Origin of the sequence: Microbacterium sp. P03 (assembly GCF_043556235.1) — a bacterium.
Classification (GTDB): Bacteria; Actinomycetota; Actinomycetes; order Actinomycetales; family Microbacteriaceae; genus Microbacterium.
In genome coordinates, this window is sequence record NZ_JBIGIM010000002.1 from 115,344 (window position 1) to 346,029 (window position 230,686).

Below are 230,686 nucleotides of genomic sequence, written 5' to 3' on the forward strand. Positions count from 1 at the left end.
CTGATCGCGCTGTTCATCCTCGACTGGCGCTCCGGCCTCGTGCTGCTGGTCGCCGGCATTCCGCTCTACGCGCTGATGCACTGGTTCTACGCGCGGTCTCAGCTGGTGTACCGCGAATCACGCGTGGTCAGCGCCAAGGTGATCGTGAAGTTCGTCGAGACGATGACCGGGATCCGGGCCGTGAAGGCGTTCCGCAAGGAGAAGCGCGACGACGAGGAGTTCGGCGAGCTGTCGGCCCAGTACCGCGAAGTCAACATGCGATCGATCCGGCTGTTCGGCACGTTCGAGCCCGGCTTGATGGTGATCGCCGCGTTCTCGGTCGCCGCCGTCCTGCTGTGGGGCGGGCTGCGGGTCGCCGACGGTGCCCTGCTGATCGGAACCCTGCTGTCGGCCGTGCTGTACGTGCGCAACTTCTTCTCGCCTCTCCAGGAGGTGGCGATGTTCCTCAACTCCTACCAATCGGCGACGGCGGCGCTCGAGAAGGTCTCGGGCGTGCTCGAGGAGAAGCCCACCGTGCCCGACCCGACCGAGCCGATCGACCTCTGGACCTCGCGCGGGCACATCCGGTTCGACGACGTCGAGTTCAGCTACGTCGATGACCGCACCATCCTGCCGGACTTCACGCTCGACATCCCGGCGGGGCAGACGATCGCCCTCGTGGGGACGACGGGCGCGGGGAAGTCCACGCTCGCGAAGCTGATCGCGCGGTTCTACGACCCCACCCGAGGGGTCATCACCCTCGACGACATCGACCTCCGTCGGCTGCACCCGAAGGACCTTCGTCGCGCCATCGTGATGGTGACGCAGGAGGCCTACCTGTTCTCGGGCACGGTCGCCGACAACATCGCGCTCGGCAGACCCGACGCGACGTTCGAGCAGATCCAGGCGGCCGCTCGCGCGGTCGGCGCCGACACGTTCATCAGGGCGCTCCCGGACGGATACGACACCGACGTCAACAAGCGGGGCGGGCGCGTCTCGGCGGGACAGCGACAGCTGATCTCGTTCGCACGGGCGTTCCTCGCCGACCCGGCGGTGCTCATCCTCGACGAGGCCACGGCGTCGCTCGACATGCCGTCGGAGCGTCAGATCCAGGACGCACTGCAGACCCTGCTCGCCGACCGGACGGCGATCATCATCGCGCACCGTCTCTCGACGGTCGCGATCGCCGACCGGGTGCTCGTCATGGAGCATGGTCGCATCATCGAGGACGACACCCCCGAGACGCTCATCGCCGGCACGGGCAAGTTCGCCCAGCTGCACGCCGCGTGGCGGGAGTCGCTCGTCTGAGACGCGGGCACGGATGCCTCGACCCTCGCTCCGGCGGAGGTCGAGGCATCCGTCGTCCTCGCGGCGTGCGGGTCCTCGGCGCGGCGCGCGGCCTGACGGCGTCCCCGACTTCTGCAGGAGTTCGGGACGCCCCGGCAGACGTGGCCGTGCGCGGCGTGTCGCAGAATCGCGCAGTCGCGCGGGACGCCGGCCGGAGTCGGGGCTGCCCCGGCCCGGGCTCGCTCGGTCGTGCTCGTCCCGGTCTGGGCTCGCCCCACAGGCGGAGCCTGGCCCTCCTCCGGGCTACAGGCGGATCTCGGCGATGACCTCGCCGTACTCCGTCTCGCCCACCACGGAGAAGCCGACGCGCTCGAAGAACGCCGCCGGCCCGCCCTCGCCGGCCTCGTAGATGACGTTGACGTGGTCGACGCCGCGGGAACGGGCCTCGTCGAGCAGGGACTCCACCAGGAAGCGGCCCAATCCGCGCCCCTGTTCGTCGGCATCGACATTGATGCGCCAGAGTACGGAGCGGAAGTGGTCCTGGGGGAAGTCCGGATCGAAGTTGGCGCTGACGAAACCGACGACATCGGCGCCGTCCAGCACGACGCGCTGCCACGAGGTCTGCGGATTGACCACGGTCGCGGCGATGCCGTAGCTCACGGGGGAGAGGAACTCCTCCTGCCCCGGCTTGAGCGACATGTTGTTGACCGCCACGATCGTGGTGGCGGACAGTTCCTCGAGCCGAAGTTCGGTCATGGAGTCAGGCTATCGCTCCGGGCATCCCAGCCCCAGACCGCAGTCCGGGAAATCGCCCTGACCCCGCCCAGCGTCCGCACGCTCGCACGGGCCGGTGGCGCACGCCACCTCGGGCGTCGTGCCCACGGCGGGGCGAAGTATCTTGACGTCGAGATACTTTTCGCGGTGCATTAGGCTGGACGGAGACCTGAACGGAGACGACAACGGTGACTGAATCGACCATCATCTACACGTACACCGACGAGGCGCCTGCCCTGGCGACCGCCTCGTTCCTGCCGATCGTGCAGGCGTTCACGCGCCCCGCGGGCATCGATGTGGAGACGCGTGACATCTCGCTCGGGGGACGCATCCTCGCGGCCTTCCCGCAGAAGCTCACTCCGGAGCAGCAGGTCGGCGACGCCCTCGCCGAGCTCGGCGGACTCGCGACGCTCCCCGAGGCGAACATCATCAAGCTCCCCAACATCTCCGCGTCGATCCCGCAGCTGAAGGGCGCGATCGCCGAGCTGCAGGCCGCCGGCTACGACATCCCCGATTATCCGGATGACGCTCAGACGCTGGAGCAGAAGGACATCCGGGCGCGGTACGACCGCATCAAGGGTTCGGCGGTCAACCCCGTGCTCCGCGAGGGCAACAGCGACCGCCGGGCACCGCTGTCGGTGAAGAACTATGCGCGCAAGCATCCGCACGTGAACAAGCCGTTCCCCGAGGGCTCGAAGACCCGCGTCGCCACCATGGGGCATGACGACTTCAAGAGCAACGAGAAGTCGTGGGTCGCGGCCCATGACGACGTCCTGACGGTGCAGCACGTCGCCGCCGACGGCACGGTCACGGTGCTCAAGAGCGATTTGAAGGTGCTGCCGCGCGAGATCATCGACGCGACGTTCCTCTCGGCCTCCGCTCTCGACGCCTTCCTCGCCGAGACCCTGGCCGCGGCCAAGGCCGAAGACGTCCTCTACTCCGTGCACCTCAAGGCCACGATGATGAAAGTCAGCGACCCGATCATCTTCGGTCACGTCGTGAAGGCGTACTTCCCCGATGTCTTCGAGAAGTACGGCACGGCGATCGCCGAGGCCGGACTCACGCCCAACAACGGGCTCGGCTCGATCCTGTCGGGGCTCGGCTCACTCTCGCAGGGCGCCGAGATCGCAGCGGCCGTCGAGGCCGACCTCGAGAACGGCCCCCGCCTCTCGTACACGAACTCCGACAAGGGCATCACGAACCTGCATGTCCCGTCCGACGTCATCGTCGATGCGTCGATGCCCGCTCTCGTCCGCAACGGCGGAAAGCTCTGGGGCGTCGACGGCGGCGAAGACGACACGCTCGCCGTCATCCCCGACTCGTCGTACGCGAGCGTCTACCAGGCGGTCATCGACGATGTGATCGCGCACGGTCCGCTGGATCCGACCACGATCGGCACCGTGCCGAACGTCGGACTCATGGCGCAGGCGGCCGAGGAGTACGGCAGCCACGACAAGACGTTCGAGATCGCGGCGCCCGGCGTGGTTCAGATCCTCGACAGCGCGGGCGAGGTGCTCATCTCGCACGAGGTCTCGACGGGCGACATCTGGCGCGCGACCCAGACAAAGCACATCCCGATCATCGACTGGGTGCGGCTGGCCGTCGGACGCGCGCGCGCCACGGGCGTTCCCGCGGTGTTCTGGCTCGACGTCAACCGCGCACACGATGCGCAGCTGATCGCCAAGGTGCACCAGGCGCTCGCGACGCTCGACGCGCACGACGTGCAGATCCTGATCCTGGCTCCCGAAGAGGCGACGCGCTACACGCTGGCACGCCTCCGCAAGGGCGAGGACACGATCTCGGTCACCGGCAACGTGCTGCGCGACTATCTCACCGACCTGTTCCCGATCCTCGAGGTCGGCACGAGCGCCAAAATGCTCTCGATCGTCCCGCTGCTCGCCGGCGGCGGACTGTTCGAAACGGGCGCGGGCGGTTCGGCGCCGAAGCACGTGCAGCAGCTCATCGAGGAGGACTACCTGCGATGGGACTCCCTGGGCGAGTTCTTCGCGCTCGCCGCGTCGCTCGAGCACCTGTCCGAGTTCACCGGGAACACGAAGGCTCACGTGCTGGCCGAGACGCTGGATGCCGCGACCGGCACGTTCCTCGAGAACGACAAGTCGCCCGGTCGCAAGCTCGGATCGATCGACAACCGAGGCAGCCACTTCTACCTGGCGCTCTACTGGGCGCAGGAGCTCGCGGCCCAGAAGACCGATCCCGAGCTGGCCGCCGTGTTCGCGCCGGTCGCTGAGGCGCTCGCCGCGGAGGAGCAGAAGATCGTCGCGGAGCTGAACGCCGACCAGGGCTCGCCCGTCGACGTCGGCGGCTACTACCGCCCGAAGCCCGAGCTTGTCGACGCGGTCATGCGTCCGTCCGCGACATTCAACGGGATCGTCGACGCCATCAGCTGACGGCGGCGCAGCCTGACGAGGAGCGGATGCGGCCGCATCCGTTCCTCGTCCCCGGGTGTGAGCGTCCCGGACTTCTGCGAAGCAGGCGAAGCGTCGCGGGCGCCTGTCGTGTTCGCGCGGTCGGCGGCGAGAAGCGTCAACGGATTGCAGAAGTCGGGCACGGCCCGCCGCTGATCCACCCCGCCAGGTCTTCCCTGCCACCACGTTCCACCCGGGTCTGTCAGGTGGCGCGGGCGCCGCGCTTCGCCGGTCAGCCGATCGGGCGCGGCCCCTGAACGACCGCGACCCCGCCGGCCGGCACGTGCACGGCGGCCGTCACCTCGCGGCCGGTGACGAGGTCGACTCCGGATGCCGCGACCTCGGCGTCTCGGTCGCCGTGGTTGATCGCGAACAGCCACGACGCCGCGGCGCCCACCCGGCGGACGGTCTCGACGCCGTCGACGACGGGCAGGCGCGGCGTCACCCGCGATGCGGCCGCGATCGTGTCGACGAGGTCGGAGAAGCCCTCGTGCACGTCGGCGGAGACGTACCAGGCCTGCCCCGCGCCGACGGCGCGGCGGGTCACGGCGGGGAGCCCGGACAGCGAGCCCTCGGCGTAGGTGTCGACGACCTCCGCGTCGACGGCCCGTAAGCGCTCGGTCCAGTCGCGGGCGACGGCGCCCGAGGCGAGACGTGTGGCTGCGCCCTCGAGAAGCGGGGTGAACTCCTCGACGAACACTCCGAGCAGGTCCCGGAAAGCGCCCGGGTACCCGCCGAGGCGCACGCGGCCCTCGCCGTCGACGACACCCGACAGGTGGCCGATCACGACGGTCGCACCCGCCTCGGCCGCTGCGGCCAGCGCAGCGGCGGCGTCGTCGTCGGTCGCGTACATGCCCGGGACGACCAGCAGCTCGTAGCCGCTCAGATCGGCGGTCGGGGGGATGACGTCGGGGCCGTGACCGCGCCGCGACAGCTCTTCGTGCCACCGGCGGCCGGCGCGCTCGATCGGGTAGTCGTGCAGCGGGGGCTGAGCCTCCTCCCACGCCCATTTCGCGGGGATGTCAGCCACGATCGCGACGCGCGAGCGCTCCACGAGGCTGCCCGCCAGCGGAGCGAGGCGCTCGACGAGCCGCCCGAGCTGGACGACCTCGCGCCACTGCCGGGTCTCGGTGCCCGCGTGCGGAACCATCGCCGAGTGGTACTGCTCGACGCCGGATGCCGATGCGCGCCATTGGAAGAACAGCGCCCCGTCCGATCCGTGGGCGATGTGCTGCACGCTGTGGCGCGTCATCTCGCCGGGGGCCTTCGGCGGGTTGCGGGGCTGCCAGTTGACCGCACTCGTGGAGTGCTCCATCAGCAGCCACGGGCGACGTCGGTCCAAGCCCCGTGCGCGGGAGGCGACGAAGGCCAGATCGGTCTCGCGGTGCGGGTCGGCGGCCACGGTGTAGTGGTCGATGGCGACGACATCCAGGTCGGGCACCCAGTCCGCGTAGTCGGCGACGCTGCCGCCGACGGTGAGCATGAGGTTCGTCGTGATGGGCGTGACGACGCCGGCCGACCGCAGGGCATCGCGCTCGCGGCGGTACTGGTCGCGCAGGGCGTCGGAGCTGAAGCGGTCGTAGGCGAGCAGCAGCGACGGGCTCGTCCCCGATTCGCTCGCGAGCGGAGCGGTGATGTCGTCGAACCCGCGGTACCGCAGACCCCAGAATGCGGTGCCCCACGCGGCGTTCACCGCGTCGATCGTGCCGTAGCGGTGCCGGCACCACTCGCGGAAGGCCGCGGTCGACGCGTCGCAGTAGCAGAGCCGATTGCCGCCGCCCAGCTCGTTGCCCACGTGCCACATGCGCACGGCCGGGTGGGTGCCGTAGCGCTCTCCCAGCCGCGCAGCGATGCGGGCGGAGTAGTGGTGCCACGTCGGGTGGCTGGCGCACCAGCCGAGACGCCCGCCCTGGTGGAAGCGGATGCCCCGCCTGTCGACCGGGATGATCTCGGGGTGCGCGCGTTGCAGCCAGACCGGCGGAGCCGCCGTGGGCGTCGCCATGTCGATGCCGATGCCGGCGTCGCTCAAGCCGGCGACGACGCGGTCGAACCAGTCCCAGTCCCAGACATCGTCGTCGACCTCGAGGAAGCTCCACGCGAAGACCCCGAGCGTGACGGTGTTCACCCGGGCCTCGCGCATCAGGTCGAGGTCGTCCTGCCACACCGATTCCGACCACTGCTCGGGGTTGTAGTCGCCGCCGAAGAGAAGAGCGCCGTCCGTGATCGTCATGCGAGTCTCCTCGCCGCCTCCGCGTGATGGACGACGGCGGAGAGCGGATGCCTCGGCGACAGGTCGGCGAGGGCGACGGCGCCGTCGATCCCCACACCGCGCGGCTCGACGAGACGGATCGCGATGGGCGCGGCGCCCCTCGAAAGGTCGGCGGCGTCGAGCTCCCGATCGAACGACTCCCGCAGCAGGCGGGAGCGGAACACGCCTCCGATCGCGCACACCGAGAGCGTGGCGTCTTCGGGTCGGGCCACCCGTCGAAGCGACGCGATGACACTCTGCGCCAGCTCGTGCGCGGCCTGCCGCGTGATCTTCTCGGCGACCTCGTCCCCCTGGACTGCGAGGCGGGCGACATCGGCGGCGAACGACGCCACCACCTGCACGCGCCCTTCGTCTCCCTGCAGCTGGATGTAGGCCTGGGTGAGGTCGGGCCAGTGACCGCGGACGACCTCGGTCAGGGCCGTCGGCTCACCGCGGCCGTCGAAAGCGCGCATGACAGCCTCGAGGGCCTCCCGGCCGATCCAATATCCGCTGCCGGCGTCGCCCATGAGATAGCCCCAGCCGTCGACCCGTGCGACGGCGTCGGCCCCGACCGCGAGAGTGACCACTCCGGTGCCCGACGCGACCACCGAACCGTGTGCGTCGCCGAGGGCGCCCAGGAACGACGTGGTCGAGTCGTGGGCCAGGACGACCTCGTGGATGCCGGTGTCGGCGAGCATCGACAGGAGCACATCCGGATCGGCGTCCCGATCGGTGAGCCCCGAGATACCCGCCGTGACCACATCGGCATGAGCCCCCGTGCGTGCGAGCGCCGCGCGCACGACGTCGGCCACCTGCGGCAGCAGCGCTTCGTGCGTGCGGATGCCGCCGAAGAGCAGATCTTCGGAGGACCGGCCGCTCACGAGTCGCACCTTCATGCCGCTCTGACCGGCGTCGATCGCCAGCACCGCTCTGGTGGTCATGCTCGTGCTCCCGTCAGCGCTGCCCCGTAGACCTCGCGCAGGTATTCTCCCGCGGGTTTGGCGTACGGGCAGTAGTCGTCGTTCGCGCCGGCGTCCTCCGGCCGATAGAGCGTGGCCGGCCAGTCCCAGAGCATGAACCCGCCCACCCAGGGGCGCTGCGCGCACGCCGTGAACATCGCACGGTAGTAGCGCAGCTGCTCGTCTCCCGACGGCTCTCCCGGCAGCGACCAGTCGTTCGGCAGATCCGGTGAGCCGGTACGGCTCGGACAGCCCGCCTCCATGAAGAAGAACGGCTTGCCGGATGCCGCGACCACGGCTTCGATGCGGTCGAGCTCCTGCTCCCAGGTGTCGATGGGGTAGTAGCCGCTGGAAGAGACGAGGTCGATCGCATCCCACCACGAGACGTGGTCTTCCTGGTACTTGTCGCAGTTGTAGGTGATCAGGCCGGAGTACACGGCGCGCACATCGGCGATCAGCGCCCGCCAGTGCGCCTCCTGGCCGTCGGCGCGCACCATCTCGCACCCGATGCAGAGCATCTCGCACTGCTCGGCGGCAGCGAGCTCGGCCGCGTGCAGGATGAAGGCGCGGTAGGACGCGAACCAGTCGCTCCAGCTGGGCTCGCGCGGCACGTCCCAGTCGAAGAAGCCGATGTGCGCACGCCACGTGCCGTCGGCACAGTTGACCACCGGCTTGAGGCACACCCGGAGCCCGAGGCTCTTCGCCTCGCGGATCGCCCAGACGATCTCGTCATCGGTCGCGGTCGGTGCTTCCAGGAAGCCGATCTCGGTGCTGAAGGGGGTCTCCTGCAGGGCCGAGTAGGCCAGGGCCGTCCAGTTGACGCCAAGCTCGGCCATCCGGGCCATCGAATCCGCGGCCGCAGGGGTCGCCCATGTGCCGCGGGTGCCGACCCATCCCCAGGTCATGCCGCACACCGGCGGGTACGGCCAGGCGGCGGCTGTGGGTTCGACCGTCACGAGGCGACCAGCTCATTGGCCGTGCGCAGGACTGCGGGGTGCGAGAGGGCGGGCGCCTGTGCCGAGGTGAGGCCGTGAACGTGGACCGTCACCGATTCGCCGGGCAGGAGCGTGATGAGTCCGTCGCCGGCGTGCGCGCCGGGCGCGACCTTGTCGACGAGGAGCGTCAGGTCGCGGACGAGTCCTCGCGTGGTCAGCGTGACATCGACTCCGCCGTCCACCTCGGTGACCGAGAGGGCGACCGTGGCGGTCTGGAGGGCGCTGTCTCGCGGCTCGGCGAAGAACCAGAAGCCGCGCACACCGTCGACCTCGGCCACGATCAGTTCACGGGAGGTGTCGCCCGCGACGGCCACGTCGTCGGGCAGACGCACCGTCGCCGTGCCGCGTGCGTCCACCGCCACGCGGGTGACCGCGCGGGCGAGCTCCGTGCCGTCGAAGTTGAGGCGCCTCAGGGTCAGCTCCCCGTCCACGGACTGAGCTGTGTCGTTGCCGACGATGACCGACAGCCCGTCTTCGCGCGGCTGCACCGTCACGAGGACGGGAGCGAAGGCCGCGCGCAGTGCGTGGAAGAGGGGCTTCGGGCGCTCGTCGCCGTCGATGGCCGCCCAGGACGTCACCGGCCAGCAGTCGTTCAGCTGCCAGACGATGGCGCCCATCGTGTGCGGCGCCCAGGAGCGGAAGTGCTCGAGCGCGGTGCGCACGGCGATCGCCTGGTTGAGCTGCATCGCCCAGTGCCAACGGTCCATGTCGTCCGGGAAGCGGAAGTGAGGCACGAGTCCGCCGGTGAGCTTGACGTTCCCCTCCATGGCCTTCTGGTGGACGATCATCCCGGGCGACTCGGGCGTGAGCGGGTTGTCGCTGATGGAGCGCGTGAGGGTCGTCCACGTGGGCGGCCCCTGCCAGCCGAACTCGGCGACGAAGCGGGGACGGTGCTCGCGGTAGGTGAGCCAGTCCCGTCGGTTCCACTGCTCCCACAGGTGCATCGAGCCGTGCTCTTCGTCGTTGGGGTGCAGGCGCGACCGGTGCTCCGGCTCCCCCCGATCGTCCGCTGACCCGCCGTCGCCCGGGCTGAACGGCGACCCCGGTGCGTACGGAACGTGCGGCGCGAGTTCATCGATCAGGCGGGGGAAGAGGTCGTAGTAGTAGTAGGCGCCCCAGGTCTTGCCGTCGAGGCGCTGCTTCCACCCCCAGTCCTCGTAGCCCCAAAGGTTCTCGTTGTTGCCCGTGAGGAGCACGAGCGAGGGGTGCGATGCGAGCCGCACGATGTTCTCGCGGGCTTCCGCTTCCACCTCGGAACGCAGCGGCTCCTCTTCGGCATAGGCGGCGCACGCGAAGAGGAAGTCCTGCCAGGTCAGCAGGCCGAGCTCGTCGCAGAGCCCGTAGAAGTCGTCGGACTCGTACAGCCCTCCGCCCCAGACGCGGATCAGGTTGAGGTTCGCGGCCAGCGCCTGCTCCAGCCGGCGCCGATAGCGCGCGCGGTCCACGCGGACGGGCAGGGCGTCGTCGGGAATCCAGTTGGCGCCCTTCACGAACACCGGCTGGTCGTTGACGATCAGGGTGAAGGGCGTGCCCGCGGCATCCGGTTCGGTGTCCCAACGCACGGTGCGGAAGCCGACGCGGCGATGCGTGTCGTCGAACACGACGCCGCCGACCTGGTCGAGGACGACGTCCACGACATAGAGGGGCTGATCGCCGTAGCCCGCAGGCCACCACCGCCGCACGTCCTCGAGTTCGATCCGACCACGCACCCGGTCGCCGTCCACGTCGATGACGGCGATCGGCAGCGATCCGGCGTCGAGACCGGGTCCGTCGACGGCGATCCGCAGAAGCAGCGGGGCGGCCGCGGCATCCGCTGCTCGTTCCAGCGTCACGTCCACGTCGATCGTCCCGCCATTGCCGTCGGGCGTGGCGACGACCCGCACCTCGGCGAGGCGCGCGACCGACCAGGACTCCAGGGCGACCGGCCCCACGATGCCGCTCGTGTACGTCGCGATGCCCCAGTCCCACCCGAAGTTGCAGGCGGACTTGCGGATCGCGTCGTACGGGAGGGGGTATGGTCGCTCGCGCTGTCCGAGGGCGAGGCTCTGAGCGTTGGCGTACTTGATCGGGGAGCGGAAGAGGATCTGCAGGGAGTTCTCGCCCGGCGTGAGCAGATCGCCCACGTCGAAGCGGTAGGACCGATGCTGGTTGGCGGTCTGTCCGAGCAGAGTTCCGTTGAGGCGGATCTCGGTCACCGTGTCGAGGCTCTCGAAGACGAGATCCGTGCGATCTGCCGTACCCGGCTCCGCGGAGAACACCGTGGAGTACGCCCAGTCGACGAGTCCGATCCACGCGAGCGCCGACTCGTTGTCATCGAGATACGGGTCGGGGATGAGGTCGGCACGCAGCAGGTCGGTGTGCACGCACCCCGGCACCTCCGCGGCGACGGTCCGCCGTGCGATTGAGTCGGGCACGGGGCCGGCCGTCGCCTGCAGCGACCAGCCCTGGTGGAGTTCGCGCCGATGAAGGCCGGTGCGCGTGCGGCTCCCGGTCTGCGTCGCGCTCACTTGACCGCTCCCGCCGTGAGACCGCGATAGATCCAGCGCTGCAGAAGCAGGAAAGCGAGGATCGTGGGGATGATGACGACGATCGTACCGGCGGCGATGATCTCCCACTGGGCACCGAACGGGCCCTTGAACCGGAACAGCGAGGTCGAGATGAACCCCTCCGACGGCAGGTAGAGGAAGGGGGCGTAGAACTCGTTGTAGATGGCGATTCCCTTGATGATGACGACGGTCGCGATGGCGGGTTTGAGGAGAGGGAGCACGATGCGCCAGTAGATGGTCCACCGGTTCGCTCCGTCGATCATCGCCGCTTCATCCAGCGAGATGGGGATCGACTGCATGAACTGGATGAACAGGTACAGCGCGATCACGTCGGTGCCCATGAACAGCAGGATCAGCGCGGTCTTCGTGTCGTAGAGCCCGAGACCGTTGATCAGCTGGAAAGTGGCCACCTGGCTCGTCACACTGGGGATGAGCGTCGCGGTCAGGAACAGGGCCATCACGAGCTTCTTGCCGCGGAAGGCGAACCTGTCGATCGCGTACGCCGCCATGGTTCCGATGAAGATCGTGCCGACGAGCGAGACCACCAGCACGATCGTGGTGTTGATGAAGCCCTGCAGCATCTCGCCGCTCGTGAATGCGGTGACGAAGTTCGAGAAGTTGAGCCAGTCGGCGGGCGGGTCGAAGGGTCCGGTCGCTGCGTATTCCTGCTTCGTCTTGAGGCTGGCGAAGAGCACGACAGACAGGGGCAGCAGCGTGAAGAGCGCACCCAGGATGAGGCTCACGTATTTGGCGGTGGTCGCACTCATGCCGCGCAGCCGCGCGCCGGGCGACATGCCCTTGATCTGCCGACCTGCGGCGAGGGAACGATCGGCCGTGGTCGTCATGTCAGGTCCACCTTGTCGTCGGGGAAGAGCTTGCGTTGGATGATCGTCACGATGACGACGATCGCCAGGAGCACCACGGCCATGGCGGAGGCGAGCCCCACCTGCCGGAACTGGAAAGCGGTCTGCAGTGTTTGGATGACGAACGTGGCCGAGCCGTTGGCTCCGCCGGTCATCACGAAGGGGATCTCGAAGACGCTCAGCGCGCCGGCGACCGCGAGGATGAAGGACAGGCCGATGATGCGCCGGATGCCGGGGAAGATCAGTGCCTTGAACTGCTGGAAGCGGTTCGCCCCGTCGAGCTCGGCGGCCTCGTAGAGTTCACGCGGGATCGACTGGATCGCGCCGAGGAACAGCACGAAGTTCAGGCCGGTGTAACGCCAGATCGACGTGCCGGCCAACGACCAGTTGATGATATCGGGGTCGCCGAGCCACTGCGGGGGGTCGGTCACGCCCACCCACGACAGGACGGTGTCCAGCGTGCCGCCCGGCTGGAACAGGTAGAGGAAGACGAATCCGATCGCGACGCCGTTGATCAGGTACGGGAAGAACAGGATGCCGCGGAACAGGTTCTGGAATCGCGTCGAGAAGCTCAGGATCGTCGCGAAATACAGCGCGATGCCCATCTGGGCGAACGTGGCGATGAAGTAGTAGAGGCTCACACCGAACACGCTGAAGATGCGCGGATCGGTGAACACCCGGACGTAGTTGTCGAGACCGACGAAGTTCTTCGTCTGGTCGATGCCGTCCCAGTCGGTGACGCTGAAGTAGAAGAGGTTCAGCGCGGGCCAGTAGGTGAAGAGCAGGAGCAGTCCGAGAGCGGTGGCCAGGAACAGCCACGGCGTGAGTTTTCCCAGGAAGGTCTTTCCCGTGATCGGTCCGCTCGTCTGCCCGCCACCGCCTGTTCCGCGGCGCGGGCCGCGGAACAGGCGTGAGCGGACGGGAGCGGAGAGGCTGGCAGGTGCGCCGCTCGGGGCAGCCCCTTCGGTGGTGAGTGCCATGATGCTTCTCCGTGTTCCCTGAGTGTCAGCCGGCGGCGAGCTTGTCGACCGAGGCGCCCCAGCGCTCGTTCAGCTCGGCGAAGTAGCTGTCCTTGTCGCCGTCGGCGGCGCCGCGGGCGATGTCGATCAGCTTCTGGCGGTAGATCGGCCCGTACAGGTCGATCTGCGAGTCGTTCGAGGTGTCGGCCAGCAGGCTCTCCTTACCGGCGGGAGCGGCGTTGATCTCCATGAGGCTGACGCCCGCGTCGGTGAATCCGGCGAGGTTGTCGGGGAGGTCCTTCGAGATGAGCGGTGAGATCATGCCCTGCGCCTCGGTGTAACCCGACTCGGTGGCGACCCACTGGATCCACGCCCACGATGCGGCCTTCGCCTTGGAGTACTTGCTGATCGCGAGGTTGTAGTCGCCGGCGATGACGGCGTACTGCGTGTCGTCGACGTTGGCCGGGAATGCCATGTAGCCGATGTCGTCGGCGGATCCGCCGTTCTCCTCGGCCGCGGCCTGCATCTGCGAGATGGCCCATGAGCCGAGGGGCATCGTCGCGATCTTGCCCGTCGCCAGGTCGACCTTGGACTGCTCCCAGTTGGTCGTCAGCGGGTCCTCCTCGGTGTAGCCGTCGGCGACGGTGTCGAACAGCAGGGAGTCGATCGCATAGACGTCGGTGCCTTCGGTCCAGGGCGCCTTGTCTTCGGCCATCGTGATGGGTGCGTCGGGGTCGTTCGTGACGACGCCGAGGTTGCCGAAGCTCTGTGTGAGCGGCCAGCCGTCCTTGTAGTTCGTGTACATCGGGACGGCCTCGGTGTTGTCCTTGACGAGCTTCATCGCGGCGAGCCACTCATCCTCGGACGTCGGCATGGTCGTGATGCCGGCCTCCGCGAAGACCTTCTTGTTGTAGACGATGCCGTTCGCGTTGCCGCCGAAGGCGATGCCGTATTGGGTGCCGTCGTAGCTGGAGGCGGGGAGGAACCGGTAGGTGTCCTCGAAGTCCGCGGTCTTGCCGAGTGGCTCGAGGAACTGGCTGAACTGGTTCGGCGACAGCGTGGGGATGCCGATGACGTCACCGAAGTTGCTCGTGCTCAGGCGGGTCTGCATCTCACCGGCGTAATCGGTGATGCCCTCGAATGTGACATTCACATCGGGGTACTTCGCCGTGAACTCCTCTGCGTACTTGTCGAAAGTGCCGTCAGCGATGAGGTCGGTGCGCCACGTGATGACCTTGATGTCGCCCTTCACCTCGCCGTCGATGGTGTTGCTCGCGTCGCCGGCGCCGCCGGAGGCGGAGCAGCCGGTGACGGCGATCCCCGCTACTGCCAGCAGCGTGAGGCTCGCCATTGCCCTTCTAGCCATGTGATTTCTCTCCTTGTCAGATTCACCCTTGAACTGAGGATGCGGATGCCGCCGCACCATCGCGCAGGTTGTCGCGGGGTAACGATAAGCACCCCGGGGCGCCCTTCGCAAGCACCGTATGACAACGCTGTCTGAGACTGTCTTTTCGTTATCCGGAATCCAAGAGTGGCTTTGGACCTGGGATTTATCCGACCTTCAGCGCGGCCGATCCCTCGTAATGTCTGAGAAATGTCCATCGTCGTCATTTCGCCCCGCGCCTGTTAGGCTGACCGCATTCGACGACGAAAGGCAGACCATGGTGGCGCAGCAGCGAGCGACGCTCGAAGACGTCGCCCGGCTCGCAGGAGTGAGTTCCAAGACGGTCTCCCGCGTCTTCGCCAGTCGCGAGCTCGTCGCCCCCGACACGGTGGAACGCGTCCTGGCGGCGGCCAAGCGCCTGCGTTTCCGGCCGAACACGCTCGCCCGGAGTCTGCGGCGCGGAGGTGCGACCAACACGATCGGGTTCATCATGGGCGAGCTCGGCAACCCGTTCTACTACAAGGTCGCAGCGGGCATCGAGAGGGAGCTGGCGGCTCACGGCTACGCCCTCGTGGTCGCCACGACCGACGACACCCCCGAGGGCGAAGAGCGCGTGGCCGACGCGCTGATCGCTCAGCGGATCGGGGCGCTGCTGCTGATCCCGGTCGCCGACGACCAGTCCTATCTCGAGGGCGAGCGTCAACTCGGCACGCCGGTGATCACGATCGACCGCCCCGCACGCAACCTCGTCGCCGACTCGGTCGTACTCGCGAACCACCGGGGCGTCTTCGACGCGACGACGCGGCTGCTGCAACGCGGCCACCGGCGCATCGGCTACGTCTGCAACCCCGCCTCGGTGTACACGCAATCGGAGCGGTTGCGCGGCTACCGCGATGCCCTCGCCGTCTACGGCATCCGCGACAGTGCGCGGTGGGAGCGCCTCGTCGACGATCTGAGCGTGCCGCCGGACCGGGTGGTCGGCGGCCTCCTCCGCGGAGAGGACCCGCCCACGGCGCTGATCGCAGGCAACAACCGCATGACGATCGGGGCCCTCCGCATCATGCGTGACGATGACCACGAGCGCCAGACCGCGCTGGTGGGCTTCGACGACTTCGACACCGCCGATGTCATCGGCGTGACGGTGGTCAGTTACGACCCGCAGGAGCTCGGGCGGCGCGCCGCGATGCTCGCCCTGGAGCGGATCGGCGATCCCGCGGCGTTCACCCGACAGATCGAATTGCCCACGTGGATCGTGGAGCGGGGAACGGGCGAGCGCCCACCCCAGGAAGGACGACCTCGTGCAGAACGTTGACACGACGGATGTCGAGCCGACGGAGGAACGAGACATGGGCGGTCTCATCCACCTGGAGGCGAATGGCGTCGCGGTGGTGCTGGATGCCGGACCCGGCGGACTCCCGTCGGTGCTGCACTGGGGCGCGCCGCTCGGAGGAGCCCGTCTGACCGGGCTCGCCGCGGCGGTGAGCAGGCAATCGTCGCCGGGGACGCTCGACGCCGCCTGGCAGCTCTCGCTGTCGCCGCAGGAGGGCGACGGCTGGACGGGCCGAGCAGGGATGCAGCTGCGCCGTCACGGCGTCCAGCACCATCCGCGCTGGCACGTGCGGTCGATCGCCGCGGATACGTCGACCTGCGCGATCATCGCCGACGACGAGGCATCCGGACTCCGATTCGAAGCCCGTCTCACGATCGAGCGCGGGGGAGTCGTGTGGGTCGCGCACACGCTGCGCCACACCGGTGCGGACGCCGTCGCCGTCGAGGTCGAATGGCTCGAAGCCACCATGCCCGTCCCCACGACGGCCGATACCCTCACCACTTTCGACGGCCGCTGGACCCGCGAGAAGCGGCCCGTCACGACACCCCTGCCGGCCGGCTCGACCGTGCGGCAGTCCCGCCGGGGGCGTCCGGGTCACGACTCGCCGACGATGCTGATCGCCTCGGAGAGCCGGCCCCTGTGGGGGGCGGGGCGCAGCTGGTCGACGCATCTGGCGTGGTCGTCGGATTCCTCCTACCGGGTGGACCGTGTCACCGACGCCGTCACGTTGATCGGCGCGGGGGAGCTGCTGCGTCCCGGGGAGATCGTCCTCGGTCCCGGCGACGAGTACGCCGCCCCGCGCGCAGCCTTCGTGTACTCCTCGTCAGGTCTCGACGGCCTGGCCGAGCGTGTGCACTCGTGGATGAGGGCGCGGCCGCAGCATCCGCGTACCCCCCGGCCCCTCGTGCTGAACACGTGGGAGGCGGTGTACTTCGACCACGACCCCGCGCGGCTCGATGCGCTCGCGGAGCGCGCTGCCGACGTCGGGATCGAGCGGTTCGTGCTCGACGACGGCTGGTTCCTCGGCCGGCGCGACGACACGACCAGCCTCGGCGACTGGGTCGTCGATCGCTCCGTCTGGCCCGACGGTCTGACACCGCTCGCAGACAGGGTTCACGCGCTCGGAATGCAGTTCGGGCTGTGGTTCGAGCCCGAGATGGTCAGCATCGACTCCGACGTCGCGCGGGCGCACCCGGAGTGGCTGCTCCACGACCCGGGTCATCTCCGACATGACGAGCGGGTGTCCTGGCGGTCGCAGTACGTCCTCGACCTCGCTGTACCGGGTGCGTACGACCACGTGTGCGGGCAGATCTCGACGCTGGTGTCATCGTTGGGGATCGACTTCATCAAATGGGACCACAACCGGGACCTCGTCGAGAGCGTGCACGAGGGCCGACCGGGTGGGCACGCACAGATGCTCGCGGTCTACCGACTCATCGCCGAGCTCAAGGAGCGGCATCCTGGTCTCGAGATCGAATCGTGCTCGAGCGGTGGCGCGCGCACTGACCTCGGCATCCTGGACGTCTGCGACCGCGTGTGGGCGAGCGACTCGAACGATCCCGTCGAGCGTCAGGACATCCAGCGGTGGACCGGGCTGCTGCTGCCGCCGGAGCTCGTGGGCGCCCACGTCGGGCCGACGACGTCGCACAGCTCCGGCCGTACGACCGCGCTGTCGTACCGGATGGCGACCAGCCTGATGGGTTCGGCAGGCTTCGAATGGGACATCCTGTCGTGCGACGAGGAGGAGACCGCCGCCATCCGCCGGTTCGGCGACCTGTACCGCGAGCTGCGCCCGGTGATCCACGCCGGGAGCGTCGTCCACCCCGACCTGCGGGATCCGGCATGGCGTGTGACCGGGTTCGTCGCCGAAGAGGAGGCCGTGGTGATCGTGGCGACGGTCGCCAGCCTCGAAGACGCGCGGGCCGAGAGGCTGCGCATGCCCGGGCTCGACGAGTCGCGGACGTACCGTGTGCGGGTGCGGCGTGAGATCGGGGACGCCGCGTACGGGTGGATCGCACCGGAGTGGTTCACGGCCGGCGAGATCGAGCTCTCGGGTGCCGTGCTCGCCCAGGTCGGCCTGCAGCTGCCGACGCTCTGGCCCGTACAGGCGTTCGTGCTGCACGTGACGGCCGTCTGACGCCGGATTGCCGTGTTGACGCCGTCCCCCCCCTTCTGCTTCGCGGGGCAGGAGGACGCTGCCGTCGTCCCGGGGACGGCGTTCAGGGCGGGTGCGCAGAAGTTCGGGACCGTGGAGCCGGTGAACCGGTCGCCGCGCCCGCCGGATCAGCCCTGCTGGAGGAGCGCCAGCTGGGAGTAGAGCCCGCCCGATTCGACGAGCTGTTCGTGGGTGCCCGTCTCGACGATGCGCCCGCCCCGGACGACCACGATCAGGTCGGCGCCGCGCACGGTGGAGAGCCGATGGGCGACCACGAGCGTGGTCCGTCCGTGCCGGGCTCGATCGAGGGCCTCGGTCACCTTCGCCTCGGAGGCGGGATCGAGTGCGCTGGTGGCCTCGTCGAGCACCAGGATGCGCGGGTCGCGGATGAGCGCACGAGCGATCGCGAGCCGCTGGCGCTGTCCGCCGGAAAGTCGCGAGCCGCGCTCGCCGACGAGGGTGTCGAGCCCGTCCGGTGCGCCGTCGATGATGTCGAGCGCGTTCGCGTCTCGTAGCGCACCCAGGATGTCGTCGTCGCTCACGTCGGTCGTGCCGTACGCGACGTTCTCGCGGATGGTGCCGGCCAGGAGCACCGTCTCCTGCGGGACGATCGAGATGCTGCGACGGAGAGCCCGGAGGTCGAGTCCGGCGAGGTCTGCGCCGTCCACGAGGACCGCGCCGGAGGTGGGGCGGACGAAGCCGAGGACGACGTTCAGGATCGTCGACTTGCCCGAGCCGGACGGGCCCACGAACGCGACGGTCTGGCCCGGTCGGATCTCGAGGTCGACGCCGTCGAGAGCCGGGCGGTCTTCGTCGTCGGGGTACCGCACCACCACGTCGCGCAGCGCGATCTCGCCGCGCACCCGCCCGGGGTCGGCTTTGCCCGGGTTCTGCTCCACGTCGAGCTCCTCCGCGACGTCGGCGATCGACCGGATCGCATCGAGCCCGCGCGTCAGGATCGGCGCGACGTTCATGAGCATGACGATCGCGTTGGTCAGCAATCCGAAGTACGTGCTCAGCAGCACCACCTGGCCCGGCGTGATCGAGATGACACCGGTGATCGCGACCGATGCCGCCCCGACGAGGCACAGCAGCCCGAGCACCTGGTAGGAGATCCACGAGATCGCGCCGAAACGCCCGTTGACCAGGTCGAGGTCGCGGCCGGCGCGTCGCACCGAGTCGGCGCGCTCCGCCACCCGGGCGGTCGCGACATCCTCCAGGCCGTGCCCACGCGTGATCGGCATGAGGGCTGCCATCTCGGTCACCTGGGCCGACAGCTGCTCGACCTCGCGGCGGAAGGCCTCGTTGCGCTCGGCGGCGCGCCGTCGGATGTACGTGATCAGCAGGGCGGCGACGGGGATCGCCAGCGCGAACACGACGACGAACTGCGGCACGCTGAGCGCGGTGACCACGATGGCGCCGACGAGGGTGGATGCCGCGGACACGACGGTCGGGAACAGCTGCGCGAGCATCAACTCGAGGTTCTCGACGTCTCGGACGATCTTGGTCTGCACCACGGAGGCGCTCTGCCGGTTGTGGTAGCCGAACGACAGCCGCTGCAGGCGCGCCGCCAGGCCCGTACGGACCGCGTAGGCGACCGAGCGCGTTGCGTCACTGGTCAGGCGCACCACGATCATGCTGAACGGGTAGTTCAGCAGCAGCAGCGCCAGCGCCAGGCCGGCCCACACCCCCACGTGCCACAGCGGTCCGCCGGCGACCACGATGTCGATGATGGCCGCCGTCACCGGGGGGAGCACCCACGCGGGGCTGTCCTTGATGACGAACGCGAAGACCGCGAAGATCATGCCGCGGCGGTGAGGACGCAGGAGGCGGAACAGGGAGCGCAGTGGCTCGGCCCGTCGGACGCCGCGGGTCAGCAGCGCCTCGGAGTCGACGAGGGGGATGCGTCCGGTGCGGGGAGCGGGCATGAGTGCGTCTCTTCGATGGCTGACGGGGAGAACGGCGCTGAACGTTCAGAACGTCAGCGCTGCGACTAACGATTGTAATACTGAACCGGTTAATTTCGCCAAGCGCACGCGAAGTGAGAGGATCGGCTCATGACCCGCGTCACGATCAGCGACATCGCCGAGGCCGCGGGTCTGTCGAAGGGCGCGGTGTCATACGCCTTGAACGGCCGTCCGGGTGTCTCCGAGCGGACGAGGACGCGCGTGCAGCGGATTGCGGCGGATCTGGGATGGTCGCCGAACCTGGCGGCGCGATCGCTCTCGACGTCGACGGCCGATGCGATCGGTCTCGTGCTGACGCGCCCGGGGACGGCGCGCGGACTCAACTCGTTCTACCTGGAGTTCATCGCCGGCACGGAGCAGGTGATCGCGCAGCGTGGGGTGGCACTCATGCTTCACGTGGTGGCCACGCGCGAGGACGAACTGTCGACGTACGAGAAGTGGTGGCGGGAGGGACGCGTCGACGGAGTGCTGATCGTCGACCTCGACATCGACGACCCCCGTGGACCCGTCGTGCAGACGCTCGGGCTCCCCGCCGTCGCCGTCGGCAGTTCCGACCGCGGGAAAGCCCCCGCGCAGCATCTTCCCCACGTCTGGACCGACGACGACGCCGCGATGCGCGACGCCGTCCGCTACCTGGCCAGACTCGGGCACCGTCGGTTCGCGCGCGTGGGAGGTCGGTCGCTGCGCAGCTACACCGCGATCCGAGACGCGGCCTTCCTCGACGAGGTCGCGGCGGTCGGAGCATCCGCCGTTCCGGTCCTCGCCACCGACTACTCCGGCGAGGCGGGCGCGCGCGCGACGCGCGACCTGCTCACGCGCGCGCAGCCGCCGACCGCGATCATCTTCGACAGCGACGTCCTCGCGGTGGCGGGCCTCGGAGTCGCCCGCGAACTGGGGGTCGATGTTCCCCGAGAACTGTCGATCCTCGCGTGGGACGACTCCGCGCTCTGCGAGATCACCCACCCTCCGCTTTCGGCGCTGCGCCGGGATGTCGCGGGCTTCGGCGCGGCCGCCGCTCACACCCTCCTCGAGGTGATCGCGACCGGTCGGGGCGAGGATCGGGCCGTGGCTCCGGCGGTACTCGTCCCGCGGGCGTCCACCGGCCCATCGCTCGGCTGAGACCTCGGCGGCCGCCGGGCCCCGCAGCCCGTCGCGCTGCCACGAGCGGACTCAGACGCGCGCGGCGAGGAAGGAGGTCTGCGCCAGCCACTGGAAAGACTGTCCGCCCTCATGCTCGTTGTGCGCGTACACCTCGATGTGCTTCTCGCCGGCATAGCGGTTGTAGGCGGCGTAGACCGTCGACGGGGGGCACACCGGGTCGAGCAGGCCGACGGAGAACAGCGCCGGGGCCGTGGCGCGGGTGGCCATGTTCGCCCCGTCGAAATACGAGAGGGTGTCGAAGACGCGATCCTCGGTACCGCGGTGCACCGAGAGGTAGCGGACGACCTCCTGGTACGGGTCTGCGCCGGTCATGCCCACCGCCCGCTCGAAGTGGCAGAGGAACGGCACGTCCGGCATCACGGCGACGAGGCCCTCGCTGAGCCCGGCGGCCGCCAGGGCGATGCCGCCGCCCTGGCTCCCGCCGCAGACCGCGACGCGGTCTGCGGCGACCATGTCGAGGGAGCGGACGGCATCGACGGCGCGCACGGCGTCGGTGAAGACCCTCCGGTAGTAGTAGTCCTCGGGGCTCTCGATCCCTCTCGTCATGAAGCCGCTCGAGGACGGACCCGTCCCGTGCGGGTCGGCTGTCTCCCCGCCGCTGCCCCACATCGACCCCTGTCCGCGGGTGTCCATGAACAGGTGCGCGTAGCCGCTCGCCGCCCACCCCAGCCGCTCGACCGGGAGCCCGCGGCCGCCGCCGTAGCCGTTGAACTCGACGACGGCGGGCAACGGGCCTTCTGCGGCCCGGGGGAGCGTGAGCCACGCCTTGACCGGGTCGCCCCCGAAACCGGGGAAGGTGACGTCGAACACGTCCAGCGCCGTGAACGGGGTGGGGTGGGGACGGACGACGAGGTCCTCGCCGAGGGCGCGCGACTCCGCCAGCGTGCGCGTCCAGAACGCGTCGAAGTCGCGAGGTTCGCGGACGTGGGGGCGGTAATCCTGCAGTTCAGGCAGCGAGAGATCGAACCGGGGCATCGTGACACCATACCCACTGGTGCCACGCGAGCACTTCCGGCGTGCCCGCGTGGAGCCGTGCCGGACGACGGCGTCAGTAGGTGACGGTGACCTCGGTGCCCATGGGTGCCCAGTCGAACACGTTGGCGGCCTTGTCGAGCGGCATGTTGATGCAGCCGTGACTCATGACGTTGCCGAAATTGTTGTGCCAGTAGGCGCCGTGCAGGGCCTCGTCGCCGTTGTAGTACATGACGTCCGGCACGTTCGGCGTGTAGTAGTTCGGCGCCTTGGTCAGATCCTGGTTGCCCATGTTCTGCGATGTCAGCTTCGCGGTGATGCGGAAGTTGCCCGTGTGAGAGGAGAATCCGGCCTTGCCCGACGAGATCAGGAAGCTGTCGATGACCTGACCGTTCTCGTACAGGTAGGTGCGCTGTTCGCTCAGGTTGACCACGATGTTGCGCGAGGTCTTCGTGACCTGGGCCGGCACCACCGTGACCGGAGTGGCGAAGACGCCGTTGCCCTCCGCGAGCTGCGCGGCGTAGGCGGCGGCCACGCCGCTGGTGTCGCCCACCGTGCGGCCGTCGGCACCCGCCGTGATCGTGCGCAGCACCTTGCCCTGGGTGTCGGTGATCTCGGTGCCGTTCACCGGGTCGCGGTTGATCGCTGCCGCCAGAGCGTCGACCGAGGGTTGGATGGCGGCTTCGTCCACGTCGTAGCTGTACGTGCCGTCGTCGCCCGTCGAGAGCGTGATCCAGGATGCGGCGACCGCGCGATCGATCGGCACGGTGCGCTCTTCTCCGACGTAGAAGCCGGCGGTGTCGAGGATCGTGTTGAGCTGGGTGGCCGTGGCCGTGACGGCGTCCGTGGATGCGGAGGCGGGCACCACCGTCGGGGTCGCGGCGATCTCGACGCGTGACTCGCCGGCGGCGAAGCCCTTCTCCAGCGCGGCGCGGATCGACTCGATGTCGACCCCCGCGCCGTCGACGGCGGGGGTGACTGCGTACGACGCCGTCGCCGCGTCGAAGGCGATGGTCGCGTTGACGGGTTCGACGAAGAGAGCCGGTGCGACGGCGCGGAGGGCGTCGGCCGCTTTCGTCTCGTCCAACGTGACGGCCGGCGCGGCCGCCGGCTCCGCGTTCCAGGAGGACACCTTCCACATGGGATTGTCGGAGAACGCCTTCTCGGCGAGCGCCTGCGCGTCGACGGAGGCGCCGAGCTCGTCGCCCGTCACCTGCGCGTCCGTGGCCGCCGCCGAGACGCTGGCGCCCAGCTGGCCGGCCGTGACCTCGGCCGAGCCGTCGACGCCGGTGATGACGACCGTCGTGTCGGCGAGCTTCTTGCTGATGGTCTCGGCGGCCGACCCGACGGTCATTCCGCCGATGCCGACGCCTGCCACGGTCGTTCCGGGCGCGATCAGCACGAGCGATGCGACGACGAGCGACACGACAGCCGCGGCTGCGGGGATGCCGATCCACAGCCCGAGATGACGCTTCTTCTTCGACGGCTCAGCGGGCGCCCACTCGTAGGACTCGGTGTCGGCGGCGGCAGAATCCACGACGGCGGTGTCGGATCCGGATGGATCGTTCGACACGTCACCTGCGTTCTGCCTGGCAACCAGATCAGTCACGCCATCACCCCCGACTGTGAGAAAGCACTCATCTCATGGTACGGGACGAATTCGCTCGAACCGGCGCGGCCGACAACGTTCGCATCACGACCGGGTATTGTGCGCCCCGCCCCGCCCCGCATCGGGGTGCTCAGGGCGCGCAGAGGGCCTGGAACTTCTCGCCGGTCTCCTGGAACTGCGTGCCCAGGTCGCTCAAGTCGCCGAGCTTGGTGACGTCGCCCTTTGCGACGGCGGCCATCACCTCGGCCGTTTTCGCGAACATCTCCTGCAGAGGGGCGACGACGCCTGCGACCTCGTCGTTCGTGATGCTCGGGGCTGCGTCGGCCAGCTTCGACGCGGCCGCGTTCATGCTCTCGACTACCGCGGCCGGATCCTGGGCGGCCACGGATTCGAACTCCGCGGAGGCGTCGGCGATCGTGTCTTGGATGAGAGCGCACGCATCCGTGACGGACTGGCCCTCGTCTCCGGTCTGATCGACGGCTGCGGGCGCGCCCGACGACGTCGGGGAGGCGCCCGACGTCGATCCGGTGCAGGCGGTGAGGCCCAGCACCGCGCACAGGGCGATGGTCAGACCGGCGATGGTGCGTCGCATGAGTGTCCTCTCGTCGACCTTCAGCCTACGGCCCGTGTCCGGCCGGGCAGCTGAGGCGGTCAATGTAACAAGTTTGTAAACCTGCCGCGCAAATAGGGTCGGGCGCTTGCGCCAGCGGCATTCGTAAGCTCTACTAACAAACATGTCTGCACCGGAAGCGCAGCGAGGCTCTTCCACTTTGGAACCCTCGCACACCTCAGGAACGAACCCTCGTTCGTTCGGCCCCGGGCGTGCGCTGCGCCAAGGCGGCAAGGTCCTGCCCGAGCATGCGCGGGGGCACAACCGCTCGCTGGTGCTGCAGACGCTCTTTCACCAGGGCGCCATGAGTCGCGCCGACCTCGCCCGCGAGACAGGCCTGACCCGGGTCACGATGTCCGACCTCGTGGCCGAGCTGATCGCCGATGGGTTCGTCGCCGAGAAGGGCACCCGTGAGGCGTCCGGTCCCGGCAAGCCGGCGATGCTCGTCGACCTCGACCGCGACGGACACCGCATCGTCGGCATCGACCTCTCGCAGACCGACGCTCTCATCGGCGCCGTGCTCACCCTGGACGGCGACATCGTCGTCCGCAGGGAGGAACCGCTGCCGGCAGACTCGGGGCAGCTGGTCGAGACCGTGATCGCGCTTGCCCGCGAACTCGTCAGCGAGTCGCACGCTCCCGTGCTCGGTATCGGCGTCGGCGCACCCGGGGTGGTCGATGACCGAGGCGTGATCCTGGCCGCGCCCAACTTCGGGTGGGCGGGTTTCGATCTCGAGGGCGCCCTCCGCGAGGCGCTCGGACTTCCGGTCCTGGTCGCGAACGACGCCAATGCGGCTGTGCTGGCGGAATACACCTTCGGCGGCGCGGGCGACGATGTGCTGCTGGTCAAGGTGGGCCGAGGCGTCGGGTCCGGTTTGCTCTCCGGAGGGCAGCCCATGCGCGGCAGCCACTTCGCCGCGGGCGAGATCGGCCACGTCACCGTCGGGACGGATGGCGGGCCCGTCTGCGTGTGCGGAAAAGTCGGATGCCTCGAGGCCTGGCTGTCGGTGCCCTCGCTGTCAGCCCGGCTGGCCGCGGCATCCGATCCCTCCGATCGGGAGGGAATCCTGCGCGACGCCGGGGAGCGACTGGGCATCGCGCTCGCCCCCGTGGTCGGTGCCCTCGACCTGTCGGAGATCGTGCTCTCGGGGCCTGCCGAGCTGCTGGACGGCTCGCTGGCCGCGGCGACGGTCGAAACGCTGCGCACACGCACGCTCGCCCGATTCCACGACGGCGTCCGCGTGCGGATGACCGAGCAGGGCCAGGACATCGTGCTTCGCGGCGCGGCGGTCATGGTGCTCTCCGGCCAGCTGGGCGTGTCGTAGCGCCACCCTCCGGGTTCGCCCGAGATCCCCCGGATGGGCCGCCCGGCCCACCCCCAACCAAGAGAAACAAGGAAGGCACCATGAAGAAGAAGCTCGGAGCCCTCGCCCTTCTGGGTGCGTCGGCCATCGCCCTCGCCGGCTGCTCCGGCAGCGCCGCCGGCGGCTCGTCGGACTCCGCGGAGTCGGGAACGCTCACCGTGTGGCTGGTCGGCACGGATACTCCGCAGGACGCCCGCGACTACTTGAAGACCACCTTCGAGGAGGAGAACAAGGGCTGGACGCTCGACATCGAGGAGAAGACCTGGGCCGACACGAGCGACAACTATGTCGCCGCGCTGTCCTCCAGTGACGCCCCGGACGTGGTGGAAGTCGGCAACACGCAGGCGCAGGGCTTCATCTCCCAGGGTCTGTTCGAGGACATCAGCGACATTAAGGACGCCCTCGGGGGCGACGACATGCTGAAGAGCTTCGTCGAGCTCGGCTCGGACGGCGACAGCCTCTACGCGGCGCCTTACTACGCGGGGTCCCGCGTCGTGTTCTACTCGCCCACGACGTTCGCCGGAACCGTCCCCACCACGCTCGACGAGTACGTCGCCGACGGAATCGCCGCCAAGACCGACACGAAGTCGGGCATCTATGCGCCCGGCAAGGACTGGTACAACGCCCTGCCCTACGTCTGGGCCCACGGCGGCGAGATCGCCGTGAAGGACGGCGACACGTGGGACGCGGAGTTCTCCAGCGACGACAGCATCAAGGGCCTGACCCAGCTGCAGGACGTCTACCTCAACGCGAACGTCGCTCCCGCCGACGGCGATGAAGCCGACCCGCAGGTGCCGTTCTGCGCCGGGGAGGTCGGATTCCTCTCGGCTCCGGCGTGGGTGAAGTGGTCGATCCTCGCGGCCGCCGACGCCAAGGCGCCCGGCTGCCCCGACACCTTCGGCACCGGCCTCGCGGCATTCGCGCTCCCGGGTGTCGAGGCCGGTTCGGTCGCTCCGGTGTTCGCCGGCGGCTCGAACGTCGCCGTCGCCGCCAAGAGCGATGCGAAGGACAAGGCCAAGGCCGCCCTGGAGATCCTCCTGTCCGAGGGCTACCAGAAGATCCTGGCCGAGAACGGGCTGATCCCCGCTCTCACCACCTTTGCGCAGTACTTGCCGCAGGACGCCATCACCGCGGAGGCCGCCAAAGCCGCCGCCGGTTCCAAGGCCGTTCCCGCGAGCCCGAACTGGGCCGAGGTCGAGTCCGCCGGGGTCATCAAGGACGCGCTCGTCAAGATCGCCCAGGGCGACGACGTCAAGACGGTCGCCGAGGGTCTGGACTCTCAGATCGAAGCCATCCTCAACAAGTAGCACCCACGCACCGGGCAAGGGGTTCCGGCCTCGCCGGACCCCCTTGCCCGCTGGTGTGCCCCCGAACGTGCTGCACCGCCCATTTCCCTGAAAGGAGGCGTCATGACGGAAGCGATCGTCACGGCGGCCTCGCGACCGGCTTCCGGCAGGAGCCCGCGTCCCCGATTGACCGCCCGCGAGGCATCCCGACGGCGCAGGGAGACCCGCGGCGCGTGGACCCTGCTCGCCCCGTCGACCGTCATCCTCGCCGTCATGGTGGGCTACCCCGCGGTGCTGATGGTCATCCAGTCCTTCACGGATTACTCCATCAAGAACAAGGTGCAGGGCACTCTGCCGAACTTCGTGTGGTTCGAGAACTACGTCACGGTGTTCACAGAGTCGGACTTCCCGATCGTGCTGGTGCGCAGCCTCGGCCTGATGGTGGCGATGACCGTCCTGATCGTGCTGCTCGGCATGCTCATCGCCGTGCTCATGACGCGACTCGGCAAGGGGTGGCGCATCACCGTGTCGGTCGGTCTGCTCCTGGCATGGGCCATGCCCCCGCTCGCGGCGACCGTCGTCTGGGGCTGGATCTTCGACACGCAGTACGGCGTCGTCAACTGGGCGCTGAACACGCTCACCGGAACGTCGGACTGGACCAACCATTCCTGGCTGCTCAATCCGTGGTCGTTCTTCATGGTGCTCATCATCATCGTGGTGTGGCAGGGCGTGCCCTTCGTCGCGTTCACGACGTACGCGGCACTGGGGCAGGTGCCCGCCGAGGTGCTCGAGGCATCCTCGCTCGACGGCGCCACCGGCCTCAGTAGGTTCCGGCTCATCGTGTTCCCCTACATCCGCAGCGTGATCACGGTGATCATCGTGCTCCAGGTCATCTGGAACCTCCGCATCTTCACGCAGGTGTATGCGCTGCAGAGCAGGGGCGGGCTGATCTCCGAGACCAACGTGCTCGGCACGTATCTGTTCCGCCAGGGAGTCGGAGAGTTCGCCGTCACGAGTGTGATCGGTGTCTTCATGGTGATCCTCCTGCTGGCCATGTCCTGGGGCTACGTCCGCACCACCCTGAAGGAGGAGGAGCTGTGAGCACTCAGGTCAATGCCGCCACCCAGCTCGGCACCGTGGGCGTCGAAGAGGTCCTCGAGGACGGCGGCGTCCCCCGGACGCCGCGCCGGCGCTCGATCGAGGCGCGACGACCCTCTTCCCGCAAGGTCGCGACGCGCACACTGCTGAACATCGCCGCGCTGATCGTCTTCGTGTGCTCGGTCTTCCCCGTCTACTGGATGCTGAACATGGCGTTCACGCAGGGGCAGCAGATCATCAGCCGCACCCCCGATCTGCTCCCGATCAAGTTCACCTTCCAGAACTTCATCACCGCGTGGACGAGAGAGGCCGCCCCCGGCCAGACCGACTTCCCGCACGCGCTGATGACCTCGTCGATCGTGACCGTCGGTGTGCTGATCCTGACGCTGCTGTTCGCCTTCCTCGCATCCATCGCTGTGGCCCGTTTCCACTTCCGGGGGCGTCGGGGGTTCATCGTCTCGGTGCTGATCATCCAGATGATCCCCGGCGAGGCGATGATGTTCACGATCTACGGCATGATCGACGACTGGCGTCTCATGAACACGCTGCTGGGTCTCGGCATCGTCTACCTGGCCTCCGTGATCCCCTTCACCATCTGGACGCTCCGCGGTTTCGTGGCGGGCGTGCCCGCCGACCTCGAAGAAGCCGCCATGATCGACGGGTGCACCAAGACGCAGGCCTTCTGGAAGGTCACCTTTCCGCTGCTGGCTCCGGGCCTGGTCTCGACGGGGATCTTCGCGTTCATCCAGTCCTGGAACGAATTCACGATGGCTCTGCTCCTCATGAAGGGGTACAACCTCACGCTGCCGACCTGGCTCAACTCGTTCCAGTCGGCGACCGAGGCCACGAACTGGGGTGCGGTGATGGCGGGGTCGACGCTCATCTCGATCCCCGTCGTGATCTTCTTCCTCATCGTGCAGGGACGCATGACCGGAGGACTGGTGTCCGGGGCGGTCAAGGGCTGATGGGTGGACATTCGCTTCCGTCCGCCCGCGGTGACCGCTCATGAGGGTTGGTCTCGACGTCGGCGGAACGAAGACCGACGCCGTCCTGGTGGACGCCGGGGGAACGATCATCGCCCGCCGGCGTCGCCCGACCGGATGGGGACCGGACGCGGTCACCTCGACCATCGTCGCTACGGTCGGCGAGCTCGCCGCCGAGGCCGGTATGGGCCTCGACGAGATCGAATCAGTCGGCGTCGGCATGCCGGGGCAGGTCGAGCCGGGGAGCACCCGCATCGCGCATGCCGTGAACCTCGGAGTCGATCAGCTCGACGTGGCGGCAGCGGTGCTGCCCGCCCTCGGCATCGCCGTGCGCATCGAGAACGACGTGAAAGCCGCCGCCCTCGGCGCCTATGCCCTGCACGGCGCGACGGGTGCGATCGGCTACCTCAATCTCGGCACCGGCATCGCCGCCGGCATCGTCCGCGCCGGCGAACTGTGGCGGGGGGCGCACGGCACAGCGGGCGAAGTCGGTCACATCTCCGTCGATCCCCGAGGACCGCTCTGCCGCTGCGGCCAGCACGGCTGCATCGAGGCCTTCGCCGGCGGCGGTGCGATCGCCGCACGGTGGGGCCGGCCCGGCGCCTACCCCGTCCGCGACGTGTTCGACGCCGCCGAGTCCGGGGATCCCGCGGCGCTCGCGCTCCGCGGGGGTCTCGCGACGGGCGTCTCCGCCGCGATCCGCGTGCTCGTGCTGACGGCAGACGTCGACACCGTCGTCCTCGGCGGAGGCGTGACGGCGCTCGGCGACCGATTGATGGCGGATGTCGCGGCTGCGCTCGATGCAAGCGCCCAAGCATCCCCGTTCATGCGTTCGCTCCGGCTCCGCGAGCGTGTCACCCTGCTTCCCGCGGGCTCGCCGGCCGCCGCTCTCGGCGCGGCCCTCATCGGCGCCGCGCGCGACACAGAGGAGGTCATGGCCCATGGCTGAGGTCGTCATCGTCCCCACGCCCGCCGTCGGCGGCGAGATCGTCGCCGACGAGATCGTCCGCCTCATCCGCTCCACGCCCACCGCGGTGCTCGGATTGGCGACGGGGTCGACACCTCTGCCCGTCTATGAGGCGCTCCGGCCGCGCCTCGCGGGGGTCGATGTCTCGCAGGTGCGGGGATTCGCCCTCGACGAATACGTCGGCATCGAGCCGCGGCATCCTGAGTCCTACCGCGCGGTCATCACGCGCGAGGTCGTCGAGCCGCTCGGGCTCGACCCCGACCGCGTGCAGGTGCCGGACGGATCACTGGACGGAATCGAGCACGCGGGGAGCGATTACGAAGCGGCCCTCCGGGCAGCGGGGGGCGTCGACCTGCAGATCCTCGGGATCGGCACGGACGGGCACATCGGCTTCAACGAGCCCGGCTCTTCGTTCGCCTCCCTCACCCGCGTCAAAACACTCACCGCGCAGACACGCGAGGACAATGCCCGGTTCTTCGACAGCATCGATCAGGTCCCGATGCACTGCATCACCCAGGGCCTCGGCACGATCCTCCGCGCGCGCCATCTCGTGCTCCTCGCCTTCGGCGCCGGCAAGGCCGACGCGGTCGCCGGAGCGCTGGAGGGGCCGCTCAGCGCATCGCTGCCGGGGTCTGCGATCCAACTGCACCCGCACGCCACGGTGGTCGTTGACGAAGCCGCGGCAACTGCTCTGCGCTTCGCGGACTACTACCGCTACACCTTCGCGAACAAACCGGAGTGGCAGGGGCTGTAGGGGCGGCTGGGCGCTGGAGGTGAGGGTCTCGAGTTCTTCCTGCGCGCGGCGGCCCTGGGACGGGCCTCAGGGCGCGAACACCTTGCCGGGGTTCAGAATGCGGGCGGGGTCGAAGACCGCCGCGATGTCGCGCTGCAGCGCCCACTGATCGTCGCCGAGTTCGTCGGCGAGCCATCGCCGCTTGAGCACGCCGATGCCGTGCTCGCCCGTGAGGGTGCCGCCGAGGCGGAGCGCCGCGCGGAAGAGGTCGTCGGCGGCATCCCAGATCTCGGGCGGCACGTCGGGTCCGTCGAAGATGAAGTTGGGGTGCAGGTTGCCGTCGCCGGCGTGCGCGACCGCGGGGATGACGATGCCGTACTCGCGCTCCACCCGGGCGATCTCGTCGAACATCGCCGGCAGCGCCGATCGCGGCACCGAGATGTCTTCGATGAGGGCGGTGCCGAGCGTCTCCATCGCCGGATGCATCGACCGGCGGATCGCGAGCAGACGCTCACCTTCTTCGGGGTCGGCCGACAGCGCGACGCTGCCGCCGGCGCCGCGCAGGACCGCGGCGATCGCCTCGGCTTCGACGAGCGCCGCCGGGCCGTCGGTCTGGATCGTGAGCTGGGCCGCGCCCGGGAGCGGATCCGCCAGGTGGAGGAGGGCGTGGACGGCCGCGAGGGACGCGGCATCCATCAGCTCCATGATCGCCGGCTGCACGCCCGAGGCCGTCACGGCGGCAGATGCCTCGGCGGCGGTCCGCACGCTGGGGAAGGTGGCGGCGATCGTGCACACGTCGCCGGGGACGAGCCGACGGAGCTTCAGCGTGGCGCCGACGATCACACCGAGCGTGCCCTCCGAGCCGATCATCAGTGACGTCAGGTCGAGGCCCGTGACGCCTTTGACGCTCCGGTGGCCGAAGTGCATGAGCCGCCCGTCGGCGAGGACCACGTCGACACCGAGCACCGCGTCGCGCACCACGCCGTACTTGGCGCAGAGCAATCCCCCCGCCCCCGTCGCGATGTTGCCGCCGACCGTCGAGATGGCGCGGCTGGCGGGGTCGGGGGCCCACCACAGTCCGTGAGCGCCCAGCGCGGCATTGAGGTCGGCGTTGATGATGCCCGGCTCGACGACGGCGAGCAGGTCGTCCGGACGCACCTCGAGGATGCGGTCCATCTCTCGCAATGAGAGCGCGATCTCTCCCGCGCCGGCGTTCGCGCCGCCGGCGAGCCCCGTCCCGGCTCCGCGGGTGACGACGGGGGTGCCGGTCGCGGACGCGATGCGCATCGTCTGCCGCACGTCGTCGACGCACGAGGCGCGGACGACGGCGAGGGGTGCCCCGGATGCCGCGTGCCCCGACTTGTCGGCGCGCGCAGCCTCTCTCGCGCTCGTGGTGGTGTCCACACGATCGCCCAGCGCTGCGCGCAACAGGTCGAGGACGTCTGCCGCGGGCGGCGTCATGCGAAGCGTCGGCGACCGGCGAGCACACCGACGGTGACCGCGACGACGGCGAAGCCGATGCCGAGCCACGTCGCGCCCATGCTCCACAGCACGATCGTCGTCGATGCGTAGACGAGCAGCTCGACGACGGCACGCACGAACGGGTGCACCGCGAACACGGCGCGCGGCGAGACGAAGAACGCCCACACGAGGATCGCCAGCGCGGGTGCGCCGATCCCGACGACGATGTTCCACGGGAAGGGCCACGCCGCGAAACCCCAGAATGCGAGGGCCGCGAAAGCGAACATCTCGCAGGCGAAAGCGAGGAGGTCGAGGGCCGAGAGCGGGCGCCGTGTACCGGCGGCTAGCGGCTCGGCCGGGGGCGTCGGGTGCACGCGCGCGCTGTCGGACATGTCCTCATTCTACCGGGGCACGCGTGCTCGGTCCCCGGGGCCGTGGGCCTCCGCGCTCTCAGTCGAGCAGGCTGAGCAGGCGGATGCTGCGGGTCGGGCCGGTCTCATCGCCGGAGAGGTATCTCAGGCCGAGCAGCGGGTTGCGCAGGAGTTCGGCGGCCGTCGGCCGGAGTGACAGCGTGGCGTTGCCCGCATCGTCCGCGACGACGGTCTGGCGTGGCTCGTCGCCGACGAGCAGCTCGACGGTGCTGCCGGGCGATGCGCTCACGGTGAGCGTCAGGGTGAGACGCGTGCCCTCGAACCCGATGCCCGCGCCGACGATCGCCGGCGAGCCCTCGGGCAAGGGTGGGGCGGTGGGCTCGGTCGGCTCGGTCGGGTCGGTGGGGTCCGTGGGTCCGGTCGGGTCCGTGGGACCGGTCGGGTCGGTCGGCTCCGTGGGTCCGGTCGGGTCCGTGGGACCGGTGGGGTCCGTGGGACCGGTCGGGTCCGTGGGACCGGTCGGGTCGGTCGGCTCCGTAGGTCCGGTCGGTGTGGTGGGTCCGGTCGGGTCGGTGGGTCCGGTCGGGTCGGTGGGTCCGGTCGGATCCGTGGGCGTGACCGGAGCGGTGGGATCTACCGGCGTCGCCGGATCGGAGGGAGCGACCGGGACGAGTGGTGCGGGGTCGGCCGTGGCAGGCGTGGGAGTGTTCCCTGCACCGCCGCCGTCGGGCGCCGGGGGAGTGCCCGGTGTCGCGGCCTCAGCTTCGGACGGTGCGACCGGGGTCGCGGCATCCGGAGTAGTCCCCTCGTCCACCGGCGTCTGCGGAACCTCGGGGGCCGGGCCATCGAGCTGCCCGTCGGCGGGGCCTTCGATGGATGACGATTCGCGAGCGATGCCGGCGGCGGTGTCGGAGGTGTTGAGGGCGGGGACGACCACGGCCGCGGTGACGACGGCGCCGGCGACCACGACGGCGGCAGCCGCCAGGCCGACGATAGCGCTCATTCCGGAGAAGACGCCGCCTGCCGCCGCCGCGGCGGCGGTGGTGCCTGCCGCACCGGCGGTCGCCGCAGCGCCGATGGTGGCACCGGATGATGAACCGACCGCGGAGGACGCGCCCACGGACGATGCCGTGCCCAGGGTCGACGCACCGGGCGCAGCCCCCGCCGTGCCCATAGACGCCGTGCCCATGGACACCGCGCCGTGCACGACGCTCGAGGGCATCGCGGCGAGCGCGACCACGGCGGTGCCGCCGCTCTGCAGCGACGCCAGGTAAGCGCCTGCTCCGGTGACACCCAGCACGAGCGGGAGAAGGACGAGCGCGAGGTGGTCCGAGACGTGACGGGCTTCGGCGGCCACGATCGTGCAGCGCGTGCACCCGGCGAGATGGTCGTCGATCTTCCGGCCGTCGCGCTTGCTTACGTTGCCGCGCGCGTAGGCGCCGAGGCGTTCGATCGTCCACTGGCAATCGGACCCGTCGGCCACGCTGACCAGGTGCGCCTGGATCCACGCCTCGCGCAGTCCTTCGCGGGCGCGGAAGGCCAGCTGCGCGACCGCGGTCGCCTTCAGTCCGAGCAGCGGCGCGATCTCCGCGGGCTTCATCTGCTCGATCTCGGAGTACCAGAGCACCTCCTGCCACCGCGTGGGGAGGCTGCGGAAGGCGCGGTGCGTGATGCTGCGGTCCAGTGCGTCCGAGGTCGCCTGCTCGGTCGTCGCCGGGTCTTCGACGGCGGCGAGTTCGTCGATGGTCGTCTCGCGACGCGCGCGCCCCCACCCGGCGGCGGTGTTGCGGATGCTGGTGAACAGGTAGGCACGGAACGACCCCGTGGGGCCGCCGCCCTTGAGGATGGACTGGTAGATGCGGGCGTACGCCTCCTGCACCAGATCGTCGGCGTCGAGGCTCGACGTCACGGAGCGGGCGACGACGATACCCGACCGGTAGTGGCGTCGCCACAGCTCGCCGAACGCGTCGCTGTCGCCCGAGCGCGCGCGCAACACCAGATCGGCGTCGGCGGGGGCATCCGAGGCATCGGAATCGCCGACGTCGTCGGCGTGCGGGTGCTCATGCATGGGTGATCCTGACGCGGTTCGGGCCGCAGTGTCGGGTGTGATGACGGCCTCACCTATGAGACGGGTCCGGGGGCCGTTTATTACGCGCTCCCACCATTCTGGCCCCGATAGGCGACGTCGCGGCCGCGAACCTGTTCCGTCGTCGCCCTCCAGCCGGTTCACGACGGTGCCTGAGGAGGGGTGGCCGGCGTTCGTCCCGCTGCGCGCGCCCGGCGACGGGACGGCCGGCGTTCGTCTTCCGGCCTCGCCCGGAAGACGGCTCAAAAGAAAGTTCTGCGTTTCGCGTCATGGATCGAAGGGCATCGCATCTCATGGGTGAGAGACACCGTCTGAGCTCCCTGGGGTTGGAGTGCAGAGGCCAGTGGTGCGGGGGTCGAGAGATCGAACCGCTGGGAGCGGGTTTCGGATGCGTCTGGGGGGATGGCATCTGAAACCCGCCCTCTCGACCCGGGGACGAGGGTCGCTGCGCGGGGGCGCAGCGACCCCGCACCCCGCCGGTGAGCGGCCTGCTCTAGGCGACGGGCCGCCCGGCCGTCCAGACCTGCGCGACCTGCAGATCGGCGCCGAGGAGGGCCGCGTCCGCGAGGTACCCGGGGGCGAGTCGGCCGAGGTCGTGGCCGCGCCCGATCGCGGCGGCCGGGGCGGCGGTCAGCGCGTGGACGACGGCCGGGAGGGCGACACCGGCGTCGACACAGACGCGGAGCGCAGCATCCTGCGTCAGCGTCGACCCGGCGATCGACCCTCCGTCCACAAGCCGCGCCACGCCGTCTCGCACGTCGACCGGGCGTCCACCGAGCTCGTACCGGCCGTCGACGGATCCGGCGGCGGCCATCGCGTCGGTCACGAGGGCGATCCGGTCGGGCGCCGCCGCGAACGCGATGCGCAGGATGTCCGGGTGCACGTGCACCCCGTCGGCGATGAGTTCGAGGGTGACCCGGGGATCGGATGCCGCGGCTCCGACGGGGCCAGGATCGCGATGGCCGAGTCCAGGCATCGCGTTGAAGGCGTGCGTCAGGATGGTGGCACCGGCGGTGAAGGCGGCGGCGGTGATCGCGGCATCCGCCGTCGTATGCCCGACGGCGGCCGCCGCACCTGCCTCGACCACGCGGCGGACGGCGTGCAGCCCGTTCGGGAGCTCGGGCGCGAGCGTCACCTGGCGGATCGTGCCGCGGCCCGCCCGCAGCAGCGTGTCGAGCACGCCCTCTTCAGGCGCGCGCAGCAGATCCTCGTCGTGGGCGCCCTTGCGCTCGGCGGCGAGGAAGGGCCCTTCGAGATGGGAGCCGAGGATGTCGGCGTCGCTGTCCACGAGGTCGGCGATCATCGCCGTGCTCCGCGTCAGTTCGCCCAGCGGCGCGGTCACCAGCGAGATGACCGCTCTCGTCGTGCCGTGCGCGCGGTGCAGATCGCGGGCTCGACGGACGGCCTCCGGGCCGGCGTCGTACGAGGCGCCGCCGCCGCCGTGCCCGTGGATGTCGATGAAGCCGGGAGTGAGGATCGCACCGGCACCGGCGGTCGCTACGGCGTCGACCACGGTGGCCGCGATCAGGCCTCGCCATCCGTCGCCGTCCCCGACCGCTGCGACGCGGTCATCGACGACGTGCATCCAGGCGTCCTCGCGCACGGCGCCGTCGGTGACGAGCCGGGCCGAATGGATGATGAGGCCCGCCATCAGGGCGCCCGAGGAAGGGTGATGCCCTGGGACGTCCAGAGCGGTCCGAGGCCGTCCACTCGGGTGCGGAACGAGTCCCACGTGCGCTCGACGCCGCGCGCGGGCGACCAGGAGATCTCGGCGGCCGCGGCGATCCGCGGGAAGGCGAGCGCGTCGAGATCGGCGAGGGTGCGGGGTGTCTCGCTCCACAGGGGTGCCTCGACGCCGAGGATGTCGCTCTCGTCGACCCCCTCGATGGTGGTGCCGGGATCCCAGGAGTACGCCCGCTCGAGGCTCGTCGGACCGTTCGCCCAGGTGAGGCCGAGCGCGCTGTCGGCGTGGGGTTTCATGTCGAGGTAGATCGCGTCGGCGGGGGAGAGGATGACCCGCGAGCCGCGCTGCACGAAGGTCCTGGTCTTCTCGCCGGCGCCGTCGATCGGTGTGGTGAAGCCCCAGTACTGACCGATCGTGGCCCGATCCAGGCCCGCGGCCGCCCCGGCCTCGTGCCAGGCGATCGGCGTCTTGCCGAGCGAGACCACCATCGACGACGCTCGCGTCATGAATTCGGCGAAGTCCGCGGGGTCGGTGCCCAGGGCCTCGTCGCCACCGATGTGCACGTAGGGGCCGGGGGTGAGCTCGGCCAGCTCGCCGAAGACGTCGGCCAGGAACGCGTAGGTCGCCTCGTCATGGATCTTCAGTGAAGAGAACCCGACCGCGACCCCGTCGTACGGCACGCCCGCCTCGGGCAGCGAACCGCCGGATTCCTGAACGGTCTCGAGGGTCTGAGCGCTCAGCACGGGCCTCTCCACGAGCTCGGGGTAAGCGACGCCGACGGCGTGGGTGTGCCCCGGAACGTCGAACTCGGGCACGACCGTCATGTGACGGGATGCCGCGTGCCGGACGATCTCGGCATAGTCCTCGTGGGTGAAGAAGCCCCCGGGATCGCCGCCGACCGAACTCCCGGACGACACCTCGGTCAGTCTCGGTCGTGAAGCGAGCTGCAACCGCCACCCCTGGTCGTCGCTCAGGTGCAGATGCAGATGGTTGAACTTGAGCGCCGCCGCCCGGTCGATGTAGGCCGTGACGGTCTCGACCGGGAAGAAGTGCCGGGCGACGTCGAGCATGACGCCCCGGTACGCGAACCGCGGTCGGTCCTCGATCGCCACCGTCGGGAAGAACCAGCCACCGGCGTCCTGCTGCACGAGCTGCACGAGGGTCTGAGCTCCGTAGAAGAGGCCCGCCGCGTCGGACGCGGTGATGACGGCGGATGCCTCATCGACGACGATCTCGTACGACTCCGGTGAGCCACCCGCGCGGACGCGCAGATCGACGCGGGCCCGTTCGGACTGCTCCGGAGAGGCCTCGACGGCGAGGCCGGTGCGTTCGCTCAGCCGCTGCGCGAGGCCGGCCGCGATCGAGGACTCGCCCGCGATCGTCGCGCCCTCGCGGAGGCGCAGCCCACGGCCTTCCGTCGCGGTGAGGGCGAGCGGGAACGGGACCAGCGCGAACGTCATGTAAGGAACCCTAACAAAACGGGAGGGCCCATGACAGGGGCCGAGAAAGGCTTCGCTGCAGAGCACGTGGGCCGCGGCATCCGGTATGCTCGCTGTGTCGCGACTGGCGTTGAGGTGGATACCACCGGGGAGCGACCGACACGGCATTCGACCGCACGCCTGGGCCGATGCGGACCTTCTTTTTCCGAGCCGTCGTCAAGGAGATCGCCATGACCGATCAGTACTTCAATGCCCCGCTGTCCGAGGTCGATCCCGAAATCGCTCAGGTGCTCGAGCGCGAACTCGAACGCCAGCGCGGCTACCTCGAGATGATCGCCTCCGAGAACTTCGTCCCGGTCTCGATCCTGCAGTCGCAGGGGTCGGTGCTCACGAACAAGTACGCCGAGGGCTACCCGGGCCGACGCTACTACGGCGGCTGCGAAGAGGTCGACGTCGCCGAAGAGCTGGCGATCGAGCGCGCGAAGTCGCTGTTCGGTGCCGAGTACGCCAACGTGCAGCCGCACTCGGGCGCCACCGCGAACGCGGCGGTGCTGCACGCCATCGCCCGCCCGGGCGACACGCTGCTCGGTCTGTCTCTGGATCAGGGCGGTCATCTGACGCACGGCATGAAGATCAACTTCTCGGGCAGGCTCTACGACATCGTCGCGTACGGCGTCGACCCCGAGACATCCGTCATCGACATGGACGAGGTCCGGCGTCTCGCCCTCGAACACAAGCCCAAGGTGATCATCGCCGGTTGGTCGGCGTACCCGCGTCAACTCGACTTCGCCGCGTTCCGCGCCATCGCCGACGAGGTGGGCGCGTACCTGTGGGTCGACATGGCGCATTTCGCGGGACTCGTGGCCGCAGGGCTGCACCCGTCGCCGCTGCCGCACGCGCACGTCGTCTCCTCGACGGTGCACAAGACGATCGGCGGACCGCGGTCGGGTTTCATCCTCACGAACGACGCCGACCTCGCGAAGAAGCTCAACACCGCGGTGTTCCCCGGCCAGCAGGGTGGCCCTCTTATGCACGTGATCGCCGCGAAGGCGACCGCCTTCAAGCTCGCGGCGACCCCGGAGTTCAAGGAGCGCCAGGGGCGCGTGCTGAGCGGTGCCCGCATTCTGGCGGAACGGCTGTCGCAGCGGGACGTGCAGGAGGCCGGGATCTCGGTGCGCTCGGGCGGCACGGACGTGCACCTGGTGCTCGTCGACCTGCGGAACGCTCAGATCGACGGCAAGCAGGCAGAGGATCTGCTGCACGAGATCCACATCACGGTGAACCGGAACGCCGTGCCCAACGACCCGCGTCCGCCGATGGTGACCTCGGGGCTGAGGATCGGCACCCCCGCGCTCGCGACCCGCGGATTCGGCGACGCCGAGTTCGCCGAGGTCGCCGACGTGATCGCCCTGGCACTGCTGCCCGACGCCGATGTGGAGTCGTTGCGCGCCCGCGTCGCGGCGCTGACCGCCGCGTTCCCGCTGTACCCCGGGCTGGTGCAGTAGCACCGCTTGCCGGACCCCTATACCTACGGGCATAGTGATTCCAGCGCCCCGACTCACGCGAGCAACACCCGGCGGGCGAAGCGGCAGGCTTCGGCCGTCGCCTTGACCGAGGAACGGTTCGCCGCCGGGGGCGCCGCCCCACGTGCCCCACGATGAAGCGAGGACAGACGGATGACAGCGCAGAGATTGGACGGCACGGCCACCGCGGCCGCCATCAAGGACGAGTTGCGTGGGCGCGTGGCCGCCCTCGCCGCACGGGGCGTCGTGCCCGGGATCGCCACGGTCCTCGTCGGCGCCGACCCCGCGTCGCAGCTCTACGTGGGCATGAAGCACAAGCAGTCCGAGGCGATCGGGATGAACTCCATCCAGCGCGAACTGCCCGCCGATGCCACGCAGGAGCAGGTCGAGGCGCTGGTCGACGAGTTGAACGCCGACCCCGCATGCCATGGTTACATCGTGCAGCTGCCGCTGCCGAAGCACATCGACACCGATGCGATCCTCGAGCGCATCGACCCCGACAAGGACGCCGACGGACTGCACCCGACGAACCTCGGCAGACTGGTCCTGAACGTCAACTCGCCGATCACGTCGCCCCTGCCGTGCACCCCCCGAGGCGTCATCGAGCTCCTCACCCGCAACGGCTACGACCTGCGCGGCAAGCACGTCGTCGTCGTCGGACGAGGCGTGACGATCGGCCGTTCGATCGGACTGCTGCTGACGCGTCGCGAGTTCAATGCGACGGTGACGCTCACCCACACGGGGACGGTGAATGCCGCGCAGTATCTCCGACAGGCGGATGTCATCGTGGCCGCCGCCGGTGTGAAGCACCTCGTCACCGCCGCCGACGTCAAGCCGGGCGCAGCGGTTCTCGACGTCGGCGTGACCCGCGAGAGCGACCCGGAGTCGGGCTCATCGAAGGTCTACGGCGACGTGGCCCCCGACGTCGCGGAGGTCGCGGGCTACCTGTCGCCGAACCCGGGCGGCGTCGGACCCATGACCGTGGCGCTGCTGCTCACCAATGTCGTCGAGGCCGCCGAACGTTCGGTCGCCTGACGTCGGCCGAGTGGCGAGGGCGTCAGCTCTTGCCGAGCTCGTCGAACATACGTCGCTGTTCGGGCGTCAGGCCGTCCTGCACCTCTTGGCGGGCGGCACGCGTCACGGTGGGCGATGCGACCGTCGCTGACGAGGGGGCGACGGACGCGGCATCCGCCGACCTGTTCGTGGCCCTGTCGTAGAGCCGACCCGCGTGCCCCTCGATACGGTCGTCGACCACGTCGTAGATCGCCCAGGCGACCATGAGCAGGAGCGGCGGGATGACGTAGCCCCAGAACCAGCCGTGCACGTTGACGCCCGAGAAGATGACCGTGAACACCCAGATGATGTACGCGACCAGCAGCACCAGGAAGAACTGGACGACCTTCTCGCCCATCTTGGTGCGCTGACCCGCCGACCTGCCGGCCATACCCCGGAACCAGGTGGTGATGAGCGGCTTGATCCACAGGGAGGCGGCGGTGAGCACGACGGCCGCCCACACGACCGACCAGCCCACGGCCACCTGCGGGAGCACCAGTCCGATTAGCAGCAGCACCACGATGTTGAAGACGAGGAGCGAGACGAACCGGATCAGCCATGCGCGCATGCTGTCACTCTACCGACCGCCTCGGGAACGGCGGCGAGACGTGCTCCCCGCGACCGACCGGCTACGAGATGGTGACGTACTCGTCGAGATTGTCGTCGGGGAGCGAGTCCGCGACGGCGGTGACCTGCACGTCGACGAGCTGGGTGCCGCCCGACAGGGTGGTGAGGAAAGCCGAGTCCGAGGCATCCCGTCCCGTGGCGATGCGCACGAGCGTCGACCGCGGGGCGAGTGTGGTGGCGTCGACGACACGCCACGCGCCGTCGATCCACGCCTCGGCGACGGCGTGGAAGTCCATCGGCATCAATCCCGGCGCGTAGACCGCGACCAGTCGGGCGGGGATGTTCAGTCCGCGCAGCAGCGCGACGACGAGGTGCGCGTAGTCGCGGCAGACGCCCTGGCGGGCGAGCAGCGTCCGCACGGCGCCGTCGGTGGGCAGGCTCGACCCCGGGACGTATGAGAGACGAGTGCCGACCCACGACGAGACGGCCTGCAGCAGCTCGTTCTCGGGCACGCCCTGGAACTCCGCGAACGCCGTCGGGGCGAGCATGTCCGATTCCGCGTAGCGGCTCGGGCGCGTGTACCGGATGAGGTCGGTCGGCGTGCCGATCGGGGTGTCGCCGTGCCCGAGGATGTTCGCGGCGTAGGTCACCTCGAGGCGGCCGACGCCCGGCGAGATGGTGTGCAGGCGTGTGCCGTGCGCGTCAGGGAGGTCGGTGACCTCGACGGGGGTGCCGTCGAGCACCGCCGTGAACGACTCGGTGACCGGGGTGTAGTGACCCGACACGGCGACGGCGAAGACCAGCTCGGCGGGCGCAGTGACGTCAAGGACGATGGAGCTCGAGACTTCGCGTTTCATGCCTCCATGGTGGCATGGATCACTGTGCCGCTTTTCGCGGCGAGGACGGATGCCGCGGCCCGCCGGGAGCCGTGTTCAGTAGCTTGCGCGGCCCGGCGCGACCGTGGTGTCGCCCGGCCCGTCGGCCTCGTGCGCCCACGCCGCCGCGAGTGCCTCCGAACCCCGCGCGAGCAGAGCGACGTCCGCGCCGACCAGCAGGAAGCGGGCACCGTCCTGCGCGTAGGAGCGCGCGACCACGGGGTCGAACGCGTTCACCCCCACCGGAATGCCCGTCGCCGCTGCCGCTGCGAACACGCGGCGGACGGCTGCGGTCACGTCGGGGTGCGTCTGCTGTCCGAGCAGACCCATCGACGCGGCCAGATCGGACGGTCCGACGAAGATCCCGTCGACGCCCTCGACCCCGGCGATGGCGGCTGCTGCCTCGACGCCGGCGGCGGTCTCGATCTGCACGAAGAGCGAGACGTGCGCGTCGGCGTTCTCGAGGTAGCCCTCGACGCGATTCCAGCGCGCCGAGCGCGCGAGCGCGCTGCCGACCCCGCGCACCCCGTGGGGCGGATAGCGCACGGCCGCTACAGCGGCCGCGGCGTCGGCCGCCGAAGAGACCATCGGCACGAGGATGTTCTGCGCTCCGAGATCGAGCACCTGCTTGATCAGCACGACGTCGTTGGTCGGCACGCGCACCACCGGGGTGATGGCGTAGCCGGCGACGGCGTGCAGCTGCGCGAGCACCGACTCCAGGCCGTTCGGGGAGTGCTCCATGTCGATGAGCGTCCAGTCCATGCCCGACCCCGCGCAGATCTCGGCCACGAGAGGGCTGCCCGAGCACACCCAGATGCCCGCGAGCGGGGCGGATGCCGCGGACAGAGCGTCCCGGAAGGTCGGCGCTAGACGAAGCGGCATCGGATCTGTCCCATCGGTCCATAGTCGCAGAGCACGTCGTCGCCGCGAGAGACCCACATGGGTCTCGTGAACGACCCGGCCAGGATGATCTCGCCGGCCTCGAGCCGCGCGCCGTGCTGGTGGAACTTGTTGGCGAGCCACGCGACCCCGGTAGCGGGGTGGCCGAGCACGCCGGCGGCGACCCCGGTCTCTTCGATCTCGCCGTTGCGCGACAGCACCCCGGGCACCCATCGCAGATCGATCTCGTCGGGTCTCCTGTGCACGTCGCCGAGCACCATCCCCCCGTAGGCCGCGTTGTCGGAGATCGTGTCGACGATCGTCCTGCCCTCGAGCTCGATGTGCGAATTGAGCACCTCGAGCGCGGGCACGGCGTAATCGATCGCGCGGAGGGCGTCCTCCAGAGCGCAGTCGGGGCCGGCCAGCGGCTCTTTCAGCACGAAGGCGAGCTCGACCTCGATGCGCACGTTGGTGAACAGATCGACGGGGATCTCGGCCCCGTTCCGGTAGACGGTGTCGTCGAACATCACGCCGTAGTCGGGCTCGGTGATACCGGTGGCCTGCTGCATCGCCTTCGACGTCAGACCGATCTTCCGTCCGATGAGCCGGCGGCCGGCGGCGAGGTTCTTGTCGCGCCAGATGCCTTGGATGGCATATGAATCCTCGATCGTCGCGTCCGGGTGGCGCGCGGTGATCCGCGGGATCAGTCGGTGCGTGCGGTCGGCATCAGCGAGCTCGTCGGCGAGCTGGGCGATCACATCGGGGGGCAGCATCCGGTCTCCTTCTTCGTCGGTGATCAGAGCTGATTGCCGAGCTTGTACTCGCCCGGCACGGAGCCGGCGACGGAGCTCTCGGTCGGGCGCGTGTACGAGAAGCCGTCGGCGCCGATCGTGACGGCCATCTCGCTCGAGTCGGTGCGGGCGGCAACAGGCTGCGGGTTGCCGTCGAGGTCGAGCACGAGGGATGCCTCGGTGTACCAGGACGGAACGACCGGATTGCCCCACCAGTCGCGACGCTGGTTGTCGTGGACGTCCCACGTGATGACCGGATTGTCCGGGTCGCCCGTGTAGTAGTCCTGCGTGTAGATCTCGACGCGGTGGCCATCGGGGTCTCGCAGGTACAGGTAGAACGCGTTGCTCACTCCGTGGCGTCCGGGACCCCGCTCGATCGCATCGGAGCGGCGGAGGGCCCCGAGCTTGTCGCAGATCGCGAGGATGTTGTGCTTCTCGTGGGTGGCGAAGCACACGTGGTGCATGCGCGGCCCGTCGCCTCCGGTCATCGCCGTGTCGTGCACGCTGGGCTTGCGCCGCATCCACGCCGCATACACGGTGCCCTCGTCGTCCTGGATGTCTTCGGTCACCCGGAAGCCGAGCGTCTGCATGAAGTTGACGGCGCGGGGCACGTCGGGGGTGACCTGGTTGAAGTGGTCGAGCCGCACCAGTTCGCCCGGCGTGTGCAGGTCGTAGCGCCACGACATGCGTTCGACGTGGTCCGTCTGGTGGAAGAACTCGTAGGGGAAGCCGAGGGGGTCCTCGACGCGGACGGAATCGCCGATGCCCTTCGTGAACCCGCCGGGTCGCCGTTCGACGCGGCATCCGAGCTCCTCGTAGAACGCCACCGCCAGATCGAGGTCTTCCGGGCTGCGCACCCGGTACGAGAAGGCGGCGACGGCGGCCACCGGACCCTGACGGAGCACCAGGTTGTGGTGGATGAACTCCTCCGTCGACCGGAGATACACGGCCGTGTCGTCCTCCTCGGTCACGTAGAGCCCGAGGATGTCAACGTAGAACGCCCGCGACGCGGCGAGGTCGGTCACGACGAGCTCCATGTACGCGCAGCGCAGGATGTCCGGCGGCGAGGACAGGGGCGTGGGGACCGGGTCGTCACTGCGGATCGGCGTCTCCTGCGAGACGTAGAAGCCGGACGAGGTGAGGGTGCGATCGTGGAGGTGGGTCATGTCAGCGTCCTTGCTACGGGTTCAGGCCTTGCCGAAGGTGGGATTGTGCACTTCGCCGAGGGTGATGTGGACGGCCTGCTGGTCGGTGTAGAAGTCGATGGAGCGATAGCCGCCCTCGTGTCCGAGACCGGAGGCCTTCACCCCCCCGAACGGGGTCCGCAGGTCGCGGACATTGTTGGAGTTGAGCCACACCATGCCCGCCTCGACCGACTGCGCGAAGTTGTGGGCACGCTTCAGGTCATTCGTCCAGACGTAGGCGGCGAGTCCGTACTTCGTGTTGTTGGCGAGAGCGAGAGCGTCGTCGTCGGTGTCGAAGGGGGTGATCGCGACGACGGGGCCGAAGATCTCCTCCTGGAAGATGCGCGCGTCGGGCGCGACGTCGGCGAACACGGTCGGAGACACGAAGTTGCCGGTGTCGAAGCCGTCGGGGCGACCACCGCCGGCGACGAGGCGCGCCTCGGTCTTGCCGATCTCGACGTAGCTCATCACCTTGTCGTAGTGCTCGGGATGCACGAGGGCACCGACTTCGGTCGCCGGGTCGTGCGGATACCCGACGACGACGCGCTCGGCCTGGGCGGCGTAGCGCTCCACGAACTCGTCGTAGACGTCGCGCTGGACCAGGATGCGGGAGCCCGCCGTGCAGCGCTCTCCGTTGAGTGAGAACACCCCGAAGATCGTGGCGTCGATCGCGGCGTCGAGGTCGGCGTCGGCGAAGACGATGGCGGGTGACTTGCCACCCAGTTCCATCGACAGACCCTTGAGGAACGGCGCGGCGTTGGCGAAGATCAGCTGCCCCGTCGAGCTCTCCCCGGTGAAGGAGATCAGCGGGACGTCGGGATGCTTCACCAGGGCGTCGCCGGCGTCCTCACCGAGACCGTTGACGAGGTTGAAGACGCCGCGGGGGAGGCCTGCTTCCTCGAAGATGCCCGCCCAGAGCGATGCCGACAGGGGGGTGAACTCCGCCGGCTTCAGCACGACGGTGTTGCCCGTCGCGAGTGCCGGGCCGAGCTTCCACGACTCGAGCATGAACGGAGTGTTCCAGGGGGTGATCAGACCCGCGACGCCGATCGGCTTGCGGTTGACGTAGTTGATCTGGCGGCCGGGCACCTTGTAGGTGTCGTCGGCCTGAGCGACGATCAGGTCGGCGAAGAACCGGAAGTTCTCGGCGGCGCGCCGCGCCTGACCGAGCGCCTGTGTGATCGGCAGGCCCGAATCGAACGACTCGAGCTCGGCGAGACGGGCATCGCGCGACTCGACGATGTCGGCGATGCGGTGCAGGATGCGGGACCGCTCACGGGGGAGCATCCGGGGCCACGGGCCGTCGATGAAGGCGCGTCGGGCGGCGGCGACGGCTTTGTCGATGTCGGCTTTCTTGCCGGCGGCCGCCTTCAGATAGGTGCGGTTCGAGACCGGGTCGAGGACATCGAATGTCTCGCCGTCCTCCGAATCGACGAATTCGCCGTCGATGTAGTGCTGGATGCGTGTCGGCAGGTCGTGGGGCACGTGCCCCGTCGTCGGTGCGGTCGCGGTGTCGGTCATGGTTCTCTCCTGTGGGGTCAGAAAGCCGGGAGCCCGAGCGACTCGTCGGGGTGCTCGTGGATCATGTACGCGTCGAGGGTGGCGGAGCGGTGTCTGCGGGCGACCTTCTCGATCTCGCCGAGGGGCGCACCGGCTTCGATCAGCTGCAGGATGTTCTCGTGCTCGCGCACCGACTCGGCCGCCCGGCCGGGGACGAAGCTGAAGGTGGAATCGCGGAGGTGGCCGAGGCGCGCCCACTCGGCGTCGACGAGCTCGAGCATGCGCGGGTTCGCGCAGGGCGCGAAGAGGATCGAGTGGAACTGCTGGTTCAGTCCGGTGAACGACCGCGGGTCGAAGTGATCGAGGGTGCGGATCATGAGTTCGTTGACCTCGCGCGCACGGCGGACGTCGTCCGCGGTGAGTCGGCGGGCGGCCAGCGCGGTGGCCGCACCCTCGAGGATGCTGAGCGACTGCATGCTGAAGCGGTACTGGGAATCGTCGATCATCGACACGCGTGCCCCGACGTTGCGCTCGAAGGTGACGAGACCCTCCGCCTCGAGCTGGCGGATCGCCTCGCGCACGGGCACGACGCTCATATCGAGCTCGCCGGCGATGGAGCCGAGGACGAGTCGGTACCCGGGGGTGAACTCCTGCAGGGCGATGCGCTCCTTGACCCACTGGTACGCCTGCTGGGACTTGCTGCGCGTGTCGACGGGGGTCACGATCGCACCGCCTGCGCGGCGTCGTAGCGCGCTCGCCACTCCGCGTTCATCGGGAACAGGCCGTCGATCGGATGCCCCGCCGCGACCTGCTGCGCGATCCAGGCGTCCTCGTGCTCCTGCGCGAGGGTCGCGTCGGCGACCTCGTCGGCCATGTCCGGCGGGATCACGATGACGCCGTCGCGGTCGCCGACGATGATGTCGCCCGGCTGCACGGTCGTGCCGCCGCATGCGATCGTCACGTCGTGGTCCCACGGGACGTGCTTGCGGCCGAGGACGGCGGGGTGCGCGCCGCCGGAGTACACCGGGATGCCCACGGCGGCGACAGCCTCGGCGTCGCGCACGCCTCCGTCGGTGACGATGCCGGCGGCACCGCGCGCGTGGGCGCGGATCGCGAGGATGTCGCCCAGAGTGCCCGAGCCGAGCTCGCCGCGCGCTTCGATCACGATGATCTCGCCCTCGTCGACGGCGTCGAACACGCGCTTCTGCGCGTTGTACCCGCCGCCGTGCGACGTGAAGAGGTCTTCCCGGCCGGGCACGAACCGCAGGGTCTTCGCGGTGCCGATGAGTTTGGCGTCCGGGTGCATCGGCCGGACGCCGTCGATCGTGACGTTGTTCAGTCCGCGTTTGCGCAGCTGCGCCGACAGCCCGGCCACCGGGGTCCGCTCGAGCTTGGCGCGCAGCGCGGGGGAGAGGGCGGGTTCTCCTGTGACCGGGACCGCGGCCCGGTCCGAGCCCCAGGCCTCGGTGCGCTGCAGGTCGTCGACGGCGGGGAGGGAGCCGAGACCGGGGTCGAAGGGTCGGTCGCCCTGCGCGACCGTGGTCAGGAGTCGCCCGGTCGACGGGCCACCCGGCACGTCGACCTCGACCTCGACGCGGTCGCCGGGAACGACCACGGACGACCCGGCGGGTGTGCCCGTGAGGATCACATCTCCGTACTCGAGAGTGAAGTGCTGCGACAGGTCGGCCACGATCTGTGCGAGCGGGAAGAGGAGCCCGGCGGTCGTGTCGTCCTGCACGAGGTCGCCGTTCACCCACGTACGCAGGCGCAGTGCGGCCGGGTGGATCGTTCGCGCCTCGAGCAGGGCGGGACCGACCGGCGTGTATCCGTCGCCGCCCTTGGAGCGGACGTTCGATCCCTTGTCGTTCGCGCGCAGGTCGTAGAGACCGAAGTCGTTCGCGGCCGTGACCCATCCCACGTGCGACCACGCGTCCTCGACGCCGACGTGGCGCGCGGGGCGCCCGATCACGAGCGCGATCTCGCCCTCGAAGGCGAGCAGCTCGGTGCCCGCGGGGCGTTCGATGACGGAGCCGGATGCTGCGACCGAGCTCGACGGCTTGAAGAAGTACGACGGATCGGCGGGCCGGCGGCCGCGCTGATCGGCGCGCGACGTGTAACTGAGGTGCACCGCGATGATCTTGCCGGGGCGCATCGGCAGTCCCGAGAAGCGGGCGGCCGCGGCATCCGGTGCCGGTGTCGTCGTGTCGGTCATGAGCTCCCTCGCCCTTGCGTCGTATCTCAGATCGTATATGATCCTCGTTATCGGAGCAACCGTCGACCCGGCTGCACCGTGACAGCGAAGTCCGCAGCAGCGCTGCACCACCGACGAAGGAGTCACCACGATGTCCGCCCCCGCATCCCGTCCGCCCGCACCCTCCGGGTTCACCCCGACCGGCACGATCGCCTCGACCACCGATCGGCGTCGCGTCGTGTTCGCCACCGTCGTCGGCACCACCGTCGAGTGGTACGACTTCTTCATCTACGCCACGGCCGTCGGCCTGGTGTTCGGGCAGCTGTTCTTCGCCCCGCTCGGGGCGAACAGCGCGATCATCGCCTTCGCGACCGTCGGCGTGAGCTTCCTCTTCCGCCCCCTCGGCGCATTCCTGGCCGGCCACTTCGGCGACAAGTACGGCCGCAAGGTCGTGCTGATGTGGACGCTGATCCTGATGGGGCTGGCCACGGCACTCATCGGCTTCCTCCCGACCTACGACGCGATCGGGATCGCCGCGCCGATCCTCCTCGTCGTGCTCCGCATCCTGCAGGGCCTGTCCGCCGGCGGAGAGTGGGGCGGTGCGGTGCTCATGGCCGTCGAGCACGCCCCCAAGTCGCGGCGCGGGGCGTTCGGCGCTTCGCCGCAGATCGGCGTGCCCCTGGGTCTGCTGCTCGCCTCGGGAGTCATGGCCCTCATGGCGATGATCGCCCCCGGCGACGCCTTCGTGCAGTGGGGCTGGCGCGTGCCGTTCCTGCTGTCGGTCGTGCTGATCCTCATCGGGTGGTACGTGCGCCGTCGCGTCGAGGAGAGCCCGGTGTTCGCCGAGCTCGCCGAGCGCAAGGAGAAGGCGCAGATGCCCATCGTGCAGCTGTTCCGCAAGCATGCACTGCTGGTCCTCATCGCCGCCCTCGTCTTCGCCGGCAACAATGCGGTGGGCTACATGACCACCGGCGGCTACATCCAGGGCTACGCGACCAACCCCGACGGGCCCCTCGCCCTCGAGCGCGGGCCCGTGCTGTGGGCGGTCGCGGGTTCGGCCGTCACCTGGTTGCTGTCGACGTTCTTCGCCGGATGGATCTCGGACCGCATCGGCCGCCGCACGACCTATGTCATCGGGTGGATCCTGCAGCTGGTCGGTGTGTTCACCCTGTTCCCGCTCGTGAACACCGGCGACATCGGGCTGCTGTTCCTCGGGCTCGCGATCCTCACGATCGGCCTCGGCTTCACGTACGGCCCGCAGGCGGCGCTCTACTCCGAGCTCTTCCCGGCGTCGATCCGCTTCTCGGGGGTGTCGATCTCCTACGCGATCGGCGCCATCCTCGGCGGCGCTTTCGCCCCGACCATCGCGACCGCTCTGGTGCAGGCCACGGGGACGACGATGTCGGTCACGTGGTACCTCGCCGGCATGACGGTCATCGGCCTCATCGCCACGCTCCTCCTTCGCGACCGGTCCGGCATCCCGCTCGGCCTCGATCACGAGGCGGAGCAGTCGGTGAGCCCGATCTACGGTCTGTCGAAGGTCTGAGCGCGATGCAGTTCCACCACCACGGCTACGTCTCGGGTGACCCGCGGGTGAGCGCCCCCGCGGGCACCGGGATCGACCGGCCAGCGGATCTGCCCGACGAGATCGACGTGCTCATCGTCGGATCGGGACCGGCGGGAATGCTGCTCGCCGCGCAACTGGCCCAGTTCCCGGACGTCTCGACCCGGCTGATCGAGAAGAGGGACGGGCGGCTCGTGCTCGGGCAGGCCGACGGCATCCAGCCGCGCAGCGTCGAGACGTTCCAGGCGTTCGGCTTCGCCGAGCGCATCGTCGCCGAGGCTTACAACATCGGGTGGATGAACTTCTGGGGGCCCGACCCGGAGAACCCTCGGCGGATCGTCCGGCGCTCGCGCACCGCGGATTACGCGTACGACATCAGCGAGTACCCGCACCTCATCGTGAACCAGGCGCGGGTGCTGGACTACTTCGCCGAGGCGGCGGCGCACGGCCCCGGGCGTATCGTGCCGGACTACGGCGTCGAGTTCGTCGGCCTCACCGTGCGCGACCGCGGGGAGTACCCCGTCGAGGTGCGGCTGCGTCACACCGCCGGCGAGCGCGCGGGGCAGGAGCGGACCGTGCATGCCAGGTACGTCGTCGGCTGCGACGGCGCGCGCAGCGGAGTGCGCGAGGCGATCGGCCGCACACACCTCGGGGGCAGCTCGGCGCACGCCTGGGGAGTGATGGACGTGCTGGTCGACACCGACTTCCCGGACTGGCGCATCAAGTGCGCGATCAATTCGGAGGCGGGCAACATCCTGCACATCCCGCGGGAGGGCGGCTACCTCAGCCGTATGTACATCGACCTCGGCGAAGTGGCGGACGACGACAACCACCAGGTGCGCCAGACTCCGATCGACGAGATCATCCGCCGGGCCAACGAGATCCTGCAGCCGTACACGATCGACGTGAAGAGCGTCGCATGGCACAGCGTCTACGAGGTCGGGCATCGCATCACCGACAAGTTCGACGATGTGCCAGAGGGTCTGGACCGCAGCCCGCGGGTGTTCCTCACCGGCGACGCCTGCCACACCCACAGTGCGAAAGCGGGCCAGGGCATGAACGTATCGATGCAGGACGGCTTCAACCTGGGTTGGAAGCTCGGGAGCGTGCTCGCCGGCCTGAGCCCGGAGAGTCTGCTCGCGACGTACAGCGCCGAGCGCCAGCCGGTGGCGCAGCAGCTCATCGACTTCGACAAGGAGTGGTCGTCGCTGATGGCACGGAAGCCCGAGGAGATCTCCGACCCGGAGAGCCTCGCGACCTACTACCTCGCCACGGCCGAATTCCCCTCGGGCTTCATGACGCAGTACGGCCCGTCGGCGATCATCGCGGACGGCGCCCGGCAGGAGCTCGCGTCCGGGTTCCCGCTCGGCAAGCGCTTCAAGTCGTCGCCGGTCTCGCTCGTCGCCGACGGCAACGTCGTGCACCTCGGTCACCACGCGAAGGCCGACGGTCGCTGGCGCATCTATGCGTTCGCCGACGCGGAGGGGCTGAGTGCTTCCTCGGCGCTCGCGACGTGGGCGGCGTGGATGGACTCGGAGGAGTCGCCGGTCGCCCGGTTCACGCCGGCGGGGGCCGATGCCGACGCCGTGTTCGACGTGAAGGTGATCTACCAGCAGGGTTACGAGGCCATCGACGCGACCGCCGTGCCCGCGGTGTTCCGACCGCGCACGGGCGCGCTCGGCCTGCCGGACTGGGAGAAGGTCTTCGCCGCCGGCATCAACCGGTGGAATCCGAGCGACATCTTCGCAGAGCGCGGCCTGTCGCGTGACGGCGTGGTCGTGGTGGTCCGCCCCGACCAGTACGTCGCCCACGTGCTCCCGTTGACGGCGACAGCCGAGCTCGAAGCCTTCTTCGAGGGGATTCTGCTGCCGCAGCGCGCAACCGTCGAAGCCTGACTGCGCGCCGCGCGCGGCCCTGCGTGGTGCTCTGCGAGCAGCTCGCAGGGCCGCGATCGCCTCCGGCCGGTCCTCAGGAGTTCACGCGGATGATCTCCTCCTGGTACGGCGCGATCACCGTGCCCGAGATGCGCAGATCCAGCAGCAGGAAGGGGCGGGATGCCGCATCCTGCGTCGTCCATTCGGCGAGGCGGTCGAGGTCAGCGAGCGAGCGCACCACGACACCCTCAGCACCGACCGCTCGGGCGAGACCGGCGAAATCGACCTCGGGGATGCGCATCGGTTCCTCGGCCAGGCCTTTGAGTCCGTAGAGGTTGACCTCGGCGCCGTAGGCGGCATCATTCCAGACGACCGCCACGCCGCGGCCGCCCGCCACACGGACGGCGCTCTCGAGGTCGGCGAGCGCCATCAGTCCGCCGCCGTCGCCGGTGGTCAGGACGATGGTCGCCTCGGGTTGGGCGGCCGCGGCCCCGGCGACGCTCGGCCAGCCGAGGCCGATGGACTGGAACGCGGTGCCGATCATCATCATGCGATCGGGGGAGGCGACGGGCCAGTACATGTTCGCCCAGCCGATGAAGTGGCCGCCGTCCGAGACGACCACGCGATCGTCGGGCAGCAGCTCGCCGATCCGCACTGCGGCCGACCGTGGGTCGAGTCGTCCATCGGGGGCCAGCCCGTCGCCGTGGTCGCGGCGCAGGGCAGACGCGACGTCGACCGACTCGCGCCATCCGCTCGCCGCCGCCCCGCCGGCGCGCAGCTGTTCGACGAGCACACCCGCGATGACCCGCGCGTCTCCGCGCACGTAGCCGCCGACGTGCGGGTGCGTCGCCGTGGGCGCGATGTCGACTTGCACGACCCTCGTACCGGGGGCGAAGAGGTCGCCGAACCGCATCGTGAACTGGTTCAGCGATGCGCCGAACACGACCGCCACATCGGCTTCGCGGATGCGCTCCATCGCGCCGTGAGCGCCGAAACCGCCGGTCACGCCGAGGTCGTAGCGGGGGTCGGGGAACACGCCACGCCCGAGCGCCGTGGTCGCGGTGAGTGCGCCGGTCGCGTCAGCCAGTGCGCCGAGGGCCTCACGTGCGCCGGCCAGCCACGCCCCACGGCCGGCCAGCAGCACCGGCCGTTCGGCGTGCGCGAGGGTGTCGGCGAGGTCCGCCACGGCGCGTTCCGCGAACGATCCCGTCACCGGGAGGGGCCGGGGCAGTCGAGGCGCCGGGGAGCGCAGGACCGGGCCCGCCTCGAGGGCGGCGACGTCGTACGGGATCGCGAGCACGGTGGGCACCCGATAGGTGAGGGCGTGCTCGATGGCGATGACGGTCGTGGCCGCGGCATCCGTCCGTCCCACCGTGTAGGTGCGCGCACCGACGGCGGACGCGAGGGCGATCTGATCGACGTCCCAGGGCCGAGGACCCGACGTGGGCTCGTCTCCGACGACCAGCACGAGCGGCACGTGCGCCTGAACGGCTTCGGCGAGGGCGGTGAGCGTGTTGGTGAAGCCCGCGCCGTAGGTCGAGGTCGCCGCGGCCAGGCGGCCCGAGGCGCGGTAGTGCGCGTCGGCGGCCACGACCGTGCCGGCCTCGTGGCGCATCGCGACGTACTCGGCATCGGTCTGGGTTTCAAGGGCGTCGATGAAGTAGGCGTTGCCGTTGCCCATGAGGCCGAACACGTGATGGACGTGCTGGGCGAGGGTGACGGCGACGTGCGCGGAGACGGTGGGCATGACGGAGCCTTTCGAGACGGTGACGGATGCTGATTCCCGTATGTGTCTCGCGCGCCCCGACGTCGAGGGTGGCTGCGTGCCCCTTTTGCGGGCACCGGTGATCTCACGCACCGGACGCGTTCATCCTACGGCGGTGCGTCCCGTCCCGCGCCTCCCGCCCTCTTCGCGTCCGTTCCCGCCGTCGTCGGGTGGGCCCGTGAGGGTCAGAAGTCGAAGAGGGTGGGGGCGGGTCCTGCCGCAGGGGCGGCGGAACGGGCGGGGTTCCGCGAGGTCGGGTCGGCGTCGGCCTCCTCGGCCGCACCGGCCGAGACCCCCCGCCGGTCCGCGGCGCCGGCGGTCACCGCACCCGGGTATCCCGGTCCGCTCTGCACGGGGGTGCCGCGCTGGTAGGCCTCGGCGGCACCGCGGGCGCGCACGTCGGCGGCCTCGTTCAGCGGGTGACCCGCGTGCCCCTTCACCCATTCGAACCGATAGCGCCGGCCGGCGATGGCGGCGTCGAGCGCCTGCATCAGCTCGAGGTTGAGCACCGGCTTGCCGTCGCCCTTCCGCCAGCCGCGCTTCTTCCAACCCGGCATCCACGTGGTGATCGAATTGATGACGTACTGGCTGTCGCAGAGGATCAGCAGGTCGTCGTCGACATGAGCGGTGGCGCGGAACAGCTCCAGCACCGCCGTGAGCTCGCCGATGTTGTTCGTGCCGTGCGCCCAGCCGCCGGCCGCCCACGCGCTGTCATCGACATACCAGGCCCAGCCTGCGGGTCCGGGGTTGCCGAGGGCGGATCCGTCTGCGGCAGCGGTGATCGTCACGTGTCTCCTGAGGTCGAGGGACTTCCATCCTCGCCGATCCCGGCGGTGCCATCGGCCCGACCGCAGCGTGTACGTCGCGGCCCATCCACACCGTGTCACTCGCCGTCGCGGCGAGCGCGAGGCCGTTCCCACCTCCCCAGAATAGGAGGAGCGAAAACGCTGGATCGTATACGATGCACAGAGCGGATGCTGCGGGCTGCAGCATCCCGTCGTGCGACGAGGGAGTCCCCATGAGTGAGAACCGCGAAACCCCGCTGCTGGCCGACGTGCCCGACGGGCTCTTCATCGGCGGCGAGTGGCGCGCGGCCGAGGGCGGCAAGACGCTCAAGGTGTACGACCCCTCGACCGGCGCGGTGATCAAGGAGATCGCGTCGGCCTCGCCGGCCGACGGCATGGCCGCGCTGGCCGCCGCCGATGCGGCGTTCCCCGGATGGGCCGCCACCCCCCTGCGGCAGCGCGCCGAGCTGCTCCGCCGGGCGTTCGACCTTCTGCAGGAGCGCAAGGAGGACTTCGCTCTGCTCATGACCCTCGAGATGGGCAAGCCGCTGGCGGAGGCGCGCGGGGAGGTCGTCTACGGCGGCGAGTTCGTGCGGTGGTTCAGCGAAGAGACGCCCCGCATCCAGGGGCGCTACGGCGCGAACCCCGAGGGCACGGGTCGCATGATCGTGTCGCAGCATCCGGTCGGCCCGTGCTTCCTGATCACCCCCTGGAACTTCCCGCTCGCGATGGCCACCCGCAAGATCGCCCCGGCGCTCGCCGCCGGCTGCACGGTCGTCATCAAGCCCGCCGAGCTGACACCGCTGACCACGCTGTTCTTCGTGAAGCTGCTCGAAGACGCCGGCCTTCCGAAGGGCGTCGTCAATGTCATCACCACATCGACGTCGGGCGCGGTGTCCGAGCCGATCATCCGCGACCCGCGCCTGCGCAAGCTCTCGTTCACCGGCTCGACCCCCGTCGGCGTGAAGCTGCTCGAGCAGGCCGCGAGCGGCGTGCTGCGCACCTCCATGGAACTCGGCGGCAACGCCCCGTTCGTCATCTTCGACGACGCCGACCTCGACAAGGCCGTCGAGGGTGCGATCGCGGCGAAGTTCCGCAACATCGGCCAGGCCTGCACGGCCGCGAACCGGTTCATCGTGCACTCGTCGGTCGCGGATGAGTTCGCCCAGCGCGTCACCGACAGGGTGAAGGCCATGAAGATCGGCCGCGGCACCGAAGAGGGCGTCACGATCGGCCCGCTGATCGATGACCGTGCGGTCGCGAAGGCCGAGCAGCTGGTGGCGGATGCCGTCTCCCGCGGCGCGACCGTGCGCACGGGCGGGCACGCGATCGAGCGTGACGGCACGTTCTACGAGCCCACCGTGGTGTCGGGGGTGCAGGAGGGGAGCGACATCCTCCGCGAGGAGATCTTCGGCCCGGTGCTTGCGATCGTCACCTTCGACGATGAGGACGACGCCGTGCGACTCGCCAACGACACCGAGTACGGACTGGTCTCCTACGTCTACACCGAGAGCCTGGCCCGCGGTCAGCGCATGATCGAGCGTCTCGAGACCGGGATGATGGGCCTGAACGTGGGTGTCGTCTCGAACGCGGCGGCTCCGTTCGGCGGCTGGAAGATGTCGGGCCTCGGGCGCGAAGGCGGCGCCGAGGGCATCCACGAGTACATGCAGACCAAGTACACGCTCACCCCCAACCCGTTCGGGTAGGGCGCACCGGCCGCGTCCGAGCGCGTTCCGCATCCGTCCATCCGTGCCAGGCTGGGCGGATGAAGACCATCCAGTTGCGCAGATACACGCTCGTCGACGGCGAATACGACGCCTTCCTCTCCTGGTGGCAGGGGAGCATGCCCCGGGTGCGGCCCGAGGCGGGCTTCGCGATCGAGTTCGCGTACGGGCTGCGCGAGACGAACGAGTTCGTGTGGGCGGTCAGCGCGCCCGGCGACCAGGACGCATTCCTCGCGCTCGAGGCCACCTACATGGATTCCGACGCGCGTGCCGCCGTCTTCGCCGGGGTCCCTCAGCGGGTGGCCGAATACAACGTGCGCTTCGTCGACGACTTCGCCTGATCCGCGCCGCTCGCGGTCGGCGGCAGGAGGGGACGGGCGCGTGCCGTGTCGGTACCCCTCGCCATGATGGGTCGCATGGACGTCGCCGTCGCTCGGGCTGAGAGGCTCCGCTCGCACCGCCTCTCCGCCCCTGCGGCGACGCTCGCCGACGTCGGCGCGCACATGCTGGCGGTCCAGGCGCAGGATTTCGCCGGCGCCCGCTGGGCTCTGGCCGTGCGCACCCGGGGCGACCCCACGGTCAGCGACGTCGACGCCGCGTTCGACCGGGGCGAGCTCGTGCGCTCGTGGACGATGCGCGGCACCATCCACGTCATCCCGGCCCGGGATCTGTCCTGGGTGCTGGCTCTCACCGGAGAGCGCCAACTGCGGACGGCGGCCGGCGTTCATCGCGCCGAGGGGATCGACGAGGCGGAGATCGCGCGGGCCGAGACCGCGACGATGGCCGCGCTCGCCGGTGGCAACCGCCTCACGCGCGACGAGCTCTTCGCCGTCCTCGAGCAGGCGGGGATCTCGACGCGGGGTCAGCGCGGCTACCACGTCCTGGTCGCACTGTCGGTGCGCGGGGTGGTCTGCCAGGGGCCCGTCGTCGCGCGGAGCGACGGTCCGACGCGCGAGCAGTTCATCGTGCGCACCGACGAATGGGCGACGGATGCCGCGTCCCCGGCCGATCCCCTCGCCGAGATGTTCGTCCGCTACGTCGCGTCGCACGGTCCGGCGGGCCCGCGCGACTTCGCGTGGTGGGCCGGGCTGCCCCTCGGGGTCGCCCGCGCGGCGGCGGAGGCGGCATCCGATCGTCTTCGTATCGTGGACGCCGCGCCACCGGCGGAAGGCCTCGACGAGGGGCGGACACCCACCGCCGTCGCGGAGCCCGTCTACCTCGCGGCCGCGCCCGCTGCCCGACGGCCCGGACGGGCTCCCCGTGTGCTCGCGCTGCCCGCCTTCGACGAGTACTACCTTCCCTACGCCGACCGGACGGTCCCGTGCGCACGCGAGGCGCTCCCGCGCATCGGGCCGGGCAGGAACGGAATGGTACGGCCGATCCTCGTCGCCGACGGCGAGATCGTCGGGGTCTGGACGCATTCCCGGGCGGTCGGGCGGCACCGCGACGAGCCGGTGCCCGAGCTCTTCGCGGCCGGCGGCGCCCCGGCGGACGACGTCGCGGCAGCGCTGTCGAGGTACGCCCGCTTCCTCGCTGCGTGATGGGCGTCCGCAGGGCTGAGCATCCCGTGCCACACTGGCCACGTGTCGAGCAGCCGCGCAGACGACCCGCCGCGGGGTCGACGGGCGCCCTGGCTCGTGATCGGGCTGGTCGCGGGCTTCGTCGTCCTCTATGTGGCGGTTGTGCTGCTCTACGCCGTCACGAGTCGTCCCGCCACCGACGGCCTGCCCAGCGAGGTCCCTGACGACGGCATCGGCCTGACACTGCAGCCGCAGTCCGTCTCCGCCGCGGGCAACAGGTTCGCCATGACGATCGATCTGACCTCACCCGGCCCGCTCGACGACGGTGACGGAAGGCTGTCGGAGCCGGTGACTCTGGTGGTGACCGAGAACGACGGCCCCCGCCTGTTCGAGTTCCCCGCCCACACGCTCACCTCGTCGGTGAGCGTCGATCTCGTCACGCACGGCTACGTGGAGCTCTGGCCCTTCGACCGGTACTCGGTGGTGACCACGATCGTGGCCGGGGCGGGCACAGGCGACGACATCGAAGCAGTGAACGCCTACCTCGCGGGGCGGGGCGGGGTGCCGGGCTGGTCGATCCAGATCGAGCCCGAGAAGCGGGGCGCGACCGCCACCGTCAACGGCATCGACACCCCCGTCGATTCGCTCGTCATCACCGCATCACGCTCGGGGGCGACCATCGTGTTCGGGATCGTCCTGCTCTCGCTGATGGTCGCGATGGCGGTGCTCGTGCTCGTCGTCACCGTCACGGTGCTGCGAGGTCGGCGGAAGGTCGAGCCCTCGCTGATGAGCTGGACCGCGGCCATGCTGTTCGCGACGATCCCGTTGCGCAACTTCCTGCCCGGGTCTCCGCCGATCGGCTCGTGGATCGACTTCATCGTCGTCCTGTGGGTCATCGCCGGGCTGGTGGCCGGACTGGTGATCTACGTCGTCGCGTGGCTGCGCTGGTCGCCGCGTCTTCGCGCGGGCAAGGACGACGCGGATGCCGCGGTCATCGTCGCGCCGGCCGCGGCGGGTGACGCGGCGAATAGGGACGCGGCGGCAGCCGACACCTGATGCGCGGCGGGGATCGCTCCGCTCAGGCGTGCCGGTCCAGGAAGGCGTACACCTCGTTGTCGTCCACGCCGGGGAAAGCACCCCGGGGGAGCGGCGAGAACATGTGCATGTGCACGCGCGCGCTCGGCCACGCCTTGCCCGCCCATCGCGATGCGGTCTCCGCGGGGGGTCGACGGCAGCACGCGTCGTCCGGGCAGGTCGACACGTCGCGCTTCTGGGTCTCGCGTCCGCGGAACCACTTCGCGTCGTCGAACGGCACCCCGACGGTGATGGAGAACTCCCCGGCATCCGTCGTCCCGGTCTGGGTCGAGCACCAGAACGTCCCGGCGGGGGTGTCGGTGTACTGGTAGTGCTCGGTCGTGCGATTCTGCTCGGCGAAGGCCGAGCGAGCGAGGAACCGGCGGCACACGATCTGCCCCTCGACGGCGCCGGTGACGTCCATCGGCAGGGGGAGGTCGTCGTTCTCGTAGACGCGGGAGATCGCGCCCGATCCGTCGACCCGCAGGAAGTGCAGCGGAATGCCGAAGTGCTGTGTGAGGAGGTTGCTCATGCGCATGCCGGCCGCCTCGTGGGTGACCCCGAAGGCGTCGCGGAAGTCTTCGACGGCGAGGTCGCGGTCGCGCTTGGCCTGATCGAGGAAAGCGACCGAGGCTGTCTCGGGCATGAGGCAGCAGGCCGCGTAGTAGTTGATCTCCAGACGCTGCTGCAGGAAATCGGCGTAGTCCGTGGGGCGTTCGTGGCCGAGGAGGCGGTGCGCCATGGCCTGCAGCGCCATCGAACGCAGCCCGTGTCCGCCGGGGATGGACGCGGGCGGCAGGTAGATGCGTCCGTTCTCGAGGTCGGTCACCGAGCGGGCCGAGTGCGGCAGATCGCCGGCATAGATCAACTCGAAGCCGAGCTGCCCGGCCATGACGCTCACGGTGCGGTGCGTGAGGGCTCCTGATCCGTGTCCGGCGGCCTTGAGCTGCTTCTCGGCGAGTCGCTCGATCTCGGGCAGGTAGTTGTTGCGCGCGCGCATCCGCAATCGCAATTCCGTGTTCGCGCGACGAGCCTCCTCCGGTGTCGCGATCGTCTCGCGCTCGCGGCGCTGCAGCTCGCGGTGCAGTCCGAGGATCGACTCGATCGTCTCGTCGCTGATGCCCTTCGTGACCTTCACGGGTGCCACGCCGAGCTGCCGGAACACCGTGCCGCTCTGCGCACGGTCGAGCTCGATCTCGAGCGCCGCACGCCGGTTCGGGGGCTCGGACGACAGCAGATCGGTGACGTCGACCCCGGTCGCGGTCGCGATCGCCTGCAGCAGCGACAGCTTGGGCTCGCGCTTGCCGTTCTCGATGAGGCTGAGCTGGCTTCCCGCGACGCCGACGCGCTCGCCGAGCTCGTCCAGCGTGAAGCCGTGGGCCACGCGCTGGTGTCGGATGCGGTGGCCGAGGGTGCTCAGCTCGAGGGGGGTGGGCGCCATTCTTTGATGTTATCGAAAGATTCGCATTTCTTAGCGAGGATAACTCCGATAAGAACGGATGCTGCGCGTCAGAGTGGAGGTGAGCCCCGATCCGAGATCGACCCACGCTGATCGACACGAAGGAAAGACCATGGCATTGGCAGACATCTTCACCCGCCCCGTCACCCGTCCGACGGCCATCGGCGGCGCGGTCGCCGGCCGCTCGTCGCTCCGCGGCTACGGCGCCCGCCCCCAGGTCGCGGGCGGCGCACTCGATGAGCTGTTCGCCTGGGTGGACGAGATCGCGGAGCTGACGCAGCCCGCTCGCATCCATTGGATCGATGGCTCACGCGGCGAGAACGACGCGCTGCTGCACGAGATGGTCGCCGAGGGGAAGCTCATCAAGCTCAACCCCGAGTGGCGCCCGGGTTCCTACCTCGCGCGGTCCCACCCGAGCGATGTCGCTCGCACGGAAGGCCGCACCTTCATCGCCTCGGAGCTCGAGGAAGACGCCGGCCCGACCAACAACTGGGCGCACCCCACCGAGATGCGCGCGAAGATGAACGGGCTGTTCGAAGGCTCGATGCGCGGCCGGACGATGTATGTCGTCCCCTTCTCGATGGGTGCCGTCGGCGGCCCGCTCTCGCACATCGGCGTGCAGGTCACCGACAGCCCCTACGCCGTCACGTCGATCGGCATCATGACGCGCGTCGGCTCGGCCGTGACGCAGGAGATCGCGGCCGGCAAGCCGTGGGTGAAGACGGTCCACACCGTCGGTGCGCCGCTGGCCCCGGGCGAGAAGGACGCCGACTGGCCGTGCAACGACGACAAGTGGATCGTGCACTTCCCCGACACGCTCGAGGTCTACTCCTACGGCTCGGGCTACGGCGGGAATGCGATCCTCGCCAAGAAGTGCTTCGCGCTGCGGATCGCCTCTGTGATCGGCCGCGACGAGGGCTGGCTCGCCGAGCACATGCTGCTCATCCGGGTGGTCAGCCCCGAGGGCAAGGCCTACCACGTGGCCGCAGCCTTCCCGTCGGCATGCGGCAAGACGAACCTCGCGATGCTGCGACCGACGATCCCCGGCTGGCGGGTCGAGACGCTCGGCGACGACATCGCGTGGCTGCGCCCCGGCGACGACGGACGGCTTTGGGCGATCAACCCCGAGGCAGGCTTCTTCGGCGTCGCGCCCGGCACCGGCGAATCCACGAACGTCACCGCGGTCGAGACGCTCTGGGGCAACACGATCTTCACGAATGTCGCTCTCCGTCCCGACGGCGATGTCTGGTGGGAGGGCCTTACCGACGAGGCTCCGCCGCGGCTCGTCGACTGGGAGGGCAACGACTGGACGCCGGACTCCGGTCGCCCGGCCGCCCACCCCAACTCCCGCTTCACCGTCGCCGCCGCGCAGTGCCCGCAGATCGCCTCCGACTGGGACACCCCCGAGGGCGTTCCCCTCGATGTCATCCTGTTCGGCGGTCGCCGAGCGACGAACGTCCCGCTCGTGGTCGAGGCCACCGACTGGGCGCACGGCGTCTTCATGGGCTCGAACATCTCGTCGGAGCGCACCGCGGCCGCCGAGGGCACGGTCGGGGAGCTCCGCCGCGACCCGTTCGCGATGCTTCCCTTCTGCGGCTACAACATGGCCGACTACTTCGGTCACTGGCTCAAGGTCGGCCAGAGCCTGCGCTTCGACCGCGCACCGCGCATCTTCCAGGTCAACTGGTTCCGGAAGGGTGCCGACGGGCGCTTCCTCTGGCCCGGCTTCGGTGACAACTCGCGCGTCATCGACTGGATCATCCGGCGCGTCGAGGGCCGGGTCGGCACGCAGGACAGCCCGATCGGCCGCCTGCCCCTGACCGGAGACCTCAACCTCGACGGCATCGACGTGCCGCAGGCCGACCTCGACGAGCTCTTCTCCGTCGACGCCGGCTCGTGGATGCGCGAAGCCGACCTCACCGAGGAGTTCTACGGCACGTTCGACGGCCGCATCCCTGCGGCCCTCCAGTCCGAGCTCGCCGCTCTGCGCTACCGGCTCAAGGTCGCCCGGGCCTGACGCTCGCGAACGACGGATGCCGCGACCTTTCGGTCGCGGCATCCGTCGTTCCACCGGCCGGAGCGTGCCCGGGCGCGTTCGTGTGAAGGAAAGGTGGGACGGTTGCCGCCTCGGGTGGCCGCCGGGGCGACTCCAGTCCGACGGTTCCTGCGAACGGCGAGGCGCCGCGGCGGATCGCGGCTACACCAGCAGCTGGTGGCGTGCGAGATCGCGGTACAGCGGGGTCGACGCGACCAGCTCGCTGTGCGTGCCCTGGCCCACGACCCGGCCGTGATCGAGCACCACGATGAGGTCGCTGTCGACGACCGTCGAGAGTCGGTGGGCGATGACGATGAGCGTGCGCCCCGAGGCGACGGCATCGAGCGCGTCGCGCATCCGCTGCTCGTTCAGGCCGTCGAGCGACGACGTCGACTCGTCGAGGAGCAGGATCGGCGGGGCGGCCAGCAGCGCGCGGGCGATGGCGAGCCGCTGGCGCTCACCGCCGGAGAGCATCACGCCGCTCTCGCCGACGGGCGCGTCGATACCGAGCGGGTCGCGCTCGAGCACGTCGCCCAGGTTGACCGCGCGCAGCACCGCCTCGCATTCCGCATCGGATGCCCCGGGAGACGCCAGCCGCAGATTGTCGGCGATCGACCCCGCGAGGGTCGGCGCATCCTGCTCGACATATCCGAGCTGAGCGCGGAGCGCGGTGCGGTCGAGCGTGCGCACGTCTTCGCCGCCGACGAGGATCGCGCCGCCCGTCGGATCGTAGAACCGCTCGATCAGCGCGAGCATCGTGCTCTTGCCGGCGCCGGAGGGTCCGACGAGGGCGACGCGCGCGCCACGCGGGACGCGGAACGACACTCCGTGCAGGACGCCGGCCGCGGCATCCGGCGCTGCCGCTGCGGCTCCCGCGGGCACGGCGTCCTCGACGACGGGAATCGAGGTCGTGGCGGGGTCGACGTGCGCGTTCTCGAGCACCTTGGCGGCCTCGGCCTCGGCGGCCGAGCGCGCCGCGATCACGTGGGCGGGGTAGGCGAAGTGGACGTCGACGAACTCGATGGCGGCGCCGGGATCGGCCCCGACGCGCGGCGCGGTGGCGGCCAGCCGCGAGTCCTCCTGCTCCTCGGTGGGGAGGTCGAGCACCTCCTGGATGCGACCGAGCGCTCCCAGTGCCTGGTTGACGGAGGTGATCGCACCGAACGTCGATCCGAGGGGTGCGATCAGCATGAAGAGGAACATGATGAACGTCACCAGGCTGGCGATCGTGATGGCTCCGGAGGCGACGCGGAAGCCGCCCACGCCGAGCACGACGAGCAGGGAGACCTGCAGGGCGATGCTCGCGACCGGAACCACGAGTGCCGACACCTTCGCGATGCGGACGCCCACGCCGTAGGCGTCGGTGGCGAGGCCCGTGACGCTGTCGATCTCGCGCTGCGTCGCCCCCGATGCGCGCACGGTGCGGATCGAGCCCACGGCGCGCTCGACGCCCGAGGCGAGCTCGCCGACCTTGACCTGCTGTTCGGCCGATGCCGTGCGGATCCGGCCGCTCAGAAGCACGACGCCGAGCAGGGAGATGCCGATCACGAGCACGATGAGTGCAAGCAGGATCGGGTCGATGATGGCCATCGCGATGAGTGCTCCGAGGAAGATCAGCACATTGCCGACGGCATCGGCGAGCCCCTGCGTGAGCACGGCGTAGAGCAGGGTGGTGTCGGTGCCCACGCGCGAGACGAGGTCGCCGGTACGGCGTGCGTCGAACTCGCTGATCGGCAGACGGAGGATGCGGGCGATGAGCTTCCGGCGGCTCGAGTAGACCACGGCCGTGCCGGTGCGCTGCAGCAGGAAGTGCTGGTACCCCGAGATCACCGAGGCAACCACCACGAAACCGACGAGCAGCCAGACGAGTGAGCCGAGGGCTTCACCGTTCTGCACGCGGGCGATCAGCTGTCCGACCAGCAAGGGCTGCGCCAGCGTCGCCCCCGCGCCCACGACGCTGAGGACGGCGATCACGACCAGCACGGGCTTGTGCTCGAAGATGAACGGCAGCAGCTGTCGGAAGGTCGCGCGGGGGCCCTCGGGCTGGGAGCGACGGCCGCGGCGGGCGGGGGCGGTGTTCGACATGCGGGTTACCTTTTCGTGCGTCGGGGAACTTCGAACGTACGCCTTCTCCTCAGGGTCAGGCCGTCTAGCGTCGACCGTACTTCTTGTGTGCGGCCTGCCTGCTCACACCGAGGGCAGCGGCGATCGCCTGCCAGGAGTAGCCGAGGTTGCGGGCGCGACGCACCTGCACCTCCTCGGCGCGAGAGAGCTCGACGCGCACGCCCGCGAGGCGATGCAGCTCGGCGATCGGCTCTCCCTCGGCGGCCGCGCCGACGAGGGTGCGGATGTCATCACTGCTCACGGGTGTCCTTTCGCAGACCGGATGCCTCGTGCCGGGCCATCCGCTCGTCAACTGTAGTTGACACGACGCTTGAATGTCAACCGACGTTGACGTGATGCGGATCCGTGACCCTGTTCACACCGCCCACACAGGCTTATCGTGAGAGCGTCGAGGAAGTGTCGACGGCTGTGTCTGCACTCCCGGTGTGGCCCTCTGGGGAACCACGGCATTCTCAGCCCGGGCCGCAATCATCAAGGGGACGCGCCGCATGTCTGCACCGCCGTTGCCCTCGCGAGCCGGCGGTTCCGGCCCGTCGTCCGCCGCGTCCGCCGTTGCCCGGCCGGCCGCCGGCGCTCCTCCGCGCGCGAGCGTCCTCCCGCTGGTCGTCGGAGGTGCCGCCGTCGTGGCCAGCATCGTGCTCGCCATCATCGTCGCGACCAGTGCCAGCGCGACCGTGGTGATGCTGGGGCTGCCGCTTCCCCTCGTCGCCGCCGACCACTGGTCGCTGAGCCTCCTGGGGTACCTGCTCACTCCTGTGGCCGTGATCGCCTGCTACGGCTGGGACGCCGTCGGGCAGCGCCGGGGGCGCGCGCGCAATCGCAACTTCGTCCTCCGCCCCGGATACTCGCGCGCGCTCACGGGGGCGGCCGGACTCGGGGTCCTCCTCGGCGCGTGGCACGTGCTCAACCTGAGCGTGCCGCTGTCCGAGCTGCTGGGGTGGTCGTGAGGCGGCGTCTGGGTGCGGCCCTCGCGGCCGCGGTCGCGACAGTCCTCCTCCTCGGTACCGGGGCGCCGGCCGCATTCGCGGCGACGCCCGCCGACCCCGCCGCGGTCGCGCGCGTGACGACGACGGCCGCGGCATCCGATTCGTCCCTGTCGGAATCCGGTGATGCGGCGATCGCCGACATCCGCACCTGCCTCGCCTCCCAGGACGTGTTGAACGTCTATTACCTGATCGACAACTCGCAGTCCCTGCGCGTGCAGGACGACGGTGTGACGCCGGGCTCCGACCCCGACGTCCTGCGCGCGGCGATCCTCGCCAACAGCCTCGAGCAGCTCGGCTCCCTGGGTGAGGACACCGCCGTGAACTGGGCGGCGGGCTTCTTCAGCACCGGCTTCTCGGCCGACATCGGCTGGCAGCAGTGGCAGGAGGGCAGTCCGGACCAGCTCGGCCAGGCGATCTCCTCACGCACGCCGAACGGGTACACCAACTGGATCGAGGCGCTGGACGGCGCGCAGTCGCAGCTCGCCGTGCAGCAGCGGAGCGCTCCCGGCTGCCAGGTCGTGGTCTGGCTGACCGACGGTGCGTACGACGTGGGAGACGCCCAGGCGAACGCCGACGGATTGAATGCCCTGTGCGGAGCGCGGATCGACGCCGACGGCGACGCGCCCGAAGGCTTCGGCATCTTCAACACCTTCCGGCAGTCCGGCGTCGTCGTGCTCGGCGTGCTGCTCGCCGCCGACGCGGCGGCCTCCGACAAGGGTCAGGTGATGCGCCCCCTCGTGGAGGGCGCGGGCGAGGTCGACGGGTCGGCGGTCGGCTGCGGGCAGCAGCCGATGCCCAGCAGCTACGTGCACGGCGCATTCCTCGAGGCGGACAGCCCCTCGTCTCTCGCGCAGGTCTTCCTGCAGCTGAGCGCCCAGGTCGGCGGCGGCTACCCCGCCCCGTTCGACGCCGACGGACGCTTCTGGGTCGATGCGGGCGTCAGTCGGTTCCGGGTCGTCCTCGGCGAGGGCGCCTGGACACTCACCCCGCCGGCGGACTCCGGCCTGGATCCGGCATCCGACACGGCCCCGCAGCCGTGGGCGTCCATCGACGCGCGCGACGGCTCGAGCGTGATCGATGTGTCGACGACAGATGCCGCGGCCCGCGGCCAGTGGCAGCTCACCTCGGGTGACACCCGCTCGTTGTTCCTGTTCAGCGATCTCTCCATCCGCTTCGACGAGACCGGCTCCATCGAGCTCGACGCGGACGGACAGGCCGCCGCGGTCGTCACCGGCCGGGTGGTCTCGACCTCGGCTGATCCCGCCGACCTGACGGCATTCGGTCGGGCGGAGTTCCGCGCGTCGCTGCCGGGGGAGAGCGCGGAGGCGGTCACGCTCGACGGTGCGGAACTCGACCTCGCGACGGGGTCCTTCACGATCCCGCTGCCGTCCGACATCAGCGCCTCGCAGCTGACGGTCACCGCGGCGATCGACCCCCTCGTGACGGCCGCGCATCAGCTGACCCTCGCGCCGGTGTCGGCTCAGCAGACGGTCACGACCGTCTTGCCGTCGAACTTCCCGCGCGTGGCGACCGTGCCGGTGCAGCTGGACCCGCTCGAAGGAGCCGACGGGCAGGCGCGAGGCGCGATCACGGTGGTCGGCCCCGCAGACGGCGGCGACGGCAGGGTGTGTCTGCGGGAGGACCCGTCGATCGTCAGCGATGCCGCGGACCGCGCCGGCAGCTGGGAATGGGACCTCGCCGCCGATCTGGACGGCGACGGTTGCATCGCGGTCCCGCAGGGGTCGGAGGGCGTGCGCATCTCGATCGCCGCCGCGAACCCCACCGCCGCCGACAGCACGGTCCAGGCCAGCATCCCCGTGACTTTCGTCTCGGGTGGCGGGGCCGAGCTCACCCAGGACGTCCCCGTCGTCTTCCCCTCGACCCGGCCGGTGAACGCCGCCGCGGTCGGACTGCTCGCGCTGGGGCTCCTGGTGCTCGGCATCCTCGTCCCGCTCGTGCTGCTCTGGCTGGTCAACTGGTACACGACGCGCCTGGAGCTCGAGCCCAACACGCAGCGGGCCGCGCTCGCCCTGCGGATCGGTGCGCGCGAGACGGTGTTCCCGACAGCGCCCGGGGACGCGACGTCGCTCGGCCAGCAGTTCGGCTACCAGCCCCCGAGAAGGAATGTCCGCACGATCGACGACCCCGCGTTGGGAACACTCCGCGCGCGGGTGCCGTGGTTCCCTCTGCGCGAGACCTGGTACGAGATCGTGCCGCCCCCGGGCGCAGCGGTGCTCTCCGCACGGACCGGGCGCCGGGCGGGCTCCGAGGGTGTGCGTCGCGCCGACGGCACCGTGCGCTTCCGGCAGCTGCCGCTCGACGCGTTCTCGGCGGTCGTCGTCCGCCACGACGAGCTCAGCCGCACCCGCCGAGGTGACGACGTCGACGGCACGGCGGTGTTCTTCCACCGCCCCGATCCGAGCGATCCCTCCCAGTACCGCAGCCGGCTGGCCGAGATCGAGGTCGACGGGCAGGCCCTCCACGAGCGCGCCGATCGACAGCGCGGACAGATCCAGGATGCCGCGGCTCCGCGTCGGGCGGATGCACCCGCGTCGACGTCGAGCGCGCCGGGAACCACTGTTCCCGCGCCGTCGTCTCCCGCGCCGTCGCCGTCCGCGTCCGTGCCGGCGCCGAGCGCACCGACCCGGCCGGGTTCGTCCGCGACGCCGCCGCGGCCCGCCCCGGACCAGGGGACCGGCAGCGTCCCGCCCCCGCCGCCGCGCTCGGGCACGGTACCCCCACCACCCCCGCGCCCCGGGCGCTGAACAGACTCCTCCCCTCTCCTGAACGAAAGCGAGATCCCATGCTCAGACCGTTTCTGCTCATCGGTGTCGGCGGCTCCGGCGGCAAGACCCTCCGCGGCATCAAATATCAGCTCGAGCTGAAGCTGCAGCAGGCCAACTGGCAGGGGGGCATCCCGGCCGCCTGGCAGTTCCTGCACTTCGACACCCCGACCGCCCAGGACGGCGTGGACTATGCGATCCCCTTCCTGCCGCCGCAGGAGTACCGCGGACTGGTGAGCTCGGGAGCGACGTACGACACCGTCTACCGCTCGATCGAGAGTGCGCACCACACGAACGCCAGCGTGTACGGCGACATCAAACGGCAGCTGCCCGACCCCCGCCTCGTCAAGGTCGACGTGACGAAGGGCGCCGGTCAGTACCGGGCGGTCGGACGTGCTGTCGCCCTGTCGGCGACGAAGGACATCGCCGCGGCAGCGCGTTCCGCGATCGGCCGCATGAACGATGCCGCTGCGCTCGCCGAGCTGCAGACCCTCGGTCGTCAGCTGCGCGCCCGTGACGAGGGCGGCGCGTCCAGCCCCACCGTCATCGTCATCTCGTCGGTCGCAGGAGGCTCGGGGGCGGGGCAGTTCCTGGACGTCATCGAGGTCGTCAAGTCGACCGCCAAGCAGCAACCGTGGTCGAACCAGTTCTTCAGCATCCTCTACGCACCCGACGTCTTCGACCAGTTGAACGTCACCGCCGGTATGCCCGGCAACGCGCTCGCCTCCATCGCCGAGACGATGAACGGATTCTGGACCGAGGCCCCGTCCGATTCGACCCTCGAACTGCTCAAGCATCAGGGCATCGCACCCTCGTACGGCGGCGCCATGGACCGGGTCGGTCCCGCCTACCCGTTCATCGTCGGACGCAGCAACTCGAAGGTCACCTTCGCCGACCAGAGCGAGGTCTACAACGCCGTCGCGACGAGCCTCACGGCGTGGATCACCGACGACCGGGTCCAGGACGACATCACCGCCTACGCGTCCGGCAACTGGCAGGCCCGCGTGGGGGCGAACGTCCTGCGCGACGAGTCCGGCCTGATGAGCGCCGTGCACCATTCGCCGCCCTTCTCGTCGCTCGGCTTCGGACGTGTCACGCTCGGGCGCGAGAAGTTCCTCGAGTACTCCGCGGAGCGCCTGGCGCGCTCCTCGCTGGACCGCATGCTGTACGCCCACACCGAGGACGACAAGCTCTTCACCAAGCGCACCGAGCAGGAGTGGATCGCCGTCAAGGCCGACGAGGCGTTCCAGCGGTTCATCCGCGATCTGCGCCTCAACGAAGACACCGACGACCACAACGACGTCACGACCGAGCTTCGCGCGAAGGAGAACCTGGAGCAGCTCACTCTCGAGCTCGCCCACGCCGTGCAGCAGCGCCTCAGCGACCCGAACCTGCTCGACAAGAACGGCGGGCTGGATGTCTCGACCTGGAGCACGCGACTGCTGAACGAGTACTCGATCCGCAACGGCGAGCTGCTGCGGCGCGACGAGCGTGCGCGTCAGCTGATCCTCGACGACTGGATCGACGCCGCGCCCTCCCGCATCCTGCACACGGTCGCCCGGTACGTCGCCGCGAGCGGATTGCCGGTCGTGGTCGAACTCCTCGCACGCGTCGAGCGCGTTCTGAAGGGCGTCGCCGATCAGCTCGAGGTGGAGGCCCACAATCACGACCAGTGGGTCATGCAGCTGCCCTCGCTCGTGAGTCAGGAACTGCAGCTCGCCGCGAACCAGAACTCGATCCGTCCGGATCAGGATGCTGTCGCCGGAGCCGTCGAGCGCCTCACGCAGGCCCTCGAATGGGCGTCCGAAGCGGGTCTGCGTGCGAGCGCGAGCACGCTGCTCAAGGAGCTGCGCGGAGAGTTCCTCGCGCCCCTGCGCGAGCACCTCGAAGGGTCGTTCGCCGAACTCACCCAGCGGGTCAACAGCCGCCGCACGCCCGACGATCGCGAGAACGACTTCCCGTTCTGGCCGACCCGCAACGACGACACCGTGCCGCGCAAGTACACCCCCGCGCCCAACGAGCGCCTGCTCGTCGAGCACACGCAGTACCCGCGCGAGTTCGAGAAGCTCGTGCGCAGCAGTCGCAGCGAGGCCGCGCGCTTCGACGACGCGATGATCGCCGTGATCGGCGACCTGATCGTCGGCGCCGAGCCGGGACGCGCGGGGGACGAGGCATCCGTCCGGTGGTCTCTGATCGACATCCGACGCGGCTGGAAGCCCGCCGTCACGGCCGACGCGGAAACGCGCCACCAGACGCAGTCGCCCCGGTTCACCGTCGCTGCGCAGCCGGAGGCCTACGTGGAGCGCGCGCGACTGTGGATGCGACGCGAGGGAACACCCTTCCACGCCTATGTCACCGAAGACCTGCTGAGCTTCTTCGACGAGCACGAACTCACGCCCGAGGTCTTCGGCCGCCGCCGCGACAAGTATCGCGAGCAGCTGCAGGCGGCGCTCGGCGCGAGCGAGCCGCTCGTCAAGCTCAACCCGACCCTGCTGCGTCTGGTGCACGACAAGGCCGTCAACGAGTCGACGAGTCTCGTCTTCAGCTCGATCCCTTTCAAGGAGGGCACCGAGATGTACGCGATCACGAAGAACCTCCTCGGATCGATGGGCTTCTGGGACGACGCGACCTCGCCCGCCTGGTTCCAGGACGCGCGGGTCGACGGCATCGAGGTATTCGCGATGTCGGGCTTCCCCTATCAGCCGATCGTGATGGATTCGGTGATGGAGCCGATCGCCCGCGGCTGGCTCGCGCAGTCGGGCACGCAGGACAGCCGTGAGGCGTTCTGGAAGTTCAAGAAGGCGCGGCTGCTCGGCGAGGCGATACCGGCCGATCCCGCGGTCGTCGCGACGATGCTGCGGGGTTGGTACGTCGCCAAGGCGCTCGGACAGCTGAAGGTCGAGAGCGGCCACGGCGAGAAGGGTCCCAAGCTCGGGGTGTGGAACACCCTGCGGCGCGCGTACGCCTGGTTCCCGCATCCGCTCCTGCACCCGCGCAACGCGCAACCGCATGACTTCCCCGGCGTCGTGATGCAGTCGCTGACCATTGCGCTCGCGCTGTGCAACTCCGAGGAGAGCCTCGAGCCGCTCGCGGCCTATCGGGCGCTCAGTGCGCTCGGCGGCGATCGGGGGTCGATGTCCGACATCCTCACGGACTGGGTGCAGTCCGGAACGCTGCCGGAGGGCTCGCCCGAGCCCGACCCCGCGCGGGCCGGAAGTGCGGGAGACGAACTGGCCGACCGCCAGACCGCCCTGCGCGACTGGTTCACGAGCGAGCGCGCCGCGTTCGTCGAGAAGGTCGTCGAGCACGACCACTCCGAGTCGGTCTACGCCTACCCGGTGAGCTGGGAGATCCGCGAGCAGCTGCTGCGCGCACTCGACGACCTGACCTCGGCGGTGCTGGGCACGAGGGCTGCGGACACGGGGATCTGACGTGTCGGACAGGTTCTGGCCCGACTCGAAGGCGAGCATCATCCTGCTGCCCAGCGGCGAGCAGGGGGAGGCGCTGCTGGCGCTCGCCGGCGAGTGGACCAAGATGGGCCTGCTCAGCCACGCGCTCTGGGTGAAGCCCGAACGCGTCGGCTCGGCCGATGCCGGCCCTCCGCGCATCGAGGCGGTGGTCCTCGGAGTCGGTCGCGACCTCGAGATCAGCCGGGTCGACGTCGACCTGTTCGAAGCCCTCGCCCGCGAGCCGCTGACGGTCGTCCGCTTGGTCAAACTGCGTTCGGCGGTGCCCTCGCGCGAGCAGGACCTCGCGCAGGACCTCGTCGCGGAACGTGTCCGCGACGCGGTGCGCAAGTCCATGCCGATGCCCAGCCCGCACGCGACACTCCGCGAGCAGCCCGTGCAGCTGAAGCATGCCGTGCTCATCTGCGCACCCACGGAGTTCGCTCTCGGCGAGCGGGTGGACTGGGCGTCCGGGGAGTACGGTGCGGTCATCGTCGCGGCCCCGGAAGATCGTTCGAGCCCCTGGTCGGGCGATGCCTTCGTCCGCGAGAACGAGCGGTTCGTCGGGTTCACCCTGATGCATCTGGCCAGCGTCGCGGGCCTCTGGAACGGCGTGAGTCAGGGCAGCTTCGAGCTGTTCGACCGCGAGGAGTCGGGACACCAGGCGATCTGGATCTCCCGCGTCTTCGTCAACGCGGTCCTCACCGAGTCCCTCGGGCGACTCACCGCCGCCCATGTGCTCGACGAGGCCATCCGTCCGGAGTCGCTGCTCGTCGATCCCAGCATCAGCCCGCCGCCCGAGGGCACGACGTTCATCCAGGACGCGCTCGTCAGCGGCTACGTCGACGAGATGGTGCGCGGCGCGATGACGGTCGATGACGGCGCTCTGGCCTTCCGCGAGCCGCCGATGTCGCCTGAGCCGCCCAAGCGGCGCACCGGCATCTGGCGGCAGATCGGGCGGTTCTTCGTGTTCTCGGGCGACAAGCTCGTGCGCATGCCCTATTGGAGCTGGCGCTGGTTGACCTCCCGCACGGCTCGTCAGCTCACGCGCGCGCTGCACACCGATGAAGGCGCTGAGGTGGTCGGCACGGACCTCGACGAGATCTTCGACGCACGCGACCTCGGTGTGCTTTCGGACGCCGGACGCCTGAAGGAGGACGAACGCAACGCGCGAGCCTTGGCGCACGCCCCTGCCAGCCTCGCGCACGTGCGGACGACGCCGCGGCTGTGGGCACGCCTGCGCGAACTCGTTTTCGGAACGCTCGACGGCAGCGCGGATCTGTCCGACCTCGGATTCGCGCCCATCGAAGACAAGACCCCGATCTTCGGCCGGGTGTCCGACGTGCTCGCCCTGCCCGGCGAGCCGTGGGCTCCGCCGCGGGAGCTGCTGCCCGAGGTGTTCCCCGACAGCGTGGACTGGTACGCCCTCGCGCTCGCCGACCCTCGCGAGAAGCTCGAGGAGTGGGTGACGGATGCTGCGACCCGGCGGGATGCCACGCAGCAGGCGGTAGCCGGCCTGTCCGATCAGATCGCGCTGCTGCAGCGGCGCGTGTCGGTGACGTCACCGGTTCCGTGGGGGAGTCAGGCACCGGACCAGGACGGGATCGCCGAGCCGCCCCCGGCGCCCCCCACCCAGCCGCTTCCCCCGCCGTCGCCGCAGGCACAGGCGGATCCGCCGCAGCGGCCGGTCGATCCCACGCCCGCCACGGCGGCATGGGCGGCGTCTTCGAACGGGTCGATCACGCAGCCGGCGACCATGACCGCGGATCCGGCATCCGTCCCCCTTCCCCCGCCGTCGGCCGACACCCTGTCGCCGGGCGACCAGGCCCCACCGGCAGCAGCCGTCGCCGAGGCGGTCGACCGGGCCGGCCCACCGGAGCAGGCCGCCGAGGAGCCCGCGCTGCGTTCGCGGGAGCGGCCGCGCACGCCGCCGCCGCCGATGCCGGCCGGCCGCCGGTCGTTCACCGAACTCATCTCGGAGGACGCCGCCCACCTCGCCGCCGCGCACGCGGAGCGCGAAGAGGCGCGCGCGGCGTTCGTGCGGGCCGACACCGAACAGGTCGCGCGCGGTCAGCTCCTCGAAGACTTCGACCGATGGGCGGCCTCTCAGGACCGCTCGTTCGTCTGGCGACTCCTCACCCGCCTGGCGGAGGAGAGGCGCTCGGCCGAGCGCCTGTCGAAGCGTCTCTCGGACGAGATCGATGCCATGCAGATCCCCGTACCGGGCGATCTCTTGCGGCTCCGCCGGCGCTTCCACCGGATGATGCTCGTGGGGTGGCTGATCGTCCTCGGCATCGGAGCGCTGCTGTGGCTGGGTTTCGCCGCCGTGGGACGCCAGGCCGAACGTGTGGCAGCCTTCGATCCCACCGGCTGGTACACCGCGCTGCGGATCGTCCTGCTGCTCCTCGTCCTGGCCGCGGTGCTGCTCACCTTCATCGCCCTCATCCGCTACCACGCGGGCTGGTCGCGTTTCCAGCGCAGGGTCGACGTGCAGCGGGCGAGGCTCGCCGAGCTGGGCGTGACCTCCCGACAGGCGAGGCAGGAGGCCACCCGCCTCGCCTCGCTGCATCGACAGGCGGTCGACTGGATGGTGCTGCTGTCGCGCGCGATCCATCGGCCCTGGCACGTGCCCGCCTCGTGGCTCGAGCGTCAGCCGTACGACATGGAGCGGCGGACCATGCCGTTCGCCCTGCAGATCGCCACGGTGCGCGACGACGACCATGCCGCGACAGCGCGGCTGCGTGGCGTGATGACCGACCAGCTGGTCGTCAAGGGCTGGCGGCACGCCGCGTTCGCGTCGCTCGTACGCGAGGTCGGTCTGGAACGCGGAGCCCAGGCCGGCGCCTTCGGTCTGGAGGCGCTCGACGAGGATCTGCCGCACTCCTCCAACCACACGCGCAAGATGCTGTTGGCGGCTCTCGACGACACCGCAGTGCTCACCCGTGTGGCGGGCCCGCGGCTCGAGGCGCTCGTGGGCACCGCGCAGCGCAGCGACCTGCACGGCGGTCGCCCGCGCGTCGTGCCCGTCGGCGACAACCCGCTGCGCTCGCTCCTCCGGGCGAGCGATCCGTTCGACCGGAGCGGCGACGACATCGGCTGGGACGAGTACCTCCTGGGCACGCTCGGCCGGCGGCGCGACCCCGTCACGCCGCTGAGCGCGACGGTCCTGGCTGACGTCGACCTCGCCGAGCGGCACCACGAGCGGGTGCGCAGCTATCTCGTGCTGCCGCAGCGCTTGGCCTCGACCCTCGAGTTCCGCCCGGGCGCGGAGGTCGACGTCGTCACCTTCCCCGAAAGCGGCACATCGCCGATCGACCTCTCATGGCGGGTCGACATCGCGGGACCCGTCCCGCAGTCGGCGCTGCGCCTGATGAGCGTGCGCGGCGACGCCGGGACGGCGTCGGCAGCCGACGGCGGGTCCCCGGAGGCGGATACCGGGGTGTGACTCGTCGAGGGCTCCGGACTAGAGCGAGCCGGTGACTCCCACGCCGAGATCGGCCTCGTAGTCGACGTCCTTCGTCTCGGGGGCGAGGAAGACGGCGATCAGCGTGAGGACGCCCGAGCCGGCGAGGTACAGGCCGACCAGCCAGGGGTCGCCGCCGGCCGCAGCCCAGAGGGCGAGCGCGATCAGCGGAGCGAGAGCAGCACCGAGGATCGACGAGACGTTGTACGACACCGCCGAGCCGGTGTAGCGCACGTTCGTCGGGAACAGCTCGGGCAGCACCGCGCCCATGGGCCCGAAGGTCGTGCCCATCAGGGCGAAGCCGAAGATCAGGAACGCCTGGACGAGCGCGCCGGTGAATTTCGGGTCCGCCTGGGGGAGCAGGAACAGGTCGAACGCGAGACCGAACACGATGATGCCGATCGTCACGCCGATGAGCAGCTTCTTGCGGCCGATCGCGTCGGCGATGGGGCCGGACAGGAGGGTGAAGATGCCGAAGAAGACGACGCCGATGATCTGCATGAGCACGAAGTCGGTGTAGGCGAAACCGAGTCCGGGGTAGAACTGCGCCGCGAAGGCCGTGGCGTCGAACGGCTTGCCGGCGGCTTCGGCAGCAGCCTGGGCGGCCGCCGAGGCGGTGCCGAGGTCTGCCGCCTTCGTGCCGTACGACAGGGTGAAGCTCGTCATCAGGTAGAAAAGCACATACGTCGCGAGCATGATGAACGTGCCGAGGATGAGGTGCCACCAGTGGTGGCGGAAGACCGTGCCGACCGGGAACTTGCGGATGGCGCCGGTCTTCTCGGCCTTCGTGAAGGTCTCGGACTCGACGAGCTTCAGCCGGACCCAGAGCCCGATGATCACCATGACCGCCGAGAACAGGAACGGCACGCGCCAGCCCCACGCCAGGAACGCCTCGGACCGCTGGCCGGTGCCATCGGGGTGGGGCAGGGCGAAGTTGATCGTGAGGAACACCGCGTTGGCGATGATGAACCCGATCGGTGCTCCGAGCTGCGGGAACGTGCCGTACCACGCGCGCTTCCCCGCCGGCGCGTTCTCGGTGGCCACGAGCGCCGCACCCGACCATTCGCCGCCCAGCGCGAAGCCCTGCGCGAGACGCAGGACGAGCAGGAGGAATGCCGCCACCCAGCCGATCTGCTGGAAGGTGGGCAGGCAGCCGATCAGCACCGTCGCGATGCCCATCGTCAGCAGCGAGGCCACGAGCGTCGCCTTGCGGCCGAACTTGTCGCCGAAATGCCCGAAGACGAGCGCACCGATCGGACGGGCGACCATCGCCGCGCCGAACACGGCGAACGACGCGAGGAGCGAGGTGGTCTCGTTGCCGGTCGGGAAGAACAGGATCGGGAACACGAGCACCGCGGCGGTCGCGTACGCGTAGAAGTCGTAGAACTCGATCGTGGTGCCCACGAGACTCGCGGTGATCACGCGTGAGCGCGGATTCAGCGGTGCCGAGGCGGTGGGCGGGGAAACAGGGGAAGACATAAGCGACGAGTCTACCCAGGGTTCTCCCAGGTTGGCGCGCGGCGTCAGTCGCGCAGCTGACGCAGGACGAGAGCAGTCCGGATCGCGGCGTCCGCGGCCTCGGCACCCTTGTCCTCCTTCGAGCCGGCGAGACCGGCGCGATCGAGGCCCTGCTGCTCGTCATCGAGGGTGAGCAGTCCGAAGCCCACCGGCTTGCCCGTGTCGAGCGCCACGCGCGTGAGACCGTCGGTCGCGGCCGACGAGACGTACTCGAAGTGCGGAGTGCCGCCGCGGATGATCACGCCCAGGGCGACGACGGCGTCGGCGCCGGCATCCAGGGCCGCCTTCGCCACCACCGGCAGCTCGAACGACCCGGGAACGCGCACCAGCTGCCACGTCGCGCCGGAGGCATCGAGCGTGCGCTCGGCGCCCGCGATGAGACCCTCGCTGATCGCGTCGTGCCACGTCCCCGCGACGACGACGATCCGAAGTCCCGTGGCGTCCGTTCCCCCGGTCAGGGGCGCTCCTCTGCCGCTCATGCGCCTGCTCCTTCGTGCATCTGCGAGAGCGCGTCGGCGAGATCGGCATCGGCGATGACGTGCCCCATCCGGTCGCGCTTCGTCTCGAGATACTGGTGGTTGTTGGGACCGACGCCGACCAGCAGCGGCACCTGCTCGACGACGTCGAGGCCGAGCTCACGCAGCTGGTTCACCTTGTCGGTGTTGTTCGTCAGCAGCCGGACGCGCTCGATACCCAGATCCGCGAGGATGCCGGCTGCCGCGGCGTAGTCGCGGGCGTCGGCGGGAAGGCCCAGGGCGAGGTTCGCGTCGACGGTGTCGAGTCCGCGCTCCTGCAGACTGTAGGCCCGCAGCTTGTTGATGAGGCCGATGCCGCGACCCTCGTGGCCGCGCATGTAGATCACGACGCCCCCCTGTTCGTCGATGGCGTCGAGCGCGGCGTTGAGCTGCGGACCGCACTCGCACTTGAGCGAGCCGAAGGCCTCACCGGTGAGGCACTCCGAGTGAACGCGGACGAGCGGCGCGTCGTCGGTCAGCTCGCCCGAGACGACGGCCATGTGGTCGGTGCCCGTGACGCGGTCCTTGTAGGCGAGGAAGCGGAAGTCGCCGTGGGAGGTCGGCACATGCGCCTCGGCGCGCAAGCTCACGCGCCGGCGGTGCGGACCGGGCACGGCGCTGTCGCGCGGGTCGACCTCGTCGAGGTGGGCGATCAACTGTTCGATCGTGATGACGTGCACGCCGTCGCGCGCGCCGAGGTCGATCAGGCCGGGCAGGCGCATCATGCTGCCGTCCTCGGCGACGATCTCGGCGATGGCGCCCACCGGCTTGAGACCCGCGAGCTTCATGAGGTCGACGGCCGCCTCGGTGTGGCCCCCTCGTTCGCGCACGCCGCCGTCGACGGCGCGGAGCGGAAGGACGTGGCCGGGGCGGATGAGGCTCGACGGCGTGGACTCGGGGTCGGCGAGCACGTTCAGCGTGTGCGCGCGATCCGACGCGCTGATGCCCGTCGTCACCCGCGTGGCGGCGTCGACGCTCACGGTGTAGGCGGTGCCGCGCGCGTCCTCGTTCACCGCGACCATCGGCGGTAGGTCGAGACGGTCCGCCCAGTCGGCGGGCATGGGGGCGCAGATGAAGCCGCTCGACCAGCGGACGGTCCAGGCGATCCACTCGGGGGTGGCGAGCTCGGCCGAGATGATGACGTCGCCCTCGTTCTCGCGGTTCTCGTCGTCGGCGACGATGATCGGCCTGCCGGCGCGCAGCGCGTCCAGCGCCTGGGGGATGGTGGAAAGGCTCATCGGGAGCCTCCTTCTGTCGGGGCGCCGAGCGCCGAGGGGGTGAATGCGAGGAGGCGCCGCACGTGGCGGGCCAAAATGTCGGTCTCGAGGTTGACGCGGTCACCGGGGCGCCGCGCGCCGAGCGTCGTGGCGGCGAGCGTCTCGGGGATGAGGGACACCTCGAGCCATTGGGGTTCTGCGGACGGGTCGCTGACCGCGCTCACGGTGAGCGAGACCCCGTCGATCGCGATCGAGCCCTTGTCGACGACGAGGGGGGCGAGATCGGCGGGCACCGAGAAGCGCAGGACGCGCCACTGGTCGCCCGGGCGCACCTCGAGCACCTCCCCGGTGCCGTCGATGTGGCCCTGCACGATGTGTCCGCCGAGTCGTCCGTGGGCCGCCGTCGCGCGCTCGAGGTTGACGGGACGACCGACGTCGACGCCCGTGAGGGTCGACATGTCGAGCGTCTGACGCATCACGTCGGCGGTGAACCAGTCGTCCCCGCGGTCGACGACCGTCAGGCACACGCCGCTCACCGAGATCGAGTCGCCGTGCGCGGCATCCGCCACGGCGATCGGCGCGTGCACGGTGACACGCACCCCGTCTCCGGACTCCTCCACAGCGGTGACGGCGCCGACCTCTTCGACGATTCCGGTGAACATCAGCTTTCTCCTTCAGAAGGGCGTGCCACGACCAGCAGGTCGTCGCCGAGTCGGTCGATGGATGCCACACTCAGTCGCCGCGCGTCGGTGATCGTGTCGACGCCGATGTCGGCGAGCGCGAGATTGCGTCCGCCGATCAGGGCAGGCGCGATGTAGACGACCACCTCGTCCACGAGTCCCGCCCGGAGGAACGCGCTCGCCAGCGTGGGGCCGCCCTCGACGAACACGGTCTGGATCCCGCGATCGCGCAGATCCGACAGCACGTTCGGAAGGCTGTGCGTGTCGTAGAACAGGGGTGCTCTGGGGTGACGGCGCACGGCGGCATCCGCCGGTGTGGGCGTCCGCCCGATCACCACCGGCTGCGGCTGCGACGCCACGAGCGTGCCGTCGTCCGCGCGCGCGGTGAGAGAGGCGTCGTCCGCGAGGATCGTGCCGATCCCGGCGACGATCGCGTCGGCGGCCGCCCGACGCCGGTGCACATCGGCCCGTGCGGCGGGTCCGGTGATCCACTGGCTGGTCCCGTCGTCCGCCGCGGCACGACCGTCGAGGCTCTGCGCCCATTTCACGGTCACGTGCGGCCGGCGTAGTTCCGCCGTCCGCAGCCAGGACGCGAGCAGCTGCTCGCCCTCGGCGCGGCGGAACCCCTGCTCGATGTCGACACCCGCGGCGGCGAGACGCTCCGCGCCTCCGCCCGCCTCGGGGCTGGGGTCGTCCACGGCGAAGATCACGCGGCTGATCCCGGCGGCGAGGAGGGCTTCCGAGCAGGGCCCCGTGCGTCCCTGGTGGTTGCAGGGCTCGAGGGTGACGACCGCGGTGAGACCCCTGCCGCCCTCCGGGCCGAGGTGGGACAGGGCATCGACCTCCGCGTGCGCGGTACCGGCTCCGCGGTGCCAGCCCTCGGCCACGACCGTGCCGTCGGGGGCGAGGAGGACGGCTCCCACCTGGGGGTTCACGCCGCGCGGGCCGTTGAGCGCCAGCGCGAACGCACGCGTCATCGCGGAGTCCTCCGCGGCGCTGATGCCCATGCCATTCCCCGTTCCGGATCGGATCTCCGGGGATGGCTCACGCCGACGGCTCGTCACCGTCCGTGCGCCTCTCATCCGGACTGACGAGGGAGACCCTCGCATCACCGTCGGTTCCGGAATTCCACCGGATCGGCCGAGACCGCACCCTTCCGGATGCTTCTGCCTCGGTTCGCGGACTGTCACCGCCGGTTCGGATTCTCACCGACCCCGGAGCACTCTGTACTGCTCTGGAGTCTACTCAACGCCCCGCGCGGGATTTCATTCCATGACGGCTGGCAACTCCCCGCGAAGGCCCTCGCAGGCGCCCTTCCGCCCCTCCCCGCCGTTTAGCCTGGAGGGGGGAAAGGGGCGCGCATGTCACCGTCACCACGCCACACCACGTTCGACGATCTGGTCGCGCGACCGTGGGCCGATGTGCTCATCGTCGGCGGCGGCATCAACGGGCTCGCTGCGTTCCGAGACCTCGCTCTGCAGGGGGTCGACGTCATGCTCGTCGAGCGGTCGGACTTCGTCAGCGGCGCATCCGCGGCGTCGTCGCACATGATCCACGGCGGCGTGCGGTACCTCGAGAACGGCGAGTTCCGGCTGGTTCACGAGGCCGTCACCGAACGCAACGGGCTGCTCCGGGTCGCGCCGCACTACGTCCGCCCGCTGCAGACGACGATTCCGATCTTCTCGACCTTCTCCGGGGTGCTGAGCGCGCCCCTGCGATTCCTCCGTCACGGCTCGAAGGGTCACCGCGAGCGCGGTGCGGCGCTCATCAAGATCGGGCTCGTGATCTACGACTCCTTCTCGCGCGGCGGCGGCCGCGTTCCCCGGCACGCGTTCCACGGACGCCGGCGATCGCTGGCCGCCCTCCCGCAGCTGAATCCCGCCATCAAGTACACGGCGACCTACTGGGATGCCTCGCTGCATGATCCGGAGCGGCTCGCGCTCGACGTCCTCCGCGACGGCCGGGCTGCGGGAGGCGACCGCGCGCGCGCGGCGAACTACACCGGGGCGGTGGATGTCAGGGACGGCCGGGTCGTGGTGCAGAGCACCGTGACGGGGGAAGAAGTGGCGGTCGCGGCATCCGTCGTCATCAACGCGTCCGGACCGTGGACCGACCTGACGAACGATGCGCTCGAAGATCCCACCGCGCTCATGGGGGGTACGAAGGGCTCGCACATCGTCCTCGATCACCCCGAACTGCTGGCTGCGACCGGCGGGCGCGAGCTCTTCTTCGAGCACAAGGACGGCCGTATCGTGCTCATCTACCCGCTCAAGGGTCGGGTGCTGGTGGGCACGACCGACCTCGAGCACGACATGTCCGATCCGATCGTCTGCACCGAGGCCGAGGTCGACTACTTCCTCGAACTCGTCGCGCACGTGCTGCCGTCGATCGAGGTCGATCGTTCGCAGATTGTCTACCGCTTCTCGGGGGTGCGCCCACTGCCCGGCCATGGCGACATCGCGGCCGGGTTCGTGTCGCGCGACTATCGCATCGAGACGGCGAAGCTGCGAGGCGGGGGAGTGACGGATGCCACGGTCCTCAGTCTCGTCGGCGGGAAATGGACCACGTTCCGCGCCTCCGCCGAACACCTGGCCGACCGCGCGCTCGAGCTCCTCGCCCGACCCCGGCTGCGCTCGACGAAGGGTCTCGCGATCGGCGGCGGCAAGGGATTCCCCGCCACCGAGCGCACCCGCCGGCAGTGGCTGGAGTCTCACCGGGGCACGCTGCCGCTCGATCGCGCCGCGATGCTCCTCGACCGCTACGGCACGGTTGCCGCCGAGGTCATCACGGCGATCCTGCAAGACCCCGACGACCGATTGCTCGCGGCCGCACCTGCCTACAGCTCGGGCGAGCTGCGGCACCTCGCGCGGACGGAGAGCGTCGTGCACCTCGACGACGTCCTGATGCGACGGACGAGCCTCGCGTTCCTCGGCGAGGCGACGGAATCGGCCGCGCGCGAGATCGCCGGAGTGCTGGCACCGGTTCTCGGCTGGGATGCCTCCGGCATCGACGGAGAGGTGCAGCGCGGCCTCGATCGCGTCCACGCCGCGGATCCGGCATGGATCTCGGGGGCCCGGTCCGCGTCATCGTCGGACGTGCGGCCGGTGTCGTCGTACGGAGAGTCGAGCAGCGGCCGTTAGCCTGGAGCCGCGCCCGCCCCGTGCACGGGTGCGCGCAGAAGGAGGCATCGTGGCCGACCATGTTCTGGCGCTCGACCAGGGGACGACATCGACGAGGGCGATCGTCTTCGACTCCTCCGGATCCATCGTTAGCGTCGCGCAGCGTGAGCACGAGCAGATCTTCCCGCGTGCCGGCTGGGTCGAGCACGACCCCATCGAGATCTGGACGAACACGCAGTGGGTCATCTCGACCGCTCTGAAGGACGCCGCGCTGCGCGCCGGGGACATCGCCGGCCTCGGTATCACCAACCAGCGCGAGACGGTCATCGTGTGGGATCGCCGCACCGGCAAACCGGTCGGCAACGCCATCGTGTGGCAGGACACCCGCACGCAGCCGATGATCGACCGGCTGGCCGCAGACGGCGGCACCGACCGCTTCGCCGCGCAGACGGGGCTGCCGCTCGCAACCTACTTCTCCGCGTCGAAGATCGCGTGGATCCTCGATCACGTCCCCGGCGCGCGCGCCGACGCGGAGGCCGGACACCTTCTCTTCGGCACCCCCGACAGCTGGGTCATCTGGAATCTGACGGGCGACACGCGGCAGGGCATCCATGTCACGGACGTGACCAACGCCAGCCGCACCCTGCTGATGGACCTCGCCACCCTCGACTGGAACGACGAACTCCTCGAGACCTTCGGCGTCCCCCGCTCGATGATGCCCGAGATCGTCTCGTCCTCGGGAGTGGTCACCGAGGTGCGCGAGCCCGCCGCAGCGCGGGGCATCCCGATCGCGGGCATCCTCGGAGACCAGCAGGCGGCCATGTTCGGTCAGGCCGCGTTCGACGTGGGCGAATCGAAGAACACCTACGGCACCGGCAACTTCCTCCTCGTGAACACGGGCACCGAGATCGTGCGCTCGACGAACGGACTCGTGACGACGGTCGCGTACCGGTGCGGGGACGAGCCGGCACGGTACGCGCTGGAGGGGTCGATCGCCGTGACCGGGTCGTTGGTGCAGTGGCTGCGCGACAACCTGGGCATCATCTCGTCCTCGCCCGAGGTGGAGCGCCTCGCCTCGACCGTGGCCGACAGCGGCGGCGCCTACTTCGTCCCCGCCTTCTCCGGCCTGTTCGCCCCGTACTGGCGCCCCGACGCGCGCGGAGCCCTGGTCGGTCTGACCCGCTACGTGAACAAGGCCCACATCGCCCGCGCGGCGCTGGAGGCTGCGGCGTTCCAATCGCGAGATGTGATCGATGCCGCCCTCATGGACACGGAGAAGGATCTGTTCGAGCTGCGGGTCGACGGCGGCGGGTCGCGCGATGCGCTCATGATGCAGTTCCAGGCGGACATCCTCGGCATCCCGGTCGTCCGCCCCGAGGTGATCGAGACCACCGCGCTCGGCGCCGCGTACGCGGCCGGGCTCGCGACCGGTGTCTGGAACGACCGAGACCACCTGCGGGCGCAATGGCGGGAGGGCGCGCGTTTCGAACCCTCGATGGACCCGGCCGAGCGGGAGCGCCGCGTGCGCATGTGGCGCAAGGCCGTGACGAAGTCGCTCGACTGGGTCGACGAAGACGCTCACATCCTGGCGGGCACGAACGACGTCTGATCCGCCGCCTGGCCGTGAAGCGGTGAGCGCAGCGACGAGACGAAGAGCGTCTACTTCAGAAGCCTGCTCAACCGGCGATCGGCGAGGGGCTTGCCACCCGTCTGGCACGTCGCGCAGTACTCCAGGCTGTTGTCAGCGAAGAAGACGCTGCGCACGGTGTCGCCGCAGACGGGGCAGATCTCCCCTCGACGTCCGTGCACCTGCATGCCGCGGCGTTTCGCGTCTTTCAGGTCGGCGGGCGGCTTGCCGGATGCCTCGGCCACAGCATCCGTCAGCGTCGTCGTCATCGCGGCGAAGAGCCGGTCGATCTCGGGGTCCGTGAGCTTGGCGGCCAGAGCGTACGGCGATGTCTTGGCGGCGTGCAGGATCTCGTCCGAGTACGCGTTCCCGACCCCGGCGATGATGGACTGGTCGCGGAGCACGCCCTTGATCTGCGTCCGCCGCCCCTCCAGGAGCGCCGCCAGCGTGTCACGGGTGAAGGTGGGATCGAGCGGGTCGGGGCCGAGCCGGGCGATGCCGGGAACGTCGGCGGGGTCACGGACGACGTAGACCGCGAGCGACTTCTTGGTCCCGGCCTCGGTGAGGTCGAAGCCCGAGCCGTCGCTGAGGGCCACCCGCAGGGCGATCGGCGTCTTGCCGGGGCGGATGACCGTGGCGGGGAGGGTGTCGTACCAGCGCAGCCATCCGGCCTTCGCCAGGTGGAACACGAGGTGGGGTGCCGCGTCGTCGCCGTCGTGGGTCGTGGCCAGGTCGATGAATTTGCCGTGCCGCTCGGCACCCGCGACGGCGGTGCCGACCAGGGCGGTGACCGGCGGGTCGTAGGTCTTCAGTGCGGCGATGTTCGCGACCGAGACGCGCGTGATCTCGAGGCCGGTCACGCGTCCGCGGAGGAAGTCGACGAGTCCCTGCACCTCGGGCATCTCGGGCATGCGCCCATCCTGCCACGCGGGTGGGTTGCCCGGGCGGCCCTCCGGACTCAGCACACGCCGCGCGTACCGGCAACCCTCCGCCCCGCCGCCGGCCGAAGCCTCAGTCCGGCAGCACCGGCCACGGCTGCGGCCTCCGATCGTCGCTCGAGAGCAGAGCAGCGGCCCAGCCGTCGTCGCGACCGTGGGAGTTCTTCAGCGCCTGCCGTCGCATTCCCTCGTAGCGGAAGCCCAGAGCGCGGGCGGCCCGGGCCGAGGCGATGTTGCCGACCGAGGCGTGCCACTCGATGCGGGTGAGCGCGAGACCGTCCTCGGAGAAGCCCCAGTCGAGCACGGTGCGCGACGCCTCGGTGAGATAGCCCTGACCGCGAGCCTGCCGCGCGACCCAATAGCCGAGCTCGCCGTCGCCCTTGGCGCTGAGACGGTACAGACCCACCATGCCGATCAGTTCGTCGTCACGCCGCATCGCCCATGTGAGGTGCTCGTCGGCCGCCCACTGCGCCGCCACGTCGACCACGAACTGCTCGGCGTGGACTCGCGTGTAGGGCGAGGGAACGGTGGTGTAGCGCTGGATGCCGGGGTCCTGGCAGGCGGCGAAGATCGCGTCGACGTCGCCGTTGGTGGGGATCGAGAGCTCGAGCCGGGCGCTGTGCAGGGTCACGGCATCCATCTCGCCACCCTATCGACGTGCGAACCGACCACGAGCGACCCGGTTGTGCACCCACCACGCCCCCGGTGGCCCACTCAGGCGCGGCGCAGCAGGCCGATCCTGTCGTAGACGTCGTTGAGGGTGGCGTTGGCGACGGATGCCGCGCGGTCGGCGTTCACCGCCAGCACGCGGTCGAGCTCGGCCGGATCATCGAGCATCTCGAGCGTGCGCGCGCGCACGGGTTCGAACTCGGAGACCACGACCTCCGCGAGGCCTTTCTTGAAGTCGCCGTAGCCTCGCCCCGCGTACTCGTCCTCGATGGAGGGGATCTGACGCCCGCTGAGTGCGGCGTAGATCACCAGCATGTTCGACACACCGGGCTTGTTCTCGCGGTCGAACCGGACGGCACCCTCGCTGTCGGTGACGGCGCGCATGATCTTCTTGGCGTTGACGGCGGGCTCGTCGAGCATCCACAGCACACCCGCATCGGACTCGGCCGACTTCGACATCTTCGACGTCGGGTTCTGGAGGTCGTAGATGCGCGCGGTGTCGCGCTGGATCACGGGCACCGGCACCGTGAAGGTCTGACCGTACCGGGAGTTGAAGCGCTCCGCGAGGTCGCGCGTGAGTTCCACGTGCTGCTTCTGGTCGTCACCGACGGGCACCACGTCGGTCTGGTACAGCAGGATGTCGGCCGCCATCAGCACCGGATAGGTGAAGAGGCCCACCGAGGTCGCGTCGACGCCGTAGCGCTGCGACTTGTCCTTGAACTGCGTCATGCGGTTCGCCTCGCCGAAGCCGGTGAGGGTGGAGAGGATCCACGCGAGCTCGCTGTGCGCGGGCACGTGCGACTGCACGTACAGGGTGGAACGCGAAGGCTCGATGCCGGCGGCGATGTACTGCGCGGCCGTGCGCCGCGTCTTCGCCCGCAGCTCGGAGGGATCGTTCGGTTGCGTGAGGGCGTGCAGGTCGACGACCGAGAAGAACGCATCGTACGAGTCCTGCAGGTCTCGCCACTGCATGAGCGCCCCGATGTAGTTGCCGATCTGGAGCGAGTCGGCGGAGGGCTGCATGCCGGAGTACAAGCGGGGTTTGTTCACCCGTCGAGTCTAGTTCGCGGTCCCGCCGGCCCCCTCGACGGTCCTGTCCGGCCCGATCGAAGACCCGGGGGCGGATGCCGCGCCGAGCCCGGCTCAGAGACCGACCGTGTAGTCGACCACGACGGGGGCGTGGTCGCTCCACCGGGTGTCCCACGACGGGGCGCGCACGATCCGGTAGTCCGTGACGCGCTCGGCGAGCGTCGACGTGGCGAGGTGGTAGTCGATGCGCCACCCGGTGTCGGTGTCGAACGCCTTGCCGCGGCTCGACCACCACGAGTACGGACCGTCGACGTCGCCGTGGAAGCGTCGACCGACATCGACCCACCCGAGACCCGCGCCGACGGAGCCGTCGACGCCGGTGACGGAGGAGCCCGCCGGTCCGAGGAAGCGGTCGAAGTAGGCGCGCTCGCGGGGGAGGAAGCCGGCCTTCTTCACGTTGCCCTTCCAGTTGCGGATGTCGAGCTCACGATGGCCGACGTTGAGGTCGCCGGTGATGAGGGCCAGCCGTCCGTCGGCCGCGAGCTGCGGCATGCGCTCCTCCATCGCATCGAGGAACGCGTACTTCTCCGCCTGCTTCGGGGTGCCGTCCTGCCCGGTGGGGACGTACGCGCTCGCCACGGTGACGGTCTCACCCTCGGCCACGACGTCGGCTTCGATCCAGCGGCCCTTCGGCTGCAGATCGGGGCCGCCGACGAGGTCGGTGCGGAAGGCGTCCACCGGCTCGCGGGTCGCGATGGCGACACCTGAGCGACCCTTCGCCAGTGCTTCGTCGTTGACGAAGAACCAGCCCGGCAGGGCGGCCGCCACGTCGGCGGCCGTGGCCCGCACCTCCTGCAGCGTCAGCACATCGACCCCCGCGGTCTCGAGCCATGCGTGCATGCCGTTGCGGGCTGCCGCGCGGATGCCGTTGACGTTGACGGAGGCGATGCGAAGGGGGCGTTGCACGAGGATCAGCCTAGACGCGGCCTCCGACACCCCGCGGCGCCGGTCACTCCATCAGCAGGCCCGGTCTGCGGACCGGGGGAGGAGGGGCGGATGCCACGACGTGGGCGAGCTCGGCCTCTGCTGCGGCCACCGCTCGATCGGCGGACCACACGCGGTACCAGGGCGCGTTCTCGCGGGCTTCGCGTGCGGTGCGCAATCGCACGTTCGCGGCCACGAGGAGGGCGCGGTGCTCGGCCCGCCTGCGCTCGTCCTCCGTCTGGGGGATCAGCGGCACGTTCATGTCGCTGGCGGCGACGGCGATCCAGGCGCTCGCCGTGAGGATGATCACCCCGATCACCCGGAACCACAGCAGCAGCCCGACGAAGATCGCGAAGGTCGCGAGCAGGGAGTTCGACGGGGTGTAGATGAGCAGCCATCCCGCGCCGATCTGCAGCACCGTGACCGCGCCGCCCCCGATCATGGCGCCGGGAAGGATCCGACGCCAACCGAGGTGCGTTCCGGTGAGGAAGCGCACGAGCGAGGCGAGCGCCGCGGAGTACAGCGCGAACGAGACGACGATCGACGCCACGCGCGCTCCGAGCAGGTAGCCGAACGAGTCCGTCGGCCACGAGAAGAGGTCGAACACGAGGCTCAGTGCCCACGTGCCCGCCGAGCTGACGGCGGCTCCGACGACGAGCGCGACGCCGAACACGGCTGCGGCGAAGAGGTCGCGCGCCTTGAGGAGGAGGTAGGAGCGCCGATCCGGATCGATTCCGAAGATGTCGCGCACCGCGCGGCGCGCGAAGGTGATGAAGCCGATCGCCGTCCAGATCAGGGTCGCGAGGGCGATCAAGCCGGTCACGCCGAGCACGTTGGCGCTCTGCGTCGCGATCTCGGCCACCTGCTCCTCGGTGAACAGGCCGGTCGCGCTGATCAGGTCGGGGATGTACCCGTTGATGACGTCGATCATCGCGTTGATCGCCGCTTGGCTGGCGCCGAGCCAGAGCCCGGCCACCGCGAAGGCCACGTAGATCGCCGCGAACAGGGCGAACAGCGCCTGGTAGCTCACGCCGGCCGCGAGCAGGAACCCGTTGTGCTGCAGGAAGTGACGCCACACGCGGATGGGGAACCACGCGAGGGTCGCCTGGGTGACGCGGGTGGCGCGCGCGATCGGCTCGTCGAACCGTTCGCGGAGCGAGTCCTGCGTCATCTCCCACCGCTCGCGCAGAGTCTCTTCTTCGCGGGCCGCCTCGAGCGCCACGGAAACAGGATCGACGGCGGGGTCGGACTCTCCAGGCTCGCTCTGCCTCGGACCCCTCTGGTTCATGGATCCAGGTTATCGATCGGCGGATGCGCCCGCCGTCGTCGCCGCGACCGCGTCCTGCCGGCCCGCGGCGGCCCGGAATCTGCGTGCGAGCAAGAGCACCGGCAGGAGCAGCACGGCCGGGATCAGGAACGCGAGCGGGAGTCCCGGCACGTCGGCCAGCAGCCCGATCACCACGGCGCCGAGGACGGCGCCCGCGTAGTTGAAGAGGTTGACCCGCGCGATGATCTGGTCGCTGCGCAGCGGCGCGAGCTGGCCCGCCGATGTGAACGCGAGCGGAACCAGGGCGCCCACGGCGACCCCTGCGAGCGCGAAGCCGAGCACCGCAGCGGCCACGAACGGCAGCGCCGCGACCACGATCAGCCCCGCCAGCGAGATCACGGTCGAGCCCATCACGACCGGTCCCGCGCCCCACCGCCCCACGATCCTGTCGGTCGCGAGCCGCGTGAGGAGGATCGCCACCTGATAGGCGGCGTAGCCGAGCGGGGCGATGACGGCCGCGGCCACGAGGTCATCCTGCAGGTAGACCGTGCTCCATGTGCTCACCCCCGAGTCCAGCGTGAATGCGGCGAGGATGACGAAGCCGAACAGCCAGATGCCGCGGCGGGGGAGGGGCGTGCGGGCCGCGACGTGACGCTCCTCGCCGGCGCGGGAGCGGTCGAACCAGACGAGACCGCAGCCCGCGACGAACGCGGCCACGACGATGACGACCACGAGGGCCGCCGACACGCCCCACCCGACGGCGGCGGCACCCGCCACGGCAAGCGCCCCGAAAATCGCGGCGGCGGTGTAGGCGGCGAAGAACCCGCCCATGAGGTCTCGGCCGTAGGCGCGCTGCACCAGCACGCCCTGCATGGCCCCTGCGGCGTCGACGGCGCCCAGCCCGGATCCGTAGACGGCGAAGCCGGCGATGAACAGCCAGAGCGGAGCATCTGCGGCCACGATGGCGATGCCGCCGACCTCGAGGGCCAGTCCGGTCACGAGGGCGGCACGACTGCCGGCCCGGGTGGCGATGAGGTCGGCGAGCACCGAACCGGCGGCCGCTGTGACGCACACCAGCAGGACGATGAGTGCGATGGCGGTGTCGTCGATGCCCTGCCGGTCCTTCAAACCCGGCAGGGAGGTCACCACGACGGCGTAGCCGAACCCCTGCGCCGCATACGCCGCGGACACCGTCGCTCGGGAGCGACGCTTCAGCGACCCTGCGGTGTCCACGGTCGAACCATACCGGCCGAGGCCGGCGCCCACGAGCACATCTCGCTCGGGGGCAGGTTCAGGATGCTGCGCTCAGCGCCTCCCGCGGAGCACCGCCTGCTTGACCTCGGCGATGGCCTTCGTCACCTCGATGCCACGGGGGCACGCCTCCGTGCAGTTGAAGGTGGTGCGGCAGCGCCACACGCCTTCTTTGTCGTTGAGGATGTCGAGACGCACATCGGCGGCATCGTCGCGGGAATCGAAGATGAAGCGGTGCGCGTTGACGATGGCGGCAGGACCGAAGTACTGCCCATCGGTCCAGAACACGGGGCAGGACGACGTGCACGCGGCGCACAAGATGCACTTGGTGGTGTCATCGAAGATCTCGCGGTCCACGACCGACTGCACGCGCTCCTTGCCCTTCTCGGGCACCGAGTTCGCGATCAGGAACGGCTGCACGTCGCGGTAGGAGGCGAAGAACGGCTCCATGTCGACGATGAGGTCCTTTTCGAGCGGCAGGCCCTTGATGGCCTCGACGTAGATCGGCTTCGAGATGTCGAGGTCCTTGATCAGCGTCTTGCAGGCGAGTCGGTTGCGGCCGTTGATGCGCATGGCGTCGGAGCCGCAGATCCCGTGCGCGCACGAGCGACGGAACGACAGCGAGCCGTCGACCTCCCACTTGATCTTGTGCAGCCCGTCCAGGACGCGGTCGGTCGAGTACAGCTCCACGTCGTAATCGACCCAGCGCGGCTCAGCGTCCACCTCGGGGTCGAAGCGACGGATGATGAAGGTGACGAGGAACGCCTGAACGCCCGTGTCTTCCGGGGCGGCGGTGTCCGCGACATCCGCGTCGGTGGTCTCTACGAGAGTCGACACCATCTCTAGTACTTCCTCTCCATCGGCTGGTAGCGCGTGATGACCACGGGCTTCCAGTCCAAGCGAATGTGATCCTCGGGGTGCGAGGAGTGGGCGTCACCCGACAGGTACGCCATCGAGTGCTGCATGTAGTTCTCGTCGTCCCGCTTCGGGTAGTCGTCGCGCATGTGACCGCCGCGGCTCTCCTTGCGGTTGCGGGCGGTGACGACGACGACCTCGGCGAGGTCGAGGAGGAATCCCAGTTCGACGGCTTCGAGCAGGTCGGTGTTGTACCGCTTGCCCTTGTCGTCGACGTGGATGTTCTGGAAGCGGTCGCGCAGATCCTGGATCACCGTCATGACCTCGCCGAGCGACTCGTCGGTGCGGAAGACCTGGGCCTTGCGGTCCATCTCGTCCTGCAGGGTCTTGCGCAGCACGGCGATCCGCTCCGTGCCGGGATTGTTGCGCAGGCTCTCCATGAGCTCGCGCACCTCTTTCGAGGGGTCTTCCGGCAGCGGCACGAACTCGGCGTCCTGCACGTAGGCGACCGCATTGCGGCCCGCGCGCTTGCCGAAGACGTTGATGTCGAGCAGCGAGTTGGTGCCGAGGCGGTTGGAGCCGTGCACCGACACGCAAGCGCACTCCCCGGCGGCGTAGAGACCCGGCACGACCGTGGTGTTGTCGCTCAGGACCTCGGCCTTGACGTTGGTGGGGATGCCGCCCATCGCGTAGTGCGCGGTGGGCATCACGGGCACGGGTTCGACGACCGGGTCGACGCCGAGATACGTGCGGGCGAACTCGGTGATGTCGGGGAGCTTCGTCTCCAGCACTTCCGCCCCGAGGTGGGTGCAGTCCAGCAGCACGTAGTCGCGGTGCGGGCCGGCGCCGCGACCTTCGGCCACCTCTTGGACCATGCAGCGGCTCACGATGTCACGGGGTGCGAGGTCCTTGATCGTCGGTGCGTACCGCTCCATGAACCGCTCGCCGCTGGCGTTGCGCAGGATCGCGCCTTCACCTCGGGCACCCTCGGTGAGGAGGATGCCGAGCCCTGCGAGGCCGGTCGGGTGGAACTGGAAGAACTCCATGTCCTCGAGCGGCAGGCCCTTGCGCCAGACGATGCCGACGCCGTCGCCGGTGAGCGTGTGCGCGTTCGAGGTGGTCTTGAAGATCTTGCCGAAGCCGCCGGTCGCGAAGATGACGGCCTTGGACTGGAAGACGTGCAGGTCGCCGGTGGACAGCTCGTAGGCGACGACGCCCGCCACCTGCGTCGTGCCGTCGTCCGCAACGACGGTGATGAGGTCGAGCACGTAGAACTCGTTGAAGAAGTTGATGCCCAGACGCACGCAGTTCTGGAACAGCGTCTGCAGGATCATGTGACCGGTGCGGTCAGCGGCGTAGCAGGCCCGGCGCACCGGGGTCTTGCCGTGGTCGGCGGTGTGGCCGCCGAACCGGCGCTGGTCGATCTTGCCCTCGGGCGTGCGGTTGAACGGCAGGCCCATGTTCTCGAGGTCGATGACCGCGTCGATGGCCTCCTTCGCCAGGATCTCGGCGGCATCCTGATCCACCAGGTAGTCGCCGCCCTTCACCGTGTCGAAGGTGTGCCATTCCCAGGAGTCCTCTTCGACGTTCGCCAGCGCGGCCGCCATACCGCCCTGCGCCGCCCCGGTGTGCGAGCGGGTCGGGTAGAGCTTGCTGATGACGGCGGTCTTGGCACCCGGTCCGGCTTCGATCGCCGCGCGCATACCGGCACCTCCGGCGCCCACGATGACGATGTCGAACTGGTGGTAGTGCACGCCGTCCTTGACGAAGGAGTCTGCGGTCTCTGTGCTCACGGGGATGCTTTCGTTTCTCTCTCGGTGCGCCGGGGAATCAGCCCTGGCACATGTCCCAGAGGCTGCTGTCGGGGGTGACGCCGATGCACGGGTCGAAGGTGAAGACGACGAGCGTGCCCAGCAGGATGAGGAAGGCGGCGGACAGCCCGACCGCCCAGACGAGCACGCGGCGCGTGCGCTCGGTCGTGACGTAGTCGTTGATGACCGTGCGCATGCCGTTCGCGCCGTGGATGAGCGCGAGCCAGAGCATGAGGACGTCCCACCACTGCCAGAACGGCGAGGCGTACTTTCCGACGACGAACGCGAAGTCGATCTGGTGGATGCCTTCGCCGACCATGAGGTTGACGAAGAGGTGACCGAAGATGAGCACCACGAGCACGACGCCCGAGACGCGCATGTAGATCCAGCCCCACTTCTCGAGATTGGTGCCCTTCTTGCGCGGGGCGGCGCTGCGGGGTGCGGCGATGGTGTCGGCGGAAGTCATCACTGGCCCCCTCCCATCGTCGAGAACACATTGATCAGGTGGCGCGGGGTGAATCCGATCATCGTCACTGCCCAGAGGCCGAGAACGACCCACCAGAGCTGGCGCTGGTAGCGCGCACCCTTCGACCAGAAGTCGACGACGATGATGCGCAGCCCGTTGTAGGCGTGATAGGCGATGGCCGCCACGAGCACGACCTCGCCCATCCCCATGATGGGGTTCTTGTACGTGCCGATGACCGCGTCGTACGCCTCGGGGGAGACCCGGATCAGAGCGGTGTCCAGCACGTGCACGAGGAGGAAGAAGAAGATGGCCACACCGGTGATGCGATGCAACACCCACGACCACATTCCTTCTCGGCCCCGGTAGAGCGTTCCGCGGGGGACCTTCGAAGTGGTCTCCGACACCGACGGTGTCACGCGTGTGTCTGCAGACACATCGTCCTCCCTGCTTTCGTCACCAGCCTGAGTGCGGCACGACCCTCGTGGAAGCGGCAACGCTGCGCCTTCATCCTATGGCGGGCCCTGTCGCCGAGCCCGGGGGGAAGCCTAACTATCTTGATGTCAAGACATTAATGAGGGTTGCCTCACCTGCCCCCGGATGGCCGTGGGCGCCGGCACGGAGTCGCCGACAGGGGTGGCGCGCGCCGTCCCGGTATCCTCTGCTCATGGCCGAACCGATCGACGATTTCTACGCAGTGATCCCCGCGGGCGGTATCGGCAGCAGGCTCTGGCCGCTCTCCCGTGCTGACGCGCCGAAGTTCCTCCACGACCTGACCGGCTCCGGCCAGACCCTTCTACGCGACACCTGGGATCGGCTCGAGCCGCTCGCCGGCGCCGACCGCATCGCTGTGGTCACCGGGCGGGCGCACCGCGCGGCCGTCGAGCGCGAGCTGCCCGGCATCCCCGACAAGAACGTGTTTCTGGAGTCCGAGCCGCGCGACTCCGCGGCCGCGATCGGGCTCGCCGCCGCGATCCTGTCGCGTCGGGAGCCCGACGTCGTGATCGGCTCGTTCGCCGCCGACCACGTGATCCGCGGCTCGCGTCTGTTCGACCACGCCGTGCGCCAGGCGGTGGCGGTCGCCCGCGACGGGTACATCTGCACGATCGGCATTCCTCCCGTCGAACCCTCCGTGGGGTTCGGCTACATCCAGAAGGGCGACGAGCTGATCGTCGAGGGCGCCCCCGAGGCCGCCTACGTGCGCCGCTTCGTCGAGAAGCCCGACCTCGAGACCGCGCGCGAGTACTACGCCGACCGGTCGTTCCTCTGGAACGCAGGGATGTTCATCGCCCGTGCCGACGTCCTTCTCGGCGAGATCGCCGAGAACCAGCCGCACCTCTATGCCGGGCTGATGGATCTCGCCGAGGCCTGGGACGACCGCGAGGCCCGCGGTCCGGTCGTCGATCGCGTCTGGCCGAGCATCACGAAGATCGCCATCGACTACGCCGTCGCGGAGCCCGCCGCCGAGAAGGGGCGCCTCGCCGTGATCCCCGGACACTTCGAATGGGATGACGTGGGCGACTTCGCCAGCCTCGCGAAGCTCAACTCCCACGGTCGCAAGAACGACCTGGCAATCCTCGGCGAGAACGCGCGCGTGCTCGTCGACGCCGCGAGCGGCATCGTCGTCAGTCAGACCGGTCGCGTGATCAGCGTCATCGGAGTGAAGGACATCGTGATCGTCGACACCGAGGACGCGCTGCTGGTGACCACGAGCGAACACGCGCAGCGTGTGAAAGGCGTCGTCGACGCCCTCAAGCTGACGGGCCGCGGCGACGTCCTCTGAGAGGTGAGGGCCGCATGCGACGGCTCTGTTGCGTCTTTGTAACCATTGGCCCACCGGGGGCGATCCGGTATGCAAGCGCGCCGTCATAGTGGGTAACTTCAAAATGTCGCCCGCGAAGTGCGCGGGCCACCTTTTTATGGAGGCCTGAGTTGACACTCTCTACCACCAAGAAGTTCGGCGGGGTCATCGCCACCGCCGGACTGCTCGTTGCGCTGGCCGGTTGCGGATCGGCGCCCGCGCCGGCGGCATCCTCGTCCGGTGACGCCGCGGGCGGCGCCGTCGACGGCTTCATCCCCTGCATGGTCTCGGACGCGGGCGGGTTCGACGACAAGTCGTTCAACCAGCTCGGCTTCGAAGGCATGACGTCGGCGGCAGAGACCCTAGGCGTCGAGCCCATCTCGGTGCAGTCCGACTCCGAAGCGGACTTCGCCCCGAACATCACGAGCCTCATCGACCAGAACTGCAAGCTGATCATCACCGTCGGCTTCGCCCTGGCGTCGGCGGCGGGCGAGGCGGCCACCGCCAACCCCGACCTCGAGTTCGTCTCGATCGATGACGTGGTCGACAACGACTTCGACGGCGAGACCGACGCGCCCAACATCAAGCCGATCGTGTTCGACACGTCGCAGGCCGCGTTCCTCGCGGGCTACGCCTCCGCGTCGTACTCGACCGACAAGTCGAAGAAGGTCGGCACGTTCGGCGGGCAGAACTTCCCGACGGTCTCGATCTTCATGGACGGCTTCAAGCAGGGCGTCGAGTACTGGAACGCGCAGAAGAGCGACACGGTCCAGGTTCTCGGCTGGGACGGCACGGACGGCGTCTTCACCGGGGCGTTCACGGCCAACCAGGACGCCATCAACGCCGCGCAGGGTCTCGTCGACCAGGGCGTCGACGTGCTGCTGCCGGTCGGTGGCCCGATCTACCAGAGCGCCGCGTCGGTCATCCGCGACTCCGGTCGTGACATCGCCCTCATCGGCGTCGACGCGGACGTGTTCGAGACCGACCCGAGTGTCGCGGACCTGCTGCTGACCTCGATTCGCAAGGGCATCGATGTGGGCGTCAGCGACGCCGTGCTCGCCGCCGGCCAGGGCGACTTCGACACCACCCCGTTCGTCGGCACGCTCGAGAACGAAGGCGTCGGCCTCGCACCGTTCCACGACTTCGAGTCGAAGGTCTCCCCTGACCTGCAGGGCGAGCTCGACACGATCACGGCGGGCATCATCGACGGATCGATCCCCGTCACGTCGTACCTCAACCAGTAGCACCGACCGATGGGGAGGCTGGGTGACCAGCCTCCCCATCGTCATGCATGCGGACGGCACTTCCGCCGGCTCGCACCCACCACCGGGCGTTCCGCTCACTAGGATCGAGGATCATGAAGCTCGAACTCCGCGGCATCACGAAGCGGTTCGGCAGCCTCGTCGCCAATGATCACATCGACCTCCTCGTCGAGCCGGGGGAGATCCACTGCCTCCTGGGCGAGAACGGCGCCGGCAAGTCGACGCTCATGAACGTCCTCTACGGGTTGTACCGCGCCGACGAAGGCGTGATCCTCCTCGACGACGTCGTCCAGAACTTCCAGGGCCCCGGTGACGCCATGCGCTCCGGCATCGGCATGGTGCACCAGCACTTCATGCTCATCCCCGTCTTCACCGTGGCCGAGAACGTCATGCTCGGCCACGAGTCGACCAAGGCGGGAGGCATCCTCGACCTGGATGCCGCGCGCACCCGTGTGCGCGAGATCTCGGCACGATTCGGATTCGACGTCGACCCGGACGCGCTGGTCGAAGACCTGCCCGTCGGAGTGCAGCAGCGCGTGGAGATCATCAAGGCGCTCTCGCGCGACGCCCGGGTGCTCGTCTTCGACGAGCCGACCGCCGTGCTCACGCCGCAGGAGACCGACGAGCTCATGGTCATCATGAGGCAGCTCAAGGACACCGGCACGTCGATCGTGTTCATCACGCACAAGCTGCGCGAAGTGCGTGAGGTCGCCGATCGCATCACCGTCATCCGGCTCGGCAAGGTCGTCGGCGAGGCGTCGCCCGGCGCCACCAACGCCGAGCTCGCCGAGCTCATGGTCGGTCGCTCGGTCGAACTGACCGTGCAGAAGGACGCCCCGAAGCTCGGGGATCGTGCCCTCGTCGTCGAGGGACTCACAGTGATCGACGCCAAGGACCAGGTCGTCGTCAACGACGTCAGCTTCGACGTGCGCGCGGGCGAAGTCGTCGCGATCGCGGGGGTGCAGGGAAACGGTCAGACCGAACTGACCGAGGCCCTCGTCGGTCTCGAGCAGCGCGTCAAGGGTTCCGTGCAGCTGAACGGCGAGGAGCTCGTCGGGGCGAGTGTGCGCCGCATCCTCGACGAGGGCGTCGGTTTCGTCCCGGAGGACCGCAACGAAGACGGACTGGTCGGGCCGATGTCGATCGCCGAGAACCTCGTGCTCGATCGCACGAACGGCGCGCCCTTCGTGCGCGGCGGCAGCCTGCGTCTCGGCTACATCGCCGAGTTCGCCCGTGAGAAGTTCACGGAGTTCGACGTGCGCGCGCCGGGTATCGATGCCCCCGTGGGCACGCTCTCCGGCGGCAACCAGCAGAAAGTCGTGCTGGCGCGCGAACTCAGCCGCGACCTGTCGCTGCTCGTCGCCGCCCAGCCGACCCGCGGTGTGGACGTGGGGTCGATCGAATTCATCCACAAGCGCATCATCCAGACGCGGGACGCCGGCATCCCGGTGATCGTGGTCTCCACGGAACTCGATGAGGTGACCGCTCTCGCCGACCGCATCATCGTCATGTACCGCGGGCGCATCATCGGCATCGTCCCGGGAGACACGCCTCGCGGTGTGCTCGGTCTGATGATGGCCGGCGAAACGCCGACAGACGAAGGGGTCGCCGCGTGAGTGAGAACCTGACCGGTGGGGCGGCGATCACGCCGATCGCCGGGCCGCCCGCCGCCGCCTCGGTGCCGGCGTCACCCGTGCCGGGCGCGCCCGAGAACTCGAAGTGGCACGACACCTTCCTGCGGATCACCCAGGGCAGCGCGCTGATCTCGGTGCTCGCGGTCGTGCTGGCCCTCCTGGTGGGCGGCATCATGATCGCCTTCACCGACGAGAACGTCCAGGCGTCGGCGGGATACTTCTTCGCCCGCCCCGGCGACACGATCGTCGCGATCTGGAACGCCGTCTCGGGGGCATACATCGCCCTCTTCCAGGGGTCGGTCTACAACTTCCGTGCGCCGAGCTTCGAGCGCGGCATCCGTCCCCTCACCGAGACGCTGACGTTCGCCACGCCGCTGATCGCTGCGGGCCTCGGCGTCTCGCTCGCGTTCCGCATCGGCATGTTCAACATCGGCGGCCGCGGACAGATGCTGATGGCATCGGCGGCGGCGGGCTGGGTGGCCTTCTCGCTCGACCTGCCGTGGGGCATCCACATGGTGGTCGCGCTCCTCGCGGGCCTGGCGGCGGGAGCGGTGTGGGCCGGGATCGCCGGCGCGCTCAAGGCGTGGACCGGTGCGCACGAGGTGATCGTCACGATCATGCTCAACTACATCGCCTTCTACCTGATCTCCTTCATGCTCCGCACCCCGGGGCTCCTGCAGGCACCCGGTTCGAGCAACCCGAAGACGCCGCCGATGAAGGACACCGCGGTCTTCCCCGAACTGCTCGGGCCCCAGTACAACCTGCACTTCGGATTCATCCTCGTGATCATCGCGACGGTCGTGGTGTGGTGGATCCTGAGCCGCTCCAGCCTGGGCTTCAAATTCCGCGCGGTCGGGGAGAACCCGAAGGCCGCGCGGGTGGCGGGCATCAACGTCAAGAGCATGTACATCGTCGGGATGCTGATCGCCGGCGCCCTGGTCGGCTTGGCGGGCGTGAATCAAGTGCTGGGCACGATCACGACGGGGTTCTCCGCCGACATCGACGCCGGTATCGGATTCGACGCGATCACGGTGGCGCTGCTCGGGCGATCGACGCCGTGGGGCACCTTCGCCGCCGGAATCCTCTTCGGGGCGTTCAAGGCGGGCGGCTTCTCGATGCAGGCGGCCGAGGGCATCCCGATCGAAATCGTCACCGTGGTCCAGGCGCTCATCGTGCTGTTCATCGCCGCGCCGCCCCTCGTGCGCACCATCTTCGGCCTGCCGTCGCCCGAGCGAGACCAGCGCCGGCGCAGCAAGGCTCGGGAGAAGCAGCTCAAGGCAGAAGCAGGGGCGGTGGTGAAATGACCCTGACGACGGATGGTGCAGTCGCTGCGCAGGCAACGGTCACGGCGGAGGTGCGCAGCTGGAAGGCTCCGATCGCGCTCGCCGTCTTCACGGTGCTGTACGCCCTGCTCATGCTGGCCGCGCCCCGCGGCGGCGAGACCTCCTTCCGCATCTCCACCGAGGCGGATGCACTGCAGCTGCCCGTGGCGACCGCGCCCGTCGGTGCGACGGTGTGGGTGGTCTTCGCACTGCTGGCCGCGCTCACTCTCGGCGCCGCGTTCCTGGTGCGGCAGTACCGGCAGACGCCGCTCTGGCTGATCGCGGCCTACATCCTCCTGGCGATCGTCGGATTTCTCACCTGGGCGGGTGCGGGGGCGACGATCCCCGTCGCCGGACTGCTCGCCGGCGCGGTGGCCCTCGCCATCCCGCTGATCTACGGCGCGCTCGCCGGTGTGATCGGCGAACGCGTCGGTGTCGTGAACATCGCCATCGAGGGCCAGCTCCTCGCGGGAGCCTTCAGTGCAGCCGTCGTCGCCACCCTGACCGGCCAGCCGCTCCTCGGCCTCGTGGCCGCGATGGTCGCGGGCATGCTGGTCGCCTTCGTCCTGGCCGCCTTCGCCATCAAGTACGTCGTCGACCAGGTGATCGTCGGGGTCGTGCTCAACGTGCTCGTCGCCGGCTTCACGAGCTTCCTCTTCTCGCAGGTGCTGCAGCCCAACCAGGCGACGCTGAACAATCCGCCGCGCTTCGACCGCATCCCGATCCCGATCCTGAGCGAGATCCCCGTCCTCGGACCGGTGCTGTTCCGGCAGACGATCATCGTCTACCTCATGTACATCGCGGTCGCCCTCGTGTGGTTCGCCATGTTCCGCACGCGCTGGGGATTGCGTCTGCGCGCCGTCGGCGAGCACCCGCAGGCCGCCGACACCGTCGGCATCAACGTCAACGCCACCCGATTCTGGAACGTTCTGCTCGCCGGCGCGATCGCGGGTCTGGGCGGCACGGTGTTCACGATCGGCAACGGCATCGCCTTCAACAAGGAGATGACGGCGGGCGCCGGCTTCATCGCGCTCGCGGCCGTGATCTTCGGCCAGTGGGACCCGATCAAAGCGACGCTGGCCGCGCTGCTGTTCGGGTTCGCGTCGAGCCTGCAGAACACGTTGAGCGTCATCGGATCGCCGGTGCCCAGCGAGTTCATGCTCATGCTCCCGTACGTCGTGACGATCTTCGTCGTGGCCGGTGTCGTCGGACGCTCCCGGGCGCCCGCGGCCGACGGTCAGCCCTACATCAAGGGATGACCGTGGACTGCGACGGCGGCCCGGCCGCGGCATCCGCTGTTCTCGTTCCGCTCTGCAAGGAAGGCCCACTGTGACCGATATCGACTGGGACGAGCTGCGTGCCGTCGCCACCGACGCCATGGAGCGCGCGTACGCCCCGTACTCCCGCTACAAGGTCGGAGCGGCCGCTCTCGTCAGCGACGGGCGCGTGGTCTCGGGCTGCAACGTCGAGAACGCGTCGTACGGTGTCGGGCTGTGCGCGGAGTGCGCGCTCGTGGGCGACCTGCACATGTCGGGCGGCGGCGAACTCGTCGCCTTCGTCTGCGTGAACGGCAACGGCGAGACGATCATGCCGTGCGGTCGATGCCGACAGCTGCTGTACGAATTCGCACTGCCTGGGATGCTGCTCGAGACGGTGTCGGGCATCCGCACGATCGATGAGGTGCTGCCCGACGCGTTCGGTCCGCGCGACCTCGAGGACGCGGCCCGGTGACCTCCGCGCAGGAACAGGGCCCGGCGGTGGAGGCGTTCGACGCGGTCGACGTCATCCGCGCCAAGCGCGACGGCGGCGTGGTCGCCGAACCGGAGCTCCGCTGGATGGTCGACGCCTACACGCGCGGCTACGTCGCCGACGCGCAGATGGCGTCGTTCGCGATGGCGGTGCTCCTGAACGGCATGGGCCGCGACGAGATCCGTGTGCTGACCGACGCGATGATCGCCTCGGGTGAGCGCATGAGCTTCGCGGACCTCGGCAAGCCGACCGTCGACAAGCACTCGACCGGCGGCGTGGGCGACAAGATCACCCTGCCGCTCGCGCCGCTCGTCGCTTCGTTCGGAGTCGCCGTACCCCAGCTCTCGGGGCGGGGGCTCGGTCACACCGGCGGCACCCTCGACAAGCTCGAGTCGATCCCCGGCTGGCGTGCGGCTCTGTCGAACGACGAGCTCTTCGCCCAGCTCCGGGACGTGGGCGCGGTCATCTGCGCTGCGGGGAGCGGACTCGCCCCCGCCGACAAGAAGCTCTACGCGCTGCGCGATGTCACCGGTACGGTCGAGGCGATCCCGCTGATCGCATCGAGCATCATGTCGAAGAAGATCGCCGAGGGAACGGACGCGCTCGTTCTGGACGTCAAATTCGGTTCGGGCGCCTTCATGCGCGACATCGACCACGCGCGGGAGCTCGCGCGCACCATGGTCGCGCTCGGCACTGATTCCGGCGTGGCCACCACCGCGTTGCTCACCGACATGAACACGCCTCTCGGCCTCGCCATCGGCAACGCCAACGAAGTGCAGGAGTCGGTCGACGTGCTCGCCGGCGGCGGCCCGGCCGACATCATCGAGCTCACCGTGGCCCTGGCGCGCGAGATGCTCGCGCTCGCCGGTCAACCCGACGCCGACGTCGAGGCGGCGCTCCGCGACGGTCGCGCCATGGACTCCTGGCGTGCCATGATCCGCGCGCAGGGCGGCGATCCGGATGCCGCGCTCCCGGTCGCCCGCGAGACCCAGACGGTCTCCGCGACCCGGGCGGGTGTCGTCAAGCGTATCGACGCGCTGCCGTTCGGTATCGCCGCGTGGCGTCTCGGCGCGGGCCGTGCACGCGCGCAGGACCCCGTCGTCCACGCCGCGGGGATCGACCTCCACGTGAAGCCGGGCGATGCGGTCGCGGTCGGCCAGCCGTTGTTCACCCTGCGCGCAGATGATCCCGCGCGCTTCGAGCGTGCGTTGGACGCCGTCGAGGGCGCCTGGGATGTCGGGACGGATGCTCCCCCCGCGGCCCCCCTCGTGCGGGAACGCATCACCGCCTGAAGCGCCTCGGCGCAGCATCCGTCATTCTTGTCCCACCCACTTCTCGAGGAGAGACCATGCCCATCGAACAGAACGGCGACGCTCTCATCCAGGGCGCGTCCATCCGACGACTGCCGAAAGTGTCGCTGCACGATCACCTCGACGGCGCCGTGCGCCCCGAGACGATCATCGAGCTCGCGGACGCCGCCGGTGTCGAGCTGCCCGAGTCCGACCCGGAGGAGCTCGCGGACTGGTTCGCCGACACGTGCGACTCGGGCTCGCTCGTGGACTACCTGAAGACCTTCGACCTCACGACCGCGGTGATGCAGACCCGCGAGGGGCTGACACGCGTGGCGCGCGAGTTCGTCGAGGACCTCGCCGACGACGGTGTCATCTACGGAGAAGTGCGATGGGCGCCGGAGCAGCATCTCACCGGCGGGCTGAGCCTCGAGGAGGTCGTCGAGGCGGTGCAGGAGGGCATCGAGCAGGGTGAGGATGCCGCGGAGAGCGACGGTCACGACATCCGCGTGGGGCAGCTGATCACCGCGATGCGTCATGCCGACCGCTCGCTCGAGATCGCCCGGCTCGCGGTCGCGTTCCGCGGGCGCGGGGCGGTCGGCTTCGACATCGCCGGCGCCGAGGACGGCTTCCCGGCCTCCCGGCACCGGCCCGCATTCGACTACCTGGCGTCGGAGTTCTTCCCGACGACCGTGCACGCCGGCGAGGCGGCCGGTCTCGATTCGATCCGGTCGGCGCTCATCGACGGTCGTGCCCTGCGCCTCGGACACGGCGTCCGCATCGCGGAAGACCTCGACGTCATCTCCCGTGCCGGTGAGGACGTCCTGGTGCAGTTCGGCGACCTCGCCCGCTGGGTGCGCGACCGCGAGATCCCGCTGGAGCTCTCACCGTCCTCGAACCTGCAGACCGGAGCGATCGCGGCGTGGGGGACGGCCATCGAGGATCACCCGTTCGACCTGCTGTATCAGCTCGGGTTCGCCGTGACCGTGAACGTCGACAACCGCACGATGAGCCGTACATCGCTCACCCGCGAGCTGGCTCTCCTGGTGGAGGCCTTCGAGTACGACCTGGCCGACCTGGAGACGTTCCAGCTCAACGCGGCGGCGGGCGCCTTCTTGGCGATCGAGGAACGCGAGGAGCTCATCGAGCTGATCGCGGAGGGCTTCGAGGTCTGACGGGCGGTGGGTCGAGGGGCGTTGTCGGCGGTCGAACTCCACGGATGGAGCAGTTACGTCCGGGCCGCGGGGTTGCCCCGCGGGCGCACCGCGCACGCGGTCACAGGTCGGCGGCGAACGCCCCCACCAGCTCGGTGAGCCGAGCGGTCAGGTCGGCGTCGCTGATCGAAGGCGTGCCGTCGCCGTCCTGCAGGCCGTAGTCGCCGAAGGACGAGTGCGACGCGCCCTCGATCTGCACGAGCTCGGCGTCCGCGGGCAGCTGGGATCGGGCTTCCGCGATCTTCTGCGGGGTGGAGAGGCCGTCCTCGCTGCCGCCGATGCTCAGGACGGGCAGATCGGACCCGGAGAGGTCGTTCGCGCAGTAGCTGCCGAACAGGGCCAGGGCGTCGGCGTCCACCGCCAGCTGGCAGGCGCGCACGCCTCCGAGCGAATGTCCTCCGACGATCCACGTGTCGACTCCGGGGACGAGATCGGTGAACGCCGACAGCGGCCGCAGGTCGAAGAACGCGAGATTCAGCCACGGCTTCGTGATGACGACGGTGACACCGTCCTGCGCGACCGTGCCCGACATCTTCGCGGCATACGCCCACGCGTCCACCTTCGCGCCCGGGATGTAGACCAGCCCGACATCCGATCCCCCCGACGTGGGTGCGAGGACGATTGCCGCGCTGTCATCGGTGATCGTGATGTCCGGGTTCGATCGCACCGCGGCGAGGGGCTCGGGCTCGGCACCCATGACCCCGACCTGGCTCCAGATGACGATGCCGACCACGGCGGCGATCACCAGGGCACCGATCGATCCGAGGATCCACCACAGCACCCGCAGGCGACGGCGCGGTTTCCGCTCGTGTCCTGCGGGCGGACTGCCGGTGGTGCTCACCTCACGAGCGTAGTTCGGCCTGGCGCTCCGCGACGACGGACTGGATGGAGGCGAAGAGCGGATGCTCGGGCTCGAGGCCCGTCACCTCCGCGGTGAAATCGGAGGAGTCCAGCTCGCGGATCATCCGCTGCATGTCGACCGACTGCGCGTCCTCTTCGTCCTCGAAGCGGAGGCACGCGCCCATGGCCCCGACGAGTGCCGTCGTGGACAGGCCCGCTTCGGCCGCTTCCGCGGCGGGACTCACGAACCGCTCGTGCCGCGACAGCTTGCGCAGAGGCTGCCGTCCGACGCGCCATACCGTGTCGGGGAGGGCGGGGTTGCGGAATCGCCGGAGGATCGTGGCGCGGTAGTCGGCGAGCTCGACGGGGTCGAGTCCGTGCTTGACGACCAGCAGCGCCGAGGTCTCCTCCAGGGTGGCCGCCACCCGGGAGGCGATCGCATCGTCGGCGAGGGCGTCGGAGATCTTCTCGATCCCCGCCTGCGCACCCAGGTAGGCGGTCGTGGCGTGCCCGGTGTTCACCGTGAAGAGCTTGCGCTCGATGTACGGCGCGAGGTCGTCGACGAAATGCGCGCCCGGGATGTTCGGCGGGTTGTCACCGAACGGCGGACGTTCGATGGCCCATTCGAAGAAGGGCTCGACGGTCACGTCGATCCCCGCACCCGCGGGCTGGCCGGGGACGATGCGGTCCACGGCGGTGTTCGCGAAGACCGCGCGACTCGCCAGCCCGTCCCAGGCATCGCCGGCCAGGTCGCGGATCTCGTCACGGAGCAGGTCGGTCGCGTTGATCGCGTTCTCGCACGCCATGATCTGCAGCGGGGGAGAAGACGGGTCGCGCAGCGCCAGTGCCGCCACCAGATGCGGCGCGACGAATCGGAGGATCGTGGGACCCACCGCGGTCGTGACCACGTTGGCACCGGCGATCTCGTCGATCAGCTCGGCCGTCTGGGTCACGCTGTTGATCGCCCGGAAACCGGTGACCACCTGGTCCTGGCCGTCCTCGCCGACCTCGTGGACCGTGTAGGAGGACGCACCGTTGATGGCGTCGACCAGGGGGGCCGCGACATCCGAGAACACCAGCTCGTAGCCGCCTTCGTGCAGCAGCAGCCCGACGAAGCCGCGACCGATGTTGCCCGCACCGAAATGGACGGCCTTCATCAGACGCCGGTGGCCGAGACGAGCTCGTAGAGCTCCTCGGGTGTCGTGGCGGCCTTGAGCTTCTCGACCTCGTCGTCATCCGAGAACAGGATGGCGATCTGCGACAGGATGTCGAGGTGCTCGTCGCCCTTGCCGGCGATGCCGATCACGAACGTCACGGGCTCTCCGCCCCAGTCGACACCGCCGTCGTACCGCACCACCGAGAGGCCCGACTCCAGGATCGCCGCCTTCGTCTCGTTCGTGCCGTGCGGGATCGCGAGCTCGTTGCCCATGTACGTCGACACGGTCATCTCCCGCTGCTGCATCGCGTCGAAGTACGAGCTCGTCACCGAGCCCACGGACTCGAGGATGTCGGCCGCCTCCTTCATCGCCTCCTCCCGCGTCGCACCACCGGAGTGGATGCGGACCTGACCCAGGCTCAGAACGTCACGTGCCATGATGCTTCTTCTTTCTTTCGGATGCCTCGGCATCGCGGGAGGGGAAAGCCACGGGGTCGGGGGCATCTCGCCGCCCGACCCCGCAGCGGTCTCAGCGCTTACGCTCCATCATGGTGCTGGTCGCGCACCATCTCGACGACTTCTTCGTACTGCGGCGCGTTCATGAAGTTGTCGACCGACACGTGGATGGCGCCGGGCGTCTTCTGCCGGGCTCGATCGGTGAGCTGGTTCTGCGTGATGATGAGGTCGGCGGATCCGTCGAGGTTCGCGATCGCCTTGTTGACGACCGTGACTCCTTCGACGCCCGCCTTCTTCATCTTGTTGCGCAGCACGCTCGCACCCATCGCGGACGACCCCATTCCGGCGTCGCACGCGAACACGATGTTCTTGATCTCGCGCTCGGTCATCACGGCGGGTTCGACGCCCCCGTCGGGGGAGGTCGCCGCCGCGCCACGGAGGCCGCTCAGCGCGCTGGAGGACTTGCCCTTCGACGCCTCGGTCTGCGTGATGGCGGCGCCGAACGCGTCGTCGGTGGCGCCCAGGGCGGCGAGGTCGCGCTTGCGCGACGCCCGCAGGATGACGGCGGCGATGAGGAACGTGACGGCGGCCGAGAGCACCACCGACAGGATCACGGCGAGGTAGGCGCCGCTGGCCGTCTGCGCGAGCACGGCCAGGATGCTGCCGGGCGCCGCGGGAGCGCGCAGGGCGCCGCCGAGGAGCATGTTCGTCGTGACACCGGTCATGCCACCGCCGATCAGGGCGATGATCAGGGTCGGCTTCATGAGCGCGTACGGGAAGTACACCTCATGGATACCGCCGACGAACTGGATGAGGGCGGCGCCGGGAGCCGACGCGCGGGCCGCGCCGAGACCGAAGAAGGCGAAGGCGAGCAGGAGTCCGAGACCGGGGCCGGGGTTGGCCTCGAGCAGGAACAGGATGGAGGACCCGTCCGTGGCCGCCTGCTGGATGCCCAGCGGGGTCAGCACGCCGTGGTTGATGGCGTTGTTGAGGAACAGCACCTTGGCCGGTTCGATCAGGATGCTGGTGAGCGGAAGCAGGTTCGCAGCGACGAGCGCGTTCACGCCCGCGCTCAGCAACGACATCAGTCCGTTGACGAGCCAGGCGATCGGGTAGAACGCGACGACCGCCATGACGAAGCCCCAGATGCCGGCCGAGAACATGTTCACGAGCATCTCGAAGCCCGCGCGCACCTTGCCGTCCCAGAGGCTGTCGAGCCACTTCATCGTGTACGCCGCCAGCGGGGCCATGATCATCGCGCCGATGAACATGTGGACCTGGCCGAGCTGGTTGTCGGCGGGGAGGTCGGCGTTGACCTGCGCGATCAGCAGGTCGGAGCCCGCAATAGCGCCCATGGTCGCGATCGAGGCGACCACGCCGCCGCGGATGCCGTAGACGATGTTTCCGCCCGTGTAGGCGATGATGATCGGCAGCAGGTAGTGGATGAACGGACCGACGATCGTCGACAGGTCCGCATTGGGTGTGAACCCCTTCTCGATGAAGAAGGCGGTGAAGATGCCCCAGGCGATGAGGGCGGGGATGTTGGGCATGATCATGCCCGACAGGAAGGTGCCGAAGCGCTGCACCCCGACCCGTACGCGGCTTCCGCCGGCGGTGGGCGTGGACGTCGTTGTCATGTCGATGTCTCTCTTTCGATCAGTTCGCGGCCGCGTGAGCGGCCTCGGGTGTGCGGGACGCGACTCGTGCCGCGTCTCGTGCGGATGTGGCGTCGTTCGCGCCGAGTGCGGCCTCGGCGATCCTCCGCGCATCCTGAGTGGTGTGTTCGAGCAGGCTCGCGCGGACGTCCGCGATCGCCGTGGGCGCCATCGACAGCGACGTGGCGCCCAGACCCACGAGCACGACGGCCAGCAGCGGGTCGGCTGCCGCTTCGCCGCAGATGCCGACGGGCCGGCCGTGCATCGCACCGGCGTCGCCGACCTCGCGGATGAGCCGCAGCACGGCGGGGTGCCACGGATCCTGGAAGGCCGCCACCGAACCGAGGAGCCGGTCGGCGGCCATCGTGTACTGCGTGAGGTCGTTCGTGCCGATCGACGCGAAGTCGGCGTGGGCGAGCACGCGGTCGGCCAGCAGGGCGCTGGAGGGGACCTCGACCATCACCCCGGCGGTCTTGATGCCGTAGTCCTTCGCGAGGGCGACGAAGTACTCCGTCTCCTCGACCGTGGCCACCATCGGCGCCATGACCCACAGGTCGGCCGAGGTCGCGGCATCCGCCTGGGCCAGCGCCGTCAGCTGCTCACGGAGGATGTCTTCGCTCGCCCGCAGGGCGCGGATGCCCCGCAGGCCGAGCGCCGGATTCTCTTCGTGCGCGTCGTTGAGGAACGGGAGCGGCTTGTCGGCGCCCGCGTCGAGCACCCGGACGACGACCTTCTTCCCCGGGAAGGCGGCCAGCAGCGCGGAGTAGGACTCGCGCTGCTGCTCCACCGTCGGAGCGCTGCTGGAGGAGAGGAAGAGGAACTCCGTGCGGAACAGGCCGACGCCCTCCGCGCCGAGCTCGACCGCCTCAGCGGCTCCTTTGGGGCTGCCGAGGTTCGCCAGCAGCGGCACCGCGGTGCCGTCGGCGAGGGCGCCGGGGGTGATGGGCGCCGACGCCGCTGAGGCGCGCGCGTCCGCGCGGTTCTGCGCCCGCGCCAGGTCGGCGTCGCTCGGCTCCGTCGTGACGACGCCGCCCGCGGCATCCACGATCACCGTCTCGCCCTCGACGAGGTCTTTCGCTCCCTGGACGCCGACGACGGCGACGATCGACTTCTCACGCGCGAGGATCGCGGTGTGCGACGTCGGACCGCCCTCGGTGGTGATCAGCGCGAGCACTTTGTCGAGGTCCAGGAGTGCGGTGTCCGCCGGGGCGAGGTCCTTGGCGACGAGGATGAACGGATGCCCGGGGTCGGGCACACCCGGAGCGGGGACGCCGCGCAGATGGGCGATGACCCGCTGAGCGACGTCGTCGAGGTCGGCCGCGCGCTCGCCGAGATACCCGCCCATCGCGCTGAGCATGTCGCGGAACGAGGCGAAAGCGTCGAACACCGCCCATTCCGCGGTCTTGCCGCTGCTCAGACGCGTCGCGACCTCCGCCTCGAGGCTGGGGTCCTCGGCCATCATCGCCTGCGCTTCGAGCACGTCTTTGGCAGCACCGCCGGCCAGTGCTCCGCGCTTCTCGAGCTCGCGCGCGACGGCGGCGACGGCCTCGGTCACCCGGGCGGTCTCCTCATCGGCGCTGAGTGCGCTCGGTGCGTCGCTCGGCGCGGGCGACGGCTCGGCCATGCGTGCCACCGGGCCCTGGGCGACGCCCAATCCGATGCCGACTCCGCGAAGTTCCGTCATGATCTGTTCTCCTCACTGGACGCGGTCATGCCGCGTCGTGGTCGGTCGTCAGCAGTTCGCTGAGAAGGTCGAGGGTCTCTTCGGCGCCCGGGCCGTCCGCGGTCACCGTCACGTAGTCCCCGTACTCGACGCCGAGCCCGATCACCCCGAGGATGCTGGCCGCGTTCACCGGCGCCCCGGAGCCCTTGGAGATGGTCACCGGTATGCCGGACTGCTTCGCCGCCTGCGCGAACAGCTTCGCCGGGCGCGCGTGCAGCCCGTGCGATGAACCGATGTGCACGGTGCGGGTGAGTGTCGCCATGTCGTGCTCCTATTCCTCTGTCGCCAGCGTGGGCTCGGCGGCCTCGACCGCTCCGCGCACGAGCGCGAGCGTGCGGGTGCCGTCGAGGTCGGTGAAGATGTCGGGCGGAAGAAGAACGACAGTGGTTCCCCGATAGGCCGCATCGCGCTCGATGCGGGGCATCGCGTGGGTCAGGTGCGGGCCGACGAGCACCACGTCCGCCGAGTCCAGATCGATGGGCAGAGACGCTTCCGTGCCGGCGAACGCCGAATACGCGAGCCCCGCGGCCTGTGCCGCGTGCCGCACGCGCTGCGCCACGAACGTGCTGGACGCCCCAGCGCCGCACACCACCAGGATCTGCATCGATCCACCTTCCTTCTCGGCCATTCTTGTGAAAACGCTGGGAGCAGACAACCCACGTCTGTTTCCGCCCCCGCGGAACCCGGGCGCGGGTCCGCCCTGGGGGTAGGGGTACGCGTGGTTGACTGGTGGATGCGCAGGCCGGCAGCAGCGCACGATCCGGAGGGGCGACGTGACGAGAGCGCGACAGGATCGCCTGCTCGCGCTGCTCAGCCGAGACGCGCAGTGGGCCACGGCAGCGACACTCGCCGACCTCCTCGGAGTGACTCCGCGTAGCATCCGCTCGTATGTGACAGCCATCAACGCGCGGGTGCCGTCCGGCACAGCCGTGGAGTCGGGGCCCCTCGGATACCGCGCCGGTCCCGAGGCGGGCACGGCTTCGCGGATGACGTCGACGGACGCGGCGACCCCGCGCGATCGTCTGCACACGGTCGTGCGTTCGCTGCTGGATGCGCCCGACGGCATCGACGTGTACGAAACGGCCGCGATGCTGCATGTCAGCACCGCCACCCTCGACGGCGATCTCTCGCGGGTCCGCGCGCTCCTGGGCGGCACGGAGCTCACCCTGGAGCGCTCAGCCGAACGGGCCCGCCTGCGTGGCACCGAGATGGCGCAGCGACGGCTGCTCAGCAAGCTGGCCCACGATGAGATGGACGCCGGGTCCTTCGATCTCGAGGGCCTGCGCCGAACGCTCGGCGAGGACTCCGTCGGCGCGGCGGCCTTCGGTCCCTTCAAGACCGATCTCGTGGCGGAGCTGGGCGCACTCGGCTATTTCGTGAACGAGTTCGGCGTCGGTGATGTCGTGATGCACATCGCGATCGCGGCGGATCGGAGTTCCCGTGCGCGGTCGCTCGACGAAGCGGGCGAGGGCAGGCCCGCGCAGCGCGAGGTCGGCGCCGTGATCGACAGGCTGGCGCTGCGTCACCTGGGTGTGCAGCTCGGCGCCGGCGACCGCGCGCACCTCGCCACCCTGGTGCTGACCCGGGTCATCGCTCCGGATGCCTCCGACCCGGCGGGGGAGGCGCGCGAGCGCCTCGAGCCGAGAGTGCTGTCAGCCGTGCGCGAGGTGGTCGAGGGGGCGACGGCGGAGTTCCTGGTCGACATCTCGCACGAGGACTTCATCCTCCGGCTCGCGCTGCACGTGCAGAATCTGCTGTTGCGATCGCGGGCCCAGGCGTGGTCGCGCAATCCGCTGACGAAGTCGCTCAAGTCGACCTATCCGATGATCTTCGAAGTCGCCGTCTACATCGCCGACGGCCTGCACGAGCGGCTCGACATCCCGCTGCTCGACGATGAGATCGCCTACATCGCGATGCATGTCGGAGGCCGGCTCGAGCGCAACGGTCGCGCCGACCAGCTCCTGACGGCGACGATCGTGTGCCCCGGGTACTACGAACTGCACGAACTGCTGCGCTCGAGTGTCGACCGATCGCTCGGGCAGGCGATCGAAGTGGTCGGCGTCGAGACCCGCGTCGACCCGGACTGGGCGTCGCTCGAGACCGACCTGGTGCTGACGACGATCGCCCCACCGGTCTCGAGCGAGCGCTTCGTGCAGATACAGCCCTTCCTGACCGATGCCGACATCGATCACGTGCAGGCCGCCGCGGCCCGCATCCGACGCGGACGGCGTCTGGCGCGTCTTCGCACCGAGCTCGAGCGGTACTTCTCGCCGGACGCGTTCGTGCGCGGCCTCACCGCCGACGACGACGCCGAGGGGGTGATCCGGCGCCTCGGCGGCCTGCTCGTGGATCGCGGCGTCATCGACGGGGATTACATCGAGCGGGCCATCCAGCGCGAGCAGCTCTCGTCGACCGCCTTCACCGACGCGCTCGCCGTGCCGCACGCGCTGGGCATGACCGCGACCCGCACGGCCATCGCGATCGGCATCGCCGAGCCGTCGATGCCGTGGGGCGACGGTCGGGTGCAGGTCGTCGCGCTCGTCGCGTTCTCCGAGACCGACCGCGAGGCCTTCCAGACGGTCTTCGAGCAGTTCGTCGAGGTGTTCAACGAGCGCGACAGCGTCCAGCGGATCGTCCGCCGCGGCACGGACTTCGCCCGGTTCCTCGACGAGCTCGTCGCGGTGATCGACGGCTGAACAGGCTCGTCCGAACGACGGTCAGGCGCGCGCGAGGCGCTCCTGCAGACCGCGCCGCACGCCCGGCCACTCCGTCGGCAGGATCGAATACACGACGGTGTCGCGCAGGATGCCGTCGGGTCCGATGCGGTGGTTGCGCAGCACGCCGTCGCGCTTGGCTCCCAGCCGCTCGATCGCCGCGCGGGACTGTCGGTTGTGCCAATGCGTGCGGAACTCGACGGCGATCGCGTCGCACGCGTCGAAGGCGTGGCCGAGCAGCAGGAGCTTCGCAGACGAATTGACCGCCGTCCGTTGCGCGTCCACCCCCAGCCAGGTGTAGCCGATCTCGACGTGTCGCACGGGCTGATCGATGTTGCAGAACGTCGTCATCCCGACCACCCGGTCGGTGTCGAGCCTGCGGACCGCCCAGGGGTTCATCGATCCGGCATCCCGCCAGGCCGATCGCCGGGCGATCTCGTCGTCGATCGTCTCGGGCGTGGGTACGGAGGTGTACCAGGCGTGTTCCAGCCCGATCGTCGCCGCCGAAAGATCCGGCGCGTGCGCCTCTTCGAGCGGCTCGAGGCGGACGACCTCGTTCTCGAGCGTGACGGGATCGGTCAGCAGCATGCCCGCACCCCCGGCCCGGATTCCCGGCTCACTGCAGATCCTCGAGCAGTGCCCGGATCGACGCGGCATGCGTCTCGCGGCGTCTGCGCGCCTTCTTCGCCGACGGCCCCTGCACATCGAGGTAGACCTTGAGCTTCGGCTCGGTGCCGCTCGGTCGCACGATCACGCGCGAGCCGTCATCAAGCCACAACCGCAGGACGTCGCCGCTCGGCGCGTCGCCCTCGGCCTCGAGCAGGTCCTCGAACCGCGACACCGCGGTGTCACCGAGATGCTCGGGTCGACGGCCGCGGAGCGCCGCCATGATCGTGCCGATGAGCGCGACGTCGTCGACGCGAAGAGAGATCTGATCGCTCTCGACGTAGCCGAACGTCTGATCGAACTCGTCCAGCAGATCCGCCAGGGTGCGACCGGCGCCGCGCGCTTCACCGACCATCCCCAGCAGGGCGATCGCTGCGGAGATCCCGTCCTTGTCGCGGACGATCCCCGGGTTGACGAGGTAACCGAGCGCCTCTTCGAACCCGTAGATCAGACCGGGAGCCCGCGAGATCCACTTGAAACCCGTCAGTGTGGCGTGGAACTGCAGCCCGTAGTGCTCGGCGACCGTCTGCAGCGCCGGGGACGACACCAGAGAGCAGGCGAGGGATGCCGCGGGCGCGGCATCCGCTTCTCCCGCCCGCGTCTCGTTCCACAGTCGCGCCGCGCGCCACCCCAGCAGGAGGCCGACCTGGTTGCCGGTGAGGCGTCGCCACCCGCCGGGGGCGTCGTCGTCGGGGATCGCGACGGCCAGACGGTCCGCGTCGGGGTCGTTGGCGACGATGAGCTCCGCGCCCCGGGCCCGCGCGGTCTCGTACGCGAGGTCCATGGCGCCGGGTTCTTCCGGGTTGGGGAACGCCACGGTCGGGAACGCGCCGTCCGGCTCGGTCTGAGCCTCGACCGTCGTCGGCGCCGGGTAGCCCGCCGTGTCCACGATGCGGGAGAGGGTCTCCCACCCCACGCCGTGCATTGCGGTGTAGACCCAGTTCAGGTCTCGGGCGCCGTCAGGGGCGGGGGCCACGGCGGCGGTCGCCGAGACGTAGGCGTCGATGACGTCCTCGGCCGCGGTCTCGTACGCGAACGAGCGGGGGAGCTCTCCGACGGTCGACGTCTCAGCCACCCGCCGGATGTGCGCGGCGATCTCCGTGTCGGCCGGTGTGACGATCTGCGAGCCGTCGTCGACGCCGCCGAGATACACCTTGTAGCCGTTGTCGTTCGGGGGGTTGTGCGATGCGGTCACCATGACGCCCGCGTCCGCCGACAGATGGCGTACCGCGAAGGCCAGCACGGGCGTCGGCAGCATACGGGGGAGGAGGATCGGGCGGAGCCCGGCGCCGGCGAACAGCTCGGCCGAATCCCGCGCGAACACGTCGGAGTTGCGCCGGCCGTCGTAGCCGATGACCACGACGGGATCGCGACCCTCGGACGCCTTCTCCCGCAGATAGGCGGCGAGACCCGCCGCGGCCTGGGCGACGAGCACCCGGTTCATCCGATTGCTGCCGGCGCCGAGTTCTCCCCGCAGGCCCGCCGTGCCGAAGGCGAGCCTCCCGTCGAATCGGTCGTCGAGGTCGGCCCGGGCATCCGCGTCACCGTCGTCCGCGCGTTCCAGCAGCGCGCGGAGCTCGGCGCGGGTGTCGCCGTCCGGATCCTGCGCGAGCCAGGCGCGGGCTCGATCGAGGGTCGGTTCGCCGCTCACATCGCGCCGATCACGCGGGCGAGGAGTGACGAGATCACCGGCTCGGCCTCGCGGCCGGCCTCGATGACCTCCTGATGACTGAGCGGCGTGGTCTGGATGCCGGCGGCCATGTTCGTGATGAGGGAGAAGCCCAGTACCTCCATCCCCGCCTGCCGGGCGGCGATCGCCTCGAGGGCGGTGGACATGCCGACGATGTGGCCGCCGATGATCCTGGCCATCTGCACCTCGGCCGGGGTCTCGTACTGCGGTCCGCGGAACTGGCAGTAGACGCCTTCGTCGAGAGACGGGTCGATCGTGCGTGCGAGGTCGCGGAGGCGCTGCGAGTACAGATCGGTGAGGTCGATGAAGGTCGCGCCTTCGAGGGGCGACGCGCCGGTGAGGTTGAGATGGTCGCTGATGAGCACGGGCTGTCCGGGCGTCCAGGAGGTGCGGATGCCCCCCGCGCCGTTCGTCAGCACCATCGTGCGGGCGCCGGTCGCCGCGGCGGTGCGGACGCTGTGCACCACCCGACGGGGGCCATGGCCCTCGTAGAAGTGCGTGCGCGCGCCGATGACCAGCACACGCAGGCCGCTCGGCGTCACCACGCTGCGAAGGGTTCCGACGTGGCCCTCGAGGGCCGGCTTGCTGAACCCGGTGACCTCCGTCGCGGCGATCTCGGCGGTCGTCTCGCCGAGCAGCTCGGCGGAACGACCCCAGCCGCTCCCGAGGGTGAGGGCGATGTCATGGTGGTCGACCCCGGTGAGGCGGGCGATGTCCGCGGCCGCGGCCGCCGCGACCTCGAACGGATCGGTGGCGGGGTCGTCGAGGGGGTGCGGGGTGGTCTCTGACATCCCCCCACTCTAGGAACGGCGACGTCCGTGTGCCACACCGCGCACCCGCGAGGCACCGGATGCCGCGGCATCCGGTGCCTCGATTGCTCCGGTGAGCCCCGGGCAGGGAAGAATGGAGATATGTCCCTGAGCTTCGAGAGCACCCAGAGCGTCGCGATCATCGGCGGCGGGCCCGGAGGGTACGAGGCGGCGATCGCCGGAGCCCAGCTGGGCGCCGAGGTCACGTTGATCGAGCGCGTCGGCGTGGGCGGCTCCGCGGTCATCACCGATGTCGTGCCGTCCAAGTCCCTCGTCGCGACCGCCGACGCTGCCGTGGCGATCTCGGAGGCCACCGACCTCGGCGTGCAGTTCTTCGCGAAGGGCGGCGACGGCAAGCCGCTCCGCCCGCAGATCGCGATCAACCTCGCGGCCGTCAACAAGCGGCTCCTCTCGCTCGCCCGCCAGCAGTCCGACGACATGCGGGCCACGCTCGTCGACGCCGGCGTCCGCATCATCTCGGGCCACGGACGTCTCGACAGCGACAATTCCGTGATCGTGTCCACCGGCCCGGGCGGCACCGATTTCGACCGCGTCGAGGCGGACACGCTCGTCATCTCGACGGGGGCGTCACCGCGCGAACTGCCTTCCGCCCAGCCCGACGGGCAGCGCATCCTCACGTGGACGCAGCTCTACAACATGCAGGCGCTGCCGACGCACCTGATCGTCGTCGGCTCGGGCGTCACCGGCGCCGAGTTCGCGTCGGCGTACATGAACCTCGGCGCGAAGGTCACCCTGATCTCGAGCCGCGACCAGGTGCTCCCGGGCGAGGACAAGGATGCCGCCGCCGTCCTCGAGAAGGTCTTCACGCGCGGCGGCATGACGGTGATGAGCAAGACCCGGGCGGAGTCGGTGGTCAACACCGGCGACGGAGTGATCGCGACGCTCTCGGACGGACGCACGGTCGAAGGCAGCCACTGCCTGCTCGCGGTGGGCTCGATCCCCAACACCGCGGGCCTCGGGCTCGAGGAGGCCGGCATCCAGATGACGTCGTCGGGACACATCCAGGTGAATCGCGTGGCCCGCACGTCCGTGCCCAACATCTACGCGGCCGGTGACTGCACCACCTTCGTGCCGCTCGCCTCCGTCGCGTCGATGCAGGGCCGCACCGCCGTGTTCCACGCGATGGGCGACGTCGTGATCCCGCTCGAGCGCCGCCGGATCGCCTCCAACATCTTCACCGCTCCCGAGATCGCGACCGTCGGGTGGCAGGAGTCCGATGTCGCCAGCGGCCTCATCGACGGCGTCGTGAAGAAGCTGCCGCTGGCGGCCAACCCCCGCGCGAAGATGATGGGCATCCGCGACGGCTTCGTCAAGGTGATCGCACGGCAGGGGAGCGGCACCGTGATCGGCGGCGTGATCGTGGCTCCGAAGGCGTCGGAGCTCATCTACCCGCTCGCGATCGCGGTCGACCGGCGATTGACGGTCGACCAGGTGTCGCGTGTCTTCGCGGTCTACCCCTCGCTCACCGGCAGCATCACCGACGCGATGCGATCGATGCACATCGTCGATCACACCAACGACGCGCCCTGAGACCCGGCGCGAGGGGCCGCAACGGCCCGGCCGGGGTCGACCGGCCTCGCTAGGAGATGGTCAGCAGCTGGTGGCCGGCGGAGACCGTCATCCCCGGTGCGGCGCTGATGCCGCCGATGACGCCGTCCTTGTGGGCCTGGATCGGCTGCTCCATCTTCATGGCCTCGAGCACGACGACCAGATCGCCCTTGACGACCTGCTGGCCGTCCTCGACGGCGAGCTTCACGACCGTCGCCTGCATGGGCGATTTCACCGCGTCTCCGGATGCCCCGGCCGCGGCCGTCGCGCCGTGCGAGCGCCGAGAAGGCGGCACGGCCGCGGGACGCCCGATGGCGCTCGGAGCGACGACGACGCGGTCGGGCAGGCTCACTTCGAGACGCTTGCCGTTCACCTCGACGACGACGGAGTGCCGTGACTCTCCGGCGCTGGGGCTCTCGAGCTCGCCGTCCCACGGCGGGATGTCGTTGACGAACTCCGTCTCGATCCAGCGCGTGAAGATGCCGAAATGGCCGTCCTCGGCGGTGAAGGCCGGATCGCGGACGACCTTGCGGTGGAACGGCAGCACCGTCGGCAGTCCCGCGACCTCGAACTCGTCGAGCGCGCGCCGCGCCCGCTCCAGCGCCTCCGCGCGGTCGCGGCCGCTGATGATGATCTTGCCCAGCAGCGAGTCGAAGGCTCCGCTGACCGAGTCGCCCGCCGTGACGCCCGAATCGAGCCGCAGACCGGGGCCGCCGAACGTCTTGAAGACGTGGATCGGCCCGGGCTGGGGGAGGAAGCCGCGGCCGGGGTCTTCGCCGTTGATGCGGAACTCGATGGAGTGACCGACCGGGGCCGGGTCGCCGTAGTCGAGGGTGCCGCCTTCGGCGATGCGGAACTGCTCCCGCACGAGGTCCACTCCGGTGACCTCTTCCGAGACCGGGTGTTCCACCTGCAGTCGGGTGTTGACCTCCAGGAACGAGATCGTGCCGTCGGCTCCGATCAGGAACTCGCACGTCCCCGCCCCGATGTAGCCGACCTCGCGGAGGATCGCCTTGGAAGACTCGTAGAGGATGCGGTTCTGCTCGTCGGTGAGGAACGGCGCGGGCGCCTCTTCCACGAGCTTCTGGTGACGGCGCTGGAGCGAGCAGTCACGCGTCGAGACGACCACGACGTTGCCCGCGGCATCCGCGAGGCACTGGGTCTCGACGTGGCGCGGCTTGTCGAGGTACTTCTCCACGAAGCATTCCCCGCGGCCGAAGGCAGAAATGGCCTCGCGCGTCGCTGATTCGAACAGTTCGGGGATCTCGTCCATTTCGCGAGCGACTTTGAGACCGCGACCACCGCCGCCGTAGGCGGCCTTGATGGCGATCGGCAGGCCGAACTCCTCCGCGAACGCGACGACCTCGTCGGCGCCTGCGACCGGTCCGGGCGTGCCCGGCGCGAGTGGCGCTCCGACCTTCTCGGCCACGTGTCGCGCCGTGACCTTGTCGCCGAGCGACTCGATCGCGTCGGGGGTCGGACCGATCCAGATCATGCCCGCACCGATGACCGCGCGGGCGAAGTCGGCGTTCTCGGCGAGGAAGCCGTACCCGGGGTGCACCGCGTCCGCGCCGGAGCGCCGTGCAATGGAGAGGATCTTCTCGATGGAGAGGTAGGTGTCGGCGCTCGTGGATCCTTCGAGCGCGTACGCTTCGTCGGCCAGACGCGCGTGCATGGCATCGCGGTCCTGATCGGCGTAGACGGCGACGGAGAGCTTTCCAGAGTCCCGTGCGGCTCGGATGACGCGGACGGCGATCTCGCCGCGGTTCGCGATCAGGACCTTGGCGATCTGAGGCATGAACGCCAGCCTATCCACCGCCAGGGGGCGATCTTTGACCGACTCCTCCAAGAACCACGCGGATACGTGGTTCTTCTCATACAAACCCGCGGTCAGTTCAGCCGCGGTTCCACAGCGTCGGCCACGGCACGCCGAGCTCTCCGGCGAGCCGACGCACCGTCGACAGCGACATGCCCACCACGGTCGACGGGTCGCCCTCGACGCGTTCGATGAACGCCCCACCCAGGCTGTCGACGGTGAACGCGCCCGCCACCAGGAGCGGTTCGCCCGTGGCGACGTAGGCCGCGATCTCGGCATCGCTCACGTCGGCGGCGAAGGTGACGGATGCTTCGGTCACCGCGAAGGCCTCCACCGGAGGGATCCCCGGAGCCACCCGCCACACGCTGTGCCCGGAGTGGAGCACCCCCGTGCGGCCGCGCATGCTCCGCCAGCGGGCGGTCGCCGCGTCCGCGGTGTAGGGCTTGCCGAGGATCTCGCCGTCGATCTCGAACATCGAGTCCCCGCCGACGACGATGCCGTCGAAATCCGTCGGCGCGAGGCGTGCGGCGACGTCGGCGGCCTTCGCGCGGGCCAGCAGGAGCACGTGCGCGTCTGCCGGCAGCCGCCCCTCGGCGGCCTCGACCGCCTCGATGACGGCCTCCTCGTCCACGTCCGGCGCCATCGTGTCGGGCTCGATCCCCGCCTGCCGCAGGAGCATCAGTCGGGCAGGGGAGGTCGAAGCCAGGCACACGCGCATGCCCCCACGGTAGACGGAGCGGGGCCGAGGAGGCTCGGGGCGGTGTGGAATGCTCGGGGAATGGAATCCGGAGAGCTCATCGACCTGGACATCACCGCGGTCGCGCACGGCGGCGTCTTCGTCGGGCGCATCGACGACGAGGACGGAGGCCGGGGACGGGTCGTCTTCGTCCCGGACACCATGCCGGGAGAGCGCGTGCGCGTTCGGCTGACGGACGTCAGCAAGCCGTCGTTCTGGCGGGGTGAGGCGCTCGAGGTGCTCGATGCCTCGCCGCATCGGCGCCCGCACGTCTGGCGTGCCGCCGACATCGACATCGCGCCCGACCGTCGCCCGGGCGGAGCGGACTTCGGCCACATCGACCTCGCGCACCAGCGCGCGCTCAAGCACGACGTTCTGCGTGACGCGCTCGAGAGGATCGGCAGGCTCCAGGTGGGCAGCACCATCCAGACCGCCCGGGAGACCAGTGCCGACGACGGGTCGGCGCCCATCGAGAACTCCGACGGCACCGGCTGGCGCACGCGCCTCAGCCTGCACGTCGACGAGAACGGCGCCGTCGGCCCGTTCGCCGCTCGATCGCATCGCGTCATCCCGGTCGAAGACCACCCGCTGGCGACCGACGCGATCGCGCGCGCCGCGCGGGACCTGAGGGGCGACGGCGTGGGTCGGATCGATCTGGTGCAGCCGTCCGACGGGCGCGTGCGCGTGATCGCGCGTGCCGAGCCTCCGCGCGGCCGCGCCCGCGGGCGTCGACGCCCTGCACCCGTCGAGCCCGCGACGGCTCGCGAGGTCGTCCTCGAGACCGTCGCCGGACGCGATTTCCGCGTGGACGCGGGGGGCTTCTGGCAGGTGCACCGGCTGGCCGCCTACACGCTGAGCGAGCAGGTGAAGGCCGGCCTCCGCGCTCTCCGGCCCACAGGGCCGGCCATCGATCCGGATGCCTCGCACCTGGACCTCTACGGCGGGGTCGGGCTCTTCGCGGCCGCGCTGGGAGACCTCGCCGGTCGGTCGGCGCGCATCACGTCCGTCGAATCGGACGAACGCGCCACCGAGCACGCCGGCGAGAACCTCGCCGAGTGGGTCGGAGCGCGCGCCGAGACGGCGCGGGTCGATCGCTACCTCGCGCGCCTCCAAGCCGAGGCATCCGCCGTCGAGCGGGAACGGATCTCGCGCGGCGTCACGGTGCTCGACCCGCCGAGGGCGGGTGCAGGGCGCGAAGTCGTGGAAAGCCTGATCGAGCTGGCACCCGCGCGCGTCGTGTACGTCGCGTGCGATCCGGTGGCGCTGGCGCGCGACCTCGCGACCTTCCGTGCGGGTGGCTACGACGTCGCCGCCGACATCGCCGCCTTCGACATCTTCCCGAACTCCCACCATGTCGAAGCGGTGGCGGTACTCACGCGCGACGGTGCGCCTGACTAGGCTGACGGCATGACACGCGTGGCACTCATCGATGATCACGAATCGGTGCGGCTCGGGCTGGCCGCCGCGTGTGCCCGCGCCGAAGAAGAGGTCGTCTTCTCGGGAGCCGGTGTCGCCCAGTACCTCCAGTGGCGCAAAACCACGGACTCCGCGCCGGCTGACGTCGTGGTGCTTGACCTCACGCTCGGTGACGGGTCGACCGTCACCGAGAACGTTTCGCGCCTCGTGCGCAACGGCTCCAGCGTCATCATCCACTCCGTGGCCGATCGCCCGGCGGCGGTGCGCGAGGCGCTCTCGGCCGGGGCCGCGGGCGTGGTCAGCAAGGCCTCGCCCATCGACGACGTGATCGCCGCCGTCGGCACGGTCGCGCGCGGCGAACTCCTGAACAACGTCGAATGGGCGAGCGCCGTCGAAGGCGACCGCGCCTTCGGCGACGCGCAGCTGTCGGTGCGCGAACGGGAAGTCCTGCGCCTGTATGCCGCGGGACTTCCGCTCAAGGTCGTCGCCGATCGGCTGGGGATCGCGTTCTCCACGGCGAAGGAGAACATCACCCGTGTGCGCGTGAAGTATGTCGAGGTGGGTCGCCCGGCGCCCACGAAGGTCGATCTGCTCAAGCGCGCGATGGAGGACGGCATCGTCTCGGAATCGGGTGATGATCACGGTGGCCGCTGACGGCGACAGCACTGTCCTCGATGAGGCCTGGGGGCACATCTCGCAGTCGCGCGAGATCAACACGGGTCTGGGCTCGTTCACCCGCCAGCGGATCGAGCGGATCATCTCGCTCGCCGCGGGTGTCGGGTCACTCGCACTCGGCGTGCAGGCCTTCCTCAACGCCCTGGGCCCGGGGGACGAGAGGCCTGGATGGCATGTCTCGCTCGTCCTCATCACCTTCGTGCCCCTGGCCGCGATGATCGTCGCGTGCGCGATCGGCCGCGGTGTGCGGATCGCTGCCGGCGTGTTCGCGATCCTCTATGTCGGCGCACTCGCTCTTTGGCCCCTCGCCACCGCCGGAGTCGTCCCCGCGACGCAGAACCAGCCGTGGATCTGGTACCTCGTCAACATCGCCACGCTGGCCGCGGTGCTCGCGTTCTCGTTCCCGCTCCAGATCATCTGGACGGCGGTCGCACCCCTCCTGTTCGGCGTCGTCAGGCTCATCCAGGGCGGACTGAACGGCGACTACCGCGCCCTCATCCTCGACGTCTCGTTCGCGCTCATCCTCGGCGCGATCCTGCTCACCCTCGGCTGGCTGTTCCGCTCCGTCGCCGAGAACGTCGACGAAACCCGCGGCCGCGCGGTCGCCTCCTACGCGAACGCGGCGGCGGCGGATGCCGCCGAATCGGAGCGCATCGCGGTGGCGGCACTGATGCACGACAGCGTGCTGGCCGCCCTCATCTCGGCCGAGCGCGCGGACACCCCGAGGGAGCACACGCTGGCCGTGGCCATGGCCCGCGAAGCGCTGACCCGGTTGGCCAACGCCGAGCGCGATTCGGGCGAGGGGAGCGACGTCCCGCGCCCGGCCACGGCGATCGCCGATGAGATCGAGAACGACGCGGGAGACATGGGCGTCGACCTGAACGTCCGGCGTCGCATCGCGGACGGCACACCCGACCTCCCCGGCCGGGTCGCCCGCGCTCTCGTGCTCGCGTCTACCCAGGCCATCGCCAACGCGATCCAGCACGCCGAAGGACGAGGCCTGCGCGTCGAGGTGTCCGGATCGGCGGACCCCGCCGGCGTGCGCATCGTCGTCAGCGACACGGGGGGCGGATTCGACATGGACCGCGTGCCCGAGGACCGCCTCGGGATCCGCGCCTCGATCATCGCCCGCATCGCCGCGGTGGGCGGCACGGCCACGGTCACGCCGGACGGGCACGGCACGACGGTCTCGCTGCAGTGGGAACACCGGGAGGCGTCATGAGCGTCCGTCAGGTGCTCAGCGGCCTCGCCATCGCGTTCATGGTGTACTTCGCCGCACGGGCGGTGCTCTGGACCCCGAGCGACGTCATGATGCCGTGGCTCATCTACCTCACTCTGGTGGTCTTCCTCGGGATCTGCGCCGTCTGCCTCTTCTGGACGCGTCAGCCCACCGAACACCATGAGCGTGAGCGGGCGTCCGATCCTGCCCGGGGTCTGCGCGGGCCGGCACCCCTGCCCGGCTGGGCGTGCGCCCTCGCTCTGTTCGCCTCGGCTGCCGTGCCCAACGCGATCGCGTACGCGGTGGGCCCGGATTCGCGCACGGCGAGCTACTCCACCTGGACCATCGGCGGCATCGGCGTGCTCATGGTGATCGTGATGGTGCGCCGCCGCGCGTGGGTGGCCTGGGTGGGCACGGCGATCATGGGTCTCTCGGCGATGTTCTGGTTCGGACCGCTGAACGCACTCGCGCTCGGCCTCGTGGGTTCGATCGTGTGGGTGGTCATCGCGCAGCTGCTGGTCCGCTCCATGGGCAAGGCGGCGCGCGACACGACACGTCTCGCAGAGCTGCAGCGGGCGGCATCCGCATGGCAGGCCTCCCAATCGGTCCGCCAACGCGAGCGCCGCGTGCAGGTGCAGCGCGCACTCCTCGTCGCCGGGCCGGTGCTGATGGCCACGGTCGCCTCGGGCGGAGCCCTCGACCCCGCTCAGCGGCTGGAGGCGCGGATCGCAGAAGGGCAGCTGCGTGACGAGATGCGCGGGCCGCGGCTGATCGACGACGCGGTACGCGCCGAGATCGGCGCCGCCCGCCGTCGCGGCGCCACCGTCACGGTGCTCGACGAGGGCGGCCTCGACGAGCTCAGCGAGATCGCATTGCGCTCCATTCGCGCCGAGCTCGCCGAGACGCTGCGCAACGCCACGTCGGCGCGGCTGTACATCCGCACATCTCCGCACGAGCGCGTGGCGATCACGGTGGTGGGTCGTGCGGCGTCGTCGGCGGGACTCAGCGATGAGGATTCGGTCGATCTGTGGCGGGAGATCTCCCACCCCGACGCCCGCGAGTCCTGACGGACGCGTCGCGACGCCTCGCGTCCTGACCTTCCGGCGTGACACCTCGTCGCTCGCGCCGGGTTCGCCCAGGTCTCCGCGACGTCCCGCGGACGCGGACGATCGGGTCTGCGCCGACGAGCGGGCGCCGGTCGCCGACGTCCTCCGGCGGGGACGGAGATGAAGGAGGCGAGGGGGGCGGCTGAGCCGCACACCCCTCGCCCAGCGAAACGGTTACCCGAAAACCGCTCGCATGGTCAGAACCTGAGATCTCATCGCAGGACGACAGACCAGGCCGACCGAACGCAGAAGCGTTCCAGCAGAATCAGTATGTCGGGTTTCCGTGAGGAACGTATGTAGGTACTTTGGGGGACATTTTCCGCTCAGCTCGCCCAGTCGCTCCACGTGGAGCTTCCGCGGGTGAGGGGCTGGCGCAGACCGCGGCGCCGACGGTCCCACGCCGACCGCGATCCGCGGTCGTCGGCCACGGCATCGGCGGCCTCGCGGGCGTACGCCTCGCTCACGACGGCGATCAGCGCGGCGAGTTCCTCGGGCGTCGGATCCCCCCGCAGCACCTCGATCGACAGCGGCCTTTCCGACGCGTTCGCAGCGGCTGCGGCATCCGTCGCGCGTGCGTTCCCCCCGGTCATAGCGGGATGTTACCGTGCTTCTTCGCGGGCATGCTGGCGCGCTTCCCTCGCAGTGAGCGCAGTGCTTTCGCGATCGCGACACGGGTCTGCGCGGGCTCGATGATGCCGTCCAGCTCGCCTCTCTCGGCGGCGAGGAAAGGGGATGCCACGTTGTACGTGTATTCGTTCGCGAGGCGCATCCGCACCGCCGCGACGTCCTCGCCGGCTTCCTCCGCCTTCTTGATCTCACCCCGGTACAGGATGTTCACCGCGCCCTGACCGCCCATGACGGCGATCTCCGCGGTCGGCCACGCCAGGTTGATGTCAGCGCCGAGCTGCTTCGAGCCCATCACGATGTACGCGCCGCCGTAGGCCTTGCGGAGGATGACCGTCACGAGGGGGACGGTCGCCTCGGCGTAGGCGTAGAGCAGCTTGGCGCCGCGCCGGATGACGCCGGTCCACTCCTGGTCGGTGCCGGGCAGGTAGCCCGGGACGTCGACCAGCGTGACGATCGGAATCGAGAACGCGTCGCAGAAGCGGACGAAGCGGCTGGACTTCTCGCCCGCCTCGATGTTGAGGGTGCCCGCCATCTGCGAGGGCTGGTTCGCGATGATGCCGACGGACCGTCCGTCGATGCGGCCGAAGCCGATGACGATGTTCGGGGCGAACAACGGCTGCACCTCGAGGAAGTCCTCGTTGTCGACGAGGTGACGGATCACGCCGTGGATGTCGTAGGGCTGATTGGCCGAATCGGGGATGATCGAGTTCAGTTCGCGGTCCGCGTCTGTGGTCTCCCACTCGAACGCCGACTCGTAGACCGGGATCTCGGCCATGTTGTTGTCGGGCAGGAAGCCGACGAGCGCGCGCACGTAGTCGAGCGCGTCGTCCTCGTCCTCCGCGAGGTAGTGCGCCACGCCGGAGCGGGTGTTGTGCGTGTAGGCGCCGCCCAGCTCCTCCATCCCGACGTCCTCGCCGGTGACGGTCTTGATGACATCCGGTCCGGTGACGAACATCTGGCTCGTCTTGTCGACCATCACGACGAAGTCGGTGAGGGCGGGGGAGTAGACGGCGCCGCCCGCCGCAGGGCCCATGATGATCGAGATCTGCGGGATGACACCCGAGGCGGCGGTGTTCAGACGGAAGATCTCTCCGTACTTGCCGAGGGCGACGACACCCTCCTGGATACGGGCTCCGCCCGAGTCCAGCATCCCGATGCAGGGCATCCCGCCCCGCAGGGCGTACTCCATGATCTTGATGATCTTGTCACCGGCCACTTCGCCGAGAGAGCCCCCGAACGTCGAGAAGTCCTGGGCGTAGACCGCGACCGCCCGGCCGTGGATCGTGCCCACGCCGGTGACGACCGAGTCGCCGTACGGGCGGCTGCGGTCCATGCCGAAAGCGGTCGTGCGGTGACGCACGTACTCGTCGAATTCGACGAAGGTGCCGGGGTCGACCAGCAGCTCGATGCGCTGACGTGCCGTGAGCTTGCCCTTCGCACCCTGCTTCGCGCGGGCGGTCTCCTCGGCGGCGACGACGGCTTCGTCGTAGCGCTCGCGGAGGTCGGCGATCTTGCCGGCGGTCGTGGAGAGGTCGGGCTGATCGGTCACGCCATCCACACTAGCGAGCGCCGTGATCGTCTGGTTGGAGGGTGCGTACAAGTCGACGACGGATCCGCTGTCGATACGGCGCAACGCCGCGCGGGCCGGCGGACGGCGGATGCTGCGCTCGAGCCGCACGCGTAGGGTGAGTTCATGCCGATCCCCGCCCAGGGCTATCCCCTCTCCGCCGCGGTGAGTCCGCGGGTGCACATCGTCGAGACGACGGGTTCGACCAACGCGGATCTGGTGGCCGCCGTGGCCGCCGGCGCCGGCGATTGGCCGCACCTGTCCGTGCTGCTGACCACCGACCAGCGCTCGGGCCGCGGCCGACTCGACCGTTCCTGGACGACGCCCGCGGGGACGGCGCTCGCGGTGTCGGTCGTGGTCGAGGTCGGTGAGCTCCCGACGCCGTCTCGGGGCTGGATTCCGTTGATCGCGGGGGCGGCCATGACCCGCGCCGTCTCCGCACAGCTTCTCGGCACCGGCAACATGGCGGGTCTCAAGTGGCCGAACGACGTCCTCGTGGATGGCACGAAGATCTGCGGGATCCTCGCCGAAGCCGTGCCCGGGCACCCGGAGTCGGTGGTGATCGGCGCCGGCGTGAACACACGCATGACACAGGCCGACCTGCCGGTGGCGACGGCCACCTCTTTCGCCGTTCTCGGACTGGAGGTCGACGAGGACCGCCTTCTCGCCGATTACCTCCGCGCATTGGACGAACAGCTGACGGCGCTGGACGCGAGCGGCGGTGACGCGGCGGCGTCAGGTGTGCTCGGCGAGGTGGAGGCCCTGTGCACGACCCTGGGGTCGGATGTGCGGGTCGCCCTGCCGGACGGGTCGAGCCTGACGGGGCGCGCCCAGCGCATCGATCCCGCGGGGCGACTGGTGGTGGTGTCGGGCGACATCGAGACGCCCGTCGCGGCCGGGGATGTCGTCCACGTCCGCTGAATCGATGACCGCGTCCCTGCGCGTGGGGTGAGCTCGCTGTCCGCACTGCGCGCCACAATGGAGGGGTGACGCAGCCGACGACCTACGGGGGGCGCCCCATCATGCCCGCCCCCGGTGCGCCGACGCCCGAGATGCGCATCGCGCGCTTTCACACCCACGGGCGCCGCCTGGTGTGGTCTGCTCTCGTCCTGATCGCGGTCTCGGGAGCGGTGGGTTACTTCTACGACAACCTGCCGGCGCCTTTCGAGAACTGGATGCTGCTGGCTGCGGCATCCGTCGTCGTCTTCTTCCTCGTGCTCCTCCCGTTCCTGAGCTGGTGGAGCCACACCTACACGATCACCACGCGTCGTGCGATAGAGCGGTCGGGCGTCTTCCGGGCGCGTCGTCGCGAGCTGTCGCACGTGCGCGGCTACTCGATCGCCGAACGGCGCGGACCCATCCAGAGACTGTGGGGTGCGGGCACGCTCACGCTGTCCAACGGCGTCGATGAGCCGGTGCGCATGGCGAATGTGCCGAGCGTCGCGCTGGTCCACGAAGCGCTCGTCGATCAGGTCGAGGTCAACCAGATCCTCGCCCACCGCGACGCCCAGTCGTACCCGACACCGCCGCCGCTTCCTTCCGCACGCTGACAGGCGCGCACGCTGCGGCAGGCCGGTGTCGTGCGAGAGGATGGGATCGTCGGAAGGAACGCCATGTCGTTGCGCGTCGGAATCGTCGGAGGGGGCCAACTGGCCCGCATGATGATCGCTCCTGCGGTCGAATTGGGCATCGAGGTGCGTGTGCTCGCGGAGCAGCCCGGAATGTCCGCGGCGCTCGCGGCCACCGCCGTGGGCGATTACCACGACGCCGCCACCGTGCTGCCGTTCGCGCGGGACGTGGACGTGCTCACCTTCGACCACGAGCACGTGCCGCAGGAGGTTCTGGCGACACTGGTGGCCGCAGGAGTCTCGGTGCATCCCGGTCCCGACGCGCTGCGCTACGCGCAGGACAAGCTCCTCATGAGGGCGCGCCTGGAGGAGCTGGGGATGCCGCAGCCGGACTGGGCGGCCGTCGATGACGCGTCGGCCCTGCAGGACTTCATCGACGGGCACGGCGGGCGCGCGGTCGTGAAGACCCCCCGCGGGGGCTACGACGGCAAGGGCGTCCGCGTCGTCCGCGCCGGCACCGAGGCGGACGACTGGTTCGCAGCGCTCGCCGAGGACGGACGCGGCGGGTCGCTGCTGGTGGAGGAACTCGTCGATTTCACGCGGGAGCTCGCCCAGCAGGTCGCCCGGCGACCCTCAGGCGAAATCCGGACGTACCCGGTGGTCGAGACCGTGCAGCGCGACGGTGTCTGCGCCGAGGTGCTGGCCCCGGCGCCACGCGGCGGCGAACGGCTGACGGAAGTCGCTGCGGAAATCGGCGTCGCGATCGCGGAAGGCCTCGGCGTCACGGGGATGCTGGCGGTGGAGCTGTTCGAGACGACGGACGAGCGGGTGCTGATCAACGAACTCGCCATGCGGCCGCACAACAGCGGTCACTGGACCCAGGACGGCGCCGTCACGAGCCAGTTCGAGCAGCACCTGCGTGCCGTGCTCGATCTGCCGCTCGGAGACACTTCGGCATCCGCGCCCTGGTCGGTGATGGTGAACATCCTCGGTGGGCCCGAAGACGGGGGTCTGGACGATCGTTTCGCGGCGGCGATGGCCGCGCACCCCGGCGCGAAGATCCACACGTACGGCAAGGCTCCCCGCCCGGGACGCAAGGTCGGGCACGTGACAGCGGTCGGAGACGACCTCGACGACGTCGCCTATCAGGCTCGGGCCGCGGCATCCGTCTTCCTCGGCTGAGGCGCCGGCCGGACAAGTGGGCTGCGCGCCGTTGCGGGGATCTTCCAGCCTCGCGGCCTAGCCTGGTGCAGTGACCCGGCCTGTGAATTCTTCCGACGCGCCCGTGGTCGGTGTGGTGATGGGCTCCGACTCCGACTGGCGCGTGATGAGCGACGCCTCGAAGGCGCTGACGGAATTCGGCATCGCCCATGAGGTCGAGGTCGTCTCCGCGCACCGCACGCCCGACAAGCTGCTGAGCTACGGCCGCGAGGCGCGCTCGCGGGGCCTGAAAGTGATCATCGCTGGTGCCGGCGGCGCGGCGCACCTGCCGGGCATGCTCGCCTCGCTCACCGCGCTTCCCGTCATCGGTGTGCCGGTGCCCCTCGCCACGCTGGACGGCATGGATTCGCTGCTGAGCATCGTCCAGATGCCCGCCGGGATCCCGGTCGCGACGGTCGCCATCGGAGGCGCGAAGAACGCAGGGCTGCTGGCGGCCCGCATCCTGGGTACCGCGGATGCCGCGATCGCCGACCGTGTCGAGTCCTACGCGCGCGACCTCGAGGCGCAGGTCGAAGAGAAGAATCGCCGCCTGAAGGAGTCGCTGTGAGCGTGACGAGCCCGCCCCGACCTCCGCAGCCGCGTGCGAGTCCGCGCATCACCGAGGGATGGATCCTCGAGGAGAGGCCGTTGCGCCACCCCGACCACTCGTCGCGTCAGGTCATGGCCCGCCGCGGATGGTGGCTCGTGGGCATGAACTTCCTCATCCCCGGCTCGGCCCAGATCCTCGCCGGAAGTCGCAAGCTGGGTCGGTTCGGGCTCGGTTCCACGCTTCTGCTGTGGGTGCTGGTGATTCTGACCGGCTTGTGCGCGCTGCTCTGGCAGCCGCTGCTCTTCACGCTCGCGACCAACTGGTTCGTCCTCCTCCTCGCGCAGGCACTGCTCATCGGCTACGCGGCGCTCTGGGCCTTCCTCGCCGTCGATACGATCCGTCTCGTCCGTCTGGTGAAGGTCGGTCCTGCGGCGAAGGTGGGTATCGCCGGACTGGCCGTCGTCCTGACGGTGCTTGCGAGCGGCACCGCGGCGTACGGCGCCCAGATCACCGGGGTCGTGCGCGACACGCTCGGATCGATCTTCGGCGCCAGCGCAGCATCCGTCCCGCCCTCCGACGGGTACTACAACATCCTCCTCCTGGGCGCAGACAGCGGCGAGGGCCGCGACTCGATGCGCTACGACAGCATCTCGGTCGTCTCGGTGAACGCCACCAGCGGGTCGGTGACCATCACCGGGATCCCCCGGGACATGGTGCATGCGCCCTTCGCGGACGGAAGTCCGATGCAGGAGCTCTACCCCGACGGCTTCCAGGGCAAGAGCTCGTCGAGCTGCGGCTGGGGGAGCGGCATCAACCAGCTCACGAATGCCGTGCAGAACTGCCGCGACGACGAGGGCGCCGGCCTGTACCCCGATGCGGAGACCAACGGTTCCACCCCCGCGATCGAGGCGACGAAAGATGCCGCCGAGGGCATGCTGGGCATCAGCATCCCGTACTACGTCTTCATCGACATGGACGGCTTCGCCTCCCTCGTCGACGCACTCGGCGGAGTCGACATGAATGTCACCGAGCGTCTCCCCGAGGGTGGCGGACCCGCATACGAGGGTCAGCCCGCCGAGGATTGGGCGACCGGCTGGATCGAGGTCGGCCAACAGCACATGGACGGCGACACCGCGCAGTGGTACGCCCGCTCGCGCTACACGACCAGCGACTGGGACCGCATGAAGCGTCAGCGCGAGCTGCAGACGGCCATCCTGTCGCAGTTCACCCCCACCAATGTGCTCACCCGGTTCCAGGATGTCGCTGCTGCGGGTCGCGACCTGCTGCAGACCGATCTGCCCCAGTCCCTGCTGCCGTTCCTCTCGGACCTCGCACTCAAGGCCAAGGAGCAGCCCGTGACGACGATCGAGCTCACTCCGGAGCACGGCGTCGATCCCGATCGCCCCGATTACGCGTACGTGCACGAGATGGTCGCCGATTCGCTGCACCCGCCGACGGCGACGCCGGCGCCGGCGGGCTGAGAAGCCCGTGACCGCGACCCTGCGCGTCGTCCTCGATCAGCTCGTCCACCCGACCGAGCCCGATCTCGCGACGGCCACGCGCGAGCTCGCCCGCGCCCTCGTCGCAAGAGCGCCGTCCGATTGCGAGGTCGCGGGCATCATCCCCGCGGTGACGACCGACCGGAGGGATGCCGCGACCGACGCCGTGCCGGGGCTGGCCGAGATGCGCGCCCTCCCGCTGGCCCGGCGCGAGCTGGCCGGCGCGTGGCAGCTGGGAGTGCCCTCGGGGGTGGGTGGGGGGCTCATCCACTCACCGACGCTGTTCGCCCCGCTCGTGCGGCACGATCGGGTGCACGATCACGACCAGACCGTCGTCACGGTGTGGGATCTGCGCGCGTGGGAGTCGCCCGACGAGTTGTCGCGCGGCATGATCACGTGGCAGAAGGGCATGCTGAAGCGCGCCGTGAAGTTCGCCGACGCCGTCGTCGTCCCGACGCATGGGATGGCCGACCGATTGAGTGAGCTGTCGAAGCTCGGCGACCGCATCCGGGTCATCTCGGGCGCCGCGCCCTCGGGTTTCTCGGTGCCCACCGACGAGGTGGGCCGGCGGCGCGATCTCGACCTCGTCGAAGGGTTCGTGTTGCTCTCCGGCTCCTCGGCGCCTTCGGACGCGCTCGCGGAAGGCTTCCGTGCGGTCGCCCGTCAGGGCGGCGATCTGCCCGTCGTCGTGATCGATGCGCCCGAGGGCGATGAGGCTGCGATCGTGGAACTGGCCGCTGCCGCGGGCATCCCCGAGCGGCGGATGCACGTCCGCGGGGCACTCGACGTGGGTGACCGCGGCGCTGTCTTCGGTGCCGCGGTGGCCTATCTCGCACCGTCGCGCCGGATGGTCTTTCCGTGGCGCGTCGTCGAGGCGCTCGCCGTGGGAGTGCCCGTCATCGCGGTCGACTCGCGCGTGCACCGCGACATGATCCTCGACGGGGGACTGCTCGTCGGTGGTGCCGAACGCACGGACGACGACGCCGAGGCGCTCGCTGCGGCCCTCGCGAGCGGACTCGGGTCCGCAGCATCCGTCGAGAAGCTCTCCGTGCTCGCGGCCGACCGCGGCCGGGCGTTCTCCTGGCGGGAAGCCGCCGAGCGCGTCTGGCAGCTGCACGCCGACCTCTGAGTCGCGGAGATCGGCCACGCCTTTCGTGTCTTCGGCGTGTCGTAACACGGATCTCACAAGAAACTTTGGTAATCAGCAGTAACATCCGCCACACTGGGCACATGACAGCCCTCTTCCCCAGGAGAGCTCGAACGCGGTTCGCCGCCTTCAGCAGCATCTTCCTCACCGTGGCCGCCCTGGTGATCGGTGTGGGTGTCCAACCTGCCGCGGCCGATCTGAACAGCGCGCGGCCTGTGGCGTCGTTGTCGTCGGCGGGCGTCGCGACCGACATCGTCAAGACGGCGGATCTGTCGAAGTTCCAGGCCGGCAACATCATCAGCGACGCGGTGTTCTTCAACAGCTCGACGATGAGTGCGGAACAGATCCAAGCATTCCTGCAAGCACGGGTGCCTTCGTGCCAATCCGGTTACACGTGCCTGAAGGACTGGTACGACACCTCTCGAACGACGACCCCGGACGCGATGTGCGGTGCATACTCGGGCGGAACGCGGGAGCGCGCTTCGACGATCATCTATAAAGTGGCGCAAGCCTGCGGCATCAATCCCCAGGTCCTGATCGCAACGCTTCAGAAAGAGCAGTCGCTCATCACGGACGCGAACCCGAGCAGTCTCCAGTACAAGATCGCCATGGGGCAGGGATGCCCCGACACAGCCGCATGCGACAGCCGATACTTCGGATTCTTCAACCAGGTGTACGGCGCCGCCTGGCAGTTCAAACGCTACGCCAACCCTCCTGGCACGAGTCAGTACTTCACCTGGTACGCCCCGGGCAAGACGTGGAACATCCGGTGGAGCCCCAACGCGGCGTGCGGGTCCTCGCCCGTGTACATCCAGAATCAAGCCACGGCGAACCTGTACTACTACACCCCGTATCAGCCCAATGCATCGGCCATCCGTGCGGGCTACGGGATCGGAGACGCGTGCGGAGCGTACGGCAACCGAAACTTCTATCAGTACTTCACCGACTGGTTCGGGTCGGGTCAGGGAGAGCTGCTGGAGGTGCTGCAGGTGTCCGGGACCTCGGAGCGTTACCTCGTGAGCCAGGGCGGGCGATGGCGCCTCGGGACGCCGGAAGTCGCGGCACAGTTCACGTGGATCTCCGCAGTGCGAGACGTGAGCAGGTCGGAGATCGAGACATACCAGGACCGTGGCGCAGCCGATCGCGCCGTACGGACGAACACCGGGATCGTGTACGCCCTCGACAGTGGCCGGCGGCTGCGACTGCGCGACGCGGCGCAGGTGTCTGACTTCGGGTGGGACTACGCAGCCCTGCCGGTAGCCAGTGATGCCCAGGTAGCACGTTACGGCGATGGCGGCTGGCTCGAGCGTGTCGTCAGCTCGAACGGAGCCTCGTGGCTCGTGCAGAGCGGTTCGCGCAGGCAGGTGGTCGATCTCGGGCTGCTCTCGCGGTACGGCATTCTCGCGCTGTCGACGAGCATCTCTGCTGCCATGGTCGCCGACTACCCGACGTCATCCCCCGTCATCGGTGCGGGGGTGTACCGGAATGCGACGAACTACCGGCTGCAGACGGACGGCGGCACCTACGTCCTGCCCGATGCAGCGAGCGGCACGGCACTTGCGCAGAACGCGTGGGAGCTCACTGCCGAATCCTTCGCCTATCTGCGGGCGAAAGCTCCGATGCCCGTGCGGATGACCGCGGGCGGCACGTCGTATGTGATGCTCGAGGGTGGCTGGCTGGAGGTGTCGGCGGCAGAGTACCCAGCCGGATTGACCTACGCGACACTGCCGGCGGGAGCGGCCACGGGGCTCCCATCCGCGGGGCGGGTGACCGGACCACACTTCATCCGCGAACGATCGGACACTCAGACCTATCTTGTTTCGGGCGGCAGCATCCAGGCCGTCTCGGCCTCGGATCAGACGTGGATCACCCGGACGTTCGGAGTCAATCCGCGCGTGTGGGTCGGTCTGGACGGCACGATCGGCGACGTCACGACGCCGGAAGGTCTGGTGCGCACGAGCGCAGGACTCTTCTACCTCCTCGACGGAGCACGCGTCTATCGTCTCCGTGACTGCGCTCAGGTGTCGTCGTGGGGTGGGAACTGCGCCTCGCTCCCTCTCGTCAGCGATACGAAACTCGCCGGCTACGCGAACGCGGGCACCCTGCAGGCGCTGGTGCGAACTCCTGCCGGGACGATCTGGCTCGCTCAGGGCGGCCGGCTTCGGCAGGTGCTGGACCCCTCGATCCTCGCGGTGTACGGCATCCCGTCATCGACAAGCGCCGTCTCCGCAGCCACCGTCGCGAAGATTCCGGTAGGAGAACCCGTCCTGGGGGCCGGGGTCTACTCCGATGGGGCGTCGGCTCGCCTCGTCGGAACTCCTGCGGGAGAATACACGCTGACTGTCGAGCAGTTCGTCGGTTCGGTCGCGAGTGGCGTCCGTGCGCTCACGGCCGCCAGCTACGCGAAGGTCACCGTCGAGGGCGCCCTGCCGTCACGTCTGCGCAGCGATGGGAGGTCGTTCGTGCTCACCCGGGAGGGTTGGCTCGAAGTGTCCGCGGCGGCGTACGGCGGGGACGCGATGTTCACGCAGCTGCCATCCAAAGCGTGGTCGGGGATCACGGTGGCTGCGAACGAGCAGCGCCCGCACTTCGTGAAAGACGACGCGAGCGGGCAGGAGTACCTGGTGTCCGGCGGCGCTGCTCAGCCCGTGTCCGGTGCATCGGAGCGAGCGACGATCACATCCGTCTACGGTGTGCCGCCCAAGGTGTGGACTCTCGTCAGCGGAGCGCTGTCCGGTATCAAGATCAATCACGACATGATCGTGCGGGACGCGGTGGGCGCGGTGTACCTGATCGACGGAGCCACCCGCTTCCGCATGAGCGGGTGCGGTGCGGTGCCAGATTTCGGCAAGGACTGCGCCACGCTGCGGACGCTTTCGGCAGCGCAGCTCGGAGCACTCGCCGATGGTGGCGCTCTCGCTCCGCTCCTGCGGTCCGCTGATGGATTCGTGTGGCTGGTACAGAGCGGTACGCGGCGCGAGGTACCCGATCCCCGGGTGCTCGCGGTGTACGGCATCGGCGGTGCGGCGACATCCGTATCGACCCAGCTCCTTGCGCAGCTTCGAATCGGACCCCCGGTCGCGGTCGCCGGGGTATACGACGACCGGGCGGGTGATGTGCGCGTGGTCACCGGCGACGGGCGCGCGTTCACCGTCCCCCCGGCGAGTCGCGTCGGCGCCGTGATCTCCGCCGCCTGGGCGATCTCACCCGCGTCGGTGGACCTCCTGACGAGTCAAGGCGATCTCCCGACACGGATATCGACGGGGTCTCAGTCTTTCGTGCTGACCACCGAGGGATGGCTTGCGATCAACGCCGCCGACTATGCCCCGCGGGCCTTCGTCGCTATCGGCCCCCGGGGATCCGAAGGTCTGCCGTCTGCCGGATCAGAGTCACGACCTCACTTCGTCCGCGAGCAGTCCGACTCTCAGGTCTACCTCGTGTCGGGGGGGCTGTCTCCGGTCGCAGACGATGCCACTCGTGCATGGATCTCAGCGGCTTACGGTGTTCCGCCGAAGGTCTGGGTGGTTCCCAACGGCACACTCGGGTGAGGTGAGAGGGACCACTTCGCGGAGTACGTGCGTTCCGCCATCGGCGGCGGCCACGTTCAGGCCGACCGGCACGTTCCTCCGGTTCGAGCGAACGGGAGTCAGGCGATCGGCGTCACATCTGCGAGACGCGGATGCTGGCGGTCCTTGTCCGAGAGATCGGCTTGGTCGAGCGGGATCGGCCACGGCACCGCGGTCGTCTCATCGGCGAGATTCAGGAACGTGTATCGCGCCTGCGGCGTCCAATGGTCGTTCACGAGGTAGGTGTATGCCGTGTCGGGTTCGAGGGTCTGGAATGAATTGCCCACACCACGGGGAACGAAGATGGCCTTCGACGGATCGATCTCCGTGGTGAACACGCGGCCGAAGCCGTCGCCCGCGCGCAGGTCCACCCAGGCGCCGAACACGCGTCCGGTCGCTACCGAGATGAACTTGTCCCACGGCTCGGCGTGAATGCCGCGAGTGGTCCCCACGTTGCGATTGAACGAGATGTTGTTCTGGACCGGCCCGAGATCGGGCAGACCGAGTGTCATCATCTTCTCCCGCTGCCAGTTCTCCTTGAACCAGCCGCGGTTGTCGCCGTGCACGGGGAGATCGAGGAGGAGGAGGCCGGGAATCGTCGTCTCATGGGCGGCGAGCGCCTTACCGTACTCCATGCTCACTGCCCCACGATCGCGTACTTGGCCTCAGCTTCGGCCTTCTGCGGCCGCCACCACGATTCGTTGTCGCGGTACCAGGCGACCGTCGCCTCCAGACCCGCGCCGAAGTCGCGGAACTCGGGCTCCCAATCCAGCTCGTCGCGCAGCTTCGTCCAGTCGATGGCATAGCGGCGATCGTGGCCGGGGCGATCCACGACGAGGTCGTACGCGTCAGACGGCTGACCCATAGTGGAGAGGATCATCTCCACGACGTCTCGGTTGGACTTCTCCCCGTCGGCGCCGATGAGGTAGGTATCTCCGATCGTCCCGCGCTCGAGGATGCGCAAGACCGCCGACGAGTGATCGTCCGCGTGGATCCAGTCGCGGACGTTGCGGCCGTCCCCGTACAACCGTGGGCGGACACCATCGATCACGTTGGTGATCTGACGCGGAATGAATTTCTCGACGTGCTGGCGCGGACCGTAGTTGTTGGAGCAGTTGCTGATCGTCGCCTGCACCCCGAACGACCGAACCCACGCGCGCACGAGGAGATCGGAGCCCGCCTTCGTCGATGAGTACGGGCTCGACGGGTTGTAGGGAGTGTGTTCCGTGAATCTTTCGGGGTCATCGAGATCGAGGTCGCCGTACACCTCATCGGTGGAGATGTGGTGGTAGCGGACGCCCGTCGCCCGGGCGGCTTCGAGCAGGGTGAAGGTGCCGACGAGGTTGGTCTGCACGAACGGCGCAGGACCGCTGAGCGAGTTGTCGTTGTGCGATTCCGCGGCGTAGTGGACCACGGCATCATGCTCAGCGAACAATGCGTTCACGAGTTCCGCGTCGCAGATGTCGCCCTGGACGAAGCGGAACCGATCCTCGGGGAGGCCCTCGAGCGAAGCGAGGCTGCCGGCGTAGGTGAGTTTGTCCAGGACGGTAACGGCACTATCGGTGTTGGCGAGCACGTAGTGCACGAAGTCCGATCCGATGAAACCCGCGCCGCCGGTCACAAGAAGGTTATCCATTCCGCGGAGTTTACCCGGTGCCGCGCTCGTTTCCCGCCGGGAAGCGCGTCCGGCCCTGCGGGGCGTGCGGGCTCGCCGCGGGCGGCTGACTTGTCTCGATGCGCCCGATCGATGAGACTGGCTTCATGCGCGGCATCGTTCTTGCGGGGGGCACCGGCTCTCGCCTCCACCCGATCACACTCGGCATTTCCAAACAGCTCGTGCCGGTGTACGACAAGCCGATGATCTATTACCCGTTGACGACGCTGATGCTTGCGGGCATCCGCGACATCCTGATCATCACGACGCCGCAGGACGCGGAGCAGTTCCAGAGACTTTTGGGAGACGGCTCGCAATTCGGGATCTCGCTCACCTACACGCAGCAGCCGTCACCGGACGGATTGGCTCAGGCATTCACGCTCGGAGCCGACCACATCGGTAACGACTCGGTGGCGCTGGTCCTGGGGGACAACATCTTCTACGGCCCTGGAATGGGGTCGCATCTCAGGGAGTATTCTGATCTCAGCGGTGCTGCCGTGTTCGGATACTGGGTAGCGGATCCCACGGCGTACGGTGTGGTCGAGTTCGACGCACAGGGGAAAGCGCTGTCGATCGAGGAGAAGCCCTCTCAGCCGAAGAGCAACTACGCCATCCCCGGTCTCTACTTCTACGACAGTGACGTCGTCGAGATCGCGAAGAACCTCCGCCCCTCGGCTCGCGGTGAGTTGGAGATCACGGACCTCAACCGTGTCTACCTGGAAAGAGGCGATCTGAAGGTCCAGATCCTCCCTCGGGGAACGGCCTGGCTCGACACGGGGACGTTCGACTCCCTGAACGAGGCCACGGAGTTCGTCCGCACCGTGCAGAAGCGTCAGGGCCTTTCGATCGGATCTCCGGAGGAAGTCGCCTGGCGGATGGGGTTCCTCAGCGACGACGAGTTGCGGGAACGCGCGCGTCCGCTGGTGAAGAGCGGATACGGCAAGTACCTGCTCGAGATCGTCGAGCGCGGCGCGATCCGCTGACGAGCGGACGGGACTTCAGCCCCTCGCCATCACCTCGTCGATGACCGTTGCGTCTCCCCAAACTCCGGGAGAGTCGTAAGGACGGTCGGGAAAGGCTCCGTACTCGAGAGAGAGCGGGAGGTCGTTGTCCCTGATGAACTCCTCCACCTTGTCCGCAAGAGAGACCGGCACGCCGGAGCAGCAGTTCAGCGTGCCGACGACATCGGGGGCGTCCGTGAGCGCCGCTATCTGACGCCCCAGCTCCTCGACGCGGATGAAGTCGTACAGGTTCTTGCCGGAGGTGAACGGGAACACCGTCTTTCCCGCGTCCGCGGCTTCCAACAGCTTTCTGAAGATGGAGTTGCTCCGGCGGTCGTCGCCGTAGATGTAGTACGCCCTCGCCCAGGCGAGACTCGTGGCTGAGGGAACGGCGAGGGGCAGGGCGCGCCGAAGGGCGTCCTTGGCGATTCCGTACGAGGACGACGGGCTGGTGGGCGTGGTCGCGTCGATCGCTCCCTCCCAGTAGCCGACCTCATGCATCGTGCCCAGGGCGACGATCCGCGGGCATCCCGCCGCCGCTGCTGCGGTGAGAAATCGGTAATGAGCGGAGAGTTGGCCCAGGTGTGCCGGCGAATTGTGCACGAACCCGTCCTGCCAGGCCAGGTGGACGATCGCCTCCGCAGATCCCCACGTGCTCTCATCGAAGTCGGGGGACAGGAAGTCGATCTCGACACGTGCGGCGCGAGGATCCGTCGCTGCAGAAGAACCCGGGCGGACAACCGCGAGCACGTCGTGCCCGCGGTCGATCAGCGCCTTCACCACATGAGGACCGAGGTAGCCACCGGCGCCGGTGACCACGACGCCAGAGCGAGAGGGGTTTGTCAACGCTTCACCATTTCCATCGCGCGTCCATCGGACTGCGGACGTCGGTGAGAGGATATCCGATTCCCGGAGCGCGACACCCATGGGCGATCTGTCAGACGCCCTGTATTAGGGTGAGCAGGTTGGCTGAAAGACGTGGGAGCGCGGTGGATACGAAACCTCGATACGAGCGGCTGGCCGCTACGCAGTTCACGCGTACGGATGCGTCCGGGCTGAAGCTGGACGTGGCCGGCGGCAAGATCAGAGAGCTGTTCCAGCGGCGTGAGCTCCTGTCTCTGCTCGTGCGCCGAGACCTTCAAGCGCGCTATCGGGATAGCGTCCTCGGTTTTCTGTGGACGGTGATCCGTCCGATCATCGTCTTCCTCATGTATTACGTGGTGTTGGGGAAGTTTCTGCGCGCGGCAGAAGGCGTGCCCAACTTCGCTGTCTACCTGTTCGCGGGGCTGACGCTCTACGGGCTGTTCGCTGAGATGGTGGTGGGTTCCACCGGCTCCATCCTCGGCAACTCCGGGCTGGTCAAGAAGATCTACCTCCCACGCGAGATCTTCCCGCTCGCCAGCATCGGTGGCGCCGGCTTCATGTTCCTGGTGCAGTGTCTCGTGCTCCTCGCCGCGGCCGCCATCTTCCGCGCGCTTCCGTCCAACCTGTGGGACATGCTGTGGTTCTTCCCGTCCGTGGCCCTGATCTTCGTCTACGGACTGGCTATCGGGCTGTTCCTCTCGGCGGTCAACGTCTATCTCCGAGACGTGCAGTACTTACTGGATCTCGTCGTGATGCTCGCCATGTGGGCCTCGCCGATCGTCTACTCATGGCAGATGGTGAAGAGCGCGTTCGCGAGCTTCGATCTGCCCGCTTGGGTATTCGAGATCTACCAGAACAACCCGATCACGCTCGGCGTTCTCGGCTTCCATCGCGCCTTCTGGTCCGGTGGCACTGTTGATGATTACCCGGCCAACCTCGGGCTCCGCATGCTCATCGCGTTTCTCATCGGGGTCGTGCTCGTCTTTCTCGCCCATCGAGTGTTCAAGCGCTTGCAGGGTAACTTCGCGCAGGAGATGTGATGGTCGTCGCCAACAAGCCGGGCCCCGTCGTCGTACGGGTGGAAGATGTGTCCAAGACGTTCCAGGTCCGCAAAGACAACACCCTCAAGGATCGCGTTGTCCACCTCGGCAGACTGGGGCGAGAGCATCGAGAGCGGTTCACCGCGGTCGATCACGTCTCGCTCGATATTCAGGCCGGTACCACGGTGGGGCTGCTCGGCGCCAACGGTTCAGGCAAGAGCACGCTGCTGAAGCTGATCGGTGGCATCCTGGCCCCGACGACGGGCACCATCTCCAGCCGCGGGCGCACGGCTGCCTTGCTGGAGCTGGGTGCTGGTTTCCATCCGGATCTCAGCGGACGCGAGAACGTGTACCTGAATGCGGCCATCCTGGGACTGAGCCGCGAACAGGTTGATCATCAATTCGATGCCATTCATGAGTTCAGCGGCATCGGCGACTTCATCGACACGCAGGTCAAGTTCTATTCGTCGGGGATGTTCGTCCGCCTCGCCTTCGCGGTCGCCATCCACACCGATCCGGACGTCTTGCTGGTCGACGAGGTGCTCGCGGTCGGTGACGAGGCGTTCCAGCGGAAATGCATGGAGCGTATCGCCCAGTTCAGGTCTGAAGGGCGCACGATCATCCTGGTCTCACATTCCGCATCACAGGTGCAGGAACTCTGTGACCGGGCCGTGGTGCTCAAGGACGGTCATATCGTGTTCGACGGCGATGTCAATCAGGGCGTCGCGGCGCTCCGCGATGTTCTCGAGGGCCGAAGGCTCGGAGAACTGCACGAGCGCGCAGCCGAGAAGATGATCGAGGTGACGGCCATCACCTTGCACGACGACCGAGGGCACGAGGTCGTTGGAGTCGGCGTGGGGGAGCCGCTGACGCTTCGGATCCACGTGCATGCTCACCAGGCGATGCCACGCTGGGCGGCGGGGTTCAGCATCGATACGGTGACGGGTCAGATGACCATCGCCTCGAATACGGAGCGACTCGGCATCAGCTTGCCGGCAATCGATGAAGGCGACTCCCACGTCGACTTCAGGATAGAGAACGTCTATCTGGGTGCAGGTCAGTACTACATCAATGCCAACGTGTCCGAGGTCATCGACATCAACTCGCACGTCCTCATGCAGGGGCGGATGTTCACGGTCCATTCCGACACGACCACCCTCGGCTCCGTCGCGGCCCGGATCACCGCCGCGAGCTGAAGTTCAGCGGCCGCGGCGCACTCGCGATCTGAGCCGTCCGACGATCCGCACCGGTGCCGACAGCCGCCATGACGTGCTCTCGCGGACGCTGTCCAACTCGTCGCGGGTGCTCACGAGTTTGTCGCGCACAGCCCCAAGCCTGTCGCGCACGGTTCCCAGTTGCCTGTCGAGCTCGAGGATCTTCGCCTCGAGCATCTCGATGTGCTGGACCCGTCCCACCTCCAGCGGGTCGACACCTGACGTCGGATGGTCCGCGGCGCGCTTCGGATCCACACAGAACCTGATCAGCGGCTCAAGCGCGACATCCCACTGATAGCGCTCCCCGAACGCTCTCACGTTCGCGCGGAGCTTCTCGGTGTCGCTGTTGAACAGGGTCCGTTCCAAAGCCGCGGCGAGTGCATCCACGTCTTCCGCAGCGACGACTTCGCCGAGGCTGTTGTCGCGGATGAGCGGCGCGAATCCATCGCCGTCGGTCGCGACGATGGGCAGACCAGCCCAGAGATAATCGAGGATTCGCGTGCGGAAGCTCAGAGCGGTTTCCACGTGACTGAAATGAGTACTGACACCCACGTCGGCGTCCAGCAGGTAGTTGATCCGGTCGTCGTAGTCCGTCCAGCCCATGTTGAAGAAGACATGGGTGTCTGTGAGACCCAGCTCCTCCGAAAGACTCAATGCCTGTGCCGCCATCTTCGAATCCTGCACAGCCGCGTTGGGATAGGTCATCCCCAGGAAATACAGCTTCACCTCGGGGTGGGACTGCGAAAGCTGGCGCACCGCTCTGATCAGGGTCAGCGGGTCGAACCAGTTGTAGACGCCACCGCCCCAGAGGATGATCTTGTCGTCGGGGCCGATTCCGTCCACCGCCCCGCGGATGCCGTGTCGAGTCTGGCTCGGGACATCGTCCGATACACCGAACGGCACGACATCGATCAGGGTGCGCAGGCTGTGGTCCGCATCGTAGACCGCCGGATTGATCCGCTCGATAGCGCCGAGATGTCCGAGCCAGAAATCGCGCTGCTTCTCCGAGGCGCACATCACGAAGTCCGCGCGGCGCAACTGGGTCGTCAGCATATCCACGCAGTACTTGGTGAGGAAGCTGCGTCCCTCCGGAGTTTCGTCTTTGGCGGACTCCAGCACCTCGAGGTGGAGCGGGTCGTAGACATCGGCGACGATCACGACGTCGGTTTCCGCCAGCCAGGGATTCAGCGCGAACACCTCGCCCTGGGCGATGACGACGTCGGCCCACTCCACCTGTCGACGCAACTCGTCGCCGTCGACGGCGAGCACCTCGAAGTCATCGTTTGACAGAGACGCCTCTCTGATCGAGACGAGTCGGACTTCGGTGACCGCTGAAAGCCGCTTCGCCATCTCCCAGGCGCGGATCGCGGGCCCACCCATCTTGCGACCGAAGGTATCGGGACTGACGATCAGGATGCGTCGGGGCCCGTTCGAGGGGGAGGGCTGAGTGGGCACATGCATGGACGATTCTCCCGGTTCGAGGTGGCAAGACACGACTGTGTGCCGGGGTGCGGGAGACGCGTTCCGGGACAAGCCACAGGCGAACACGATCCTATCCGGCGCTGTGGCGCCAGGCACGAGGGCGCGTGTGTCGGGGAGTCGAGCAGACGGGGTGCCTGCAGGTGCGACGGTTATACTCGTGCGGAATGTCCAGGCCGTGAGGAGCCCCGTGAAGCGCATCGCCTTTTACCTGTTCTGGGAAAAGGAAGGGGTCGTCGACCGCTACATCCCATACTGCCTGGAAAAGCTCCGCGAGCACGTCGAGCAAGTGATCGTCATCTCCAACGGACCCGTATCGCCGAGCGGCCGTGTCGAGTTGGAGCGAGTAGCCGACGAGGTATGGGAACGGGAGAACATCGGCTTCGACGTCTGGGGTTACAAAGAAGCCCTGGAGCGTTTCGGTTTCGAGCGGCTCGAGGAGTACGACGAGGTCATCCTCCTGAACTACACACTGTTCGGGCCGGTCTACCCCTTCTCCGAGATGTTCGAGAAGACGGATTCCTGGGACGTCGACTTCTGGGGTATCACCGAGCACGGCGAGGTCGATCCGCACTACTTCGCGACGGGAGGTGTGCTGCCTCGTCACATCCAATCGCACTGGCTCGCGGTACGCAGATCGCTCCTGGTCTCGCCCGCATTCCGCCACTATTGGGCGACGATGCCGATGATCACGAGCTACGAGCAGTCCGTCGACCGGCACGAAGCACGCTTTGCGAAGTACTTCGAGGAACGCGGATTCAGCTGGGATGTGGTGTACCGCTGGACCGATTTCCCGGGTGACAATCCGGTCCTCGACGACGTCGTGCAACTGACTGCGGAACGATGCCCCATCGTGAAGCGGCGCACATTTTTCCACGACCCGCTCTACATGTCCGACCATGCGATCATCGGTCGGGACGTCATCGACATTCTGGAGAAGACCTCGGATTACCCGCTGGAGCTGATCTGGGAGAACGTCGCTCGCACGATGGAGCCGCGAGTCGCCGCGACCAACTTCTCTCTGCATCGGATCTACTCCGACGCCCTCGAGGTCACAGAGGAACAGCACGCACGCACCCGCGAAATGCACGCGCTGGTTGCGATCCACTGTTTCTACGCGGACATGATCGACGAGCTCATGGACTACGCGGAGCGACTGCCGTGTCGGCGTCATGTCGTCGTCACGACGGATACGGAGCAGAAGCGCGCGCTGCTGGAGACGGCGCTCTCTGCGCGTGAGGTGCCGTCTTTCGAAGTCCGAGTGACGCAGTCCAACGCCGGTCGGGATGTGTCCGCCTTCCTGCTCGGCTGCGCGGACCTCCTGCGCAGCGACGACTACGACATCGTCGTGAAGTTGCATTCCAAACGCTCTCCGCAGGACGGCGCAGTGGTAGGCGGATGGTTCAAGCGCCACCTGTTCGGCAACCTCCTGCACTCGGAGAACTATGCCGTCAACGTCGTGAATCTGCTCGCGGAGCGGCCCGAGATCGGGATGCTCATCCCTCCGATCATCCATATCGGCTTCCCCACGATGGGTCAGGGATGGTTCCTGAACAAGCAGCCTGCCGCCGCATTGTGCGAGCGACTCGGCATCAGTACCCCTCTTGACGAGTCGACGCCGTTGTCCGCCCTCGGTTCCATGTTCATCGCACGGCCTCGGGCGCTTCGCACACTCGTCGACGCCGGCCTGACCTGGTCGGACTTCGAGAATCAGCCATATGGGGATGGGTCGATCGCCCACGTCATCGAGCGTCTCTTCACATACTCCTCTCTGAGCACGGGCATGCCCGTGTACACGGTGCAGAGCACCGACCTCGCATCGATCAACTACCCGTTCCTCGAATTCAAACTTCAGAATCTCAGCCAGGGCCTCCCGGGTACCGTCATGGAGCAACGCGCCTACCAGGAGCGGCTCCTCGTACCGCCGACCATCGTGGGCATGGGCAAGCGTGTCGTGCAGATGAGGTTCCCCCGTCTCACGCATGCGTTCTACCCCGCCTTCGACGCCAGCCGGAGGACATATCGGCGGGTGTGGGCGGCTCGGCGTGCGCCGAAGCGGAGCGGGATGTGAGTGGTGCGCGCAACGGCCCGTTGACGCTCGCGCTGGCATTCGACCCACGGTCGAACTCGCTCGATTTCCTCCGATGGTTCATGGCGTTCCTCGTGATCTTCTCGCACGCCGGGCCGGTCGCCGGGTTGTACGGCGGGGAAGATCTGGGAGTCCAGATCTCAGACGAGCAGTCGTTGGGTGGCGTGGCCGTCGCGGGATTCTTCTTCTTCTCGGGCTTCCTCATCACCAAATCGCGCCAGGGGCGCTCGACGATCTGGCGATACTTCTGGCGTCGCCTTCTGCGCATCATGCCCGGGTTCTGGGCGGCGCTGATCCTCACCGTTCTCGTCATGGCACCCCTCGCGTGGCGCGTCGTGTACGGGACCTTCGACGGTTACTGGTCAACGGTCGTCGAGTCGCCGAAAACCTACTTCTCCGAGAACATGTTCCTGACACTCAGCCAGCGGAACATCGCCGGTCTCGGAGAAACGGTGCCGTACTTCACGCTCCACGGCGCACGAGACTGGAACGGCTCGGCGTGGACCCTGTCGTACGAGTTCCTCTGCTACATCGTCGTAGGGCTCCTGGGTCTGTTCGGCGCGCTGGCTTCGAAGCGGTTCGGTACGGCTTTCGCGGTCACCGTGATCGGCCTGAACGCCCTGCAGTGGCTGGGCGCAGGCGACATCGCGGGACTGAACAGAGTCTTCGCCGATCCGTTCATGCTGATGTTCTTCGCGCCGTTCGCGTTCGGCATGCTCTTCGCGCTGCACGGCGACAAGATCCCGATTGACGACCGGGCCGCGATCGGGATGCTCGGTCTCGGTCTTTTCACTTATGCCTTCGGCGGGTGGAACGTCCTCGGACAGTTCGGGTTCCTCTATTTCCTCATGTGGTGCGGTGTACGTCTGCCGCTGACGCGGTGGGCGCGGTTCGGCGACTTCTCGTATGGGATCTACATCTACGCCTGGCCGATCATGACTCTCGCGACCTACTTCGGTCTGCAGAAGCATGGCGGTGTGATCTACCTCCTGACGGTCGTCGTCGTCGTGCACATCGTGGCGATCGCCTCATGGCATCTCATCGAGAAGCCTGCGATGTCGTTGAAGGACTGGACGCCGAAATGGCTCGCCGCCTTCCTGCGACTACTCTCGCCCCTCACCCTCAGCGCGAAGCGAAAGATCGTGAACCCTGACTTCTCGTCGACCCGATTCGCGGATTCGCTCCGCGCGAGCGACGGACCGGGCTCGTGAGTGCCAGTTCTCCGCTGCATTCGCTGCACAGCGTGGAGCAGGAGAAGCCGCGTTCCCGGGGGCGACGCGTCCTCTACTTCGTGCCGCTGTCCCTCCTCATGATCGCGGTCGTCGTGATGACGGGCATCGGCGTCGGCACGCAACAGGCATCGCTGGCGCAAGCGGACCAATTACGCGAAGAGGTCCTCACGCAGTCATCGCAGCAGAGTTCTCTGCCCGAGACGTGCGTGGCGGAGGACTTCGCGGCGCACCCCGCCGACATCTGGGCGGGGGATCGGACCGCTGCGTCCGAGCAGGTGTTCGCCGAGCATCCTGAGACCGGGGGCATGCGCGTCGAGGGACGAGACGGATTCGAGTTCTGGGGCGACCAGCAGTCGTACAACATCTCGCAGGCGCTGGGACGAGCTCCCTGGCTCGACGAGCAACTGTCGCAATGGCTCGCGTATTTCAGTGCCCTCGACGAGGATCTGCAGAGGGACGGCCGTGACCTGGTGATCGTGGTCGCCCCCGCGAAGTGGGAGCTCTATCGGGAGAAGCTGCCCGAGTGGGCGGATGACATCCAGGGCTTCACCCATCTGGAGCAGTTTCTCGCACTGTCGGGGGATCTGCCCGTCGTCGACGCGCGCGGGGCGATGAAGGAGGCGAAGAGCGAAGGTCCCGTCTACTCAAAGGTGAACACCCACTGGAATCCGTACGGTGCATACGCGGCGTGGCAACAGACGGTGGCTTGCGCCGCGTCCCTCTATCCAGATTCGGTGTGGTCGCAGGTGAAGGTCCCCGAGATGAGCGGTATCGCGCTCGGCGTGGCGCCGAACGAGTTCACGCCTTACGGGAACACCTCGACGGCGAACGACTGGGCGACGCCCATCCTCCCTCCTGCGGCGCCGGTCCGCTCCACCATCACGGGGACCGACGGCGTGCCCAAGGACGGCCCCTCGGACGGCACGGTCGGCCTCCTCGATATGCCCGCTCAGACGTCATCGGCGTCCGGCGTCGGGCGGGCGCTGATCATGCGCGACTCGATGGGTGAGGCGCTCGCCCCGACGTGGTCGCAGGCGTTCGAGCAGACCTGTCAGCTGCGCCACAACCTGGATTACCCTGAGCAGCGCCCCGATGTCGTCGCCGAGGCGGCGAGATGTGACGCGGACACTGTCCTCTACGTCTTCGCGGAGCGCTACTTCGCCCAGGTTCCTCCGGCTCTGCCCGGCGGGTCTTGAGGACTCAAGGAGTCTCGGGAGTCGGTTGAGACCGCCGGATCGTGCGTGTCTCGCCGAGGTCGGCGCGATCGCCGTCCCCTGTTGGTTTGCCTGAGAGATGGTCCGGCGCCGTCTGCGTGCGGCTCAAGACGCCGGCGACGACCATGAGCAATGCGGCGAACGCCGCCGAGCCCAGGACCCAGATCACGTCGGGCGACACCGGCACATTGCTCCACCACCACTCGACTCCCTGGTTGAGATCGAAACCGGGCGCGTCCGTGCCGGTGAGATAGCGGCGCATCGTCGTGTGCAGGGCCAACGCGTTGGCGCCGGCGAGCCCGATGACGATGATCCATCGCTGCGCGCGAGACGTCTCGAAGCGAGGATCGCCGGCGCCGAAAAGCAGCACACCGATCATGAGCACTTGCAGAGGCAGAACATATCGCGGTTGCACGAGGGTGCCGACCTCGACGCCGTTCTGAACGATGACCCAGCTGGGCACCATCACGAGCGCGACACCGGCGAGGATGACGACCAGGTTGGCCCGGACGTCACGGGGCCGTGACAGACTCCAGAACGCGACGGCACCGCAGAGGACCAGCGTGGTGAACCACACCACGGCTGGCATCTTCGTGTCACCCCAGCCGAGCGCTTGAACGCCGAAGTTGCCGACCCACAGCTGGGGAATGTCGATGATGGTGCGGATCAGGCCGCTGACGATGTCTACGCGCTCGGGGCGCACACCTGCCATTTCCCCTTCAAGCGCTGAACCGACCTGATTGGAGCCCAGGTAGAAGGCTGCACCCATGGCCACCGCCGTGAGGGGCAAGAGGAGCAAGAGGAGATATCGCCGAGTGCGTTCGAAAGAAATGATGGCCGCGAGAACAGCGCCGAATGCCACGTAGACGGCCGAGTCCCCACGGGAGCCTGCGCCCATCAACGCGGCGACGAGCGCAAGGCCGCCGAGCGCAACGCGTCGTTGCCACGTCGGCGCTCGGAAGTACCCGGCCATCGCCACCCAGAGCGTGCCGGCGGACACGATCGCCCAGCCGCTCGGATTGACGCTCGCGATGAGGAAGATCCCGGTGGGGATCGTCGTGAGCAGGAGCCCCCACAGCATCGGGGCGCGCAACCTCCTGTCGACGAGGAGGTAGACGCCGGTGGCGAGTGCGACGGCGAGAAACGAGTTGAACACACGCATGATGAGAACGGATGTCTGCACGTCGGCCGAGGAGAAGATGCTCATCGTCGCGTAGTAGATCGGCGGGTAGAGACCCTCGAAGTTCCCGTGTGCCGTGGTGACGAGACCGGACGGCTGCGTGTCGCAACGACCGCTGTGCTCCGGCACGAACGCGAAGCAGACAGACGAGTTCACGACCTCGTCCAAAACCACGCGTTGACCGGGATCGTCCGAGTTCTCGCACAGGCCGGGGCGCTCGCCCTGGGCGCACCAGATGCTCGTCATGTGGAAGTTGTCGTCTGGGCTCGCACCGACAGGCGACGCGAAGCTCCAGCCGATCAGCGCGATGAAGCCCAACAGTGCGACGACGAGCACTCTGCCGACGGGGACGTGATTCGCGAGCCTGTCGGTTTCCGCATGATCGAAGCGCGCGCTGACAGGACCCGTCGAGAAAGGCATGGGGGCCAGTTTATGCGGCAGATCCTGAGGATCCGTCGTGCTCGTTCTCCGAGTCGACAGGAGAGTCGGGCTCCTCGAGGAAGCGTACCCGGTCGTCGAGAAGCGCCACCCGCTCGGCGAGCGTGCGTGTCCTCTCCTCGCTGCGCGTGAGCTCGGTGGACTGCTGGATGCACACCAAGAACAGCACGACGATGCCGACGAAGAAGACGAGATTGATCGGCACGTCGATGCCGAGCGCCGACGCGAGCGCTTCCAGGATCGACGGGAAGACAGCGACGAGCAAGCTCAGCGTGCCGGCGATCAGCCACCAGAACGTGTGTCGCTCGCGTAGCTTGCCTCTTCGGAGAAGTTCGACGACGACGACGAGGATCAGCAGCGCACCGACGATCCCGAGGAGATAGCGGGTCAGAATCATGACGTGAGCGTCGACGTGCGCGGACGGAGGAACGCGATCACAAGAGCGAAGAAGGCACGACCGAGATAGATCGCAGACTTCAGCTGGTTATGCGAGGGTCTTCCGCCCGCGCGCTCCCGCATCGCCACTCCCACCTGGGTGAAGCGAAGGCCCTCGCGGTGACCGATGACGAGTGACTCGATGGTGTCACCGAGATACTCCGCGGGAAAATCCTGCGCATAGAGAGCGATAGCCCGGGGCCCGTGCGCCTTGAACCCCGAGGTCGTGTCGGTGAGTTCCGTTCCGAGCGCGCGGCTGAGGGTGCCGGAGAGGAATCGCATGGCCCATCTGCGCGGCCCACGCACCGCATAGTCGCCCTCGCCGGCAAACCGGGCGCCGATGGCCACGTCGTACGATGCGAGCTGACCGATCAGCGCCGGGACGTCGGCAGGGTTGTGCTGCCCGTCGGAATCGAGCTGGACGGCAGCCGGGATGCCGTTTTCCAGGGCGTAACGGAAGCCGAGTCGCATCGCGCCACCCACACCGAGATTGAACGGAAGCTCGAGCACCCGGGCGCCGGCCGCGCGAGCCTGCTCGACGGTCGTGTCCGTCGAGCCGTCGTTCACAACGAGCACGTGGACCCCGGGGAGGGTCTCACGGACCTCGTTGATCACCTGCGCGATCACCTCCGCCTCGTTGAAGGCGGGCATGACGACCAGAACCTGGTCTAGGGAATACACCATGGGTGCCAGTATATGGTTGGCCGTTCAGGGCGACCGATGCGCGTCACGCCGCGAATACATGGCTCAGCAGGACCGTGGCGGCGGACCAATGGCCACGTCCGATCGCACTCGGGATCTTCGACAGCGCGTTGAGCCGAGAGGTGATTCGCAGCCGTGCAGCGCGGGCTGCCCGCTGCCACCCGACATCGCGCAGACGCGTCACTGCCGTCCGATAGAAGTCACGCTCTTCGACGAATCTCGTGCCGTCGCTGGCCGTGTACGAGGATGCGCTCGCCGAATGCCGTCGGTATTCGAATGCGGGGACAGACGATGCCACAAGACGCCCACCCGCGAGCAGAATGTCCATCTGCAGCGCGAGGTCCATCACTATTTCGTATCTGTCGGTGAAGCGGAACCGGCGAAGCACATCGGCTCGCCAGCAGATGGCCGGGAAGTACGTCCAGTTGCCTCGCATCAGGGTCGTTGCGAGGAGGTCTCCGCTCAGCGGTGTCGGTCCCGATATCCGGGGCCGCACCAGCGCCTTGACGCGGTCCGCCAACGGGCGGGCCCCGTGGCCGTTCTCATCGATGACGACCACGGCAGGTTGCACGTATTCCGGCCGGCCCCCGTCGCCGATGAGTGACCGCACTTCCGTCACGTAGGTGGGGAGGAGGCGGTCGTCGCACCCTGGGATGGCGAGGTACTCGTTACGGGCGAGTTCGATGCAACGGTCGAACGTCCTGCTCACCCCGAGGTTCTCCGGGTTGCGCTCCAGGCTGATCCGCGCGTCCCCGAGCCCTTGCACCCACTCGGACGGATCCCATTGCGGATAGCAGTCGTCGACGATGACGAGGCGCCAATCGGGATCATCTTGGGCGAGGACGCTCAGCACTGCTTCCTTGAACTGTGCGGGGTCCCCGTAGAAGGGCATGATGATGTCGATCGTGCCTGCCTTCACTCCCCGGCCCCTTCTGAATCCCTGGCATACTTGCCGAACCGCTCCAGCATCATGGTAGGCCAGACGTGTGGACGGCCGCGCTGGGGCGCTAGCGAGGAAGCAGGGTCTATGGCATCGGGAGTTGAGCCGGCTTCGGGTCGCAGACCAGGTCGCGGACTCCTTCTCGTGCTCACCGCGACTGCCATCTCCGCAGCCAGCAGTTTCGTGGTTCTGCTCGTGGTCGCTCCGGCGCTCGGGCCAGCCGGTTACGCATCTTTCTCGGTGTACTGGGCGGCGTTGTTCATGGCGGTGGGCATCCTCTTCGGCGTGCAGCAGGAGGCGACGCGTGCCGTGTCGGACGCTCGCCCGGCGACGTCGGAGAACATCAGGGGTGCGTCTGTGCTCCGGTTCGCGGGGGTGCTGAGCGCCGCGCTTCTCATACCCCTGCTGGCCGCCGGCCTCCTCTTGGCGGGTCCGCTGTTCGGTGCGGCGAACAGCGCGTGGGCCTACCCTCTCGCGATCGCCGTCGCCGCTTACGTCGGCGTTGCCGCGGTGAACGGGGTGCTCGCGGGAAGCGGGAGGTGGGGAGCGTTCGCGGCGATTCCCTTGATCGACGGAATCCTGCGTCTCATCCTGGTCGCCGGTGTGCTGTGGACGGGGGCCGATGGGACGGCGCTGGCGTGGGCGGTCGCGGTCCCGTTCCCCGTTTCGCTCCTGCTCGTCGGTACCGCGCGCTGGCGTTCATTGCGTGCTCACTCGGTCGTCGACGAGTCGTATCGCTCCCTCGGCATGAACGTCAGCCGCACGGTCATCGCCTCGACCGCGAATGCGGTCCTCGTGAACGGTTTCCCGGTCGTCCTCTCCATCGTCGCCGGCGACGACCGCGTCGCGCTCGGAATCGTCATCCTCGCGCTCACGCTGACCCGCGCGCCGATCCTTGTGCCCCTGACGGCGCTTCAGAGCATGCTCATCGCGCAATTCAGTGCGTCACCCCAGCGCGCCCGCCGCCTCATGCTGACCGTTCTTTGCGGCCTGGCAGTTCTCACACCACTCCTCGCCGCAGTCGCGGGCCTGTGGGGTCCTGACGCACTCGTCTGGCTGTTCGACGGCTTCGACGCCCCCGGAGCGCTCCTCGCGTGGCTGGTCGTGGCATCGGGATGTCTGGGGGTATTGACTGTCACAGGTGCTCGTGTGCTCGCCGCGGGCCGACATGGAGTGTTCGCTACCGGGTGGGTTCTGGCGTGCGCGCTCGCGATCGTCGCCGTCGCCATCACGCCCGGCGACGTCGGAACGCGCGCAGTCGTCGGCCTGATCGCGGGACCCCTCGTGGGAGCCGGCTACCACCTCGTCGTCGGCCGTCGGCGCTGATCAGCGCCGACGATGCACGGTGCGGTCGTAGACCAAGACCTCGGCGCGCCGAAGCAGGCTCAACCCCGCGCAGTGCGCCCGCTGACGTGCGCTCAACCGCGATTTCAGCATGCAGACCAGGGCGCGATCTTCTCGATACATCGCTGCGTCGGATGCTGTGCGCACGCTCTGCCGTTCGCGACGCAGCGCCGTCAGTCCGAAATACGCCCGCGCAGGGACGATCCCGTGATCGAGTGCCGCGGTGAAGGAGTGCGCGTGGGCACGAAGGATGTCGTGGAAATACGACGCAGATCGCAGCGAATGCGAGACGCTGTCACCGCGTTGCAGCCAGAAATACAGTCGATCACTGCAGGATGCCACGCGCCGTGCACGGAGGTACAGATCCATCGCGACACTGACGTCTTGGGCATAGCGTCCGGCAGGGAAGCGGATTCCGTCGAACATGGACGCGCGGTACAGCTTGCCCCAGTTCGCTTCGCTGAAGTAGCGAAGCTCATCGCGCCGTAACCGTCTGAGCGCAGAGCTGAACACCGTCTGGTAGCTTCGCGCCGCATCGTCGAACACCAGGACTTCGCCGGGCGGGTCGTCGGTGTGCGCAGCGAGCGACGCGGCGGCCGTGCTCGCACCGACGTTCCACCACCGGCAGCAGCTGATGTCGGCATCCGTTTCGACGAGGACGTCCAACAGCCGCTTCACGAAATGTGGGCTCATCAGGTCGTCGTTGTCGCAGAACGTGATGAAGGAGCCGCTGGCAACATCGAGGCCGGCATTCTGCGCCGCACCGATACCACCGTTGCGCTGGTGGATCACACGCAGGCGTGCGTCCGCCGCTCCGAGCTCGTCGCAGAGCTCACCCGATCCGTCGGTTGAGCCGTCGTCGACGAGAATCACTTCGAGATCCCGGTGCGTCTGAGCGAGGATCGACGCGACGCACGCTCTCAAGTGCGCAACCGCGTTGTAGACGGGAACGATCACGGACACCGCGCGCGCAGAACCGAGGTGGTCAGTGGACACCAGTGGATTGTATCCGCCAGGCTTTTCGACCTCATTCGGACGTGGCCGGGCCGCATCTGCCGGACGACTCGACGCGGGATAGACTCTGCCCTGGTCCACACGCGGACTGAGCTCGGATGCGAAGCCTCGCTTCCGATCCCGATGACTGGAGTCTCCCCTTCCCATGGCTGAACACGTTCTCATCACCGGCGGAGCAGGCTTCATCGGAACGCGTCTCGCGAAGCGGCTCGTCAGCGCCGGCCACACAGTGACGGTGCTGGATGCGCTCATTCCCCAGGTCCATGGTGCCGACCCGGCCGAGTCTTCTCCGCTCCTGAGATCGCTGGTCGGGGTCGCCGACGTCATCCATGGGAGCGTGACGAGCACCGACGATATCCGCCGCGCACTCGCACAGGCGACGGTCGTCGTTCACCTCGCCGCCGAGACGGGGACGGGCCAGTCGATGTACGAGATCGACCGTTACGTCGAGGCGAATGTCGGCGGCACCGCCAAGCTTCTGGACCTCCTCACCAACGAGCCCCACACCGTGCGGCGCTTGGTCGTAGCCTCCTCGCGCTCGATCTATGGCGAAGGCGCGTACGAGACACGCGACGGAAGTGTGGTCTACCCACCGCACCGCGCCGACGCGGACCTGGCAGAGGGAGACTTCCGTGTGCTGGGCGCTGACGGTGAGGAGCTCATCCTCATCCCCACGGACGAGGAGGCCAAGCTTCATCCGTCCTCCGTCTACGGCATCACGAAGCAGATGCAGGAATCTCTGATCATGACGGTCGCTCCCGTGATCGGGATCGAGCCGGTGTCGCTCAGGTACCAGAACGTGTACGGACCGGGGCAGTCTCTGAAGAACCCCTACACAGGAATCCTGTCGATCTTCTCCACGCTCATCCGGCAGGGCAAGTCGATCAACATCTTCGAAGACGGGCTCGAAAGCCGAGACTTCGTCTACATCGACGACGTCGTCGAGGCGACCTATCTCGCCGTGACGCATCCGGCTGCTGCGGGAGGGACATTCAACGTCGGGTCGGGCGTCGCGACGACGGTGAACGATGTCGTGGCAGCTCTGTTCTCGGCGTTCGGCACCGAGGTGCCGACGCGCATCTCGGGCAACTATCGACTGGGGGACATCCGCCACAACGTCGCCGACACCTCACGCCTACGGGACGTCCTCGGTTTCACCGCGGCGACGTCCTTCGACGACGGCGTGCGCCAGTTCGTCCGGTGGGTTCTCACGGAACCCGTCGAGGGCGACACGTACCAGCGCTCGCTAGATGAATTGGCCTCGCGGAATCTCCTCAAATGACCGTCCGCGTCGCACCCGGGCATGGCGGTCGTGACCGCAGCCGCTCCGCGCTGGAAGGGCCTCCGTGGATCTGCTGATCGTCGGCTCGGGCTTCTTCGGCCTCACGATCGCAGAGCGTGCCGCAGCATCCGGCCGCAAAGTCACCGTCATCGATCGTCGCCACCACATCGGCGGGAACGCCTACAGCGAGGACGAGCCCGAGACCGGGATCGAGGTGCACCGTTACGGTGCGCACCTCTTCCACACGTCGAATCCGACGGTGTGGGAGTACGTCAACCGCTTCACCACGTTCACCGACTATGTGCACCGCGTCTACACGAACCACAGGGGCGTGGTGTTCCCGTTGCCGATCAACCTCGGCACCATCAACCAATTCTTCCAAGCCGCGCATTCGCCGGACGAGGCGAAAGCCCTGATCCACGAACTCGCCGGCGAGATCGACGTCAAGGATGCCGCGAACCTCGAGGAGAAGGGGATCGCCCTGATCGGTCGTCCGCTGTACGAGGCGTTCATCCGCGACTACACCGCAAAGCAGTGGCAGACCGATCCGAAGGACCTGCCCGCCGAGATCATCAGCCGCCTCCCGGTGCGCTACACCTACGACAATCGCTACTTCAACGACATGTGGGAGGGCCTTCCCACCGACGGCTACACCGCGTGGATCGAGCGCATGGCGGACCACCCGAACATCGAGGTCACACTCGGCGTCGACTTCTTCGACGAGTCGCAGCCTCTGCACAAGAAGGCCACCGTCGGCCAGCTCCCGATCGTCTACACCGGGCCCGTCGATCGCTACTTCGATTACACGGAGGGTGCGCTCAGCTGGCGCACGATCGACCTGGAGCAGGAAGTGCTCCCGGTCGGCGACTTCCAGGGCACGAGCGTCATGAACTACGCGGACGCCGACGTCCCCTACACGCGCATCCACGAGTTCCGGCACTTCCACCCGGAGCGCGCCGACCGCTACCCGACAGACAAGACCGTGATCATGCGGGAGTTCTCGCGCTTCGCCACACGCGACGACGAGCCCTACTACCCGGTGAACACGCCGGATGACCGAGCCGGCCTGCTCGCCTACCGCGAGCTGGCGAAGGGGGAGCAGGACGTCTTCTTCGGAGGACGCCTCGGCACGTACCAGTACCTCGACATGCACATGGCGATCGGTGCCGCGCTGTCGATGTGGCACAACCAGCTCGCCTGATGGGTGGTGCGGGTCGGCGGGTCGCGGTGAGCACGGCGCTCATCGGACTGTCGCTGGCGATGGGAGGCTGCGCGACCGCCGGAGCATCCTCGGGGGCCACGCCGTCATCGGATGCAGCATCCCCCTCGCGCAGTTCGACATCTCCTCCAGCGCAAACGCCGTCGCCGTCGCTGTCGATCGTCGTGGTCGGGGACTCCAACTCCACGGGATTCAACGGCACGCTGGAGCGGGGCATGGCGGACGGCACGGCGTGGGCGGCTCTTCTGCCGGTACCCGAGGACACGACGGTCGGAGGCTGGGCGATGGACGGGGCCACCACGGCGGCGATGCTGCAAGGGATCGTCGCGGCGCCCGCCACGGACGCCGACGCCCTCGTGGTCATGGGTGGCACGAACGACCTCGGCCAGGGCGTCGCACCGGAGGCGGTCCTGCAGAACATCGAGCAGATCGTCGCCCAGGTGAACGCATCCTGTGTCGTCCTCAGCGCCATCGCGCCCTTCGATCCACTGGCGATGCAGGCGGTGGACCTCAACGCTTCGTTCGCAGATCTCGCGAATGCGCGCGGGTGGGTGTTCGTCGACCCGTGGTCTGCCGCTCGGCAGAGCGACGGGACCTGGCTGCCCGCACTGAGGACCGATGGTATACACACGTCACCCGAGGGGTACGCGCTTGCCGCCACTGCCATCGGCACAGCCCTTTCGGAGTGCTGACCGCGCCGCGGGGACACGGCGCGCACGCGAGCTCGGCGTCTCGAACGCCCGCGCCTAGACTCGATGCCGTGACCACCACCGCCGTCGGAGCCCCGGGTTCCCCTCGGCGTTACATCCACTCGCTGTGGCTGCTGTCGGCCCGCGATCTGCGCGTGCGATACGCCACGAGCGCGCTCGGCTACCTCTGGTCGGTGCTCGACCCGCTGGTGATGAGCCTCATCTACTGGTTCATCTTCACGCAGGTCTTCCAACGCACCGTGGGTGAAGTCCCCTACATCGTCTTCCTCATCACCGGACTCCTGCCGTGGGTCTGGTTCAACGCCGCGGTCACCGACTTCACGAGGGCGTTCAACAAAGACGCGAGGCTCGTGCGCTCCACGGCCATCCCGAGATCGATCTGGGTGCTGCGCATCGTGCTGAGCAAGGGCATCGAGTTCCTCTTCTCGCTGCCGGTGCTGGTCGCCTTCGCGATCTTCTCGGGCGCCACGGTCGGTTGGGGGTTGCTGTGGTTCCCGGTCGCGGTCGTGCTGCAGGTCGTGCTGCTGGTCGGTCTCGGGCTGCTCGTCGCTCCGCTCTGCGTCCTCTACGGTGATCTCGAGCGGACGACCCGGCTCATCCTGCGCGCGCTGTTCTACGCGTCGCCGATCATCTACGGGGTCGCAGATCTTCCCGGAGTATTCCCGCAGCTGGCGGCCTTCAATCCGCTTTCCGGCATATTCACGTTGATGCGCGTCGGGTTCTTCCCCGACCAGTGGGACACCTTCTCGATCCTCACGGGTGCCGTCATGTCGTTCGCTTTCCTCGGTCTCGGTCTGTTCGTCTTCGGGCGGCTCGAGCGCGCCGTGCTGAAGGAACTGTGATGCCCGACCACGCCATCAGCGTCGAGAACCTCGGGGTCCGATTCCGGCGCAACAGGCGCGGACGGCGCAGCATCAAAGACCTGTTCGCCGGGGCGTCGAGACGTTCACGGCCCAACCAGTTCTGGCCGCTGCGAGGCGTCACCTTCCACGTCACGCCGGGGGAGTCGATCGGCGTCGTGGGCCGAAACGGTCAGGGGAAATCGACCCTGCTGAAGCTGGTCGCGGGTGTGCTGCTGCCTGACGAGGGGCGGGTCGTCGTCCACGGCGGTGTCGCGCCCTTGATCGAGATCACCGGCGGGTTCGTCGGCGACCTGACCGTGCGCGAGAACGTCCGGCTGACATCGGGATTGCACGGGATGTCCCGCAGGGAGGTCGATCGACGCTTCGACGGGATCATCGACTTCGCCGAGCTCCACGATTTCGTGGACACGCCCTACAAGCACCTGTCGAACGGTATGAAGGTGCGTCTCGCCTTCTCCGTCGTCTCCCAGCTCGAAGAGCCGATCCTCCTCGTCGACGAGGTGCTCGCCGTGGGCGACAAGGCGTTCCGGGAGAAGTGCTACCGGCGCATCGACGAGCTCCTCGCAGAGGGCCGCACCCTGTTCTTCGTCTCACACAACGAGAAGGACCTCCGTCGCTTCTGCACTCGGGGCCTCTACCTCGACAAGGGCGGACTGGTGATGGATGCCCCGATCCGCGAGGTCCTGGATCGCTACAACGCCGACTACAACGCCGGTTGACCGGCGTCCGCCGTCCCCGCATGTTCCCGCGCGGGTATGGAGCATGCCGGTCCGCGGGTGCGCTTTCGGTGAGGTTAGGATCAGCCCAGAAGGTGCGGGGAGTTCTCTGCCGCGGAGGTGTGCGAAGACCGTGCGCATCACGCGATGATCTGCCGCACGTCAGAGGGGGAAGAATGCGTCACCGTTCGCGCGCTGTACTCACCATCGCCGCTGCCATGATCTTCGCGATGGTGGCGCCGGCTCCTGCCGGTGCGACAGCGGGGATGCCCGCGTCCGCTGCCGAGATGGCTCCGGCAGCCGCAACGCAGGCCGCCGAAGGGGCCGTGCCCGTATACCGCTTCTACAGCACGACGTTCCGTGGGCACTTCTACACGATCGACCCGACCGAGCGAGACAAGGTCGTCACCGAAATGGCTCGGGACTGGACCTACGAGGGTGCGCGCTTCTTCGCGTACACCTCGCAGGTCCCCGGGACGGTTCCGCTCTACCGGTTCTGGAGCGCGTCACTGCGCGGCCACTTCTATACGGCGGAGAAGTCCGAGCGCGACTTCGTGGTGGCGACGTGGCCGTCGACGTGGACGGAGGAAGGGGTCGCGTACTACGTCTACCCGGCGGGCTCACCGGTGGCGAACACGAACGCCGTCTATCGATTCTGGGGTCCCGGTGTGGCGCACCACTTCTATACCGCCAGCACGGCCGAGCGCGACGTCGTACGCTCACGCTGGCCGTCGGAGTGGTCCTACGAGTCGGAGCGTTTCCGGGTTCCGGCCGGGCCCGCGGCAACGCCGGCGGCGGCGCCGACGTCACCGCAGGACGGAGATGGTCGCTTCACGATCGCGACCTACCCCGACACGCAGCAGGAGGTGTGGGGCACACGATTCGCAGACCGGTCGACGTGGCTGGTGTCTCAGCGCTCGGTGCTGGATCTGCGGTTCGTCGCTCACACCGGAGACGTCGTCAACTGGGACACGGATGAACATGAGCAGTACGTCAATGCCAAGGCAGGGATGGCGCCGATCGCCGCTGCAGGCATCCCCTACCAGCTGAGCATCGGCAACCACGACACGATGGCGACCGGCGTGGGAGGGGGAGCACGCGACAGCAAGCGCACCCGCGAGTTCCAGCGGACGACGACCACCTTCAACCAGTTCTGGAAACCTTCGGACTACTCGGCGCTGGCCGGGACGTTCGAGGCGGGCAAAGTCGACAACACCTTCTCGACGTTCGCGGCGGAGGGCGCCGACTGGCTCGTGCTCAATCTCGAGCTCTGGCCACGGGCGACCGTCGTGGATTGGGCCGAATCGGTCATCGCCTCGCACCCCGATCACAACGTCGTCCTTCAGACGCACTCGTTCTTGGACGCGGCCGGCAACATCGACGGCGCAGGTCAGTCCCAGACCCGCTGGAGCTACGGCGACTCCTCCCCGCAGTACGTGTACGACCGCCTCGTCGGCCCGTACGCGAACGTCAAAGTGGTGATGAGCGGGCACACCGGCCAAGCCGTGTCGAAGGTCGTCACCACGGCGGCGGGCAACAACGTCGCCTACCTGCTGCAGGCCATCCACTCGAACACGGGGAACCCCGTTCGTCTGTCGCAGGTGGACGTTTCCGGTGGCACCATCAGCACGAACGTCTACTCGCCGGCGGATGGTGCGACGTGGGATGTCAACGTTCTGACAGGTCTGAACTTCATCCTGCCGTGATCACTCGGCCGTGGTCATCCCCAGCGGCGGCATCGGCTGCCACGAGGCATCCCGTGCGATCTTCCGACCGTCGCGGATGCCGCGGATCAGGTTGCTCGTGCCCCGGACCTTGCGCTCCACGAAGACCAGGCGGAGGATCTCCTTCGCGAACGTCAGGAACGAGCCCACGGCGAAGTAGACCGGCCGGTAGGTTCCCTGCGTCTTGAAGTAGTGCTGCATATGACCACGGTTGCGCATGATGTAGTACCGGTAGGCGTCGCTCGAGGCGTTGAAGTGCCGGATCCCCATGTCCCACTGGCGGATCTCGCGGGTGCGGCGCAGGACGAATTCGTCCACGATGACCGCGCGCGTCTTTCGTGAGGCGAGCCAGCCGTACACCGAGTCGTCCCAGTAGATGAAGAATCGGGGATCGGGCAGCCCGATCTGCTGCACGACGTCGCGGTGGATGAACATCCCCTCGAAGCATCCGCTGTTCATCGGCCGATAGCCGCGCTCGTCGAACGCGGCAGGAGCGAAGGGGATCGGGATGCCCAGCGGGATCGACAGACGATACTGCCAGTAGAACTCGCTGCCGTCGTAGTCGTAGCGGCGTCCCTGGATGCTCTTGTAGTGCGGCGCCCACCGGCCCATCCGGGCGAGACCGTCCGGGAGCACCTCGACGTCGTCGTCCATGAGCCACATCCAGGTCGACCCCAGATCGTAGGCCGTGCGCATACCCTCGCTGAAGCCTCCCGACCCTCCGGTGTTGGTGGGGAGCCGGCGATAGACGAGCTTCGTGCCGAGGGATGCGCGGTACGAATCGACGACGTCCGTGGTGTCGTCCGTGGAGGCGTTGTCGATCACGACGACGTGGCCGGGCTTCGGGTCCATGCGTGTGATGCTCTCGAGGAGTCCGCGGAGCAGATGCGACCGGTTGAAGGTCACGATCGCGATCGTGGCTGAGGCCGGGTCGAAGGTGCTGCTGGATGACATGGATGTTGTTTCTGCTGCGAGTGTCATGGGCGTGTGGATCCTATCGCGGCGAGGTGAGCGGACCCTCGATCGGCGGCGGCTCCGCCCCGGGGGCGATCGCGTCGATCCGGTCGCGCCAGGAGCGGGACTGGCCGGCACGCAGAGCGCACAGGACGAGCACCACCCAGCCGAAGCCGGTCAGGGTGAAGCTCTCGAAGAGGGAGTCCACCAGGAGCGCGACCAGGATGAGCGGCGTCCACGCGTAGACGATCGACCGGCGCTCGCTCGCGACCAGCCACGAGCGGACGAGGGCCACGCCGCAGAAGGCGAGGAGGAGCAGGAGCCCCACCCATCCGAGCTGCAGGAGGACGTCCATGTAGGCATTCAGGGCCGACGCGTGCCGCGCACCGAGGATGGAGTTGATCGTGTTGAAGGGGAACTCGTTCTGATCCCACGGGCCGAACCAGCCCCACCCCAGCACGGGCTTGAACCGCACGTACGACGACATCGTCGCCCAGAGAGTGGACCGGGTGGAGAAGTCGGACCCCGCGCCGATCCAGGCGATGATGCGCGAGCGCATGAGATAGCCCGCGACGACACCGACCACGACCACGACGCCGAGCGTCCACTGCAGAGCCCGGCGCTGCTCGGGACGCGTGCGACGGACCAGAGTGAGAGCGCCCGCGGCGATGACGACGGCGAGAGCGAGGACGAACACGGTCGGCGAGTCCGACATCGCCGCCAGAACACCACCGAGAACGACGGAGAAGATCGCCACCCCGGTGCGGACGGACTGCGTGCGGTACTCCACGAAGAAGGTGATGAGACCGATGACGGTGGCGAAACCGAGGAGATTGCGGGTGCCGAAGATCCCCTGGACCGGGCCGAACGCCGCGATGTTGCCCTGGATGCCGAGGAACGACAGCGGCGTGTCGATCAGCACCCCCGAGACGATCTCGAGGATCAGGGACAGCGACAGCAACCACCGCATGACGTCGCCCAACGCGCGCACGGTCTGCAGCGTGTCGCGCACGTGGGCGATGACGATCGCGATCAGTGCCAGACCCGAGAGCGTCACCCACCCGAGGAGGGTGCTCGGGCGATCCGATGTCCACGCCACGCTCACCAGCGCCCACAGGGCGAACGCCACGAGGGTCATGGGCACCAGGCGGATCAGGGAATACTCCCGCCGTCGCGCGAACAGCATCGCCGCGCCGATCACGCAGAGGGCGACGATGATCGTGATGTACGTCGTGCGCCCGGCCGTGCGCTGGATGAGCACCGCGCTGAACACCGCGCCCAGCGACGCGATCGTGAACGCGCGCGCGAGCTCGGCCGAGGCCAGGCCCTCGATCACCCAGCGACCGGACGCAGCGGCCGGCGCGGCCTCGCTCACGTCTCGCTCAGGGTCGGCTCGCCGCGCTCGATCGCCAGTCGCTGCTCGGCCGGACCGACGCCGACGTGCGGCGACTGCTTGATCTTGAAGGCGAACATCACGACGAACATCCAGCCCCAGAGCAGGAGCGGTCCCGACTCGGCGAACCCCTGCACGAGCAGCACGGTGACGAGGAGAGTCGGGAGGAGGCTGAGGTGCGAATACGGTCGGTCCGCCCGCAGGTCCCACCGCGGTCGGTCCACGGCGAAGAACCAGGCGCGCCAGAGGAACGCCAGATAGAGGCCGATCAGGATGAGCAGCCCGACGGCACCCAGCTGCAGGAAGACGTCGATCCACATGTTGTGCGCCTGCATCACCGTCTGACCGTGATCGACGATCCAGCCGTCGAACGCGGGATCGCCCGCCAGCCAGGGCGTCGCGAAGCCCCATCCGGTCAGGGGTCTTTCGGTCGCCCGCGCCAGGACGGCATCCCAGATGCGCTCCCGGCCGGTCAGGTCGGCGCTGCGCCCGAACACCGTGAAGATCGCGTCGCGCCACAGCCACAGGGCGATCCCGCCGCCGATGCCGACCGCGGCGTACGCCACGTAGAACTTGGTGCGCTGGCCCGGTCGCACCGCGCTGCGCATCAGCAGGACGGTGACGAGCACCACCGCCACGGCGGCTGCGGCGAGGTAGGTGGTCGCCGAGCTCGCCCGGACCAGAAAGTATGCCGCCAGCAGCATCCACCCGATGAGGAACCCGCGACGCTTCGCGCCGGCGGCGTACCGGACCGCGAAGACGATGATCGCGACGAGGGCGACAGCCCCCAGCAGGTTCGCATTCCCCCAGATCCCCTGAATGCGGCCGCCGTCGAACAGGTTGTCCCGCGACCAGTAGACGATCGGGTCCATCTTCTCGTCGGGGATCACGAACTCCGGAAGCAGGGGGCCCTGAACGAAGATCGACACGGCGAGTTCGAACGCCAGCGAGAGGGCCAGTGCCCACTTGAGCGCGGAGGCGATCGCGCTGACCAGCTCACGCCAGGTGAGGATGCTCGCCACGAAGAGTGCCTGGACGCTCGTGATGACCAGCAGAAGCCACGTGAGGACGGAAGTCTGCAGCCATGCCGACCACAGCATGGACGTTCCGGCCCACGCGACGTAGGCCACGACGAACCAGGGGAGCCGACGCCACTGCACCGGGGGACGCACCGTGAACCAGAGGATGACCGAGAGCACCCCGCCCGCGACCGTGAGCGCCGACGTCGGCAGATCTCCGATCGCGTTGATCAAGCCCACTCCGGCGACGGCGGTGAAGAGCACGAACGTGCACCAGCCCCGCAGCAGCAGGTGGCCGGTCTTCTCGCGCACGGGAGCCGCCGGCGGAGCCGCAACCGGATGCTTCGAATAGACGGCCATCGTGCACTCAGGGTACCCCGGACGCGCTCGTAGGCTGGTGGCATGCTGACGCCCATCTCGAACCGCCCGATTCCGAACGCATGGGGCTCGCGGACGCTCATCGCCGACCTGGAGGGGCGCGCCCCGAGTGGTGACCCCGAGGCGGAGGTGTGGTTCGGAGATCACCCCGGGTCGCCCGCGCGGGTGGAGGACGGTTCGGGACGCACACTGGACGCCGTGACCGCCGCCGAAGGCGCGCCTCTGCCCTACCTGTTGAAGCTTCTGGCCGCGGCTTCCACCCTCTCGATCCAGGTGCACCCCTCGAAGACGCAGGCCGAAGAAGGTTTCGCGCGAGAGGACGCTGCGGGCCTCGACCGGAACGCCGGGGCGCGCAATTACCGCGATGAGAACCACAAGCCCGAGCTGATCGTCGCGCTCAGCGATCGCTTCGAGGCGCTCGCGGGCCTGCGCGACCTCGCCGCGACGCAGCGTCTCGTGGCGGCGCTGGGCGATTCCGCGGGACCGCGGGCGCTCGCCGGACACCTCGGCGCAGGGGCGGATGCCGATGCCCTCGCCGACACGGTCGCGTGGGTGCTGTCGGGCGCACCCGAGGTCGCCGACATCATCGCCGCCGCGCGCTCCGCCCACTCGAGGGAGTTCGCCGGCGAGTTGGCGGTGGCGCGCCGGCTGTCGGACGCCTATCCCGGCGATCCCGGTGTGGTCGTCGCCCTGCTGATGAACCTCGTGGTGCTCCACCGAGGTGAGGCCCTCTTCGTGCGGGCCGGGGCGCTGCACGCCTACCTCTCGGGTCTCGGCGTCGAACTGATGGCGGCGAGCGACAATGTGCTGCGCGGGGGATTGACGCCGAAGCACATCGATGTGGACGAGCTGCGCCTCATCCTCGACGCGACGCCGGGACCCGCACCCGTGCTCGCGCCGGCAGTGATCGCGGAGGGCGTCGAAGCGTTCGCGCCCGTCGGCATCCCGGATTTCCTGCTGCTCCGCGTCACGATGCCGACGGGTGCTTCGGCTCCGTCCGCCGTCGCGCGGAGCGGTGCGGAGAAGGGCGGCGCCGCTTCGCCGGAAGACGCGACCGCGCGGCGGGTGACGATCACGGGCCCCGCGATCGTGCTCGTGACCGGCGGTGCGGTCACCGTGCGGGCTTCGGCATCCGGAACCACGGTGGATCTGACCCCGGGGGCAGCGGTCTTCGCGACGGCCGATGAAGGCGAACTCGTCTTCACCGGGAGCGGTGAGGCGTTCGTGGCGCAGCCGGGGGTCGCTGCAGGCTGACAAGGGGCCGCCGCCGCCCGCCAGGAGCCCGTCGCGAGGATCACGGTGGCCGTCGCCGGCTGATCACGGTCCCCAGCTTCTGCAGAGTGAATGACCCACCGTGCGCGAGCGCCGAGATCACGGGGCACTCGTTCGGGGCCGAAGCAGAACTGCAGAAGTTCGGGACGAGCAGCCCGTGCACCTGTCGACGCGGTGGCCGTCCGCAACCCACGTGCGACACGCCGATGGCGCGTCGTGAAGGTTCAAGCGCGGAGTGAGGCTTTAATATCTGCGACTTGACCGGAGCGAACTACACCTGTGTAATTATCCCTAAGCGCGAACCAGCGCGGGGGGTTATAGCAGGGTGGAGAACGATATGACGGGTTACCGTTCCGGCGTTCCCGATAATTGGTTCGTCGATCCGGTGCAGTTGGGTGTGCCGGGTGTACGTCGACCGGTCGAGGGTCTCGAAGACAATCCGCTCTCGTGGCAGACGGATGCGCTCTGCGCGCAGACCGATCCCGAGGCCTTCTTTCCGGAAAAAGGCGGTTCGACGCGCGACGCCAAGCGGGTGTGCACGACATGCGACGTCCGCGACCGATGCCTCGAATACGCGCTCCAGAACGACGAGCGTTTCGGCATCTGGGGCGGACTCAGCGAGCGCGAACGCCGCAAGCTGAAGCGACGCGCCAGCTGAGAGGAGAGCGGATGCCGCGGCGTCCGTTCTCCTCCGCGCGGCGCGTGCACCCCGCACGGCCGGGATGCGGCCTTTAGGCTGACGAAGTCATGCCCGCCAGTGTCCACGCCGTCCTCGTTCTGCGCCCCGACGGGCGCACCCCTGCGGCGCTTCACCTCACCCGGACCCTGGCCGCACTCGACGGGCAACAGCGTCGGATCGATGCCCTCACCATCATCCTCTGCGGGACGGATCCAGCACTGACGGAGCTGGCCGCTCGGTCCGGCGCGGAGTCGGTCATCACCGCGCCGGCCTCCACACGGTTCGCCGCCGCCGTGGCGCTCGCAGGACCACGGCTCACCGGCGACGCCGTCTGGCTGCTCGCCCAGGACACGGCGCCGGAGCCCGACGCACTGTCGCGTCTCGCCGGCGCGCTCGAACTCTCCCCCTCGGTGGCCCTCGTCGGTCCGAAGCTCGTGCGCTGGGACGACCGTTCGCAGATCGTCTCGCTGGGCGTCAGCATGACTCCGCTCGGCCGGACGGTCGGTCTGGCCGACAACGAGCTCGACCAGGGTCAGCACGACGCCCAGGAGGACGCCCTCGGTGTCGACGTGAGAGGGATCCTCGTGCGCACCGAGGTGTGGCGGGCGCTCGGCGGCCTCGACCCCGCCCTCGTCGGCGCCGACGAGGGGCTGGATCTCGGCATCCGGGCGCGGCTGGCCGGTCACCGCGTGGCGACCGTGCCGCAGGCCCTCGTGGCCGCCGCCGGCGACGGCGTGGCGGGTGCGCCGAGCCCTCTCAGTGCTCAGCGGATCCGTCGGCGAGCCTACGCCGAGCGCACGGCCCAGCTCCATCGCCGCCTGGTATACGCCGCCGGCCCCGCGTGGGTCTTCGTCTGGCTGGCGATCCTTCCCACCGCGGTGTGGCGGACCGTGCTTCACCTGCTGGCGAAGCATCCGTCCCTCGTCGGCATCGAGTGGGCGGCCTCGGCCGTCGCCTTCGTGCGGGTCGGAGCCGTCGCCCGTGCACGCGGACGTATCCGCCGCAGCAGGACGACGTCGTGGGCCCAGCTCGCGTCGTTGCGCGTGGGCTACGGTCAGCTGCGCCGACGGTTCGACAGCGAATCGGACGACATCCCGCAGGCCGGGGCCGACCGCCCGCGCGACGAGTTGCGGTTCTTCTCCGGAGGCGGTGCATGGCTCGTACTGGCGGGTGCCGTCCTCGCCGTGGTCGCGTTCCCGGCGCTTCTCGCCTGGCCCGTGCTCGGCGGTGGCGCCCTCGAACCGCTCCGCGCCACGGTCGGGCAGCTGTGGGCTGATGCCGCGTACGGAATGCGTGCGACGGGTCTGGACACCACAGGTCCCGCCGACCCGTTCGCCGCGGTCATCGCCGTCGTGGGCAGCCTGTGGCCGGGTAATCCCTCCCGTGCCCTCGTGCTGCTGTGGATCTGCGCTCTTCCCCTCGCCGCGCTCGGCGGCTGGTTCCTCGCCACGCGCCTGACCGAGCGTCCACTCCTGCGCATCGTCGGTGGAGCTTCGTGGATGCTGGCACCCACGTTCCTCGTCGCACTCACCGACGGACGACCCACCGGTGTCCTCGTTCATCTGCTCCTGCCCTGGCTGTTCTACGCGGGAAGCGTTGCTCATCGCTCCTGGTCGGCGGCCGGGGTCGCGTCCTTGCTGTTCGCTGCGGTCGCCGCCTGCGCGCCGTCGCTCGCGCCCGCTCTGCTGGTGCTCTGGGCGGTGGCGATCATCCTGGTGATCGTGTCCCGCAGAGGGGACGGCGTCACCCGTCTGATCTGGGTGATCGTGCCTGCCCTCGCCGCCTTCGGGCCACTCGTGTGGCATCGCATCCGGGAGGGCGACCTGCTGGCTCTGCTGGCCGATCCCGGAGTGGTGTGGGCGGGTCCTCAGGTCGCCGCGGACTCGGTGGGACGCAGCCTCCTGGCGGCGGGGTTCCCCACGAGCGACCCGGCCGGCTGGTCGGCCTTCCTGGGCGGCGCCCCGACGTGGTGGGTGCCGCTGCTGTCGGTGCCCCTCGCACTCCTCGCCCTGATCGCACCGCTCACCCCGCGATGGATGTCGGGCGTCGTCCTCCTGCTCGTCGCGGTGCTCGGAATCGGCACCGCCGTCGGCGCCGTGGGGATATCGGTGTCATCAGCGCAGTCCGAGGTCGTCGCCCTCTGGGCGGGGTCCGCGCTCAGCCTGGCCTGGCTCGGGGCCACCGGCGGGGCGATCGTCGCACTCGACGCGCGGATCGTGCCCCGACTGCGCCCGCTCCGCGTGCTGAGCGCGACGATCGTCATCGCGGCGGTGGTGGTGCTCGCCATCCCCGCCCTCACGGCTTCCGCGCGGGACGCGACGACCCTCACGAACGGTCCGCAGTCCACTCTTCCCGCGTATGTGGCCGCCGAGGGACGCGACGACGCCGATGTCGGGACGATCGCGCTCACTCCGCAGAACAGCGGGGGCGTCTCCACACAGATCATCTGGGGCGGCAGCGAGACGATCGGCGGTCAATCGACCATCGACGCCACCCGCGCCGTGCCAGGGCCGCAGGACCAGCAGATCGCCGACCTCACGGCCGACCTGGTCACCTCCAGCGGCGACGATGTCGTGCAGCGCCTCTCCTCCGCGGGGGTCAGCTTCGTGCTGCTCGGGACCGCGGCCGACCCGGAGTCCGAAGCGGCCCGCGCGCTGCGGCTCTCCGCGGTGACGGCGCTCGATCAGCGAGACTGGCTCGACGCCGTGGGCCTGACGGCGAAGGGACAGCTGTGGCGGGTCGTCGACGAGACCCAGCCGCGCGCCCGGGCCGACGCATCCGTACGCGCCGTGTCGCAGTGGGTCACAGCCCTGCAGCTCATCGTGGTCGCGGCAGCACTGCTGCTCGCCGTGCCCACGCGCTCCACCCGCCGCGAGGCGCGCCGCTCTTCCCGGATCGTCGGGCCGTCGTGGCAGGAGACCTCATGAGCGACCGGCGAGGACTCCGCTGGACGGGCGCCGGCACGCGCGTTGCGATCGGCACCGTCGTCTCGGTGGCCTTCGTCGTCGCGGTCGCGACCGCGGTCGCCGCCCCCTGGCCTCAGGTCGCCCGCGAACCGGTGGCGCTCGAGGCGACTCCCGCGGCCGCGGAGAGCGTGGTCTCGTGCACCGGAGGGATCCTCGCGCTCGGTCGCGACGCGGCCAGCGCGGGGAGCCTGTCGGTCGCGGCCGAGCAGAGCGTCACGTCGGGCACGGCCGACCCGGCGATCGTGCCGAGCGAAAGTGCACTCGTGGTACCCGGAGTCAGCGGCGGGAGTCCGCTCGCCTTTGCGGCCGCGCCCGTCGACGGCGTTCGGACGGACATCGCCGCGTCGGGCTCCGCATCCGTGGACGCCGACGACCTGCGAGGGCTGGCGGCCACCGCGTGCCAGCCGCCCATGATGGAGTCCTGGCTCGTCGCGGGAGCCACGACGACCGGCTACTCCGACCTGGTGCTGCTCGCGAACCCCGGATCGGTTCCGGCCACCGTGCAGTTGACTGTCTACGGGGCAGGCGACCCGGTCGTCCCGCCGGGCGGCAGCGACCTCGTCGTGCCTCCCGGGACCCAGATCGTCGTTCCGCTCGCGGGACTCATCGTCGGCGAATCGAGCCCCGTGGTGAGGGTCTCGGCCTCCGGGGCGCCCGTCCGCGCGGCGCTCCAATCGTCCTTGACCGACACCCTCGTCCCCATCGGTCTCGATCAGGTGGGTGCTGTCGCCGCCCCGGGGCAGACCGCGGTGATCCCCGGCGTCGACGTGACGACGGCGCCCTCCGGCGGTGACCCCGCGACGGTGGTGCGGGTGCTCGCACCCACGGCGGACGCCACCGCCACGATCACGGTCGCATCCGCCGATGCGGCGACGGCGTCCCTGCCCCCCTCCACGGTGCCGCTCACCGCCGGTCACCCCGCCGAGGTCGAACTGCCGGGCCTCGCGCTGGGCAGCTATACGGTGACGGTGACGGCGGAGACGCCCGTGGTTGCGGCCGTCCGGCAGGTGGCGGGCTCGGGGGAGGCCGCCGATTACGGCTGGTACTCCGTCGCACCCGAGGTCACCCTGCCCAGCCTGTTCGCGACCACGTCGGGACCGGACGCCGTGTTGACGATCGCGAACTCGGGAGACGTGGACGCGACCGTCATCGTGAGCCCCCGGAGCGGGAGCGGGGCGCTATCGACGGTCACGGTGCCCGCACGCGGCAGCAGCGCCGTGCCCCTCGCGGGTCGCACCGTCTACCTGCTCGACGCCGGGGGAGCGCCGGGCGTCCACGCCGAGGTGTCGATGGCCGGCGACGGCGCACTCGCCGCTTTCCCGGTGTGGTCGGCGGATGCTGCGGCCCGATCCATCTCGGTGTACCCGTGACGGATCGCCCGGCGTGGATTCAGAAGTAGCGGAACCGCTCCGGACCAAGGTCCCACGGGTCGCGATCGAGGTACTCCGCCGCCGCGCGGAAGACACAGCTCTCGATCATCATGCGGCGGTGCAGGTCGTCGTTGCGGTGGAGGTGCGACAGGCGTTCGATCGGCAGCCGGTAGACGATGATGCGCTTCTCGTCGGTCAGCACCTTCCAGCGCGGGATGCCGTCGTCATCGCTCGAGGCCGGCATGTCGCCGATCTCGAAGCTGACGCCCTGCAGTTCGCTCCATGCCGATCTCAGGAACTCCGCAGCCGTGCCGACAGCGAGGTCGAATCGCTCGGCGCGCGTGTCGAGCGGCGGAAGCGGGGGGCGGACCACCGGGCTGCGGTCCTCGCGGCCGTGCCGGCCGTGTCGCGCGGGACGTCGCGGCGGCGGGGTCGTCGCTTTCCGCCAGGCCATGCGCCCCATCTTACGCGCGCTGAGCGATGCGGCCGCTGAGGCGTGAGCCGTACCTCGCGGCGCGGCACATCCGCGCCGTCGGAAGACGCGGATACCATGACGACGATGCGCGAAAGACTCTGCTCGAAGGTCGCCTGTGCCCGCGAGGCCGTGACGACCCTGACGTTCGACTACGGCGACCAGATGGCGGCCCTCGGCCCCCTGGGCGGCGGCGACGACCCGCACGCCCACGACCTGTGCGCGATCCACACCGACCGTCTGTCCGTGCCGAAAGGCTGGATCGTCGTCCGTCACGAGTCGCTCCGGGTCTGATCCACCGGCGCGCGTGATCCCGCGCCCGCCTCCGGGCGCCGTGGGAAGATGGCGGCATGTCGACGCCCACCCCGTTCTTCACCGGCACCGAGATCTTCGACGACGCGTCTTCCGGGGCATCCGCCCGCTCCCTCGATCACGCGATCGCGGACCTGACCCTGGCCGAGGCGGGCCGCCATCAGATCCGGCTCGCCGAGAACGAGATGCCCGGGCTCATGGCCCTGCGCGAGGAGTTCGGTCCGGCGCAGCCGCTGGCGGGCGCTCGCATCGCCGGCTCGCTGCACATGACGGTGCAGACCGCGGTGCTGATCGAGACCCTCGTGGCGCTGGGCGCGCGCGTCCGCTGGGCGAGCTGCAACATCTTCTCCACGCAGGATGAGGCGGCCGCCGCTGTCGTGGTCGGTCGCACCGGAACCGTGACCGAACCTCAGGGTGTGCCGGTCTTCGCCTGGAAGGGCGAGACCCTCGAGGAGTACTGGGAGTGCGCCGACCGCATCTTCGACTGGTCCGCCGAGGGTGCGGACGGCCCCAACCTCATCCTCGACGACGGGGGCGACGCCACCCTGCTCGTCCATCGTGGTGTGGAGTTCGAGGCGAAGGGGGCGGTGCCGGATGCCGCGCCCGGAGACCCGCACGAGTACACCGTGGTCCTCGACACGCTGCGCCGGAGTCTGGCGGCCGACCCGCAGCGCTGGACGCGCATGGCCGCGGGCATCCTCGGAGTGACGGAGGAGACCACGACGGGCGTGCACCGCCTGTACGAGCTCGCGGCCGCCGGGGACCTGCTCTTCCCCGCGATCAACGTCAACGACTCGGTCACCAAGTCGAAGTTCGACAACAAGTACGGCATCCGCCATTCGCTTCCCGACGGCCTCAACCGGGCGACGGACGTGCTGATCGGCGGCAAGACCGTGTTCGTGTGCGGCTACGGCGATGTCGGCAAGGGGGCGGCGGAGGCGCTTCGCGGTCAGGGTGCACGCGTCATCGTCGGCGAGGTCGATCCGATCTGTGCGCTCCAGGCCGCAATGGACGGCTTCCAGGTGACGCCTCTGCGCGCTGTCGTCGGCGACGTCGACATCGTGGTGACCGGCACCGGCAACAGGGATGTCGTCGGCGTCGACGACCTCCTCGGCCTCAAGCATCTGGCGATCGTCGCGAACGTCGGGCACTTCGACAATGAGATCGACATGGCGGGTCTCTCCGCTCTGGCCGGAGCCGAGTCCGTCGAGATCAAGCCGCAGGTGCACGAGTGGCGGATGCCGAACGGTCGCAGCGTGCTGATCCTCAGCGAGGGGCGCTTGATGAACCTCGGCAACGCGACGGGACATCCGTCCTTCGTCATGAGTGCGTCCTTCACCAATCAGGTCCTCGCGCAGCTCGAGCTGTTCATGCGCATCGAGCAGTACCCGGTCGGCGTGCACACGTTGCCCAAGGAGCTGGACGAGAAGGTGGCCCGACTGCATCTGCCCGCGCTCGGCGTCGAATTGACGGTGCTCACCCCTGCTCAGGCGGCCTATATCGGCGTTCCCGTCGACGGACCGTACAAGCTCGACCAGTACCGCTACTGACGCCGGGTCGCAGCGCCCGGAGCCCGCGTCGGTGGGTTCAGCGGTCGGGGAAGCCGCGGGTGGCGCCGGAGGTCAGGGCCTCCACGCGCTGGTTCTGGAGCAGAAGCGCGTGCAGCTCGCGGTCGCGTCGCACCGCCATGACCGCGATCAGCAGCGTCTCGGCGTCGACGTCGGGACGCGGCGACACGAAGGCGGCGGCCTCGGAGGCGAGGGACGTCGCGATCCGCGCCCGCGCGGGCGGCTGCAGATGCCCCGCCTGCTGTGAGAACTGCGCGATGCGACGGGCCAGAGGGTCCGGGAGTCGAGCGACGTCGGCCGTCATCGCCCATCCCGCCAACGCGGGCGGAACGGGCAGCGGCGGCGCAGGCAGCTCGGGCGCGCGCGTGCGCTCGGAGTAGGTGCCCGCCAGCAGGTCGCCCAGCCGCTGAGACCGCGGGGTGAAGGCCCCGACGAGCGCTGCTACGGCTCCGACGGTGAACCAGAGCTCGAACACGCCGGTGAGTGCGCGGATGAACGACTGGCGGAAGCCCGAGGCGCCACCGTCGGCGCGGACGATCCGGGCACCCACCGCGAGCTTGCCGAGGCTGCGTCCGCGCGTCGCCGTCTCCACGGCCGTCGGGACGATCACCGTCACGGTGACGAGCATGGCGATGGAGAGGATGGGCAGCACGGTCTCGTCGATCGCCCCCTGCGCGAGCAGGGCGGTGAGCACGAGAACGAACAGCAGGAACAGCGCGGCGGCCACGACCATGTCGATCAGCGTGCCGAGTGCGCGGAGGAAGAAGCCCACGGGCTGGACGTCCAGGGCCACGGCCTCACCGGTGAGCACCTCGTCCTGCTGGACATCGATGAGCTGCGGCCGCGTCGGGGCCGACGGGGCGGGAGGTGCGGTGTCCTCGGGCATGGGTACAGTAAAGCAAATGGACCTCGACGCCCTCACCGCTGCGCGTCGGGAGGAGTGGGCTCGCCTCGATGCGCTCGGGCGATCCCGGCGGCTGTCCGGCGCCGATGTCGACGAGCTCGTGACCCGGTATCAGGCCGCGTCCGCCGATCTCGCCGACATCAAGTCGTCGGCCGGGCGCACCACCCAGGGAGATCACGTCTCGACCCTGCTCTCGCGGGCGCGACTGCGGCTGACGGGCAGTCCCGACAACGTCCTCCGGCAGGTTCCCCGCTTCTTCGTCCTGCAATTGCCCGCCGCCTTGTACCGCGTGCGATACACCACCCTCGTGATCGCCGTGGTCTTCGTGCTGACCGCCGCGCTCGTCGCCTTCTGGGTCTCGGGCGACCCGGCGCTGGTCGCGTCGCTCGGCAGTCAGGCGCAGCTCGAGGAGTACGCCGAAGACAGCTTCACCTCGTACTACAACCCCGCCGCGGTCTTCGCGGGCACGGTGTGGACGAACAACGCCTGGATCGCCGCGCAGTGCGTCCTGTTCGGCATCACCGGCATCTGGCCGCTCATGGTGCTGATGCAGAACGCCGTGGGTGTCGGTCAAGCGGCGGCCATCCTGATCGCCTTCGATCGCGGCGATGTGTTCCTGCTCTACATCCTCCCGCACGGGATGCTCGAGCTCACGTGCATCTTCGTCGCCGCCGCGGCCGGGCTGCACGTGTTCTGGTCGTGGGTGGCGCCCGGCCCGCAATCCCGAGGGGCGTCGCTCGCTGCGGCCGGAAGATCGCTGGTGACCGTCGCGATCGGCCTGGTCTTCGCCCTCGGGCTGTCGGGGCTGGTCGAGGGGTTCGTCACGGGCCAGCCCTGGCCGTGGCCGGTCAAGATCGGCATCGGCGCCGCGGCCCTCGCGGTCTTCCTGTTCTACATGTTGGTCGTCGGCCGCACGGCGGCGCGGCGCGGGGAGACCGGTGATCTCACCGAGTACGAGACGGGCACGCCGCGCCTCGTGGCAGGGTGAGCGCGACCCCCGGAACGAGACCCTCTCTTTTGAAACGCTCAAAACAGGGCTAGTCTGAGAAGATGATCGATACTCCGTGGGCACCCCGCGCCGCGGACGATCTGCGCGCGGCCGGGCTGCGTGTCACGCGATCGCGTGAGGCCGTGTACGAGGCTCTCCGTGATCGGCCGCATGCCAGCGCCGACGACATCCACACGCTCGTGATGAAGCGGATGCCGCACACCAGCCTTCAGTCGGTCTACAACGCCCTGGGCGACTTCGTGACCGCCGACCTGGCGCGGCGGATCGAACCCGCCGGCCGGCCGATGCTGTTCGAACTGCATCTGCGTGACAACCACCACCACGCGGTGTGCACCTCCTGCGGCGCGGTGGCCGACGTGGAGTGCGCCACGGGCGCCGCCCCCTGTCTGCATCCCGCCGATCCGCACGGCTTCTCCATTCAGGAGGCTGAGATCACCTTCTGGGGTCTGTGTGCCGACTGCGCGGCATCCGACCCGACCATCCCCACCCCGCCACCCCACATGGAAGGAAAACCATGACCGCACACGACGACACCGTCGCTCCCATCGGGGAGCAGGTCGACCAGATCGACCAGTCCGTCACCGACACGACGCCCGAGGCCGAGAACGAGGCCGCCTCGTGCCCCGTCATCCACGCCCAGCCGCACCCGACGTCGGGCTCGGCCAACCGCGTGTGGTGGCCGAACCAGTTGAACCTGAAGATCCTCGCGAAGAACCCCGCGGTGTCCAACCCGCTGGGCGACGACTTCGATTACAAGGCCGCCTTCGAGAGCCTCGACCTCGCCGCGGTGAAGGCCGATATCGAGCAGACGCTCACCACCTCGCAGGCGTGGTGGCCCGCCGACTTCGGCAACTACGGTCCGCTGATGATCCGCATGGCGTGGCACAGCGCGGGCACCTATCGCGTGATGGACGGCCGTGGCGGCGGCGGCGCCGGTCAGCAGCGCTTCGCCCCGCTCAACAGCTGGCCCGACAACGTGGGGCTCGACAAGGCCCGCCGACTGCTCTGGCCCATCAAGAAGAAGTACGGGCAGAACCTGTCGTGGGCCGACCTCATGATCCTCGCCGGCAACGTGGCCCTCGAATCGATGGGCTTCCGAACGTTCGGCTTCGGTGGTGGGCGTGCCGACGTCTGGGAACCCGACGAGGACGTTTATTGGGGTCCCGAGACGGTCTGGCTCGGCGATGATCGCTATTCGGGGGACCGCGATCTGCAGAAGCCGCTCGCGGCCGTGCAGATGGGGCTCATCTACGTGAACCCGGAGGGACCGAACGGCAACCCCGACCCGCTCGCCTCGGCGCGCGACATCCGTGAGACCTTCGCGCGCATGGCGATGAACGACGAGGAGACGGTCGCGCTGATCGCCGGCGGTCACACGTTCGGCAAGACGCACGGCGCAGCCCCCGACACCAACCTCGAGGACAACCCCGAGGCCGCCGGCCTCGAACGCCAGGGCCTCGGATGGAAGAACAACTTCGCGTCCGGCAAGGGTGACGACCAGATCACCAGCGGGCTCGAGGTCACGTGGACCTACCACCCGACCCGCTGGGACAACGAGTACTTCCACATCCTGTTCGCGTACGACTGGGAGCTGATGAAGAGCCCGGCCGGGGCGAACCAGTGGCGGCCCGTCGGCGGCGCGGGCTCCGACATGGTGCCGCTGGCGCACGACGCGTCCACGCGCCGTGAGCCGCGCATGCTCACGAGCGACCTCGCCCTGCGCTTCGACCCGATCTACGGGCCCATCTCGGAGCGCTTCGCGAAAGACCCCGATGCCTTCGCCGACGCCTTCGCGCGAGCCTGGTTCAAGCTGACACATCGCGACATGGGTCCGATCGACCGCTATCTGGGTTCCGAGGTCCCTGCCGAGGAGCTCATCTGGCAGGACCCGGTGCCCGCGGTCGATCATGTGCTGATCGACGCATCCGACGCCGGCGAGTTGAAGCGTCGCATCCTCGAGACGGGTCTCTCGGTCTCGGAGCTCGTCGCGACCACCTGGGCCGCAGCATCCACTTTCCGCGGCAGCGACAAGAGGGGCGGCGTCAACGGCGCCCGCATCCGGCTGCTTCCGCAGAAGGACTGGGCCGTCAACAAGCCCGCCCAGCTGGCGAAGGTGCTCGACGCGCTCGAGGGCGTGCAGTCGTCCTTCAACGAGGGCCGCGGCGACGGCAAGAAGGTCTCGCTGGCCGACCTGATCGTGCTGGCGGGCAATGCCGGTGTCGAGCAGGCCGCTCGGGCCGCCGGCGTCGAGGCCGAGGTGCCGTTCCGTCCGGGTCGGACCGACGCGACCCAGGATCAGACCGACCTCGAGTCGTTCGGATACCTCGAGCCTGCCGCCGACGGATTCCGCAACTACCTGGGGCCGCTCGCCATGGCCTCCACGCTGCCGGAAGAGCACCTGCTCATCGACAAGGCCAATCTGCTGACGCTCAGCGCGCCGGAGATGACGGTGCTGATCGGCGGTCTGCGCGTGCTCGGCACCAACTGGGACGAGTCGTCCTACGGCGTGCTCACGGAGCGCGTGGGCGTGCTGACGAACGACTTCTTCGTGAACCTGCTCGACCTCGGCACGACCTGGAAGGCGCTCGACCCGGGTCAGCATGCGTTCCAGGCGACGGATGACGCCACGGGCGACCGCACGTGGACGGGTACCCGCGTCGATCTGCTGTTCGGGTCGAACTCCGAGCTGCGCGCGCTCGCCGAGGTCTATGCGAGCGACGACGCCTCGGAGAAGTTCGTCCGCGACTTCGTCGCGGCGTGGGGCAAGGTCACCGAGCTCGATCGGTTCGATCTGGTCTGATCCTCGACACGGAAGCGGCCCGCCCCCTCGGGGACGGGCCGCTTCCGTGTGCGGGGTGTCAGCCCTGGCGTGCCTCGGAGGGCTGGGTCGACGCCGGACGCGGCTCGAACAGGCCGCGGTGCAGGAAGCCCGCGAGCAGTCCGCCGACGAGGGGGAACAGGATGAACACCCAGAGTTGGCCGAGCGCATCGCCGCCGCCGTAGATCGCCGTGGCGATCGACCGGGCGGGGTTCACGGAGGTGTTGTCGATCGGGATGGACGCGAGGTGGATGAACACGAGCGTGAATCCGATCGCGACCCCGGCGAGCTGTCCGGCACCGCGCTTCTCGTTCGTCACCCCGAGGATCACGAGGATGAAGATCGCGGTGAACACGATCTCGGCGACGATGGCGGCACCGAGGCCGAAGCCGCCGGGCGAGCTGTCGCCGTACCCGTTGCTGGCGAAGCCGCCGTCCTGTGCGGCGCTCAGCCAGCCGTCGGGGCCGGAGAGCCCGATGAGGACGATGATCGACGTGCCGACGGCGCCGCCCACGATCTGGGCGACGATGTAGCCGGGGGCTTCTCGCCAGGGGAAGCGGCCCGCGGCGGCCAGACCGAACGTCACGGCGGGGTTGAAGTGACCACCCGAGATCGGGCCCCAGGCGTAGATGCCGGCCATGAGGGTCAGGCCGAACGCCAGCGCGACGCCGACGAAGCCGACACCGAGCGAGGTGCCGTTGTCGCTCACGCCGAAGTTCGCCGCGAACAGGGCGGTTCCGATGGAACCGAAGACCAGCAGGAAGGTGCCGAGCGCCTCGGCGATCAGCTTGGTCGCGGTGCTGGGATTGACCGCGGGGTTCGAATCTGGCATGAGAGAGCTCCTTTCAGCCTCGATCGCGAGCGTAGCCGCTTCCCAGCCGATTCACAGTGAGGCACGAGCATCGATGACCGCCTGTGACGTCGCGTGGCGGGGTGAGCTCAGAGCCGACCTGTCGCCTTAAGTGCCAGATACCGGTCGGCGACCCGCGGGGGCAGATCGTCGGGGGTGTCGGCGATCGCCTCAGCGCCGGCCCGGCCGACGGCGGACGCGAAACGCTCGGCGTCGCGGATCGCACGCTCGGCAGAGGCCGCCCGGTAGACCTCGGCGGCGTCTCCGCGAGCGCCGGCGACGTCGTGCAACTCGGCATCGGTCGCGCTCCCGACCAGTACGAGCGTGCGACGGGTGAGCGATGTCAGCGATCCGAGGAGGCCTCGAGCGGCCTCGGGTGCGTCCTGTGCGGTGAGCAGAACGACCAGCGAGGGCCGTGAGGTCAGCGCGCGCACCTGGGCGAACGCGGCATCCCAATCGGTGTCGATCAGCTGGGGCTGCGCCGGCGCCATGGCGTCCACGAGGGCCGGGAGCAGCGGAGCTCCGTCCACGCCCGTCACGCGGGCACGCGCGACTCGGTCGAACATCACGAGGTGCACGTGGTCGCCCGCGCGGGTCGCGAGGGCCGACAGCAGAAGAGCTGCTTCCATCGCGGCGTCCAGGCGCACCCCGTCGCCGACGCGAGCGGCGGACGTGCGTCCGGTGTCGATGAGCACGACGACGTGACGGTCGCGCTCCGGCCGCCAGGTGCGCAGCATCGTGCTGCCCGCGCGCGCGGTCGCGCGCCAGTCGATCGAGCGGACGTCGTCGCCTCGGACGTACTCGCGCAGGCTGTCGAACTCCGTGCCCTGGCCGCGCATCTGCACGCTCGTGTTGCCGTCCATCTCCCGCAGGCGGGCGAGGCGCGAAGGAAGGTGGCGCCGAGACGTGAAGGGCGGCAGCACGCGCACGGCGGCGGGGGCATCGACACGCCCCTGGCGTCCCGCGAGGCGGAGGGGACCATCGGCGCGGATGACCACGAACCGCGAGGTCAGCTCACCACGACGGCGGGGTCGCAGGGGGATGGACACCCGCCTGCTCTCTCCCGGGGGGATCTCGATCACCGCCCGTGCGAGAGGGGCGCCTGCGGTGGGCTGCCATGCGTCGCGGAGGCGTCCGCGCAGGAGTCGCGACCCCGTGTTGCGGACGCGCAGTTCGGTCTGCACGCCCTCACCGAGCAGCACCCGACCGGGAATCGTGCGGGCGATGTCGACCAGGCGCGGATCGGCGGCGGCCGCGGCATCCGCGCAGGCGACGCCCGCGCACAGCAGCAGCCAGCCCACCATGCAGAGCCAGGGGTCGGCACCGGCGACGGCGAGGAGGATCACCGGGATCACGCCGAGGCCGACGAGCAACGGCAGACGGCCGGTGAGGTACATGCGGATCCTTGCGGTGGAAGCGAGTGGATGCGGCGAGGAGGAGGTGCGTCGACCGGGAGTCAGATCGGTACGCGTGTCTGCTGCATGACCGATCCGAGCACGGCGTCGACCGACACGCCCTCGAGCTCGGCGTCGGTGCGCAGGCGGATGCGGTGCCGCCATGCGGGCACCACCATCGTCTGGACGTGGTCGGGGGTGATGGCGGGTGACCCGACGAGCCACGCCCAGGCTTTGGCGGCGGCGAGCAGACCGGTCGTGGCTCGGGGGCTCACTCCGAGCTGGACGGACGGGCTCTCGCGCGTCGCGCGAGCGAGATCGACGACGTAGGCGAGGACGTCGTCCGAGACCGTGACGGCTGCCGCGGCCCGCTGCGCGGCGGTGATCTCGTCGGCGCCGATCACCGCGTGCACGTCGGCGAGGGCGCGCGGGTCGAACCCCGCCGCGTGCCGCCGCAGCACATCGATCTCGGCGTCCCGCGACGGGATCTCGATGAGGAGCTTGAGGAGGAACCGGTCCAGCTGCGCCTCGGGAAGCGTGTAGGTGCCTTCGTGCTCGATCGGGTTCTGCGTCGCGGCGACCAGGAACGGATCGGGCAGCGCGCGCGTCACCCCATCGCTGGACACCTGGCGTTCCTCCATCGCCTCGAGGAGCGCGGCCTGCGTCTTCGGCGGCGTGCGGTTGATCTCGTCGGCCAGCACGATGTTGGTGAACACCGGCCCCTCGCGGAACTCGAACTCCCCGGTGCGGGCGTCGTAGACGAGCGAACCCGAGACATCGCCGGGCATCAGATCAGGGGTGAACTGGATGCGCTTCGTATCGAGGCCGAGCGCGCGGCTGAGCGTGCGCACGAGCAGCGTCTTGGCGACGCCCGGGACGCCCTCCAGCAGCACGTGCCCGCGGGCGAGCACGGCGATCAGCAGACCCGTGACCGCGCCGTCCTGGCCGACGACGGCCTTGCCGACCTCGAGGCGCACCCGGTTCATCGCTTCGCGGAGCGCATCGTCGTCGTGTCCGGCGGCGGGGATCGGGTCGGGCAGGGGGATGGGATCGTGCTCGGTCACGGTCGGTTCCTTTCCGGCCGCACGGCTGTGCGCACGGCGTTCTCGAGATCGCGCAGGCGGTCGCTCAGAGCGACCAGGTCGGCGTCGGTGCGGGGGAGATCATCGATCAGGACGGCGCGGACCACGCCGCGGTCGGCGCTCAGGCGAGAGGCCGCGGCGTCCGAGATCACCGCGGCATCCGCGGACGGTCCGAGCGCGAGCAGCTGCGCAAGACGCCCCAGCGTGCCGATCCTGAGCTGATCGGCGGCGTGCACGGCATCGCGCGATCGTGCGTACAGGCGGGCGCGACCCTCCATGGTCTCGGCGGCGCGCACCGTCACGGGGAGCCGCTCCGCCACCAGCGGGCCGAACCGTCGTCCTCGCCAGAGGGCGGCTGCCACCCCGGCGCAGAGGAGGAGGACGATGCTCGGGGCGACCCAATCGGGGGTCTGCGCGCCCAGCGAGCCGCTCGTCCGGTCGGCGTCACCCGCGGACGGGATGTACCAGACGAGCTTCGGATGCTGCCCCATCAGGTTTATCGCGAGGGCGGCGTTGCCGCGTGACGAAAGTGAGGCGTTCGTGAAGAGGGCCGCGCCGTCGACCGCGGAGGTCGTCCCGTCCGTGAGCAGACCGTACCCCTCGCCCTCGGGGTAGCAGCCCACGACCCCGGCACCGGGCCGGAAGAGCGCTGCCCCGTCGATGTCGCCTGATCGGTCGGCCGCACCGACATCGCACGACGGGGCGAGCGCCTCCGCTGCCGCGACGCCCCCCGGAGAACTGCCGGGGAGCAGCACGCGGAGGCTGCGGGCACGGGGATCGATGAGGACCACCGAGGTCGCGGCATCCGCGGTGCGGCGCAGCGTGTCATCCGACAGGAGCGGGGTGTCTGCGAGGACCAGAGTCGCCTCGCCCTGCGCCAGGGCCGACCGCGCCGCGTCGCGATCGCGCGCGATCGTCACCTCGACACCCCGATCCCGCAGGATCTGCACCAGTGCGCGGGTCCCCGACGGGCCCGCGGACTCGGGATCGAGCACCCCGCGCTGCGACCACTGGCCCGCGCTGGCGAGGAGCGTCCCCGCGATGCCGACGAGCACCAGAACGGCGACGATGGCGCCCCACGCGAGCGCCGATCTGCGGCGGGTGGACGCGGCGGTCCCGGTGTCCGGGGAGGTCACCGGGGCAGGGGTCTGTGCGGGGGCGGTCCCGGCGGGCGCGAACGTCACGCCGGCGCGCCGGCGGATGAGAGGCGGGGCGGCACCGGCCGCGCCGCCGAGACCGCGTCGTCGACGTCGCCCACCCGCACGTACAGGGCGGCGGTTCCCGGGCGTCGCAGGTAGCGGACGTCGTCGAAGGCGGCGGCGGCCTCATCGAGGGCGGCGCGGTGCTCGGGGAACGCGCGACCGGCCGCACGCGCGAAGGCATGCACGGTCGCGCCCGGCGGGTTGTCCACGACGCCGCGCTCGTCCACGGCGCGCGCAAGGGCGCGGAACCGCAGGATGATCGCCGGTGTCCAGTCGCCGGCGGCGGCACGGGATGCCGCGTCGCGGCGCAGCTCGTCGGCGCTTCGCCGATCGTCCTCGCCGAAGAGATCCGACGCGCCGGCCCTCGACCGCGGAGTGATGCGGGGCCGACCCCAGATGAGGAACGCCACGACGATCAGGACGACCACGACGATCGTGGCGATCACCGCGAGGGCCGAGCCCCAGCCGTCGCCCACGTCGGTGCGGAAGAGATCGGAGAAGAAGCGACCGATCGCTTCTGCCACGCGATCGAGGGCTGTGGGCTGCGCTTCGGCGTACACCGGGTCGGACAGCTCCTGTTCCGCCCAGCGGCGGGCATCATCGCCGTCCGGCGCCACAGGATCGAACGCGGCGGCCACGGACATCACCGACGACGCGGCGGCGAAGCCGGTGAGGATCACGGCGCCTCGCGGTCGGCGGGTGCCGTGCCGGGCGGCGTCCAGGCCGGGGGTGCGGCCGTCGTCGGCGCTTCAGTCGGCGTCGCGGGCGCCGGCGCGTCGCCCGGCGGCGGGGGCAGGGTGCCCTCCGCCGGAGGCGCGTACCCCTGGGGTGGGGGCGGCGCGTATCCCTGGGGTGGGGGAGGCGCGTACGCCTGTGGGGGCGGCGCGTATCCCTGCGGCGCGGGCGCGTGTCCCTGGGCCGCCGGCGCGTGCCCCTGGCTCGGGTACGGCCCGTACCCCTGCGCGGGGTAAGGGTACGGCGGGCCGGCAGGGACGGCGGCGCGCGGAGCGATCTGCCGCCCCACGTGCTCGCGATAGGGATCCGGGAGGCCCGTTGCTCCGGCGTCCCGACGCTCCACGTAGGCGAGCAGATCCAGGTCGAGTCCTTCGCGGCGCATGCGGCTGTCGATGTAGACGAGCGTGGCGACGGTGGCCTGGACGACCAATGCCACCGACTGCAGGAGCAGTGTCACCACCTGTGTGAGCACCGCCCCGATGATGATCGCCACGATCGCGCTGGGTTCCGGGTCTCCGGTCGGGGCGATCACGGTGCTCAATCCCGAAGTGAGGAACGAGAACGGGATGCTGATGACCTGGCTGATGGCGCCGAAGACGACCGAGATGATCACCGTGACGCCGAGTGCCACCCAGAAACGACCGCGGATGAGCGTCCAGGATCGCCGGACGGCCTCGCCGATCCGCGCGTGCTCGAGCACGATTGTCGCCGGCACCAGCAGCAGCTTGGTCGACAGCCAGAGCGACAGGGGGATCGCGGCGAGCAGGACGAGGACCGAAAGGCCGACCGCCACCGGAAGTGCGGTGAAGCCGATCGCCACGATGCCGCCCACCACGATGCCGATCACCAGGACGAGGGCCAGGGTGAGCATCAGTGTGTAGGCGATGAGTCGCCAGAACACCGGCTTCACCCGACGCCAGAGTGTGCGCAGCGGCAGCCGCTCGGCGAGCGCGGCGTGCGCGACTTCGCTCACGACGACGCCCTGTACGACGACGCCCAGCGCGCCGGCGAGCAGTCCCAGCACGAAGGCACTGACCGCCGTGATGACGGTCGATCCCGCCAGCACCGCGTTGTAGTCGTCCGTGCCGACCCGAAGGGTGTCGAGTCGGGAGAACGATGCCCACGCGGCGGCGCCCACTCCGACGATCAGGAGCAGATACGCCAGCACCTGGACGCCGAGGGCGAAGCCGAGCAGCACTTTCGGATTGTGACGGAGAGCCGCGAACGAGCGGCCCAGGATGGTGCCGAATGTCAGGGGATGCAGGGGGATGATTCCCGGTCGGGATGCCGGCGTCCAGGCCGGGTACGCGCTCACGTGATCTCCTCTGGGGTGCGACTGGTTCACTATCGTGTCACACGACCCCCGGCTCGGATCGGTGTTGCCGAGCCCGGCGTCGATTACGCTGTGAGAGCGCATGGGGAAAGCGCACACCGCCGCACAGGCGACCGAAACGCACAGAAGGATGACGCGTTACACGATGAGTTCACGAATCCTGGTGGTCGATGACGACACCGCTCTCGCCGAGATGATCGGCATCGTGCTCCGCACGGAGGGATTCGAGACCGTGTTCTGCGCCGACGGTGCGCAGGCGGTCGACATCTGGCGCGCCGAGCGCCCGGACCTGATCCTCCTCGATCTGATGCTTCCGGGCATGGACGGTATCGAGATCTGCACCCGCGTGCGCGCGGAATCGGGAATACCGATCATCATGCTCACCGCACGCACCGACACCGCCGACGTGGTGCGCGGACTCGAGGTCGGCGCCGACGACTACATCGTCAAGCCGTTCAACCCCAAAGAGCTCGTCGCGCGCATCCGCACGCGTCTGCGCCCCGCAGCGCAAGCCGTGAGCGAGACCCTGCGCATCGGCGACCTGTCGGTCGACGTCGCCGCCCACGAGGTGCGCCGCGGCGACGACGCGATCGCGCTCACCCCCCTCGAGTTCGAGCTGCTCGTCGCGCTCGCCGAGAAACCGCAGCAGGTCTTCTCGCGCGAGATGCTGCTCGAGCAGGTCTGGGGCTACCACTACAAGGCCGACACCCGGCTGGTCAACGTGCACGTCCAGAGGCTGCGCGCCAAAGTGGAGAAGGACCCGGACAACCCCACGATCGTGACGACGGTGCGCGGCGTGGGCTACCGCGCCGGCGCCGTGGTCTGAGGCGCGGATGGCGCGCGGCTCGGCGCTGCCGGAGGGCGAGGCATCCCTCGCCCGGCCGGTGTCCACGACGCGGCCGTCGCACTCGCGGGCGTTCAGCGGGGGATGGCGCGATTGGCGCTCCTGGCCCACGACGCTCGCCCGACTGTGGAGGCGGTCGCTGCGCTTCCGCACCGTGCTCATCACCCTGGCGCTCACCGCGCTGGCGATCCTCATCGCGTGTGTCTGGATGGCCCTGGCCATCCAGAACGACCTCTTCACCTCCCGCCTCGACCAGGTCACCTCCAACGCGAGTCGGGCGACGGCATCGGCCCAGCTCGCGCTGGACAACGCGGCCGTGCAGGGCGATTCCGCGCAGCTGCAAAGCCTCATGACGAGCGTGCAGGGCACGATCGTCGAGCAGTCCGGCAGCGAGTCGATCGCCGCCTTCCGCATCGACACCGCGACGTCGTCACTCGCCCCGCAGGACTTCACCTCCTTCCCGCTGAGCGAGGAGGGGGTGATCACCGCGCCCCTGCAGACGGCCGTGCGTGCCACGCCGCAGACGCAGTTCTGGCAGTCCGTCGCCCTTCCCACGATCGAGGGCGGCAGCGTGCCCGGCATCGTCGTGGGTCAGCAGCTCGAGGTTCCCGGGGTCGGTGCCTACGAGCTCTACCTCGCCTACGACCTCGGCACCGCGCCGCAGACACTCGGCTTCATCACGGGCACGTTGTGGCTCGTGGGTCTCGCGCTCGTCGTCATCGTCGGCCTGATCTCCTGGTTCGTGCTGCGGTCGGTGACCGCGCCGATCGGCGAGGCGGCCGAGACGAGCGCGCAACTGGCCTCGGGCGACCTCGGCGTGCGCCTGGAGGTGCGCGGCGAGGACGAGCTCGCGATCCTCGGCCGGTCGTTCAACGCCATGGCCGACAGCATCGAATCGCAGATCAAAGAGCTGGCTGATCTCTCGCTCGTGCAGCAGCGGTTCGTCTCAGACGTCTCGCACGAGCTGCGGACACCCCTCACGACCATCCGGCTGGCCGCCGACATGATCAATGACCATCGGGACGAGTTCGATCCCGGCACGGCCCGCGCTGCGGAGCTGCTGAACGCCCAGGTGCAGAGGTTCGAGACGCTGCTGACCGATCTGCTCGAGATCAGCCGCTACGACGCCGGATCGGTGCAGCTCGAGCTCGAGCCGACGAGCCTCGCTCATCTGGCCGAGGACGTGATCGAATCGATGAGTCCCCTCGCCGAGCAGCACGGCACCGACCTCCGGCTGGTGGCCCCCGGCGGATACTCCCCGGTGGAGATGGACCCGCGCAGAGTGCGCCGCGTGGCACGCAATCTGCTGGGCAACGCGATCGAGCACGGGGAGGGACGCCCCATCGTCGTCACCGTGGACAGCAACCAGCATTCCGTGGCGATCGGCGTCCGCGACTACGGCCTCGGTATGAAGCCCAGTGATGCCGAGCGGGTGTTCGACCGCTTCTGGCGGGCCGACCCGTCGCGTCGACGGACGATCGGCGGCACCGGCCTCGGTCTCTCGATCGCGCTCGGGGACGCGCGGCTCCACGGCGGTGAACTGGGCGTCTGGTCGGAGCTCGGTCGGGGGACGAACTTCGTGCTCACCCTCCCGAGGCAGGGCGGGCACCTGCGCGGCACGTCGCCCATCGACCTCGACCCGGGGGAGGACGGGGTGTCGGCCGTTGACGCCCTCGGGCTGACCCAGCCCATCGAGATCCTGACGGACTCCTCATCGCCGACGGCGAGGAAGGGCTCATGAGATCCCGTCGCGCCCTGACCGCGCTGGTGGCGACCGCACTGGTCCTCGTGCTCGCCGCGTGCACGGGGCTGCCCACGAGCGGACCGGTCAACGTCGGGCGCGAGCCCACGGACGCCGCCGAGGCCCCGGACTTCTCGTTCGTCCCCGACCGGCCGCAGCCCGGTGCGACCGCGGAGCAGATCGTCGACGGCTTCGTCCGCGCGGGGTCGGGCCCCGCCGGCGACTGGAGCAGGGCGCGGCTGTTCCTGACGGATTCGTTCCGCAACCAGTGGGATCCCACCGCCAGTGTCACGATCGACGTGCAGGGGGACCGCCGAGCGACCGAGAACGCCGACGACGCGGTCTCGCTGACCCTGACGTCGGTGGCCAACGTCGACGAGAGAGGCGCCTACACGCTCGCGGACTCCGAGACCACCGTGCTGCAGTTCGCCCTCGTCCAGGAGGACGGGGAGTGGCGCATCTCCGCGGCGCCCGACGGGGTGGTCCTCGATCAGGACTTCTTCACGCGCGTGTACCGGCCGTATTCCCTCATGTTCTTCGACCCCACGTGGCAGTACCTCGTGCCCGACGTGCGCTGGTTTCCGCCGACCAACACCCTCGCGACCGTGCTCACGGCCGAGCTCCTCAACGGACCGAGTCCGTGGCTGAGCGGCGCCGTCGCCTCGGCGTTCCCGGACAGCGTGAGTCTGGAACCCAGATCGGTGCCGGTGATCTCGAATGTGGCGGACGTGTCCTTCAACACCGCCGCGCTCGACCTCGACGCCTCGACGCTCAGCCGGATGCAGACCCAGCTCGACGCCACCCTTGCGACGGCGACGATCACCGCGGTCGAGATGACCGTCGGCTCGACAGCGCTGCCCGCTGAGCCGCAGGCCGTGCGCTCGACGTCCGTCTCGGCATCCCCCCTCGTGCTCACCGGCGACGACTTCGGCTTCCTCACCGGCGCCGAGCTCGATCCGATCAGCGGCCTGTCCGACGCCATGATGCAGGTCGTGCCGGCGCCCGTCGCGGCCCAGGTCTCGCCGAACCGCGACTTCGCGGCCGTCCGCCTCGCGGGCGAGGGAGTGTTCCGCGTCGACGCGGACGGCGCCGTCACGGCCCTCGACACCCGCCCCGACCTGATCGACCCGACCGTCGACCCGTTCGGCTACACCTGGAGCGTGCCCCGAGACGCGGCATCCACCACCGTCGTCTTCGATGAGGCGGGCCAGCCCATCCCGTTCCCGGCGACGTGGAGCGGGGCGAGTCAGATCTCGGCGATGTCGCTCTCGCACGACGGTGCGCGGCTGGCGGTGGTCATCACCACCGGAGGCCGCAGCGCCACCTGGGTCGCCGGCGTGGTGCGCGACGCGAAGGGCGTACCTCTCGGACTCAGCGCCGAGACCCTGCTGCTCGGGCCCGCCGTCGGTCGCGGGGTCGCCCTCACGTGGCTCGACAACACGACCGTCGGCATCCTCTCTTCCGACGGCGACCGCTCGGTGGTCTCGACGCAGCGCGTCGGAGGACCCGTCACCTCGACGGACGCGCCGGTCTCGGCGGTGAGCATCGCCGGCGCCAACCAGTCCACGACGGTCCGCCTCCGCGGCTCGGACGGCGCACTGTACATCCGCCGGGGGTCGAACTGGCAGCAGACCGCGAGCGGCATCGACGTGCTCGCGACCCAGCAGGGGCAACCCCAGTAGGAGCGCCGCTCCTCCCCACCCGCACGGACGCGGAAGAACCGCACGGATGCCGCGCCCGCCCCTCGCCGGTGGGTCGGGTCGCGCATTCTGGCGGTGTGACACGTCTTCCCCTTCCGGTGCGGGAGGCTCTCGCGGGCGCACTGGCGCTCGCCTTCCCCGTGGAGTGCGCCGGGTGCGGCGCGGTGGATGTCACGCTGTGCGGGCCGTGTCGTGCGACCCTCGCACCCTCCGTGCGGCGACAGCGCCTCGAGACCGGTCTGCCCGTCTGGTCGGGGCTCGCCTTCGAGGGTGTCGCCGCGCGCGTCGTGAGGGCCCTCAAGGAAGACGGGCGCACGGCGCTGGCGCGAGACCTCGCCCCCGCACTGCTCGGCGCGGTGGTCGCGGCGCTCGACGATCACGCGGCCGAGGCGGCTCGCGGGGTGACGCTGGTGCCGCTCCCCACCTCCCGGGCGGCATTCCGTCGCCGGGGGTACCGGGTCGTCGAGCTCGTGGCGCACCGGGCGGGAGTGCACGTCGAACCGCTGTTGCACGGCGTCCGCGGAACAGCCGACCAGCGGGGACTGGGCCGCGACGAGCGCCGTCGCAACGTGGCGGGGAGCCTGTCGGCGCCGCCGAGCGCCGGGCTGCGTGTGATGATCCTCGACGACGTGGTCACGACCGGGGCGACGCTCGCCGAAGCCGAGCGCGCATTGCGACACGCCGGGGCCGACGTCGTCGGCGCGGCCACGATCGCCGCCACGACGCGGCGAGGCGAACGCGGGGTGAACACATTGCGAACTCACGCGTGACACCGGACGACGATGTGGTTAGCGTTGGGGGACACAAGGCGACTGATGGTCCGCCCTTGACCGGGCCGACCGGAACAAGGAGGTCAAAGATGGATACCAGTATCGTCGGCGTGGGAGTGGGGATCACCGATCGCTTCCGCGGGGTCGTCGAAGAGAAGGCCGTCCGCATCGAGCACCTCGCACCTCGGGCGCAGACCCTCGAGATCAAGGTGACCCACCGCGCGTACCACAGCGGTCGGGTCGAGGATGAGACCGTCGAGCTCACGCTCACGGGGAAGGGCCCGATCGTCCGCGCGGAAGCGGTCGACGGCGACAAGTTCACGGCCCTGGATCTGGCCGTCGACAAGATGGCGGAGCAGCTTCGCCGCGCGAAGGACAAGCGGGTGGACGCCCGCAACCACCCCCGCGGCGCGAAATTCGAGAAGTCCACCGGTGAACTCCAGGGGATCGACGTCGAGCCTGCCTCCGTCGAGGTGCTCCGCGCCGTCGCCACCGGAGAGGTGCCGATCATCACGGGACCGGAGAGCGAGGACGACTACACCCCCGTGGTCATCCGTACGAAGAACTTCGACGCCGAATGGATGACGGTGGAGGAGGCGGTCGACCGGATGGAGCTCGTCGGCCACGACTTCTTCCTCTTCATCGACGCCCGCAGCGACCACCCGAGCGTCGTCTACCGTCGCAAGGGCTGGGACTACGGTGTGATCTCACTCACCACCCTCGCGCCGCCGCAGCAGCTCGCGTCGTAGCGCACGAGAACGCGAGAGGGGGATGCCGCGGCTCGCGGCATCCCCCTCTCGGTCGCTCGATCGCCGCGCCGTGAAGAGCGCCCGGCCCGGCGGGGATCAGTCGAAGAAGTCGCCCAGCAGGCTGCCGATGACAAGACCGCCGAGGATGCCGCCCATGGGGTTCCCGCCGCCGACCTGTCCTCGACCGCCGCCCTGGCCCCAGCCGCCGGGGTCCTGCGGACGGGAAGAATCGATGTCGCGCTGGGCGAGCTGGAGCGCCTCACTGGCGAGCGTCGCCGTGCGTCGCGCCATGAGCATCGCCTGCTCCCGAGAGTCCTCGTCGTCGGGCAGTGCCTCCATGTCGATGCGGACCCGCTCGGCCTCCGCCAGTCGCGTGCGCGCATCGGCACCGATCCACCCGCGGTGGCCGGCGATCACGCTGCGGGCGACGGCCAGCTGGTGGTCGGCGTCGTCGACCGCGTGCCGGATCTGGTCCACGGTGGGAAGCGGCCGTGCTTCGCGCTCCCGGGCCTTCTCGATCGCTGCGTCGAGTCCTGCGTTGGCCTCACGCAGCTGCGTGAGCTCGGTGAACGGGTCGGCTTTCGCGCCGGAGGGGGCGAGCGCGCCCAGCGCCCGCTCGAGTGCGGCGACCGCGGACTTGACCGCCGGCACCTGCGGCGCGGTCCGGGCGGCGACGAGGTCGCCGCGCGAGTCCGCCACCATGTCGGCGAGGGTGGACTGCGCGCGGAGAGCCTCCACCTCGAAGTCATCGATCGCGTCGAACAGGGTCGTGGCGCGCCGGACCGCCTCGGTGGCCGTCTCCAGCGCCAGCAGCGACTGTTCCCGCTGCTCCGCCGCGCGGCGTCGCTCGGAGACGTCGGCACCATGAACGGCGAAGTCGAGCAGTCGCTCGGCCTCGTCGGCGTTGTCGGCGACGGTGTGGACCGCGTCGTCGCTGTACCTGCTCGCGACGCGGGCGATCACGGCCCGCGCGTCGGGCAGACGCTCTCGCAGTCGCTCGACATCGGCTCGGACACCCGCGATGATCTCGGGTGCGCGCCGGACGGTCGCGATGCGCTCCTCCAGTGCAGACGTCTTCTGATCGAGGAGGTCGTTCGCCCAGGTGCACAACTGCTCGATCCGGGCGTTGCGCGTGCGCAGCTCCTCCCGCGTGTCGGGGATCTCGTCGTGGTTGAGCTGGTGGAGATGGAACGCTTCGGCGAGATGAGTGCGCACGGCCTCGAGAGCGGCGCGGAGTTCTGCCGTGGCATCCGTCCCCAACTCGGCCTCGGCGAAGGCGAGTTCGTCGGTGGTGAGTCGGATCCGCTCGTCGGCCTGCACGAGGGCGGCCTGCGCACGACGGCCGAGATCGGCGTCCTGCGCATCCTGCTGAGCCTGCTCTTCTTTGCGCCGCTTGCCCCAGAATCCCGCCATTGTGCAATCCTACGAGGGCTCGCGGGGTGGGTCGGCGCGTGTTCGCTCCGAGCGCGACGCCGGTCGAGCGACGCAGACGCTCATGCCGTCGCCGTTTTCAATGGCCGGCCGCGCTTGGGTCGATCGGCGGCGAGCCCGAGAGCCAGCGCGTGGCGCGGTTGCCCGTCGAGGCGCTGCTCGGCGCGGTCGAGCCAGCGGAGGTCGGCCTCGACGTCGCAGATCATCGCATCGCGCACGAGCGCCCTCGCCAGAGCCTCGCTGTCATCCGAATCGCGCTCGTCTCTGGCTCCGGCGAGGATGAGTGCGTCTCGTCGTGCTGTCGATGCGGAGCGCTGCGTGCGGATGATCGACCGGGCATCGACGCCGGGAAGGGTCGCCGCGATCGCGAGCTTGATCGGCAGCTCCTTCCGCGTGCCGTCCGGCTGCGGAACGGGGCCGCCGAACCAGGACTGCACCGTGGCGCGACCCGACGCCGTGATCTCGTAGTAGACGTGACCGTGCTCGTCGGCACCGGCCTTCACGACGAGCTCGTCGCGCTCGAGTCGGTCGAGGGTGTTGTAGATCTGCCCCACGTTGAGCGGCCACGTGGACCCGGTGCGGCGGTCGAACTCCGCGCGCAGCTGATAGCCGTAGCAGGGGCCCTGCTCGAGGATCGCCAGGAGGCTCTGTCGTACCGACACCGACGCCTGCCCCTTTCCATGCATACCGGGTATGCAGTTCCCGAGTCTGGCACATCGTCCCCAGGGGACCGGGATGCTCAGTCCGGCGCGTCGGCGGGCGGTATCCTCAGCCCACTCCAAGGTCACGGACGGATAACATAGGCGGGTATGCCTGTCGTCCGACGACGCAGCATCGCGATGTGGCAACCAGGACGTCGCACCCGACAGATGGAGATCTTTCCGTGGCAAATCCTCTCGAGAAACTGCTCCGCGCCGGTGAGGGCCGCGTCATCCGGCGGCTGCAGCAGGTGGTGAAGGCCGTCAACGCCCTCGAGGAGGACTACTCCCAGCTCACCGACGAGGAGCTGCGTGGCGAGACCGCCGAGCTTCGCGCGCGGTTCGCTGCGGGCCAGACTCTCGACCAGCTCATGCCGGAGGCCTTCGCCGCTGTGCGCGAAGCCGCCAAGCGCACGCTCGGCCAGCGCCCTTACGACGTGCAGATCATGGGTGGCGCGGCTCTGCACCTCGGCAACATCGCCGAGATGAAGACGGGTGAGGGGAAGACGCTCACCGGAGTGTTCCCCTCGTACCTCAACGCGATCGCCGGCCAGGGCGTGCACATCGTCACGGTCAACGACTTCCTCGCGAGCTACCAGTCCGAGCTCATGGGCCGCATCCTTCGTGCCCTCGGGATGACCACGGGTGTCATCGTGTCCGGCCAGACGCCCGAGGTCCGTCGTGCGCAGTACAACGCCGACATCACGTACGGCACGAACAACGAGTTCGGCTTCGACTACCTCCGCGACAACATGGCGTGGCGCGAAGAGGACCTCGTGCAGCGCGGGCATTTCTTCGCGATCGTCGACGAGGTCGACTCGATCCTCATCGACGAGGCGCGCACACCGCTGATCATCTCGGGACCGTCGTCGGGCGAGGCGAACCGGTGGTTCGTGGAGTTCGCGAAGATCGCCAAGACCCTCGTCGCGGGGGAGGACTACGAGGTCGATGAGAAGAAGCGCACCATCGGCGTCCTCGAGCCCGGGATCGAGAAGGTCGAGGACTACCTCGGCATCGACAACCTCTACGAGTCGGCGAACACCCCGCTGATCTCGTTCCTCAACAACTCCATCAAGGCGCTGGCGCTGTTCAAGCGCGACGCCGACTACGTCGTGATGAACGACGAGGTCATGATCGTCGATGAGCACACCGGCCGCATCCTCGTCGGCCGCCGGTACAACGAGGGCATCCACCAGGCCATCGAGGCCAAGGAGAACGTGCCGGTCAAGGCTGAGAACCAGACGCTGGCCACCGTCACCCTCCAGAACTACTTCCGGCTGTACGACAAGCTCGCCGGCATGACCGGAACGGCCGAGACCGAGGCGGCGGAGTTCATGTCGACCTACCAGCTCGGCGTCGTCCCGATCCCGACGAACAAGCCGATGATCCGCAAGGACCAGTCCGACCTCGTCTACAAGAACGAGGAGGCGAAGTTCGCCCAGGTGGTCGAGGACATCGCGGTCCGTCACGAGAAGGGGCAGCCCGTCCTCGTGGGCACCGTGAGCGTGGAGAAGAGCGAGTACCTCTCGCGACTGCTCGCCAAGAAGGGCGTCAAGCACGAAGTGCTCAACGCGAAGAACCACGCCCGCGAGGCCGAGATCGTCGCTCGCGCGGGCCGCTTCGGAGCGGTCACCGTCGCCACCAACATGGCCGGTCGAGGCACCGACATCATGCTCGGCGGCAACGCCGAGTTCCTGGCCGTTCAGGAGATGAAGGCCAAGGGGCTCGATCCGGTCGAGACCCCCGACGAATACGAGTCCGAATGGGATTCGGTCTACGAGGGCATGCGCGACACGGTCGCCGAGGAGAGCAGCAAGGTCGTCGAGGTCGGCGGTCTGTACGTGCTGGGCACGGAGCGTCACGAATCCCGCCGGATCGACAACCAGCTGCGCGGTCGGTCCGGCCGTCAGGGCGACCCGGGCGAGAGCCGCTTCTACCTCTCGCTGACGGATGATCTGATGCGCCTGTTCCAGTCGGGCGCAGCCGAGGCCATCCTCGCCCGCACCAACTTCCCGGACGACGTCGCGATCGAGTCGACCATGGTCTCGCGAGCCATCCGCAGCGCGCAGGGTCAGGTGGAGTCGCGCAACGCCGAGATCCGGAAGAACGTCCTCAAGTACGATGACGTCCTCAATCGTCAGCGCGAGGCGATCTACGGCGACCGTCGGCACATGCTCCAGGGCGATGACCTGTCCGATCGTGTGCAGCACTTCGTCGAGGACGCCATCAATGCCGTCATCGACGACCACACCGGCTCCGGTCACACCGAGAGCTGGGACTTCGACGCCCTCTGGACGGAGCTCAAAACGCTCTACCCCGTCGGAGTCACGATCGACGAGGTCGTCGCCGAGGCGGGCACGAAGGGCCGCATCACGGCGGAGGGCCTCAAGCGCGAGATCCTCTCGGACGCGCGCATCGCCTATCGCAACCGCGAGGAGAAGCTCGGCGAAGCTGCGACCCGCGAGCTGGAACGCCGTGTGGTGCTGCAGGTCTTGGACCGCCGCTGGCGCGATCACCTGTACGAGATGGACTACCTCAAAGACGGCATCGGCCTGCGCGCGATGGCCCAGCGCGACCCGCTCATCGAGTACCAGCGCGAGGGCTTCCAGATGTTCCAGTCGATGATGGGGCAGATCAAGGAAGAGTCCGTCGGCTACCTGTTCAACCTCGAGGTCGAGGTGCGACGGGGTGAGAACGACCAGGTCGCCGAGGTCGAGGCGAAGGGCCTGGGTGCCGGTCCCGCCGAAGGCCAGCGCCTGGAGTACTCCGCCGCGAACGACGCCGGCGAGGTGGAGGTGCGCAACGAGCGTGGACAGGTCCAGCAGGCCGCCACGACGAAGGTGCGCCAGGCGGCCGCCGCCGCGGCACAGGCCGGCGCCCCTCAGCCCGCGGCGGCCGAAGAGGCGCCCCGCGGTGCCTTCGGTCAGCGCACACCGTCTCCCGCCGCGGCGGCAGCACCGCAGAACCGCGCGCAGCGCAGGGCGACCAACAAGAAGTAAGGGAGCGGGATCGCGTCGCGGCTGAGGCCGGGCGCGCTCCCGTTCCGCACGGTCCGCAACGTGGCTATTGGCTTCGTCGGGGCGAAGCTATTCTGAGGCGATGAGTCCGCTTCGTCATCTCGATCAATCCTCCAAGCTCAAGAACGTGCTGTACGAGATCCGCGGCCAGGCGCTCGTGGAGGCCGGGCGACTCGAGTCCGAGGGTCACACGATCCTCAAGCTCAACACCGGCAATCCGGCGTCGTTCGGCTTCGAAGCGCCCTATCAGATCGTTCGCGACATGATCGAGGCGATCCCGCACGCGCACGGCTACAGCGAGAGCCGGGGCATCATGTCGGCGCGTCGGGCCGTGGTGTATCGCTACGAGCAGCTCCCGGGTTTCCCCAAGGTCGACCCTGACAACGTCTATCTCGGCAACGGCGTCTCCGAACTCATCACGATGACGATGCAGGCCCTGCTGGACGAAGGCGATGAGGTGCTCATCCCCGCGCCCGACTACCCGCTGTGGACGGCGATGACCAGCCTCGGCGGAGGCACGCCCGTCCACTACCGCTGCGACGAGTCCGACGGGTGGCATCCCGACCTCGAGGACATCCGCGCGAAGGTGACCCCGCGCACCAAGGCCATCGTGATCATCAATCCGAACAATCCGACCGGCGCGGTGTACTCCCGCGAGGTGCTGGAGGGTGTCGCCGAGATCGCCCGGGAGAACTCGCTGCTGATCCTCGCGGACGAGATCTACGACCGCATCCTGTTCGATGACGTCGAGCACATTCCGATGGCGACCATTGCGCCCGACCTGCTGTGCCTGACGTTCAACGGTCTGTCGAAGACCTACCGGGTGGCCGGCTACCGCTCGGGCTGGCTGGTGATCACCGGTCCGCAGGCGCACGCGGCCGGGTTCCTCGAAGGCATCAACCTCCTCGCCTCCACGAGGCTGTGCCCGAACGTGCCCGCGCAGCACGCGGTGCAGGCGGCCCTGTCGGGCGTCCAGTCGATCGATGCGCTGATCGCCCCGATGGGACGCCTTCACGAGCAGCGGGATGCGGCCTGGGAGGGTCTTGAAGCGATCCCCGGCGTGTCGTGCGTGCGGCCGCAGGGTGCGCTCTATGCATTCCCGCGATTCGATCCGGACGTGTACGAGATCGATGACGATGCCAAGTTCGTCTACGACTTCCTCGTGGCCGAACACGTCCTCCTCGTGCAGGGAACGGGCTTCAACTTCCCGACACCCGACCACGTGCGCATCGTCACGCTTCCGGAGGCGCGCGTGCTCACGCAGGCCGTCGAACGACTGGGGAACTTCCTGTCGTCCTACAAACCGTAGAGCGAGCCTCGAGAATCAGAGCAGGGCGAGTGATGTCGCGCGCCAGCGGCGGTCCATTCCTTCGAGGCGAATGGCGACGGCGCGGGTGCGCGCGGGTCCGCCCACGATGAGGACTGCCTCGACGGCGCCGTCCACCGGTGAGGACGTGTGAACGGACAGGATGCTGTGCACCGGCCGGGTCGCCGGGATTCCGCGCGCGCTGCGGGCGCGGACGGCAAGATTGGCGCGGGTCACGAGCGATCGGTAGGCATCCTCCGTCATCCACCGTGCGAGCTGATCCACTTCGCGCACGCCGGCCAGTACCTCGAGGACCCCTCGGGTGAGGTTGCGCAGGAGCGGCTCGGGGTCGGGGAGGGCGTGGGAGGAGGTGCGCTGCGGAGCGAAGAACTCGGTCAGATCCGCGGCCGGCAGGGAGGCATGTGCACGGTTCGTTCCGGCGGACTGACGCACCATGGTTCCCACTTTCGATGGAGGATCGTCCTCAGACAGTAGGGCACTCGGCGAACTCACAGGAAGCGCGTCAGCGTGTTGTGGATAACTGAAGGTTCTCGTGTGCTATCGCCTCTAAGGTCGCAGGGTGCAGTGGGATCGATTCTTCGAAGACCTCGAAGACCAGTTGGCCTCGGAGTGGGAGGCGGAGCGCGCGGCGCTCGACACCGAGGCCGAACGGCTGCGTCTGTCTCGAGTGACGCTTCGTGAGCGGCTGCACGCGCTGATCGGCCGAGACGGATCGAACGGAACGGCGCCGACTTTCGAATTCGTCGACGGCTCCACCATTTCGGCGGAGGTGAGCGGCCTCGGCGTCGACTGGGTCGCTCTCCAGAATGCCGGGCGCGGGCGCAGTCTCATCGTGCCGCTCGGTGCCGTGTGTGCGATCGCGATGGCGCACGCGGATGTGCTTCGCTCCGCCCGCCCGGCGCCCGCGGCGGCGCCCTCGGCGCTGGCCGATCGGATGACCTTCGGATTCGTGCTGCGCGATCTGGTTCGCCGGCGCGTCTGCGTGTCCGTGCAGCTCGCGAACAACCGGCTGCTCACCGGCACGATCGATCGAGCCGGCGCCGATCACCTCGACATCGCGCTGCATGACGCGGGTGCGCCACGGCGAAGCGACATCGTGTCCGGCCACCGCGTCATCCCCCTGGGCGCGGTCGCATGGGTTCGGCTGGAAACCGCGGCATCCGCGTACTGACCGGCCGGCTCCGGGGGCGTGGGCGCTGTCAATCGGGGTTGCGGACGATGCCGGTGCCCCAGAGCTCGGGAAAGCTCGCAGCGTTGGACTGATGCCACAGCGCGATCCGACGGGCCTCCTCGGCCTGCGCGTCGAGGTACTCCGCCACGCTGGACTCGTCGACCCGCCAGGTCGCGGGGGAGCCTACCCTGGCACCGCGCAGCTGCCCCTCGAGGATGAGAGCCACGACTTCGTCGACGGACAGACGCAGCAGCTCGGCCACCTGGGCGGGGGCGAGCAGGCGCGCGCCGGACGCGGAGGAATCGGGCATGGCTTCATTATCGCGGCGGTTCTCGGTGTCGGGCGCAGGCCACGCCTCCTGTGGATAACGTCGGGGGCGGTTCTGCGATCTGAGTGACGATGGGGGCATGACGGTACAGGACATCGCGCGTCCCCGGCGCCGCGCCTTCTGGAGCGACGCGCGCTTCCTTCTCGGGATCGTGCTGGTCGCAGCATCCATCGCCGGAGTGTGGTTCGTCGTGTCCTCGTCGCGGGCGACCGTCTCGGTCTTCGCCGCTGCTCGAACCATCGTGCCCGGTCAAGCCCTCACAAGCGATGATCTGCAGGTGGTCGACGTCGCGCTGGGGCAGATGGGCGATGTCTACCTCGCACCGGATGCACTCGAAGGCTCTCTCGTCGCCACGCGGACGATCCCTTCCGGTGAGCTCGTGCCGCAGAGCGCCGTCGGGGACCCTTCCGCGGCCACCGTCACGACGATCGTGCTGCGGAGCTCCGTCGACGTCCCCGCCTCGGTCGACGCCGGCACCGTCGTCGAGGTGTGGTCGGCGCCGCTGATCGAGAGCGGCACGTACGATACCCCGCGCATCCTGGTGGTCGATGCCACCGTCATCTCGGTGTCGCGCGACGATTCGATGATCGGAGGAGGCTCTGCCGCACTGGAGGTCGTGATCGCGCGCGCCGATGTCGCCGCCGTCCTCGAGGCGATGTCCGACGAGTCGGCACTGTCGGTGGTCCCGACGACGGGTGGCTCGAAGTGAGGGTGATCGTTGCGGTGGACGGGTCGCGCGGCACGGTCCTCGCCGACGGACTCCGAGACGAGGGGATCGACGTGGTCGCCGTCGTAGCGGCATCCGCGCTGGCCCGGGCCGGGGAGGCGCGAGCGCTCTACGAACGACCGGACGACGCCCGCGACCTCTCGCGCGCGGAACTGCTGCGCGATCTCACAGAGGTCGAGATCGTCGTCCTGCAGGTCGGGCGCGATTCGCTGACCGAGTCGGCCGTGGCGCTGACGGACCGGGAGGGGGCGAGGATCGTGCCCCTCTGCGCGACACCGGCCGACGCGCGACTTGCCGCCGCCTACGGGGTCGGCGACGGGCATGAACTCGGTGTCGAGGCCTGGATTCTGGCTGACTCCCTCCGCGCCGCCCCCGCGCGCACCCGGCCGAGCCGTGTCGCGCCCTCGGTCGCGGCTTCTCCATCCCGGGTGGTGGCCGTGTGGGGGCCGGCCGGGGCGCCGGGCCGTTCCACGATCGCGATCGAGCTCGCTCTCGAACTCGCTCGCGGGGGGCGACACGTCGCGCTCGTTGATGCCGACACACACGCCCCGTCGATCGCGATCGCACTGGGGATCGCCGACGAAGGACCCGGGTTCGCAGCTGCGTGCCGTCACGCCGAGATCGGAGGACTCGACGCCCGCGAACTCACGCGCATCAGCGTGCCTTGGGACGGCAGCGGCGTCGACGTCCTCACGGGGATCAACCGCCCCTCGCGGTGGCCAGAGCTCTCGGATGCGCGTGTCACCGCGGCTCTCGCCGCCTGCAGGACGTGGGCCGACCACACCGTCGTCGACGTCGGCGCCGCACTCGAGCGCGATGAGGAGATCGTGAGCGACCTCGACGGCCCACGCCGCAACGCAGCGACGCTCGCCGCACTCCGCAGCGCCGATCTCGTCGTGGCGGTCGTCGCGGCCGACCCCATCGGGGTCGCGCGTTTCCTCCGCGGCTACACCGAGCTGCGTGCCGCGATCGGCACCACGCCCGTGGCGGTGGTGGCAAATCGCCTGCGGCCCGGAGCTCTCGGGATCGACGCGCGCGGCCAGGTTCGGCGAGCGCTGGATCGCTTCGGAGGCATCGACGACGTCTGGTTCCTCCCGATGGACCCCCGGTCCGCGGATGCCGCGCTCCTCGCGGCGCGTCCGATCGCGGAGGCGGCGCCGCGATCACCCTTCACGCTCGCGCTGCGGAGGTTCGTCGGTGCCGTCATCTCGCCGCCGGTCTCGGGACCTGTACCGTCGGCCGGCCGTGCACCGCGCCGCCGCCGGACGCGTGCCGTCGCCGTCGACGCATGACGCGCCCCCAGGCACCGACCGGCGCCGTGAGCGGCGGAGCGCGGGCCGGACTCTAGGCTGGAACCGTGTCGACACTCAGCGATCTCGTCTACGCCCAGGGGCGCTCCAGCGAAGCAGATGTGGAATGGCTCCACCGGCTCGCCGGTGACGGTCAGCTCCTCGCCGACCTCGCTTTCGCAGACATCGTCATCTGGGTGCCGACGTCCGACGACACGTTCGTCGCCGTGGCGCACACGCGCCCGAGCGGTGCCGCGACGCTGTTCTACCGCGACATCGTGGGCGACCGCGTGCGCCCGCAGTGGCGCACCCAGGTGCGCCAGGCCTTCGACGAAGGACGTATCGTCGACTCGGCCTCGCCGGACTGGTTCGAGGAGACGCCGACGCGTGTCCGGGCTGTGCCCATCATCCGCGAGCGCGGCCGCGCCGATCACCCGGCTGTCGCCATCGGAGTACTCACCCGGCACACCAACCTCGGCGAGACCCGCACCCCCTCCCGGCAGCAGATCACGTTCAACGATTGCGCCGACGACCTGTTCGGCATGGTGGCGTCCGCGGACTTCCCCGACCTGTCTGCGCCGACCTCGCCCCGACGCGGCGCTCCCCGGGCGTCGGACGGACTGATCCGCATCGACGTCGACGGGGTGACGACCTTCGCGAGTCCGAACGCCCTGTCGGCGTTCAACCGCATGGGTTTCGAGGACGAGCTCGAGGGCGAGTCCCTCGTCGAGGTGACGACGAGCATCATCCCCGAGAAACGTCAGTTCGACGAGTCCCTCCCACTCGTGGTGAGTGGACGCGCACCGTGGCGCGCCGACATCGAGGCGCGCGGGGTCGCGGTGTCGTTGCGGACGATCCCGCTGCGTGACCACGGCAACCGCATCGGCGCGATCGTTCTGTGCCGCGACGTGACCGAGATCCGGCATCAGGAGCAGGAGCTGATCACGAAGGATGCGACGATCCGCGAGATCCACCACCGCGTCAAGAACAACCTGCAGACCGTCGCATCGCTCCTGCGCATCCAATCCCGTCGCTCGCACTCCGAGGAGGCGCGCGAGGCGCTGACCCAGGCCATGCGGCGGGTCTCGGCGATCGCGGTCGTGCACGACACGCTCTCGGAGGGCCTCGCGCAGAAGGTCGACTTCGATGACGTGTTCGCGCGCGTGCTCAAGCTCGCGGCAGAAGTGGCCGCCGCGCCCACGACGCAGGCGCACACCCGCACCACCGGCCGGTTCGGCACTCTGCCCAGTGAATACGCGACACCGCTGGCGCTCGCCCTCACCGAGCTCGTCACCAACGCCGTCGAGCATGGTTTGGCCGGCAAGGAAGGCGACGTCGAGATCATCGCGGAGCGCAGCGACGAGCGCCTCGCGGTGCGCGTGCGCGACAACGGCGTGGGTCTGCCGGAAGGTCAGGTCGGCCGCGGCCTCGGGACGCAGATCGTCCGCACTCTCATCCAGGGGGAGCTCGGCGGGACGATCGACTGGCACACGATCATGGGCAGCGGCACCGAGGTCACGATCGACATCCCTCTGCGCTACATCGCCCCGACCGCCTCATGACGCCCTGACCGTCTCATGACGAGAGCGACGGATGCCGAGGCATCCGTCGCTCTCGTCAGCGGTGGATCAGGAAGCGCGGCGGGCGCGGGCGGCGCGACGCTTGAGGGCGCGACGCTCGTCCTCGGAGAGGCCGCCCCACACGCCCGAGTCCTGACCGGTCTCCAGGGCGTACTGCAGGCAGACCTCGGTGACGGTGCACCGAGAGCAGACGGATTTGGCCTTCTCGATCTGATCGACGGCGGGACCGGTGTTCCCCACGGGGAAGAACAGCTCGGGGTCGACGGTCAGGCAGGCGGATTTGTCGCGCCAATCCATGGTGGTGCTCCTTGTTACGAAGTCGTTGAGAGTCCGGCGGCCGTTTCGGATCCGGTACTCTGTGGGATGTGCGAGCAGTTGCTCGCCCCACTTCGCTGTGGGAGCACATGGCTTCTGACAATGTTTCCACAGCGGCAAAAGGGAATCAAGAGTCCGTTCACGTCAATGTGCGGGAAATGCTGAGCATCCGCCCCGTGAGGTGGAGGATCTCGACAAATCAGAGTGGGTCGCGCCGAGGGGATCCTGGATCATGTCGACGAAATCCGTCTATCGACTCGCTGCGCTCGTCGTGGGGGCGGAGGGCATCGGCATCGTCGCGCTGCTGCTCTGGCAGGTTTCTGCCCTCGCTGACGGCGACACCGAATCCCTCTCCAGCGCGATCGCCCTTGTCGTGCTGACCGCCGTCGGGGCGATCGCGGTCATCGCTTTCGCCGTGGCGATCGCTCGTGGGCAGTCGTGGGGGCGCTCCGGCGGCATCGTGACCCAGGTGCTGATCGCGGCGGTGGCTCTGGGCGCCGCCACCGGCGCGTATGCGCACCCGCTGATCGGCCTCGGGCTCGCCGTCCCCGCACTGGTCGGGTTCATCTTGCTGGTGATGGCCGCCCGACGCGCGGCCGCCGACCTCAGGAAGACGTGACGGGCGCCTGGTCGGCCTCGAGCAGGGCCCGCAGCCGTGCGACGTGGCCGGTGGCCTTGACGTTGTAGAGCACGTGCGTGAGAGTGCCCGCCTCGTCGATGACGAACGTGGAACGAAGAACGCCCTCGCTGACCTTGCCGTAATTCGTCTTCTCTCCCCACGCCGCGTAGGCATCGTGCACCGCATGGTCGGGATCGCTCAAGAGGGGGAAGGGGAGGGCATCGCGTTCGCGGAATTCCCGGAGTTTCTCGGGGGTGTCCCGCGAGACTCCGATCACGGTGTAGCCGAGAGCCTGCAGCGACGAGAGACTGTCCCGGAAGTCGCAGGCCTGCGTCGTGCAGCCGGGCGTCATCGCCGCCGGGTAGAAGTACAGGATCACGCGCGTGCCGCGGAGATCGCGCAGGTGGACGGGCCGGCCGTCCTGATCGTCGAGGGTGAAGTCGGGCGCGGTCGCCCCGGTCTGCAGCTGAGGGGTCATCGCTCCAGCCTATGGGGCGGCGTTCACAGGCACGAGTGCGCGGTTCACCGGCCGGCGAAGGTCGCGAGCAGACGCTGGAGCGAGTTGAGGCGTTCTTCCCCGCGAGGACCGAGCAGCCCCTCGGCGAGAGCCTCGTTCAAGGCGCAGTCCGGCGCATCGGGCAGGTGCGTACAGCCGCGAGGGCACTCCTGGGCGATGGCGGCGAGGTCGGTGTAGCCCCGCAGGATGCTGGCGGGATCCACGTGTCCGAGACCGAAGGAGCGCACACCGGGGGTGTCGATCACCCAGCCCGTGCCGTCTTCACCCACGTAGCGCAGCGACACCGTCGAAGAGGATGTGTGACGCCCGCGGCCGGTCACTTCGTTCACATGCCCGGTCGCCCGGTCGGCGCTCGGCACGAGCGCGTTCACGAGCGTCGACTTGCCGACCCCGGAGTGACCGACGAAGACCGTCGAGTGCCCCACCAGCGAGCGACCGATCTCGGCCAGCGGCATGTCGAGCTGGGCACTGGTGAACACCGTGAGGTCGAGACCCTCGAAGTGGCGCAGGAATGCGGAGGGATCGGCCAAGTCGGTCTTGGTCACCACCAGCAGGGGGCGCACGCCCGCGTCGAGCGCGGCCACGATGTAGCGGTCGACCAGTCTCGCGCGGGGCTCGGGGTCTGCGGCGGCGACCACGATGAGCATCTGGTCCGCGTTCGCCACGATGACGCGCTCGACCTGGTCGGTGTCATCGGCGCTCCGGCGCAGGAGGGAGGTGCGCTCTTCGATGCCGATGATGCGGGCGAGGGTGCCCTCGTCGCCGGTCGCATCGCCGACGACGCGCGCGCGGTCTCCGGTGACGATCGCGACCTTGCGCAGTTCGCGGGCGCGGCTGGCGAGCGCCCGGTGCTCCTCGGGGGTGTCCTCGTCCAGGAGGACCGTGTAGCGGCCGCGGTCCACGCCCAGCACACGCGCGGTCTGCGCGTCCGCGTGGGCGGGGCGACGCTTCGTCCGCGGCCGGTTGGCCTTCGGGTTGGGCCTCGAGCGGATGTCGTTCTCGTCGAACTCGTCATCGTCGTCGTCGTCCGGAGGGAGCCAGCTCATGAGCGGGACTGCCGGCGGGGTCCAGGAGTCCTCACGCGAAGTCGTTCCGATCCGACGGCGGAGTGCGCAGCATCCGCTCCCACATCTCGGGGAACTCCGGCATCGTCTTGGCGGTGGTGCCGATGTCGTCGATCTCGACGCCCGGAACCGCCAGACCGATCAACGCCCCGGTGGTCGCCATCCGGTGGTCATGGTGGGCGTGCCACAGCCCGCCCTGCAGGGGTCGAGGGACGATGCGGATCCCGTCCTCGAGCTCGTGCGCCTCGCCGCCGAGACGCCGCAGTTCGCCGATGAGCGCGGCGATGCGGTCGGTCTCATGTCCTCGGATGTGTCCGATGCCGTACAGCGTTGTCGGCGCGTTGGCGAAGGCGGCCAGCGCGAAGATCGTCGGGGTCAGCTCGCCGGCCGCGGACAGATCCAGATCGACGCCGGCGATCTCGTGGCCCGCCGTCACGGTAAGGGCGCCGCCGCGCCGCGTCACGCGCGCCCCCATGAGCGAGAGGATGTCACCGAGCATGGCACCGGGCTGCGTCGAGTGCGCAGGCCACCCTGTGACCGACACCGAACCTCCGACGAGCATCGCCGCCGCCAGGAACGGCGCAGCGTTGGACAGATCGGGTTCGATCGCGATGTCCTTCGCGCGGATGGGACCGGACGGCACCACCCACTCGCCCGGGGCGGGGTGCTCGACGTGGACGCCGCGGTGGCCGAGGCTGTCGATGGTCATGTCGATGTGCGGCTGAGAGGGCAGGCGCTCGCCGGCGTGGATGAGTCGCAGTCCCACGTCGTAGCGTGCCGCGGCGAGCAGCAGTCCCGACACGAACTGGCTCGACGCGCTGGCGTCGATCGTGATCTCACCCCCGCGGGTGTGTCCACGACCTCGCACGGTGAACGGCAGTCCCCAGTGTCCGCCGTCGTCCACATCCACGCCGACGTCGCGGAGGGCTTTGATCATCGCGCCCATCGGACGATGCAGGGCGCTCTCGTGGGCGGTCATCGCCACGTCGCCTCTGGCGAAGCCGGCGAGCCCCGCGACGAAGCGCATCACCGTGCCGGCCTGACCGCAGTCGATCTCGGTCCCGCCCCGCAAGGGCCAGACGGGGGTGACGACGAGGTCGGCGCCGAACGATCCGTCACCGGGGACCTCCTCGATGCCGACGCCGAGAGCGCGGAGGGCCTCGATCATGCGCGCCGAGTCGTCGGAGTGCAGCGGCGAGGAAAGCCGCCCAGGGCCGTCGGCGAGTGCGGCGAGGACGAGTTCGCGATTGGTCAGCGACTTGGAACCGGGCACGGTGACCACGGCGCGCAGTGCGCCGGCGGCGACCGGTGCCTGCCACCGTCCGCGCGCGGGCGGGTGCGGCGCGCTCTCGTGGGAATAGGTTTCCGCAGTCATCGGTTTCTAGCCTAGTGAACAGCTCGCGGAACGAGCCCGACGGGAGGAGCAGGATGATCGCCGTACTCGAACGCCCCTCCCGGTCGTCGGCGACGCCGGACGTAGACTTGCGCGTGATGAGCGACCAGGCAGAGACCGCCGAAGACGCCCGCACCCAGTTCGAGGTGCAGGCGCTTCCCTTCATGGACCAGCTGTACGCCGCGGCCATGCGGATGACCCGTAATCCCGCGGACGCGGCCGACCTCGTTCAAGAGACGTTCGTGAAGGCGTTCGCGTCGTGGAAGACGTTCACTCAGGGGACGAATCTCAAGGCGTGGCTCTACCGGATCCTCACGAACACGTACATCAACACCTACCGCAAGAAGCAGCGCGAGCCCTATCAGGGCACGATTGACGAGCTCGAGGACTGGCAGCTGGGTGGTGCCGAGTCCACGACGGCCAGCAGCAGTCGGTCCGCCGAGGCGGAGGCCATCGACCGCATGCCGGCATCCGTCGTCAAGGACGCCCTGCAGTCCATCCCCGAGGACTTCCGACTGGCGGTGTACTTCGCCGACGTCGAGGGGTTCGCCTATCAGGAGATCGCGGACATCATGAAGACCCCCATCGGCACGGTCATGAGTCGTCTGCATCGCGGCAGACGGATGCTTCGTGAACTGCTCGCCGACTACGCAAAGGAGCGCGGCATCGAAAGTGCCGCCACGAGGAGTACGAAATGAGCGACTGCGGCTGCGACCAGGCACGGCGTGACCTGGAAGAGTACCTCCGCCACGAGGTCTGCAAGACCTCGCACAAGGACATCACCGATCACCTCGAGAATTGCCCGGCGTGCTCGGACGAGGCCCTCGTGGCGCGGACGCTCACGGATGTGGTGGCTCGCGCGTGCAAAGAGACCGCCCCCGAGGAGCTTCGCGATCAGGTGATGGCGCGCCTGCGGGCGGTCCAGACCAGCCACTGACGCGGGCCCGGAAGGGCTCTCTCGGCATCCTCATCGACACATGTCCTAGGCTCTGTCTGCTCGGGTCGCCGACTGCCCGGGCTCGGTGACGCTCGAGGTGAGAATGGCTGTGAAGGAGTCCGGCGGACGAGGTGGCCTGTCCGGGGTGACGGCACGGGCGCTCGCCGCGGTCGCACTCGCCGACCTGCGTCGGCGTCCCGTGACCATCGGCTTCACGATCCTCACCGTCCTGGCCACAGCGACCGCGTGGGCCGTGGCAGGGGGCTTTCCGCAGGCCCTCGCAGCCGGGCCGACGACGATCTACGAGCAGGGCCGATGGTGGGCACCGCTGACCGCCCTCCTGGTGTCTGACTCCCCGATCGACCTGATCGCCTCCGCTCTGTTGATCGTGGTCTTCCTCGGCTTCGCCGAGAAGCTGCTCGGGCCCGCTCGCACCATCTGGATCGGTCTTTCGGTCGGTGCGACGGCGATCTTGGTCTCGAGTGCCCTGCAGGCGGCACTCTGGCAGATCACCGACCTCCGCCCCGTCGAGGGGTCCGAGATGCCGGTCCTCGATCCGACGATCGCCACGGTCGCGGTCATCATGGCCGCCACCCCCTTCGCCTCGGCGCTCTGGCGACGGCGTACGCGCGTCACCGGATTCGCCGCGCTCGCGATGTTCGCTCTCTATGCCGGCGATGCCGACTCGTGGTATCGCCTCATCGCCGCGCTGGTCGGGCTCGCCGTGGGGGTCGTCCTGTTCCGGCGGACGGGCGAGATTCGATCCCCGCTGCCGGTCATGCACCGCAGCTCCACGCGGGAGACGCGGTCGCTCGTGGCGGCGATCGTGGCGGTGACGGGTCTCGGACCGGTGGCGGCGCTGATCGCCGGCGGAGGGCGCGGACCGCTGTCGCTGGCCGTCGCGTCGTTCGGTCAGTTCAACGACGAACTCGTGGAGCGGTGCACCGAGCGCTACCTGCCGTTGTGCGACCACCAGTTCGCGCTGCTCGTGACGCGCGGTGCGGGCCCGGCGGTGATGGCGCTCGTGCCCGTCGCCCTGCTGGTCATCGCCGCGTGGGGACTTCGTCGTGGGCGGCGCTCGGCATTCATCCTCGCCGTCGCCACCAACGTCGCCCTCATCTTGCTGGCGGTCGGATCGCTGTGGGCGGGAACCGTCGTCTTCGACGCCGACTCCAGCGGCACCTGGCCCGAGTACGCCCTCTGGGTCAGCTCGTCGCTGCTGCTCCCGCTCGCCGTCACCATCGTGCTCTGGTCGACGTCGGCACGGTTCCGCGCACGCGCACCCCGACAGGCCGTCGCGCGCTTCGCAGCCACGGTCGGTGTGGCGTTCGCGGTGTGCGCCGGTACATTCCTGGTCGTCGAGTCGTTCTCGCGACGCGCGTTCGACACCCCACCGCGTGTCGTCGATCTCCTCGTCGAGACGGTGCGACGCTTCATTCCTCCTGTCTTCCTGCAGTCGCTGGGGCAGCCTCCGTACCCGCGCACCGGCGCGGCGCTGCTCACATACCAGTGGGTGGGGGTGGCTTTCTGGGCGGTGGTCGCGATCGCGATGTTCCGGCTGTACCGTGCGACCAGGCTTCCCGAGGCCGTGATGGACGAGAGGCTCTTCCGCGCACTGCTCCGCCGCGGCTACGGCGGCTCGCTGGGGTTCCTCGGCACGTGGCCGGGCACGCTGCACTGGTTCAGCGATGATCTCCAATCCGCTGTCGCCTACCGAGTGCATCGCGGCGTGGCGATCGCCGTGGGTGATCCCGTGTGCGCCCCTGAGCAGTCGGCGCAGACCATCCGGTCGTTCGCGGAGTTCTGCGTCCATCAGGGGTGGACGCCCGTCTTCTACTCGATCCACGACGACTTCCTGCCCACCTTCGACGAGATGGGGTGGAGCCATATGTCGGTGGGGGAGGAGACCCTCCTCGACCTCCGCTCTCTGGACACGTCGGCGAAGAAGTGGAGCAAGGTGCGGTATGCCCTCAATCGTGCTGAGCGCGAAGGCGTCCGCGCCGAATGGACGACCTGGCACGACCTTCCCGTGACGATCTCGAGCCAGATCGTCGAGATCAGCGAGCAGTGGGTCGCCGAGAAGTCGCTGCCCGAGATGGGTTTCACCCTCGGCTCGCTCGACGAACTGCGTGACGACGACGTGCGCCTCCTCGTCGCGATCGACCCGCATGATCGGGTGCAGGCGGTGACGAGCTGGCTCCCCTCCTGGAGCGCGGGTGCCGTCGACGGGTGGACACTCGACTTCATGCGGCGGCGGGACGATTCGCCGAACGGCATGATGGAGTTCCTTCTCGCGAAAGCGGCGCAGCTCATGCAGAACGACGGCGTGTCGATGCTCAGCCTCTCCGGCGCGCCGCTCGCGACGAAGCCGGCGACGGACGCAGAGACGACGGATGCTTCGCCCACGGCCGTGACGGTCTTCCTGGGCTGGATGGCGCGTGTGCTCGAACCCGCCTACGGTTTCGCGTCGCTGTTCCGGTTCAAGAGCAAGTTCTCGCCGTCGTACCGCTCCCTGCATCTCGCGTACGCCGACCCCCTGACGCTCCCCTCCGTGGGCTCGGCGCTGGCACAGGCGTACCTGCCGACGGCCTCCTCGCGGCAATACGTCGCTCTGGCCCGCACACTGCTCGGCGCCTCGCGATGACCGGCTGGCTGCTGTCGCTCGAGCTGCTCGACAGCCCGGTGCTGGCACTCACTGCCGCAGCCACGGCGCAGCTGCTCCTGATCGTCGTCCTCCCGCGGCCGCGCCATCCCTGGCGCTTCGTCTTCGGCGCGGGAGCCGGCGCGGTGCTCGCCTTCGCAACCCTCGCTGTCGTGGACGTGACCCAGGCCATCGGCGACAACGTGCTGCCGGCCGCGGGCGCGTGGGTGTCGGTGGGATTCGCCGCCGTCGGACTGAGCGTCGCGGGCGTGCTGACCCGCCCGTGGTGGCGCCGACTCGTCGCGCTCGCCGCCGCCGCACTGGCGCTGTGCACCACCGTGGTGGGCGTGAACTTCGCCTACGGGATCGACCACAATCTGTCGGCGATCCTGGGCGTGCAGTCCGCGCCGGCGGTCACCCTGCCCGCTCTGACGACCGACGACGCCGATCAGACGCTCTTCTCGTCGTGGAAGCCGCCGGCGGGCATGCCGCAGCAGGGCATGGTCGGCGCGCTGAGCGGGGCGAACGCGATACCGTCTCCCGGCTACGCCGCGAGGGAGCCCGCGATCTACCTCCCGCCGGCGGCCCTGGTCGAAAACCCGCCGAAGCTTCCGCTCCTCGTCTTCATGATGGGTCAGCCGGGCTCCCCCGATCCGACGAGCCTCGCGATCGCACTGGACGATTATGCGGCAGCCCATCAGGGACTCGCACCGATCGCCATCGTCGCGGATCAGCTGACCGACCCGGAACGCGACCCCGCGTGCCGCGACTCGGCGGCCTATGGTGCGGTCTCGACCTACTTCAACACCCAGATCCCCGCCTTCGCCCTCGCCAAGCTCAACATCGATCCCGATCCGGCCACCTGGACCATCGGCGGATACTCCAACGGCGGTTCGTGCGCCATCACGTGGGCCGCACAGCATCCCCACATCTGGGGGAATGTCATCGACGTGTCGGGCAACGAGTTCCCGGGGTCTGAGACGGTCGCCGAGACGACGGCCGCCGTCTTCGGAGGGGACACGGCGGCGTTCGAGGCATCCAAGCCCGCGAACGTCATGGCGGCCGCCCCGCCCGGCGCGTACCGCGGGCACACGGCGGTCTTCACCGCCGGGTCGGATGACGAAGAGTTCGGTCCCGGGCAGGAGCGCAACGCCCGCGCCGCGCGCGACGCGGGCCTCACGGTCACGTTCGAGAAGATCCCCGGCGCAGGACACACGGGCAAAGCGCTCGATCAGGGCCTGGCACTGTCTCTCGACGCGATGGGCAAGGCCTGGGGGCTCGCGCCGCCCTGAGCGGATGAATCAGCGTGCGCGACGTCGTCGATCATCTTCGCGCCGGCGCGAAGATCCCGATCACGGTGGGGCGTGCGCGGACCGTGAGGGGGAGCAGACCGATGGGGTCGCCGTCGGCGTACGCCGTCATCCCCGGGGAGTCCAGCCGCACGGAGAGCGCGCGTCGAGTGATCACTTCCGGCCGACCGAGGTGTGTACCGCGCAGAACACGCACGAGCAGCCCGAGCAGTCTCAGCCGCCCGGCGGCACGGACGATCGTGATGTCCAGAAGGCCATCGGCGTCATCGGCGTCGGGCGAGATGGGGATGCCGCCCCCGTACGTGCGGGTGTTCGCCACGGTCACCATCATGAATTCGCCCGCCAGGGTCTCATCGTCGATCTCGACGCGGTAGGACGCAGACTTCAGGAAGAGGAACTCGATGAAGATGGCGATGTTGTAGCGCATCGGTCCGCGCGGCCACCGCATGCGGTTCGCGCGTCCGTTGACGTACGAGTCGAAGCCGCTGGCGAGGACCGTGCCGAACAGGCGGCGGGTGCCGTCGAGGTCGGTCGTCTCCGCGAGGTCGATCCGGCGGACGTGGCCCGCGGCCACGATGTCGGCTGCCCGAGCGCGGTCGTGCTCGGGGATGCCGAGGTGCGTCGCGAGGTCGTTGCCGGTGCCCACCGGGATGATCCCGAGCGGCACGTCGGTGCCCGCCAGCTCCTGCAGAGCCAGATGAGCGATCCCGTCTCCCCCCACGACGACGACGGCGTCGACGCTTCGAGCGGCCGACGCCCGGATGAGCGCCGTCGACTCGGCGGCATCCGCTCCCCGCAGGATCGACACGGTGTGGCCGGCCGCACGGAGGCGTGCCACCGTCTCGCTCGTGGCACGGTGCACGTCGCCCCGCGCTGCGGGGTTGAGGAGGACGACGACGTTCACGGCATCAGCTTGACAGAGCGACGACGGCCCCCGCGCCGTGGGCGGAGGGGCCGTCGTTCGTGGTCTGCGAACTCAGATGGTGAGCGACGCGGCCATGAGGGCGGCGTGCTCGCGTGCGTGCACTTTCGGCGAGCCGGTGGCGGGCGACGCCGCGGCCGTCCGGGACACGCAGCGGATGGTGCGACCGTGCAGGTGCTTGACGACCTCCAGGGCGATGAACGGCCAAGCGCCCTGGTTCTCCGGCTCGTCCTGCACCCAGACGAGTTCGGCGTCCGGATAGCTGTCGATGACCGCGTTGAGCTCAGCGATCGGGGCGGGGTAGTACTGCTCGAGGCGAACCAGGGCGATCGCGGGATTCGGGTTCTTCTCGAGTTCCGCGGCCAGATCCCAGTGGATCTTGCCGGCGTGCAGCAGCACGCGCTTCACCGCTGACTTGTCCATCTCACGACCGTCGTCGATCACCGGCTCGAACTTCCCGTCGAGGAAGTCCTCGACCGGGCTGGTCGCTCCGCGCAGCCGCAGCATGGCCTTGGGTGTGAACACGATCAGTGGTCGACGAGGACGCGCATACGCCTGACGGCGAAGGAGGTGGAAATAGGATGCCGGGGTCGAGGGCCGCGCGACGATCATGTTGTCCTGCGCGCACATCTGCAGGTACCGCTCCATGCGCGCTGACGAGTGGTCGGGACCCTGTCCCTCGAAGCCGTGGGGGAGGAGGAGCACGACGCTCGACTGCTGGCCCCACTTCTGGTCCGCGGCCGAGATGTACTCGTCGATGACGGATTGCGCACCGTTGGCGAAGTCGCCGAACTGCGCTTCCCAGAGCACGAGCGCGTCGGGTCGTTCCACGGAATAGCCGTACTCGAAGCCCATGGCGGCGTACTCGCTGAGCAGGGAGTCGTAGACCCAGAAGCGACCCTGGTTCTCGCTGAGGTTGGTCAGCGGGATCCATTCCTGGCCGTTGTTGCGGTCGTGCAGCACGGAATGCCGCTGCACGAACGTCCCCCGTCGGCTGTCCTGCCCGGCGAGGCGCACGTTGGTGCCCTCCAGGAGAACCGATCCGAAGGCGAGGAGTTCGCCGAAGGCCCAGTCGATCCCGCCGTTGCGGCTCATGTCGAGACGCTTGTCGAGAAGCTGCTTCAGCTTCGCGTGCACGGTGAAGCCCTCGGGCTGATTGACGAACGTGTCGCCGATCAGCTGGATGACGTCGCGCGACACTCCGGTGGACTCGGGCTCACCGGCGACGGGTTCGGCGTCGTCGGCATCCGCATCGACGACGTTCGTGGTGCCGGTCTCCGCCGCGTGCGTCTCCGCGAAGGCAATCTCGAGACGGTTCTGGAAATCGCGCTTGGCCTGTTCGTATTCCTCTTCGGTGATGTCGCCGCGACCGACCAGCGATTCCGTGTAGAGCCGACGGACCGAGCGCTTCGCCTCGATGAGGTTGGTCATCAGCGGCTGCGTCATCGACGGGTCGTCGCCCTCGTTGTGTCCGCGACGGCGGTAGCAGACGAGGTCGATGACGACGTCGCGGTGGAACCGCTCGCGGTAGGCGAAGGCGAGCTGCGAGACACGCACGACGGCTTCGGGGTCGTCGCCGTTCACGTGGAAGACGGGGGCCTGGATGGTCTTCGCGACATCCGTCGCGTACACCGACGAGCGGGCGTCACCCGGCACCGTGGTGAAGCCCACCTGGTTGTTGACGACCACGTGGATCGTGCCGCCGGTGCGGTACCCGCGGAGCTGCGACATCTGCAGGGTCTCGACGACGACACCCTGGCCGGCGAAGGCCGCGTCGCCGTGGACGAGGATCGGCAGCCAGGAGAAAGTGCCGATGGCCTTGCGGTCCTGCTTGGCGCGGACGATGCCCTCGAGCACACCGTCGACGGTCTCGAGGTGCGAGGGGTTCGCGGCGATCAGGACGGGAAGCTCGTCGCCCCGGTCGTCCACGAAGGTGCCTTCCGTGCCGAGGTGGTACTTCACATCGCCCGAGCCGCTCTTGGACCCGACGGCGACGGAGCCCTCGAACTCCCGGAACACCTGGCCGTAGGTCTTGCCGGCGATGTTGGTCAGCACATTCAATCGACCACGGTGGGCCATGCCGATGGCCGCGCCGTCCATGCCCGCCTGGGCAGCGCCCTGCAGGATCTCGTCGAGCAGGGGGATCAGCGACTCGCCACCCTCGAGGCTGAAGCGCTTCTGGCCGACGTACTTCGTCTGCAGGAACGTCTCGAAGGCCTCACCCTCGTTGAGCTTGCTGAGGATGCGCAGCTGCTCGTCGTGGCCGGGCTTCTGGTACTTGACCTCGACGTTCTCCTGGAACCACCGGCGCTGCTCGGGGTCCTGGATGTGCATGTACTCCAGACCGATGGTGCGGCAGTAGGAGTCGCGCAGGACGCCGAGGATGTCACGGAGCTTCATCTGACGCTTGCCGCCGAAGCCGCCGACGACGAACTCGCGGTCGAGGTCCCAGAAGGTGAGCCCGTGCTCTTCGATCTCGAGGTCGGGGTGGGTGCGCTGCTTGTACTCGAGCGGGTCGACGTCGGCCATCAGGTGTCCGCGCACACGGAACGAGTTGATGAGCTCCTGCACGCGCGCAGCCTTGTCGATCCGCTCGGCGAGATCCACGTTGATGTCGGAGGCCCAGTGGATCGGAGCGTACGGGATGCGCATGGCGGCGAAGATGTTGTCATAGAAGCCGCGCTGCCCGATCAGCAGCTCGTGCACCTTCTTGAGGAACTCGCCCGAGCCCGCACCCTGGATGACACGGTGGTCGTAGGTGCTGGTCAGCGTGATCGTCTTGCCGATGCCCAGCTCGACGAGCGTCTTCTCGCTCGACCCCTGGAATTCGGCCGGATACTCGAGAGCGCCGGCGCCGACGATGCACCCCTGACCCTTCATCAGCCGCGGCACGGAATGGACGGTGCCGATGCCGCCCGGGTTGGTGAGGGAGATCGTCGTGCCCTGGAAATCTGCGGCGGTCAGCTTGTTCGCGCGGGCGCGGACGACGAGGTCTTCGTAGGAGGTGAGGAATTCGTCGAACGTCAAGGTGTCGGCGCGCTTGATGCTCGGCACCATGAGCGCCCGCGAGCCGTCGGGCTTGGGGAGGTCGATCGCGATGCCGAGATTGATGTGCGCGGGCGCGACGACCGACGGCTTGCCGTCGATCTCGGCGTAGAACACGTTCTGGCTGGGCGATTCCTTCAACGCCTGGATCAGCGCCCACCCGATGAGATGGGTGAAGCTGACCTTGCCGCCGCGCGTGCGCGACATGTGGTTGTTGATGACGATCCGGTTGTCGATCATCAGCTTGGCCGGGACCGTGCGGACGCTGGTCGCGGTGGGCACGGTCAGCGACTGGTCCATGTTGGCTGCCAGTGTCTTGGTCATCCCGCGCAGCGGGGTCACGACGTCCTCTTCGCTGCTCTCCTTGGGGGAGGAGCTCGGGGTCGTCGGAGCCTGCGCGGGGATCGGCTGGCGCGCGGCGGGCTTGGTGGTGGTCCGGGCGACCGGCTGAGAACCGATGACCGGGATCGGCGCGGTGACCGGGCGGGGCTCGGACGCCGTGGATGGAGCGGCTGCGGACGTCGCCGCGGCTGCGGGCTCAGGAGCCGGCGACGGCGCCGTCGGGGCCTCGGCGGCGGGGCTGCTCGCGGAGGCGGGTGTGTCCGCCTCGTCGCTCACGTCCACCGGATGGTAAGCCTCGAGGATCGGCCACCAGGCCTTGTCGACGGAGTTCTTGTCGGCCGTGAACTGCTCGTAGAGCTCATCGACCAGCCATTCGTTGGCCCCGAACTCTCCCTCGCTCGAAGTTCCGACGCCCGTCACCTGGCTCGACACGCAGAATCGCCTGCTCTCATCAGTGAAGTATGTGGAGTGTCACACGCGACTTTCCGGGCCCGTGAACACGATTGTTAAGCGTAACCCAGTCTGCCCGGTCCCTCTCCGGCGGGACCACCCCCGGCGTCGCACGATTTGGCATCATTATCCGCGTCGCAAGAATCACTACCCTTGACAGAATGGAGTTCTACGGAGACCAGCCCGACCTCGATCTGACCTACTCGGATGTGTTCCTCGTACCCCGACGGTCCGAGGTGACGAGCAGGCTGGACGTCGACCTCTCACCGGGCGACGGCACCACGGCGCGGATTCCGGTCGTATCCGCGAACATGAACTCCGTGACCGGACCCCGCCTGGCGGCGACGCTGGCGAGGCGCGGCGGGCTGGGTGTGCTCCCGCAGGACATGCCTTTGCAGGAACTCGACGCGGCCATCCGCTGGGTGAAGGCGCAGCCGGTGCCGTGGGACACGCCCCTCGTCCTCCCGCCGGAAGCCACGGTGGAGGATGCCACGCGTCTGCTGCCCGTGACGGACGGTCATGGCATCGTGGTCGCCGACGACGCGCACGGGGTCGACGGGGGCCTGCCGATCTCCGCCGTGCGGGGTGTGGTGTCGGCGCAGCGGCTCGGCACCGCGCTGCCTGACGCCCGGCTCGGCGATCTGGCCCGTGGTCGGACGGTCTCGATCGACGCCGACGACGTCACGGATGCCCGCCACGCGTTCGATCTGATCGTCGCCACCGAAGCGGAGACGGTGTGCGTGCTGCACCACGGGTTCGTGATCGGCACGCTCTCGCGCAAGAGCGCTCTGCGCACGACGCTGTACCGTCCCGCCGTCGACGCGTCGGGACGACTGATCGTGGCCGCGGCGGTCGGTATCAACGGCGATGTGCAGTCCAAAGCGCGCGCGCTCGCCTCCGCGGGTGTCGACGTCCTCGTGCTCGACACCGCACACGGCCATCAGGAGGGCATGCTGCGGGCCCTGCGCGCCGTCTCGGAGCTCGACCTGGGAATCCCGATCGCGGCGGGCAACATCGTCACCGCGGAGGGCGTGCACGATCTGGTTGCCGCGGGCGCCGACATCCTGAAGGTCGGCGTCGGTCCGGGCGCGATGTGCACGACGCGCATGATGACCGCCGTCGGGCGACCCCAGTTCTCCGCAGTGCTGGAAACGGCCGAGGCCGCCCGGATCATGGGCGCGCACGTGTGGGCGGACGGTGGTGTGCGCTACCCCCGCGACGTCGCACTCGCGCTCGCGGCGGGCGCGGCATCCGTCATGATCGGCTCGTGGTTCGCCGGCACGATCGAAGCGCCCGGCGAGCTGCAGACGGACGCGAACGGGCGCGTCTACAAGGAATCGTGGGGGATGGCCTCGACGAAGGCCGTGCACGACCGGTTCGGCCGGCTCGATCCGTACGAGCTGGCGCGCAAGGAGCTGTTCGCGGAGGGGATCTCGTCGTCGAAGATCTACCTCGACCCCCTGCGTCCCGGGCTCGAGGACCTGCTCGACATGATCACGTCGGGCGTGCGGTCCTCGTTCACCTACGCCGGGGCGTCGAACATCGCCGAGTTCCACGATCGCGCCCGGGTCGGTCTCCAATCCGCTGCCGGCTACGACGAGGGCAAGGCGCTGCCCGTCAGCTGGTAGCGCCCGCGGGGGATCCGCCGGAGGACTCCGTCCGACCGGTCGGCACTCAGCGGCCCTACCGTAGACTCGACGACACGATGGACGACCCTCCCAGTAGCAGACCGTGGCCCCACCGACCCACCCCCGCCAGAGGGGGTGACGCGTGATGGACTACGTCATGCTGGGCGTGGGGCTCCTGCTGATCATCGGCACCGGGTTGTTCGTGGCGAGCGAGTTCTCCCTCGTCAACCTCGACCGAGCCGACCTCGAGGCGCGTCAGGCCCGAGGCGAGTCGCGACTGGCGACCACCATCGGCGCCCTCAAGATCACGTCGACGCATCTGTCGAGCGCGCAGCTGGGCATCACCCTCACGACGCTGCTCACCGGTTACACGATGGAGCCGGCCATCTCGAACCTGCTCCGACCGGTGTTCGCCGCGTGGAGACTGCCCGACGGACTCGTCTCACCCCTCGCGGTGGTGATCGGCGTCTCGGTGGCGACGGTGCTCTCGATGATCCTCGGCGAGCTGGTTCCGAAGAACTTCGCGCTCGCCCTGCCCCGCCAGACCGCAAAGCTCGTGATGCCGTTCCAGGTGGCGTTCACGATGGTCTTCAAGCCGGCCATCATCGTGCTCAACGGGAGCGCCAACGGTGTGCTGCGATCGATGGGCATCGAGCCGAAAGAAGAGCTCTCAGGTGCACGCACCGCCGAGGAGCTGTCGAGCCTCGTGCGCCGGTCGGCGAGTGCCGGTGTGCTCGAAGAGGACACCGCGACGCTTCTCGACCGCAGTCTGACGTTCGCGCGGCTGAGCGCCGCCGATGTCATGACGCCGCGTCCGAGCGTGCACGCGCTCGCCGCCGACGACAGCGCCGACGACGTCATCCAGCTCGCGCGACGCACGGGGCACAGCCGCTTCCCGGTCTATGACGACTCGATGGACGACATCGTCGGCATCGTGCACCTCAAGGCCGCCGTCAGTGTGCCGCGCGGCCGCCGGGCCGACGTCCCGGCCGCGGCCCTCGCGACGGAGCCCCTGCGCGTCCCCGAAGCCGTGCACCTCGACACCCTCATGGCTGAGCTGCGTGCCCGCGGCTACCAGATGGCGATCGTCGTCGACGAGTACGGTGGCACCGCCGGCGTGGTCACCCTCGAAGACCTCGTCGAGGAGATCGTCGGCGAAGTGCTCGACGAGCACGACCGGCGCCGCGCCGGCATCGTGCGCGGCGAGGGCTCCCTGACCCTTCCCGGCGACCTGCGCCCCGACGAGATCCTCGACCGCACCGGCATCCGCGTGCCCGACGGCGATGTCTACGACACCGTCGGCGGATACCTCATGAGCGTGCTCGAGCGCATCCCCGCCGTCGGCGACACCGTCCAGATCGAAGACGGCACGCTCACCGTGCACCGCATGAAGGGCCGCCGGGTGGAGCGCGTGAAGTTCACGCCGGTCGCGACGGATGCCGCCATGGAAGCGGCGATCGCGCAGAAGGGGGGCTTCGATGAGTGACTGGGCGGGAATCGTCTGGCTGGTCGTCCTGCTGGCCTTCAACGCGTTCTTCGTCGGCGCGGAGTTCGCGGTCATCTCGGCACGCCGCTCGCAGATCGAGCCCGCCGCCGAACGTGGTTCCCGCTCGGCCAAGACGGCTCTCTATGCGATGGAGCACGCGACGCTGATGCTCGCGACCAGCCAGCTGGGCATCACGATCTGCTCGCTGCTGATCCTGAACGTCTCCGAACCCGCCATCCACCACCTCCTGGCCGGGCCGCTCGGGCTCACCGGGTGGGCGGAGGCGACCGTCGACATCATCGCGTTCATCGTCACCCTGCTGCTCGTCTCCTACCTGCACGTCGTGTTCGGCGAGATGGTGCCCAAGAACCTCGCGTTCTCCGTGCCCGACCGCGCGGTCCTGATGCTCGCCACCCCGCTCGTGTGGGTGTCGAAGGTCTTCCACCCCGTGATCGTCACCCTCAACTGGATCGCGAATCACGCGCTGCGGCTCTTCGGCGTCGAGCCGAAAGACGAGGCGGCGTCGACGTTCACGATCGAGGAGGTCACCACGATCGTCAACCAGTCCCGCATCGAGGGAGTCCTCGACGATTCCTCGGGCACGCTGGCGGCGGCGCTGGAGTTCACCGACAAGAAGGCGACCGACATCGCGGTGCCTCTGGCTGATCTGGTCACGCTCCCCGAGCAGACGACGCCCGCCGAGATCGAGCGCGCGGTCGCGACGCACGGGTTCTCGCGTTACGTCATCGTCGACGCGGAGGGAGTCCCGCAGGGGTACGTGCACCTGAAGGACATCCTGCGGGCGGCGGAGGGGCCGGATTCCGCGACCGACGTCGCGACTCCGATCCCGGCCAAGCGCATCCATCACATGGTGCCGGTGACCGAGGCGACCGATCTCGAGGACGCGCTGGCGCTGATGCGGCGTGCCGGCCGGCATCTGGCCCAGGTGCGCGATGCGGACGGGAACACCACCGCGGTCCTGTTCCTAGAGGACATCATCGAGGAGCTCGTGGGCGAGGTGCAGGACGCGACGCGTCGCGGGCGCTGACCCGGCGGACTCTACGCGAGCCGGCGCCGGGCCCGGACGTACTGCTTCGGCCAGTAGGAGATCTCCTCGCCGAGCTCGCCCGCGGCGCGCAGTGCGAAATGCGGGTCGCGCAGCCACTCGCGCCCGGCCATGATGGCGTCCGCCTCACCGTCCTGAAGGATCTGCTCGGCCTGCGCCGCGTCGTAGATGAGGCCGACGGCGTTGACCGGAACGCCCGCCTCGCGGCGCACGTGGTCGGCGAGGCCGACCTGGTAGCCGGGCGCAGGAGTGATCCGCTGGTGTGCGACGAGGCCACCGCTGGAGATGTCGAAGAGGTCGGCGCCGGCATCGGCCGCCCAGCGGGCCACCGTCGCCGTCTCATCGACGTCGAACCCGCCGTCCGCCCAGTCCGTCGCCGAGAACCGGACGAAGAGAGGCGCGCGGGGCGCGGCATCCCGCACGGCGCCCACGACGCGCAGCAGCAGCCGCGCGCGATTCTCGAGCGACCCTCCGTATTCGTCGGTGCGCTCGTTCGAGAGTGGGGAGAGGAACTCGTGCAGGAGGTAGCCGTGCGCAGCGTGGATCTCGAGCACCTGGAACCCCGCGTCGATCGACCGTGCTGCGGCGGCCGCGAAATCCGCCACGACGGCGTCGATGCCGGCGGTGTCGAGGGCACGCGGTGTCGCATACCCCTCGTAGGCGAGGGCGGACGGGGCAAGGGCCTCCCAGCCGCCGTCCGACGCGGGCACCGAACCGGAACCGCCCGCGAACGGCGACCAGGTCGACGCCTTGCGTCCGGCGTGCGCGAGCTGCACACCCGCGACGGCACCGCGGGAGCGGACGGCGGCGGTGATCGGTTCCCATGCCCGCCGCTGCTCGTCGTTCCAGATGCCGACGTCTTCCGGCGAGATGCGTCCCTCGGGCGACACGGCGGTCGCCTCGGCGACGACGAGGCCGGCGCCACCGGACGCGAACTGCGCCAGATGCGTGTGGTGCCACTCCTGCGGCACGCCGTCCACCGCGCTGTACTGGCACATCGGCGCGACCCAGAGGCGGTTGCGCGTCGTGACGTCGCGCACGGTCAAGGGGGAGAAGAGGATGCTCATGAGGGTGCTCCGGGGCCGGGGTAGGGTGTCGCCATGGTCGAGATGACGGAGTGGTCGCGCGCCGACGCGCGCGCTGTGCTTCGAAGGCCAACGGCCACGGATGACAAGTATTCCCGGGGCGTGCTGGGCGTGCGTACGGGGTCGCAGCGTTACCCCGGCGCCGCCGTCCTCGGCGTCGAAGCCGCGTGGCGCACCGGTCTGGGTATGGTGCGCTACCTCGGGGACGAGCGCCCGACCTCCCTGATCCTGCAGCGTCGGCCCGAGACGGTGAGTGCCGACGGCAGGGTGCAGGCGTGGCTGATCGGGTCGGGAACGGATGCCGCGGACCGCAGCGACGTCGAGACGCAGACCCTGCGCGACATCCTCGCGGGGGCGGTCCCCGTGGTGGTCGACGCCGGGGCGCTGGATCTGGCTGTCGGGGCTGCCGCACCTCGGATCCTGACGCCCCACGATCGTGAGCACGCCCGCCTGCGCGAGGGCCTGGGGCTCGACGCACTGCCCGAGGGCGCCGACGAGCGTGCGCGTGCGGCATCCGCTCTGCAGACCGCGCGCGCTCTCGAGGCGGTCGTGCTCCTCAAGGGTGCCTCGACGATCGTGGCCACGCCGGGCGGCAGGGTGCGGCTCGTGCACACCGGGACACCCTGGCTCGCCACCGCGGGGACGGGTGATGTGCTGGGTGGCACGATCGGCGCAGTGCTCGCGGGCGCCCACCTCGACGAAGAGCGCGGCGGTGATCTGGAGCAGCTCGGTGCGGTCGCCGCCACGGGCGCATGGCTGCACGGCTGTGCCGCACGCCGCGCAGCGCTGACGGCGGCGGACCGCTCTCCCGGCGACGTCGCGTTCGCACGGAACGTCACCGGCGGCGGCGATGAGGTGTTCGGCGGACCGATCACCGCGCTCGATGTCGCGGATGCTCTGGCGTCCGTCGTGGCCTGGACACTGGCGGCGGACTGACGGAGCGCGGCCCGCGGATGGAACGCGTCTCACACAGGTTCCTCCCATGAGCCGGAAATGTCGACCCGTCTAGACTCGGCAGCGTGTCGAAACGTGCCGCCCTCTGGATAGCCTTCGGGGCCGTGCACATCGGCGTCGCCGTTCTCGGTTTCGTCCTCCCCAATCTCCCGATGGGCGACGTCCCGAACGTCTACGAACCCTGGTCGGGATGCGCGCTCTTCGGCACGTACGCGTACTGCGGCACCGGCGGTCACCAGATCGTGGGGATCACCGAGCCCTGGGTGTACCCGCAGCTGGCCTTCATCCCGATGGCGCTCGCATGGGCGTTCGCGTGGGCGGTCGGGTACATCCCCGCCTGGGCCATCCTCATCACGCTGATCGACGCCGCGGCGTTCGCCGTCCTGGTCGGCCGTGGTCGCTCGACCGGCCGCAACGTCTCCGCCTGGTTCTGGCTGGCGTTCATCGCGCTGCTCGGCCCCGTGGGCATGTATCGCCTGGATGGCGTGACGGTGCCGCTGGCGATCATGGGGTGTCTCTGGCTGGCGGGCCGCCCGTGGATCGGGTCGATGCTGCTGGCCGTCGCGACCTGGATCAAGGTGTGGCCGGCGGCGATCCTGCTCGCGGCGGTGATCGTGATGCGGCGGCGCTTCGCGGTCGTCGGCAGCGCGATCCTGGTGTCGGCGGTGACGCTCGGCGCCGTGATCGTCCTGGGCGGCGGGAAGTACGCCCTCGGTTTCGTCACCGAGCAGACCGACCGCGGTATCCAGCTCGAAGCCCCCGTCGGCGCCTTCTACCTGTGGCGGGCGGTCTTCAACATTCCCGGCTCGTACGTGTACTACAGCCCGGAGCTGCTCACCTTCCAGCTGACTGGCCCGAACGTCGATCCGCTCATCGCGGTCATGACGCCCATCCTGGTGATCGCCATCGGATCGGTGGCGGCACTCGGCGCGCTCAAGGTGTGGCGCGGGGCAAGCTACCTCTCGCTCTTCCCTGCGCTGTCGCTCAGTCTCGTCACCGCGTTCATCCTGTTCAACAAGGTGGGCTCGCCCCAGTACCTGGCGTGGATCGCCGTGCCCCTCGCGATCGGTCTCGTGTTCGATCGGCACCACTGGTGGAAGCCGGCCGTCCTCGGCCTGGCCATCGCCGCACTCACGCAGCTGCTGTACCCGATCTTCTACAACTGGCTTCTCGGAGATACGCCCGACGCGTTCGTCGCCCTGCTGCTGACCGCGCGCAACGCCCTCGTCGCCGTTCTGTTCGTGTGGTCGATCGCCAAGCTCACGCGTGTGAGGACCCGAACCTCGACACCCGCGCTCGCCCGTGCCGACGCCGTCGCGATTGCGGGCTGAGAGATGCTGATCGCCTTCTCGGTCGCACCCAGCGGCACCGGTCGCGCCGACGGGTCTGTGCACGACGCCGTCGCGGCGGCCGTGCGGGTCGTGCGCGACTCCGGGCTCCCGCACCGCACGACGTCGATGTTCACCGAGATCGAAGGCGAGTGGGACGAGGTGATGGCGGTCGTGAAGGGCGCGACCGAGGCGGTCCTGCCGTTCGGGTCGCGTGTGTCGCTGGTGTTGAAGGCCGACATCCGCCCGGGCTTCACCGGTGAGATCGACGCGAAGATCGCTCGGCTCGAAGCGGCGATCGGCGACGACGTGGTCGGCGAGGACTGACCCTCTCAGGCTCCTCACCCGGCATGTCCGCATCCGCTCGAATCGATTCGCTGAGCACCTCCGCCCGCGGGTAGCATGATCACGTGACCTCCTCGACACTCTCGAGGGGTGCGGCGATGTGGGCGCTCCTCTCCCTCGCCATCGGCAGCTTCGGAATCGGCATGACCGAGTTCGTGACCATGGGGCTGCTCCCCGACATCGCCCGCGATCTCCTGCCCGCGGCCTCCGCGGTCGACTCGGCCGACGCGATCGCGCAGGCGGGCTGGCTGATCAGTCTCTACGCACTCGGCGTCGTCATCGGCGCACCCACGATCGCCGCGGCGGTCGCGCGTTATCCGCGGCACACCGTGATGATCAGCCTGGCTCTCGCCCTCACCGTCTTCAACGCCCTGACCTTCCTTGCCCCCACGTTCGAGTGGGTGGCTCTGTCGCGGCTGCTGGCGGGACTTCCTCACGGCGCGTACTTCGGCATCGGGGCGCTCGTCGCCGCCGACGTCCTCGGACCGGGCAACCGCGCGAAGGGCGTCGCGTTCGTGCTGATGGGGCTCACGATCGCGAACGTCGTCGGGGTTCCCATCGGCACGTTCCTCGGCCAGCAGTACGGCTGGCGCCTCGCCTTCGTGATCGTCGCCGCGATCTTCGCCCTTGCCACCGCGTCCATCGCCGCCTTCGTGCCGAAGCACCCGGGAGACGCGGGCCGTACCCTCCGGGCCGAGCTGAAGGTGTTCCGCATCGGACAGGTCTGGTTGACGCTCGGAATCGGCGCCATCGGGTTCGGCGGGTTCTTCGCCGTGTACAGCTACGTCGCGCCGATGATCACGGAGGTCGCCGGATCGCCCGAGTGGGTGGTGCCGATCATCCTGGTCGTGATGGGCCTCGGCATGACGGTGGGCAACCTCGTCGGAGGTCATCTCGCCGACGTCGATCTGCGCAGGACGATGCTGGGCGGCCTGCTGCTTCTCGCGCTCGTGCTGGCGCTGCTCGCCGTGACGTCGCAGTGGATCGTCGCGGTCGGCTTCTTCGTCTTCGCGACCGGCCTGGTGTCGGCGGCGCTGAGTCCCGCGATACAGACGCGTTTGATGGACGTCGCGGGCGACAATCAGTCGATCGCCGCGGCTCTGAACCACTCGTCACTCAACATCGGGAACAGCCTGGGGGCTTTCCTGGGTGGGACGGTCATCGCGATCGGGTGGGGTTTCGTCGCGCCGCCGTGGGTGGGTGTCGCCCTCGCCCTGGCCGGGTTCGCGGTCGCCGCCGTGAGCTTCCGGCTGCAGGCGCGCACGGACGCGCACGCGCTCGTCGCGGCGTAGGAGTCAGGAATCCAGCAGCCGCCGCAGGTGGCTGCCGACGGCCTGCGTCTCGATCAGGAAGCCGTCATGGCCGAAGTCGCTGGCCAGGACGACCGCGCGGTCACCGTCGATCGTGCGGGGGATGCTGCGGGCGATCCGATGCTGGCCGTCGATGGGGAAGAGCCTGTCGCTGTCGATGCCGAGCACGAGAGCTGTCGCGGTGACCCGTTGAAGCGCCTCCTCCACGCCGCCACGGTCACGCCCCACGTCGTGGGAGTTCATCGCCTCGACCAGCGTGATGTACGAATTCGCGTCGAACCGCCGTGTGAATTTGTTGCCGTGGAAATCGAGGTATGAGGCGACGGCGAAGCGTCCGCCGTGCCCGAGGGGACTCAGGCCCGACTGCCACGACCTCTGGAACCGCTGATTGAGCTCGGTCGGGCTGCGGTAGTTCAGCAGCGCCATGCGCCTCGCGAGGGCGAGTCCGCGGTGAGGTCCTTCGCCGTGCCCGGCGTCGTAGTACTCGCCGCCTTGGAACCGGGGGTCGATGTGGATGGCCTCCAGCTGCACGGAGTTGAGCGCGATCTGGTCGGCCGTGTTGACCGGCGGCGCCGACAGGACACCGACGCGACGCACCCGATCAGGAAGACCCACGGCCCACTCGAGCGCGTGCATGCCACCCATCGAGCCGCCGATGACCGCAGCCCACACATCGACCCCGAGGGCGTCGGCCAGGAGCCGCTGCGCGGAGACCTGGTCGCGGATCGTCAGGTAGGGGAACCGACCGGCCCACTCGTAGCCGCTCGGAGCGATGCTGGCGGGCCCGGTCGAGCCCTGGCATCCGCCCAGCATGTTGGGCGCGACCACGAACCAGCGGTCGGTGTCGATCGCCGCACCGGGCCCGACGATGTCGTCCCACCAGCCCGCGGTCGGATGCCCCGGCCCCGCCGGGCCTCTCACGTGGCTGTCCCCCGTGAGGGCGTGCAGCACCAGGACGGCGTTGTCCCGTGCGGCGTTGAGCTCGCCCCACGACTCGTATGCAAGCCGCAGACCGGGGAGCTCGCGGCCGCCCTCGGTGCGGAATGCGCCGAACGCGGCGAAGAGCCGATCGCCGACCGGGTCGCCGTCCTGCCAGGCCCCGGTGACGGGCGGGCGACCGAGCAGCTGGCGCGCATCGGCCTCGGTCACGGGCGCCGAGGGCACCGTGTCTTCCGAGGTCTGCCAGTCCATGTGCTCATTCTCGCGTGCCCGGCGGGCTGCCTGCGACGTGTTACGACCTCGCCGGAGCCTCCTCGTCGGCGGGGCCCCAGAATAGGTCTGACGAAGGAGGATCGATGGCACGCTATCTGCTCATCGCGGCATCCAGCGGTATCGGTCAGGCGACTGCGGCGCAGCTGCGCTCGGCCGGCCATGAGCTGGTGACGACGGCGCGCGACGCGACGAAGATCGACCCCGATCTCGTGCTGGACGCCACCGACTTCGACGCGCTCGACGCGGCGGTGGCAGGGGCGGGTCCGCTCGACGGCATCGCCGCCTTCGCGGGGTCGATGGTGCTCAAACCCGCGCATCTGACGTCTCGCGAGCAGTACGACAGTGTCATCGCGGCATCGCTGACAACGGCGTTCGCCACGGTGCGGGCGGCCGGCCGGCACCTGCGGGGAGGCGGCGCGGTCGTGCTGGTTTCTTCGGCGGCAGCCCTCGCCGGCCTCGCGAATCACGATGCCATCGCGGCCGCGAAGGCCGGCGTGATCGGCCTCACGCTGTCGTCGGCGGCGACCTACGCCTCGCAGAACCTGCGCGTCAACGCGGTGGCCCCCGGCCTCACGATGACCCCCCTGACCGAGAACCTCACCGCGACCGAGGGGTCGCGCAAGATCTCGGAGTCGATGCATGCCCTGGGCCGGCTGGGCGAGCCCGACGACGTCGCCCGTGCGGTGGTGTTCCTGCTCGATCCCACGAACGACTGGATCACCGGTCAAGTGCTCGGCGTCGACGGCGGATTGTCGCACGTGCGCCCCAAGATGCGCGGCTGATCCGACGCACGGCCCCGGATGGCCCTCGGAGCACGGTTCTCCCTCGTCGAGGAGCGGCATGACCGGGAACGCGGCCGGGGTTGCGTCGTATCACCGCACGGTCGGGTTCGCTCTGAGCGGGTATGGCACCGCCGTCACCCGTCGTCGAGGCGTCCTCGCGCGAACGAGGCCGAGCGCGGCTGCGACGACTGCTCTTCTGGGTGCGCCGCTACCTTCCGGCCGAACTCGCCGGCACGGCGACGATGCTGGTCGCCGGTCTGGGCGTGGCAGCGCTGGGCGCTCCTCCCGTCGTCGTCGGCCTCGCCGGCGCGCAGGGCGAGAACGTCGGGTTCTACCTCGTGGCAGGACTCTGGGTCTGGCGTGAGCAGCGACACCGCTTCCCCGCCCTCGGGCGGGTGCGCCTCGCGCTGCGGGTGCTCAAGCTCATGCTCCTCGAGTTCGGGCCCGCCGAGCTTCTCGACACCCTGCTGCTGAGACCACTGTTCCTCACGCTGGCGGTGCACTTCGTCCCGCAGGTGGCGTGGGCGCTCCTGGTCGGCAAGGTCTCCGCAGACATCGTGTTCTACGTGCTCGCGGCGACCGCGTTCCGCGTCACCGAAGTGGCCGGCCTCAGGGGCGACGACCCCCCGTCGGCGGACGATCCTCGGTAGGGCGAACGACGGATGCCTCGACCCGGCGGGGTCGAGGCATCCGTCGTGTCCGATCAGGAAGCGGTCACGCGCGGGCAGCCTCGGCGACGCGGCGGGCAGCCGCGAGTGCCTGGTCGAGATCGGCCTTGAGGTCTTCGACGTTCTCGAGGCCGACCGACAGGCGCACGAGGCCCGGAGTGACGCCGGTCGTCAGCTGCTGCTCGGGGGTGAGCTGCGAGTGGGTGGTCGATGCGGGGTGGATCACCAGCGAACGGACGTCGCCGATGTTCGCGAGGTGGCTGAACAGTGTGAGCGAGTTGACGAACTCGCGCCCGGCCGCGACTCCGCCCTTGAGCTCGAACGAGAGCACCGCGCCGACGCCCTTGGGGGCGTACTCGTTGGCCTTCGCATACCAGGGGCTGGTGGGCAGGCCCGAATAGTTCACCGACGCGACATCGGGGTGGTTCTCGAGCCACTCCGCGATCTCCTGGGCGTTCTGCACGTGGCGCTCGATGCGCAGGGACAGCGTCTCGATGCCCTGGATGAGCAGCCACGCGCTGATCGGCGCGATGGCGGAGCCCAGGTCGCGCAGCAGCTGCACCCGCGCCTTGATGATGTACGCCAGTCCGTCTCCGACGGCGGTGGTGTAGCTCGCGCCGTGATAGCTCGGGTCGGGCTCGGTGAGTCCGGGGAACTTCTCGACGTTCTGCGACCAGGCGAACGTGCCGCCGTCCACGATGATGCCGCCGATTGTCGTTCCGTGACCACCGAGGAACTTCGTCGCCGAGTGCACGATGATGTCGGCACCGTGCTCGAAGGGCTTGATCAGGTACGGCGTCGCGATCGTGTTGTCGACGATCAGCGGCACGCCGTTCTCGTGTGCGACGTCGGCGACGGTCCGGATGTCGAGCACGTTGATCTGCGGGTTGCCGATCGTCTCGGCGAAGAAGAGCTTGGTGTTCGGCCGGACAGCGGCGCGCCATTCGGCGGCGTCGTCCTGGTTCTCCACGAACGTCGTCTCGATGCCGAGCTTGGCCAGCGTGTACTTGAACAGGTTGTAGGTGCCGCCGTAGATCGACGACGACGAGACGATGTGGTCGCCCGCCTGAGCGATGTTGAGCACGGCGAACGTCTCGGCTGCCTGGCCGCTCGCGACGAGGAGGGCGCCGGTGCCGCCCTCGAGCGCGGCGACGCGCTGCTCGACGACGTCCTGCGTGGGGTTCTGGATGCGCGTGTAGATGTTGCCGAACTCGGCCAGGGCGAAGAGGTTCGCCGCGTGGTCGGAGTTGTCGAAGACGTAGGACGTGGTCTGGTAGATCGGCGTCGCCCGGGCCTTCGTCACCGGGTCGGGCTGCGCGCCCGAATGGATCTGCTTGGTCTCGAACTGCCAGTTCTCGGGTGCGGACATCGTCGTGCTCCTGGGTCTGTGAGGGCCGCGCAGCGGGCGTCGCGGCCTGAGCAGAAGGCTACGGAAGCGGCATCCGCTCGACAATGCCGGAGAAATGTGACGTAACCTCCGCGGGTAGCCTGGAGACATGACACGACGAGCGGTGGTGACGGGCGCGAGCTCGGGAATCGGAGAGGCCACGGTTCGTGCGCTCCGGACGGCGGGATGGGACGTGGTGGGGGTCGCCCGACGGGCGGACCGCCTCGCCGCGATCGAGCAGGAGACCGGTGCCGCCGTGTTCGCGGCCGACCTCACCGTTCCGGCCGACGTCGACGCCCTCACGTCCTGGCTCGCCGAGACGGGAGCGGTACACGCTCTCGTCAGCGTCGCGGGCGGCGCCCGCGGGACCGATCGCATCGAAGACGGCTCAGCGGCTGACTGGCAGTGGATGTTCGACGTCAACGTGCTCGCGACGCAGCGCCTGCTCGCGGCGCTGCTGCCTCAACTGCGAGAGGCCTCGGCTGTCGACGGGCACGCCGACACGGTATTCGTGACCTCGACCGCCGCCTTCACCCCCTACCCGGGCGGCGGCGGCTACAACGCCGCGAAAGCCGCCGAGGCGATGATCCCGCACGTGCTGCGTCAGGAGCTCGGGGGTGAACCCATCCGCGTCGTCGAGGTCGCTCCGGGGATGGTCTACACGGAGGAGTTCACCCTGAACCGTCTCGGAGGCGATGTCGACGCGGCGGAGCGCGTGTACGACGGTGTGGTCGAGCCGCTGGTGGCGGGGGATGTCGCGGACGTCATCGTCTACGCGCTGAACGCCCCCGGCCATGTCAACCTCGACCTCATCACGATGCGTCCGGTCGCCCAGTCCGCTCAGCATCTGCTCGCGCGCGGCCCGCTTCGTCCGCGCACCGCCGACACGCGACCGGCGTGAGCCCCATCCGCCAGATCTGGCCCGCGCTCACCCGAGCGACGGGACTCCGCAGCTTCGAGAGGGAGTGCCGGTGACCGACGAACGAGAGACCCTGACCTGGGACGGCTTCGGGGAGGCGGCCCGTGATCTGGCACGCAAGATCGTGGCCGACGGCTTCGAGCCCGAGGTCGTCGTCGCGATCGCCCGCGGCGGTCTTCTCCCCGGGGGCGCGATCGCCTACGCACTCGGTGCGAAGAACTGCGGGGCGCTGAACGTGGAGTTCTACACCGGCATCGGTGAAGTCCTCGATGCGCCGGAGGTCCTTCCGCCCGCGCTGGATCTGAGCTACCTCGACGGTCGACGGGTACTGCTGGTGGATGACGTCGCCGACAGCGGGCGCACGCTCGCGCTCGCGGTCGACCTGCTCACGGGCTGCGGCGCGGTGGTGCGCTCGGTGACGATCTACACCAAACCGGGGTCGGTCGCGATGCCCGATTACGCCTGGAAGGAGACGTCGCTCTGGATCGACTTCCCGTGGTCGTGGCAGGGTCCCGTGTGGGACGAGGATGCCGTCGGGGCCTGAGATGGCGATGACGCTCACCGAACTGGCGGCGTCCGGACGGATGGATGCCGGCTGGGCCGAGGCTCTCGAGCCGGTCGCGCCCGACATCGCCGCGATCGGCGAGCGCCTCCGCGCCGAGGTCGCCGCCGGTCGCCGTTATCTGCCCGCGGGGGAGAACGTGCTCCGGGCGTTCCAGCGTCCGCTCGCCGACGTGAAGGTGCTTATCGTGGGCCAGGATCCCTATCCCACGCCGGGGCATCCGATCGGCCTCTCCTTCGCGGTGGATCGCGACGTGCGTCCGCTCCCGCGCAGCCTGGCGAACATCTACCGGGAGCTGAGCGATGACCTCGGCGTCCCCCCGGCGACGCATGGTGACCTGTCGGGCTGGTCCGATCAGGGCGTGATGCTGTTGAACAGGGTGCTCACGGTCGCCCCGGGCGCTGCGGCGTCTCATCGCGGGTGGGGGTGGGAGAAGGTCACGGAGCACGCCATCCGAACGCTCGCCGAGCGCGATCGGCCGCTCGTCGCGATCCTCTGGGGGCGGGATGCGGCGAACCTGCGTCCCCTGCTGGGCGGCACGCCGATCATCGAGTCCGCCCATCCCTCGCCGCTGTCGGCGAGTCGCGGGTTCTTCGGGTCGCGTCCGTTCTCACACACGAACACCCTGCTCGAGCAGCAGGGTGCCGAGCCTGTGGATTGGCGCCTGCCCGCATGAGGTCGCGGCCACACTGCGCGGCGTAGGATTTCGGCATGCTCGAGGAGGAATACGACAGACCGCGCGTGTTGCCGCGCCACCTGCGCAGACGTCCCGCGCCCGAAGCGCCGTTCGCCTATACCATCCGGGCGGCTGAGCTCCGCGACATCCCCGACATCCGTGAAATCTACAACTACTACGTGACAAACTCGGTGGTCACCTTCGATGAGAAGCGCTGGACCCTCGCCCAGTGGCGCGAGAAGTTCGATCACCTCAAGAAGCTGAACATGCCGTTCCTCGTCGCGGAGTCACCCGCCGGTTCGGTGCTCGGATACGCGCTGGTGGCCCCGCTGTCGACGAAGTCGGCGTACCGCTTCAGCGTGGAGAATTCGATCTATCTCGGCCATGCCGCCGCGGGCAAAGGGCTCGGTCGCGCTCTCCTCGAGGCACTGATCACCGCCTCGGAGGAGGCGGGGATCCGAGAGATGGTCGCGGTCATCAGCGACAAGGGAGCGGAGGCGTCGGTCGCGCTGCATGAGAAGCTCGGCTTCGTCGAAGTGGGACGGATGGGCCGCGTCGGCTTCAAGTTCGGGCGCTGGCTCGGCACCATCTCGATGCAGAAGCACCTGAAGCCGCCGAAGAAGAAAAGCCTCTTCCGCCGCGAGTGACGGTCCCGGTCGGATCGCCGTGTCCGCGTTGCGCATGATCCTCTGTCCGCGAACCGGCGAAACGTGCACACGCGGGGTCAGCGGAGGGGTGGATGCGGTGCGGGGCCGGGCGACGGTGCAGGGCCGGGCGACGGTGCAGGGCCGGGCGCGGACGACCGCGCGGACGGGGGAGGCGTCAGGTCGCGCACCCCGTCGACGAGTTGCCGCCACGGGCCTTTCACCGCCTGCTCCGGTAGTTCGGCGTCCCGCTGCAGGGGCCCGTACTGGACGTGGATATGCCAGGTGTACCGGTCCGCCCCCTCCGCGGCATCCACCTCGTCGTCCCAGGGGCAGCTCTCGATCAGGGCGATCCATCGAGGTTCGGCGGTAGCCGGCGGTTCTGCCCGCCATTCCCGGCGAAGTCCTGCGATCCCGCCGGTGCGTACGACGATCACGACGACATCGAGCGGCGCAGCGGGGAACGACCCCGATGCGTCGTCGTCCGACGAGGGGGCGGATGCCGCGGCATCCGTCATGTCATGCGCTGGTGTCATCCTCCATCACGCCGACTCCGACCCACCCGGCGCGGATCGCATCGACGACCTCCGAGCTCTCAC

Annotated in this window: 191 protein-coding genes, 1 pseudogene and 1 riboswitch (2 of these 193 only partly in view); of the genes and pseudogenes, 98 read left to right on the plus strand and 94 right to left on the minus strand. The window is 69.2% G+C overall.

What is annotated here, in order from left to right; translation table 11 throughout:
- A protein-coding gene (locus ACFXOO_RS07795) for an ABC transporter ATP-binding protein (protein ID WP_378841291.1) crosses the window boundary here: on the plus strand, window positions 1–1,287 show its 3' portion. 531 nt of this gene lie to the left of the window's left edge; the window shows 1,287 of its 1,818 coding nt (coding positions 532–1,818); the start codon falls outside the window, past its left edge; it ends in the stop codon at window positions 1,285–1,287.
- 282 nt (window positions 1,288–1,569) lie between these two features.
- On the opposite strand, the gene ACFXOO_RS07800 is transcribed toward ACFXOO_RS07795, so the two are convergent.
- Window positions 1,570–2,022, minus strand: coding sequence for a GNAT family N-acetyltransferase (locus ACFXOO_RS07800; protein ID WP_378841289.1), 453 nt, complete (start codon window positions 2,020–2,022; stop codon window positions 1,570–1,572).
- Between the two features lie 206 nt (window positions 2,023–2,228).
- On the opposite strand from ACFXOO_RS07800, the gene ACFXOO_RS07805 reads away from it, so the two are divergent.
- Entirely contained in the window at window positions 2,229–4,448 is a 2,220-nt protein-coding gene (locus ACFXOO_RS07805; protein ID WP_378853479.1) for an NADP-dependent isocitrate dehydrogenase, read from the plus strand.
- A gap of 250 nt (window positions 4,449–4,698) precedes the next feature.
- On the opposite strand, the gene ACFXOO_RS07810 is transcribed toward ACFXOO_RS07805, so the two are convergent.
- From ACFXOO_RS07810 to ACFXOO_RS07840, 7 genes are read right to left on the minus strand one after another with little or no spacing between them, the layout of a single operon-like run.
- Window positions 4,699–6,696, minus strand: a complete 1,998-nt coding sequence (locus ACFXOO_RS07810) for a beta-galactosidase (RefSeq protein WP_378853481.1) — start codon at window positions 6,694–6,696, stop codon at window positions 4,699–4,701.
- Window positions 6,693–7,655, minus strand: coding sequence for an N-acetylglucosamine kinase (locus ACFXOO_RS07815; RefSeq protein WP_378841284.1), 963 nt, complete (start codon window positions 7,653–7,655; stop codon window positions 6,693–6,695). Before ACFXOO_RS07815 ends, ACFXOO_RS07810 begins: the two co-directional genes overlap by 4 nt.
- Window positions 7,652–8,629, minus strand: coding sequence for a glycoside hydrolase family 113 (locus ACFXOO_RS07820; protein WP_378853483.1), 978 nt, complete (start codon window positions 8,627–8,629; stop codon window positions 7,652–7,654). Before ACFXOO_RS07820 ends, ACFXOO_RS07815 begins: the two co-directional genes overlap by 4 nt.
- Window positions 8,626–11,175 carry a glycoside hydrolase family 2 protein gene (locus ACFXOO_RS07825; protein ID WP_378853485.1) on the minus strand — a complete coding sequence of 850 codons (2,550 nt, stop codon included), beginning with the start codon at window positions 11,173–11,175 and terminating at the stop codon, window positions 8,626–8,628. The genes ACFXOO_RS07820 and ACFXOO_RS07825 overlap by 4 nt, the downstream gene beginning before the upstream one ends.
- The gene (locus tag ACFXOO_RS07830; RefSeq protein ID WP_378853487.1) at window positions 11,172–12,059 is read right to left on the minus strand and encodes a carbohydrate ABC transporter permease; all 888 of its coding nucleotides are present in this window, start codon (window positions 12,057–12,059) and stop codon (window positions 11,172–11,174) included. Before ACFXOO_RS07830 ends, ACFXOO_RS07825 begins: the two co-directional genes overlap by 4 nt.
- A complete protein-coding gene (locus tag ACFXOO_RS07835) occupies window positions 12,056–13,057 on the minus strand; it encodes a carbohydrate ABC transporter permease (protein ID WP_378841275.1) in 1,002 nt (333 codons plus the stop codon). The genes ACFXOO_RS07830 and ACFXOO_RS07835 overlap by 4 nt, the downstream gene beginning before the upstream one ends.
- A 25-nt stretch (window positions 13,058–13,082) precedes the next feature.
- The gene (locus tag ACFXOO_RS07840; RefSeq protein ID WP_378841273.1) at window positions 13,083–14,387 is read right to left on the minus strand and encodes an ABC transporter substrate-binding protein; all 1,305 of its coding nucleotides are present in this window, start codon (window positions 14,385–14,387) and stop codon (window positions 13,083–13,085) included.
- A 310-nt stretch (window positions 14,388–14,697) separates the two neighbouring features.
- On the opposite strand from ACFXOO_RS07840, the gene ACFXOO_RS07845 reads away from it, so the two are divergent.
- Both ACFXOO_RS07845 and ACFXOO_RS07850 read left to right on the plus strand, forming a co-directional pair.
- Window positions 14,698–15,732, plus strand: a complete 1,035-nt coding sequence (locus ACFXOO_RS07845) for a LacI family DNA-binding transcriptional regulator (protein ID WP_378841271.1) — start codon at window positions 14,698–14,700, stop codon at window positions 15,730–15,732.
- A complete protein-coding gene (locus ACFXOO_RS07850) occupies window positions 15,719–17,887 on the plus strand; it encodes an alpha-galactosidase (RefSeq protein WP_394563269.1) in 2,169 nt (722 codons plus the stop codon). The genes ACFXOO_RS07845 and ACFXOO_RS07850 overlap by 14 nt, the downstream gene beginning before the upstream one ends.
- Before the next feature lie 146 nt (window positions 17,888–18,033).
- Here ACFXOO_RS07850 and ACFXOO_RS07855 read toward each other — a convergent pair whose 3' ends face one another.
- Complete coding sequence (locus ACFXOO_RS07855) at window positions 18,034–19,833, minus strand: ABC transporter ATP-binding protein (protein ID WP_378853491.1); 1,800 nt, start codon at window positions 19,831–19,833, stop codon at window positions 18,034–18,036.
- A gap of 129 nt (window positions 19,834–19,962) precedes the next feature.
- On the opposite strand from ACFXOO_RS07855, the gene ACFXOO_RS07860 reads away from it, so the two are divergent.
- Window positions 19,963–20,991, plus strand: a complete 1,029-nt coding sequence (locus ACFXOO_RS07860) for a LacI family DNA-binding transcriptional regulator (protein ID WP_394563270.1) — start codon at window positions 19,963–19,965, stop codon at window positions 20,989–20,991.
- 51 nt (window positions 20,992–21,042) lie between these two features.
- Here ACFXOO_RS07860 and ACFXOO_RS07865 read toward each other — a convergent pair whose 3' ends face one another.
- The 3 genes from ACFXOO_RS07865 to ACFXOO_RS07875 all read right to left on the minus strand — a co-directional run bounded on the left by ACFXOO_RS07865 (window position 21,043) and on the right by ACFXOO_RS07875 (window position 24,206).
- Window positions 21,043–22,008 (minus strand): acetylxylan esterase, encoded by a 966-nt coding sequence (locus tag ACFXOO_RS07865; protein WP_394563271.1) that lies wholly within the window; start codon window positions 22,006–22,008, stop codon window positions 21,043–21,045.
- Between the two features lie 73 nt (window positions 22,009–22,081).
- A complete protein-coding gene (locus ACFXOO_RS07870; protein WP_378853497.1) occupies window positions 22,082–23,578 on the minus strand; it encodes a L,D-transpeptidase family protein in 1,497 nt (498 codons plus the stop codon).
- Between the two features lie 166 nt (window positions 23,579–23,744).
- Window positions 23,745–24,206: a hypothetical protein gene (locus tag ACFXOO_RS07875; RefSeq protein ID WP_378853499.1), complete on the minus strand. Its 462-nt coding sequence runs from the start codon at window positions 24,204–24,206 to the stop codon at window positions 23,745–23,747.
- A gap of 142 nt (window positions 24,207–24,348) precedes the next feature.
- On the opposite strand from ACFXOO_RS07875, the gene ACFXOO_RS07880 reads away from it, so the two are divergent.
- The 6 genes from ACFXOO_RS07880 (at window position 24,349) to ACFXOO_RS07905 (ending at window position 30,675) form a co-directional block, all read left to right on the plus strand.
- Window positions 24,349–25,548 (plus strand): ROK family protein, encoded by a 1,200-nt coding sequence (locus tag ACFXOO_RS07880; protein WP_378841262.1) that lies wholly within the window; start codon window positions 24,349–24,351, stop codon window positions 25,546–25,548.
- 80 nt (window positions 25,549–25,628) lie between these two features.
- Window positions 25,629–26,894 (plus strand): extracellular solute-binding protein, encoded by a 1,266-nt coding sequence (locus ACFXOO_RS07885; RefSeq protein ID WP_378841260.1) that lies wholly within the window; start codon window positions 25,629–25,631, stop codon window positions 26,892–26,894.
- A 102-nt stretch (window positions 26,895–26,996) separates the two neighbouring features.
- Window positions 26,997–27,974 carry a carbohydrate ABC transporter permease gene (locus ACFXOO_RS07890; protein ID WP_378853501.1) on the plus strand — a complete coding sequence of 326 codons (978 nt, stop codon included), beginning with the start codon at window positions 26,997–26,999 and terminating at the stop codon, window positions 27,972–27,974.
- On the plus strand, window positions 27,971–28,936 hold the full coding sequence (locus tag ACFXOO_RS07895; protein WP_378841256.1) for a carbohydrate ABC transporter permease: 966 nt from the start codon (window positions 27,971–27,973) through the stop codon (window positions 28,934–28,936). Before ACFXOO_RS07890 ends, ACFXOO_RS07895 begins: the two co-directional genes overlap by 4 nt.
- A 40-nt stretch (window positions 28,937–28,976) precedes the next feature.
- Window positions 28,977–29,903: an ROK family protein gene (locus tag ACFXOO_RS07900; protein ID WP_378853503.1), complete on the plus strand. Its 927-nt coding sequence runs from the start codon at window positions 28,977–28,979 to the stop codon at window positions 29,901–29,903.
- Window positions 29,896–30,675 carry a glucosamine-6-phosphate deaminase gene (locus ACFXOO_RS07905; RefSeq protein WP_378853505.1) on the plus strand — a complete coding sequence of 260 codons (780 nt, stop codon included), beginning with the start codon at window positions 29,896–29,898 and terminating at the stop codon, window positions 30,673–30,675. Before ACFXOO_RS07900 ends, ACFXOO_RS07905 begins: the two co-directional genes overlap by 8 nt.
- Window positions 30,676–30,741: 66 nt before the next feature.
- Here the strand turns inward: ACFXOO_RS07905 and ACFXOO_RS07910 are convergent, their stop codons facing one another.
- The 5 genes from ACFXOO_RS07910 to ACFXOO_RS07930 all read right to left on the minus strand — a co-directional run bounded on the left by ACFXOO_RS07910 (window position 30,742) and on the right by ACFXOO_RS07930 (window position 37,716).
- The gene (locus ACFXOO_RS07910) at window positions 30,742–32,115 is read right to left on the minus strand and encodes an FAD-binding oxidoreductase (protein WP_378853507.1); all 1,374 of its coding nucleotides are present in this window, start codon (window positions 32,113–32,115) and stop codon (window positions 30,742–30,744) included.
- Window positions 32,112–32,507, minus strand: coding sequence for a YrdB family protein (locus tag ACFXOO_RS07915; RefSeq protein WP_378841249.1), 396 nt, complete (start codon window positions 32,505–32,507; stop codon window positions 32,112–32,114). The genes ACFXOO_RS07910 and ACFXOO_RS07915 overlap by 4 nt, the downstream gene beginning before the upstream one ends.
- A gap of 58 nt (window positions 32,508–32,565) precedes the next feature.
- Complete coding sequence (locus ACFXOO_RS07920; RefSeq protein ID WP_378853509.1) at window positions 32,566–34,554, minus strand: sigma-70 family RNA polymerase sigma factor; 1,989 nt, start codon at window positions 34,552–34,554, stop codon at window positions 32,566–32,568.
- Between the two features lie 511 nt (window positions 34,555–35,065).
- Window positions 35,066–36,223, minus strand: a complete 1,158-nt coding sequence (gene nagA / locus ACFXOO_RS07925; RefSeq protein WP_378853511.1) for an N-acetylglucosamine-6-phosphate deacetylase — start codon at window positions 36,221–36,223, stop codon at window positions 35,066–35,068.
- A complete protein-coding gene (locus ACFXOO_RS07930; protein WP_394563272.1) occupies window positions 36,223–37,716 on the minus strand; it encodes a family 20 glycosylhydrolase in 1,494 nt (497 codons plus the stop codon). The genes nagA and ACFXOO_RS07930 overlap by 1 nt, the downstream gene beginning before the upstream one ends.
- A gap of 89 nt (window positions 37,717–37,805) precedes the next feature.
- Window positions 37,806–37,888, plus strand: a riboswitch (ZMP/ZTP riboswitch).
- A gap of 37 nt (window positions 37,889–37,925) precedes the next feature.
- On the opposite strand from ACFXOO_RS07930, the gene glyA reads away from it, so the two are divergent.
- Together glyA and ACFXOO_RS07940 are read left to right on the plus strand one after the other, a co-directional pair.
- Window positions 37,926–39,200 carry a serine hydroxymethyltransferase gene (gene glyA / locus ACFXOO_RS07935; RefSeq protein WP_378853515.1) on the plus strand — a complete coding sequence of 425 codons (1,275 nt, stop codon included), beginning with the start codon at window positions 37,926–37,928 and terminating at the stop codon, window positions 39,198–39,200.
- Window positions 39,201–39,371: 171 nt separating this feature from the next.
- On the plus strand, window positions 39,372–40,253 hold the full coding sequence (locus ACFXOO_RS07940) for a bifunctional methylenetetrahydrofolate dehydrogenase/methenyltetrahydrofolate cyclohydrolase (RefSeq protein WP_394563273.1): 882 nt from the start codon (window positions 39,372–39,374) through the stop codon (window positions 40,251–40,253).
- Between the two features lie 22 nt (window positions 40,254–40,275).
- Here the strand turns inward: ACFXOO_RS07940 and ACFXOO_RS07945 are convergent, their stop codons facing one another.
- From ACFXOO_RS07945 to ACFXOO_RS07980, 8 genes are all read right to left on the minus strand, one after another.
- Window positions 40,276–40,839 (minus strand): hypothetical protein, encoded by a 564-nt coding sequence (locus ACFXOO_RS07945; RefSeq protein ID WP_378853517.1) that lies wholly within the window; start codon window positions 40,837–40,839, stop codon window positions 40,276–40,278.
- 61 nt (window positions 40,840–40,900) lie between these two features.
- Window positions 40,901–41,695 carry a transglutaminase family protein gene (locus ACFXOO_RS07950; protein WP_378841235.1) on the minus strand — a complete coding sequence of 265 codons (795 nt, stop codon included), beginning with the start codon at window positions 41,693–41,695 and terminating at the stop codon, window positions 40,901–40,903.
- Between the two features lie 75 nt (window positions 41,696–41,770).
- Window positions 41,771–42,595, minus strand: coding sequence for an aldolase/citrate lyase family protein (locus tag ACFXOO_RS07955; RefSeq protein WP_378853519.1), 825 nt, complete (start codon window positions 42,593–42,595; stop codon window positions 41,771–41,773).
- Entirely contained in the window at window positions 42,580–43,365 is a 786-nt protein-coding gene (locus ACFXOO_RS07960) for a 2-keto-4-pentenoate hydratase (protein ID WP_378853521.1), read from the minus strand. Before ACFXOO_RS07960 ends, ACFXOO_RS07955 begins: the two co-directional genes overlap by 16 nt.
- Window positions 43,366–43,388: 23 nt before the next feature.
- Window positions 43,389–44,549 (minus strand): 3,4-dihydroxyphenylacetate 2,3-dioxygenase, encoded by a 1,161-nt coding sequence (gene hpaD, locus ACFXOO_RS07965; protein WP_394563274.1) that lies wholly within the window; start codon window positions 44,547–44,549, stop codon window positions 43,389–43,391.
- A 21-nt stretch (window positions 44,550–44,570) separates the two neighbouring features.
- Window positions 44,571–46,088 (minus strand): 5-carboxymethyl-2-hydroxymuconate semialdehyde dehydrogenase, encoded by a 1,518-nt coding sequence (hpaE, locus tag ACFXOO_RS07970; protein ID WP_394563275.1) that lies wholly within the window; start codon window positions 46,086–46,088, stop codon window positions 44,571–44,573.
- A gap of 17 nt (window positions 46,089–46,105) precedes the next feature.
- A complete protein-coding gene (locus ACFXOO_RS07975) occupies window positions 46,106–46,789 on the minus strand; it encodes a GntR family transcriptional regulator (RefSeq protein WP_394563276.1) in 684 nt (227 codons plus the stop codon).
- Window positions 46,786–48,279 carry a fumarylacetoacetate hydrolase family protein gene (locus ACFXOO_RS07980; protein ID WP_394563277.1) on the minus strand — a complete coding sequence of 498 codons (1,494 nt, stop codon included), beginning with the start codon at window positions 48,277–48,279 and terminating at the stop codon, window positions 46,786–46,788. Before ACFXOO_RS07980 ends, ACFXOO_RS07975 begins: the two co-directional genes overlap by 4 nt.
- Window positions 48,280–48,409: 130 nt before the next feature.
- Between ACFXOO_RS07980 and ACFXOO_RS07985 the strand changes: the two genes are divergently transcribed.
- Together ACFXOO_RS07985 and ACFXOO_RS07990 are read left to right on the plus strand one after the other, a co-directional pair.
- Window positions 48,410–49,804, plus strand: coding sequence for an MFS transporter (locus ACFXOO_RS07985; RefSeq protein WP_378841221.1), 1,395 nt, complete (start codon window positions 48,410–48,412; stop codon window positions 49,802–49,804).
- Between the two features lie 5 nt (window positions 49,805–49,809).
- A complete protein-coding gene (locus ACFXOO_RS07990) occupies window positions 49,810–51,717 on the plus strand; it encodes an FAD-dependent monooxygenase (RefSeq protein ID WP_394563278.1) in 1,908 nt (635 codons plus the stop codon).
- A gap of 73 nt (window positions 51,718–51,790) precedes the next feature.
- On the opposite strand, the gene ACFXOO_RS07995 is transcribed toward ACFXOO_RS07990, so the two are convergent.
- Together ACFXOO_RS07995 and ACFXOO_RS08000 are read right to left on the minus strand one after the other, a co-directional pair.
- On the minus strand, window positions 51,791–53,443 hold the full coding sequence (locus ACFXOO_RS07995) for a thiamine pyrophosphate-binding protein (protein WP_394563279.1): 1,653 nt from the start codon (window positions 53,441–53,443) through the stop codon (window positions 51,791–51,793).
- A gap of 203 nt (window positions 53,444–53,646) precedes the next feature.
- Window positions 53,647–54,249, minus strand: coding sequence for an RNase H family protein (locus tag ACFXOO_RS08000; protein ID WP_394563280.1), 603 nt, complete (start codon window positions 54,247–54,249; stop codon window positions 53,647–53,649).
- Between the two features lie 230 nt (window positions 54,250–54,479).
- Here ACFXOO_RS08000 and ACFXOO_RS08005 point away from each other — a divergent pair, with 230 nt between their 5' ends.
- The 4 genes from ACFXOO_RS08005 to ACFXOO_RS08020 are packed head-to-tail and all read left to right on the plus strand — an operon-like array spanning window position 54,480 to window position 58,546.
- Window positions 54,480–55,952: an NAD-dependent succinate-semialdehyde dehydrogenase gene (locus ACFXOO_RS08005; protein ID WP_394563281.1), complete on the plus strand. Its 1,473-nt coding sequence runs from the start codon at window positions 54,480–54,482 to the stop codon at window positions 55,950–55,952.
- A 59-nt stretch (window positions 55,953–56,011) separates the two neighbouring features.
- Window positions 56,012–56,311 (plus strand): hypothetical protein, encoded by a 300-nt coding sequence (locus tag ACFXOO_RS08010; RefSeq protein ID WP_394563282.1) that lies wholly within the window; start codon window positions 56,012–56,014, stop codon window positions 56,309–56,311.
- A gap of 45 nt (window positions 56,312–56,356) precedes the next feature.
- Window positions 56,357–57,511, plus strand: coding sequence for a winged helix DNA-binding domain-containing protein (locus ACFXOO_RS08015; RefSeq protein ID WP_394563283.1), 1,155 nt, complete (start codon window positions 56,357–56,359; stop codon window positions 57,509–57,511).
- A 42-nt stretch (window positions 57,512–57,553) separates the two neighbouring features.
- Window positions 57,554–58,546 carry a DUF4436 family protein gene (locus ACFXOO_RS08020; RefSeq protein ID WP_394563284.1) on the plus strand — a complete coding sequence of 331 codons (993 nt, stop codon included), beginning with the start codon at window positions 57,554–57,556 and terminating at the stop codon, window positions 58,544–58,546.
- 22 nt (window positions 58,547–58,568) lie between these two features.
- Here the strand turns inward: ACFXOO_RS08020 and ACFXOO_RS08025 are convergent, their stop codons facing one another.
- Window positions 58,569–60,005, minus strand: coding sequence for a helix-turn-helix domain-containing protein (locus ACFXOO_RS08025; protein WP_394563285.1), 1,437 nt, complete (start codon window positions 60,003–60,005; stop codon window positions 58,569–58,571).
- 130 nt (window positions 60,006–60,135) lie between these two features.
- Between ACFXOO_RS08025 and ACFXOO_RS08030 the strand changes: the two genes are divergently transcribed.
- Entirely contained in the window at window positions 60,136–62,040 is a 1,905-nt protein-coding gene (locus tag ACFXOO_RS08030; protein ID WP_394563286.1) for a phosphoenolpyruvate carboxykinase (GTP), read from the plus strand.
- Window positions 62,041–62,220: 180 nt separating this feature from the next.
- On the opposite strand, the gene ACFXOO_RS08035 is transcribed toward ACFXOO_RS08030, so the two are convergent.
- A complete protein-coding gene (locus tag ACFXOO_RS08035; RefSeq protein ID WP_394563287.1) occupies window positions 62,221–64,143 on the minus strand; it encodes an ABC transporter ATP-binding protein in 1,923 nt (640 codons plus the stop codon).
- A gap of 64 nt (window positions 64,144–64,207) precedes the next feature.
- Entirely contained in the window at window positions 64,208–64,423 is a 216-nt protein-coding gene (locus tag ACFXOO_RS08040) for an AsnC family protein (RefSeq protein WP_378841194.1), read from the minus strand.
- 247 nt (window positions 64,424–64,670) lie between these two features.
- Between ACFXOO_RS08040 and ACFXOO_RS08045 the strand changes: the two genes are divergently transcribed.
- Genes ACFXOO_RS08045 through ACFXOO_RS08060 form a run of 4 tightly spaced genes read left to right on the plus strand, consistent with a single transcriptional unit; the run spans window position 64,671 to window position 74,842 of the window.
- Entirely contained in the window at window positions 64,671–65,129 is a 459-nt protein-coding gene (locus ACFXOO_RS08045; RefSeq protein WP_394563288.1) for a hypothetical protein, read from the plus strand.
- Window positions 65,126–67,933 (plus strand): hypothetical protein, encoded by a 2,808-nt coding sequence (locus ACFXOO_RS08050; protein WP_394563289.1) that lies wholly within the window; start codon window positions 65,126–65,128, stop codon window positions 67,931–67,933. Before ACFXOO_RS08045 ends, ACFXOO_RS08050 begins: the two co-directional genes overlap by 4 nt.
- A 38-nt stretch (window positions 67,934–67,971) precedes the next feature.
- Window positions 67,972–71,382, plus strand: a complete 3,411-nt coding sequence (locus ACFXOO_RS08055; protein WP_394563290.1) for a tubulin-like doman-containing protein — start codon at window positions 67,972–67,974, stop codon at window positions 71,380–71,382.
- A gap of 1 nt (window position 71,383) precedes the next feature.
- Window positions 71,384–74,842, plus strand: coding sequence for a hypothetical protein (locus ACFXOO_RS08060; RefSeq protein WP_394563291.1), 3,459 nt, complete (start codon window positions 71,384–71,386; stop codon window positions 74,840–74,842).
- A gap of 18 nt (window positions 74,843–74,860) precedes the next feature.
- Here the strand turns inward: ACFXOO_RS08060 and ACFXOO_RS08065 are convergent, their stop codons facing one another.
- Genes ACFXOO_RS08065 through ribD form a run of 5 tightly spaced genes read right to left on the minus strand, consistent with a single transcriptional unit; the run spans window position 74,861 to window position 79,797 of the window.
- Entirely contained in the window at window positions 74,861–76,339 is a 1,479-nt protein-coding gene (locus ACFXOO_RS08065; protein ID WP_394563292.1) for an MFS transporter, read from the minus strand.
- Window positions 76,340–76,383: 44 nt separating this feature from the next.
- Entirely contained in the window at window positions 76,384–76,857 is a 474-nt protein-coding gene (gene ribH / locus ACFXOO_RS08070; RefSeq protein ID WP_378841178.1) for a 6,7-dimethyl-8-ribityllumazine synthase, read from the minus strand.
- Window positions 76,854–78,131: a GTP cyclohydrolase II gene (gene ribA, locus ACFXOO_RS08075; RefSeq protein ID WP_378853550.1), complete on the minus strand. Its 1,278-nt coding sequence runs from the start codon at window positions 78,129–78,131 to the stop codon at window positions 76,854–76,856. The genes ribH and ribA overlap by 4 nt, the downstream gene beginning before the upstream one ends.
- Window positions 78,128–78,772, minus strand: coding sequence for a riboflavin synthase (locus tag ACFXOO_RS08080; RefSeq protein ID WP_378841172.1), 645 nt, complete (start codon window positions 78,770–78,772; stop codon window positions 78,128–78,130). The genes ribA and ACFXOO_RS08080 overlap by 4 nt, the downstream gene beginning before the upstream one ends.
- Window positions 78,772–79,797 (minus strand): bifunctional diaminohydroxyphosphoribosylaminopyrimidine deaminase/5-amino-6-(5-phosphoribosylamino)uracil reductase RibD, encoded by a 1,026-nt coding sequence (ribD, locus tag ACFXOO_RS08085; protein ID WP_394563293.1) that lies wholly within the window; start codon window positions 79,795–79,797, stop codon window positions 78,772–78,774. Before ribD ends, ACFXOO_RS08080 begins: the two co-directional genes overlap by 1 nt.
- A gap of 354 nt (window positions 79,798–80,151) precedes the next feature.
- Between ribD and ACFXOO_RS08090 the strand changes: the two genes are divergently transcribed.
- Window positions 80,152–81,930, plus strand: coding sequence for an FAD-dependent oxidoreductase (locus ACFXOO_RS08090; RefSeq protein WP_394563294.1), 1,779 nt, complete (start codon window positions 80,152–80,154; stop codon window positions 81,928–81,930).
- A gap of 49 nt (window positions 81,931–81,979) precedes the next feature.
- The gene (glpK, locus tag ACFXOO_RS08095) at window positions 81,980–83,518 is read left to right on the plus strand and encodes a glycerol kinase GlpK (RefSeq protein WP_378853556.1); all 1,539 of its coding nucleotides are present in this window, start codon (window positions 81,980–81,982) and stop codon (window positions 83,516–83,518) included.
- 50 nt (window positions 83,519–83,568) lie between these two features.
- Here the strand turns inward: glpK and ACFXOO_RS08100 are convergent, their stop codons facing one another.
- From ACFXOO_RS08100 to sdhC, 10 genes are all read right to left on the minus strand, one after another.
- The gene (locus ACFXOO_RS08100; RefSeq protein ID WP_394563295.1) at window positions 83,569–84,447 is read right to left on the minus strand and encodes an Fpg/Nei family DNA glycosylase; all 879 of its coding nucleotides are present in this window, start codon (window positions 84,445–84,447) and stop codon (window positions 83,569–83,571) included.
- Between the two features lie 100 nt (window positions 84,448–84,547).
- Window positions 84,548–85,114, minus strand: a complete 567-nt coding sequence (locus ACFXOO_RS08105) for a GNAT family N-acetyltransferase (protein ID WP_378853560.1) — start codon at window positions 85,112–85,114, stop codon at window positions 84,548–84,550.
- A gap of 74 nt (window positions 85,115–85,188) precedes the next feature.
- Complete coding sequence (gene trpS / locus ACFXOO_RS08110) at window positions 85,189–86,193, minus strand: tryptophan--tRNA ligase (RefSeq protein WP_394563296.1); 1,005 nt, start codon at window positions 86,191–86,193, stop codon at window positions 85,189–85,191.
- Between the two features lie 93 nt (window positions 86,194–86,286).
- Window positions 86,287–87,138 (minus strand): exodeoxyribonuclease III, encoded by an 852-nt coding sequence (locus tag ACFXOO_RS08115; RefSeq protein WP_394563297.1) that lies wholly within the window; start codon window positions 87,136–87,138, stop codon window positions 86,287–86,289.
- A gap of 43 nt (window positions 87,139–87,181) precedes the next feature.
- On the minus strand, window positions 87,182–88,444 hold the full coding sequence (locus tag ACFXOO_RS08120) for a YihY/virulence factor BrkB family protein (protein WP_394563298.1): 1,263 nt from the start codon (window positions 88,442–88,444) through the stop codon (window positions 87,182–87,184).
- Between the two features lie 9 nt (window positions 88,445–88,453).
- Window positions 88,454–89,656 (minus strand): MFS transporter, encoded by a 1,203-nt coding sequence (locus ACFXOO_RS08125; RefSeq protein ID WP_394563299.1) that lies wholly within the window; start codon window positions 89,654–89,656, stop codon window positions 88,454–88,456.
- A gap of 72 nt (window positions 89,657–89,728) precedes the next feature.
- A complete protein-coding gene (locus ACFXOO_RS08130) occupies window positions 89,729–90,514 on the minus strand; it encodes a succinate dehydrogenase iron-sulfur subunit (RefSeq protein WP_378841146.1) in 786 nt (261 codons plus the stop codon).
- Window positions 90,515–90,516: 2 nt separating this feature from the next.
- The gene (gene sdhA, locus ACFXOO_RS08135) at window positions 90,517–92,322 is read right to left on the minus strand and encodes a succinate dehydrogenase flavoprotein subunit (RefSeq protein WP_378853568.1); all 1,806 of its coding nucleotides are present in this window, start codon (window positions 92,320–92,322) and stop codon (window positions 90,517–90,519) included.
- Window positions 92,323–92,359: 37 nt separating this feature from the next.
- Window positions 92,360–92,806, minus strand: a complete 447-nt coding sequence (locus tag ACFXOO_RS08140; protein ID WP_378841142.1) for a succinate dehydrogenase hydrophobic membrane anchor subunit — start codon at window positions 92,804–92,806, stop codon at window positions 92,360–92,362.
- A complete protein-coding gene (gene sdhC / locus ACFXOO_RS08145; protein WP_378841139.1) occupies window positions 92,806–93,240 on the minus strand; it encodes a succinate dehydrogenase, cytochrome b556 subunit in 435 nt (144 codons plus the stop codon). The genes ACFXOO_RS08140 and sdhC overlap by 1 nt, the downstream gene beginning before the upstream one ends.
- Before the next feature lie 230 nt (window positions 93,241–93,470).
- On the opposite strand from sdhC, the gene ACFXOO_RS08150 reads away from it, so the two are divergent.
- The 8 genes from ACFXOO_RS08150 (at window position 93,471) to ACFXOO_RS08185 (ending at window position 103,035) form a co-directional block, all read left to right on the plus strand.
- Window positions 93,471–94,586 (plus strand): mannose-1-phosphate guanylyltransferase, encoded by a 1,116-nt coding sequence (locus ACFXOO_RS08150; protein ID WP_378841137.1) that lies wholly within the window; start codon window positions 93,471–93,473, stop codon window positions 94,584–94,586.
- 149 nt (window positions 94,587–94,735) lie between these two features.
- Window positions 94,736–95,848 (plus strand): BMP family protein, encoded by a 1,113-nt coding sequence (locus ACFXOO_RS08155; RefSeq protein ID WP_378841134.1) that lies wholly within the window; start codon window positions 94,736–94,738, stop codon window positions 95,846–95,848.
- A 113-nt stretch (window positions 95,849–95,961) separates the two neighbouring features.
- On the plus strand, window positions 95,962–97,482 hold the full coding sequence (locus ACFXOO_RS08160; protein ID WP_378841131.1) for an ABC transporter ATP-binding protein: 1,521 nt from the start codon (window positions 95,962–95,964) through the stop codon (window positions 97,480–97,482).
- Window positions 97,479–98,804: an ABC transporter permease gene (locus ACFXOO_RS08165; protein ID WP_394563300.1), complete on the plus strand. Its 1,326-nt coding sequence runs from the start codon at window positions 97,479–97,481 to the stop codon at window positions 98,802–98,804. Before ACFXOO_RS08160 ends, ACFXOO_RS08165 begins: the two co-directional genes overlap by 4 nt.
- Entirely contained in the window at window positions 98,801–100,081 is a 1,281-nt protein-coding gene (locus ACFXOO_RS08170; protein ID WP_378853572.1) for an ABC transporter permease, read from the plus strand. The genes ACFXOO_RS08165 and ACFXOO_RS08170 overlap by 4 nt, the downstream gene beginning before the upstream one ends.
- A gap of 70 nt (window positions 100,082–100,151) precedes the next feature.
- The gene (locus ACFXOO_RS08175; protein ID WP_378841124.1) at window positions 100,152–100,553 is read left to right on the plus strand and encodes a cytidine deaminase; all 402 of its coding nucleotides are present in this window, start codon (window positions 100,152–100,154) and stop codon (window positions 100,551–100,553) included.
- On the plus strand, window positions 100,550–101,863 hold the full coding sequence (locus ACFXOO_RS08180; protein WP_394563301.1) for a thymidine phosphorylase: 1,314 nt from the start codon (window positions 100,550–100,552) through the stop codon (window positions 101,861–101,863). Before ACFXOO_RS08175 ends, ACFXOO_RS08180 begins: the two co-directional genes overlap by 4 nt.
- Window positions 101,864–101,919: 56 nt before the next feature.
- Window positions 101,920–103,035, plus strand: coding sequence for an adenosine deaminase (locus ACFXOO_RS08185; RefSeq protein ID WP_378853576.1), 1,116 nt, complete (start codon window positions 101,920–101,922; stop codon window positions 103,033–103,035).
- 100 nt (window positions 103,036–103,135) lie between these two features.
- Here the strand turns inward: ACFXOO_RS08185 and ACFXOO_RS08190 are convergent, their stop codons facing one another.
- The 7 genes from ACFXOO_RS08190 to ACFXOO_RS08220 all read right to left on the minus strand — a co-directional run bounded on the left by ACFXOO_RS08190 (window position 103,136) and on the right by ACFXOO_RS08220 (window position 109,508).
- Window positions 103,136–103,915 carry an alpha/beta hydrolase gene (locus ACFXOO_RS08190; RefSeq protein ID WP_394563302.1) on the minus strand — a complete coding sequence of 260 codons (780 nt, stop codon included), beginning with the start codon at window positions 103,913–103,915 and terminating at the stop codon, window positions 103,136–103,138.
- 1 nt (window position 103,916) lies between these two features.
- The gene (locus ACFXOO_RS08195) at window positions 103,917–105,071 is read right to left on the minus strand and encodes a mannitol-1-phosphate 5-dehydrogenase (RefSeq protein ID WP_394563303.1); all 1,155 of its coding nucleotides are present in this window, start codon (window positions 105,069–105,071) and stop codon (window positions 103,917–103,919) included.
- Window positions 105,071–105,508, minus strand: coding sequence for a PTS sugar transporter subunit IIA (locus ACFXOO_RS08200; protein WP_378853582.1), 438 nt, complete (start codon window positions 105,506–105,508; stop codon window positions 105,071–105,073). The genes ACFXOO_RS08195 and ACFXOO_RS08200 overlap by 1 nt, the downstream gene beginning before the upstream one ends.
- A gap of 98 nt (window positions 105,509–105,606) precedes the next feature.
- Window positions 105,607–107,163, minus strand: a complete 1,557-nt coding sequence (locus tag ACFXOO_RS08205) for a PTS mannitol transporter subunit IICB (RefSeq protein WP_378841110.1) — start codon at window positions 107,161–107,163, stop codon at window positions 105,607–105,609.
- A gap of 19 nt (window positions 107,164–107,182) precedes the next feature.
- Window positions 107,183–108,865, minus strand: coding sequence for a phosphoenolpyruvate--protein phosphotransferase (gene ptsP, locus ACFXOO_RS08210; protein ID WP_394563304.1), 1,683 nt, complete (start codon window positions 108,863–108,865; stop codon window positions 107,183–107,185).
- A 25-nt stretch (window positions 108,866–108,890) separates the two neighbouring features.
- The gene (locus ACFXOO_RS08215) at window positions 108,891–109,166 is read right to left on the minus strand and encodes an HPr family phosphocarrier protein (RefSeq protein WP_378841104.1); all 276 of its coding nucleotides are present in this window, start codon (window positions 109,164–109,166) and stop codon (window positions 108,891–108,893) included.
- A gap of 9 nt (window positions 109,167–109,175) precedes the next feature.
- The gene (locus ACFXOO_RS08220) at window positions 109,176–109,508 is read right to left on the minus strand and encodes a PTS sugar transporter subunit IIB (RefSeq protein WP_378841479.1); all 333 of its coding nucleotides are present in this window, start codon (window positions 109,506–109,508) and stop codon (window positions 109,176–109,178) included.
- Window positions 109,509–109,677: 169 nt separating this feature from the next.
- On the opposite strand from ACFXOO_RS08220, the gene ACFXOO_RS08225 reads away from it, so the two are divergent.
- The gene (locus ACFXOO_RS08225; protein WP_378853586.1) at window positions 109,678–111,600 is read left to right on the plus strand and encodes a BglG family transcription antiterminator; all 1,923 of its coding nucleotides are present in this window, start codon (window positions 109,678–109,680) and stop codon (window positions 111,598–111,600) included.
- Between the two features lie 21 nt (window positions 111,601–111,621).
- Here ACFXOO_RS08225 and ACFXOO_RS08230 read toward each other — a convergent pair whose 3' ends face one another.
- Genes ACFXOO_RS08230 through ACFXOO_RS08240 form a run of 3 tightly spaced genes read right to left on the minus strand, consistent with a single transcriptional unit; the run spans window position 111,622 to window position 114,765 of the window.
- Complete coding sequence (locus tag ACFXOO_RS08230) at window positions 111,622–112,206, minus strand: GNAT family N-acetyltransferase (RefSeq protein ID WP_394563305.1); 585 nt, start codon at window positions 112,204–112,206, stop codon at window positions 111,622–111,624.
- Between the two features lie 28 nt (window positions 112,207–112,234).
- Window positions 112,235–113,935: a phospho-sugar mutase gene (locus ACFXOO_RS08235; RefSeq protein ID WP_394563306.1), complete on the minus strand. Its 1,701-nt coding sequence runs from the start codon at window positions 113,933–113,935 to the stop codon at window positions 112,235–112,237.
- Entirely contained in the window at window positions 113,932–114,765 is an 834-nt protein-coding gene (locus tag ACFXOO_RS08240) for a purine-nucleoside phosphorylase (RefSeq protein ID WP_378841094.1), read from the minus strand. Before ACFXOO_RS08240 ends, ACFXOO_RS08235 begins: the two co-directional genes overlap by 4 nt.
- Before the next feature lie 120 nt (window positions 114,766–114,885).
- On the opposite strand from ACFXOO_RS08240, the gene ACFXOO_RS08245 reads away from it, so the two are divergent.
- Entirely contained in the window at window positions 114,886–116,334 is a 1,449-nt protein-coding gene (locus ACFXOO_RS08245) for an NAD(P)H-quinone dehydrogenase (RefSeq protein ID WP_378841092.1), read from the plus strand.
- A 49-nt stretch (window positions 116,335–116,383) separates the two neighbouring features.
- On the opposite strand, the gene ACFXOO_RS08250 is transcribed toward ACFXOO_RS08245, so the two are convergent.
- Window positions 116,384–118,150: an acetyl/propionyl/methylcrotonyl-CoA carboxylase subunit alpha gene (locus ACFXOO_RS08250; RefSeq protein WP_378841089.1), complete on the minus strand. Its 1,767-nt coding sequence runs from the start codon at window positions 118,148–118,150 to the stop codon at window positions 116,384–116,386.
- Between the two features lie 97 nt (window positions 118,151–118,247).
- A complete protein-coding gene (locus ACFXOO_RS08255; protein ID WP_394563307.1) occupies window positions 118,248–118,886 on the minus strand; it encodes a Maf family protein in 639 nt (212 codons plus the stop codon).
- A 60-nt stretch (window positions 118,887–118,946) separates the two neighbouring features.
- Here ACFXOO_RS08255 and ACFXOO_RS08260 point away from each other — a divergent pair, with 60 nt between their 5' ends.
- Genes ACFXOO_RS08260 through ACFXOO_RS08275 form a run of 4 tightly spaced genes read left to right on the plus strand, consistent with a single transcriptional unit; the run spans window position 118,947 to window position 123,281 of the window.
- Entirely contained in the window at window positions 118,947–120,302 is a 1,356-nt protein-coding gene (locus ACFXOO_RS08260) for a class I SAM-dependent RNA methyltransferase (RefSeq protein ID WP_394563308.1), read from the plus strand.
- A gap of 9 nt (window positions 120,303–120,311) precedes the next feature.
- The gene (locus ACFXOO_RS08265; protein ID WP_378841083.1) at window positions 120,312–120,974 is read left to right on the plus strand and encodes a response regulator; all 663 of its coding nucleotides are present in this window, start codon (window positions 120,312–120,314) and stop codon (window positions 120,972–120,974) included.
- Window positions 120,955–122,217: a sensor histidine kinase gene (locus ACFXOO_RS08270; RefSeq protein WP_378841080.1), complete on the plus strand. Its 1,263-nt coding sequence runs from the start codon at window positions 120,955–120,957 to the stop codon at window positions 122,215–122,217. Before ACFXOO_RS08265 ends, ACFXOO_RS08270 begins: the two co-directional genes overlap by 20 nt.
- Window positions 122,214–123,281 (plus strand): hypothetical protein, encoded by a 1,068-nt coding sequence (locus ACFXOO_RS08275; RefSeq protein WP_378841078.1) that lies wholly within the window; start codon window positions 122,214–122,216, stop codon window positions 123,279–123,281. Before ACFXOO_RS08270 ends, ACFXOO_RS08275 begins: the two co-directional genes overlap by 4 nt.
- Before the next feature lie 362 nt (window positions 123,282–123,643).
- Here ACFXOO_RS08275 and ACFXOO_RS08280 read toward each other — a convergent pair whose 3' ends face one another.
- Together ACFXOO_RS08280 and ACFXOO_RS08285 are read right to left on the minus strand one after the other, a co-directional pair.
- A complete protein-coding gene (locus ACFXOO_RS08280; protein WP_394563309.1) occupies window positions 123,644–123,910 on the minus strand; it encodes an acyl-CoA carboxylase subunit epsilon in 267 nt (88 codons plus the stop codon).
- Window positions 123,907–125,496 (minus strand): acyl-CoA carboxylase subunit beta, encoded by a 1,590-nt coding sequence (locus ACFXOO_RS08285; protein WP_394563310.1) that lies wholly within the window; start codon window positions 125,494–125,496, stop codon window positions 123,907–123,909. Before ACFXOO_RS08285 ends, ACFXOO_RS08280 begins: the two co-directional genes overlap by 4 nt.
- A gap of 144 nt (window positions 125,497–125,640) precedes the next feature.
- Between ACFXOO_RS08285 and ACFXOO_RS08290 the strand changes: the two genes are divergently transcribed.
- From ACFXOO_RS08290 to ACFXOO_RS08320, 7 genes are all read left to right on the plus strand, one after another.
- Window positions 125,641–126,435 carry a biotin--[acetyl-CoA-carboxylase] ligase gene (locus tag ACFXOO_RS08290; protein ID WP_394563311.1) on the plus strand — a complete coding sequence of 265 codons (795 nt, stop codon included), beginning with the start codon at window positions 125,641–125,643 and terminating at the stop codon, window positions 126,433–126,435.
- Between the two features lie 65 nt (window positions 126,436–126,500).
- Window positions 126,501–127,064, plus strand: a complete 564-nt coding sequence (locus ACFXOO_RS08295) for a PH domain-containing protein (RefSeq protein ID WP_378841067.1) — start codon at window positions 126,501–126,503, stop codon at window positions 127,062–127,064.
- 63 nt (window positions 127,065–127,127) lie between these two features.
- A complete protein-coding gene (locus tag ACFXOO_RS08300; protein WP_394563312.1) occupies window positions 127,128–128,264 on the plus strand; it encodes a 5-(carboxyamino)imidazole ribonucleotide synthase in 1,137 nt (378 codons plus the stop codon).
- Between the two features lie 118 nt (window positions 128,265–128,382).
- The gene (gene purE / locus ACFXOO_RS08305; protein WP_378841477.1) at window positions 128,383–128,850 is read left to right on the plus strand and encodes a 5-(carboxyamino)imidazole ribonucleotide mutase; all 468 of its coding nucleotides are present in this window, start codon (window positions 128,383–128,385) and stop codon (window positions 128,848–128,850) included.
- Entirely contained in the window at window positions 128,847–130,313 is a 1,467-nt protein-coding gene (locus tag ACFXOO_RS08310) for an LCP family protein (protein WP_394563313.1), read from the plus strand. The genes purE and ACFXOO_RS08310 overlap by 4 nt, the downstream gene beginning before the upstream one ends.
- Window positions 130,314–130,320: 7 nt before the next feature.
- A complete protein-coding gene (locus tag ACFXOO_RS08315) occupies window positions 130,321–131,460 on the plus strand; it encodes a glycosyltransferase (protein WP_378841058.1) in 1,140 nt (379 codons plus the stop codon).
- 101 nt (window positions 131,461–131,561) lie between these two features.
- Window positions 131,562–135,026 carry a hypothetical protein gene (locus ACFXOO_RS08320; protein ID WP_394563314.1) on the plus strand — a complete coding sequence of 1,155 codons (3,465 nt, stop codon included), beginning with the start codon at window positions 131,562–131,564 and terminating at the stop codon, window positions 135,024–135,026.
- Between the two features lie 104 nt (window positions 135,027–135,130).
- Here the strand turns inward: ACFXOO_RS08320 and ACFXOO_RS08325 are convergent.
- Window positions 135,131–135,685 (minus strand): annotated as a pseudogene (locus tag ACFXOO_RS08325) (dTDP-4-dehydrorhamnose 3,5-epimerase family protein); the annotation flags it as partial.
- A complete protein-coding gene (gene rfbB / locus ACFXOO_RS08330) occupies window positions 135,682–136,680 on the minus strand; it encodes a dTDP-glucose 4,6-dehydratase (protein WP_378841053.1) in 999 nt (332 codons plus the stop codon). The pseudogene ACFXOO_RS08325 and the gene rfbB, both read right to left, overlap by 4 nt.
- A gap of 125 nt (window positions 136,681–136,805) precedes the next feature.
- Between rfbB and rfbA the strand changes: the two genes are divergently transcribed.
- Window positions 136,806–137,681, plus strand: a complete 876-nt coding sequence (gene rfbA, locus ACFXOO_RS08335; RefSeq protein WP_378841050.1) for a glucose-1-phosphate thymidylyltransferase RfbA — start codon at window positions 136,806–136,808, stop codon at window positions 137,679–137,681.
- 15 nt (window positions 137,682–137,696) lie between these two features.
- Here the strand turns inward: rfbA and ACFXOO_RS08340 are convergent, their stop codons facing one another.
- On the minus strand, window positions 137,697–138,545 hold the full coding sequence (locus tag ACFXOO_RS08340) for an NAD-dependent epimerase/dehydratase family protein (RefSeq protein ID WP_394563315.1): 849 nt from the start codon (window positions 138,543–138,545) through the stop codon (window positions 137,697–137,699).
- A 143-nt stretch (window positions 138,546–138,688) separates the two neighbouring features.
- Between ACFXOO_RS08340 and ACFXOO_RS08345 the strand changes: the two genes are divergently transcribed.
- Window positions 138,689–139,603: an ABC transporter permease gene (locus tag ACFXOO_RS08345; RefSeq protein ID WP_378841045.1), complete on the plus strand. Its 915-nt coding sequence runs from the start codon at window positions 138,689–138,691 to the stop codon at window positions 139,601–139,603.
- Window positions 139,603–140,799, plus strand: coding sequence for an ABC transporter ATP-binding protein (locus ACFXOO_RS08350; RefSeq protein WP_394563316.1), 1,197 nt, complete (start codon window positions 139,603–139,605; stop codon window positions 140,797–140,799). Before ACFXOO_RS08345 ends, ACFXOO_RS08350 begins: the two co-directional genes overlap by 1 nt.
- Before the next feature lie 3 nt (window positions 140,800–140,802).
- Here ACFXOO_RS08350 and ACFXOO_RS08355 read toward each other — a convergent pair whose 3' ends face one another.
- The gene (locus tag ACFXOO_RS08355; RefSeq protein ID WP_394563317.1) at window positions 140,803–142,086 is read right to left on the minus strand and encodes a glycosyltransferase family 4 protein; all 1,284 of its coding nucleotides are present in this window, start codon (window positions 142,084–142,086) and stop codon (window positions 140,803–140,805) included.
- A gap of 400 nt (window positions 142,087–142,486) precedes the next feature.
- On the opposite strand from ACFXOO_RS08355, the gene ACFXOO_RS08360 reads away from it, so the two are divergent.
- Genes ACFXOO_RS08360 through ACFXOO_RS08370 form a run of 3 tightly spaced genes read left to right on the plus strand, consistent with a single transcriptional unit; the run spans window position 142,487 to window position 146,813 of the window.
- Complete coding sequence (locus ACFXOO_RS08360; protein ID WP_394563318.1) at window positions 142,487–144,367, plus strand: rhamnan synthesis F family protein; 1,881 nt, start codon at window positions 142,487–142,489, stop codon at window positions 144,365–144,367.
- The gene (locus ACFXOO_RS08365) at window positions 144,364–145,596 is read left to right on the plus strand and encodes an acyltransferase family protein (RefSeq protein WP_394563319.1); all 1,233 of its coding nucleotides are present in this window, start codon (window positions 144,364–144,366) and stop codon (window positions 145,594–145,596) included. The genes ACFXOO_RS08360 and ACFXOO_RS08365 overlap by 4 nt, the downstream gene beginning before the upstream one ends.
- A complete protein-coding gene (locus ACFXOO_RS08370; protein WP_394563320.1) occupies window positions 145,593–146,813 on the plus strand; it encodes a hypothetical protein in 1,221 nt (406 codons plus the stop codon). Before ACFXOO_RS08365 ends, ACFXOO_RS08370 begins: the two co-directional genes overlap by 4 nt.
- A gap of 4 nt (window positions 146,814–146,817) precedes the next feature.
- Here ACFXOO_RS08370 and ACFXOO_RS08375 read toward each other — a convergent pair whose 3' ends face one another.
- Genes ACFXOO_RS08375 through ACFXOO_RS08390 form a run of 4 tightly spaced genes read right to left on the minus strand, consistent with a single transcriptional unit; the run spans window position 146,818 to window position 150,505 of the window.
- Window positions 146,818–148,431, minus strand: coding sequence for a DUF2142 domain-containing protein (locus ACFXOO_RS08375; protein WP_378841030.1), 1,614 nt, complete (start codon window positions 148,429–148,431; stop codon window positions 146,818–146,820).
- Between the two features lie 10 nt (window positions 148,432–148,441).
- A complete protein-coding gene (locus ACFXOO_RS08380; RefSeq protein ID WP_378841027.1) occupies window positions 148,442–148,846 on the minus strand; it encodes a DUF2304 domain-containing protein in 405 nt (134 codons plus the stop codon).
- Window positions 148,843–149,568, minus strand: a complete 726-nt coding sequence (locus tag ACFXOO_RS08385) for a glycosyltransferase family 2 protein (protein ID WP_378841025.1) — start codon at window positions 149,566–149,568, stop codon at window positions 148,843–148,845. Before ACFXOO_RS08385 ends, ACFXOO_RS08380 begins: the two co-directional genes overlap by 4 nt.
- Window positions 149,569–149,611: 43 nt before the next feature.
- Window positions 149,612–150,505 carry a glycosyltransferase family 2 protein gene (locus tag ACFXOO_RS08390; protein ID WP_394563321.1) on the minus strand — a complete coding sequence of 298 codons (894 nt, stop codon included), beginning with the start codon at window positions 150,503–150,505 and terminating at the stop codon, window positions 149,612–149,614.
- Window positions 150,506–150,670: 165 nt separating this feature from the next.
- Here ACFXOO_RS08390 and ACFXOO_RS08395 point away from each other — a divergent pair, with 165 nt between their 5' ends.
- A complete protein-coding gene (locus tag ACFXOO_RS08395; protein ID WP_394563322.1) occupies window positions 150,671–151,852 on the plus strand; it encodes a hypothetical protein in 1,182 nt (393 codons plus the stop codon).
- Here ACFXOO_RS08395 and ACFXOO_RS08400 read toward each other — a convergent pair whose 3' ends face one another.
- On the minus strand, window positions 151,853–152,866 hold the full coding sequence (locus ACFXOO_RS08400) for a glycosyltransferase family 2 protein (protein ID WP_394563323.1): 1,014 nt from the start codon (window positions 152,864–152,866) through the stop codon (window positions 151,853–151,855).
- A gap of 163 nt (window positions 152,867–153,029) precedes the next feature.
- Here ACFXOO_RS08400 and ACFXOO_RS08405 point away from each other — a divergent pair, with 163 nt between their 5' ends.
- The 6 genes from ACFXOO_RS08405 (at window position 153,030) to ACFXOO_RS08430 (ending at window position 159,380) form a co-directional block, all read left to right on the plus strand.
- Entirely contained in the window at window positions 153,030–154,166 is a 1,137-nt protein-coding gene (locus ACFXOO_RS08405) for an NAD-dependent epimerase/dehydratase family protein (protein ID WP_394563324.1), read from the plus strand.
- 64 nt (window positions 154,167–154,230) lie between these two features.
- On the plus strand, window positions 154,231–155,367 hold the full coding sequence (gene glf, locus ACFXOO_RS08410) for a UDP-galactopyranose mutase (RefSeq protein WP_394563325.1): 1,137 nt from the start codon (window positions 154,231–154,233) through the stop codon (window positions 155,365–155,367).
- On the plus strand, window positions 155,346–156,077 hold the full coding sequence (locus ACFXOO_RS08415; protein WP_394563326.1) for an SGNH/GDSL hydrolase family protein: 732 nt from the start codon (window positions 155,346–155,348) through the stop codon (window positions 156,075–156,077). The genes glf and ACFXOO_RS08415 overlap by 22 nt, the downstream gene beginning before the upstream one ends.
- Before the next feature lie 68 nt (window positions 156,078–156,145).
- A complete protein-coding gene (locus tag ACFXOO_RS08420; protein WP_378841009.1) occupies window positions 156,146–156,937 on the plus strand; it encodes an ABC transporter permease in 792 nt (263 codons plus the stop codon).
- Entirely contained in the window at window positions 156,937–157,677 is a 741-nt protein-coding gene (locus ACFXOO_RS08425; RefSeq protein ID WP_394563327.1) for an ABC transporter ATP-binding protein, read from the plus strand. The genes ACFXOO_RS08420 and ACFXOO_RS08425 overlap by 1 nt, the downstream gene beginning before the upstream one ends.
- A 173-nt stretch (window positions 157,678–157,850) precedes the next feature.
- The gene (locus ACFXOO_RS08430) at window positions 157,851–159,380 is read left to right on the plus strand and encodes a metallophosphoesterase (RefSeq protein ID WP_394563328.1); all 1,530 of its coding nucleotides are present in this window, start codon (window positions 157,851–157,853) and stop codon (window positions 159,378–159,380) included.
- Here ACFXOO_RS08430 and ACFXOO_RS08435 read toward each other — a convergent pair whose 3' ends face one another.
- From ACFXOO_RS08435 to ACFXOO_RS08445, 3 genes are read right to left on the minus strand one after another with little or no spacing between them, the layout of a single operon-like run.
- On the minus strand, window positions 159,381–160,352 hold the full coding sequence (locus ACFXOO_RS08435) for a glycosyltransferase (RefSeq protein WP_378841002.1): 972 nt from the start codon (window positions 160,350–160,352) through the stop codon (window positions 159,381–159,383).
- Window positions 160,353–160,392: 40 nt separating this feature from the next.
- Complete coding sequence (locus ACFXOO_RS08440; protein WP_394563329.1) at window positions 160,393–161,727, minus strand: O-antigen ligase family protein; 1,335 nt, start codon at window positions 161,725–161,727, stop codon at window positions 160,393–160,395.
- A complete protein-coding gene (locus ACFXOO_RS08445) occupies window positions 161,724–163,124 on the minus strand; it encodes an O-antigen ligase family protein (RefSeq protein ID WP_378840997.1) in 1,401 nt (466 codons plus the stop codon). Before ACFXOO_RS08445 ends, ACFXOO_RS08440 begins: the two co-directional genes overlap by 4 nt.
- 42 nt (window positions 163,125–163,166) lie before the next feature.
- On the opposite strand from ACFXOO_RS08445, the gene manA reads away from it, so the two are divergent.
- From manA to ACFXOO_RS08465, 4 genes are all read left to right on the plus strand, one after another.
- On the plus strand, window positions 163,167–164,396 hold the full coding sequence (gene manA, locus ACFXOO_RS08450; RefSeq protein ID WP_378840995.1) for a mannose-6-phosphate isomerase, class I: 1,230 nt from the start codon (window positions 163,167–163,169) through the stop codon (window positions 164,394–164,396).
- Window positions 164,397–164,751: 355 nt separating this feature from the next.
- The gene (locus ACFXOO_RS08455; protein ID WP_378840993.1) at window positions 164,752–165,072 is read left to right on the plus strand and encodes a WhiB family transcriptional regulator; all 321 of its coding nucleotides are present in this window, start codon (window positions 164,752–164,754) and stop codon (window positions 165,070–165,072) included.
- 89 nt (window positions 165,073–165,161) lie between these two features.
- Window positions 165,162–168,020: a glycosyltransferase gene (locus ACFXOO_RS08460; RefSeq protein WP_394563330.1), complete on the plus strand. Its 2,859-nt coding sequence runs from the start codon at window positions 165,162–165,164 to the stop codon at window positions 168,018–168,020.
- Window positions 168,017–169,429: a DUF5719 family protein gene (locus tag ACFXOO_RS08465; RefSeq protein WP_394563331.1), complete on the plus strand. Its 1,413-nt coding sequence runs from the start codon at window positions 168,017–168,019 to the stop codon at window positions 169,427–169,429. Before ACFXOO_RS08460 ends, ACFXOO_RS08465 begins: the two co-directional genes overlap by 4 nt.
- A 19-nt stretch (window positions 169,430–169,448) precedes the next feature.
- Here ACFXOO_RS08465 and ACFXOO_RS08470 read toward each other — a convergent pair whose 3' ends face one another.
- Complete coding sequence (locus ACFXOO_RS08470) at window positions 169,449–169,883, minus strand: metallopeptidase family protein (RefSeq protein ID WP_378840987.1); 435 nt, start codon at window positions 169,881–169,883, stop codon at window positions 169,449–169,451.
- Between the two features lie 105 nt (window positions 169,884–169,988).
- Between ACFXOO_RS08470 and ACFXOO_RS08475 the strand changes: the two genes are divergently transcribed.
- Entirely contained in the window at window positions 169,989–170,195 is a 207-nt protein-coding gene (locus tag ACFXOO_RS08475; RefSeq protein WP_378840985.1) for a DUF3499 family protein, read from the plus strand.
- A gap of 56 nt (window positions 170,196–170,251) precedes the next feature.
- Window positions 170,252–171,763, plus strand: a complete 1,512-nt coding sequence (ahcY, locus tag ACFXOO_RS08480; protein ID WP_394563332.1) for an adenosylhomocysteinase — start codon at window positions 170,252–170,254, stop codon at window positions 171,761–171,763.
- 37 nt (window positions 171,764–171,800) lie between these two features.
- Here ahcY and ACFXOO_RS08485 read toward each other — a convergent pair whose 3' ends face one another.
- Window positions 171,801–172,667, minus strand: a complete 867-nt coding sequence (locus ACFXOO_RS08485; protein WP_378853658.1) for an RDD family protein — start codon at window positions 172,665–172,667, stop codon at window positions 171,801–171,803.
- 16 nt (window positions 172,668–172,683) lie between these two features.
- Here ACFXOO_RS08485 and ACFXOO_RS08490 point away from each other — a divergent pair, with 16 nt between their 5' ends.
- The 3 genes from ACFXOO_RS08490 (at window position 172,684) to katG (ending at window position 176,494) form a co-directional block, all read left to right on the plus strand.
- Window positions 172,684–173,673, plus strand: a complete 990-nt coding sequence (locus ACFXOO_RS08490) for a stage II sporulation protein M (RefSeq protein WP_378840978.1) — start codon at window positions 172,684–172,686, stop codon at window positions 173,671–173,673.
- Between the two features lie 62 nt (window positions 173,674–173,735).
- On the plus strand, window positions 173,736–174,212 hold the full coding sequence (locus ACFXOO_RS08495) for a Fur family transcriptional regulator (RefSeq protein ID WP_378840976.1): 477 nt from the start codon (window positions 173,736–173,738) through the stop codon (window positions 174,210–174,212).
- A complete protein-coding gene (gene katG, locus ACFXOO_RS08500; RefSeq protein ID WP_378853660.1) occupies window positions 174,209–176,494 on the plus strand; it encodes a catalase/peroxidase HPI in 2,286 nt (761 codons plus the stop codon). Before ACFXOO_RS08495 ends, katG begins: the two co-directional genes overlap by 4 nt.
- Before the next feature lie 58 nt (window positions 176,495–176,552).
- Here katG and aqpZ read toward each other — a convergent pair whose 3' ends face one another.
- The 6 genes from aqpZ to ACFXOO_RS08530 form a co-directional block, all read right to left on the minus strand.
- Entirely contained in the window at window positions 176,553–177,344 is a 792-nt protein-coding gene (gene aqpZ / locus ACFXOO_RS08505; protein ID WP_378840949.1) for an aquaporin Z, read from the minus strand.
- Between the two features lie 107 nt (window positions 177,345–177,451).
- The gene (locus tag ACFXOO_RS08510) at window positions 177,452–178,759 is read right to left on the minus strand and encodes a DUF58 domain-containing protein (protein WP_394563333.1); all 1,308 of its coding nucleotides are present in this window, start codon (window positions 178,757–178,759) and stop codon (window positions 177,452–177,454) included.
- A 59-nt stretch (window positions 178,760–178,818) separates the two neighbouring features.
- Entirely contained in the window at window positions 178,819–179,742 is a 924-nt protein-coding gene (locus ACFXOO_RS08515; RefSeq protein WP_394563404.1) for an AAA family ATPase, read from the minus strand.
- A 74-nt stretch (window positions 179,743–179,816) separates the two neighbouring features.
- Complete coding sequence (locus ACFXOO_RS08520) at window positions 179,817–180,974, minus strand: DUF4350 domain-containing protein (protein ID WP_394563334.1); 1,158 nt, start codon at window positions 180,972–180,974, stop codon at window positions 179,817–179,819.
- Between the two features lie 44 nt (window positions 180,975–181,018).
- Window positions 181,019–181,720 carry a DUF4129 domain-containing protein gene (locus ACFXOO_RS08525; RefSeq protein WP_394563335.1) on the minus strand — a complete coding sequence of 234 codons (702 nt, stop codon included), beginning with the start codon at window positions 181,718–181,720 and terminating at the stop codon, window positions 181,019–181,021.
- Window positions 181,717–183,090 carry a glycerophosphoryl diester phosphodiesterase membrane domain-containing protein gene (locus ACFXOO_RS08530; protein WP_394563336.1) on the minus strand — a complete coding sequence of 458 codons (1,374 nt, stop codon included), beginning with the start codon at window positions 183,088–183,090 and terminating at the stop codon, window positions 181,717–181,719. Before ACFXOO_RS08530 ends, ACFXOO_RS08525 begins: the two co-directional genes overlap by 4 nt.
- A 163-nt stretch (window positions 183,091–183,253) precedes the next feature.
- Between ACFXOO_RS08530 and mtrA the strand changes: the two genes are divergently transcribed.
- From mtrA to hpf, 5 genes are all read left to right on the plus strand, one after another.
- Window positions 183,254–183,934, plus strand: a complete 681-nt coding sequence (mtrA, locus tag ACFXOO_RS08535; protein ID WP_378840937.1) for an MtrAB system response regulator MtrA — start codon at window positions 183,254–183,256, stop codon at window positions 183,932–183,934.
- Window positions 183,935–183,941: 7 nt separating this feature from the next.
- On the plus strand, window positions 183,942–185,693 hold the full coding sequence (gene mtrB, locus ACFXOO_RS08540) for an MtrAB system histidine kinase MtrB (protein WP_394563337.1): 1,752 nt from the start codon (window positions 183,942–183,944) through the stop codon (window positions 185,691–185,693).
- Complete coding sequence (locus ACFXOO_RS08545) at window positions 185,690–187,375, plus strand: LpqB family beta-propeller domain-containing protein (RefSeq protein WP_394563338.1); 1,686 nt, start codon at window positions 185,690–185,692, stop codon at window positions 187,373–187,375. The genes mtrB and ACFXOO_RS08545 overlap by 4 nt, the downstream gene beginning before the upstream one ends.
- Before the next feature lie 95 nt (window positions 187,376–187,470).
- Entirely contained in the window at window positions 187,471–188,163 is a 693-nt protein-coding gene (locus ACFXOO_RS08550) for a ComF family protein (RefSeq protein ID WP_394563339.1), read from the plus strand.
- Window positions 188,164–188,252: 89 nt separating this feature from the next.
- Window positions 188,253–188,912, plus strand: coding sequence for a ribosome hibernation-promoting factor, HPF/YfiA family (gene hpf / locus ACFXOO_RS08555; RefSeq protein WP_378840925.1), 660 nt, complete (start codon window positions 188,253–188,255; stop codon window positions 188,910–188,912).
- A 96-nt stretch (window positions 188,913–189,008) separates the two neighbouring features.
- Here the strand turns inward: hpf and ACFXOO_RS08560 are convergent, their stop codons facing one another.
- Both ACFXOO_RS08560 and ACFXOO_RS08565 read right to left on the minus strand, forming a co-directional pair.
- Window positions 189,009–190,325: a hypothetical protein gene (locus ACFXOO_RS08560; RefSeq protein WP_378853981.1), complete on the minus strand. Its 1,317-nt coding sequence runs from the start codon at window positions 190,323–190,325 to the stop codon at window positions 189,009–189,011.
- Between the two features lie 80 nt (window positions 190,326–190,405).
- Window positions 190,406–191,005: a PadR family transcriptional regulator gene (locus tag ACFXOO_RS08565; RefSeq protein ID WP_394563340.1), complete on the minus strand. Its 600-nt coding sequence runs from the start codon at window positions 191,003–191,005 to the stop codon at window positions 190,406–190,408.
- A gap of 221 nt (window positions 191,006–191,226) precedes the next feature.
- Between ACFXOO_RS08565 and secA the strand changes: the two genes are divergently transcribed.
- Together secA and ACFXOO_RS08575 are read left to right on the plus strand one after the other, a co-directional pair.
- On the plus strand, window positions 191,227–194,040 hold the full coding sequence (secA, locus tag ACFXOO_RS08570; RefSeq protein ID WP_378840918.1) for a preprotein translocase subunit SecA: 2,814 nt from the start codon (window positions 191,227–191,229) through the stop codon (window positions 194,038–194,040).
- A 100-nt stretch (window positions 194,041–194,140) separates the two neighbouring features.
- Window positions 194,141–195,367: a pyridoxal phosphate-dependent aminotransferase gene (locus ACFXOO_RS08575; protein ID WP_378840915.1), complete on the plus strand. Its 1,227-nt coding sequence runs from the start codon at window positions 194,141–194,143 to the stop codon at window positions 195,365–195,367.
- A gap of 15 nt (window positions 195,368–195,382) precedes the next feature.
- Here ACFXOO_RS08575 and ACFXOO_RS08580 read toward each other — a convergent pair whose 3' ends face one another.
- Window positions 195,383–195,820, minus strand: coding sequence for an Rv3235 family protein (locus tag ACFXOO_RS08580; protein ID WP_378840912.1), 438 nt, complete (start codon window positions 195,818–195,820; stop codon window positions 195,383–195,385).
- Window positions 195,821–195,944: 124 nt separating this feature from the next.
- Between ACFXOO_RS08580 and ACFXOO_RS08585 the strand changes: the two genes are divergently transcribed.
- Window positions 195,945–196,556 carry a hypothetical protein gene (locus ACFXOO_RS08585; protein ID WP_378840910.1) on the plus strand — a complete coding sequence of 204 codons (612 nt, stop codon included), beginning with the start codon at window positions 195,945–195,947 and terminating at the stop codon, window positions 196,554–196,556.
- A gap of 28 nt (window positions 196,557–196,584) precedes the next feature.
- Here ACFXOO_RS08585 and ACFXOO_RS08590 read toward each other — a convergent pair whose 3' ends face one another.
- Window positions 196,585–196,866, minus strand: coding sequence for a helix-turn-helix domain-containing protein (locus tag ACFXOO_RS08590; protein WP_378840907.1), 282 nt, complete (start codon window positions 196,864–196,866; stop codon window positions 196,585–196,587).
- A 97-nt stretch (window positions 196,867–196,963) separates the two neighbouring features.
- Between ACFXOO_RS08590 and ACFXOO_RS08595 the strand changes: the two genes are divergently transcribed.
- From ACFXOO_RS08595 to ACFXOO_RS08605, 3 genes are all read left to right on the plus strand, one after another.
- Window positions 196,964–197,593 (plus strand): SAF domain-containing protein, encoded by a 630-nt coding sequence (locus ACFXOO_RS08595; protein ID WP_378840905.1) that lies wholly within the window; start codon window positions 196,964–196,966, stop codon window positions 197,591–197,593.
- Window positions 197,590–198,903, plus strand: a complete 1,314-nt coding sequence (locus ACFXOO_RS08600; RefSeq protein ID WP_394563341.1) for a CpaE family protein — start codon at window positions 197,590–197,592, stop codon at window positions 198,901–198,903. Before ACFXOO_RS08595 ends, ACFXOO_RS08600 begins: the two co-directional genes overlap by 4 nt.
- Before the next feature lie 65 nt (window positions 198,904–198,968).
- A complete protein-coding gene (locus ACFXOO_RS08605) occupies window positions 198,969–200,462 on the plus strand; it encodes a sensor histidine kinase (protein WP_378853987.1) in 1,494 nt (497 codons plus the stop codon).
- A gap of 66 nt (window positions 200,463–200,528) precedes the next feature.
- Here the strand turns inward: ACFXOO_RS08605 and ACFXOO_RS08610 are convergent, their stop codons facing one another.
- A complete protein-coding gene (locus tag ACFXOO_RS08610) occupies window positions 200,529–200,777 on the minus strand; it encodes a WhiB family transcriptional regulator (protein WP_378840897.1) in 249 nt (82 codons plus the stop codon).
- 250 nt (window positions 200,778–201,027) lie between these two features.
- On the opposite strand from ACFXOO_RS08610, the gene ACFXOO_RS08615 reads away from it, so the two are divergent.
- The gene (locus ACFXOO_RS08615) at window positions 201,028–201,414 is read left to right on the plus strand and encodes a histidine kinase (RefSeq protein ID WP_378853989.1); all 387 of its coding nucleotides are present in this window, start codon (window positions 201,028–201,030) and stop codon (window positions 201,412–201,414) included.
- Here ACFXOO_RS08615 and bcp read toward each other — a convergent pair.
- Genes bcp through aroA form a run of 3 tightly spaced genes read right to left on the minus strand, consistent with a single transcriptional unit; the run spans window position 201,401 to window position 204,370 of the window.
- A complete protein-coding gene (gene bcp, locus ACFXOO_RS08620; protein WP_378853991.1) occupies window positions 201,401–201,892 on the minus strand; it encodes a thioredoxin-dependent thiol peroxidase in 492 nt (163 codons plus the stop codon). The genes ACFXOO_RS08615 and bcp overlap by 14 nt on opposite strands.
- A gap of 44 nt (window positions 201,893–201,936) precedes the next feature.
- Window positions 201,937–202,977 carry a ribosome small subunit-dependent GTPase A gene (gene rsgA, locus ACFXOO_RS08625; protein WP_378840890.1) on the minus strand — a complete coding sequence of 347 codons (1,041 nt, stop codon included), beginning with the start codon at window positions 202,975–202,977 and terminating at the stop codon, window positions 201,937–201,939.
- Window positions 202,978–203,008: 31 nt separating this feature from the next.
- Window positions 203,009–204,370 (minus strand): 3-phosphoshikimate 1-carboxyvinyltransferase, encoded by a 1,362-nt coding sequence (aroA, locus tag ACFXOO_RS08630; protein ID WP_394563342.1) that lies wholly within the window; start codon window positions 204,368–204,370, stop codon window positions 203,009–203,011.
- A gap of 53 nt (window positions 204,371–204,423) precedes the next feature.
- Here aroA and ACFXOO_RS08635 point away from each other — a divergent pair, with 53 nt between their 5' ends.
- From ACFXOO_RS08635 to ACFXOO_RS08650, 4 genes are all read left to right on the plus strand, one after another.
- A complete protein-coding gene (locus tag ACFXOO_RS08635; RefSeq protein WP_378840884.1) occupies window positions 204,424–205,086 on the plus strand; it encodes a sigma-70 family RNA polymerase sigma factor in 663 nt (220 codons plus the stop codon).
- Window positions 205,083–205,325 carry a zf-HC2 domain-containing protein gene (locus tag ACFXOO_RS08640; RefSeq protein WP_378840881.1) on the plus strand — a complete coding sequence of 81 codons (243 nt, stop codon included), beginning with the start codon at window positions 205,083–205,085 and terminating at the stop codon, window positions 205,323–205,325. The genes ACFXOO_RS08635 and ACFXOO_RS08640 overlap by 4 nt, the downstream gene beginning before the upstream one ends.
- Window positions 205,326–205,434: 109 nt before the next feature.
- Window positions 205,435–207,969: a bifunctional lysylphosphatidylglycerol flippase/synthetase MprF gene (locus ACFXOO_RS08645; RefSeq protein ID WP_394563343.1), complete on the plus strand. Its 2,535-nt coding sequence runs from the start codon at window positions 205,435–205,437 to the stop codon at window positions 207,967–207,969.
- Window positions 207,966–209,258 (plus strand): alpha/beta hydrolase, encoded by a 1,293-nt coding sequence (locus ACFXOO_RS08650; RefSeq protein WP_394563344.1) that lies wholly within the window; start codon window positions 207,966–207,968, stop codon window positions 209,256–209,258. Before ACFXOO_RS08645 ends, ACFXOO_RS08650 begins: the two co-directional genes overlap by 4 nt.
- 31 nt (window positions 209,259–209,289) lie before the next feature.
- Here the strand turns inward: ACFXOO_RS08650 and ACFXOO_RS08655 are convergent, their stop codons facing one another.
- Both ACFXOO_RS08655 and ACFXOO_RS08660 read right to left on the minus strand, forming a co-directional pair.
- The gene (locus ACFXOO_RS08655) at window positions 209,290–210,180 is read right to left on the minus strand and encodes a diacylglycerol kinase (protein WP_394563345.1); all 891 of its coding nucleotides are present in this window, start codon (window positions 210,178–210,180) and stop codon (window positions 209,290–209,292) included.
- 72 nt (window positions 210,181–210,252) lie between these two features.
- Window positions 210,253–214,017 (minus strand): multifunctional oxoglutarate decarboxylase/oxoglutarate dehydrogenase thiamine pyrophosphate-binding subunit/dihydrolipoyllysine-residue succinyltransferase subunit, encoded by a 3,765-nt coding sequence (locus tag ACFXOO_RS08660; protein ID WP_394563346.1) that lies wholly within the window; start codon window positions 214,015–214,017, stop codon window positions 210,253–210,255.
- A gap of 179 nt (window positions 214,018–214,196) precedes the next feature.
- Here ACFXOO_RS08660 and ACFXOO_RS08665 point away from each other — a divergent pair, with 179 nt between their 5' ends.
- From ACFXOO_RS08665 to ACFXOO_RS08675, 3 genes are all read left to right on the plus strand, one after another.
- Window positions 214,197–215,663, plus strand: a complete 1,467-nt coding sequence (locus ACFXOO_RS08665; RefSeq protein WP_378840869.1) for a GuaB1 family IMP dehydrogenase-related protein — start codon at window positions 214,197–214,199, stop codon at window positions 215,661–215,663.
- A gap of 145 nt (window positions 215,664–215,808) precedes the next feature.
- On the plus strand, window positions 215,809–217,149 hold the full coding sequence (locus ACFXOO_RS08670; RefSeq protein WP_378840967.1) for a hemolysin family protein: 1,341 nt from the start codon (window positions 215,809–215,811) through the stop codon (window positions 217,147–217,149).
- Window positions 217,142–218,197, plus strand: coding sequence for a hemolysin family protein (locus ACFXOO_RS08675; protein ID WP_378840867.1), 1,056 nt, complete (start codon window positions 217,142–217,144; stop codon window positions 218,195–218,197). The genes ACFXOO_RS08670 and ACFXOO_RS08675 overlap by 8 nt, the downstream gene beginning before the upstream one ends.
- 11 nt (window positions 218,198–218,208) lie before the next feature.
- Here the strand turns inward: ACFXOO_RS08675 and ACFXOO_RS08680 are convergent, their stop codons facing one another.
- Window positions 218,209–219,282, minus strand: coding sequence for an NADH:flavin oxidoreductase/NADH oxidase (locus ACFXOO_RS08680; RefSeq protein ID WP_394563347.1), 1,074 nt, complete (start codon window positions 219,280–219,282; stop codon window positions 218,209–218,211).
- Between the two features lie 33 nt (window positions 219,283–219,315).
- Here ACFXOO_RS08680 and ACFXOO_RS08685 point away from each other — a divergent pair, with 33 nt between their 5' ends.
- The 4 genes from ACFXOO_RS08685 (at window position 219,316) to ACFXOO_RS08700 (ending at window position 223,219) form a co-directional block, all read left to right on the plus strand.
- Window positions 219,316–220,236: an NAD(P)H-hydrate dehydratase gene (locus tag ACFXOO_RS08685; protein ID WP_378840861.1), complete on the plus strand. Its 921-nt coding sequence runs from the start codon at window positions 219,316–219,318 to the stop codon at window positions 220,234–220,236.
- A gap of 83 nt (window positions 220,237–220,319) precedes the next feature.
- Complete coding sequence (locus ACFXOO_RS08690) at window positions 220,320–221,585, plus strand: hypothetical protein (RefSeq protein WP_378854004.1); 1,266 nt, start codon at window positions 220,320–220,322, stop codon at window positions 221,583–221,585.
- A 3-nt stretch (window positions 221,586–221,588) separates the two neighbouring features.
- The gene (locus ACFXOO_RS08695; RefSeq protein WP_378854006.1) at window positions 221,589–221,909 is read left to right on the plus strand and encodes an MTH1187 family thiamine-binding protein; all 321 of its coding nucleotides are present in this window, start codon (window positions 221,589–221,591) and stop codon (window positions 221,907–221,909) included.
- A 116-nt stretch (window positions 221,910–222,025) separates the two neighbouring features.
- Window positions 222,026–223,219, plus strand: a complete 1,194-nt coding sequence (locus tag ACFXOO_RS08700) for an MFS transporter (protein WP_378840965.1) — start codon at window positions 222,026–222,028, stop codon at window positions 223,217–223,219.
- A 3-nt stretch (window positions 223,220–223,222) separates the two neighbouring features.
- Here ACFXOO_RS08700 and ACFXOO_RS08705 read toward each other — a convergent pair whose 3' ends face one another.
- Window positions 223,223–224,428, minus strand: a complete 1,206-nt coding sequence (locus ACFXOO_RS08705) for a homoserine O-acetyltransferase (protein WP_378840854.1) — start codon at window positions 224,426–224,428, stop codon at window positions 223,223–223,225.
- A gap of 104 nt (window positions 224,429–224,532) precedes the next feature.
- Here ACFXOO_RS08705 and ACFXOO_RS08710 point away from each other — a divergent pair, with 104 nt between their 5' ends.
- Window positions 224,533–225,231 (plus strand): SDR family NAD(P)-dependent oxidoreductase, encoded by a 699-nt coding sequence (locus ACFXOO_RS08710; protein WP_394563348.1) that lies wholly within the window; start codon window positions 224,533–224,535, stop codon window positions 225,229–225,231.
- A 122-nt stretch (window positions 225,232–225,353) separates the two neighbouring features.
- The gene (locus tag ACFXOO_RS08715) at window positions 225,354–225,881 is read left to right on the plus strand and encodes a hypothetical protein (protein ID WP_394563349.1); all 528 of its coding nucleotides are present in this window, start codon (window positions 225,354–225,356) and stop codon (window positions 225,879–225,881) included.
- 64 nt (window positions 225,882–225,945) lie between these two features.
- Here the strand turns inward: ACFXOO_RS08715 and ACFXOO_RS08720 are convergent, their stop codons facing one another.
- Entirely contained in the window at window positions 225,946–227,268 is a 1,323-nt protein-coding gene (locus ACFXOO_RS08720) for a bifunctional o-acetylhomoserine/o-acetylserine sulfhydrylase (RefSeq protein ID WP_378840846.1), read from the minus strand.
- Between the two features lie 127 nt (window positions 227,269–227,395).
- Here ACFXOO_RS08720 and ACFXOO_RS08725 point away from each other — a divergent pair, with 127 nt between their 5' ends.
- From ACFXOO_RS08725 to ACFXOO_RS08740, 4 genes are all read left to right on the plus strand, one after another.
- Window positions 227,396–228,187, plus strand: coding sequence for an SDR family oxidoreductase (locus ACFXOO_RS08725; RefSeq protein WP_378840843.1), 792 nt, complete (start codon window positions 227,396–227,398; stop codon window positions 228,185–228,187).
- A 70-nt stretch (window positions 228,188–228,257) separates the two neighbouring features.
- Window positions 228,258–228,749, plus strand: a complete 492-nt coding sequence (locus ACFXOO_RS08730; protein WP_378840840.1) for a phosphoribosyltransferase — start codon at window positions 228,258–228,260, stop codon at window positions 228,747–228,749.
- A 1-nt stretch (window position 228,750) separates the two neighbouring features.
- Window positions 228,751–229,443: a uracil-DNA glycosylase gene (locus ACFXOO_RS08735; RefSeq protein WP_394563350.1), complete on the plus strand. Its 693-nt coding sequence runs from the start codon at window positions 228,751–228,753 to the stop codon at window positions 229,441–229,443.
- 35 nt (window positions 229,444–229,478) lie between these two features.
- A complete protein-coding gene (locus ACFXOO_RS08740) occupies window positions 229,479–230,090 on the plus strand; it encodes a GNAT family N-acetyltransferase (RefSeq protein WP_378840835.1) in 612 nt (203 codons plus the stop codon).
- A gap of 77 nt (window positions 230,091–230,167) precedes the next feature.
- Here the strand turns inward: ACFXOO_RS08740 and ACFXOO_RS08745 are convergent, their stop codons facing one another.
- Complete coding sequence (locus ACFXOO_RS08745; protein ID WP_394563351.1) at window positions 230,168–230,623, minus strand: protealysin inhibitor emfourin; 456 nt, start codon at window positions 230,621–230,623, stop codon at window positions 230,168–230,170.
- Window positions 230,607–230,686, minus strand: partial view of a M4 family metallopeptidase gene (locus ACFXOO_RS08750; RefSeq protein WP_378840831.1) — the end only. Its footprint extends 985 nt past the window's final position; 80 of the gene's 1,065 nt are visible here — the last part of the coding sequence; the start codon falls outside the window, past its right edge; it ends in the stop codon at window positions 230,607–230,609. The genes ACFXOO_RS08745 and ACFXOO_RS08750 overlap by 17 nt, the downstream gene beginning before the upstream one ends.

Coding starts and splice junctions, on each gene's coding strand:
- ACFXOO_RS07800 (WP_378841289.1), bottom strand. CDS start 2,022: ATGACCGAACTTCGGCTCGAGGAACTGTCCGCCACCACGATCGTGGCG.
- ACFXOO_RS07810 (WP_378853481.1), bottom strand. CDS start 6,696: ATGACGATCACGGACGGCGCTCTTCTCTTCGGCGGCGACTACAACCCC.
- ACFXOO_RS07815 (WP_378841284.1), bottom strand. CDS start 7,655: ATGACCACCAGAGCGGTGCTGGCGATCGACGCCGGTCAGAGCGGCATG.
- ACFXOO_RS07830 (WP_378853487.1), bottom strand. CDS start 12,059: ATGACGACCACGGCCGATCGTTCCCTCGCCGCAGGTCGGCAGATCAAG.
- ACFXOO_RS07835 (WP_378841275.1), bottom strand. CDS start 13,057: ATGGCACTCACCACCGAAGGGGCTGCCCCGAGCGGCGCACCTGCCAGC.
- ACFXOO_RS07840 (WP_378841273.1), bottom strand. CDS start 14,387: ATGGCGAGCCTCACGCTGCTGGCAGTAGCGGGGATCGCCGTCACCGGC.
- ACFXOO_RS07845 (WP_378841271.1), top strand. CDS start 14,698: ATGGTGGCGCAGCAGCGAGCGACGCTCGAAGACGTCGCCCGGCTCGCA.
- ACFXOO_RS07855 (WP_378853491.1), bottom strand. CDS start 19,833: ATGCCCGCTCCCCGCACCGGACGCATCCCCCTCGTCGACTCCGAGGCG.
- ACFXOO_RS07860 (WP_394563270.1), top strand. CDS start 19,963: ATGACCCGCGTCACGATCAGCGACATCGCCGAGGCCGCGGGTCTGTCG.
- ACFXOO_RS07865 (WP_394563271.1), bottom strand. CDS start 22,008: ATGCCCCGGTTCGATCTCTCGCTGCCTGAACTGCAGGATTACCGCCCC.
- ACFXOO_RS07875 (WP_378853499.1), bottom strand. CDS start 24,206: ATGCGACGCACCATCGCCGGTCTGACCATCGCCCTGTGCGCGGTGCTG.
- ACFXOO_RS07880 (WP_378841262.1), top strand. CDS start 24,349: ATGTCTGCACCGGAAGCGCAGCGAGGCTCTTCCACTTTGGAACCCTCG.
- ACFXOO_RS07885 (WP_378841260.1), top strand. CDS start 25,629: ATGAAGAAGAAGCTCGGAGCCCTCGCCCTTCTGGGTGCGTCGGCCATC.
- ACFXOO_RS07890 (WP_378853501.1), top strand. CDS start 26,997: ATGACGGAAGCGATCGTCACGGCGGCCTCGCGACCGGCTTCCGGCAGG.
- ACFXOO_RS07900 (WP_378853503.1), top strand. CDS start 28,977: ATGAGGGTTGGTCTCGACGTCGGCGGAACGAAGACCGACGCCGTCCTG.
- ACFXOO_RS07905 (WP_378853505.1), top strand. CDS start 29,896: ATGGCTGAGGTCGTCATCGTCCCCACGCCCGCCGTCGGCGGCGAGATC.
- ACFXOO_RS07910 (WP_378853507.1), bottom strand. CDS start 32,115: ATGACGCCGCCCGCGGCAGACGTCCTCGACCTGTTGCGCGCAGCGCTG.
- ACFXOO_RS07915 (WP_378841249.1), bottom strand. CDS start 32,507: ATGTCCGACAGCGCGCGCGTGCACCCGACGCCCCCGGCCGAGCCGCTA.
- ACFXOO_RS07920 (WP_378853509.1), bottom strand. CDS start 34,554: ATGCATGAGCACCCGCACGCCGACGACGTCGGCGATTCCGATGCCTCG.
- nagA (WP_378853511.1), bottom strand. CDS start 36,223: ATGGCGGGCCTCATCATCCATTCGGCCCGGCTCGTCACCGACGGCGCC.
- ACFXOO_RS07930 (WP_394563272.1), bottom strand. CDS start 37,716: ATGACGTTCGCGCTGGTCCCGTTCCCGCTCGCCCTCACCGCGACGGAA.
- glyA (WP_378853515.1), top strand. CDS start 37,926: ATGACCGATCAGTACTTCAATGCCCCGCTGTCCGAGGTCGATCCCGAA.
- ACFXOO_RS07940 (WP_394563273.1), top strand. CDS start 39,372: ATGACAGCGCAGAGATTGGACGGCACGGCCACCGCGGCCGCCATCAAG.
- ACFXOO_RS07945 (WP_378853517.1), bottom strand. CDS start 40,839: ATGCGCGCATGGCTGATCCGGTTCGTCTCGCTCCTCGTCTTCAACATC.
- ACFXOO_RS07950 (WP_378841235.1), bottom strand. CDS start 41,695: ATGAAACGCGAAGTCTCGAGCTCCATCGTCCTTGACGTCACTGCGCCC.
- ACFXOO_RS07955 (WP_378853519.1), bottom strand. CDS start 42,595: ATGCCGCTTCGTCTAGCGCCGACCTTCCGGGACGCTCTGTCCGCGGCA.
- ACFXOO_RS07960 (WP_378853521.1), bottom strand. CDS start 43,365: ATGCTGCCCCCCGATGTGATCGCCCAGCTCGCCGACGAGCTCGCTGAT.
- hpaD (WP_394563274.1), bottom strand. CDS start 44,549: ATGACCCACCTCCACGATCGCACCCTCACCTCGTCCGGCTTCTACGTC.
- hpaE (WP_394563275.1), bottom strand. CDS start 46,088: ATGACCGACACCGCGACCGCACCGACGACGGGGCACGTGCCCCACGAC.
- ACFXOO_RS07980 (WP_394563277.1), bottom strand. CDS start 48,279: ATGACCGACACGACGACACCGGCACCGGATGCCGCGGCCGCCCGCTTC.
- ACFXOO_RS07985 (WP_378841221.1), top strand. CDS start 48,410: ATGTCCGCCCCCGCATCCCGTCCGCCCGCACCCTCCGGGTTCACCCCG.
- ACFXOO_RS07990 (WP_394563278.1), top strand. CDS start 49,810: ATGCAGTTCCACCACCACGGCTACGTCTCGGGTGACCCGCGGGTGAGC.
- ACFXOO_RS07995 (WP_394563279.1), bottom strand. CDS start 53,443: ATGCCCACCGTCTCCGCGCACGTCGCCGTCACCCTCGCCCAGCACGTC.
- ACFXOO_RS08005 (WP_394563281.1), top strand. CDS start 54,480: ATGAGTGAGAACCGCGAAACCCCGCTGCTGGCCGACGTGCCCGACGGG.
- ACFXOO_RS08010 (WP_394563282.1), top strand. CDS start 56,012: ATGAAGACCATCCAGTTGCGCAGATACACGCTCGTCGACGGCGAATAC.
- ACFXOO_RS08025 (WP_394563285.1), bottom strand. CDS start 60,005: ATGGCGCCCACCCCCCTCGAGCTGAGCACCCTCGGCCACCGCATCCGA.
- ACFXOO_RS08030 (WP_394563286.1), top strand. CDS start 60,136: ATGGCATTGGCAGACATCTTCACCCGCCCCGTCACCCGTCCGACGGCC.
- ACFXOO_RS08035 (WP_394563287.1), bottom strand. CDS start 64,143: ATGTCGAACACCGCCCCCGCCCGCCGCGGCCGTCGCTCCCAGCCCGAG.
- ACFXOO_RS08045 (WP_394563288.1), top strand. CDS start 64,671: ATGTCTGCACCGCCGTTGCCCTCGCGAGCCGGCGGTTCCGGCCCGTCG.
- ACFXOO_RS08055 (WP_394563290.1), top strand. CDS start 67,972: ATGCTCAGACCGTTTCTGCTCATCGGTGTCGGCGGCTCCGGCGGCAAG.
- ACFXOO_RS08065 (WP_394563292.1), bottom strand. CDS start 76,339: ATGTCTTCCCCTGTTTCCCCGCCCACCGCCTCGGCACCGCTGAATCCG.
- ribH (WP_378841178.1), bottom strand. CDS start 76,857: ATGAGCGGCAGAGGAGCGCCCCTGACCGGGGGAACGGACGCCACGGGA.
- ribA (WP_378853550.1), bottom strand. CDS start 78,131: ATGAGCCTTTCCACCATCCCCCAGGCGCTGGACGCGCTGCGCGCCGGC.
- ACFXOO_RS08080 (WP_378841172.1), bottom strand. CDS start 78,772: ATGTTCACCGGAATCGTCGAAGAGGTCGGCGCCGTCACCGCTGTGGAG.
- ribD (WP_394563293.1), bottom strand. CDS start 79,797: ATGGGCATCAGCGCCGCGGAGGACTCCGCGATGACGCGTGCGTTCGCG.
- ACFXOO_RS08090 (WP_394563294.1), top strand. CDS start 80,152: ATGTCACCGTCACCACGCCACACCACGTTCGACGATCTGGTCGCGCGA.
- ACFXOO_RS08100 (WP_394563295.1), bottom strand. CDS start 84,447: ATGCCCGAGATGCCCGAGGTGCAGGGACTCGTCGACTTCCTCCGCGGA.
- ACFXOO_RS08105 (WP_378853560.1), bottom strand. CDS start 85,114: ATGGATGCCGTGACCCTGCACAGCGCCCGGCTCGAGCTCTCGATCCCC.
- ACFXOO_RS08120 (WP_394563298.1), bottom strand. CDS start 88,444: ATGAACCAGAGGGGTCCGAGGCAGAGCGAGCCTGGAGAGTCCGACCCC.
- ACFXOO_RS08130 (WP_378841146.1), bottom strand. CDS start 90,514: ATGGTGTCGACTCTCGTAGAGACCACCGACGCGGATGTCGCGGACACC.
- ACFXOO_RS08140 (WP_378841142.1), bottom strand. CDS start 92,806: ATGACTTCCGCCGACACCATCGCCGCACCCCGCAGCGCCGCCCCGCGC.
- ACFXOO_RS08150 (WP_378841137.1), top strand. CDS start 93,471: ATGGCCGAACCGATCGACGATTTCTACGCAGTGATCCCCGCGGGCGGT.
- ACFXOO_RS08160 (WP_378841131.1), top strand. CDS start 95,962: ATGAAGCTCGAACTCCGCGGCATCACGAAGCGGTTCGGCAGCCTCGTC.
- ACFXOO_RS08170 (WP_378853572.1), top strand. CDS start 98,801: ATGACCCTGACGACGGATGGTGCAGTCGCTGCGCAGGCAACGGTCACG.
- ACFXOO_RS08185 (WP_378853576.1), top strand. CDS start 101,920: ATGCCCATCGAACAGAACGGCGACGCTCTCATCCAGGGCGCGTCCATC.
- ACFXOO_RS08195 (WP_394563303.1), bottom strand. CDS start 105,071: ATGAAGGCCGTCCATTTCGGTGCGGGCAACATCGGTCGCGGCTTCGTC.
- ACFXOO_RS08200 (WP_378853582.1), bottom strand. CDS start 105,508: ATGGCACGTGACGTTCTGAGCCTGGGTCAGGTCCGCATCCACTCCGGT.
- ACFXOO_RS08205 (WP_378841110.1), bottom strand. CDS start 107,163: ATGACAACGACGTCCACGCCCACCGCCGGCGGAAGCCGCGTACGGGTC.
- ptsP (WP_394563304.1), bottom strand. CDS start 108,865: ATGACGGAACTTCGCGGAGTCGGCATCGGATTGGGCGTCGCCCAGGGC.
- ACFXOO_RS08215 (WP_378841104.1), bottom strand. CDS start 109,166: ATGGCGACACTCACCCGCACCGTGCACATCGGTTCATCGCACGGGCTG.
- ACFXOO_RS08220 (WP_378841479.1), bottom strand. CDS start 109,508: ATGCAGATCCTGGTGGTGTGCGGCGCTGGGGCGTCCAGCACGTTCGTG.
- ACFXOO_RS08230 (WP_394563305.1), bottom strand. CDS start 112,206: ATGCTGCTGACCGATCCCGTCACGCTCGAGAACGAGGTCGTCCGCCTC.
- ACFXOO_RS08240 (WP_378841094.1), bottom strand. CDS start 114,765: ATGTCAGAGACCACCCCGCACCCCCTCGACGACCCCGCCACCGATCCG.
- ACFXOO_RS08245 (WP_378841092.1), top strand. CDS start 114,886: ATGTCCCTGAGCTTCGAGAGCACCCAGAGCGTCGCGATCATCGGCGGC.
- ACFXOO_RS08250 (WP_378841089.1), bottom strand. CDS start 118,150: ATGCCTCAGATCGCCAAGGTCCTGATCGCGAACCGCGGCGAGATCGCC.
- ACFXOO_RS08255 (WP_394563307.1), bottom strand. CDS start 118,886: ATGCGCGTGTGCCTGGCTTCGACCTCCCCTGCCCGACTGATGCTCCTG.
- ACFXOO_RS08260 (WP_394563308.1), top strand. CDS start 118,947: ATGGAATCCGGAGAGCTCATCGACCTGGACATCACCGCGGTCGCGCAC.
- ACFXOO_RS08265 (WP_378841083.1), top strand. CDS start 120,312: ATGACACGCGTGGCACTCATCGATGATCACGAATCGGTGCGGCTCGGG.
- ACFXOO_RS08270 (WP_378841080.1), top strand. CDS start 120,955: ATGATCACGGTGGCCGCTGACGGCGACAGCACTGTCCTCGATGAGGCC.
- ACFXOO_RS08275 (WP_378841078.1), top strand. CDS start 122,214: ATGAGCGTCCGTCAGGTGCTCAGCGGCCTCGCCATCGCGTTCATGGTG.
- ACFXOO_RS08280 (WP_394563309.1), bottom strand. CDS start 123,910: ATGACCGGGGGGAACGCACGCGCGACGGATGCCGCAGCCGCTGCGAAC.
- ACFXOO_RS08290 (WP_394563311.1), top strand. CDS start 125,641: ATGCCGATCCCCGCCCAGGGCTATCCCCTCTCCGCCGCGGTGAGTCCG.
- ACFXOO_RS08300 (WP_394563312.1), top strand. CDS start 127,128: ATGTCGTTGCGCGTCGGAATCGTCGGAGGGGGCCAACTGGCCCGCATG.
- purE (WP_378841477.1), top strand. CDS start 128,383: ATGGGCTCCGACTCCGACTGGCGCGTGATGAGCGACGCCTCGAAGGCG.
- ACFXOO_RS08320 (WP_394563314.1), top strand. CDS start 131,562: ATGACAGCCCTCTTCCCCAGGAGAGCTCGAACGCGGTTCGCCGCCTTC.
- rfbB (WP_378841053.1), bottom strand. CDS start 136,680: ATGGATAACCTTCTTGTGACCGGCGGCGCGGGTTTCATCGGATCGGAC.
- rfbA (WP_378841050.1), top strand. CDS start 136,806: ATGCGCGGCATCGTTCTTGCGGGGGGCACCGGCTCTCGCCTCCACCCG.
- ACFXOO_RS08350 (WP_394563316.1), top strand. CDS start 139,603: ATGGTCGTCGCCAACAAGCCGGGCCCCGTCGTCGTACGGGTGGAAGAT.
- ACFXOO_RS08375 (WP_378841030.1), bottom strand. CDS start 148,431: ATGCCTTTCTCGACGGGTCCTGTCAGCGCGCGCTTCGATCATGCGGAA.
- ACFXOO_RS08380 (WP_378841027.1), bottom strand. CDS start 148,846: ATGATTCTGACCCGCTATCTCCTCGGGATCGTCGGTGCGCTGCTGATC.
- ACFXOO_RS08385 (WP_378841025.1), bottom strand. CDS start 149,568: ATGGTGTATTCCCTAGACCAGGTTCTGGTCGTCATGCCCGCCTTCAAC.
- ACFXOO_RS08405 (WP_394563324.1), top strand. CDS start 153,030: ATGGCTGAACACGTTCTCATCACCGGCGGAGCAGGCTTCATCGGAACG.
- ACFXOO_RS08425 (WP_394563327.1), top strand. CDS start 156,937: ATGCCCGACCACGCCATCAGCGTCGAGAACCTCGGGGTCCGATTCCGG.
- ACFXOO_RS08430 (WP_394563328.1), top strand. CDS start 157,851: ATGCGTCACCGTTCGCGCGCTGTACTCACCATCGCCGCTGCCATGATC.
- ACFXOO_RS08435 (WP_378841002.1), bottom strand. CDS start 160,352: ATGTCATCCAGCAGCACCTTCGACCCGGCCTCAGCCACGATCGCGATC.
- ACFXOO_RS08445 (WP_378840997.1), bottom strand. CDS start 163,124: ATGGCCGTCTATTCGAAGCATCCGGTTGCGGCTCCGCCGGCGGCTCCC.
- manA (WP_378840995.1), top strand. CDS start 163,167: ATGCTGACGCCCATCTCGAACCGCCCGATTCCGAACGCATGGGGCTCG.
- ACFXOO_RS08455 (WP_378840993.1), top strand. CDS start 164,752: ATGACGGGTTACCGTTCCGGCGTTCCCGATAATTGGTTCGTCGATCCG.
- ACFXOO_RS08460 (WP_394563330.1), top strand. CDS start 165,162: ATGCCCGCCAGTGTCCACGCCGTCCTCGTTCTGCGCCCCGACGGGCGC.
- ACFXOO_RS08465 (WP_394563331.1), top strand. CDS start 168,017: ATGAGCGACCGGCGAGGACTCCGCTGGACGGGCGCCGGCACGCGCGTT.
- ACFXOO_RS08470 (WP_378840987.1), bottom strand. CDS start 169,883: ATGGCCTGGCGGAAAGCGACGACCCCGCCGCCGCGACGTCCCGCGCGA.
- ACFXOO_RS08475 (WP_378840985.1), top strand. CDS start 169,989: ATGCGCGAAAGACTCTGCTCGAAGGTCGCCTGTGCCCGCGAGGCCGTG.
- ahcY (WP_394563332.1), top strand. CDS start 170,252: ATGTCGACGCCCACCCCGTTCTTCACCGGCACCGAGATCTTCGACGAC.
- ACFXOO_RS08485 (WP_378853658.1), bottom strand. CDS start 172,667: ATGCCCGAGGACACCGCACCTCCCGCCCCGTCGGCCCCGACGCGGCCG.
- ACFXOO_RS08490 (WP_378840978.1), top strand. CDS start 172,684: ATGGACCTCGACGCCCTCACCGCTGCGCGTCGGGAGGAGTGGGCTCGC.
- ACFXOO_RS08495 (WP_378840976.1), top strand. CDS start 173,736: ATGATCGATACTCCGTGGGCACCCCGCGCCGCGGACGATCTGCGCGCG.
- katG (WP_378853660.1), top strand. CDS start 174,209: ATGACCGCACACGACGACACCGTCGCTCCCATCGGGGAGCAGGTCGAC.
- aqpZ (WP_378840949.1), bottom strand. CDS start 177,344: ATGCCAGATTCGAACCCCGCGGTCAATCCCAGCACCGCGACCAAGCTG.
- ACFXOO_RS08510 (WP_394563333.1), bottom strand. CDS start 178,759: ATGTACCTCACCGGCCGTCTGCCGTTGCTCGTCGGCCTCGGCGTGATC.
- ACFXOO_RS08515 (WP_394563404.1), bottom strand. CDS start 179,742: ATGAACCGGGTGCGCCTCGAGGTCGGCAAGGCCGTCGTCGGCCAGGAC.
- mtrA (WP_378840937.1), top strand. CDS start 183,254: ATGAGTTCACGAATCCTGGTGGTCGATGACGACACCGCTCTCGCCGAG.
- mtrB (WP_394563337.1), top strand. CDS start 183,942: ATGGCGCGCGGCTCGGCGCTGCCGGAGGGCGAGGCATCCCTCGCCCGG.
- ACFXOO_RS08545 (WP_394563338.1), top strand. CDS start 185,690: ATGAGATCCCGTCGCGCCCTGACCGCGCTGGTGGCGACCGCACTGGTC.
- hpf (WP_378840925.1), top strand. CDS start 188,253: ATGGATACCAGTATCGTCGGCGTGGGAGTGGGGATCACCGATCGCTTC.
- ACFXOO_RS08560 (WP_378853981.1), bottom strand. CDS start 190,325: ATGGCGGGATTCTGGGGCAAGCGGCGCAAAGAAGAGCAGGCTCAGCAG.
- ACFXOO_RS08575 (WP_378840915.1), top strand. CDS start 194,141: ATGAGTCCGCTTCGTCATCTCGATCAATCCTCCAAGCTCAAGAACGTG.
- ACFXOO_RS08580 (WP_378840912.1), bottom strand. CDS start 195,820: ATGGTGCGTCAGTCCGCCGGAACGAACCGTGCACATGCCTCCCTGCCG.
- ACFXOO_RS08590 (WP_378840907.1), bottom strand. CDS start 196,866: ATGCCCGATTCCTCCGCGTCCGGCGCGCGCCTGCTCGCCCCCGCCCAG.
- ACFXOO_RS08595 (WP_378840905.1), top strand. CDS start 196,964: ATGACGGTACAGGACATCGCGCGTCCCCGGCGCCGCGCCTTCTGGAGC.
- ACFXOO_RS08610 (WP_378840897.1), bottom strand. CDS start 200,777: ATGGATTGGCGCGACAAATCCGCCTGCCTGACCGTCGACCCCGAGCTG.
- ACFXOO_RS08615 (WP_378853989.1), top strand. CDS start 201,028: ATGTCGACGAAATCCGTCTATCGACTCGCTGCGCTCGTCGTGGGGGCG.
- bcp (WP_378853991.1), bottom strand. CDS start 201,892: ATGACCCCTCAGCTGCAGACCGGGGCGACCGCGCCCGACTTCACCCTC.
- rsgA (WP_378840890.1), bottom strand. CDS start 202,977: ATGAGCTGGCTCCCTCCGGACGACGACGACGATGACGAGTTCGACGAG.
- aroA (WP_394563342.1), bottom strand. CDS start 204,370: ATGACTGCGGAAACCTATTCCCACGAGAGCGCGCCGCACCCGCCCGCG.
- ACFXOO_RS08635 (WP_378840884.1), top strand. CDS start 204,424: ATGATCGCCGTACTCGAACGCCCCTCCCGGTCGTCGGCGACGCCGGAC.
- ACFXOO_RS08640 (WP_378840881.1), top strand. CDS start 205,083: ATGAGCGACTGCGGCTGCGACCAGGCACGGCGTGACCTGGAAGAGTAC.
- ACFXOO_RS08650 (WP_394563344.1), top strand. CDS start 207,966: ATGACCGGCTGGCTGCTGTCGCTCGAGCTGCTCGACAGCCCGGTGCTG.
- ACFXOO_RS08665 (WP_378840869.1), top strand. CDS start 214,197: ATGGAGTTCTACGGAGACCAGCCCGACCTCGATCTGACCTACTCGGAT.
- ACFXOO_RS08670 (WP_378840967.1), top strand. CDS start 215,809: ATGGACTACGTCATGCTGGGCGTGGGGCTCCTGCTGATCATCGGCACC.
- ACFXOO_RS08675 (WP_378840867.1), top strand. CDS start 217,142: ATGAGTGACTGGGCGGGAATCGTCTGGCTGGTCGTCCTGCTGGCCTTC.
- ACFXOO_RS08680 (WP_394563347.1), bottom strand. CDS start 219,282: ATGAGCATCCTCTTCTCCCCCTTGACCGTGCGCGACGTCACGACGCGC.
- ACFXOO_RS08685 (WP_378840861.1), top strand. CDS start 219,316: ATGGTCGAGATGACGGAGTGGTCGCGCGCCGACGCGCGCGCTGTGCTT.
- ACFXOO_RS08695 (WP_378854006.1), top strand. CDS start 221,589: ATGCTGATCGCCTTCTCGGTCGCACCCAGCGGCACCGGTCGCGCCGAC.
- ACFXOO_RS08700 (WP_378840965.1), top strand. CDS start 222,026: ATGTGGGCGCTCCTCTCCCTCGCCATCGGCAGCTTCGGAATCGGCATG.
- ACFXOO_RS08705 (WP_378840854.1), bottom strand. CDS start 224,428: ATGGACTGGCAGACCTCGGAAGACACGGTGCCCTCGGCGCCCGTGACC.
- ACFXOO_RS08710 (WP_394563348.1), top strand. CDS start 224,533: ATGGCACGCTATCTGCTCATCGCGGCATCCAGCGGTATCGGTCAGGCG.
- ACFXOO_RS08715 (WP_394563349.1), top strand. CDS start 225,354: ATGGCACCGCCGTCACCCGTCGTCGAGGCGTCCTCGCGCGAACGAGGC.
- ACFXOO_RS08720 (WP_378840846.1), bottom strand. CDS start 227,268: ATGTCCGCACCCGAGAACTGGCAGTTCGAGACCAAGCAGATCCATTCG.
- ACFXOO_RS08725 (WP_378840843.1), top strand. CDS start 227,396: ATGACACGACGAGCGGTGGTGACGGGCGCGAGCTCGGGAATCGGAGAG.
- ACFXOO_RS08735 (WP_394563350.1), top strand. CDS start 228,751: ATGGCGATGACGCTCACCGAACTGGCGGCGTCCGGACGGATGGATGCC.
- ACFXOO_RS08740 (WP_378840835.1), top strand. CDS start 229,479: ATGCTCGAGGAGGAATACGACAGACCGCGCGTGTTGCCGCGCCACCTG.
- ACFXOO_RS08745 (WP_394563351.1), bottom strand. CDS start 230,623: ATGACACCAGCGCATGACATGACGGATGCCGCGGCATCCGCCCCCTCG.